Origin of the sequence: Caulobacter sp. Root1472, assembly GCF_001426985.1 — a bacterium.
Taxonomy (GTDB): Bacteria; Pseudomonadota; Alphaproteobacteria; order Caulobacterales; family Caulobacteraceae; genus Caulobacter; species Caulobacter rhizosphaerae.
This window is the reverse complement of sequence record NZ_LMFX01000012.1, coordinates 56,444-286,060: the sequence shown is the minus strand read 5'-3', so window position 1 is coordinate 286,060 and position 229,617 is coordinate 56,444. Positions and strand designations below refer to the sequence as shown.

Genomic DNA, 229,617 nt, shown 5'->3' with positions numbered 1-229,617 from the left:
GGGCGTCCCGCTGACCGACCGGAAGAGAAAATGACCCAGACCTGGCTGATCACCGGCGTCTCCGGCGGGCTCGGGCGCGAGATCGCCCTGGCGGCCATCGCGCGCGGCGACCTCGTGTTCGGCACGGTGCGCAAGGCCGAGGCCGCCGAAGCGTTTGAGCGGCTGGGCGGCCGCGCCCTGGTGCTGGACGTCACCGACGAGGCGGCCGTGCGCGCGGGCGTCGCCCAGGCCGAGGCGGCGGCGGGGCGGATCGACATCCTGGTCAACAACGCCGGCTACGGCCTGGTCGGGGCGGTGGAGGAGGCCTCGCTCGACGAGGTCCGCGCCCAGTTCGAGACCAACGTCATCGGCCCGCTGACCATGCTGAAGGCGGTGCTGCCGGCCATGCGCGCCCGCCGCGCCGGGCGGATCATCAACATCACCTCGGTCTCGGGCCTGGCGGTCTGGGCCGGCACCGGCGTCTACTGCGCCAGCAAATGGGCGCTGGAAGGCCTGACCCAGACCCTGGCCGCCGAGGTCGCCGAGCTGGGGATCAAGGTCACCAATGTCGCGCCCGGCGGCCTGCGCACCGCCTTCGCCGGCGGCTCCAAGGCCGTAGTGGCCGGCAAGATCGCCGACTATGACGGCCTGGCCCGCGACGCCGAGCGGATCATGGCCGACCACGCCGGCCACGAGCCCGGCGACCCGGCCAAGGCGGCCCAGGCTGTCCTCCAGATCGCCGATGCCGAGGCCCCGCCGATGCACCTGCTCCTGGGCCAAGACGCCCTCACCTACGCCGGCTACGCCGCCGCCAGCCTGAAGGCCGACATCGACACATGGAAGGGCCTCACCCTATCCGTCGGCTTCGATTGAGCCGCCAAACCCTCGTCCTTCGACAAGCTCAGGATGAGGGTTTGGACTGAACCGCCTTTTGCATTCGCCCTCATCCTGAGCTTGTCGAAGGACGAGGGCGCTCCACAGACGCCGCCAAGGATTCCCAAATGACCAACACCCTGATCTTCGTCGACCTGGCCTCGGACGACCCCGACGCCGCCGGCCGGTTCTATGCGCAGGTGTTCGGCTGGGAGAACGACGCCCGGCCCAGGGGCGAGTACCACCGCATGGTGCCCGGCGGCTTCTTCAAGAAGAGCGACGGAACCGACAGCGAGATCGGCAACCTGCACCTGGGGATCTTCAAGGCCGCCAACGCCCGCCCCCATCCCGAGCCCGCCGGCGTCGAGCCCCGCAGCCTGTCGACCGACGGTCGCAAGCCGCGCATCTGGGTGCTGATCGGCGACGACGACAGCGCCGACCGGATCCTGGGCGCGGCCGCCAGCCTGGGCGCGGAACTGCTGTGGCGCGACCACTACTGGGCCGAGTTCAACGGCTACAACCACGCCTTCCGCGACCCGTGGGGCAACGAGATCGTGCTGTGGGGCAAGGCCGGCGCCAGCCCGGAGATCCCCGAAAGCTTCACGCGGGAATAGGCCGGCTCACCGGAACTCCAGCACGTCGCCGTCCAGCGGCGTCTGGTCGCGCCTGGCCGACGGCGGGCCGGACGAGACCTTCGTCGTTTGGTCGAGGGCGTCGCTGACGGGCTCGCGGCCCAGATAGTCGAAGCGGTCGATCACGAACGGCAGGCCCTCGGACTCCTCGAAGGTCGGCGCGTCGGTGACCTGAAAATGCAGGTGGGGCGCGTTGGCGGCGCCCGACTGGCCAAGGAGCCCGATCACCGCGCCGCGCTTGACCCGGTCGCCGGCCTTGACCGTCAGGCTGCCGGGTCGGAGGTGGGCGTAGGACACGAAGACCTTGGGCGCGATCTCCAGCACCACGAAATTGCCCATCAGCGAGCGGGCGGTCAGTTCGGCCGGGGAAGGCGGGCTGGTCATCGGCCGGTTGTCGGGCTGGCCGTCGCGGGCGTCGCGCACCACGCCGTCGGCCACGGCCAGCACCGGCGCGCCATAGCCCGCCCAGTCGGCGTTCGTCGACTCGGTCAGCTTGTCGAGCGCGGCGCGCACGGCGTGCCCCGCCCCGTCCAGCCCGAAGAAGTCGATGGCGTAGCGCTGGGGAATGGTCACCCGGCCATTGGCGGCGACCGGGCTTCCCCAATGGTGGGACAGGTGATTGCCCGGGCCCTCATGGGCCAGCCACCGCCCGGTGCCCAACGGCGGGCCGATGACGATCGGCGGTGTCGTGTCGACGGCGGTGAGGACGCCATCGACCTGCTGCTCCGGGCCGGCCGGGGGTCGGAACTCCAGCTGATGGCGCAGCACCTTGGGCGGCCTGGCGCCGGCCGGCAGGTCGAGCCACAGGAACAGCACCACCCGCTCGCCGCCCTCGACTGGAACGCCGTCCCGCGCCACGTCGGCCGGATGGGCCAGCAGGTCGTTGACCTGGGCGTCGATGAAGCTGGTCAGCGGCGCGGCGTCGTCGTCGGCATAGACGCTCACCCGCCGGAGGATCAGCGTGCCGGTGTCCTTGTAGAAGTTAGTGACATGCAGCTCGTAGGCCAGATGGGTCGCTCCGTCGGTGGCGACCGTCGGTCGAGGCGGTTGCGGAACCCTGACCTCGACCGGCGCCTGGGCGAAGGCCGGAATGGGCGGAGCGACCGCGGCCCGGGCTTGGGCTCCAACCAGCAAGGCGACCAGCGCTAGGCCAGGGAGGTATCGACGCAACTTCACCAGGACGGCCTCCCACGCTCCGCCTGTTTGAGAACGCCCTGCCCGTCCCTGTCAAACATCAAGCGTCTGGCCGGGTTTGGACGGGTCGATCTTCAAGGCCGTGCGTGGTGCTCGTCCTTCGACAGGCTCAGGATGAGGCCCCTCTACCGACCCGGCAGTAGAAACCTCATCCTGAGCCTGTCGAAGGACGAGGTTTCGGCCCCAAAGCTATTGTCCTAGAACGGCCGGTCGCCCGCCACCGTCACGCGGTAGCCCGTGCGGGTGTCGGGGAAATAGTCCCAGATCGCCTGGTGCCAGGTGCAGCGGTTGTCCCAGAAGGCCACCGAGTTCTTCTTCCAGCGGAAGCGCACCTGGAAGTCCGGATTGGAGGCGTGCTGGTAGAGATAGCTGAGGATGGCGTTGCTCTCGGCCTTGGATACGCCGGCGACATGGGTCGTGTAGGACGGGTTGACGAACAGGCTCTTCCTGCCGCTGACCGGATGGGTGCGGACGATGGGGTGGGTCGAGCAATTGTACTTGCGGTCCAGGTCCGGGAAGATCGCCTTGTAGACCGGATTGGCGTCGTGCACCGCCGACAGGCCCTCCAGATAGGCCTTCATCCGGTCCGACAGGGTCTCGTAGGCCGCGTACATGCTGGCGAAGCAGGTGTCGCCGCCGTCGTCGGGCAGGACCTTCATGTAGAGGATGCTGCCCAGGGGCGGTTCGGGGTCGCAGGTCAGGTCCGAGTGCCAGTTCTCGCCGGCCACGAACTTGGAGTTGGCGTCGGCGTGGATGGCGACGATCTCCGGGTGCTCGGGCAGGCCCGGGACGCCGGAATGGATCGCCAGGTTCCCGAACTTGCGACCCAGGTCCTTGTGGGCGTCGTGGTCCATCTGCTGGTCGCGGAAAAAGATCACCTGATGTTGGGTCAGGGCCCGGTGGATCTCCTCGAACTGGCGGTTGCTCAGCGGCTTGCCCAGGTCGACGCCGAAGATCTCCGCGCCGATCCGGCGGGTCATCGGCCTCACATCGAGCACGTCATAGGCCATGTGGCGTAACTCCAACTAAATGGTCAGGAAACCGCCGCGCACATAGACGAGCGGGGCCTTGGCTTCGTCGACCACGACGCGCAGGACGCGGCCGACCAGGATCTCGTGATCGCCGCCGTCGTGGGCGGCGTGCAGCTCGCATTCGACGGCCGCGACGGCGCCGGAGAGCAGCGGCGCGCCGCAAACCCCGGCCTTGACGGCCGTCAGGGCGAAGCGGTCGTCCGCCCCGCTTCGGGCAAAGCGATGGGCCAGGTCGCCCTGGTCGCTGGCCAGGATGTTCACGCAGAACGTCCTGGCCTGGCCCAGCGCCGCCAAGGTGCGGCTGTCGCGCTTGAGGCAGACCATGACCAGCGGCGGGTCCATCGACACTGAGCTGAAGGCGCTCACGGTCGTTCCCACCAGCCGGCCGTCATGACAGACGGTGACCACCGTCACCCCCGCCGCGAAGCTGCCCATGGCCTTGCGGAAGTCGTGCGGCTCGGGGGCCATGTCCCTGGCGACGGCGCTCATCCTTCGGTCCCGAACGGGTTGTCGGGATAGACGGCCGAGGCCGGGCGTTTCCCGCTGTCCTCGGGACTGGCCCGGCCACAGACCGCCAGCGCGGTCAGGGCGTAGACCAGGGCGCTGTCGACCAGGTCCTGCGGGGTCGGCCGCCAGCGCTTGAAGCCAGTGGTGATGGCTGGGATGCGGTGCATGTTGAACACGTTGTGGTCGCGCCACATGCTGGAATAGACCGGGTTGGCCAGGGCCACCGGATGGCCCAGGCTCAGCCGGGTGGCGTCGTCGACGGCGGCGACCAGCGGGGCCACCTCGCGGGCGTCGGCCTCGAAGCCGTGGCGCACCACCACCGGCTCGATGTCGATGCGGCCCAGGCCGTTGTCGCGGACCATGGCCTCCAGCGCGTGCTGGACGTCGGCCACCCGCTGCTTTGGCGTCAGGCCCACCTCGAGATAGAGGTTCACCAGCTCGGTGCCTGCCCCGAAGGCGAACGGGATACCGCCGCGGATCGAGGCGATCTGCGACTTGGGCTGGGCCACGCCGCCGGGACTGTCGTAGCGGTTGGCCTTCTCGTACGCCCCGCTCCAGGCGTGGATGGCCTCGGTCAGCTTGCCGATCTTGTAGATCGGGTTGGGGTGCTGGGCCGCCGTCTCCGGATGCTCCAGCAGCGGGGTGAACACCCCCTCCCCCCACACCTGGAAGCGGAACACCGCATAGCCGCAGCCCACCCAGGTCAGGCCGAAGTCGCAGCCTTCGGCGGCGATGGCGTAGTCGGGGGCCACGCCGCCGTGGTGGAACAGGTAGTGGGCGCCGATGTCCTTGCCCATGTAGGCGACGCCGCGGTGCTCTTCGATCGGCTCGGGGCCGATCTCGCCGGGACAGGCGGTCAGGTACATCTTGCCGGCCAGTTCGTAGCCGGCGGTCTTCAGCGCCTTGGCGGCGATCAGGAAGCAGCTCATCGGGCCGCGATCATTGGCGATCGGGTAGCCGTACAGCTTGCCGTCCTCCAGCCAGCACTTTTCCCATTCGGGATTGGCTATCGTCTCGGGCGCGTACTTGTAGGCGTCGAGATCGGGGTTCCAGGTCGGCGCCTCGGTGTCGAGGTGGGCGGTGAACAGCAGGTTCTTGCCCACCCCCTTGCCGCCATGCGTGCCGATGATGTTCGGACGTTCCGGCGTCGCCCCGACCTTGCGCGGCGAGAAGCCCTCGCGCGCCATCCAGTCGTAGACGTAGGTGGCGACCTCCAGCTCCTTGCCCGAGGGCGCGGGGATGTTGCCCAGGGTCAGGGCCAGTTCGACCAGCTCGTCCTGGCTGATCGCCGCGGCGATGGCGGCGCGGTCCTCGTCGGTGACCTGGTGGGGCGCGGCGGCGCCCAGCGGCGGAAATCCGTCGGCCATGCTCAGGCGGCTCCTTTCCAGGCGTCGGCGATCGCGGCCGTGTCGGTCAGGATCGCGCTGTTCAGTTCCATCACCTTCAGCGACGCCTCGTGGAGGTCGACCTCGTAGGCGGCGCAGGCGTCGGCGGCGACGAACACGTGGTAGTCCAGGTCGAAGGCGTCGCGGACGGTGCTGTCGACGCAGCACTCGGTGGTCAGGCCCGCCACCACCAGGGTGTCGACGCCCATGTCCCGCAGGCGCTGGTCGAGGTCGGTGCCGACGAAGGCGCTGTAGCGGGTCTTGCGCACCACCGGTTCGCCCGGCGCCGGCTGGGGCCCATAGAACTCGGATCCGGCCTGGCCGGCCCGGCACAGGGCGGCGTCGACGTCCGGGTTTCCCCCGCGCCGGCGCAGGCGCTCGTTCCAGGCGGCGGAGTCGGTCTCGGGCGTGGTCCACAGGCCGACGAACACCACGGGGGCGCCGGCCGCGCGGGCGTCGGCGACCAGCTTTTCGGCGGCCGCCAGGGCGGGCTTGACCACGCCCATGTCGATGAACGCGCCCAGCACCCCGTCCGGCGAGGCGAAATCGACCTGCATGTCGACCACCAGCACCGCCGTGCGGCCCGGGGCGATCCAGGCGGCCAGGTCGTCAGTCCCGCTCACGAATAGACCGCCCGCAGGCCCGGCAGGATGTCGGCCCCGAACATGGTCAGGCCCTCCACATAGTCCGGGAAGATCAGCATCAGCCCGTCCAGCTCGCAGTAGGTGACGAATTCCTCGATCTGGGCGGCGCAGCTTGGCGGAGAACCCACGACGGTATGGGTCATGAAGGCCCCCTGCTGCCTTGCCACCGTGTCCAGCTTCTCGGCCGGCACGCCCCAGCTGGCCAGCATGGCCAGGATCGCGCCCATGTCGGCGCCGTCCTTGTAGTGCTCGACCATGGCCGCGGCCTTGGCGTCGGTGTCGCCGTGGACGACCGTGCACATGGCGTAGGTCTTGATGGTCTTGCCCATCGCTTCGGCGGTCGTCTTGGCCCGCAGCGAGGCGTCGCGGCGCTCGTCGGGCGTGCGGCCGCCGATGAAGCAGGCGTCGGCCTCGCGCACCGAGAACTGGAAGCCGCGGTCGGACATGCCGGCGCAGACGATCTCGGGACGCGGCTTGGCCAACGGCTTGGGCTTGGACTGGCAGTCCTTCATCGTGAAGAACTTGCCGGCGAAGTCGACGCTGTCCTCGGCCCACAGGCGCTTGACGATGGTCGTCCATTCCTCCGTCAGGGCGTAGCGGTCGTCGTGGGACAGGCTGTCGTCCCACGCCCCCATCTGGTCGAACTCGCCCTTGTAGGCGCCGGCCACGATGTTCAGCCCGGCCCGGCCGCCGCTGATGTGGTCGAGCGTGGCGATCATCTTGGCGGCCACCGCCGGGTTCTGCAGCAGCGGGTGGATGGTGGCCCAGATCCGCACGTTCTTGGTGGCCTCGGCGATGCCGGCCATCATGGTCACCGACTCCAGGGCCGTGCCCCAGTGGTCGGTCTCGCCGCCGAAGCCGCGGAACTTGCCCATCGACATCACGAAGTCCATGCCGACCTGGTCGGCGGTGACCGCCGCGGCCCGGTTCTGCTGGTAGAGGCCGTCGAGGACCGGGGTGGTCTTGGAGATGATCCAGCCGCCGTTGGCGACCGGCAGGAAGACCCCGAAGTCCTTGTGCTTGGATGGACTATGGAACATGGCGGCTCCTCCTTACGCGGCGTCTTGAAGCATATCAGGGACCGGTTCGGCGACCGGCTCTTGTGCGATGGCTTTGCGCGGCGGCCGCATGAAACAGGCCGCCACGAAGATTACGCCGATTATGGCGGCGCACATCTGGAAGGTTGGCGTGAAGCTGCCCAGCCGGTCGCGCATCTCGCCGCCGACCACCGGGCCCAGGGCCGAGACCGCGCCCACCAGGCAGACCAGAGAGAAGATCTCCAGGTTGTTCTTGCGGCCATAGTAGTTGAGCAGAAGGATGCTGACGGCCAGCACGGTCAGGCCGAACCCGATCCCCACGCCCACGGCGAACAGCATCAGCAGCGGCCAGCTGGCGGCGTGGCCCAGCGCCAGCAGGCCGACGGCCATCATCCCCTGGGCGCCGGCCAGCAGCCAGCGCGGGTCGACCCGGTCGCCCAGCAGGCCGCCGCCCATCCGGGCCGCCACCTGCATCAGGGATTCCAGGCTGATGGCCGCGATCGCCACGGCCGAGGTCACGTGAAGTTCGCTCAGGTGAGTGGGGGCCAGGCTGACGGCGGTCACCCCGCCCAGCAGGTGGGCGAAATAGGCGGCCATGATCACCCAGAACTGCGGGGTGGCGACGGCTTCCTTCACCGTCCAGTCGACGGCGGTGCGATAGACCTTGGTATTGGCGGGCGCGGCCTGGATGTCCTCGGCCAAGGCCTTGTCGGTCTGCACGGCGGCGGCTTCCAGCCAGGCGCGGCCGCCGACCAGGGCCGCGCACAGGGCGCCGACCACCACCGAGGCGGCGGCCTGGGCCCACCAGTAGGGCCGCCAGCCGCCATGGGCCGCGGCCATGCCCGTCACCACCATCCATGGACCGGCGACGCCGCCCAGCGAACCGATGGTGAAATAGATCCCGAACGGCAGGGCGCGCTTCTTGAACAGCATCGACAGCACGTGGGTGCCGGGGATCAGGGCCATCATCTGGTAGCCCGCGCCCAGCAACGCCGTGCCCAGCCAGTAGACCAGCAGCCCCGGCGACAGCGCCAGACAGGCGAAGCCCGCGACCATCACCGCCGAACCGGCCAGGATGGCGCCGCGCACCCCGATCTTACGGATCAGGATGGCGGGGAATTTCGACGACGCCCCGCAGAACGCGCCCAGCAGGGTGAACCCGAGAAAGCCGTGGAAGAAGCTCCAGCCGTTCTCCTTGATCATCGCCGGCAGCACCACGCCCAGCGACGAGAAGGTCGAGGCGGTGATCAGGAACAGCAGCAGGCTCAGCGCGCCGAGCAGCAGCCAGGACCTCCACGGGATCGTCGTCGACATGGGCCTTGGGCCTCCGTCCAAGCTGGATCCCGCGCCCCGCCCCATCCCTTGAGACGGGGGCGCGGGATGGGGGAACTAGAACTTGCGCGACAGGGTCACGCGCCACTCGCGGCCCTTGCTGGGCAGCGCGCCGAGGTTGGCGTAACTGTCGGCGTCGGGCGTGAAGTAGAGCTTGTCGAACAGGTTATCGATGTTGGCTGTCACCGTGTACGGCCCGTATTCGTAATAGGCCGAGGCGTTGGCGACCGCGTAGGCCGGATAGGTCACGGCGTTCTGGACCGTGCCCGCGGTCTTGGTCACGTGGGTGACGCCCAGCGCGCCGCCCACCTTGCCCCAGTCGTGGTCGTCGCTGGTGTAGGCGCCGTACAGGCTGACCACCGATTTCGGGATCAGGGTGTAGTCGTAGTCGCCCGCCCGGCCCGGCAGGCCGCTGAACGCCCAGACCACGTAGGTGCCGCCGAACGCCTGCGAGCCCGGGACGCCGGCGGTGTAGGCCGGGATGTACTGGAACGAGTTGTCCGGTCCCTTCACCGTGGTGTGTTGGCTGTTGCCCGAGAAGGTGAAGCTGAAGTTCTCGCTGGCCAGCCAGCGCACCTCCAGCTCCACGCCCTTGGCCCGGGTGCCGGTCGGCGTGCCGGTGATGCCGGTCAGCTGGGTGCGGTTCTGGCGATAGCCGGCCAGCGAGCCGACCAGCGTACCCTTCAGCCATTGGAACTTGACCCCGGCCTCGGCTAGGTCGCTGTTTGACAGCCAGGCGTCGCTGGCGTCGGCGACGAGGCTGGGCGCGACGTCGCCGGCCTGGCTCATCTCCAGCGCCGAGGCCTTGGCGTAGGTGATGTAGGGCATGACCCCGCCCGGCGCCTTGTAGGTGGCGCTGGCGGTGTAGGTGAACTTGTCCTTGCCCGCCTTCTGCTCGCCAGAGACCTGGTAGCTGAGCACGCCGGTGTCGTTCGACGTGACGTCGTAGTCGTCCCAGCGCCCGCCCAGCATCAGGTTCAGCTTCTCGCCGACCGTCACGTCGGTCATGAAGAACAGGCCCTTCTGGCTCCAGTCGGACCTGTTGTCGTTCTCCCACGCCAGGCCCAGCACCCCGGGGCCGGTCTCGGTCGAGAACGGGCTGTCGATGATGTCGGTGGCCGTGGCGCCGAAGCTGATGTCGCGGCGGTCGAGCGCGATCACGCCGCTGTTGTAGCTCTCGCGCCGGCGGCCCGAGAAGTCGCGGTACGAGGCGCCGACGAACGACTTGGCCTTGACCGCGCCGTCCATGAATTCGTTGGCGAAGTCGTAGGTGACGCGGGCTTCCCAGACCGAGCTCTTGAACCAGGCCGGATAGCCGTAGGAGACGAAGCGCTTGTTCTCCTGGTCGTCGTAGAACAGCTGGGCCTTGATCGTGCTGTCGGGCGACAGGGCCTTGGCCAGGTCGAAATAGAGGGTGTTGGTGTTGGTCTTCGAGAAGTCGGCCGGGCTGATATAGACCGTGCGCGGCGACAGCTTCACCGTGCCGACGCCCGTGTCCAGGGTGTGGGCGGCGTCGGTGTTGTAGAAGCCGTAGTACGGGATGTAGAGCGGCTTGAACGCCGGGTCGTAATAGTAGGGATTGGCGCTGTTGCCGCTGATCTCGTTGAGGGTCATTCGGCCGTTGCCGTCGCTGTCGACCAGGCTGGTGTCGCGGCCGGTCGTGTAGGTCCGGTTGTCGATCAGGCTCTGGGTCAGGCGGTTCCAGCCGGGCGTCTGGACGTCGCCGTCCGAGTGGTACTTCATGCCGCCGAACGCCGTGGTCCAGCCATTGCCCAGGTCGAAGTCGGCCGAGACCTCGCCGGTCTGGCGGCGCGGATAGATCCCCTTGTAGAAGCTGTGGCTGTCCTCGACCTCGCCATAGGCATAGACGCCGCCGGTCACCGGCCCCAGGTTCACCGGCAGGCCGATCTGGGCGGTGGCGTTCTTGCGGTTGTACGAGCCGTAGGTGGCGGTGACCTCGCCGGTCGGCTCGCTGAGATAGCCGCCCTCGTTCCGGCCCGACTTTGGGATGAAGTTGAGCATGCCGCCCACCTTGCCCGAGCCGTAGATCGGGGTCGGCGGGCCGCGCACGATCTGGATCTGGTCGGCCGCGCCGATCGGGGTGGAATAGGTGCCGCGGTTCTCGATGCGCTTGAAGCCGCGGAAGTAGTTCTCGGCCAGGGTGCCGCGGATGTTCAGCGCGCCGGGCACGCCGTAGAAGCTGGCGGTGTAGGTGCCCGGCGAGACGGCGGTCAGGCCGTCGATGGTCTCGATGCCGTAGCGCTGCAGAGTGGTGTCGCTGACGAAGCTGGCCGAGCGCGGGGTCTCCAGCAGCGGCTTGTCAAGGCCGAACACGGTGTTGTTGGGCTTGGTCTCCAGCAACCCCGCCTTGTCGCGCGCCTTGACCACGATCTCGTCGACCGCGGTCGGGGCGCCCGGATCCACCGCCGGATCGGCGGCGAAGGCGGGCGACGCGGCGACGGACAGAGCGAGCAGAACAGCGACGGAAGATCCCGCCATCAACAGCCGTTGGTTCGACATGACGTCCTCGTTCGAGGCCGTCGCGCCCATCACCCGCGGTGACTATCCCCAGGACGACGCCTCTTGAGGACCAGCATCACCCAGCCTCCGTCCCGCAACGGGATCGATCTCTGACATTTTGAAGGAAATGTCTCCAGCGCCCGGTTCTTGTTCAGGCGCCGCCCGGTTTCGCACGACGAAGGTCAAGAAACTTGATCCGCCGCGCACAAGGCGCCGTCAAACGCGCCAGGGCGCGACGCTCAGCGCGGGCTGGTGTCGACCCAGACGACGTCGCCCCGATCCCGGTCGTGGACCCAGGGCATGCGCCTGACGCCGTCCCAGGCGGCGGTGACCAGGCCGCAGGTGATGACGGACAGGAAGGCAAGGCTGCGGAACGTGGCGAACGCGGACATTGGAAAGAGATCTCCTCGGCCGCGAGGATGCCGGGTCAGGATTGCCGGTTGGTTGACAGGCCGCGCGACCTGCCCGCACGCGCTCCCGGAGACGCCGGGCGATCATCCGTGGACGGACGCTGTCGCAAATCTGTCGCCAAACTGTGACAAATGACGGCCGCATAGGACGTAGACTTCGTTCACCCCTCCTTCTCGTCCCTCTCGAAAGTAGGAATGTCCCCGATGAAGACCCTGCTCGGAGCCACCGCGGCGCTCGGCCTGCTGGCTGGCGCGTCCAACGCCCACGCCGCCCGCGACTATGTCTGGGCCGCCGGCTCCTCGACCGTGTTCCCCTTCTCCACCCGCACCGCCGAGAACTTCGCCAAGAAGACCGGCAAGAAGTCGCCCAAGATCGAGAGCCTGGGCACCGGCGGCGGCATCAAGATGTTCTGCGGCGGAATGGGCGAGAAGTTCCCCGACATCGCCAACGCCTCGCGTCCGATGAAGAAGTCCGAGTTCGAGGCCTGCAAGGCCAAGGGCGTCAACAACATCGTCGAGCTGAAGATCGGCTTCGACGGCATCGTCGTGGCCATGGACAAGTCCTCGCCCGACTACAGCTTCAAGGTCGAGCACCTGTACCTGGGCCTGGGCCAGACCGTGTTGCGCGGCGGCCAGTTCGTGGCCAACCCGTACAAGACCTGGAAGGACGTCGGCGCCGGCCTGCCGGCCAACCGCATCCTGGTCTACGGCCCGCCGCCCACCTCGGGCACCCGCGACGCCTTCGTCGAGCTAGCCATCGAGGGCGGCGCCAAGAAGTTCCCCACCGCCAAGGCCCTGGCCGAGAAGGACGAGAAGGGCTTCAAGGCCAAGGTCGACCCGCTGCGCACCGACGGCGGCTGGGTCGACGCCGGCGAGAACGACAACGCCATCGTCGGCACCATCGAGAAGACCCCCGGCGCCGTGGGCGTGTTCGGCTACAGCTTCCTCGAGGAAAACGCCAACCGCATCAAGGGCGCGGCCGTCAACGGCGTGAAACCCTCGGCCCAGACGATCGCCAGCGGCCAGTACCCGCTGTCGCGCTCGCTCTACATCTACGTCAAGAAGGACCAGGTCGGCGTGACCCCGGGCCTGAAGGAATTCGTCGCCGAGTTCGTGTCCGACGCCGCCACCGGCCGGGGCGGCTACCTCCAGGGCCGTGGCCTGATCCCCCTGCCCCCGGCCCAGCACGAGGCTATGAAAGCCGCCGCCGGCAAGCTGCCGCCGATGGCCGCGCCGAAAGCGTAGGATTTCACCCGTCCGACGAGAAAGGGCCCCGGAGCGATCCGGGGCCCTTTTGCATTTCAGGTGCAAGCGCACAAAACTTGACCCGACGGGGTCGATGACGCTCGATAGACCCCCAGCCAGCGGAGGACGCCATGAAGGACATGATCGAAGAGCGCCTGCAGGACCTGGAACGCCTGGTCCTCAAACAGGGCGAGCGCATCGAGGCGCTGGAGGAGGCCCTGGCCTCCCTGCGCCGCGTCGCGGGACGGGATCTTCTGGCCAAGGCGAAGGATCCGTCCGAAAGCCAGGCGGCCTAGTTCGACGGGTGTTCCTGCTCGGCCCGGGACGTCATGCCGGCGGCGGCGGCGTCGTCGGCCATCTGGGCGTCGACGGGCGGCGGTTCGACCGCGGCGGCGGGGGCCGGGACGACAGCGACGGGCGGCGGCGCTTCGGGCTTGGGCGCGGCCGCGACGGGGGCGGGCTTGGCCGCGGTGGTCGCGACGGCGTCATCGGCGGCCGTGCGAATCTCGGCCGGCCCCGACCTGTAGCCCGCGCCGGTGTTCATCGAGGACGCCAGCAGCAGCACGCCGGCCGTGGCGATCACCCCGACCAGGGCTCCCAGAAGTATCCATCCGAACGGATTGCTATGACGTTCGGCCTTGGCCATCCGGGCTTCCTCTGGTTCTGCGGCCCCCTTACGAGCCGACCCAACGCCGGACGGGCCCGACGTCGACATGGACGAAATTGCTGACGGGGTAATAACCCACACCGCCGCGTCCGAGATCCAGGGCCGCGGCCCGCACACGATCCAGAGCGACGTCCTCCAGATAGACATCCATCGCCTTGCCGTCCATGTGCAGGCTGCGCTTGGCGACCTGGCCGCTGCGTTCGTGCAACATGGCGTTGGTGCGGGGCGAGCGGTAGCCGGAGATCACCTGGAAGTGCGACTTGGTCTCGGTCTTCTGGGCCAGGGCCGCCAGGATGTCGAACAGCTCCGGATGCATCGAATAGACGTCGCCGGTGCGATAGTCGCGCAGCACCTTGTCCAGGGCCTGGACGGCGTCGGGCACGTACTCGCCCTTCTCGAAATAGACCGCCTCGATCTTTTCCTGGGTGTGGATGTTGTGCAGCTTCAGCCAGCGCGGGGCGTGCGAGGCGGTGGAGGCCCGGACGACGGGCGACGCCGCTGGCGGGGCGGCGACGGCCGGAAGCCCTTCGGCCGGCAGGCCCTCGGCAAGGTCCGACTGGCTCTGGAGCAGGTCGCCGATCGGATCGGCCGCTCCCAGCTTCGATTGGGCGAAGGCCGCCATCGGCCCGACCGCGCTCGCGCCGAGCACGCCGAGGCCAAGCCCCAACAGCTTGCGTCGTTCGATCATGATACGCTTCCCCGGACTGACCCCGCGCGACGCCGGAAGGCCGGGTCGCTCCACTTGGCGACCCTCACGCGAGCACTAAAACGCCAGAGTCTTTACGAAACGGCCAAAGCCTTCCGAACGGAAGACCAGCCGAAACGAAAGGCTGCTGCCCGGGAAGAGGCCTTACGCGGCGCCCTGGGTCAAGCTGGGCCGGGGCCTCCTGCGGCGATACGCAGCACCAGCTCCTTATCCCAGCCATACGGGTCGTCGCGGAAGTTCATCTGCCCGTCCGGGGTCATATAGGCCGTCCAGTAGAGCAGAAATACGGCGATGGGCTGGGCCAGCGGCGCGCGCACCGTCTTGCCCGAGGCCAGGGTGGCGTCGACCACGTCCGGCTGCCAGTCGGGACTGGAGGCCAGGAGTTGCTTGGCCAGGGGGATCGGCTTTTCCAGGCGCACGCAGCCGTGGCTGGCCAGGCGGCTGAAGCTGGCGAACTTCGAGCGGCTGGGCGTGTCGTGCAGATAGACGCCGTACGGATTGTCGAAGTCGAACTTGACCAGGCCCAGGGCGGCCTTCGGTCCGGCCTTCTGCTGCAGCCGCGAAGTCCCCTCGCCGGTCGAGATGATGACGAAGTCGTTGCGCTTCAGATAGCCGGGACTGGCCCGCTCCTTGGGCCACAGCTCCTTGGCGGCGATCGACGAGGGCACGTTCCACGGCGGATTGAGCACGATGGAGCGGATCGTCGACTGCAGCATCGGCGTCTCGTCGCCCGGACGACCGGTCACCGCCCGCATGGTCAGGTTCGGGGCGTCGTCATGGAAGACGCTCATCACCGCGGCGGCGATGTTGACCTGGATGCGGTCGGCCGGCAGCTGCTGGGGCAGCCAGCGCCAGCGCTCCATATTGGCCAGGATCTGGTCTATCCGCCGCTCGACCGGCACGTTCAGCGCCGCCAGGGTCATGGGCCCCAGCCCGCCGTCGGGATTGAGGCCGAAACGCTTCTGGGCCCGCATCAGGGCCTGCTGCAGGGCGGCGTCGAACACCGGCGCGCGGTCGACCGCCACGGTCGTGTCCTCGACCGCCAGCCGGGCTTCCAAGGCGGCGATGCGCGGATCGCCTGTGGCGCCCAGCTTCAGCGGCTCGCCCGACGCCACGGACTTCCAGCCGCCGGCCGCGGCGATGTCACGATAGGTCGCCAGGCCCTTTCGCAAGGTCTGATAGCCGGTATAGGGCGGCGGCAGGCTGTCCAGCCATGGGCCGAGGCGGTCCTGGGCGGCGGCCTGGATGAAGTCGGGCCCGGGATCATAGGGCGCGGGGCGCAGGCCCCACTCGCCGAGGAAGGCGTCCGGCGCCAGGCGGCCCGTGCGCACGGCCTTGGCGTAGCGCAGGGTCAGGCCGATCAGCTGGGCCTGCCCGGCCTGGCGGGCGGCCGCCTCGCGGGCGTTCAGCAGGGGCAGCACGGGCTCGGGCGAGAAGGCGGCCGGCTCGAAGCCGTGGGTGTAGGCCTGGGTCAGGACGCGGAGCAGCAGCTCAATCTGGTCGGAGCGCAGCACCACGCTGGTCGGCGGCGGCGAGGCCAGCTGCTGCGGGGCCCGCACCAGGGGCGGATTCTGGAGCTGGGCGGCCGCCGACGAAAGCGAGAAAAGCGAGACCGCGCCGCCGAGCAGCGCGTCACGTTTGGTCCAGGAGTTGATCACCGTCGAAAGGTCTCGCCGTACGCTTGCGCGCGGCCACTCCGCGCGCCCTCAAATGGCCGCCCCGATCCCGGCTCGTCAACGTGCGTATCCATCGAAGGCCAACGGTTCAGGCAGCTTATGGTTCTTTATTTTCGATGCGGAACCTTACAGCCACACTGGCGGTTTGGTTTGACGTCGGGGCGTGCGGTCGCGCCCTTTCAGCGTCAGGAATTCAGCCATGAGGATCGCCCAGGTTCCGCCCCTGTACGAAGCCGTTCCACCACGTCTCTACGGCGGCACAGAACGCGTCGTCGCACACCTTACGGACGCCCTGGTCGACCTGGGCCATGAGGTCACCCTCTTCGCTTCAGGCGACGCGCGGACCAAGGCGGAACTGGTGGTCGTGCGCGACCAGGCCATCCGCCTGGACCCCGCCCTGCTCAAGTCAGACCTGGCGGCCCACATGGCCATGCTGGCCGAGGTCCGCCGCCAGGCCCGCCGCTTCGACGTCATCCACTTCCATACCGACATGATCCACTTCCCGATGTTCGAGGACATGCCGGAACGGACCCTGACCACCCTGCACGGCCGACTGGACCTGAAGGACCTGCCGGGCGTCTATCGCCGCTGGCCTCAGTTCCCCCTGGTCTCGATCTCGGACGACCAGCGCCGCCCCCTGCCCTTCGCCAACTGGGCCGGTACGGTGCTGCACGGCATGGCCGAGGAGATCTACGATTTTCGTCCGAAATCCGAGGGTTACCTGGCCTTCCTCGGCCGCATCTCGCCCGAGAAGGGCCCTGACCGGGCCATCGCCATCGCCAAGCGCCTGGGCAAGAAACTCAAGATCGCCGCCAAGATCGACGCCGCTGATCGCGCCTATTTCCATGACGAGATCGAGCACCTGCTGGACCACCCGCTGATCGAGTTCATCGGCGAGATCGGCGACCACGAGAAGTCCGCGTTCCTGGGCGGCGCCGACGCCCTGCTGTTCCCGATCGCCTGGCCCGAGCCGTTCGGCCTGGTGATGATCGAGGCCATGGCCTGTGGCACGCCGGTGATCGCCTACGACTGCGGCTCGGTGCCCGAGGTGATCGAGGACGGCCTGACCGGCTTCATCGTCAAGACCGAAGACGAAGCGGTCGCCGCCGCCCAGCGCCTGGGCGACCTGGACCGCCGGAAGATCCGCCGCCGGTTCGAGACTCGGTTCTCGGCGACCGCCATGGCCCGCCGCTACCTGGACCTCTATGATCGACTGGAAGAAGCGTCCGCGCCGCCGCGCCTGACGCTGGCCCAAAGCGCCTGACCCGGCCTTCGCGCGGTCGCCGCGTCGGAGACACGATCAGGTTTTAGGAATCGGGAACCCGCCCGCCGCGCCCGCGCGGCGCGGCGGGTTTTCGAGGGACCTCAGCGCAAGGGGCCGAAGGACATGGACGATCTCACACCAGGCCCGACCCCGAGCGGGGCCGTCGAACAGGGCGAAACGGGCGAGCCGCGCGTCCCCTACCGGCTGTTTGCGCTGAAGGACAAGGACACCTTCCTGGTGGCCGACGCGTTCGGCGACGTGCTGGGCGCGGCCGACGGCCTGTTCCATGACGACACCCGCCTGCTGTCGCGGCTGCGCCTGCTGCTGGGCAACCGCTCGCCGGCCCTGCTGAGCGCGGCGGTGTCGCAGGACAACGTGTTCTTCACCTCGCACGCGACCAACGAGCCCCTGCCCGCCCTGGGCGGCGCCGCGGCGCCGCACGGCGCGATCCATGTCGAGCGCAAGCGGTTCCTCTGGGATCAGCGGCTGTACGAGCGCCTGCGCTTCGTCAACTACAGCCGCGACATGGTCATCCTGCCGGTCAGCCTGGAATTTGACGCCGACTTCCACGACATGTTCGAGGTGCGCGGCTCCAGGCGCCCGGCCCGTGGCCGGGTGGCGCCCGCCCAGACGAACGGCCGGTCGGTGACCTACGCCTATGACGGCCTGGACGGCGTGCGGCGCACCAGCATCATCTCGTTCTCCGAGCCGCCCGGACGCCTGGGTCCGCAGCGCGCCGACTTCATGTTCATGCTGACGCCCGAGACCCATTTCGACCTCTATGTCGAGGTGGGGGTCGACGCCGCCCAGCCGCCGACGCGCGAGCGATGGCGGGCGGCGGCGGCGCGGGCCCGGATCGACATGCGCAATCGCCGGCGGCGCGGGGCGCGGCTGCACAGCTCGGGCCGGCTGTTCAATGACTGGTTGGAGAAGTCGCGGGCCGATCTGGCCCTGCTGACCACCCAGTTCGCCACCGGCCCCTATCCCTATGCCGGAATCCCCTGGTTCTCGACGCCGTTCGGGCGCGACGCGATCATCACAGCCTGGCAGGTGCTGTGGATCGAGCCCGGCTTGGCCAAGGGCGTGCTGGGCTACCTGGCCGAGCACCAGGCGGAAGAGGTCAGCGCCTTCCGCGACAGCGCGCCCGGCAAGATCATGCACGAGACCCGCAAGGGCGAGATGACCGCCCTGGGCGAGCTGCCGTTCGGCCGCTACTACGGCGGGGTCGACACCACGCCGCTGTTCGTGGCCCTGGCCTGCGCCTATGCCGAGCGCACCGGCGACCTGGCCTTCATCGACAGCCTGTGGGAGCCCCTGCTGAACGCCATCGCCTGGATCGAGCACTTCGGCGACAGCGACGGCGACGGCCTGATCGACTACGCCCGCGGCCTGGACTCGGGCCTGTCGAACCAGAACTGGAAGGACAGCGAGGACAGCGTCTTCCACGAGGACGGCAAGTTCCCCGACGGGCCCATCGCCGTCGTCGAGGTCCAGGGCTACGCCTTCGCCGCCTTCCGGGGCATGGCGGACCTGGCCCAGCGGCGCGGCGATCGCGCGAACGCCGACCGCTGGCGGGCCAAGGCCGAGCACCTGCGCCTGGAGGTCGAGACCAAGTTCTGGATGGAGGACAAGGGCTTCTACGCCATGGCCATCGACGGCCATGGCAAGCCTTGCCGGGTGCGCGGCTCCAATCCCGGCCACCTGCTGTTCTGCGGCCTGCCCTCGCCCGAACGCGCCGCCAAGGTGGCCGACGCCCTGCTGTCGGCGGCGTTCCACAACGGTTTTGGGGTGCGGACCCTGGCTCAGGGCGAGCCCCGCTTCAACCCGATGAGCTACCACAACGGTTCGGTCTGGCCGCACGACACGGCGATCTGCGCCATGGGCCTGGCTCGCTACGGCCATCGCGACGGGGTGGTGGAGATGACCTCAGGCCTGTTCGAGACCGCCGCCCACTACGAGATGCGCCTGCCCGAGCTGTTCTGCGGTTTCCCGCGCCAGCCGGGCGAGCCGCCGGTGGCCTATCCGGTGGCCTGCCTGCCCCAGGCCTGGGCGGCCGGATCGGCTTTCATGATGCTGCAGGCGTGCCTGGGGATCACCATCGACGGCTGGCGGGGCGAGGTGCACCTGACCGACCCGCGCCTGCCGATCGGCATCGACCACCTGCAGGTCGACGGCCTGCGGATCGGCGAGGCGTGCGCCGACATCACCTTCGAGCACATCGGCGCCCATGTGGCGGCCCACACCAGCAAGTCGTCGCCGGTGCCGATCCTGATCCGGCGCTGACCGCCTCGCCACGCGAAAACCCGAACCTGAAAGACGAGCTGGACCAAACCATGCCGCAGAACCTCGACCTCTTCCCGATCGGCAACTGCGCCGTCAGCGCCCTGATCGACCGCGGCGGCCGTTTCGTCTGGGCCTGCGCGCCGCGCATCGATTCCGACCCGGTGTTCAGCGCGCTGCTGGGCGGGCTGGAGCCCGGCGATCCGGCCGCCAAGGGCGTCTGGGAGGTCGTGGTCGACGGCGCCACGACGGTGGAGCAGGACTATCTGCGCAACACCCCGATCCTGCGCACGGTGATTACCGACGCCGACGGAGCCAGCATCGAGATCATTGACTTCGCCCCCCGCTACCAGCAGTTCGGCCGCAGCTTCCGGCCGACGGCCTTCATCCGCCTGATCCGGCCGCTCACCAGCGTGGCGCGGATCACCATCCGCCTGCGCCCCACCGCCGACTGGGGCGCGCGGGCGGCCGAGCATACCCACGGCTCCAACCACATCCGCTACCTGTGCTCGGACATGACCCTGCGCCTGTCCACCGACGGGCCGGTGTCGCACGTGCTGGAGGAGCGCACCTTCCGGCTGGAGAAGCCGATCGCCATGTACCTGGGGGCCGACGAGGGCTTCAACGCCGACATCGGCGCCACCTGCAACCGCATGCTGCAGCAGACCCAGGAATACTGGATGGACTGGGTGCGCGGCCTGGCCGTGCCGCTGGACTACCAGACCGCGGTGATCCGCTCGGCCATCACCCTGAAGCTCTGCATGCACGAGGAGACCGGCGCGATCGTGGCGGCCATGACCACCTCGATCCCCGAGCACGCCGACAGCGGCCGCAACTGGGACTATCGCTACTGCTGGCTGCGCGACGCCTATTACGTGGTCCAGGCGCTGAACCGCCTGGGCGCGGTCGACATCCTGGAGAACTATCTGGGCTACCTGCGCAACATCGTCGACCGGGCCGCCGGCGGCCATATCCAGCCGCTGTTCGGGGTGGGGTTCGAGCCGCAACTGACCGAGCGCTTCGCCCCCGACCTGCCCGGCTATCGCGGCATGGGGCCGGTGCGGATCGGCAATCAGGCCTTCGAGCACCAGCAGCACGACGTCTACGGCCAGATCATCCTGTCGACCGTCCAGGCCTTCTTCGACGAGCGGCTGCTGCGGCCGGGCACGGTCGAGGACTTCCAGAACCTGGAGCCGGTGGGCGAGCGCGCCTTCCAGCTGCACGACCAGCCTGACGCCAGCCTGTGGGAGTTCCGCGGCCGGGCCAATGTCCACACCTATTCGGCGGTAATGTGCTGGGCGGCGTGCGACCGGCTGGGCAACGCCGCCGCGCGACTGGGCCTGGCCGACCGGGCCGAGTTCTGGAACGCCCGCGCCGCAAAGGTGCGCGAGACCATCGACAAGCGCGCCTGGAACGAGACCCTGGGCCGCTTCGCCGCCACCTTCGAGGGCGACGAGCTGGACGCCAGCCTGCTGCAGCTGGTCGACCTGCGGTTCATCGAGGCCAGGGACCCGCGCAACGTCGCCACGGTGGCGGCCATCGAAGCCGGCCTGCGCAAGGGCTCCTACCTGCTGCGCTACGCCATCCCCGACGACTTCGGCGCGCCGCAGACGGCGTTCAACATCTGCACCTTCTGGCTGGTGGAGGCCCTCTACCTGGCCGGCCGCATCGACGAGGCGCGCGAACTGTTCGAGGAGATGCTGGCCCGCCGCACCACCGCCGGCCTGCTGTCGGAGGACATCGGCTTCGCGGACGGCGAGCTGTGGGGCAACTATCCCCAGACCTATTCCCTGGTCGGCCTGATCAACTGCGCGGTGCTGCTGAGCCGGCCGTGGATCTCGGTGCGGTGAGGGCCAGATGACGCGGCCTTAACTGACGCGACGCCGGTTCCGGGCTAAACTCCGGCCATGCTCCGCTCCGCCCTCGCCCCCGGCGAGACCATTCCGCGCCACATCCACGACGAGGCCTACGCCGCCGTCGTGCTGGACGGCGGCTACGAGGAGGCCGGCGAGAACGGACGCTGGCGGGTGCAGGCCGGCGACGTGCTGCTGCATGGCCGCTTTTCAGGCCACTGGAACCACCGACCCGGCAAGGCCCTGGTGCTGAACCTGCCGCTGGCCGGCGGTGCGGCCGCCCTGCCGGCCATGGCGCGCGCGGACGATCCCGACCTGTTGGCCCGGCTGGCCGAACGCGACCCGCTCGAGGCCGCCGCCGTACTGCTGGAAACCCTGCGGCCAGGCCCAGCGGGCCTTGCCGACGCGCCCGACTGGCTGGCCCAGGCCCTGTCCGGTGACGCGCCTCCGGCCGTCGAGGCCTGGGCCCGCCAGCAGGGCGTCACCCGCGAGACCGCCTTCCGCTGGTTCCGTGACGCCTATGGCGTGGGTCCCGCCCGCTTCCGCGTGGAGGCCCGGGCGCGCCGTGCCTGGCGATCGATCGTCGACGGCGCCGCGCCCCTGGCCGAAATCGCCGCCGAGGCCGGTTTCGCCGACCAGGCGCACATGAGCCGCGACGTGAAGAGCCTGACCGGCCGCGCGCCCGGCGCGTGGCGGGCGCAGGTCCCGGTGCAACATAGTTTCAAGACCCGGGCGGCCTGAGGCCGGCATCTGGCCGGCATGACCGATCTCGCCCTGCCCCCGTCGCGCCGTCCCTTCCTGCAGGTCGCCGGTTTCCGCTTCCATCCGTGGTCGACCCTGTGGCCGATCGTTCTGGCCGCCGCGCTGATGCAGACCCTGCTGGTTCCTGGCCGGGAGGCGGGCCGCTGGCTGTACAAGCATAATATCGAGCTTTTCCAGCACCAGGTCTGGGTCTTCGTGGCCCTGGCGACTCTGTTCCAGATCCTCACCGGACTGCTCGCCTTGGCCGTGATGCGCCGGGTGCTGCCTCAGGCCGATAACGCCCTGCGCTGGCCGCCGGGCAAGACCTTCGCGGGCCTCGCGGTCGCGATCGGGGTGACCATGGGCCTGGTCATGCTGGTCGCCGACTACTGGCCCCAGCTCCTGGCCGGCGCCGCCCCGGACGGCGGCTACGACATCGGCTCGCCGGGCGCCGTGATCGGCTGGCTGGGGGTGATGCTGGCCGCGGGCCCCAACGAGGAAATCATCTTCCGCGGCCTGCTGGTCGGAATGCTGGCCACGCTGGTCCCCGGCCGCCTGCGGATCGGACCGCTGGACCTGCCGGTCGCGGCCTATGTCGTGGCCCTGCTGTTCGGCCTGGCCCACTATGACAGCTTCCTGCACAACCCGCCGCACCTGGCCATCGCCCAGCAGGTCTACGCCTTCGCCTGGGGCCTGACCTATGTCTGGCTGATGGAACGCTCGCGCAGCCTGCTGGCCCCGATGATCGCCCACGGCCTGAGCGACGCGGTCGAAGTCGGCGCGGTGATGGTGCTGATGGCGGCTTGGGGTTAGGCGGTCTCCCCTTGCGCAACCCGAGGCGATCCTGAAAGAACCGACGGGTGACGGAACACAGGACACGACGCCTCGCCGGCCTGGACGGCCTGCGAGCGGTGGCGGCGCTGGGGGTGCTGCTGTACCACGCGGCCGACTGGTCGGGACGGCCGGGCCGCTTCGCCCACGGCTACCTGGCCGTGGACTTCTTCTTCTGCCTCAGCGGCTTCGTCCTGGCCCACGCCTTCGAGCGGCGCGAGATCGGCTGGCCGACCTATCTGTGGATCCGCGTGGTGCGGATCTGGCCGCTGCTGGTGCTGTCGACCCTGATCGGCGCGGTCCTGACCTCACGCCATAGCCCGCCCTTCTGGCCCAACCTGGCCCGCGGCCTGCTGCTGGTTCCCCGCCTGGGGCATCCGGCCGAATGGACCTTCCCCACCCTGTTCCCGTTCAACCCGCCCGCCTGGTCGCTGTGCCTGGAGGTGATCGTCAGCGCCCTGTGGTTCCCGCTGCGGCGCGCGCCCGACCTGGTGGTCGCCGCGATCGTCTTCTGCTGCGGGGTGGTGATGGCCTGGGCCGCCCTGGGCCTGAACGGGGTGGAGACCGGCTGGGACCAGGCGACGTTCTGGCTGGGCGTGGTGCGCGCCGCCTTCAGCTTCGGCCTGGGCTGGCTGGGCTGGCGCTACCGGGCCCTGGCGCCGCGTCCACGGCTGGGCTTGGCGGCCGTCGTCCTGCTGACCGTGCTGGTCATGCCGCTGGCGCCCGGCCGACCTTGGAACGGGCTCTACGACTTCGCCTGCGTGGCCGTGCTGTTTCCGCTGCTGGTGCTGATCGGCGCCAACAATCCCCAGGGCCCGGCGGGCGCGCTGTGCCGGACGACGGGCGACCTTTCCTACCCGCTCTATGCGACCCACTGGGCGACCTGGGCGGTCATGCTGCGGCTCTATCCCGACGGCTGGAAGCCGCTGTTGCCGGTGTGGTTTCCGGCCCTGGCCGTGGTGCTGGCGCCTATCGTGGCGTGGGTCGCGTTCCGGCTCTACGATGCGCCCGTGCGCCGATGGCTGCGCGCCTGGAACCCCGCGACCAAGGCGATCAGCACCGGCTAGCGCCCATTTCCGGCCCTTGCCCATCCATCCAGTCGACCGCCTCGACCACACGCTCCCGCTGGCCGTCGAGGATGGCGGTATGGCTGGCCTGGACGTCGATCACCACCGCGCGGCAAGCGCGCGCGGCCGGGGCGACCTGGGCGGCGCGCCAGGCGCGGTCCAGAGGCTTGTCCGGGCTGCGGCTGGCGACGACCACGGCCACCGGAATGGCCGGACTCAGCGGCGGCAAGGCATCGACCGCGGCCAGGCCGGGCAGGAAGGCCCGCTCCTCCTGCAGCGCCGCCTTGATGCTGCTGCGTCTCGTCCAGGCCCTGCGCCGACGTGCGGCCGCCTCGGCCGCGGGCGAGATGTCGTCGATCAGCGGGACCAGCCGGGTCAGGCCGACCGCGCGGGCGAACGGGGTGAAGCCGGCCAGCCGCGCCTCGCGCCGCAGGTCGACCATGGCCAGCGGCTGGTCCTTGGCGTCGGTCCCCACCGCGTCAACCAGCACCAGCCCCGCCGTCCGCTCGGGCCACAGACGGGCGAAGGCCTCGACATAGAGCCCGCCGTTCGAATGGCCGGCCAGGATCACCGGCGCGTCGCCCTCCTCCGCCGCCACCAGGGCGCCCAGCCGCCGGGCGATGGCGACGGGAGAGCGGTCCAGGTCGTGCATCGCGGCCAGGCCTATGCCGTCGCGGTCATAGGCGCAGACCTTGCCCTCGGCGGCCAGGTCCTGCGCCACCAGCGACCAGTCGGCCGCCCCGCCGAACGCCCCCGCCTCGAGGATCACGGTGGGACGGGCGGACCTGCGGCCCTGGCATTCCAGCCCGCCGCCGGCCGTCGGGAGCGGGCCCACGGTGACGCAACTGCTGGCCGCCAGGGCGACCAGGACCAGGGCGCACAGCCTGGCGCCGAAGTTCGGGCGGAGTTTCGGAACGCGTCGTCTCACCGGCCGGCAAGAGCGGCCCATCGCGAGGGATGGCAAGCGCGAAGTCGTCGCCGATCCGCCTAGGAGGCCTTTTTGCGGGGCGCAGCGCGCTTCGTGGGCGCTTTTGCCGCGGCCTTCTTCGGCTTGGCCGTGGAGCGGCCCGTGGATGGGGCCGCGCCCGGCTTCTGCCCCAGGCTCTTGCGCAAGGCCTCCATCAGGTCGACGACATTGGTGTTGTCCGGCTCCTCGACCGTCACCTTGGCCTTGCCGCCCTTTTCCTTCTGCTTGATCAGGGCCCGCAGCGCGTCCTCGTAGCGGTCCTTGAACTGGCTGGGATCGAACGGGCCTTCCTGCTGCTCGATGATCTTCTCGGCGATGGCCACCATCTGCGGGTCGGCCTTCCGGTCGGGGATGTCGTCGAACAGCTCGGCGGAGTCGCGCACCTCGTCATGGCTGCGCAGGGTGTAGCAGATCAGGCCGTTATCGCGCGGCTCGATGGCCAGCAGCCGTTCACGGGTGTGCATCACCACCCGGCCCAGGGCGATCTTGCCCGCCCCGGCCATGGCGTCCCGGATCACGGTATAGGCGTCCAGCGCCAGCTTGCCGTCGGGCACCAGGAAATAGGGATTGTCCCAGTAGAGCCGGTCGATGTCGGCGGCGTCGACGAAGCGCTCGATGTCGATGGTGCGGGTGCTTTCCAGCCGCACGCTTTCGATCTCCTCGGGCGTCAGGATCACATAGTGGTCCTTCTCGTACTCGTAGCCCTTGACCAGGTCCGAGCGGTTCACCGGCCCCAGGTCGGGGTCAGTGGCGATCATCTTGATGCGGTTGTGGGTCTTGGGGTGGAGCAGGTTGAACCGCACCTCGCCGCCGGGACTGGTGGCCGTGTACATCGCCACCGGGCAGGTGACGAGCGACAGCCGCAGGTGACCTTGCCAGCTGGGGCGGGCGGCCATGACTCAGGCCCTCCCGCCGGCGCGCAAGGCCAGGGCGGGCGGCGCCGTCAGGGCCAGCTTGGCTCCGCCGGCCTTGGCGTCGTCCTGCCGGGTCAGGGCCGGCGTCGGGGTGGGCTCGCGCAGCTGGGCCACGAAGTCGTCGCGCCAGGCCGTGACATCCTGGCGGGTGACGTTGTCCATCAGGCTCTCGAAACGCCGCCGGCGCTCGTCGATGTCCATGTTCAGAGCCCGGGTCAGGGCGTCGGAGATCTCCTCGGGGCTGTTGGGATTAATGATCAGCGCCTCCTTCATCTGCCGCGCGGCGCCGGCGAAGCGCGACAGGATCAGCACGCCGGGATCATAGGGCGTCTGAGAGGCCACGTACTCCTTGGCCACCAGGTTCATGCCGTCCCGCAGCGGGGTGACCAGGGCGGCCTTGGACGCGCGATAGACGCCCGCCAGCTCGTCGCGGCGGTAGCTGCGATTGAGGTAGCGGATCGGGTTGTAGTCCATGTCGGCATAGGCGCCGTTGATCCGGCCGATCAGGCCGTCCAGCCGCCCGCGCAGGTCCTGGTAGGCCTCGACCTCGTCGCGCGAGATCGGGGCGATCTGCAGCAGCATCACCTCGCGCCGCGCCTGCGGATTGTCGTGCAGGAAACGCTCGAAGCCGATCAGCCGCTCCTCCAGCCCCTTGGAATAGTCCAGGCGGTCGACGCCCACGACCATCTTGCGGAATACGCTGTGGGCCATCAGACGATCATAGACGCGGGTCGCGCGCGGGCTTTCCTTGATGCGGGCGAAGTCCTCGGCGTCGATGCCGATCGGGAACGCCGCGGCCCGGGTGATCTGGCCAAAGGCGGTCAGCCGCCCGTCCTCGGTCCGCTCGCCGCCCACCTCGTTGAACACATAGCCCTCGAAGGCTTGGACGCTCTCCTCGGTCTGGAAGCCGACCAGATCATAGTGGAACAGCGCCTCGACCAGCGGCCGGTGGCGCGGCAGAGTCACCACCAGCTGGTGGGCCGGCCAGGGGATGTGCAGGAAAAAGCCGATGCGGTTGGTCACGCCCAGCCGCCGCAGCTCCCGCGCCATCGGGATCAGGTGGTAGTCGTGCACCCAGATGATGTCGTCCGGCTCGATCAGCGGCAGCAGGGTCTGGGCGAACCGCCTGTTGACCCGGTCATAACCCTCGCCGAACGAGCGGTCGTAGGCGGTCAGGTCGACCCGGTAGTGGAACAGCGGCCACAGGGTCTTGTTGGCGTAGCCGTTGTAGTATTCCTGGTAGTCGCCCTCCTCCAGGTCGACCGTGGCCACGGTGACGCCGTCGGCCTTCTGCATGTTCAGCTGACCGGTGAACTCGGTGGTGGTCTTGCCGCTCCATCCGAACCAGATGCCGGAATATTCCCGCAGGGCCGCGGCCAGGGCCATGGCCAGGCCGCCGACGCTCTCGTCGCCCTTGCCGGTGGGCGGATTGACGCGATTGGAAACGACGATCAGACGGCTCATGCAGCGGCCCTTCCGATTGAAGCGCTCAGCCAGTCGAGCACGGCGTTGAAATCGTTCAGGCGATAGGTCGCCTGGGTGGGGCGATGCGACGGACCGACCAGCACGCCATAGCCGCCCAGTCGGGCGGCGGCGGCGAAGCCGTCCTCGTCGGTCAAGTCGTCGCCGACGAACACCGGGGTCGCGCCGTCGAACGGCGCCTCGCGCAGGAAGGCGGTGACCGCCTTGCCCTTGTCCTGGCCGGGCGTGCGCAGCTCGGCCACCATGTCGCCCAGCTGGAGCACCAGTTCCGAGCCCTGGGCGAGGCGCTCGGCGGCCTCGATCACCGCGTCGGCGGCCGAGGGCACGTTGCGATAGTGCAAGGCGACGCTGAGGTCCTTGTCCTCGAACAGCAGGCCGCGATCCCCGCGCGCCAGATCGCGCAGCACGTCGCGGGCGTGGTGGAGGTCCGGGTGCGGCGGCAGGCGGTCGACGCCGTTCACCCCGCGACGCACCAGCCCGTGGACCGCGGCGACGAACCTCACCCGATTCTCCAGGATACGGTCGACGTCCTCCAGCGCGCGGCCGCTGACGACGGCCAGCCGGCCGTCCAGCGCGCGCGACAGGGCGTCGAGCAGCGCGGCGCGCCGAGCGTCGGGCCCCACCTGCTCGGGGCGGGGCATGATGGGGGCCAGGGTTCCGTCAAGATCGAGAAACAAAGCCGCGCGAGGCGGCAAGGCGAGTGGTGGTGGCGGCAAATCGCTCGGCGCATGCCGAACGACTGACCCGAACGCGGTCATGGCGAGAAGGCCCTCTCCGATGATTACAGGCCGTTGAAACGCGCGTTGGCGGGGTTTCGATCCCCCGAAGTCGACCGGAGCCGGGTCACGATGTGCTCACGCGGATGTGCGCGGCGTCGGCTTGCGCCCGAAATCTCAGAGGGCGGCGGCGTTCAAGACCGCTTTGCCGAGGCCGGCGTAGTCGCCGTCGAAATGGTGGCCGCCGTGCAGCCGGACCTGGCGGATGGTGGCGGCCGGCAGGGTCGGACAGATGTCCAGCCGCTCCTTGTCGCCATAGATGCAGGTCATCGGCAGGCCCTTCAGCGCCTCGACCGCCGGGGCCACGGGATAGGAGTCGGCTGTCGCGCGGTTCAGCCAGCTGGCGGGGTGGAAGGTCAGGTCGCCGTGCGGTCCGGCGCCGATCAGCACCAGTCCCTTGATCTGCCCGCGCAGGTCGGCCGGCAGCAGCGGCACGATGGCCGGCAGGGCGTCGGCGCCGAACGAATAGCCCACCAGTACGATCTTGCGCCGGCCCCATTGCGCCTCGTGCCGGCGCAGCTGGTCGGCCAGGTCGTCGGCCACCGCCTGGGGCGGGCGCCTGCCCAGGAAATAGCGCAGCGAGTTGAAGCCCAACACCGGCACCCCGTCGGCGGCCAGCACCTTGGCCACGCCCTCGTCCAGGCGGCCCCAGCCGCCGTCGCCCGAATAGAGTACGGCCAGGGTGTCGCCCGGCGCCGTGGCCGGCGTCTCGACCAGGCGCGGCGCGACCTTGGCCTCGGCGATCCCGGCGAAGGCCAGGCCGAGGACGGCGGCGAGGGTCAGCAGGCGGGCGCGCGGGCTCATGCTCTTCCCATGCTCCTCAATCTTGACCGTGGCGGGGCGAAGGTGGGGCGACCGGGCGGCTTTCGACGTCCACCGCCCGGGTTACGGCGAATTCATTTCGCCCGCCGCATTGCGGACGTTATTCACTACATATGTAACGCTACAAATGTAACGTCGCCGAACGGCGGCGATTTTCAGGGAGGTCGCCGTGATCGAATCGCTGCCCCGACGCGAACGCGAGGTCTTCGAGACCCTGTGCCGTCTGGAGTCCTGCACCGCCGCCGGCGTCCGCGCGGGCCTGTCCGATCCGCTCAGCGACTCGGCCGTCCGCACCCTGCTCTCGCGGCTGGAAGCCAAGGGCCTGGTCGAGCGGGCGCCTGGCCCCGACGGCTTCCGCTACAGCCCCGTCCAGCGGACCGAGACCGTCGCCGCCGGGGCCCTGCGGCGGATGATCGACACCTTCTTCGCCGGCTCGGCGGCCAGCGCCGCCACCGCCCTGCTGGGCCTGGGCCAGCGGCTGACCCCGGAAGAGGCCGCCGCCCTGGAGCGGATGATCGACCAGGCCGTGGAGCGCAAGCCATGACCTGGACCCTGCTCGTCGCCCTACTGGTCAAGTCCAGCCTGGTGGCCGGCGCCGGCCTGGCCTGCGCGCGGTTCCTGACCCGGCGGCCGGTCGAGCGGGTGGACATCCTGCGCGCCACGGTCTGCCTGCTGCTGGCGCTGCCGGTGATCATGAACCTCCTGCCGGCCCTGGACCTGGCCCTGCTGCCGGCCTCGCCGCCGCCCGCCCCCCTCGCCGCTCCGACCGTCCTGGCGGCCGACACCACCGCCGACATGGCGACGCCGAGCCCCTCGCCCTGGCCCTCGCTCGGCCTGGTTGGCGGCCTGTGGCTGCTGGGTTTCGCCGCCATCGCCGGCCGGCTGCTGCTGGGACTGCGCACCCTGAGCCGCTGGACCCGTCAGGGCCAGCCGGTGACCAGCGGCGACTGGCTGGCTCCGCTTGAAGGCCTGCCCCCCGAGGACCGCCCCGACCTGGTCTGCAGCGACCGCATCGCCAGCCCGCTCAGCTGGGGCGTCGCGCCGGGGTCGATCCTGGTCGACCCCGACAGCCTGGCCCGGTGCGGCGCCGCTTCGGCCATCCTGGCGCACGAGATGGCCCACCTGCGGCGACACGACTGGATCTTCCTGGTCCTGTCGCGGCTGGCCCTGGCGATCTTCTGGTTCAACCCGCTGGTCTGGCGGCTGCACGCCGTCCTCGCCGAACGTTCGGAGGAGGCCGCCGACGCCACCGCTGTCCAGACCGTCGACCGCACCGCCTACGCCAAGGCCCTGATCGGCCTGGCCGCGCATCCCCGCCCCTCCGCCCGCCCCGTCCTGGGCGCCGCGACCGCCATGGCCGCCGACGCCCGGACGCTGAAGACAAGGATCGCCTGCCTCATGACCGACACCTCCGCTCGCCGCCGGCCCCTGACGGTGGTCCTGGCCATCACCGCCCTGGCTGTCGTGGCCACTCCGCTGGCCGCCCTGGCCGTCACCCGCCAGGACTGGGTCGCGCCGCCGCTCCCGCCCCCGCCGCCGCCGATTCCGGCGCTCGCCGTCCCGCCCGCGCCGCCCGCGCCGCCGCCTCCGCCGGTCGAAGCGATCGCCATGGCCGCCCTGGTCCCGCCGCCTCCTCCTCCTCCTCCTCCTCCTCCTCCTCCTCCTCCGCCGCCTCCTCCGCCCCCTCCTCCGCCTGCGCCGCCCGAAGCGCCGCCACCGCCTCCCCCGCCTCCGCCCGAGCCTCCGGCGGGTCCCGGCTACAGCTATTACCGGTCCGCGACGCCCGAGGAGGCCAAGGCCGCGATCGAGGCTCGCGCTCGCGCCGCCGAAGCCCGCGCCCAGGCCGCCGAGGCTCGGCGCCAGGCCCACGAGGCGCGGGACCAGGCCCACCGCGCCGCCGACCAGGCGCGTCTCCAGGCCGATCAAGCCCGGGCCGATGGTGAACAGGCCCGCAGGATCGGCGAGCAGGCCCGCCAGGAGGCCGCGCGCCAGATGGTCAGGGCCCGCGCCCAGATGGCCCAGGGCGCCGTGCAGATGCGCCAGGGCGCCCAGCAGATGCGCGACGAAGCCGCCCGCCTGCGCGACCCCGCCTACCGCGCCCGGCAGATCCAGGACAATCGCGCCCGCGGCAACATCGTCACCGACGCCGAGCTGCGCGCGCTGATCGACAGCTTGCCGAAACAGGCCGACGACCTGGACCGCCAGGCCGACCACCTGGCCCAGGAGGCCCGCACGGCCAGCTAGGGGCCGATCAATATCCAGGACCGTGCGTGGTCCTCGTCCTTCGACAAGCTCAGGATGAGGACCAAGGCATGGGCCGAGCCGTAGAAAACCTCATCCTGAGCTTGTCGAAGGACGAGGTTTTCGGCGCCGAGAGCGGAACGCCCTCACCCCAGCCGCTTGATCGCCGCCTTCAGGGGCTTGGCGGAGTCGAAATAGTCCTCCCACGCCGTGCTCTTGGCGATCAGGGCCGGGACGGTGCGGATCGTGTACCGGGTCGGGTCCAGCCCCGCCTTCACCTGGGTCCAGTTCAGCGGCATCGATACAGTCCCCCCGGGCCTCGCCCGGGCGGATAGAGGCGCGACGGCGGTCGAGGTGCGGTCGTTGCGCAGATAGTCCAGGAAGATCCGCCCCTCCCGCGCCTTCTTGCTCATGGTGATCAGGTACCGGTCGGGGGCGTCGGCGGCCATGCGGGCGCAGACCTCGCGGGCGAAGACCTTGGCGGCGTCCCACGGAACCTTATCGGACAATGGCGTAACCACGTGCAGCCCCTTGCCGCCGGTGGTCTTGCAGAAGCTGGCCAGGCCCAGCTCCTCCAGCCGGTCGCGGATCTCGCGGGCCCCGGCGATCACGTCCTCGAAGGTGACGCCCGGCGCGGGATCCAGGTCGAACACCAGGCGGCCGGCCACCTCGGGGTTGTTCGGCTGGCAGTTCCACGGGTGGATCTCGACGGCGGCGATCTGGGCGGCGGCGATCAGCGCCTCGATCCGGTCGAACTGGATGTAGGGCTGGCGGTCGCCCCTGACCGACACCTGCTCGATCAGCGACGACATCCCGCGCATGGCGTGACGCTGGAAGAAAGTCTCGCCGCCGACCCCGTCCGGCACCCGGATGATCGAAGCCGGCCGGCCCTTGATGTGCGGCAGCATCCATTCGCCCACCGCCGCCATGTAGCGGGCCAGGTCGATCTTGCGGGCCGGCGCGCCGTCGACATCGGGCCATAGCGGCTTGTCGGGCTTGGAGATCGTCACGCCCAGGACGATGCTGTCGGCCTTGGCCGTCGAGACCGTTGACACCTTGCCGTCCGCCTTGGCCGCGGCCTTCGGGGTCGGGGTCGCCAGCTCGGCCGTCTCGGCCTTGGCCGGAACCTCGGCCTCGACCTCGGTGGCCGGGATGTCCTCGCGCAGACCCTTGAACGAGGCCTGGCGGATCGAGCCGTCGCCGGTGAAGCCGGCATATTCGATCTCGGCCACCAACTGCGGCTTGACCCAGTGCATGTTGGCGGCCTTGCGCGGCGCGCCCTTGCCCTCGAACGGCGATGTGTCGGTCTCCAGCGCCTTGAGGCGCGGCAACAGCTTGGCGACCTTGTCGCGGCCAAAGCCGGTGCCGATCCGGCCAACATGCGTCAGCTTGCCGTCGCGCATCACCCCGGCGATCAGCGAACGGAAGGCCGAGCCGGTCGTCGTATAGCCGCCGATCACCACGTCGTGCCCCGCCCGGCACTTGGCCTTGGTCCAGGTCTCGCTGCGGCCCGAGCGGTAGGGCGCGTCCAGCCGCTTGGAGATGATGCCCTCCAGCTCCAGCTTGCAGGCCGACAGCAGCACCGCGTCGCCCGCCGTCTCGAAATGGTCGACGAAGCGCAGCCGCGCCTCGTCCTCGCCCATCACCGCCTTCAGCCGCGCCTTGCGCTCGCGCAGCGGCAGGTCGCGCAGGTCCTCCCCGTCCACGGCCAGCAGGTCGAAGGCGAAGAAGATCAGGTCGCTGCTGTCGCCGTCCGACAAGGCCGCCTGCAGGCCGGCGAAGTCGGGCTGGCCGGCCGCGTCCAGGGCCACCACCTCGCCATCCAGGATGCTGTCGGGCAGGTCGGCGGCCGCCTCGGCGATCGCCGCGAACTTCTCGGTCCAGTCCAGGCCCTTGCGGGTGCGCAGGGTCGCCCGGCCGTCCTCGACGCGCAGTTGCACGCGGTAGCCGTCGAACTTGATCTCGTGCGCCCAGCCGGGGCCGGTGGGCGGTCGGTCCAGGGACTTGCACAGCTGGGGCTCGATGAAGTCGGGCAGGACGGCGGGCTTTCCTTTTTTACTCCGCTCATCCCGGCGAACGCCGGGACCCAAGCTGAGCTTGTTGCTTCGCGCAGCGCCGGAACCGCCACCGCCGCTTGGGTCCCGACTTTCGTCGGGATGAGTGGATTTGAAAGAGCGCGTCTCCAGCGCTTCCTTCTGCGCCGCCTCCCGCTCGGCCTGGGTGCGCGAGGTCCAGACCGCATCGCCCTTGCCCTTGGTCTTCAGGATGAACGGCGACGGCCCCCGGCCCCTGCCGGCGGCGATGTCGGCCATGGTCCGGCCCGAAGCGATCGAGGCGTCCTCCTCCAGGATCGCCGTCCCCTCGCCCGGTCGCGCGGCCTCGTCCTTGTGCTTGATCAGCAGCCAGTTGGAGCGTTTGCCCTTTCCATCCTTGGCGCTGCGGTCCCAGTTCATCCGCACCAGCACCCACGAGCCGTGCAGCCGCTCGCCCTCCAGCACGAACTTCAGCTCGCCCTTCTTCAGGGCCTTGGCCACGTCCTCGAAGCCCGGCTCGGGCGACCAGTAGCCGCGGTCCCACAGCTGCACCGTGCCGCCGCCGTACTGGCCCTTGGGAATCGTGCCCTCGAAGTCGCCATAGTCCAGCGGATGGTCCTCGACCTCGACCGACAGCCGCTTGTCGGCCGGATCCAACGACGGGCCCTTGGTCACCGCCCACGACTTCAGCACCCCGTCGACCTCCAGCCGGAAGTCGTAATGCAGGCGCGTGGCGTCATGCTTCTGGATGACGAACCGGGCCTGCGGCGCCGGCGCGACGGCCGTGTCGCCGCTGGGCTCGGCGGTCTTGTGGAAATCGCGCTTGCGGCGGTATTCGGCGAGTTGTCCCTGGGCCATGGCGAGGTTCCCTGTCTGCTAGGGGAAATCGCCGCCGGGGTTCGTGGTTCCGGATCGCTCGGCGTCGATCCGCTTGACCAGGGCCTTGGGCGCCAGGATTCGCCAGGCCTGGACCAGCAACCCCGCCAGTTCGGCCTCGTCGATCCCGTCCAGCCGCACCAGAACGGCGGGAAAGCCGCGATAGTGGTCGTCGTCGAAGAAGCGCTCGGGCGCGGTCTCCAGCAGCATCTCCTTGGTCTCGCGCCGGCAGCGCACGGCGATCACGCCCTCCACCAGTTCGCGGCGAGCCTTGGGATGGGCGCGGGCGAAATAGGACCAGGCGATTCCCTTGCCGTGCACATCGAACGCCAGCCGCGCCCCATCGGGGCTGGCTTCGACCTCGGGCAGGGCGAGGGCCAGACGGTGAAGAGCGGCGAGATCGACCATGATCGCCCATGAAAGCGCCCATGGCGCGGGCGCGGCAATCCCCTTGCCACCGGTGTCGCGTGGCCGATTGTCAATGACACCGGTTTCCATTATGCACGACCAAAGCCCGTCGAACGGGACTGTAGTGTGTTAGCGCGAGGGAGGATTCGCGGCGTGACCGTTTCCGAGGCCGAGAGCGAGGTGTTCGCACCGGCGTCCATCGCACCCCAGTTCGTCGAAGCACGCCTGAAGGGCGTCGCGGTTCCCGGCTATCCGGGCGGCGTCCTGCCCCAGTCCATGGCCGAAGGCTACGCGGTGCAGGACATCGCCATCGATCTCTGGCCGGACGAGCTGGTGGGCTGGAAGGTCGGCCTGGTGCCGCCGCAGCACCGCGAACGCCTGGGCGCCGAGCGCCTGGCCGGCTGCATCTTCAAGACCAAGGTCTGGGACGCGGGCGAGCAGCCCACGCCCTTCCGGTCGATCGCCGGCGGCTTCACCGCCGTCGAGGCCGAGTTTATCATCCGCCTGGGCAAGGACGCCCCGGCCGACAAGACCGAATGGACCGCGCAGGAAGCCGCCGACTATGTGGGCGAGCTGATCCTGGGCATCGAGATCGCCGGCAGCCCGCTGGCCACCATCAACCAGCTGGGCCCGCCGATCGTCGCCTCCGACTTCGGCAACAACGACGGCCAGATCCTGGGCCCGGTGATCGGGAACTGGCGCGACATCGCCTGGGAAGACATGCCCGCCGAGACCTTCATCAACGGCGTGTCCGTCGGCAAGGGCGGCGCGGCCTCGATCCCGGGCTCGCCCCTGGCGGCCCTGGCGTTCCTGCTGGGCCATGTCGCCTCGCGCGGCCGTCCGCTGAAGAAGGGCATGCTAGTGACCACCGGCGCCAGCACCGGGATTCACGACATTGCCGCCGGCGATACCTCCCGCGTAGACTTCGGCCCGTTCGGAAGCGTCGCCTGCGTCGCCGTTCCGGCCTAGAAGAGATTCGCGAACCGGCGGGGGCGTCGGAATAACTACAAGCCTAAGGGTGAGGATGTGACGTCCATGGACGCTCCAACGATGCCGGCTCCGTCTGCGAAGATCGGGCGGTACAGGTGGGTGATTGTCGGCCTGCTGTTCCTGGCGATGGTGATCAACTATGTCGATCGCCAGACCATCGGCCTGCTGAAGCCTCAATTGTCGAAGGAATTCGGCTGGGACGAGGTCCACTACGCCGACCTGGTGTTCTATTTCCAGCTGGCCTACGCCGTCGCCTACCTGGCCTGGGGCAAGATCATGGACAAGATCGGGGCCCGCTGGGGCTTCGGCATCGCGTTCCTGATCTGGCAGATCGCCCATATCGGCCACGCCCTGGCGCGCGGCTTCGGCGGCTTCGCCATCGCCCGCATGGGCCTGGGCGTTGGTGAGGCCGGCGGCTTCCCGGGCGGCATCAAGGCCGTGGCCGAGTGGTTCCCCAAGAACGAGCGCGCGCTGGCCACCGGCATCTTCAACGCCGGCACCAACATCGGCGCCATCGTCACCCCGCTCGTCGTGCCGGGGATCGTCTTGGCCTTCGGCTGGCAGATGGCCTTCATCGTCACCGGCGTCATCGGCCTGCTGTGGCTGCCGCTGTGGCTGATCGTCTATCGCCGCCCGCGCGAGCAGAAGCGCCTGTCGGCCGCCGAACTGGCCCATATCGAGCAGGACCCGGCCGACCCGGTCGAAAAGATCGGCTGGGTCAAGCTGCTGGGCAAGAAGGAAACCTGGGCCTTCGCCCTGGGCAAGTTCCTGATCGACCCGATCTGGTGGATGTTCCTGTTCTGGCTGCCTGACTTCTTGGGCAAGCGCTACGGCCTGGACCTGAAGTCGTTCGGCCCGCCGCTGATCGCCATCTACCTGCTGTCGGACGTCGGCAGCGTGGGCGGCGGCTGGCTGTCGTCCAACTTCATGAAGATGGGCTGGAGCATCAACAAGGCCCGCAAGACCACCATGCTGATCTGCGCCCTGCTGGCCATGCCGGTGGTCTTCGCGGCCAATGTCGATAACCTGTGGGTCGCCGTCCTGATCATCGGCGTCGCCACCGCGGCCCACCAGGGCTTCTCCGCCAACCTCTACACCCTGCCGTCGGACGTGTTCCCGCGCGGCGCGGTGGGCTCGGTCGTCGGCATCGGCGGCATGCTGGGCGCCTTCGGCGGCATGGTGTTCTCCAAGTACATCGGCCAGGTGCTGGACAAGATCGGCACCTACACCCCGATCTTCATCGTCGCCGGCAGCGCCTATCTGGTGGCCCTGCTGGTGGTCCACCTGCTGACCCCCAAGATGGAGCCCGTGAAGGTCTAGCGGCCGTCAGGCGCGCCTGGAAAACCAGCCCCCGGTCGCGAGATCGGGGGCTTTTCTATGCGCCCTCTCCCGGAGGGGAGAGGGAGGGGCCCGCGCTCGAAGAGCGTGGGAGGGTGAGGGGTGACGCCCTCACCGGTTTCACACGACGCCCTGCCGGCACGCCGTCCAACGGTTTACCCCCTCACCCTCCCATGCTGCGCATGGGCCCCTCCCTCTCCCCATGGGAGAGGGCTATAAGATCCGCATGTCTTCCCCCCTCCCCTTCAAGGTCGCCCTGGTCGGCTACGGCTTCGTCGGCAAGACCTTCCACGCCCCGCTGATCGCCGCCACGCCCGGCCTGCTGCTGCACACGGTGGTGTCCAGCGACCCGGCCAAGGTCCTGGCCGACCACTCGGCGGTGAAGGTCGCGCCCGACCTCGACGCCGCCCTGGCCGACGCCGAGATCGACCTGGTGGTGATCGCGACCCCCGACCCACTGCACGCGCCCCAGGCCCACGCGGCGCTGGACGCCGGCAAGGCCGTGGTCATCGACAAACCGTTCGCCGCCGCCCTGGACGAGGCGCGCGCTCTGGTCGACCACGCCCAGCGGGCCGGCAAGCTGCTGAGCGTGTTCCACAACCGCCGCTGGGACAGCGACTTCCGGACCCTCCGGGCGCTGATCGCCGACGGGGCGCTGGGCGAGGTCGTGCAGTACGAGAGCCATTTCGACCGCTTCCGCCCGGTGGTCCGCGACCGCTGGCGCGAGAAGCCCGGAGCCGGCGCCCTGCTGGACCTGGGCCCGCACCTGATCGACCAGGCCCTCCAGCTGTTCGGCCCGCCCCAGGCGATCCAGGCCGACCTGGCGGTGCAGAAGGACGGCGGCCAGGCCCCGGACTATTTCCACCTGGTGCTGCGCTATCCGCGCCTGCGGGTGCTGCTGCACGCCAGCCAGATGACCATCGACTCGCGCCTGCGGATGGCCGTGCACGGGACGAAGGGCAGCTTCGTCAAGCAGGGCCTGGACCAACAGGAGAACGCCCTGAAGGCCGGCGTCGTCCCTGGGTCGCAGGGCTGGGGCGCCGATCCTCAGCCCGGAACCCTGACTACCCCTGATGGCGACGGGACGGCCAGCCGCGAGGTCGCGGGCGTCCCGGGCGACTACTTGGCCTACTACGCCGCCATCCGCGACGCCCTGTCGGGCCATGGACCCAATCCGGTCCCGCCGGACCAGGCCCTGGCGGTGATGACGCTGATCGACCTGGCCCAGCGCAGCGCCGCCGAAGGCCGGGAGCTGTCGCTGTGACCGACGCCGAGCGGCTGGCCGCCATCGCCGCCCAGGAAAAGGCCCTGGTGTTCCAGCGCTTCACGCTTGAGGACGCCTGGACCCTGGGAACCGCCCTGCGCGACGCCGCCCTGGCCCGCGCCGCGCCCGTGGCCATCGACATCAGCCTGCGCGACCGCCCGCTGTTCCACGCCGCCCTGCCGGGCGCGGGGCCGGACAACGCCGACTGGGTGCGCCGCAAGCGCAACACGGTCCTGACCCTGGCCACCAGCACCCTCGCCGTGGGCCTGAAGCTGAAGGCCTCGGGCGAGACCCTGGAGCAGCGCTACGGCCTCTCGCTCAGGGACCACGCGGCCCACGGCGGCGGCTTTCCGCTGGCCCTGGCGGGCCTGGGCTGCATCGGCGCGATCACCGTCTCGGGCCTGCCGCAGGTGGAGGATCATGCGCTGGTGGTCGAGGTGCTGGAGCGGATGCTCGGGTGACTGGGGACACGCCCTTGCGGCGTGTCCCCGTCCGCATCCACGGCGCCAAGACTGGGGACACGCCGCAAGGGCGTGTCCCCAGCCCGCTCAGCCCTCGCCTTCGATCCCCAGCGCATCCGCGGCGCCGACGTCCCCCTCCCCCTCGTCCGGCGCGTCGGGCAGCGGGGTCGGGCGCTCGATCCGCGCTCGGATCTCCGGGTCCTTCAGTAGGGCCACCCGCATCACCTCGCGGGCCCGCGGCGCGGCGGCGCTGGAGCCGAACTGGCCGCCGTGCTCGATGATCACCGACAGGGCGTAGCGGGGGGCGTCGTAGGGGGCGAAGGCGATGAACAGGTTGTGGTCCTTCAGCCGCCAGGTGATCCCCTGGTTGCTGCGCGAGGCCCCGGCCGCGTACTGGCGCACCTGGGCGGTGCCGGTCTTGCCAGCCATCTTCACGTCGCCCAGGCCCAGCTGGCTCTGCTTGAAGGCCCCGCCCGTCGGATCGTTGGCCACCGCCGCCATGCCGGCCCGCACGATCTCCAGGTGCGCCTGGCTGAACGGCAGGTCGGGCACCGCGTCGCCGTGCGGCTGCTCGACGCCGCCGACCGACTTGACCAGGCGCGGGTTGAGCGCCTTCTTCCCATTGGCCAGCCGCGCGGTCATCACCGCCAGTTGCAGGGCGTTGACGTTGATATAGCCCTGGCCGATGCCGTACGGCACGCTATCGCCCGGATGCCAGACCGGGTCGCGCTTGAAGGCGGTTTTCTTCCAGTCGCGCGAGCCGACCAGGCCCTTCTTCTGGCCCGGTATGCCGATGTCGAAGGTCCCGCCATAGCCGAAGGCCTTGGCCGCGGCGGCGATCGGATCGGGGCCGATGCGCAGGGCCATCTGGTAGAAATAGACGTCGCAGCTGTTCTTGATGGCGGCGTGCATGTCCTGCACCCCGTGGCCGCCCTTCTTGTGGCAGTGCCAGACCCGGCCGCCGAACGCCCAGCCGCCGGTGCACAGCACTCGCTCGGTAGGGTCCACCCCCGCCGTCAGGGCCGCCATGGCCACGGTCGGCTTGAAGGTCGAGCCGGGCGGATAGGTGCCGGTCATCACCTTGTCCAGCAGCGGCTTGCGCTCGTACTCGGCCAGCGCCCGATACTCCGGTCCCGACAGGCCCTTGACGAAGCGGTTGGCGTCGAAGCTGGGGGCCGAGGCCATGGCCAGCAGGTCGCCGTTGCGGCAGTCCATGACCACGATGGCCCCGCTTTCGTCGCCCATCACCTCCAGGGCCCGGTTCTGGATGTCGGCGTCCAGGGTCAGGCGGATGTCGGCGCCGGGCTTGGCCGGGATGTCGCCCTCCGGGTCCAGGCGCACCGTGCGGCCCTGGGCGTCGACCTCGGCCTTGTTGGCGCCCGCATGGCCGCGCAAGGGGCCGTCGAAGGCCTTTTCCACGCCCAGCTTGCCGATCCGGAAGCCCGGATGGTGCAACAGGGCCTGGTCCTGGGTCGGGTCGTCCTTGGCCTTGTCGAGATCGCGGTCGGAGACCTTGGCGACATAGCCGATCACATGGGCGAAGGCCCCGCCGAACGGATAGACCCGCACCTCGCCCATGTCGGCGGTCACCCCCGGCAGCTCCGGGGCGCGGATATTGACCCGGGAGAATTCCTCCCAGGTCATGTCCTCCATCACCGCCACCGGCGCCTTCTTCGGCGCGTGGGCCAGATCCTTGAGCAGCCGCCCGCGGCGGGCCGGATCGATGGGGACCAGCAAGGCCAGCTCGTCCAGGGTCGCGGAGGCGTCGAAGCCCGTGTCCTTGGTCACCAGCAGGCGGAAGTTGGGGCGGTTGGAGGCCAGGACCACGCCGTTGCGGTCGTAGATCGCCCCGCGCGGCGGCGGCGTCAGGCGGTAGTTGAACTGGTTGCCGGCCGAAAGCTTCTGATAGCGCCGGGCCTCGACCAGCTGCAGCTGGGCCAGCCGACCGCCGAGCGCGAGCAGGCCGGTCGCCGCCAGCCCGCCCATCAGGAACGCGCGGCGGTGGAACATGCCCTGCCGTTCGTTGACCTCGGAGAAGAAGATCGCCGGCTCGCTCATCGCGCCGCCACACGGGCGGGCAGGACGACAGGCTCAAGCAGTGTCGCTCGACAACGCGACGAGGTCGCGGCGGCCAGGAGAATCATGGTGGTGGGATGGCCGCAGGCTAGGGTTGATCCACCGCCAGAGTGGACCTGCGAACGTCGCCGTCAATGGCCCGGCCTGGCCACGGCGAACAACATTTGCGTGAACGTCCCGCCGATCTGGAAACACGTCGGGGACAGGCCCATGGGCCTGTCCCCGACGGTTCAGGTTCCGCCGCCGACCTGCAGGCTGATGCCCCAGCCCTTCACCAGGCCGACGATCAGCAGGACGATCATCGCCACCCCGGCCACGGAGACCAGGACCGTGACGAAGGTGATCGGGGAAATCAGGATCCAGGGCAGCACGGCCACGGCCGCCGCGACGAGAAAACCCAGAATGTACAGGAAGATACGCATGAAACGCCCTTTCCTTGTTGCCGGCGAACCCTGACACAGAAGCAGGCGCTTCACAACTTTCATGAGAGCTTTATGCAAACTCTCCAAATCGGACACCTTCACCGACGCCGACGGCGGCGATCTCGGCCGTGATCCCCAAGGCCGTCGAGACCTGCCCGGCGAAGGCGATCGTCGTCAGATCCTCCAGGAACGGCCCGATGAACTGCGCCCCGATCGGCAGGCCGTCCCGCGTGCGGCCGATCGGGGCGGCGGTGGCCGGCAGGTGCGGCATGCCGGCGATCAACGGCCAGGCGGTCTGCGGCCTGAAAGGAACCTCGGCGCCATTGATCCGCAGAGTCCGGTTCGCCCCCGGCCAGGGGTTCGACCCGGGGAACGGCGGAAACGCCGCCGTGGCGTAGCAAGGCGCGATCACCACGTCGAAGGACCGGAAGAAGACGTCCCAGGCGCGCCGCAGCACCTCCTGGGCGACCAGGCAGTCGTGATAGTCCTTGATCGTCGCCCGAGGCTCGGGCGCGTCGGGGCTCATGCCGGTCTTGTAGGTCCAGGCGAATTTCTCGACCAGGGCCTGGGAGTCGGCCAGGGACGGCAGCAACACGCTGTGGCGCGACACCGACGCCCCGGCCGTCTCCAGCACTGTGGCCAGGTCGTCGATGGCGGCGACGATCTCGTCGTCGACCGCCGCGGTCGGGTGTTCGGTCAGGACGAAGACGCGATAGTCCGCGAGCCGGCCGTGGCGAGGAGCAGGCAAGGCCAGGCGGTAGGCCGTGGCGTCGCGTCCTTCCGGCCCCGACAGCACCTTCAGCGCCAGGTCGAGGTCGGCGGCGGTGCGGGCCATCGGCCCGGCGGCGGCCCAGGCCCGCCCCACGATAATCCCGCCCCCCGGCGGTCCGTGGTCCTCCAGGGAGATCAGCGGAAACGACGACAGATGCCCATAGACGCCGCAGAACGCCGCCGGGATGCGGATCGACCCGCCGGCGTCGCCACCCAGCTCCAGGGGCACCATGCCGGCGGCAGGGCCGCGGCCGACCCGCCCGAGGACCCGCCCGGCGATCGCGACAGGTCATGAGGATTGCCGGTGCAACCATAGATCGGATTGTCGACCTGGTAGTCGGCCAGGCCGGCCGCCACGTTGGTCTTGCCCAGGATGACCGCGCCCGCCGCCTTCAGGCGCCGGACCGCGACGGCGTCCTCGGTCGGCCGGTAGTTTCGCGCCGTCTCCAGGCCGAAGGTGGTCGGCAGGCCGGCGATGTTGAAGCACTCCTTCACGGTCATCGGCACGCCGGCCAGCGGCAGGTCGGCGCCATCCGCCAAGGCCTGGTCGACCTGCCGGGCCTGGTCGCGGGCGCGGTCGAAGTCGCGCACGACCACCGCGTTGATCGGTCCGTCCAGCGCCTCGATCCTGGCGATCGCCGCGTCGGCCAGCTCCAGGGCGCTGACGGACATGGCGCGTACGGCGGCGGCGAGCTGCGTCGCGCTCGCCGTGGCGAGCGTGGTGTTCGATTGCGGCATGGCTTGGGGCCCTTTTCGGTTCAAGGGCTCTGAAAGCTACGCATAAAACGGCGTTCGCCAAGACTTGAACTCAAACCATTCGGCCCCAAATCCGAAGTGCGGAAGGATGGCTGACCGCCCGTCCGCCTACGGCAGTGCGGAAGGATGGCTGACCGCCCGTCCGCCTACGGCGCCACCGCCTCGGCCCCGTTCACGGCGAAGCCGTGCTGCTGGAGCGTATAGGTGCAACTGGGGCAGATGGCCCGGTTGGCGACCACGGCCTTGAGCACGGCCCCCTGCCACACGCCGCCGCCCTGGACGGCCGAGGAGAACACCGCCAGCGCCTGCTGCTCGGCGTCGTTCATGTGCCAGGTGCCCTGGCCGGGCGTCGGCGAGGCGCCGCCCAGGACCGGGACGTGGAGCGCGGTCTCCATCTGGCTGAGCAGTGTGCCGGTTATGCCGCTGGCGCTGGCGCCCGCCTCGGTGACCAGCACCGCCCGGTTGCCGTTCTGCAGCTTGATCACGGCCGCGCAGTACGAGGTGTAGCTCAAGGTCCGCGCGGGGAGATAGCCGACGATGAAGTTCATCGCATTGCGCGCCAGGGTGAGAGACTTCACGCTTTCCTCCATGAAAGTCAGACGTTTGGGCAGGGGTGGCCAGCGAGCCGGATAAACATTAAGGCGAACAAAGTTCAGCCGAAAGCCTAGATTGCATCCATGGGGAAACAAGCGCAGGACGCAGCGGCGCTCCAACGCGCCATCAAGAGCGCGTGGAGAAAAATCCTCCCATCGCTCACGGCGTGGTTCCTCAACGAATTCAACGCCCCGAACGCACTTATCCTCCCCCTCTCACGCCGGCGCATAATCACTGCACCACAAGGCGATGGGGAGGGCGCTAAGGCCTGCGACCTTCGCGGCCTTGAGGTGCGGTCGAGCGGGTAGCGCTCGTCGGCGGCGGTTTGCCCCCAAGGCGGACCGCGACCTGCATCCCTCTGGAGCCGGCCGGGCCTGGAACACAAAAACGGCGTGGGGTGCTAGGGCTGGCGAGGGCGAAGGCGGGTGGTGACGCCCGCCGCACGGGACGGGGCTTCGTGGGCCTCGCCCGCCCGCCGGAGGCTTCAATCGGCGAGGCGCCAATAACGCCGCCCGCCGGGCGCTTCCGGATAACGACCGCGCGGAGCGTTGGTCTGAGTCGAAACGGTATTTCTACAAAAGCTTCCGGGCCCAGCCCGGCGCTCCGCAGCCCTCCCCACACCTTCAGCGGCCTTCCGCGTGAGGCGGCCGGCCCGCGCCCCCAAGCCAGTGGAGACCCTGATGCCGAGAAGTCGAACCCGCGCCGCCGCTCGTAAGAACAACCCGGAGCGTCGCCCCCTAGATCCCGAATGGACACCGGTCCGCTTCGCCCAGCTCCGCCGCGCCGTCATGCGGAAGATCGCCAAGTTCAAGACGACGCGGGAATATGCCAGGATGGCGGAGCAAGCCGCGCAGGTGGCCGTCGCCCAGCAAAAAGCCCCCGGCCTTGCGGCCGGGGGCTCTGCTGGTTCCGCCGACGAGGCCGGGGACTAGCGGATGACCCGCGCGCCCTTGCCCTTCATCACGGCCTCGACCTCGGCCTGGCGCACCATCGAGGTGTCGCCGGGGGTGGTCATGGCCAGGGCGCCGTGAGCCGCCCCGTACTCGACGGCGGCCTGGGGACCCTTGCCTTCCATGAAGCCGAAGGCCAGGCCCGAGGCGAAGCCGTCGCCGCCGCCGACGCGGTCGTAGATCTCGAGGTTCTCGCGCATCATCGAGGCGTAGAACTCGCCGCCGGCGTACAGGATCGCCGACCAGTCGTTGACCGAGGCGGTCTTGGCGTTGCGCAGGGTGGTGGCGGCGACCTTGAAGTTCGGGAACTCCTTCACCGCCGTCTGGATCATCTTCTTGAAGTTGGCCGGGTCGATCGAGCTGATGTGCTCGTCCAGGCCCTCGACTTCAAAGCCCAGGCAGGCGGTGAAGTCTTCTTCGTTGCCGATCATCACGTCCACGTACTGGGCGATGTGGCGGTTGACCTTCTGGGCCCCTTCCTTGCCGCCCTGCGACTTCCACAGGCTGGCGCGGTAGTTGAGGTCGTAGGAGATCACCGTGCCGTACTTGCGGGCCACCTCGACGGCCTCGATCACGGCTTCGGCGGTGTTGCTGGCCAGGGCCGCGAAGATGCCGCCGGTGTGGAACCAGCGCACGCCTTCTTCGCCAAACAGCTTTTCCCAGTTCACTTCGCCGGGACGGATCTGCGAGGCGGCCGAGTGACCCCGGTCGCTGCAGCCCAGAGCCGGACGAACGCCGAAGCCCTTTTCGGTGAAGTTCAGGCCGACGCGGGTGTTGCGGCCCAGGCCGTCGAAGTCGCGCCAGATGACGTGGGAGGTGTCGACGCCGCCCTGCATCATCAGATCCTCGACCAGCCAGCCCAGGTCGTTCACCGGCAGGGCGGTGACGGCGGTCGAGCGCTTGCCCCAGCACTTCTTGAAGGCGCGGGCGACGTTGTATTCGCCGCCGCCTTCCCAGACGTTGAACTGGCGAGCATTGCGAACCCGGCCGAAGCCGGGGTCGAAGCGCAGCATCACTTCACCGAAGGACGCGCAATCCCACTTCGTTTCCGAAGCCGGGCGGATGTTGAGGATATTGTCGGTCATTTAGGCCTTCCCACGAACCTTCTTGATCAGATCAACCGTCTCGCGGACCTTCTTGGAGATGCCCGCATAGTCCTTGGCGTCCAGCATCTCAGGCGTGATCAGCTTGGAACCCATGCCGGCGGCGACGATGCCCGCGCCGAACCACTTCTTGACCGAGGCCTCGTCCGGATCGACGCCGCCCGTCGGCATGATGCGGGTCCAGGGCATCGGGCCCAGCACGGCCTTGACGAAATCGGGACCGCCGACCGACGAACCCGGGAACACCTTGACGATCTCGCAGCCCAGTTCCTCGGCGTAGGAGATTTCCGAGGCCGAGCCGCAGCCCGGCGAATACGGGATCTTGCGGCGGTTGCAGACCTTGGCGACGTCGGCGTTGAGGATCGGGCCGACCACGAACTTGGCGCCGTTGGCGATGTAGATGCCGGCGGTCGGGGCGTCGACGATCGAGCCCACGCCCATGATCACGCGCGGATCGGCCTGGTCGAAGTGACGGGTGACTTCGTAGAAGACGTGGCTGGCGAAGTCGCCGCGGTTGGTGAACTCGATGCAGGGGGCGCCGCCGTCGGCGCAGGCCTGGATCACGTTCTTACAGACCTCGACGTCCGGGTGATAGAAAACCGGGATGACGCCCTGGTCCATCAGCGCCGTCAGAACGGCCATGCGGTCTTTCACCATCAGTACTGCTCCTCAAAGGATCGATCTTGCGTGCGGCCCCGCGAGAGGGCCTCGGCGTGGAAGATTTCGCCGCGTCCGGCGCTGGGCGACCGTTTAGACCGCGTTGCGGGCGGACGCCACACCGGAGGGCTCCCCCAACGTCAATTCGTGTCCTGCCTGCTCGCTCGTCTGTCGTCCTTCGTTTCCATCCGCTCGCGCCCGGCGATTTTCCGATCGTCGCAGGCGCGGTCGAGCTCTCAAAATAAAGGGCGCCGGGCCGGAGCCCGACGCCCGAAAGTTTTGCGCAGGAGCGAACTCTGAAAGAGCCGCGGACGCCCAGGCCCGGACAGGCCGGTCCAAAACGTCAGGTGAAACCGGCGGTAGATTGGCCAGGCCACTTTGCCACCGGTGTCATCGAGGAATCTACTCCGAAGCGACGCCTTGTGCAAGCGGCGTCAAAACGTTGTTCTCCATTTTGACGCGGGTAACAAAAATGGGGGCTGGGGACACGCCCTTGCGGCGTGTCCCCATCGAGCGCCGAGGATAGGGGACACGCCGCAAGGGCGTGTCCCCGGCGGCGCCTCACCCCGTGTTGCGCAGTCCCGCCGCGATGCCGGCCACGGTCAGCTGGATGGCCAGGCGCACGTTCTCGTCCTGGTCGCCGGCCCGGCGGCGGGCCAGGAGTTCAAGCTGCAAGTGGTTCAGCGGATCGACCGACAGCCCGGCCAGGGCCACCGACTCCGCCAGCTCCGGCTGGTTGTCCAGCAGGGCCGAGCCGCCGCGGATCGCCAGGGCGATCTGCCGGGCGCTGTCGTGCTCGCGCTGGATCGCGTCGAAGATCCGCTGGGCGTCGGCCTTGTTCGGGGAAAGGTCCTTGTACCGGGCCGCGATGCCCATGTGGCTCTGGGCCAGGGCCAGTTCCATGTTCGACAGCAGGGCCCCGAAGAAGTCGAAGCCGCCGGCCAGGTCCTGCAGCTGTCCGGTCGACAGCCCGGCCCGCTCGACGCCCGAGGCGAAGCCGTACCAGCCGGGCAGCATGAAGCGGGCCTGCGACCAGCTGAACACCCAGGGAATGGCCCGCAGGTCCTCGATCTTGCGGCTGGCGGTGCGGCTGGCCGGCCGGCTGCCGATGTTCAGCCCGACGATCTCGCCGATCGGGGTGGCCGACCAGAAGAAGTCCTCGAAGGCCGGATCGTCGTACACCAGGGCCCGGAAGCCGTGGAACGAGGCCTCGGCCAGGGCGGTCATCGCCGCCTCGACCTTGGGATCGGGACGATGAGCCTCGCGCTCGCTGGCCATCAGCACCGCGGCGGCCAGGCCGTCGAGGTTGCGGCGGGCGGTGGGCTGGTCGCCGAAGCGGCGGGCGATCATCTCGCCCTGCTCGGTCATGCGGATGCGGCCCTGGACGGTGCCGGCTGGTTGGGCCAGCACGGCCTCGGCGGCCGGTCCCCCGCCCCGCCCGACGCTGCCGCCCCGGCCGTGGAACAGTTGAAGCCCGACACCCATTCGCTCAGCCTCGAAGGCCAGGGCCGAGGCGCCGCGCGCCACGCCCCGACGGCTGGCCACGTAGCCGCCGTCCTTGTTGCTGTCGGAATAGCCGAGCATGATCTCCTGCACCGGCCGGTCGCCCAGGATGGTGCGGGAAAGCGGCAGCTCCAGCCACTGGCGCAGCACCCGCGGACCGTTCTCCAGGTCGCCGATGGTCTCGAACAGCGGACTGATCTTGACCGAGGCGCGCGGCGCCGCCCCGCCCCAGACCAGACCCACCTGCTTGAGCAGGACCAGCGGCTCGAGGATGTCCGACAGGGTCGCCGACTTGGAGATCACATAGGCGCCGATGCAGCCGTGGCCGTAGTCGCGGACCATCTGGGCGGCGGCCTCCATGGTGGCCAACTCGCGCGTCGTCTCCTCGCCATAGGCGGTGAACGGCGAGACCAGCGGCCGCTGGTGCGACAGCTCGCTGATCAGCAGCTTGGACCGGGCCTCCTCGTCGAGATCCAGATACTTCACGCCGGTGCCGGCCCGCTGGAACAGCTCGTGCAGCGTCCGCTCGTGGACGTCGGCGTTCTGGCGCAGGTCCAGGCTCATCAGGTGGAAGCCGCAGGCCTGGGCCACCTCGACCAGGGTGCGCAGGGCCGAGCCGACCAGCCGCTCGCCGCCGTTGCGCTCCAGGCTGTCGATGACGATCTTCAGGTCAGCGACGAAGGCGTCCGGATGGCCGTACGGCTCGACGTCGGTGCGGCTGGTGGCGAAGGCCACCCACTGATTGGTCAGCTTCTGGGACACCGCCGACAGACGGTCGAAGATCAGCTCCAACGCCAGGCGATACGGCTCGTCGAGACGGTGAACGGACGGATCCCGGGTCTGCGCGGCCAGGGCGCGCAGTTCCTCAGAGACCGGCGTATAGGCTGTGGAGACCGCCAGGTTGGACCACAGCTTGCGGACCTCGCCCGCGTACCAGTCCAGGATCACCCGGGCCTGCGAGGCCAGGGCCAGCTTCAGGGTGTCCCCGTTGACGCCGGGATGGCCGTCGCGGTCGCCGCCCAGCCACGAGCCCATCTTCAGCAGCGGGGCCATCTGGCCGTGCTGGCCGATCTGCTGGGACCAGTCGGCATAGAGGTCGATGACCGCCGGCAAGATCGAGGTGCGGACGATCGACAGGGCGTTGCGGATCTCGTCCTTCACGGTGATCCGTTCGGGGCGATACAGCCGGGTTCGCCACATCAGGGCGATCTCGCGGAACAGGCGCTCGCGGATGTCGGCGTCCAGGTCCGGCGGCAGGTGGTGGCGGCGCAGGGCCATCAGGCGCGAGATCTCGGTCTCGCGGTCGACCATGCTGCGGCGGCGCACCTCGGTCGGGTGGGCGGTCAGCACCGGGACCACGTTCATGGCCGCGAAGGCCTTGGTCAGCTCGGCCGGCGACTTGCCCTCGGCCACCAGGGCCTTGACGGCGTCGACCAGGGTGCGGGGGCGCTCGTCGCCAGGCTTGGCGTCGCCCTCGGCGTGGCGGCGGCGACCGGCGACGTCCTCGCCGATATTGGCCAGCATCGAGTGGCTGGCCAGCGCCCGGGCCAGGAAGATGGCCTGGTCGCTGGAGAGGTCGGCGAACAGGTGATCCAGGCGCGGGGCCTCGCCGTCCGGCGTCTCCTGCGAGGCGGCGCTGCGGGCCGTGGCCACCAGCTTGGCCGCGTCCTCGCCGTCCAGATAAGCGATGGCCTCGTTCAGCAGGTCGCTGAGCAGGTTGGCGTTCTGTCGCACGTGGCGGCTGGTGGGCCGATCACCAGGCGACGACAGGTCCAGCGACAGGGGCATGCGCGAAACTCCGCGACCGGCGCGAAACCGCGACGGCTCAACAGGGAAAGAACGAACGAACCGCCAGGCGGATGTCGCACCCGCACTGCCGTAGCGGCGCCCTTACCGCGCTTTGCAGATCGCGAAAAGGCGGCCGGCGCAATGGTTCCGGTACCAAATTCGCTTTTGCGCAGATTCCTGCCTCTAGCGGGCCAGCCATCCACCGTCGACGGGCAAGGTAATGCCCTGGACATAGTCCGCGGCTTGGGAAGCCAGGAACACGGCGGCCCCGCCCAGGTCGCCCGGCTGGCCCCAGCGGCCGGCCGGGATGCGGGCCAGGATCGAGGCGTTGCGGTCGGCGTCGTTGCGCAGCGCCTCGGTGTTGTTGGTGTCGAAGTATCCCGGCGCGATGGCGTTGACGTTGATGCCCTTGGACGCCCACTCGTTGGCCAGGATCTTGGTCAGGCCCGCCAGGCCGCTCTTGCTGGCCGTATAAGACGGCACGCGGATGCCGCCCTGGAAGGACAGCAGGCTGGCGATGTTGATGATCTTTCCGATGCTGGCCGTGTCGCCGCCCTGCTTGAGGACCTGCTTGGCGAAGGCCTGGGTCAGGAAGAACACGACCTTCAGGTTGGTGTCCATCACGGCGTCCCAGTCGGCCTCGGAGAAGTCGATGCTGTCGGCGCGGCGGATGATGCCGGCGTTGTTGACCAGGATGTCGACCTTGCCGAAGGCGGCGACGGTCTCGTCGACCACCCGCTGGACCGGCTCGATCGAGCCGAAATCGGCCTTGATCGACAGGAACTTCCGGCCCGTGGCCTCCACGAGGCCTTGCGTCTCGGTCGGGGCGCTGCGGCCGGCGGCGGCGATGTCCGCGCCCGCTTCGGCGAGCGCCACGGCCACGGCCTGGCCGAGACCGGTGTTGGCGCCAGTGACGAGGGCGACCTTGCCTTCGAGGCTGAACGGATTGGCCATGGTGCGTGCTTCCTGATCCTGAATCTTGTCACCCCGGATGGCTTCAAAGGCCGCCCCGGGACCGCCACGAACGCCTGTGGTCGTAGCGGTCCCTGTTCGTTGCTTCGCTATGGCCAGGGTGACAGCCGAAAGGAAGCCGGACGGTCCCCGCCCCTATTTCAGCTGGCAGATGTCCAGCACGTTCATGTCGGTATAGTCGAGGTTCTCCCCGCCCATCGCCCAGATGAAGGTGTAGTTCGAGGTGCCCGAGCCCATGTGGATCGACCACGGCGGGCTCATCACGGCCTCTTCGTTGGCGATCACGATGTGACGCATCTCGTCCGGCTCGCCCATGTAGTGGAAGACCCGATCGTTCTCGCCCAGCCCGAAGTAGAAATAGGCTTCCGAGCGGCGGTCATGCAGGTGGGGCGGCATGGTGTTCCAGACGCTGCCCGGCTTCAGCACGGTCATGCCCAGCAGCAGTTGGGCCGACTTGCAGGTGGTCGGCACGATGTACTGGTAGATGGTGCGCTCGTTGGAGGTCTCCAGCGCGCCCCGCTCCATCGGGATGGCGTTGGCGAATTCGAGCTTCTTGGTCTCGAAGGCGGCGTGGGCCGGCAGGCTGGTGATGTAGAAGCGGGCCGGGTTGGCGGCGTCGAGGCTCTCGAACACCACCTCCTTGGCGCCCATGGTCACATAGATGCCGTCGCGCGGCTCGATGTCGTAGACGACGCCATCGACCGTGACCTTGCCCTTGCCGCCGCCGACATTGATCGCGCCCAGCTCGCGGCGCTCCAGGAACGGATGGCCGGCGGCCGAGGCGGGCTCGGTCTGGTCGGGCAGCTTCACGCCCTTGGACACCGGCGCGGCGCCGCCGATCACGAAGCGTTCAGCGTGGTTGTAGTGCAGCACGATGTCGTCGGCGGCGAACAGGCCGTCCATCAGGTAGCGATCGCGCAGGTCGTCGTTGCTGACCGCGTACATCATGTCCGGGTGGGTGGCGTGGTAGGTTTTGGTGAACATCAGGAGACTCCGGAAAATCTATTCGGCGGCGTGTTTGATCGGCTGGACAGGCCGCGCCCAGCTGGGACGCTGGTCGAGCTTGTAGGCCTTCTTAGGCAGGTTGTACGTCAGGTCGACGATCAGCTCGGCGGCCTCGACCTCGTCCATCCGGTGCTCGGCGACCATGCGGGCCAGGAAGGCGCTGTCGACGCGGCGGGCCACGTCGTGGCGGGCGGGGATCGACAGGAAGGCCCGCGTGTCGTCGTTGAAGCCGACGGTATTGTAGAAGCCGGCGGTCTCCGTGACCTGCTCGCGGAACCGCATCATGCCCTCGGGGCTGTCGTGGAACCACCAGGACGGGCCCAGCTTCAGCACCGGATAGTGGCCGGCCAACGGCGCCAGTTCGCGGCTGTAGACGGTCTCGTCCAGGGTGAACAGGATGATCGACAGGCGCGGATCATTGCCGAACTTGGTCAGCAGCGGCTTGAGCGCCTCGACATATTCGGTGCGCATCGGAATGTCGGCGCCCTTGTCGCGGCCATGCGACGCCAGAAGACCGACATTGTGGTTGCGGTGCGAGCCGGGGTGGATCTGCATGACCAGGCCATCGTCCAGACTCATGCGCGCCATCTCGGTCAGCATCTGGGCGCGGAACAGTTCGGCCTTGGCCGGGGTGACCTCGCCCTTCAGCAGGCTCTGGAACAGGGCTTCGGCGTCGGTTTCGGACAGGTCGGCGGTGGCGGCGGTCGGATGGCCGTGGTCGGACGAGGTGGCGCCGGCCGCGATGAAGGCCTGGCGGCGCACGCGGTGACCTTCCAGATAGCCCTTCCAGGTCGTGACGTCCTGGCCGGAGACCTCGGCGAAGCGCTCGAACGCGCGGCCGAAACGCTCGTCCTCGAAGTCGATCACCGCGTCCGGGCGATAGGCGGTGACCACGTGGCCGCCCCAGCCGCTCTCGCGAATGGCCTTGTGGTGCTCAAGCCTGTCCTGCGGGCCCTCGGTGGTGGCCAGGGTCTCGATGTTGAAGCGGTCGAACAGGGCGCGAGGACGGAAGGCCTCCGTGGCCAGCGCCTCGTTGATGGTGTCGAAGTAGAGGTCCGAGGTCTCGGCGCCCAGGAACACCTTCAGGCCGAACACCTGGCTGAACACGTGGTTGAGCCACAGCCACGATGGCGTGCCGCGGAACAGATGGAAGTTGCTGGCCAGCAGCCGCCAGGCCTCGCGCGGGTCGGTGTCGGGCACGCCGGCCTTGGACCGCACTTTCAGGGCGTCCAGGCTGACGCCCTGGCTGTAGAGCATGCGGAACAGGTAGTGGTCCGGCGCCAGCAGCAGGTCGGTGGCGTCCTCGAACGGGGCGTTGGTCGCGAACCAGGCCGGGTCGGTGTGACCGTGCGGACTGATGATCGGCAGGCCCTTGACCTGGCCGTACAGCGCCCGGGCGATACCGCGCGTGCGTTCGTCGGCCGGAAACAGGCGGTCGTCGGAAAATACCAGGGGCCGGGTCATGGCGCTTCTTACTCCCTACTCCGCCGACGGCTTTGGCAGGCCGTTTTCGACGCGCTTGGTAACCGGTGTCATGGCGCCTGGCAAGCCAAAGCGCCGGCGATCCTAACCCACGGGCGGGGCGCCCGACGACTCCCGGACGACCAGATAGGGGATGGTGTTGTTGGGATCGCGTTTCTCGCGAGCCTCCGCGCCGATCAGCTTCTCGGCGGCGATCCGGCCCACTTCGCGCGTCGGGATGTGGATCGTGGTCAGCGGCGGCCAGACCGCCTGGGCGATCTGGAAGTCGTCGAAGCCGACCACCGTCACGTCGGCGGGCACCTGCAGCCCGGCCCGGCGCGCGGCCTGCAGCACGCCGGCGGCCATTTCGTCGTTGCCGGCGAAGATCGCCGTGGGCCGCGGCGTCTTGGCCAGCAGCTGCTCGCCGCAGGCCAGGCCGGACTCGAAGGTGTAGGCGCCCTGGACCACGTAGTCAGGCTTCAGCTGCAGGCCGGCCTTGTTCAAGGCGTCCTCGAAGCCCCCTCGCCGCTCGTGCGACGACCGGAAACTGGGCAGGCCGCTGATGAAGCCGATCTCGCGATGGCCCAGCTCAACCAGGTAAGCGCCCATCGCCTCGCTGCCCAGGCGGTCGTGGCCGACGATCATGTGCTCGGGCTTGTCCAGCTCGACCGAGGCGATGCGGATATATTCGCAGCCGATCTCGCGCAGCAGCTTGGCGACCCGCTCGTCCTCCGAAACCGAGGGCGGCAGCACCACGCCGAACAGCTTCTGGCGCTCGACGAAGGTGCGGATGTCCTGCAGGAAGGTCGGGCTGGCGCGGTCGCAGGGGTGCACCACCAGCTCGAAGCCCGACCCCCGGATGCCGTCCAGCAAGCCCAGTTGCATGTTCACGACATATTGCGGGTTGGGGTTGTCGTAGATCATGCCGATCAGGAACGAGCGGCGGAAGGCCAGGCCTCGAGCCTGAGGATCGGGGGCGTAGCCCCACTCGGCGATCACCGCCTCGATGCGTTCGCGGGTCTCGTCGCGCACGAAAGGCGACTGGTTGATGACCCGCGAGACGGTCTTCTTCGACACGCCGGCCAGGCGGGCGATGTCGTTGATGGTCGCGCGCTTGCGGCCGCCTTCGAGGCCAGCCTCCAGGCCGGCGTCGATTTCCACGCCATCGGCGTCCGGCGAAGGGGTCTTGGACGAGGTCAAAGCGTTTCCATGCGGCGATCGTTGTCGGGTTTTGTCATACTCTACCGGGATCGGCGTCGCTACAAATGCACCACCGGACGCAATTGCCCTATGGTGACACCGGTTTCCCCGCCTTACAGACGGGGGATGGCAGCACGAAAAGGTTCAATGGCCAAGGCTTTGATAGGCGACACCACCGCCAGTCCCGCCGAATCGATCCACGGCGTCGATCCCCGCGATCACGTGGCGACGGCGTTGCGCGACCTCGTCGCCGGCGAGACGCTGAACCTGCACGGGCAGACGATCGCGGCTCGCGCCGACATCCCCAAGGGCCACAAGATCGCCGTGCGCGCCGTCGGCGAAGGCGAAGACGTGCTCAAATACGGCTGGCCCATCGGTCGCGCCACGGCCGATATCGCGGTCGGCGATCACGTGCACATCCACAACGTCGAAACCCGCCTGTCGGGCGTCGAGGATTTCGCCTACGCCAAAGTCCACCTGGAGCCGCACGCGCCGGCGCCGGCCGGATCCTTCCTGGGCTATCGCCGCAAGAACGGCCGGGTCGGCACGCGCAACGAGATCTGGGTGCTGTGCACCGTCGGCTGCGTGGCCAACACCGCCCGGCGCATCGCCGAGAAGGCCAACGCCCGCTTCGCCGGCCGCGTCGACGGCGTCTTCGCCTTTCCCCACCCCTTCGGCTGCTCGCAGCTGGGCGACGACCTCACCCACACCCGCAAGCTGATCGCGGGCCTGGCCGCCCACCCCAACGCCGGCGGCGTGCTGATCCTGGGCCTGGGCTGCGAGAACAACCAGTTGAAGGCGCTGCTGGACTCGGCCCCGGGCCTGGATCCGGAACGCCTGCGTTCGTTCACGACCCAGATGGTCGAGGACGAACTGGAGGACGGCCTGGACGCCGTGGAAGCCTTGGTCGCCATCGCCGAGCGCGACCGCCGCGAGCCCGCTCCTCTGTCGGACCTGGTGGTGGGCCTGAAATGCGGCGGCTCGGACGGCTTTTCGGGTGTCACCGCCAATCCCCTGGTGGGGCGCATCGCCGACAAGGTCTCCGACGCCGGCGGCACCCCGGTGCTGACCGAGATCCCTGAAGTGTTCGGCGCCGAAGGGGTGCTGCTGGCCCGCGCCGCCTCGCGGGAGGTCTTCGACGAGGCCGTTGAGGTCATTGACGACTTCAAGCGCTACTTCATCGACAACCACCAGCCGATCTATGAGAACCCCTCGCCCGGCAACATCGCCGGCGGCATTACCACGCTCGAGGAAAAGTCGCTGGGCGCGGTGCAGAAGGGCGGTCGCGCGCCGCTGGTCGAGGTGCTGCGCTACGGCGAGCAGGTCGGCCCGCATGGCCTGACCTTGCTGGAGGCGCCGGGCAACGACGCGGTCTCGTCCACCGCCCTGACGGCCGCCGGCGCGACGGTGATCCTGTTCACCACGGGCCGCGGCACCCCGCTTGGCTTCCCCGCCCCCACCCTGAAGATCGCCTCGAACTCGGCTCTCGCCGCCCGCAAGCCGGGCTGGATCGACTTCGACGCCGGAGTGGTGCTGGCCGGCCAGACCATGGACGCGGCGGCCGACTCCCTGATGGATCTGGTGGTGGCCACCGCCTCAGGCCAACCCACCAAGGCCGAACTCAACGGCGAGCGTGAAATCGCCATCTGGAAACAAGGCGTTACCCTTTGACCGACACCCTTTCCCGTCCGCTCCGCCTCAACGCCGTCAGCTATCCGGCCGCCGTCCCCGGCGTCGCCCTGCCCGCCTATGACCGCGACAAAGTCACGGTCGGCGTGGTGCATTTCGGCCCCGGCGCCTTCCACCGCGCCCACCAGGCGTTCTATTTCGACCAACTGCTGGCCCAGGATCCGCGCTGGGGCCTATGCGCCGTGTCGTTGAAGAGCCCGGGCGTCCGTGACGCCCTGCAGCCGCAGGACGGCCTCTACACCTTGGCCCAGTTGGACGCCGAGACCACCTTCCGCGTGGTCGGCTCGATCCTGGAGGTGTTGGTCGCGCCCGAGGATCCGCCGTCGGTCTTCGCCCGCCTGGCTGCTCCGACCACCCGCATGGTCACCCTGACGGTCACCGAGAAGGGCTACTGCCTGACCGGCGACGGCAAGCTGGACCTCGCCCACCCCGACATCGTCCACGACCTGGCCCATCCGCGCGAACCGATCAGCGCGGTCGGCTATATCGTCGAGGGCCTGCGCCGCCGCCACCAGGCCGGCCTGCCGCCCTACGCCGTCGTGGCCTGCGACAACCTCGCCGACAACGGCTGGCGGCTGAAGGCGGCTGTCGTCGCCTTCGCCGAGTCGATCGACCCCGCACTCGCCGCTTGGATCGAGGCCGAAGGCCGCTTCCCCCGCACCATGGTCGACAGCATCACCCCCGCCACCGACGACGCCCTGCGCGCCCGGGTCGAGGCGGCCACGGGCCTGACCGACGCCTGGCCGATCCAGCGCGAGGCCTTCACCCAATGGGTGGTCGAGGACGTGCTGGGACCGGACGCGCCGGACCTGGCCAGCGTCGGCGTCACCCTGACCGACGACGTGCGCGGCTTCGAGCGCGCCAAGCTGCGGCTCCTGAACGGCGTCCACTCGACCATCGCCTATGCCGGCCTGCTGAAAGGCCACGAGACGGTGTTCGAGGCGATCAGCGATCCGGACCTGGCCAAGCTCGCCGAGGACCTGATGGTCCAGGACATCATCCCGACCCTGACCGCGCCGCGCGGCCTGGATCTCCTGGCCTACGCCCAGGCCATCCTCGGCCGGTTCCGCAATCCCGAGATCCGCCACCTGCTGAGCCAGATCGCCTGGGACGGCTCGCAGAAGCTGCCGTTCCGCATCCTCGGCACGGTCGCCGACGCCTTGGAGGCTGGCCGCCCGGTCGATCGCCTGGCCCTGCCCCTGGCCGCCTGGATGCACTTCGTCCGCCGCCGCGCGGCCGAGGGCGTCAAGATCGTCGATCCGCTGGCCGATCGCCTGGTCGAAACCGCCGCCGCCTGCACCGGCGACGCCAGGGCGGACGTCGCCCAGTTCCTGAAGCTGGAGCCGGTGTTCAACCGCGACCTGACCGCCAACGCGACGTTCGTGGCGGCGCTGGAGAAGGCGTACGGCGAGCTGGCCTAGGAGCCCTGACAGGGGCAGGCGCCCGCGCCTGCCCCTGTCAGGGCCTAGCCCTTGTCACCGCGTCACGTCCTTGCCCGTGACCACCGGCAGCACGGTCGCGGCCAGGATCCTGAGGTCGAACCAGAACCCCTGGCGGCGCAGGTATTCGGCGTCCAGCGCCACCTTTTCCGGGATCGACACCTCGTCGCGGCCGTTGATCTGCGCCCAGCCGGTGACGCCGGGCCGCAGCGCCTCGACGCCCGCCGCCGTGCGCAGCGCCACCAAGTCGTCCTGGTTGAACAGCGCCGGCCGGGGCCCGACCAGGCTCATGTCGCCGACCAGGACGCTCCACAGCTGCGGCAGCTCGTCCAGGCTGGTCCGGCGCAGGAAGGCGCCGGGCGGCGTCAGCCAGCGGTCGGGGTTCTCCAGCAGATGGGTGGCGACCTGCGGGGCGTCGATCCGCATGGTGCGGAACTTGGGCATGGCGAACAGCACGTTGTGGCGGCCCACGCGTTGGGACCAGTGCAGGGCCGGTCCCGGCGAAGTCAGGCGCACCACCGCCGCCAGGGTCAGCAGCGGGATCGCCAGCAGCAACAGCGCCGCACCGGACGCCGCCGCATCGAACAGGCGCTTCACGTCAGGCCCATTCTCTTAAGCCAGGTCCCCGAAAGCGGCGTCCAGCAGCAGGTAGGCGCGGCCGGCGTCCGACGACAGCAGGGCCGCCACCAGGAAGCCTTCGCGATCCTGCTCGGAAGCCTCGTCCATCATCCCGGCGTAGCGACGCAGGAAGCGTTCGGCCTCGGCCCGCAGCGGCGCGTCGGAGAACAGGCGACGCACCAGGCGTCGGATCGCGGCCGGGGCCAGTTTCTTGACCACCTCGCGCGCGCCGCTTTCGTCGTGGGTCTGGATCGTGGCGGCGATCTCGTCGATGCGGGCGCGCGGCAGCAGCGCGGTCGGATCGATGCCCATGGCGAGGATCTCGCCGGCCATCTTCTCGCCCAGGGCGGCGTCGCCCGGGGCCGCGCTTTCCAGGCCCGACAGCAGGTTGCGCCACGACAGGCCGCCCCCTTGGGCATGCGGTTCCGGCCTGTCGCCAGGGGGCGGCGCGGGCGCGGCCGTGCGGCCGCCGGCCGCGTCGAACACCGAGCGGAACTCGTCGTCCGTCGCTGTGGGTGTCAGGCGCAGGCGTGGACGCAGACTGGGCTCCTCGGCGCCGGGCTCGTTGGCCGGCTTGGGGGCCAGCGTGGGCGCCGGCGGCGGCACGGGCGGCGGCTGCGGTGGCGCGGCCTGCACTTGGCGGCTCAGCGGCGGCGGCGCGCGGGAGGGCGTCGCGGCGGAGGGGCCGGCGGGCGGGGCGGCGTTCATGCGCACGACCGCCTCGCTGAGCATGTCGTAGTTGCGGCGCACACGCTCCTGGAACGCCTGGTCGATCGCCGCGGTCTCCTCGGCCGTCCGCCGCGCCGCGCTCCGCAGGTCTTCGATGCCCTGCTCGATCTGGGCCCGGGCCTCGTTGGCGCGGGCCAGGGCCTCGGCCGGCAGGTCGGCGGTGCGACGGCCGACATCGGCCAGCATGGCCTCCATCTCGGCGATGGCGCCTCGCGCGGTCTCGACGCTTTCGGACAACTTCTGGGCCGTGCGGGCGCCGGCCTGCTCGACCACCTGGGCCGACTGCTCGATCAAGTCACGAGCCTCGTCCATCCGCGACTCGAACACCGTGTCGGCCTTCTGGCCGGCGGCGAAGGCGATCTCGTTGAGCTGGTCGACGCGGACGCGCGCGGCCTCGACGCGCTGCTCGACGCCTTCATTGGCTCTGCGAGCCGCCTCGGCCATGGCGTTCATGGCCTGGATCAGGGCTCCTTCCAGATCGGCGCGCTGGCCGCCGGCGGCGCTGGCCAAGGCGGCGATGGCGCTGGAGGTCTCGGCCGCCAGGGCCTCGCGTTCGGCGCGGGCCGTCTCGGCGACCTCGCGCAACTGCTGGGCCGCGGCGCCGATCAGGCCGCGCAGCACCTCCGCGCCCATGGCCGCCATGTCGCTCATCTCGGTCGCGCCGGCCCGGGTGTGGCCGATGAACTCGGTCAGTTGGGCGGTGCGGGTCTCGGTCTCGGCGGCGAAGTCCTCCTGGTCGGTGCGCAGCGACTGGCTGGCGGCGACCAGGGCGGCGCGCTGGGCCGCTAGGTTGCGCTCGACCGCGCTCATCTGGTCGCCGACGCCCTGGCCGGCGGTCTCCAGGCGGGCGATCTGGCGCGACAGATCCTCGGCCCCGACCCGCGCGGCGTCGGACGCTTCGGCGGCGGCTGCGGCCAGGTCGGCGGCGCGGGCGGCCAGGGCGGCCTCGGCCTCGCGAAGCTGGGTCTCGGCCAGATCGGACGCCTCGGCGACCATACGCGCCTGGCTGCCGATGGCGTCGACCACGGCCGTGGACTGGGCGTCCAGCGTGGTGGACAGCGCGTGCATGGCCTGGCGCTCGTGACCCAAGCCTTCGGACAGTTGCTGGACCATCCGCGCCGACTCGCTGGTGGTCTGGGCCAGGGCGAGGGTCTCCTCGGCCAGGGCCTCCCGCAGTTCCTGGACCCGTACGCGCGCCGCCTCGGCGGCGACCGTCGCGGCGTCGATCTGTTCCCGGATGCCGCCGACCACGCCCTCGACGCCGGCGGCGGCCAGGGCCGCCGGACTGACCAGGCGGTCGGTCATGATCCGGGTGTGTTTCAGCTCGGCCGAGATCCCCATGGCCTGGCGCAGCATGTAGGCGCCCAGCAGGGTGAAGGCGGCCGGGCCCACAGCCAGGGCGGCGAACACCATCAGAGCGAACTGGTCGACCTTCAGGGCTGGTACGCCGGCGCCATAGCCCAGCGCGAAGGTGATCGGCCCCAGCGTCCAGAGCGCCGCGGCGGCGACCGCCAGGCTCCAGAACAGCGGCGCGGGCATCGGCTTCTTGCCTTCTCGGGCCGTGGACAACGGCGTGACGGGCGGAGGTTCGGGAGGCTTGGAGACCGCCGCCTCGAACCGCCTGGAGGCGGCGGGCGGCTCGGGTTCGACCACCGGGGCCGGTGGCTGAGCCGCCTGGGTCGCCACGGGCGCCGTCAGGAACGAGGGCAGCGGGGCCAGGGGTTCAGCCTCGACAGGCGCGCTGCGTCGACCACGGGCCGGCGCGAAGGGTGCGGGATCCGCCTCGGGCTCGGGCGGCTTGAAATTCGATTTGAGCGGCGACCCCGGCTGGATCACCGCTTCAGGTTCGGGGGTTGCGATATCGGCCTTTGGCGGTTCAACCGGCTCGAACGTCTCGGTGACCGGCTGGGGCGCGGACTTGGAGGCGCCGAAGAAGCCGCGCCTGGCGCTGACGCGAGGGGCTTCGGGAACCGGTTCGGGCAGGGGTTCCGGCGCGGGCTCGGGGCCAAGGTCCAGGGGACCGCGGCCCAGAATCGGCGGGGGCGACGCGTCGGGGACGGCGGCGATATCGAGATCGAGGTCCGGTTCGCTGACCGGCGCATCCGGATCGGGCTGAACTTCCGCCTGCGCCGGACGACCAGCGTCCTCGACCGGCGGCTCCATCGGAATGCCGGTGAAATCAAGCGGTTGGCGCTTCTTAGGCTTCATACGCAGCCATAGTCCCAGGGCGAAACGGCTCGGGGCCGGATGAACATCGCCGCGCGGACGCCCCTCTCGCACGCAACAAATAAACCTAGCGGTGAAAAGCCCGCGCGCATAGCGGCTTCCGCCGGATTTCCCATCCTGGGCAGGGGTTGGCGCGGTGAAAGCCTAGGCGTTGATCTCGGCCGTGCGTAGGCGGGGGCAATGCTCGACGGCCTGGACGGCCTGCTGACGCGGGCTCCGGGCGACGACCCGCTCCGCCTTGGGCGGCGACTTGGCCTGGTGCTCGACGGCCATGCCGAATTGGCAAAGCGCCATCGAGGAAAGCCAGAGCATGATCGCGGCGATGAATTCGGCCAGGGATGACATCGGGAAGCCCATTTTCCGATAGCGGCGTTATGCGCCGCTTCGCCACCCTGCGCGAATGAACTTTTGGTCATGAAACGGCGCCGCTCGCCACGCCAGGCGACACGGGAGGCTCCACCGAAGCTCACAGCGCCTGCAGATTTCCCCGCCTTGCCCGCCGCCTCCGCGAGACCTAGGTCCAGGCTCAGGATCACCGCCCCGTCGACGCGCTTTCGTGCGTCGGCGGAGCTTTCCATTTGCGGATACGCGTTTTGCCCCCTACCCCAGTCGCCTCGCTGTCGCACGACGCCTTTGCGGACCCGTCCATGAACGCTCCCGCCAGCTCCCCCGCCCTGTCGGCTGCGCGTCTGACGCATTTGCAGCGACTGGAGGCGGAGAGCATCCACATTCTTCGGGAGGTGGCGGCCGAGTGCGAGAAGCCGGTGATGCTGTATTCNGCCCTGTCGGCTGCGCGTCTGACGCATTTGCAGCGACTGGAGGCGGAGAGCATCCACATTCTTCGGGAGGTGGCGGCCGAGTGCGAGAAGCCGGTGATGCTGTATTCGATCGGCAAGGACAGCGCGGTGATGCTGCACCTGGCGGCCAAGGCGTTCTATCCGTCCAAGCCGCCGTTCCCGCTGCTGCATGTGGACACCACCTGGAAGTTCCGGGCCATGTACGACCTGCGCGACACCATCGCCGCGCAGCTGGGCTTTGACCTGCTGGTCCACAAGAACCCTGATGCGCAGGCGCGGGGSATCAACCCGTTCGACCACGGCAGCGCCCTGCACACGGATCTGTGGAAGACCGAGGGCCTCAAGCAGGCCCTGGCCAAGYAYGGCTTCGACGCCGCGTTCGGCGGGGCGCGGCGCGACGAGGAGAAGAGCCGGGCCAAGGAGCGGGTGTTCAGCTTCCGCACCGCCGAGCAGCGCTGGGACCCCAAGGACCAGCGRCCCGAGCTGTGGAAGCTGTACAACACCCGCAAGCACCCGGGCGAGAGCCTGCGGGTGTTYCCGATCTCCAACTGGACCGAGCTGGAYGTSTGGCAATACATCCACCTGGAGGCCATCCCGATCGTGCCGCTGTACTTCGCCGCCGAGCGGCCGGTGGTCGAGCGCGACGGSTCGCTGATCATGGTCGACGACGAKCGCTTCCGGCTGCGCCCSGGCGAGGTCCCGCAGATGCGCAGCGTGCGGTTCCGCACCCTGGGCTGCTACCCGCTGACCGGGGCGGTGGAGAGCACCGCGGCCACCCTGCCCGAAGTGATCCAGGAGATGCTGCTGACCACCACCAGCGAGCGCCAGGGCCGGGTCATCGACCATGACCAGTCCGCCTCGATGGAGAAGAAGAAGCAGGAAGGCTATTTCTAGATGACCGCCGCCGCCCCCGTCACGGCCGACAAGGCCACGGTCTACAAGCCCTCCGACCTGATCGCCGACGACATCGACGCCTATCTGGTCGCCCACCAGCACAAGTCGCTGCTGCGCTTCATCACCTGCGGGTCGGTGGACGACGGCAAGTCGACCCTGATCGGCCGGCTGCTCTACGACAGCAAGATGATCTTCGAGGACCAGATGGCCGCCCTCGAAGCCGACAGCCGGCGGGTGGGCACGCAAGGCGGGGCGATCGACTTCGCCCTGCTGGTCGACGGCCTGGCCGCCGAGCGCGAGCAGGGCATCACCATCGACGTGGCCTACCGCTTCTTTTCCACCGACAAGCGCAAGTTCATCGTCGCCGACACCCCCGGCCACGAGCAATATACCCGCAACATGGTCACCGGCGCCTCGACCGCCGACGCCGCGGTGATCCTGATCGACGCGCGCAAGGGCGTGCTGACCCAGACCCGCCGCCACTCCTATCTGGTCAAGCTGCTGGGCATCCGCCACGTGGTGCTGGCGGTCAACAAGATGGACCTGGTCGGCTGGGACCCGGCCCGGTTCGAGGCCATCGTCGCCGACTACCGCGCCTTCGCCGACCAGATCGGCCTGGAGGTGTTCACCCCGATCCCGATCTCGGGCCTGACCGGGGCCAACATGGCCAGCCGCGGCGAGGACTCGCCCTGGTWYSASGGCCCGATCCTGATGGACTGGCTGGAGGGGGTGCAGGTCGAGGACGACCTGCGCAGCCAGTCGTTCCGCATGCCCGTGCAATGGGTCAACCGGCCCAACCTCGACTTCCGCGGCTTTTCCGGCCAGATCGCCGCGGGAACCGTCAAGCCCGGCGACAAGGTCCGGTCCCTGCCGTCCGGCCGCCAGAGCACCGTGGCCCGCATCGTCACCAAGCCCGACGACCTGTCCGAGGCCTATGCCGGCCAGTCGGTGACGATCACCCTGGCCGACGAGATCGACGTCAGCCGCGGCGACATCCTGGTGGCCGCCGACGACCCGGTCGCCGTGTCCGGCCAGTTCGAGGCCACCGTGGTGTGGATGGACGACGAGCCCCTGCCGCCGGGCCGCGCCTACCTGCTGAAGATCGGAACCCGGATGGTCGGAGCCAGCGTCACGGAGATCAAGCACCGGGTGAACGTCAACACCCTGGAGCACCTGGCCGCCAAGAAGCTGGAGCTCAACGAGATCGGCCTGGTCAACCTGTCGCTGGACCAGGCCATCCCGTTCGAGCCCTACGCCCAAAACCGCGACCTGGGCGGGTTCATCCTGATCGACCGGATCAGCAACCGCACCGTCGGGGCGGGGCTGATCAACTTCGCCCTGCGCCGGGCCGACAACATCCACTGGCAGCACACCGACGTGGGCAAGGCCTCGCGGGCGGCCCTGAAGGGCCAGCGCGGCCGGGTGGTRTGGCTGACGGGCCTGTCGGGRGCGGGCAAGTCGACCATCGCCAACCTGGTGGAAAAGCGCCTGCACGCGCTTGGCCGCCACACCTACCTGCTGGACGGCGACAATGTCCGCCACGGCCTCAACCGCAACCTGGGCTTCACCGAGGAGGACCGGGTGGAGAACATCCGCCGGGTCGCCGAGGTCGCCAAGCTGATGGTCGACGCCGGCCTGATCGTSCTGACCGCCTTCATCTCGCCGTTCCGCGCCGAGCGCCGCCTGGCCCGCGAGATCCTCGACGACGGCGAGTTCGTCGAGGTCTTCGTCGACACYCCCCTGGCCATCGCCGAGCAGCGCGACGTCAAGGGCCTCTACAAAAAGGCCCGCGCCGGACAGCTGAAGAACTTCACCGGCATCGACAGCCCCTACGAAGCCCCNCCTGGCCATCGCCGAGCAGCGCGACGTCAAGGGCCTCTACAAAAAGGCCCGCGCCGGACAGCTGAAGAACTTCACCGGCATCGACAGCCCCTACGAAGCCCCAGAGCACCCCGAACTGGTGATCGACACCACCAGGATGGACCCCGTCCAAGCCGCCGAGCGCATCGTCGCCTGGCTCGAAGGCGAGATCGACTACGAAGTCTGAAACGGCCAGGACCGAGGAGATGGACATGCCCGTGCGATCGGTGCTGAACGGACCCGGCCAGTTGGCCATCGAGGCCGACGCCGTGCGGCTGTTTGCGCACCCGGCGGTCCAGGCGGCCGTCGAGGCCAAGCGCGCGGCGTTCGAGGCCCACCCGTTGGCGCAGGCGCCGGCCGGCCGGGCGACCATCCCGCTGAACCTGGAGGAAATGGCCTTCAGCGCGGTGGTGTCGGTGGTGGCCATGGACGTAGGCCGGGCCACGGCGTTCTGGACGCTGAACCTGCCGCACGCGCGCGACGGGACGCGTGTGCCCGGAACTCGGCACGGGGTCGATAATCCCGACAACGTCTACCGGGTCATCGCCGTGGACGATGTCAGCGATTTCCGCATCGACGGCCAGGTCAACGATCGTCCCGGCGCCGATGTCAGCTTCACCCTGTTCGACGCCTATCCGGGGTCTGGTGTCGACAGCCGGTCCCAGGGCGTCCTGATCCTCGACCAACTGGACAGGGACGACGAAGGGCGGTTCAGCTTCACCGTCGGGCCGGACGAGACCGGCGGCCGCGTCAACCACCTGCAGACCCGCCCCGGCGCCGCCCGCCTGATCTTCGTGCGGGACTCGCTGCAGGACTGGGCGGCGGAGACGCCGGTCTCGCTGACGGTCACCCGCACCGCCGGCCCCGGTGCGACGGCGCGCTCCGAGGGCCAACTGGTCGCCGAGGTGGTCGCGGCCATCGACGCGTCCATCGACTACTGGCTTCGCCTGATGCCCCAGTGGTTCGGGACGCCGTTCAACGAGATCGCCAAGGGCCGCGCCAAGAACTTCTCCTACACGCAGCAGGCCACCAGCGAGGCCCGCTTTGAACTGGCTGTCGACGAGGCCTTGGTCGTCACGATCGATCCGTGCGGGGCGCGGTATCTGGGCGTCCAGCTGGCCGATCCCTGGGGCGCCTCGATGGACTATGGCGCCCACACCTCCAGCCTGAACCAACACCAGGCCCACCGCTCGGCCGACGGGACGATCACCTATGTCGTCGCGCTGTCCGATCCCGGGGTCCACAACTGGCTGGATCCCGCCGGGTTGGAGCAGGGGACCATGCTGCATCGCTGGCAGGGGCTGCCGGACGGCGGGTTCGACACCGAGCGCTCGGTGCGCGGGTCGCGCGTCGTGAAGCTGGACGTCCTGGCGAGCGCCCTGCCGACCGACATGCGCTGGGTCACGCCGGCGGAGAGACGGCGACAACTGTCGCAACGGGCCGCCGACCTGGCGCGGCGGCTGGATTGATTCAGGAGGACACCATGGCGTCTGACATCCATTTCGACCCGTTCGAGGAAGACGCGCTGGCCGATCCCGGCGCGGCCTACGGCGCCCTGCGCGCCGCCTGTCCCTTCCACCATCAACCCGCGCAGGCGGGCCGGCCGGACTACTACGTCCTGAGCGACCACGCCGAGATCAAGACCGACATCCTGCAGGGCAATCCGATCTGGTCGTTCCGCTTCGGCAACGCGATGAAGGACTCGATCAGCGACGTCGGCTTCAAGACCGACGGCGACTTCCACGCCGCGTTTCGCATGGTGGTGCAGCGCGGCCTGACGCCGCCGATGGTCAAGGCCTGGCGCCCGAAGATCGAGGCTATCGTCGACGAACTGCTCGACGCGATGCTGGCCATTCCCGACGGCCAGGGCGATTTCTACAGCCTGTTCGCCCTGCCGCTGCCGGCCCGGATGATGTGCCGGATGCTGGGCGCGCCCGAGGCCGACTACCAGAACTACAAGCGCTGGAGCGACACGCTGCAGTTCCTGACCTTCGAGGATCCCGAGCCGGGCTCCTACGAGGTCGTGCTGCGGGAGATCTATCCGCACTTCACCACCCTGATCGAGCAGCGCCAGGCCCTGCTGGCCGCGGCGGGCGTCGACGACCCGGACCTTTCGCACCTGGGCGCGGTGCTGCCGGACGACTTCATGTCGCGCGCCCTGGTCTCGCGGGTCGAGGGACGGCGGCTGACGCACGAGGAAATGCTGAACATCTGCCTGGCCTTCCTGACCGGCGGCCAGGAGACGACGACCAACCTGATCGGCCACCTGCTGCGGCGGCTGCTGGAGGCGCCCGAACGCTGGGAGCAGCTGAAGGCCGACCCGTCGCTCATCGACAACGCCGTGGAAGAGTCGCTGCGCTTCGACCCGCCGGTATTGGCGCATTTCCGCACCAGCCTTTCCGAGACGCAGATGCACGGCCATGACATCCCCGAGCGCGCCAAGCTGATGTTCTCGATCTGCGGCGCCAATCGCGATCCGGCGGTGTTCGAGGCCCCGGACGAGTTCCGCATCGATCGGCCGTTGCCCGAGGCGCGCCAGCACCTGTCGTTCGGCTCGGGCGTCCATCTCTGCCTCGGCGCGCCGGTCGCCCGGCTGGAGGCCCGGATCGCCCTGGAACGCTTGATCGAACGCCTGCCCAACCTGCGCCTGCTGGGCCTGGGCGGCCGGGTGCGGACGTGGATGTACTGGGGCCATACCGGTCTCGACGTGGCCTGGAGCTGATCGGATGCTGAGGTCCATGCCCCTACCGCCGGACGCCGCCCTGACGGGGCGCGCCCGGGCCCTGGCCTATCCTGAGCACACCGCCGCAGGACTGGCCGCGCTGAACGGCGCGATCCCCGCGGCGAGCGCGTTGGCCCTGACGCCCGAGGCCCTCAAGGCCGAGGCGATCCTGCGGGCCGGCGGACCGGTCGATTTCGGTCCGGCGCCGCTGGACGAGCCCCTTTCCGTCCTGTGCCGGTCGCTGAACGAAGAGGTCGAGCTCCACGCCCTGGGTCGGTTGCAGGTGTTCAACCAGCTCGCGGGTCTCTTGACCATGCGGCTGCGGTTCGAGGACCTTTGGCGGCGCCATCCGGAAATCCTGGATCAGCCGGTCGAACGCCCGATCGTCGTCATCGGCCTGCCCCGCAGCGGAACGACCATCCTGCACCGCCTGTTGTCGCGAGACCCGGCCAAGCGCTCCTCGCCGTTCTGGGAGCAGGTCGTCCCGTTGCCGGACGGCGATCCGACGGCGCTGCAGCCCGACCCCGACCCGCGCCTGGTCCGCATGCGTCAGTCCCTGGACATGCTGGACAAGGTCGTGCCCGACCTGAAGCTGATGCACGAGCTGACGGCCGACCAGCCGGACGAGGACATCAGCCTGCTGATCTTCGCCTTCGCCTCGCTGCAGTTCGAGTGGAGCTACCGCGTTCCCAGCTACAGTCGCTGGCACCAGGCCTTCGACCATACCGAAGGCTATCGCTATTTCCGTCGCGTGCTGCAGACCCTGCAGTGGCTGCGCGGCGGGGAGCGCTGGGTGCTGAAGGCGCCGCAGCATCTGGAGCAGCTCAAGCCGTTGCTGAGCGTCTTTCCGGACGCCATCCTGGTGCAGACCCACCGCGATCCCGTGCCGGCGATCATCTCGCTGGCCAGCCTGACGACCTATGGCGGGCGACGCTACTACGACCATCCCAACCCGCACGCGGTGGGGGCGGACATGGCGTCGATCGTCGAGCGGCTGCTCCGCAAGGGCGTGGAGGACAGGCCCGAGGATGAAGGACGCTTCGTCGACATCCAGTTCACCGACCTGATCGCCGATCCGCTGGGCTGCGTGCGACGCATCTATGCGGTCGCTGGCGACGCGCTGAGCCCGGAGGCCGCGTCCGCGATGCAGGCCTGGATCGACGACAATCGCCAGGGCAAGCACGGCGGCCACGAGTACGCCGCCGAGGACTTCGGCCTCGACGCCGGCGACCTGCGCCGCCGTTTGGGGTTCTACCAGGAGCGCTTCTCCATTCCGGTCGACCGCCGGTTCGCGGTCTGAGGGCGCCCGATGACCTCGCCAATCGATCCCGCCCTGTCGTCCGACACGATCACGGCCATCGCCGAGGAGGCCTATGTCTACGCCTTCCCGATGATGATCGCCTACGGCTTCTTCCACCGGCAGACCATGGGCACCGACACGCCGGAGAAGCAGGCGATCGGGCGGTTCACCCACTTCCGGATCCTGGGCAGCCCGACGTTCAACAACGTCATCCCCTGGATCAACACCGACACGCTGTACTCGGCCGCCTGGCTGGATCTGCGGCGCGAGCCCGTGGTGCTGAAGGTCCCGCAGTTCGAGGGCCACCGGTTCCAGAACGTTCAGGCCGCCGACTGGTACACGATGAACTTCTTCACCCGCGGCACGCTGGACGTGGGCAACGCGGCGCGGACCTATCTGCTGGCCGGGCCGGACTGGAGCGGCCCCTCGCCGCCGGGCGTCGACGAGGTGGTGACGGCCGACAGCTGGATCATCAAGCTCTTCACCCGGATCATCGTCGAAGGGCCGGGCGACGAGGCCGCCATCCACGCGCTGCAGGACCGGTACGCCCTGGTCCCGCTCAGCGCGTTCCTGGGCCTGGCCCCGCCGCCAGCGCCGCCGGCGGCCGAGTTTCCGGCCCCGCCCGCGTCCGGCCTGCGAGGACGGGGGTTCTTCGAGCAGCCGTCGCCCGAGTTCATCGGAACCTTCAACCATCTGATGACCCAGGCGGCCGTCCATCCCGACGAGGCGGCGCTGTTCGAGCGTTTCGCCGGCATCGGCGTGGCGCCCGGCGCGGATTTCGACGCCTCGGTGCTGACGCCGCAGCAGGCGGCGGCGATCCAGGCCGGGATCGACGCCGGACGGGCCAGGATTGAGCATCGGCTGGCCAACCTCGACACGCCGGTCAATGGCTGGGTCTATCCCCTGGACCTGCGCGGCGGTCGCGATCGGTTGACCGGCTCTTCCGGCGCCTATCTGGCCCGGGCGGTCGCGGCCCGATACGCCATCTGGGGGCCGGGCGCCGCGGAGGTGGTCTACATGGTCGCCGAGGTCGACGCCGCCGGGGCGGCGCTGGACGGGTCGGCCGCGACCTACGCGATGACCTTCGACGCGGCGCCGCCGGTCGACGGCTTCTGGTCCTATACGGTCTACGACGCGGCCACGCGGCTGCTCGTTCCCCACCCCTCCGGGCGCTATAAGCGCGGCGATCGCGACGCCGACATCCGCCGCAACGCCAACGGCGGCTTCACCCTGCTGCTCCAGAACGCGCCGCCGCCCGCCGATCGCCTGGGCGACTGGCTGCCCGTACCGGCGGGGCCGTTCCAGGTGGTGGGACGGTTGTACGGTCCCCATGCGACGCTGCTGGACAAGACCTATGCCCCGCCGCCGCTGGTGGCTCGACCGCTGGAAACCTAAACCGGATAGGCCGTCGACTCGACCAGGTCGACATGCAGGTCGTAGTCGGCCAGGCGCGCGTGGATCGCGTCGCGGATGTACTTGCGACCGTCGGCGCCCAGCGCCAGGTGGACGGGCGGGTTTTCCATCGCCGCGAGGGCCAGGACGACCGCCGCGCCGCGGGCCGGATCGTTGGGCGCGGGAACGACCGGGCGCTCCATCGAGTCCCGCAGACGGGCCGTCATCGCCGCATAGTCGGGCAGGGGGGCCTGGGCCCAGGCCATGCTGGCGGCGCCGAAATTGGTGCGGAAGCCGCCGGGCTCGACCACGGTCACCCGGATGCCGAACGGCGCGAGTTCCTTGGCCAGGGCCTGGCTGAGTCCGGCCACCGCGAACTTGGAGGCGCAATAGAGCCCCATGCCCGGAAAGCCCCGGGCGCCCGCCACCGACCCGACGTTGATGATGGCGCCGCCGCCACGCGCCTTCAGGTGCGGGATCGCCGCTTTCACGACTCTGAACACCCCGAAGAAGTTGGTGTCCATCTCGCGGGCGGCCTCGGCCTCTGTCAGTTCCTCGACCGCGCCCACCAGCCCGTAGCCAGCGTTATTGACCACCACGTCGAGGCCGCCGGCCAGGCGAACAGCGGCCTCGACGGCAGGGCCGACCGCCGCGGCGTCGTTGACGTCGAGGGCCAGGGCGTGGGCCCGGCCGGGCGCGAGCGCTTCGAACGCGGCGAACTGGTCGGCCTTGCGCAAGGTGCCCACGACGACATGGCCGGCGGACAGCGCCGCCTCGGCGATCGCGCGCCCCAACCCGCTGGATACGCCGGTGATGAACCACACCTTGGGGGAAACCATCGAAGCCTCGCTGAGCACACCGACGCCGCGCCGGGTCCGCTCCAGCCTTTCTCCTCAAGGTAGCCGCGTCCAGCCGCCGCACCCGATGGAAGGGGCATATCGCTGACGCGATGAGGACGGCGTGACGCATAGGCAAGGCCGCCGTTGGGCATAGGGTGTCTCATCGGGAGCCCGCCAGAAGAAGAGCGGACCTCGCGCGGCCAGACGACTGGCGGCTAGGGAATAGAAACGCAGGAAGGGGAGGCTTCATGGGCATTCGAGGAAATTGGCGCGTGTTGGCGTGCGCTACGACCGCCTTGTGCGGCGTGCCGGCCGTCGCGCTCGCGCAGGACGCGCCGGTCCAGGCCCCGCCTGCCGCCGCCTCGGCGCAGACCGTCACCACCGTCGACGACATCATCGTCACCGCCCGGCGGCGGGAGGAGCGCCTGCAGGACGTTCCCCTGGCCGTGACGGCCGTGGCGCCCAAGGCCCTGGAGCGCGCCAACATCACCAACGTGTCGGGCCTTCGCACCCAGGCTCCGGCCCTGATCATCGTCCCGGGCGCCGGCGCCAACAAGAGCACCCCGACCTTCGCGATCCGTGGCCAGAGCCAGCAGGAGCTGACCATCCTGGCCGACCCGTCGGTCTCGCTCTATATCGGCGACATCGTCGCGCCCCGCTCGCAGGGCGCCAATGGCGGCCTGTTCGACCTGGCGTCCGTCCAGGTGCTGAAGGGACCGCAGGGCACCCTGTTCGGTCGCAACTCGACGGGCGGCATCGTCCAACTGATCCCCAATGCGCCGACCCACGAGGCCGGCGGCTCGTTCGGTGTTACCGTTGGCAATTTCGGCACCTTGAACACCGAGGCGGTCGTCAACATGCCGCTGGGCGACAAGCTGGCGGCCCGCCTGGCGGTGGTCAGCAACAAGGACGACGGCTATCTCTACGACGTCCTGCTGGGCCGCAACGTCAACTTCACCGACAACCAGGCGCTGCGGTTCTCCCTGAAGTGGGATCCGAACGACGCCCTGACCAACACCCTGGTGGTCGACGCCTATCACTCCAACGAGGGCGGCGCCGGCTCGTATGTGCGCGCCGTCAATCCCAACGGCGTCTTCAACTCCGCGCCGGCGAGGACGCCGCGCAACTATCCGACCCTGCAGCAGATGCTGGCCGACCAGCAGGCCCGGGGCACGCTGAAGACCGCCAGCGGCACGCCGTCGTTCTCCAAGGTCGAAACCGTGACCGTCGCCAACTCGACGGTCTACGATCTCGGCGACCACATCTCGGTGAAGAACATCTTCGGCTATCGCGACGTGAAATCGCACAGCTACGAAGACACCGACGGCCTGCCGATCCCGCTGCTGGAGATCGAGCGCATCTTCGACCAGCACCAGTTTTCCGACGAACTCCAGATCCTGGGCCAGAGCGGCAACCTGAACTGGATCGCCGGGGCCTACTACTTCCGCGAAAAGGGTTCGGACCAGGGCGCCAGCGTCACCGGCGCGGTCGATTTCGGCGACGTGCAGCCCACCAGCGTCTTCGCCTATCCGGGCTGGGCCAACACCTGGGTCAAGGCCAAGAACACCAGCTACGCGGTCTTCGCCCAGGGCACCTACGCCTTCCCGAGCGTGAAGGGGCTGTCGCTGACCGCCGGCGTGCGGGGCAACTGGGACAAGCGCGAAGCCGACATCCTGAGCCGGACGGCGACGGCCTGCCGCTTCACCATGGACGAGGACCACAATTCGGCCACCGCTGAAACCCGGCCGACCCTGGCCAACTGCGACCTGCCGCTGGCCGTCAAGTACAGCGAGCCGACCTACAATGTCAGCCTCGACTACAAGTTCGGCGACGGCAAGCTGGTCTATGTCGCCCACCGCCACGGCTATCGCACCGGCGGCTTCGGGGCCCGCGCCTCGACCGAGGCCGGCCTGCGCCGGACTTTCGAGCCCGAGATCGTCGACGACGTCGAAGTCGGCGTGAAGGCGGACTGGCGCTTCAACGGCGCCTTCCTGCGCACCAACCTCGCCCTCTACAGCAGCCAGTACAAGGACATCCAGCGGCTGCTGCAGGACAACACCGTGATCCCGATCACGACGGTCACGGCCAACGCCCAGAAGGCCCAGGTCCAGGGCGGGGAATTCGAGTTCCTGTTCCGGCCGGTGCAATCGGTCGAGCTGTCGGGCTTCTGGGCCTATGCGGACGGGAAGTTCAAGCAGTTCATCGACCCGAACGGCGTGGACCTATCGGCCACGGCCTTCTCGCGCACGCCCAAGAACGTCTACAGCCTGTCGGCCCGCTTCATGCCGACCATCCCGGACAAGATCGGCAGTGAGTTGTCGTTCGGCGTCAGCTACTTCCACAGCGACGGCTTCGTCGACAACGACGGCGCCGCCCCGACCCAGATCACCTACGCCTACGAACTGGTGAACCTGAACGCCGAGCTGCGCAATGTGGGCGGGACGAACGCCTCCATCGGTCTCTACGTCAACAACGCCCTGAACGAGAAGTACGACTTCGCCATGCTCGACGTCTTCTCCTCGCTGGGCTTCAGCGCCCGGACCCCGGGCGACCCGCGGACCTACGGCGTGCGGCTGAAGTACGAGTTCTAACGACCTTCGATCAAACTGAAGGGGCGGAGATCCTAGTGATCTCCGCCCCTTTTTTTGTCTGCCGGCGGCCACATCGGAGGGCCGTCAACGGCCTGACCATTCTCATCATCACCAACAACCGTCGGTGAAAAAGGGGAAGCGTGGAGAGTCACAACCCAAGGCCCCTTGGCCTCAGCGCGGCGCCTTGTCGGGCCGATAGTCCTGCGGCAGGCCCAGGATCCGTTCGGCCACGGTGTTCAGCAGCATCTCATCGGTCCCGCCGGCGATGCGCAGGGTGGGCTGGTCCATCCACGACATGGCGAAGTCGGTCTTGGGGCGGGGATGGGCGCCGGCGTCGAACCGCAGCCCGTCCGCGCCCAGCAGGTCCAGCGCGCAGATCGCGACCTCGCGCCGGCCCCGCGCGCCGACCAGCTTGTGGATCGAGCCCTCGGGGCCGGGCTCGCGGCCTGCGGCCAGTTCCAGGACGGACTTCTCGTGGATGGCCGACAGCGCCTGTTGCGTCGCGAAGGCGCGGGCGATGACGCCGCGGACGCGGCCGTCCTGGCTGGCCGGCCGGCCGTCCACCTGGGTTTCCTGGGCCAGGGCGACCAGGGCGTCGAGCGGCGGACCGAAACCGGTCTCGTCGGCGGCGGCCGTATAGCGTTCGATCATCAGGGTCTCGACGGCCAGGCGGAAGCCCGCCCCGACCTCGCCCAGGCGCCAGGCGTCCGGGATGCGGACGTCGTCGAAGAAGACCTCGTTGAACTCCTCAGCGCCGTGCAGCTGCCGGATCGGCCGGACCGTGACGCCCGGCGCCTTCAGGTCCACGAAGAAATAGGTCAGGCCACGATGCTTGGGCGCGTCCGGGTCCGAGCGGGCGACGATGACGCCGTAGTCGGAATACTGGGCGAAGGTGGTCCAGACCTTCTGGCCGGACAGGATCCAGTCGTCGCCGTCGCGGACGGCGCGGGTGCGCACCGCCGCCAGGTCCGAGCCCGTCGAGGGTTCGGAGAACAGCTGCGACCACATTTGTTCGCCGCGCAGGGCTGGCGGCACGAAGCGGGCCTTCTGCTCGGGCGTCGCGTAGCGCAGCATCATCGGGATCGGCATGGACAGGCTGATCACGAAATAGGCCGAGGGAAAGCCGCGCGCGGCTTCCTCCTCGACGAACAGGACCTGCTCGATCTGGCTGAGGCCCGCGCCGCCATACTCGGTGGGGAAGGTCAGGCCCGCGAAGCCCGCCGCCGCCTTGGTCGCCTGCCAGCGACGGGCGAGCGCGACGTCGTCGTCCAGCGAGAGGCCCAGACGCGCGGCCTGGCCGAACTCAGCGACATGCGGCTCCATGAAGGCGACGACGCGGGCGCGAAAGGCCTCCAGTTCGGGGGAAAGGGCGCTCATGCGGTCAGGTCCTTGGCATGACGGGCGACCAAGCGTTCGGCCACGACATCCTCCCAGCGCCCGGCGGCGCCCAGTTCCAGCGCCAGGGCGCGGCTGCGGCGATAGTAGAGGTGCAGGTCGTGCTCCCAGGTGACGCCGATCGCGCCGTGGGTCTGGATCGCCTCGCGCGCGGCCAGTTCGCTGGCCTCGATGGCGCAGAGCCGCGCCGCCCCGGCCCGGATCACCAGGTCGTCGGCATTGTCGCGCAAGGCCAGGACGGCGCGCAGGGCCGCGCCGCGCGCCAGCTCGGTGGCGACATAGATCTCGGCGATGCGGTGCTTGATCGCCTGGAACTTGCCGATCGGCTGGCCGAAGGCCTGGCGCTCGTTGGCGAAGGCGCGGGCCCGCTCCAGGCACGCCTCGGCGACGCCCAACTGTTCGAAGGCGACGACGGCCGCCACGCGGGCCAGCAGGTCCAGCGCGGCCTTCCGGGCGTCCGTCGCGACCAGGATCATGGCCGGGGCCCCCTCGAAGGTCAGGTCGGCATAGCCGCGGCTGTTATCGAAAGTCTGGACCGGGGCCCGACGAGTCCGGGCGTCGAGCTCGACCAGCGCCAGGACGTTGGTCCCGGTCGCCACGTCCTGCGCCAGGGTGACCAGCAAGCCGGCCTGCAGACCGGCCGCGACCGGGCCAAGCGCGCCATGCAGCGCGCCGTTGCGAAGCTCGGGTGGGCGGACGCCGTCGAGCGCGGCGGACAGATCGACCGCGCCGATCGTCTCGCCCCTTCCCAGGCTCGGCAGAAGCCTGGCCCGAAGCTCAGGCGCACCATGCAGGCGCAGGGCCTCGCTGACGCCGAAGCTGGTTGACAGGAAAGGCGCGCCGGCGGCGAAGCGGCCGGCGACCTGGGCGGTCAGGCAGAGTTCGACAGGACCCAGGTCCAGGCCGCCATGCGCCTCGGCGAGGGTGATCGCGGTCCAGCCCATCTCCCGGCACGCGGTCCAGAAGACCTCGTCATGGCTTCCGGTTCGCTCCAGCAGGCCGCGCAGGCGGTCGGGCGAAAAGCTGTCGGCCAAAAGGCGCTCGGCCTCCCGGACGATCTGGCGCTGGTCGTCGTCGAGCAGGAAGGCCATGAGCTGTGATCCTACAGGCCCTGGGCGATCAGGGCCGGGGCGTCCTTCCAGCCCTTGCCCTCGGCGACCAGTCGTTCCAGCAGCTTCGACGGCCCCCAACGGGTCTGGCCGTTCTCGGCGCCGAGCACGCGCGCGGTCTCCAGCACCTTGTCCAGGCCGATCTGCTCGCCCCAGAACATCGGGCCGCCGGTATGGATGGGGAAGCCGTAGCCGTTGACCCAGGCGACATCGATGTCGCTGGCCCGGATCGCTATGCCTTCCTCCAGCTCCTTGGCGCCTTCGTTGACCAGGGGATGGAACAGGCGAGCCAGGATCTCCTCGTCCGTGAAGGTGCGCTGCTCGATGCCTTGGCGCTGGGCCTCGGCGGTGATGATCGCAATGGCCTCGGGATCGGGCAGGCGGTCGCGGCCTTCGTAGCGATAGAAGCCCGAACCCGAGCGCTGGCCGATGCGTCCGGCCTCGACCATGCGCTCGACCAACTCGGGCATGCGTTCGTCGACGGGCAGGGCCTTCTTGCGGACGGCGCGGACGTTGACCGCCTGGGCCATGCCGGCCAGGTCGCGCATGGCCAGCGGCCCCATGGCCATGCCGAACGCCTCGGCCACACGGTCGATCTGCTCCGGCGTCGCGCCGCGCTCCAGCATGTATTCGGCGTTGACCGTGTAGTACTGCAGCATGCGGTTGCCGATGAAGCCGTCGCAGTTGCCGGCCAGCACCGGCGCCTTGCCGATCTGCTTGCCCAGCGCCATCACCGTGGCGATGGTCTCCGCGCTGGTCTGGGAGCCGCGCACGGCCTCCAGCAGCTTCATCACGTTGGCCGGGCTGAAGAAGTGGGCGCCGATCACCTTGTCGGGGCGGCTGGTGGCCGAGGCGATCTGGTCGATGTCCAGCGACGAGGTGTTGGTGCCCAGGATGGCGTGCGGCGGCGTGGCCTTGTCCAGCAGGGCGAAGATCTCCTGCTTCAGGGCCATGTCCTCGAACACCGCCTCGATGGCCATGTCGACGTCGCCCAGGTCATCATAGCCGCCGATGGGCTGGATGCGGCCCAGCCGCTCGTCCATCTGGGCATGGCTGATCGAGCCTCGCGACAGCGAGGTCTCGTAGGTCTTGCGCACCGCCGCCATGCCGCGCTCCAGCGCCTCGGCGTTGACGTCCAGCAGCTTGACCGCGATGCCGGCGTTGGCGAACGACATGGCGATGCCGCCCCCCATCAGGCCCGAGCCGATCACCACGACCTTGCGGACGGGCAGGGGCTTCACCTCGGCCGGCACGTCGGGGATCTTGCGGGCCTCGCGCTCGGCGAAGAAGTAGTGGATCAGAGCCTTGCGCTGGTCGCTGGCCATCAGCTCGGCGAAGGCCTGGTTCTCGAAGGCCTTGGCCTCGTCGAAGCTTCGGTTCGTCGCCGCCTCGATGACGTCGACGATGCGGGCGGGGGCGATCTGGCCGCGCCACTTCTTGCGGTTCTTGGCGCGGAAGTCCTCGAACACCTTGGGATCGACGCCGCCGACCTTGTCGTTGCGGTCGCGCACCGGGGCCGGCGCGCCGTCGGTCGCCAGCTTCAGGGCGTAGGCCACGGAACCACTGCGCAGATCATCGACGATGGCGTCGATCACGCCCAGCCGTTCGGCTTCGACGGCGCCGATGTGACGGCCGGTGGTGACGGCCTCCAGGGCGACCTCGACGCCGGTCAGGCGCGGCAGGCGGATCGTGCCGCCGGCGCCGGGCAGCAGGCCCAGCTTGACCTCCGGCAGGCCGACCTTGGCCGAGGCGACCGCGACACGGGCGTGGGCCGTCAGCGCCAGTTCGAGACCGCCGCCCAGGGCTGTGCCGTGGATGGCCGCGACGATCGGCTTGGCGCTGGCCTCGAATTGGGCCTGCAGGGTCTGCAGCCGGGGTTCGGCGGCGCTGTTAGGGGTGCCGAACTCGCTGATGTCGGCGCCGGCGATGAAGGTCGAGCCGCCGCCGATGACCACGACGGCCTTGACGCCGCTGTCGGCCAGGGCCCGCGCCAGGCCCTCGGCCAGTCCCGTGCGGACCGCCAGGCTCAGGGCGTTGACGGGCGGGTAGGCGACGGTGAGGACCGCGACCTCGTTCTCGACGGCGTATTCGACGGCGGACATGGAAACTCCCGAAGCTGACGTCCTGTCTTACGCGCGGCGGGAAGGCGGCCTCAACCAAACCCGCGCGTTCGGGGTTTCTGATCGCGCTTACGATGGTCCGGGCGATGACCCGGGACCGAGCCGCCGTCGCTAGGCCAGGGACTGGCCGTCGTCGGCGGCGAAGACGCCGCCGGTGATGGCGCTGGAGGCGTCCGAGCTCAGGAAGGTGACCAGCCCGTCCAGGTGGTCCGGGGTCATCACCCGGCGGCGGGGGAAGGTCTTGACCAGCTTCTGCCCGCCTTCGCCGGCCAGCCATTCGGCGTTCAGTTCGGTGACGATCCAGCCGGGACAGATGGTGTTGACGTTGATCCCGTGACGGGCCCATTCCCGGGCCAGGCCCTTGCCCAGCATGGCGACGCCGGCCTTGGACGCCGAATAGGCCGTCAGCCCCGCCAGCGGCCGCAGCGAACCCACCGAGCCCAGCAGGATGACTCGGCCCCGCGACGGATCAGGCGAGGCGATCAGCCGGCGCGCCCCCTCCCGGGCCGTCAGATAGACGCCCTGGACATTGATCCGCAGAAGCTGGCCCAGGTCGTCGGCCGCCAGGTCGGTGGCCGGGCCCTGGGCGTTGACGCCGGCGTTGGCGATGACGATGTCGACCGTGCCGAACGTCGCCTCCGCGTGGTCGTAGGCGGCCTGGATGGAGGCTTCGTCCTCCACGTCCATCTCGACGGGTTCGACCTGTCCGCCCTCCGCCCGGATCGTCTCGGCCAGTGATTTCAGCCGGTCCAGGCGGCGCGCGCCGGCGACGACCTTCACGCCTTGCGCCGCCAGCATCCGCGCGAACCTCGCGCCCAGTCCCGAGGAGGCGCCGGTCACCAAGGCGACGCGGCCGGTCAGGTCGAAGGGCGAGCTCATGGGGATCTCCTGTGTTCGCCAAGGCGATAGCGACCCGTCTACCGCCCGACGAGCGGCGGGTCCAAGGCATCGGATGCGCGATGCCGAAGTGAGGGCCCTCGCCGAGCGCCGGCGGGGACAGAACAATGGCGGCGCACCGAACGGGAGACCAGCATGACGACCCTGGATCTGAAGACCGCGATCAGCCGGGCTGAAGCCCATGCGCTTTCCACCGGCGCCTTGCTGCCGGTGGTCGCCGAGCAACGGGTCGTCGAGGACGCCGGCATGGTCTTCCGGGTCGAATGGCTCTCGAGCCTGGCGATGAAGGACGTGGCGGCCAAGATGCCGCGCGCCGGCGACAAGTCGTCGACCAATCCGTTCCTGCCGTTCGAACAGGACCTGTTCGTCGCGGACCTGTCGGACACCCACGTGGCGATCCTCAACAAGTTCCAGGCGTTCACCGGCCATCTTGTGCTGATCACCCGCCAGTTCGTCGAGCAGGGAGAACCGCTGGAGCGGGCTGACCTGGAGGCCTGCGCCCTGATGCTGGCGCAGAGCCCGGGGCTGATCTTCTTCAACAGCAACGGCCAGGCCGGCGCCAGCCAGCGGCATCGGCACCTGCAGTTCATCCCGGACTACGAGCCGTCGGTGGCGGCGATGATCGGAACCTCGGCCTTGCCTTTCGCCCACCGGCTGCACCGCTTCGAAGCCGGTGCGTTCGACGACCTGCCCGCCGCGACCGACCGGCTGCTGGGGCTGGTCCAGGACGCCTACGGCGCGCTGGAGCCGGGCCAGGCCGGCGAGCTGGCCGCCTACAATCTGCTGATCACCCGCGACTGGCTGATGCTCGTGCCGCGGCGCGTGGAGACGGCCGCGGGCGTATCGTTGTCGGCCCTGGGGTTCGCTGGACTGATCGGATTGCGCTCCCAGGACCAGTTCGACGCCGTGGAGACGTTCGGGCCGATGGCCATGCTGGTGGAAGCCGCCGGACCGGCGTGACGATCAATAGAGGCTGGCCAGCAGTTCCTTCTCGAAGGGGATGCGTTCGTCCAGCCGGCCTTCGCGGACCTTGTCCGTCCAATCGGGATCCGCCAGCAGGGCGCGGCCGACCGCGATCAGGTCGAACTCGCCGGCCGCCATCAGCGCCTCGACCCGCTCGACGCCATCGAGGGCGGCGTCGGCGAAGCTGACCGTCGCGCTGTTGACCTGGCCCGGCGCGGTCTTGGCGGTCGAGGCCACGCCGGCCAGGCCGACGCTGCCGACGGCGATGACGGGTTTGCCCGTGATCTCCCGGGTCCAGCCGGCCAAGGTCTTTTCCGACAGGTCGCGGAAGCCCGCCTCCCAGAAGCGCCGGGTCGAGGCGTGGAAGATCGTCACGCCGGCGTCGGACAGCGGCCCCAGAAGCGTCTCCAGCTCGCGCGGCGTCTGGGCCAGCCGGGCGCGATAGTCCTGCTGCTTGAACTGCGACCAGCGGAACGACAGCGGGAAGTCGGGACCGACCTTGCGCCGGATCGCCTTGACCACCTCAACCCCGAAGCGGGCCCGCGCGGCCAGGGTGGGGCCGCCCCAGGGATCGTTCCGGCGATTGGTCTCGTGCCAGAAGAAGGTGTCGATCAGATAGCCGTGGGCGGCGTGCAGCTCGACCCCGTCGAAGCCCAGGGCCTGGGCGTGGCCCGCCGCGACCGCATAGGCGTCGATGACGTCGGCGATGTCGGTCTCGCTCATCGGCTTGGTCAGGTGGGTGGTGTTCTCGAAGGCGTTGAGGTTCTCCGAGGGGCCAAAGCCCGGAACCTCGCGGTCGGGCGCCATGCCGATCTCGCGGAAGCTGCCGGTGTGCCACAGCTGCGGCATGATCCTGCCGCCCTCGGCATGGACGGCCTCGACCACCCGCTTCCAGCCCGCCAGCGAGGCCTCGCCATAGAACCGCGGCACGTTCTCATAGCTGTGCGCCGAGGGGTGACCGATATAGGTGGCCTCGGTGACGATCAGGCCCACCCCGCCGCGGGCGCGTCGGGCGTAATACCGGACCACGTCGTCGTGCGGGATCTCGTCGGGGCAGAAATACCGCGACATCGGCGCCATCACGACGCGGTTCTTCAGGGTCAGCGGGCCAACGGCGAGCGGTTGGAACAGCGGACTTTGCTCGTCGCCGGAACCGGCCGTCATATCGTCTTCCTCGGGCGCAACCTGGATGCGGATCGTGGCGTCCGCAGCCTGGCGGCGCCACCTTGTTCGGCCGATTATCGCATGCCCGATCAACCGCGCCGCTGGCTTCGATCCGAGGGTTGGGGCCAATATACAACTCTGCGACAACGCCGCGTCAGACGGCGCGCCCGCGGGCCTTAGGGAACACCGAGCATGCTCGACGCCGCCGCCGATCCTTCCGACGCCATGGCGCTCAACCCGTCGGGCAACAGCGTCGCGTACCAGAGGGAGAACGTCGCCAAGTGGAGCGACAAGCCCTTCCTGGACGCGGTGGAAACGGCCTCGCGGGCCGAGATCGAGGTTCTGCAGGAAAACAAGCTCCTGGAGCAGCTGGCCTGGGTGGCGGAGCGATCGGCGATCGTGCGCGAGGTGTGGAGCGCGGCCGGGGTGGACCCGCTGAGCATCACGTCCCTGGACGACTTCAAGGCCCGCGCGCCGTTCATGGACAAGGATACGCTTCGAGACTTCCGCGACCGCCACGACGACCCCTTCGGCGGCGTGCTCTGCGTCGATCGGGCCGAGATCCACAACATCGGGTCCAGTTCGGGCACGACCGGCGATCCCACTCTCTTCGCCGAACGCTGGAACCGGCCCTACGAGGGGCCCTTCACCCCCCGGGAATACTGGCACCTGGGCCTGCGTCCCGGCGACTATGTGCTGGAGCTGAGCACGGTCCTGCGGGGCGTGGCCCATCGCATCACCCGGGCGGCCGGCGCCATTCCGCTGATGCTCAACCACGATCCCAACGAGGTGGAGCAGGCGGTCGAGTGGATCCTGAAGTACCGGCCGACGATCTTCTTCATGCTGTCCTCGCCGGTGATCTACGGCCTGGAGCGGCTGGAGCGGGAGAAGGGGATCGACATGGTCGACCTGTTTTCCAGCTTCAAGGCCTGCATCTACGGCGGCGAGCCGATCGGGCCGCGCATGCAGCGGACGATGGATCGCTGGGGCGTCAAGGTGTTCGAATTTTCCAGCCTGGGCGATTCCGGCACGATCTGGGAGTGCCAGGCCAAGGACGGGTTCCACGCCTGGGAGGACATCGCCATCGTCGAGGTCCTGGAGCCGGGCGGCGATCGCCATGTCGCCGACGGCGAGGGCGGCGAACTGGTGGTGACGGCCATCCACAACAAGACCGACCCGCTGATCCGCTACCGGTCCGGCGACTTCGTCCGCTACACCAAGGCGCCCTGCGCCTGCGGCCGAGAGCACGTGCGGCTGTGGCTGGCCGGCCGACTGGGCGACGAGGTGGTCGTCGACGGCGTTTCGATCCTGCCGCGCGACATCTGGACGGCGGTCGAGGAAGTGCCCGAGACCGCCGCCGCCCTGTTCCAGATCATCCGCCCGCAACGCGAGCTTACCGAGCTGAAGCTCCGCGTCGGCTATGACGGCGAGCCGGACCTGGAGGACGTCGCCCGCCGGGTGGCCGACCAGGTCGAGGCGCGCATCAAGATCCGCCCGCAGGTCGAGCTGATCCCCAACAGCGAACTGATCAAGCTGGGCCCGCCCCACAAGATCCCCCGCGTCGCAAAGGCCTGAGGATGACCACAGCCGTGCTGGATGCTCCGCCCGTGACCTCGGCCGCCCTGACCTTCGACGCGCCGGACGCGATCTGGGGCGTCGGCAGCGCGCCCATGGCCAGCGGCCTGGTCCATTATCCGCTCTCGAACCGGGACGTCCTGGCCGACGTCGACTGGGCCGAGGGGCAACTGCGCGCGCTGGGCGTCGAGGCGGGCTCGTTGATCGACCTGGTGCATAACTACAGCGAGTGCGGCCAGTTCTGGCCCTACTACCTGGCCGCCATGCGGCTGGGCGCGCAGGTGATGAACGGGATGGCCACGCCCTGGGACGCGGGCCGGGTCGAGATGTACGCCCGACGATTTCCGCTGCACGCGGTGCTCGGCGTCACCAAGCAGACCGTCGACGGCCTGGCGATGTTCGGCCTGGACGCCGCCAAGGTGTTCGGCGACCTGCCGGTCGTCGGCGCGCGAGGCCCGGCCGCCGCGGCGTTGGAGGCGCTGGGCCTTCGTCCGCACCGCATGACCCTTCTGGGGCCCCTGATCCTGATCGCCGCGCCCGGCGAGGATGCGGCCTACGATACGGCCGAATGGACGCTGGAGACCGACGGCGAGGGGCGCATTCTCGTGACCTCGGGCCCCGGGCGGGCCGCCCGTTACGAGCGCCTGGACACCGGCTTCCGGGGGCGGGTTGCGGACGGGCGCGTCAGCCTCAAGGACGGGGAATGACCGACGTGGGCGTCCTGGAGCGGCTGGACCGGATCGAGTCCCACCTGGCGATCCAGCAACTGGCCGTCCGCTACGCCATGGCCGTCGACCGGCGCGACATCGACGAATGGCTGGGCATGTTCGTCGAGGACATCGACTGCGGCCGGCGCGGCAAGGGGCGCGAGGCCCTGCGCGGCTTCATCGAGCCGGCCGTGCGCGACTTCTATCGCACCGTCCACACCATCACCGGCCACGCCATCGACCGCATCGACGGCGACGTCGCCGAAGGCCGCGTCTACTGCCGGGCCGAGCATGAGTTCGGCGACCAGTGGATCGTCCAGGCCATCTGCTATTTCGACACCTATGAGCGGCGGGACGGGGTCTGGTACTTCGCCCGGCGGGTCGAGGACTTCTTCTACACCTGCGACGTGCTGGAGAGGCCGCAGGACGCGGATTTCGCGCGCTGGCCCGGTCCGACGCCCAAGCACGCGCCGCCGATGATGCTGCCGCGCTTCCCGACCTGGAAGAGTTTCTGGGGCGATGCGGACGTCTCGGCGATCACCCGCCGGCCGGCGGCGCCTTAGATCTCGACGGCGACAGGAACAATTTGTCTTCCTCATCCTGAGGCGCCCGCGCAGCGGGCCTCGAAGGACGCAGGGCGGCTCAGTCTGTGCGTCCTTCGAGGCTCGCCGCTCGCGACGAGCACCTCAGGATGAGGTGGATTTGAAAACGCCCCAGAGCCGTGGTGGGAGTGGCCCTCACCCCGCCAGGAAGTCGCGCAGGTCGGGCATGTGCGGCGCGTGGGACTGGGCGCCGCCGTCGACGCTGTAGACCTGACCATTGACGAAGGCGGATTCCGCGGACGCCAGGTAGACCGCCATCCAGCCGATGTCCTCCGGCACTCCGCCGCGGGGAACGGTGTTCTGCCGCAGCAGGGCTTTTTCGAGCTTGGCGCGCCGTTTGTCGGTGACCGGTTTGGTCGGGATGTAGCCGGGAGAGATGGCGTTGCAGCGCACGCCGTCGATCCCGTGCTGGGCGGCGACATAGCGGGTCAGGGTCGCGAGGCCGGCCTTCGAGCAGGCATAGGCCGTGTTGCCCAGGTCGCCCAGGAACATCGAGTTCGAGCAGATGTTGATGATCGCGCCGCCGCCCTGGCGGACCATGTGCGGGACGGCTTCCCGGCACATCAGCATCGGGCCGCGCAGGTTGATCGCCATCAGCGTGTCCCACAACTCGACACTCTGTTTCAGCAGCGGGCCGTCCTGGGTGGCCGACAGGAAGGTGGCGGCGGCGTTGTTGACCACGACGTCGATCCTGCCGAAGGCGGCGACCGTGTCGGCGACCACGGCCTTGACCGAGTCCTCCGAGCCGATGTCGCAAGCCATGGCGATCGCTTCGCCGCCGCCGGCGCGCAGTCGCTCGGCCGTGGCTTCCGCCTTGTCCAGCGCGATGTCGGCGATCACGACCGGCGCGCCCTCCGCCGCGAACAGCTCGGCCGTGGCCGCGCCGATGCCCGACGCCGCGCCGGTGATGATGGAAACCAAACCTGCCAGTCGCGTCATGATCTCGATCCTGTTGCGATCCCCCGATCTAGGTAAGGGATGGTCTTCGCGCCGTCGCGTGGCGCGAGGCGCTTGATCGCAACAGCGATAGCCTTTGGCGCGGACTCGCCCCCGCCTCGCGCCCGTGGGATTCAAACGGACAGTCGTCCGCGAGGAGTTCCATGATCGACCGCAAGCATATCGGCGCCACGACGGAAGAGGTCTCGATCGACGTCGAACTCAGTCAACTGCGCCTGTTCTGTCAGGCGATCGGCGAGACCAATCCAGTCTTCCTGGACGCCGAAGCGGCGCGCGCGGCCGGTCACGAGCGGATCCCCACCCCGCCCACCTATCCCCAGACCCTGCTGAACCTCAGCCCGTTCAAGAAGAACCTGGTGCTGGACGTGATCGAGGCCGATCTGGCCCGCATGCTCCACGGCGAGCAGGTGTTCGAGCATCACCATCCGATCCGCGTCGGCGACACCCTTCGCCTGCGCCAGACCGTGGCCGACATCTACGACAAGAAGGACGGGGCCCTGGAGTTCGTCGTGCTCGAAACGCTGGCCCGCAACCAGGACGACGTCGTCTGCGCCACGCTGAAAAGCGTCGCGGTGATCAGGAACTGAGGCCGGCATGAGCACGCATGACCTATCGACCCTGAAAGCTGGCGACCCCTTGCCGACCCTGACGACCGGGCCGATCACGCCCCTGACCCTGGCCCTGTTCGCCGGCGGGTCGGGGGACCACAACCCGATCCACGTGGACAAGGCGTTCGCCGCGTCCGCGGGTTTCCCCGACGTCTTTGCTCACGGCATGCTGTCGATGGCCTATCTGGGCCGGGCCCTGACCGACTGGGCCGGGGCGACGGCCGTCCGCCAGTTCGGCGTCCGGTTCGCCGCAATCACGCCCTTGGGCGCTACGGTCGCCTGTGACGGGATCGTCGAGCAGATCGTCGAACAGAAGGGCGAGCGGCTGGCCAAGCTGACGCTGCGGGCGACGGTCGTCGACGGCCCTGTCACCCTGGTCGGCGACGCCCTGGTGCGGATCGGCTGACCCGTGGACCTGAGCTTTTCCCCAGAGGACATCGCGTTCCGGGACCGGGTCCGGGCCTTCATGGCCCAGAACCTGTCGCCGGACACCCGCCGCAAGGTCGAGCAGGGCCGGGCCCTCGACAAGTCCGACGTGGTCGAGTGGCAAAGGACGCTGAACCGGGTTGGCTGGGCCACGCCCAGCTGGCCGGCGTCGGCGGGCGGTCCGGGATGGAGCGCCGTGCAGCGCTACATCTTCATGGACGAGCTGTACGCGGCCTGCGCGCCCGAGCCGCTGTCGTTCAACGTCTCGATGATCGGACCCGTGCTGATCGCCTATGGCAGCGACGAGCAGAAGGCGCGTTTCCTGGAGGCGACGGCCAACCTGGACATCTGGTGGGCCCAGGGGTTCTCTGAGCCGGGCGCCGGATCCGACCTGGCGGCGCTCAGCGCCACGGCGGTGCGCGACGGCGACCACTATGTCGTCAACGGCCAGAAGCTCTGGCAGGGCATGGCGCACCGGGCCGACTGGATGTTCACCCTGGTGCGCACCGATCCGAAGGCGGCCAAGAAGCAGGGCGGCATTAGCTTCCTGCTGATCGATCTGAAGAGCCCGGGCGTCACCATACGGCCGATCATCACCATCGACGGCCGCCACGAGGTCAATGAGGTGTTCCTGGACGATGTGCGGGTGCCGGTCGGCGACCGGGTGGGCGAAGAGAACCAGGGCTGGACCTACGCCAAGTACCTGCTGTCCAACGAGCGCACCGGCATCGCCCGGATCGGTATGACCCGGCGAATCCTGGCGCGGGTCGCCGACGCCCTGGCCAGCGTCGAAGCGGGCCTGACCGAAGCCGCGCAAGCACGGCACGCCGCCGAGGCGACCGCGATCGAGGCCGAGCTCCGGGCGCTGGAGATCACCCAGCTGCGCGTCCTGGCGGCGCAGCAGGCCGGGCAGGTCGATCCGCGCTCGTCGATCCTGAAGATCAAGGGCGTCGAACTGCGGCAGGCGGCTTCTGAGCTGTTGCTGCGCGTGGTCGGGCCGGCCGGCTACGCCTTCGTCTACGAAGGCCAGGGCGAGGCGCCGTCCGAGGCGGCGTCGAACTATTTCACCCTGCGCGCGGCCTCGATCTACGGCGGCGCCAGCGAAGTGCAGAAGAACATCATCGCATCGAGCGTGCTGGGCTTGTGAGGGCGGGATGAACTTCGAGCTTTCCGAAGACCAGGCGATGCTGAAGGATACGGCCGACCGCCTGTTCGCCCAGGCGGCTGGCGATCCATCCGGCGACCTGTGGGCCAGGATGGCCGAGCTGGGCCTGCTGGCCGCGCCGTTCGCCGAGCAAGACGGCGGGCTTGGCCTGGGGCCGGTCGAGACGATGATCCTGGCCGAGGCGGCCGGGCGAGCCCAGGTCCTGACGCCCTACGCCAGTTCGATCGTCGCGGCCGGGACGGCCTTGCGGCTGGCGCCCGTCCCGCCGTCGGGCTTGATCGCTGGCTTGGCCGCCGGTGAGGTCCAATTCGCCTGGGGGCATGAGGAGCTGGGCATGCCCAGCGGCCAGGCCCGGCGGACGCGGGCGCGATCGTCCGGCGACGGCTGGATCCTGTCGGGCCGCAAGACCAATGTCGTCCACGTCGCCGGCGACGCACGACTGGTGGTCACGGCCACGACCGACGGCGGGCCGATCGTACTCATCGTTCCGCTGGACGCCCAGGGCGTGTCACGCCGCGACCACCAACTGTTCGACGGGACGCCTGCCTCTGAGATCAGCTTCTACGAAGTTGGGGTGGAGGTCGGCGCCGTCCTGGCGCATGGGCCCGACGCCGCGACCTTGACCGAAAGGGCCCGCGAGCATCTGGTCGCCTTCCGCGCCTCGGAGGCCGTCGGCCTGATGCAAGCCCTTCTGGACGCCACGCTGGAGCACCTGAGGACGCGCCGCCAGTTCGGCGAGCCGCTGTCGTCGTTCCAGGCCCTGCGGCACAAGGCGGCCGACATGCTCGTGGCGCTGGAGCAGGCGCGCTCGATGGCCATGCTGGCCGCCCTGTCCGTCGAAGACCCCGAGGCCGAGATGCGGCGCAAGACCATCGCCCAGGTGCGGACGGTGGTCGCAAAGGCCTGCAAGCTGGTCGGCCAGGCCGCCGTGCAGTTGCATGGCGGGATCGGCGTCACCGAAGAGCACCCCGTCGGCCGCGGTTTTCGCCAGCTGACCCTGATCGACCTGGAGATGGAGCGGGGATGACCGCATCGGCCTCAACCCACGGCGCCCTGGACGGGGCGCTGGCCCTGGTCGTCGAGCTGGGGCTGCCGCTGCTGTCCGGCGTCGGCGAGGGGCTGCGGGACGCCGGGGCCGAGGTCGTCACGTCGCGCGATCCGCGTTGGGCGGGGTCGCGCGAGGACGTCGACGCCGCCCTTGCGGCCGCCCTGGGTCCCGACCGCGCGCCGGCCCTGGTCGTGCTGAGCCTGCTCGGCGACGAGACGACGGCGCTTCGCCTGCTGAGCGATCTGGACCTTCAGGCCTGGCGGGCCGGAGCGGCGGATCCGATCCGGATCGCGATGCGGGTGCTGGCGGCGCTCGGGGCGCGGATGAAGCCGGCGGGGCGAGGGACCATCCTGTTCCTGGCGCCGTCCCTGTCGCTGGTCGGCGGCTCGGGCATGGTGGCCTTGAGCACCGCCCTGGAAGGCCAGCGCGGCCTGATGAAATCCATCGCCCGCCAATGGGGCGCGACCGGCGTGACGGTGAACTGGGCGGCGGCCGCGCCGCGCGCCCTGTCGCCTCACTTCGACGCCGCCGACCTAGCGGCCAAGGGCGACGCGGTTCCCATCGCCCTGGGCCGGCGTCCCGACGCCCGCACCGAGATCGCGGCCCTGGCCGCCTGGTTGGCGAGCCCGTCCGGACGTGGCGTGACGGGCGCCACCCTGATGGTCGACGGCGGCGAATGGATGGTGCCATGACGACGCTGGACTGGACCTCGATGGCCGGCCTGCTGGCGGGCCGCGTCGCGATCGTCACCGGCGCCAGCGGCGGAGTCGGCCGGGGCCTGGCTAGAGCTCTGGCGCTGTCCGGCGCGCGCGTCGTCGTGGCGGCGCGCAGCCCCGCCGGCGGCCAGGAGACGGTCGCCGTGATCGAAGCCGAGGGCGGCCGGGCGCTGTTCGTCGCCACCGATGTCTGCGACGCGACGGCGGTGCGGTGCACGGTCGAGGCGACGGTCCAGGCCTTCGGCGGGCTGGACATCGTGGTCCACAACGCCGCCAGCACCTTGGCGAAGCCCACGCCGCTGGAAGACATCGACGACGCCTTGTGGGCCGAGCAGGCCGGTGTCTCGCTCGACGCCCTGCATCACCTAGCGCACGCCGCCCTGCCGCACCTGCGCGATACGGGCCGTGGCCGCTTCCTGGTCCTGTCGTCGGCCCAGGGGCAGCACGGCGGGGCGATGAACCCCGCCTATACCGCCCTGAAGGCGGCGCAGCGCGGGTTCGTCAAGGCTTTGGCCCGCGAGTGGGGCCCGCACGACATCGTCGTCAACGCCCTGGCGCCGGCGGCCCTGACCGACGCGGCCAAGGCCTATCTTGAAGCCGATCCCGAACGCACCCGCGAGGCGATGAAGAGCTTTCCGCTGGGCCGGATGGGCGACATGCGCGACGACATCGGGCCGGCCGCGGTCGCCATGTGCAGCGACCTGTGGCGCTACGTGACCGGCCAGACCGTCAATGTCGACGGCGGGTACTATACGGCCCTGTAGGGCCGTGCGTCCTTCGAGGCCTTGCTGCGCAAGGCGCCTCAGGATGAGGAATTCAATGCAAAGCAGTCCTCATCCTGAGGTGTGAGCCCCGTTAGGGCGAGCCTCGAAGGACGCATGATCGAGAGCCCTAGGCCGAGGCCGTGAACTTGACGTCCAGATAGGCCTGAAGCCCTTCGACGCCGCCCTCCTGGCCGTGGCCGGAATCGCGGACGCCGCCGAACGGGGTCTCGGGATTGGAGACGGCCAGGGTGTTCAGCCCGACCATGCCGGCCTTTAGCGCCGCCCCGATGTCGGCGATCCGGCGGGCCGAGGTCGAGAAGGCGTAGGCGGCCAGGCCATAGGGCAGGCTGTTGGCGCGCCGCACCACCTCATCGAAGTCGGCGAAAGGCACGATCGGCGCGACGGGGCCGAACGGCTCCTCGGTCATGACCAGGGCGTCGTCGCCGATCCCGGTCACCACCGTCGGCGCGTAGAACCAGCCCTCGTTGCCGCGCCGCGCGCCGCCGGTCTCGACCTTGCCGCCGCGGTCGCGGACATCCTGGACGATGGCCTCCATCGCCTGGATCCGGCGGGGATTGGCCAGGGGGCCCATCTGCACGCCGGCCTCCAGGCCGGCGCCAAGCTTCAGGCCCTTGGCGACGTCGGTGAACCTAGCGACGAAGCGGTCATAGGCCGCCTCCTGCACGAAGAAACGGGTCGGCGAGATGCAGACCTGGCCGGCGTTGCGATACTTCGCCGTCGCGGCCAGCTCGGCCGTCGCCTCGACGTCGACGTCATCGAACACCACCACCGGTCCATGGCCGCCCAGTTCCATGGTGGTGCGCTTGAGATCGTGAGCGCACAGCGCCATCAGATGCTTGCCGATGGCGGTCGAGCCGGTGAACGACACCTTGCGGATCGCCGGCGAGGCGATCAGGTGGGCCGAGACCTCGGCCGGCTTGCCAAAGACCAGGTTCAGCACGCCCGCGGGCAGGCCGGCGTCGGCGAAGGCGCGGGCGATCTCGATCGCCGTGCCGGGCACTTCCTCCGCCGCCTTGAGCACCAGGGTGCAGCCTGCGGCCAGCGCGCCGCCGATCTTGCGGCAGGGCGTCAGGGCCGGGAAGTTCCACGGAGTGAAGGCGGCCACGGGACCGACGGGTTCGTGGGTCACGGTCATGGCCACGCCAGGGACGCGGCTGGGAACCACTCGGCCATAGGTGCGGCGGCCTTCCTCGGCGTACCATTCGATGACGTCGGCGGCGTAGGCGATCTCGCCGCGCGACTCCGCGACGGGCTTGCCCTGTTCCAGGGTCATCACCGTGGCGATGGTCTCGATGCGGGCCCGAATGAGGTCCGCCGCCCGGCGCAGGACCTTGGCGCGTTCGCTGGCGGTGGTCGCCGACCAGGCCGGGAAGGCGCGCGCCGCCGCGTCCAGGGCCGCGTCCAGGTCGGCCGCCGAAGCGTGCGGCAGGTCGGCGATCGGCCGGCCGGTGGCGGGATCGAACACCGGCTCGGTCACGCGGCCCTCGCCGGACAGGAACCGGCCGTCGATGAACAGTTCGAGCGCGGTGTAGGTAGTCATGGAAATAGCCTTCGTTCTGGCCGTCGTCAGACGGCGCGCGCGTCTTCCAGGATCATGTCCGCGGCTTTCTCCGCGATCATGACGATGCCGGCGTGGGTGTTGCCCGAGAGGACCGAGGGCATGATCGAGCCGTCCACGACCCGCAGGCCCGCGATCCCGTGCACCTTCAGCCGCTTGTCCACCACTGCGCCGGGATCGCTTCCCATCCGCGCGGTGCAGGTGGGGTGATAGATCGTGCTGCCTCGCTCGCGGCAGTAGGCCAGGAGCTGATCGTCGGACGCGCAGTCCAGGCCGGGCTCGACCTCGCTTTCAGCGAAGGGGAGCATGGCGGGCTGGCGCATGATGTCGCGCAGCACCTTCAGTCCGCCGACGGTGACGCGGCGGTCGGTCTCGGTGGCCAGGTAGTTCGGATCGATGGCGGGCGGCGTGAACGGGTCGGGGCTGACGATCTTCAGCGTGCCCCGGCTCTCGGGCCGCAGCTGGCAGGACGAGGCCGTGAATCCCGAGAAGGCGTGCAGCTTGTCGCCCATCTTGGTGGTCGAGAAGTTGATGAAGTGGATCTGGGTGTCGGGCAGGGCCACGGCCGGATCGGTCTTCAGGAAGGCCCCCGCGTAGCCGGCGCTGACCGTCAGCGGTCCCCGCCGTTGAAGGGCGAACTTCAGGCCCACGCCCGCCATGCGCCACGGGCTGCGCATGTCGTCGTTGAACGTGATGGGCTGGGCGCAGCGCAGCACCATGCGAACCTGCAGGTGGTCCTGCAGGTCGGCGCCCACGCCCGGCAGGTCGTGAATCACGCGCACGCCGTACGCGCTCAGCAGCTCGCCCGGTCCGATGCCCGACAGCTGCAGAAGTTGGGGTGAGCCGATCGCGCCGGCGGCCAGGATGACCTCGCCGCCGGCGGTCGCCCGGGCCAGTTCGCGGTCGCGGCGCCACTCGACTCCCACCGCCCGACGTCCTTCGAGCACCAGCCCGGTGGCGTGGGCGCGGGTCACGACCGTCAGGTTGGACCGCCGCCGGGCCGGCCGCAGATAGGCCACGGCGGAGCTGGCGCGAAGGCCGCGCCGCGAGGTGGTCTGATAGTAGCCGGCGCCCTCCTGGGTCGCGCCGTTGAAGTCGTCGTTGCGGGGGTGGCCCGCCTCCTGCGCCGCGGCGATGAACGCGTCGCACAGCGGGTGGGGCTCGGCCTGGTCCGAGACGGGCAGGGGGCCGCCCTGGCCGTGGAAGGCGTCGGCGCCGCGCGCCTGGTCCTCGGCCTTGCGGAAATAGGGCAGGACGTCGTCATGGGACCAGCCGACATTGCCCAGCCGCCGCCAGGCGTCGAAATCTTCCTTCTGGCCCCGGACATAGACCAGGCCGTTGATCGAGCTGGAGCCCCCCAGCACCTTGCCGCGCGGCTGGCTGATCCTGCGGTCGTTGAGGCCGGGCTGCGGCGTCGTCTGGAACATCCAGTTGACCTTGGGGTCGACGAACAGCTTGCCGTAGCCCAGCGGGATGTGGATCCAGGGATTGCTGTCCTCGCCGCCCGCTTCCAGCAGCAGGACCTTGTACTGGCCTTCGGCGCTCAGCCGGTTGGCCAGGACGCACCCCGCCGAACCCGCGCCGACGATGATGTAGTCGAAAGCGCCGAACTCACGCATGCAGCACCTCGCGGGCCAGTCGGGCGACCTCGTCGGCGATGGCCAGGGAGGCCGTCAGGCCGGGGCTTTCGACGCCGAACAGATTGATCAGGCCCGCGCCCGGGCCGGCGGGGTTGGCCTCGATGCGGAAGTCGGCTGGCGGCTCGCCGGGGCCCGAAATCTTGGGGCGAACGCCGGCATAACCCGGCGTCAGGGCTCCGTCGGGCAGGTCGGGCCAGTAGCGCCGCACCGCGCCGTAGAAGCGCTCCGCGCGGCGGGGATCCACCGCGTAGTCGGGTTCCTCGACCCATTCCACGTCTGGCCCGAACTTGGCCTGGCCGCCCATGTCGAGCGTCAGGTGGACGCCGAGGCCCCCCGGCTCGGGGGTGGGATAGATCAGGCGGCTGAAGGGTGACCGTCCCGACAGGGTGAAATAGCTGCCCTTGGCGTAGAAGGCCGTCGCCTTGGCGGGGGGCGGCAGTCCCTCGGTGGCGTCCGCCAAGCCTGGCGCGCCGAGGCCGGCGCTGTTGACGACCAGTCGCGCCTTCAGGGCCGGCGCGGGGTCTTCGCCGAGGGTCAGGGCGACGCCGTCGGTGTCCAGACGCATAGCCGTCACCGGGGTGTGAAAGGCCGTCATCGCGCCGCGGGCCTCGGCCTCGCCCTGGAGCGACAGCATGTAGGCGTGAGAGTCGATAATGCCGGTCGAGGGCGAATGCAGCGCGGCCACGCAGGCCAGGGCCGGCTCCATTGCCCGGGCGGCGTCGGCGTCGAGCCAGGTCAGGTCGTCGACGCCGTTGGCCCGGGCGGCCGCCAGGATGCGTTCCAGGTCCGAGATCTGGTCGGCATGGCTGGCGACGATCAGCTTGCCGCAGCGCCGGTGCGCGATCCCGCGGCTTTCGCAATGGGCGTAGAGCTGGGCCTTGCCCCGGACGCACAGCCGCGCCTTGAGCGAGTCCCGGGGGTAGTAGATGCCGGCGTGGATGACTTCGCTGTTTCGGGAACTGACGCCCGAGCCGATATGGCCCTCGGCCTCCAGGATCACCACCTCGCGGCCGGCCAGGGTCAGGGCGCGCGCCGCCGCAAGACCGACGACCCCGGCGCCGATCACCACGCATTCGACTGTATCCATGGGCCAGCGTAAACACGGGATCGGCGCGGGTTGAAGTCGCGCCCCGCCAGGATCGCGGACGCGATCAGCCGGCCTGCGCATGGGGTGTTTTTCGGGGCGCGGGTCTCCTAGTCTGGCCTTGGACGGAGATGACATGACCGGCGATTCTGAGATCCTGGAACGCGACAGCGGCGGGCCCCGCGCCATGGGCCGGGTGCTGGCCCTGCTGGAGTTGCTGGCCGGCACGCCGGTGGGCCTGCCGCTCGCCGAGATCTCCGTCGCGCTGGGCGTGCCAAAGAGCACGCTGCTCAACAGTCTTCGTCCCCTGGTCAGCGACGATTTCCTGGTCGTCGAGGGCGCGCTCTATCGGTTGGGGCCGCGCGCCTTCCGCCTTGCGGCCACCATCGGCTCGGCCTACGACCTGCCGCGCCTGGTGCGGGGCTATCTGCGCGCCCTGGCCGACACGACCCAGGAGTCGGTCAATCTGGCCGTGCTCGACCATCAAACCCACCGTTTCGTCTATATCGACGTTCTCGAAAGCCCGCGTCCCGTGCGCTACACGGTGCGCCTGGGCATGAGCGGTCCGCTCTATTCGACGGCGGCGGGGCGGGTGCTGCTGGCCTATCAGTCGACCGACTATCAGAACGACTACATCGCCAAGGCCAAGCTGACGCCGCTGACCGCCCGCACCAACACCGATCGCGAGGTTCTGCGAAGCCAGCTGGAGGAGGTCCGCCGCAAGGGCTTCTGGGTCAGCCTGGGGGAGTCGGTGGAGGATTCGGCCGCTGTGGCCGCGCCCGTGTTCGGACCGGACGGCGCTGTCCTGGCCGCGGTTTCGCTGGGCGCGCCCTCGGACCGGCTTCTGGCCAACCAGGACGCGCTGGTGGCCGCGGTCGTGAAAACGGCCGCGCACGCCTCGGGGGGCGTGGCGGCCGCTTGACGCTCCCTCTTCCGGGGAGCTGTCTCGAAGTGATCGAGCTCCCCGCTAGAGGGGCAGGCCCGCCAGCTTCATGCCGTTTTCGTACATGACCTTGGCCGTATCCGCGTCGCTCAGGTCCTTGCAGGCCTCGTCGGCGAAGATGCGCGGCTCCTCGACGCCCTCGGAGTGCGGGTAGTCCGAACCCATCAGCAGCCAGTCGGCGTCGCCGGTCTGGTCGACGATGGCTTTGATGTTGTCCTCGGGATAGGCCACGATCTTGACGTGGCGCTTGAAGATCTTGCTGGGCCGCTCCTTGAGCTGGCCGGCGGGCCAGTAGCCGTTCTTGGCCATGCCCCGCACCTTGTCCATCTTGACCAGCATCGACGGCACCCATTCCGCGCCGTTCTCGGCCGAGATCAGGGTGATGTTGGGGAAGCGCTCGAAGAAGTTCAGCAGGACGAAGCTGGACAGGGTCTCGATCACCGGCCGTTCGGAATAGCCGTGCATCCACATGAAGGCGGTCTGACGCAGGCGCGACTTCTGCATCGGCTCGCCCCACACGGCCATGTGGTCCTTCAGGTAGATGGCTTCGGAGACGTGGAAGACCACGCCGACGCTAGCCTCGTTGAGGATGGCCCAGAACGGGTCGTGGTCGGGATGGGCCGGGGCCTTGCCGTTGTAGGGGCCCATCGGCATCAGGACGAACTTTGCGCCGTTGGCCACCGCCCACTTGGCCTGCTCGATCGCCTGGGGCAGATCGGCCAGGGTCAGGACCGGGCAGCTGAAGATCTTGTTCTTGTAGTTGAACTTCCACTGGTCGAGCATCCAGCGGTTATAGGCGTTGAGGATCGCGTAGGCGGGATCGGGCTCGTCCAGATAGCTGATCGCGCTGACGAAATTGCCGCAATACAGCATCGAGGAGCGAACGTCCCACTTGTCGAGCACCTTCACGCGCTCGGCCGGGTCGGTCATGGTCGGGGTGATCGGCACCCGCATGTCAACCTCGGCCTTGCCCTCCTTCTGGGCCCGCAGCCACTCGTGCAGCTTGCCGGGCGGCGGGATCTTGAAGTCCTCGGTCATGTAGTCGGCGCTGATCTCGACCTTGCGCTTGCCCACGTGCAGGGCGAACTGGCCGTCGTCGGCGACCTTGTAGTTCAGGCCCCAGTCTTCCTTGTACTTGGCCGGCACATAGACGTCGAAGGCCTCAGGCGTCTCGTAAAGGTGGGTGTCGGCGTCGAAGATCGGACCCTTGTAGCGCCAGCCGGTCGCTTGATCCGGGGCGATGGCGGTGTCGGTCATGAGGGTCTCCTCGCCGGTGTACGGCGCAATTTGCAGAAAACTGAATATCGTTCAATTTTCTGTTCACCTGGGCGAGATGTCAAGGTTCTGGTCGGCCCAGGGGCATCGCGCATGCGATCCGCGCCGGTTCAGCCGAGAACCAGGTCCGCGACCGAGGCCTTCTGCGTCTCGGTCAGCGGCAGGGGCCGCCGGCCGGCGCGGTCGACATAGACGTGAACGAAATAGCCGGCGGCCACCGGCGTCTCGCGGCCCTCGACGAAAAGGCCGATCTCGAACCGGATGCTCTTGTCGCCCAGCTTGCCGATGCGCACGCCCGCCTGGACGGTCTGCGGAAACTCCACCGGGGCGAGGAAGTTGCAGTGGCTCTCGACGCACAGGCCGATCGACGGCGAGTCCGGCAGCCAGATGACGCCGCGTTCGAACAGCATCCGGGTCACGGCGGTGTCGAACCAGCTGTAGTAGATGATGTTGTTGGCGTGGCCGTAGGGGTCGCCGTCGGCCCAGCGCGTCGGGATGTCCACCCACCAACCGTAGTGTTCGCGGCGCTCGTCCTGGGGCTTGCGGGCGTCGGTCATGCGGCGGAACCCTGGCGGACAAGGCGCAGGAATTCGGCGCGGGTCCGCGGGTCGTCGCGGACCACGCCGCGCAGGCTGCTGGTCGTCAGCCGCGAGCCCGGCGTGTTGACGCCGCGCAGGGTCATGCAGCTGTGCTCGGCCTCGATCACCACCCCCACGCCCTGCGGCTGCAGGACGTCCTCGATGGCCTGGGCGATTTCGGCGGTCAGCTTCTCCTGGATCTGCAGGCGCCGCGCGAAGCCGTTGACCACCCGGGCGAGCTTGGAGATGCCGACCACCTTGTTGGTGGGCAGGTAGCCGACATGGGCCACGCCGGTGACCGGCAACATGTGATGCTCGCAGAAGCTGACCACGCGGATGTTGCTGAGAACCACCAGCTGGTCGTAGCCGGCCACTTCCTGAAAGGTCCGCTCCAGGTAGCCGCGCGGATCGGTCTCATAGCCGGAGAACAGCTCGCGATACGACTTGGCCACGCGCTCGGGCGTGTCGAGCAGGCCTTCGCGCGACGGGTCGTCGCCGGCCCACTCCAGCAGTGTCCGGACAGCGGCTTCGGCGTCGGCCTGGCTCGGTTTGCTCATGGTCGGATGCTCACGCCTTCTCGAACAGGTGAACGGCGGACGCGGTTCCTAGACCGACCACGTGGGTCAGGCCGATCCTGGCGCCCTGGACCTGCCGCGCGCCGGCCTCGCCGCGCAGGTGCAGGGCGACCTCGTACATGTTGGCGATGCCTGTGGCGCCCAGGGGATGGCCCTTGGACAGCAGCCCGCCCGAGACATTGACCGGCACGGGGCCGCCCAGCGCGGTGACGCCCTCGTCGATCAGCCGTCCGGCCTCGCCCAGTCCACACAGCTGCAGATTTTCGTAGTGCAGCAGTTCGGCGGTGGCGAAGCAGTCGTGCAGCTCGACCAGGCTGACATCGCGCGGATCGATCCCGGCCTGTTCGTAAGCCGATTTCGCCGCCAGCTGGGTGCAGCCGTTGACGTCGGGCATGATCGGATTGCGCGGGTTCCAGGGATCGGAGGCCAGGGCCGAGGCCAGCACGCGGATCGCGCGCGTCAGGCCCAGCTCCCGGGCCTTCTTCTCGGAAACCACCACGGCGGCGGCCGAGCCGTCGACATTCACCGAGCACATCAGCTTGGTGTTGGGATAGGCGATCATCTCCGAGCCCATCACCTCCTCCAGCGGCGTCTCCTTCTGGTAGACGGCCTTGGGGTTCATGGTCGAATGGTGGTGGTTCTTCACCGATACCTTGGCGAACTGCTCGAAGGTGGTGCCGTACTTTCCCGCGTGTTCCATGCCGGACTCGGCGAAGACGGCGGGCATCGAGGCCGAGCCGAACAGGCCTTCCAGCGAGATGCCGGTCTCGTGGCCCGCGCCCAGCATGCCGCGCGGCATCTTCTCGACGCCGACCGCCAGCACCACGTCGTAGAGGCCCGACTTCACCGCGATCCAGGCCTCGCGAAAGGCCGAGGCGCCGGTGGCGCAGGCGTTGGAGATGTTGGTGACCGGAATGCCGGTCTGGCCGATCTCGCGCATGATCGCCTGGCCGGTCATGTCATAGGCGCCGAACACCGAGCCGCAGTACATGGCCTGGACGTCGTGGACGGAGAGGCCGGCGTCGTCGAGGGCCAGCAGCGCCGCTTCGCCGCCGAGCTGGGCGAAGGTCCTGTCGGGATATTTGCCGAACTTCAGCATGTCGATGCCGAGGATGTAGACGTTCTCGCTCATGGCGGACCTCAGGCCGAAGGTTCGAAGAAGAAGGCGACATAGGACGCGCCGTCCTTGTCGGTGCGGCCCAGGGCCTCGCCGAACACCATCCGGACCGGCATGCCGACCGGCAGGGCCTCGGGCTCGGCCGCGACATTGATCAGGTTGCCCTTCAGCGTCAGGCCGTCGTCGAGATCGACGATGGCCGAGATGAAGGGAACGGGCACGCCGGGATAGGAGCGCCGGACGATCGAATAGGCGTGCAGCTTGCCAGTCGTCGGCGCGCGATAGGTCTCGATCGAGTCGCGGGCGCCGCAGGCCGGACAGGCCAGGTGGGTCGCCGCCGTGCGGGCGCCGCAGGCCCGGCAGAGCCGACCCTCGACGAAGGGCTCGGGTCCGTCCAGGCGGATCCAGGGCAGGGCGGGACGAGGTCCGAGGGTGTCGGTCTGGGTCATGGCTTGGCCTCAGGCGCCCGTGAACACGGGCGGGCGTTTGTCGAGGAAGGCCTCGACGGCCTCCTTGTGGTCGGCGGTCTCGTGGGCCAGGGCCTGGAAGGCGGCCGACAGCTCCAGCACGTCGGTCAGCCGGGAATGCTGGCCCTCGCGCAGCAGGCGCTTGGCCAGCCGGACGGCGCGCGGCGGGTTGGCCGCGACGCGGTCGGCCAGCTTCAGCGCCTCGTCCATCACCTGGTCGGCGGGGACCACCTTGTTGACCAGGCCCATCTCGCGGGCCTCGGCGGCGGTGTAGGTGTCGCCGGTCAGGATCATCTCGGCGGCGCGGGCGTAGCCGATGGTGCGCGGCAGGATCCAGGCGCCGCCGTCGCCGGGCACGATGCCCATCTTGACGAAGCTGGCGGCGAACTTGGCCGCGTCGGAGGCCACGCGCATGTCGCACAGGCAGGCGATGTCGCAACCCAGGCCGATGGCGTGGCCGTTGACCGCGGCGATGCTGGCGATCTCCAGGCCGGCGAAGGCCAGGGCGATCTTCTGCACGCCCTTCTTGTAGTTGTCCCGGGTGTCGGCGGGGGTGGCCAGGGGGCCGATGCCGTCGCGGTCGCGCATGCCCTTCAGGTTGCCGCCGGCCGAGAACGACGCGCCTGACCCGGTCAGGACCAGCACCGAGATCGAGCGGTCCGCATTGGCGCGCTCGACCGCCTCGACCAGCTCGGCGCAGTCGGCGTGTTCACCGATCGCATTGCGCGTATCGGGCCGGTTCAGGGTCAGGATCGCGACCCGGCCACGGGTCTCGTAGAGGACAAAGGGCTCGCGCATGAACTGACGGTTTCCATCTGCGGATTTGAGGCAAACCATTCCCAAACGCAGGCCGGGACAAGCATCATGGCGGCTTTAAGGGTGACATATCACCCACACGATGACCCTGACCGTCACCTTGTCACGCGGTGGCGCATCGCGACGATGACACTCTGAGACGTGCGCCGCCGGCGGCGTGGGGAGGGAGTTGTCCTATGTCGTCCAAGACCCTGGAAGGTGTCAGGATCCTGGATTTGAGCCGCGTGCTGGCCGCGCCCCTGGCCAGCCAGATGCTCGCCGACCTGGGCGCCGACGTGATCAAGGTGGAACGTCCCGGCACGGGTGACGAGTCCCGCGAATACGGGCCGCCCTTCCTGAACGATCGGGACGGCAATCCGACCTCCGACGCCGCCTTCTATCTCAGCTGCAACCGCAACAAGCGGTCGGTGACGGTCGATCTGGCCTCGCCGCGCGGGCAGGAGATCATCCGACGGCTGGCGGCCGACAGCGACGTGGTCCTGGAGAACTTCAAGACCGGCGCGTTGAAGAAGTACGGCCTGGACTACGACAGCCTGAAGGCGGTCAATCCGCGGCTGGTCTATTGCTCGATCACCGGCTTTGGCCAGACCGGTCCTTTGGCTCACAAGCCCGGCTATGACGGCGTCTTCCAGGCCATGGGCGGGATGATGAGCGTGTCGGGACTGCCGGACGACGCCCCGGGGGGCGGTCCGATGAAGGTCGGCATCTCGATCGTCGACATCCTGACCAGCCTCTACGCCTCCAACGCCATCCTCGCCGCCCTGCATCATCGCGACGTGGGCGGTGGAACAGGCCAGCACATCGATCTGTCGCTGCTGGACTGCGGCGTCGCTTCGCTCAGCCACTTCGCCATGAACTATCTGGTGTCGGGCGAGATCCCCGCGCGCCGCGGCAATGGCGGATACGGCGGCGTGCCCTCCCAGACGTTCCGCTGCGCGGATCGCGACCTTTTCCTCACCGCCGGCAACAACGCCCAGTTCGGCCGGCTGTGCCTGGCGCTGGACCGGCCTGACATCGCCAAGGACCCGCGCTTCGACAACACGGCCGGCCGCATCCGCAACCGCGACGCTCTGCTGGCGATGCTGGACGCCATCTTCGCCACCAAGCCGGCAAGCGTGTGGCTGGAGCGTCTCGACCTCGCCGACGTGCCGTCCAGCCCGGTCAACGACATCGCCGACGCCCTGGCCAATCCGCAGGTCGTCCATCGCCAGATGGTTCGAGAAATCGAGCATCCGGTCGCCGGCGTCCTGAAGACGCTGAGAAACCCGATCCGGCTTTCTGAAACCCCGATCAACGACTACGCCCCCCCGCCTTTGGTCGGACAGCACACGGACCAGATCCTGGCCGCCGCGGGCTACGCGCCCGAGGACATCGAGACCTTGCGACAGGCCGGCGTCGTCTGATCACCCAATTCCCGAGGCGCCCGTCGGCGCCGCGACATTTCAAAAGGAAGACCCGTCATGACCGACAAGATTCTCAGCCGCAAGGACGGCGCGATCGGCCACATGATCTTCAACAACCCCGACAAGCTGAACGCCATCTCGTTGGAGATGTGGGAAGGCATGTCGACGATCATGGCCGATTTCGACTCCGATCCGGACATCCGGGTGATCGTCGTTTCGGGCGCGGGCGGGGTGTCGTTCATCGCCGGGGCCGACGTCTCGAAGTACGAGGAAGAGCGCATGGGCGAGAACGCCCAGGAGCACTACGCCCAGACCGGCGAGCGCGGGCTGTCGGCGATCTACAACAGCGAGAAGGTGACGATCGCCGCGATCGACGGCTGGTGCATCGGCGGCGGCATCTCGGTCGCCGTGTCGTGCGACCTGCGCTACTGCTCGTCCAAGTCGAAGTTCGGCCAGCCGGCCATGCGCTACGGCATCGGCTACCGCTACAAGAGCCTGTCGCGGCTGGTCGACATCATCGGCGTTCCGGCGTCGAAGGACATGCTGCTGGGCGGCCTGCAGTTCACCGCCGAGGAGGCCTTCGCCAAGGGGCTGGTGGGCCGGGTGATGGCCGAGGGCGAGGCCTTCGACAGCTTCATCGCCAAGACCGCCGCTCAGATCGCCGGCGGCGCGCCGCTGACGGCCAAGCAGGTCAAGTACACCCTGGCCACGATCCTGAAGGATCCGGCCGATCGCGACCTAGCCAGGTGCGAGGAGATGTTCCAGACCTGCTATGCTTCGACGGACTACAAGGAAGGCATCCGCGCCTTCGCCGAGAAGCGCAAGCCGCAGTTCACCGGCGCCTGATCGGCGAAAGCGCGTGACCGGGAGGTTGGAGCGATGAAGGACAAGGTCGTGGTCGTGACCGGCGCGTTCGGGGCCCTGGGGCGCGTGGTCGCCCTGGGCGCGGCGGCGCGCGGCGCGCGGGTCGTCGCCGTGGACTACGCCGCCACACCGCCGGGCGACCTTGTCTCGGCGCTGGGCGAGGGGGCGCTGTTCAAGGGCGGTGTGGACCTGTCGGACGCCGGCGCGGCGACCGCCGCGATCGACGCGATCGTCGAGGCCGCCGGGCGGATCGACGTGTTGGTCAACATCGCCGGCGGGTTCGCCTGGGAGACGGTAGGGGAGGGCCAAGCCGCCACCTGGGAGCGCCTGCATCGTCTCAACCTGATGACGACCCTGAACGCCTCGAAGGCGGCCCTGCCGCATCTGGTCGCCAGCGGGGCGGGGCGCATCGTCAATGTCGGCGCCAACGCCGCGGTCAAGGCGGCGAGCGGCATGGGAGCCTATGCGGCCTCCAAGGCGGGCGTGCACCGGCTGACCGAAGCCTTGGCGGAAGAGTACAAGGGCCGGGTGACGGTCAACGCGGTCCTGCCCTCGATCATCGACACCCCCGCCAACCGCGCCGACATGCCAGACGCCGACTTCTCGAGCTGGGTGAGCCCCCAGGAACTGGCCGCGGTGATCCTGTTCCTGGCCTCCAGCGAGGCGAGCGCCGTGACCGGAAGCCTGCTGCCCGTCGTCGGCCGCGTATGACAAGGTCGCCAAGACCCTTTGGCCCGGGAGCCGACGCATGACCTACAGCGGCAAGTGGCTGGACCAGCCCGAGGAAATCCTGTTCGAGGTGTCCGAGCGCGTCGCGCGCATCACCCTGAACAAGCCCGACAAGCGCAACGCCCTGTCGCCCCGGACACTGCAGGAACTGCACGACGCCCTGCTGGAGGCGGACGATCGCCTCGACGTCAACGTCGTGATCCTGCAGGGCGCGGGCAAGGACTTCTGCGCCGGCTACGACCTGGGCGGGGTCTATGCCGGGCGCAAGGCCGAAGGCGAAGCCGCGGCGGCCGACGCGCCCCTCTATCGCAGCTCGTCCGGCAGCTATGACGACGACGCCTGGTTCATGGAGCGCCAGCAGGCCCTGACCACGGTGATCTTCGATCTGCACAAGCCGGTCATCGCCCGGGTCCAGGGCAACTGCCTGGCCGGCGGCACCGACCTGGCGCTGATGTGCGACTTCGTCATCTGCTCCGACGAGGCCAAGATCGGCTTTCCGGCGGCCCGCGCCAACGGCTCGCCGCCCAACCACATGTGGATCTATCACTGCGGGCCGCAGTGGGCCAAACGCATCCTGATGACCGGCGACAGCATCCGCGGCCGGGACGCGGTGACGATCGGCCTGGCGCTAGAGTCGGCGCCGGCCGGCCAGTTGGACGCGGTGGTCGACGAACTGGCCCGGCGTCTGTCGTTCGTCGACAACGAACTGCTCTCGGCCCACAAGCGCATCGTCAACCTAGCCCTGGAAGGCATGGGCGCGCGGACCCTCCAGCGGCTGGCGGCGGAGAACGACGCCCGGGCTCACCTGTCCAAGGGCCCCCGCCGCACCCAGTTCAAGGCCGACATGGCCGAGCACGGACTGAAGACGGCGCTGACCAACCGCGACGCGCCGTTCGGCGACGGCGTCATCCGGTTGCGCGAGGACTGACCGCTTATCGACCAGGCGATGATCGCGGTAACGCGCCTTCTTCGTTTGGCCCGGGAACCCGAGCACGGCTAACCTGTTCGATGTCGTCGCGCCCGACGCGAAGCACGGAAACCCTATGCAACTCCAGGCCGGCCCACTTCCGCTCTACCACCAGATGGAACAGGATCTGCGGGCGCGCCTGCATGGCGGCGAATTCGGCCCCGGCGACCCTTTGCCCACCGAAGAGCGTCTGTGCGAGCAGTATGGGGTCAGCCGCATCACCGTGCGACGCGCGCTGGACGCCCTGATCGCTCAGGGCCTGATCGTCAGGCGTCGCGGCGTGGGCTCCTTCGTGGCCGAACGCAAGGTCGGCTCGCGGTCCATTTCCCTCAAAGGGTCGCTGGACGAGTTCCTGGCCGGCGCCGGCGTGATGGAGCCGGACCGGCTGTCGCTCGAACACGAGGTGCGCAACGCCGAGGCGGCGGCGATCCTCAACCTGCCCGACGACGCCGGCATGACGCGCCTGGAACTGATCAGCCGCATCGACGGCGAGCCGGCGGCCTATCTGGAGATCTATTTTCCCCCCGAGGTCGGCAGGGAGCTCGAGCAGCACGACTTCGTGACGGCGGGCGTGCCGATCATTCGCGCCGTGGAGCGGCGCCTGAACGTTCGCGTCGCCCGCGCCCAACAGAGGATCGAATCCGGCGTGGCCGGCAAGGTCGCTGCGGCGCACCTGGGCCTGCGGCCCGCCGATCCCGTTCTGCTGGTCACCCGCGCCTATCACCTGGCCAGCGGCCAGCCGATCGAGGTCGTGTTCGTGCGCTACCACCCCGCCCGCTACAGCTACGTCATCGAATTCAACGCCGACGGCCGCGCCGGTTGAGCGTTCCGCAGCGTGCAACGAGACGTTCATAAAAATTGAACAGCGTTCAAAAAATCGAAAAAGACCGTTGCGACCCTCCAGTTGTTATGACAACATAACGTCATAAGAAACGAAGGGAGGTTGCCGTGGTGAAGTCATTGGATCCGAAGAAGATCAAGTCGGCCCAACGCGCGCTCGAAGTGCTGGAGTTCTTTTCCGACGCTCGGCCGACGGCCACCGTCATGGATATCGCCCGCTCCATGGGCTATCCGCAGTCGAGCACCTCTGAACTGCTCAACTGCCTGGTTTCGCTGGGTTATCTCAATCGGGATCGCGACCAGCGCACCTACAGGCCGACGGCGCGGGTGGCGGTGATCGGTTCATCGGTCCAGCCCGAGCTGTTCCGCAAGGGACGGCTGCTGGCCATTCTCGACCACCTGGCCGAGGAAGCCGGCGTCACCGTCACTCTGGCCCACAAGGTCGGCATGTCGGTCCAGCATATCCACGTGGTGCGCGGCGGCGACGCGCCCGCCGACATCGACGCCAGCGCCGGCTTGGCGGCCTCGTCGGCCGGCAAGGTGCTGTTGGCGACGTTCGACCCGGTTCTGGTGCGCAAGCTGGTCCATCGGATCAACGCCGAGGCGCCGGAGGGAATTGACCGCATCTGCGCCGTCGAGTTCGGGGAGGCGCTGCGTCAGGTCCGGATCCAGGGCTACGCCCAGCATGTCGACGGCGACCAGGCCAGCCTGTCGATGCTGGTCTCGCAACTGCGCGACGCTCACGCCCTCGCGCTCAACATCCACGGGGACAGGGCGTTCTTCGAAGCCAACAAAGATTGGCTGCTGCAGATGGTGCGCGGGGCCATCGCCCGCCTGAACAATCCGGCTCTGGGACGTTCCCTGGAAGCCGAAACCATCCAGCCGGAACGCCGTTCCGCCTGATCTCATCTCTCATGTCGGCGACAGCGGCCGCGCCCTGGGCGCGGCCGCTTTTGCGTATGTCAGGTGGCGGCCGCGCCCAGGATGACCGTCGCCTGGCTGGACAGGACGCCGCCGTTGCCGTGGGCGATGGCGAAGCTTGCGTCCGCGACCTGGCGGTCCCCGGCCTCGCCCCGCAGCTGGCGCACGGCCTCGACGATCGGGAACAAGCCGTACATGCCCGGGTGGCAGCAGGAGAGGCCGCCGCCGTTGGTGTTGACCGGCAGGGCCCCGCCGGGCGCGATGCGCCCGTCCTCCACGAAGCGCGCGCCCTCGCCCTTGGGGCAGAAGCCGAGATCCTCCAGGAACAGGATCGTGTTGATGGTGAAGGCGTCATAGACTTGGACGACGTCGATATCGGCCGGCGTCAGGCCGGCTCGCTGATAGGCCCTTGCCCCCGATCTTGCGGCGGCGGTGACCGTCAGGTCGTCCAGCCAGCCGATCTCGCGGTGATGAGACTCGGCGGCGGCGCCCAGAACCTTGATCGGCGCCCGCTTCAGGTCGCGGGCCCGGTCAGCCCGGGTCATCACCACCGCGGCGGCGCCGTCGGTGACCAGGCAGCAATCGAGCACCGACAACGGGTCCGAGACCATCCGCGAGGCGAGGTAGTCGTCCATCGTCAAGGCGTCGCGCTTGAAGGCCTCCGGATTGAGCATGGCCCATTTGCGCGCCGCCAGCGCCACCGCGCCCAGCTGCTCCCGCGTCGCGCCGTACTGGTGCATGTAGCGGGCCGCGGCCAGGGCGTAGGAACTGACCGGATTGAGCGGCCGGTAGGGCGCCTCGTAGCGCATCGGCTGGACGGTGGAGACCAGCTTGCCGGTCGCCGTCGCCTGGTTCGAACCATAGGCGATCAGGGCGCAGTCGATGGCGCCGGCGTCCAGCAGGTAGGCGGCGTGCTCGACATAGGTCTGGAAGGCCGACCCGCCGGTGCGGTTGTTGTCGGTGACCTTGGGCCGGATCCCCAGGTACTGGGCGAAGGAGAGCCCGCCCATGGTGTCGGTGGGATGGCAGAAGAACAGCCCGTCGACGTCGGCCAGCGAGAGGCCGGCGTCTTCCAGCGCCATGGCGCTGGCGATCGCGGCGAGATCGGAGGCTTCGTAGCCGGGGGCCTTGCCCTGGCCGAAGGTGGCGGCGCCGACGATGGCCGTGCGGCCGCGGGGAAAGTCGCTCATGCCGCCGGCTCCACCGTGTCGAAGACCACGACCGGCTCGCCGTCCTGGTCGACGATGCGGGCCTGGACGGCCATGCCGATGGCCACGGCGGCGGGCTCGACGCCCTCGACCCGGCTCATCATCCGCGGCCCTTCGGCCAGGTCGATCAGGGCGACGTTGTAGCTGGGCTCGGGCGGCTTCTTGCGCACCACGGTGGTCGAATAGACCACGCCGCGCCCCGAAGCCTCGACCCATTCCAGGTCCCGAGCGCCGGTCCCGGGGGCCACGGCGCGCGGGTAGAAGACATGGACCCCGCTGCTCTTCGAGCGCTGGATCATGAACCGGCCCGCCACGAGGAAGGCGCGGAACTCGGCGTCGGGGTGAGTGACGTCCATCGGTCAGTTGCCGACGAACTGGGCTTTGCGCTTTTCCTTGAAGGAGTTGGTCCCCTCGCGGAAGTCCTCGGTCTGCACCATCAGCGGCTGGATGTTGGCTTCGAAGTCCAGGGCCTGGTCGTAGGTCTGGGCCGGGGCGGCGTCGAACTGGCGCTTGGCCATGGCCAGGGCGATCGTCGGGGCGTTGACGAAGCCGGCGGCGACCTCCCGGGCCTTGGCCAGGGCCTCGCCCGGCGGCGTGGCGTGCAGGGCCAGGCCCAGCTGATGGGCCTCGGCGCCGCTGACGAAGCGGCCGGAATACATGATCTCCTTGGCCCGCTGGATCGGCACGTAGCGGGTCAGCAGGAAGGCCGCGCCGCCGTCCGGCGCCAGGCCGATGTGGCGGAAGGCGAACTGGAACCGCGCGTTCTCGGCCGCGACGGTGATGTCGGCCGCCAGGGCCAGGGCCCACGACATGCCGATGCACACGCCCTCGACGGCGGCGATCACCGGCTTGTTGGTGTTGGCCACCGCCCGCGCCATCCGGTGCAGGTGGCGCATGCGATACAGCGAGCCGCTGATCCCCCCGCCGCCCATCTCGCCGACATCGGCCCCGGCGCTGAAGTCCGAGCCCGCGCCGGTCAGGATGATGACGCGCACGGCGTCGTCGTCCTGGCACTTCAGGAACGCGTTCTCGATCTCGGTGCGCATGGCCAGGAGAATGGCGTTCTTGCGCTCGGGACGATTGATGGTCACGGTCGCGACGCCGTTTTCGATGCTCAGATCGATCGCCATGTCGGTTGGTCTCCTGCTCTGGTTCCAAGGCATAGCACCGCGCTGGATGCGGTGACGACCCGCCCAGGCCCCTGGTTCTCCGCCATATCGCGGCTGCGATAGGGACCGGGCCGTCCTTGCGAGGCCCGGCTCGGCGCGCAAATTGGCCCCGTGCAAACCTTCGACGCTCATCCCTTTGACCCGCCAGCCGGCGTTGAGACGCTTCGCCGTGAGGTGCGCGATTTCATCGCTCGTGAAGCGCCGAAATCCGACGCCGCCGGCCGCGCCAACTGCTGGGCCGTCTGCGACGCCGACTTCAGCAAGGCCATGGGCCGGGCCGGCTATGTCGGCATGACCTGGCCGGTCGAATACGGCGGCCACGCCCGTCATCCGTTGCACCGCTACGTGGTGCTGGAGGAACTGCTGGCCGCCGGCGCGCCGGTCGGCATGCACTGGATCGCCGACCGGCAGAGCGGGCCGCTGCTGCTGCGCTACGGGACCGAGGAACAGCGGCGCCTCCACCTGCCGGGCATCGCCGCCGGCGAGACCTATGTCTGCATCGGCATGAGCGAGCCGGGCGCGGGGTCGGACCTGGCGTCGATCCGCACCCAGGGCGTTCGCGACGGCGACGGCTGGCGCATCAGCGGCCAGAAGGTCTGGACCACCAACGCCCACAACGCCCAGCTGATGATCGCCCTGGTCCGCACGGTCGAGGGTTCGCAGCGCAACGAGGGCCTGACCCAGTTCCTGATTCCGCTGGACACGCCCGGCGTAACGGTCCGCCCGATCATCGACCTGGTCGGCGGGCACGACTTCAACGAGGTCTTCCTCGACAATGTCCACGTGCCGGACACCGCCCGGGTCGGCCCCGAGGGAAACGGCTGGAAACAGGTGACGGCCGAGCTGTCGCTGGAGCGGTCGGGCCCTGAACGCTACCTGTCCAGCTACGCCGGCCTGGTCGAGCTGATCCGGTTCGCCGGTCCGGAGCCCGAGCCCGTGCTGGCCGTGCTGATCGGCCGCCTGACCGCCGAGCTGTGGACCCTGCGGCAGATGTCGCAATCCACCGCCGCCAAGCTGGCGGCCGGCGAGGATCCCGCCCTGGAGGCGGCGATCGTCAAGGACCTGGGCAACAGTTTCGAGCAGGAGCTGCCGCGCGCCATCCAGGCCGCGCTGGACGGCGCCGATGACCTGTCGGCGGCCACGGACCTGACGCGGGTCCTGGCCCTGCTGCTGCAGGTCTCGCCGTCGTTTTCGCTACGGGGCGGCACGCGCGAGATCCTGCGCGGCATCATCGCCAGGGGGCTGGGTCTGAGATGAGCGAGTCACGGACCCTGCTGAGCGACACGGCCGATCGCCTGTTCGCCGACGTCGCGGCCAATCCCGACGCCGCCTTCGCCGAGGTCTGGCCCGCGATCGCGGAGGCGGGTTTCGAAAGCCTGCTGCTGAGCGAGGAGCAGGGCGGCTTCGGCGGCGACTGGGGCGATCTGTTCGCCGTCGCCCGCCTGGCCGGATCGCACGCCCTGGCGGCGCCGGTCGGCGAGGCGGCGGTGGCGGCCTGGGCGCTGGCCCAAGCCGGCCTGACGCCGTCCGAAGGCCTGGCCACGATCGCGCCGGTGGTCGACGGGCGTCTCGCGGACGGTCGCTTCACTGGCAGCCTCAGAGGGACGCCCTGGGGCGGCGCGGCCGAGACGGTCGTCGCCACCCATGCCGGGTCGTTGCTGAGGCTGCGGACGGCCGACGCCCATGTCCAGGCCGGCCACAGCCCGGTGGGCGAGCCGCGCGACGGGTTGATCTTCGAGGCCGCGGCGGTCGAGGCCGCGCCTTGCGACATCGACCTCTTCGCCTGCGGCGCCTTCCTGCGGACGGCGCAGATCGCCGGCGCGCTGGACGCGGCGCTGGAAGCCTCGATCGTCTACGCTAACGAGCGGGTGCAGTTCGGCAAGCCGATCAGCAAGTTCCAGACGGTCCAGCAGAGCCTGGCGGTCTTCGCGATCGAGGCGGCGGCGGTGAATTCCGCCGGCCAGGCCGCTGCGCGGGCGGCCGACGCGGGCGACGCCGGTTTCGAGTTCGCGGCGGCCAAGCTGCGCGCCAACACCGCCGCGGGGCAGGGCGCGGCCCTGGCCCACCAGGTGCACGGCGCCATCGGCTTCACTCACGAGTATCCGCTGCACCGCCTGACCCGCCGCCTGGCCGGCTGGCGGTCCGAATTCGGCGGCGACCGGTTCTGGGCGCAGCGCCTGGGCTGTCGCGTGGCGGGCCTGGGGCCTGAAGGCCTGTGGCCCGAACTGGCCCGGCGGTCCGACGCCGCATGACTGGATTTGCAAGGGGAGGGCGCATGCCCGAAGCCGTGATCGTCTCGACCGCCCGAACGCCGATCGGCCGGGCCTTCCGAGGCGCGTTCAACAACACCCATGGCGCGGACCTGGGCGGGCACGTGATCGCCGCCGCGCTGGAACGGGCCGGCGTTGCGCCGGGCGATGTCGAGGACGTCATCCTGGGCTGCGCCACCCCTGAAGGGCCGACCGGCAACAACATCGCCCGGCAGTCGGCGATCCGCGCCGGATGTCCGGTGACCGTGCCTGGCTTCACCCTGGATCGCAAATGCTCGTCCGGCCTGCAGGCGATCGCTCTCGGCGCGCAAAGGATCATGGCCGGCGAGGGCGAAGTCTTCGTCGCGGGCGGGCTCGAGAGCATTTCGCTGACCCACCACCACGTCAATCGCCACCGGAACCGCAGCGATTGGCTGGTCGAGCACAAGTCCGACATCTACCTGCCGATGATCTCGACCGCCGACATCGTTGCCCGCCGTTACGGGATCAGCCGCGAGGCCCAGGACGCCTATGCGCTGGAAAGCCAGCGGCGGACCGCCGCCGCCCAGGCCGCCGGTCGCTTCGACGCCGAGATCGCGCCGCTGAAGAGCCTCAAGCAACTGACCGATAAACAGGGCCAAGCCGTCGGTGAGGAAGAGGTCCTGCTGACCAAGGACGAGGGCAACCGGCCAGAAACGACGCTGGACGGCCTGAGCGCGCTTAAACCGATCAATGGCGAGGACGCCTTCATCACGGCCGGCAACTCGTCCCAGCTGTCGGACGGCGCCAGCGTCTGCGTGGTGATGTCGGCGGACGAGGCGTCGCGCCGGGGCCTGCGGCCCCTAGGCCGATTCAAGGGCTTCGCGGTCGCCGGCTGCGAGCCGGACGAGATGGGCGTCGGCCCCGTCCACGCCGTGCCCAAGCTGCTGGCGCGGCATGGCTTAAGCGTCGGCGACATCGACCTTTGGGAGCTGAACGAAGCCTTCGCCGTGCAGGTCGTCCATTGCCGCGACGTGCTCGGGATCGACCCGGATCGCATCAATGTCGACGGCGGCGCGATCGCCATCGGCCACCCCTATGGCATGAGCGGCTCGCGCCTGACCGGCCATGCCCTAATCGAGGGGAGGCGGCGCGGCGCCAGGCGTGTCATCGTCACGATGTGCATCGGCGGAGGCATGGGCGCCGCTGGTCTGTTCGAGATCGACTGATGACCGACCGTTACGCCGCCTTCGACCGCCTGAAGTTCGACCGGCCCGCGCCGCGCGTGCTGCGCCTGACCCTGAGCAATCCGGGCAAGGCCAATGCGGTGACGCCGACCATGCATCGCCAACTGGAGGAGGTCTGGGCCGCGATCGACGCCGATCCCGAAACCCGGGTGACGATCGTCACGGGCGAGGGGCGCGCGTTCTGCGCCGGCGGCGCATTGGACGACATGCCGGTGGCTGGGGCCCTGGATCCCAACCAGCAGTTCTCGCAGGACTTCAACAACGCCACCCGGCTGGTGCGCAACATCATCGCCTCGCGCAAGCCGATCGTCTCGGCCATCAACGGCGCGGCCGTCGGGGCCGGCCTGGCCCTGGCCCTGCTGGCGGACGTGCCGATCGCGGCCAAGACGGCCAAGCTGCTGGACGGCCATGTCCGCATCGGGGTGGCCGCCGGCGACCACGCCGCGATCGTCTGGCCGCTGCTCTGCGGCATGGCCAAGGCCAAGTACTACCTGCTGACCAACCGCCCGATGACCGGCGAGGAGGCCGAGCGCAACGACCTGGTCGCCCTGGCCGTCGACGCCGAGGCGCTGGAGGCCACCTCGATCGAGGTCGCGCTCGAGCTGGCGGCCGCGGCTCCCACGGCGGTGCGCATGACCAAGTACGTGCTGAACCACTGGCTGCGCCAGAACGAGGCGATCTTCGACCTGTCGGCGGCGTTCGAGATGGTCAACTTCTCCGGCGCCGAAGCCAAGGAGGCGCTGAAGGCCATGGAAGAAAAGCGCCCGCCCGACTTCACCACCGACGTGCTGTTCTGAGAGGCCGCGATGAGCGACGGACATTCTGACGGCATGGACCTGGAAGCGCTGCGTGATGGCGTCCGCGCTGTGCTGACCGAGCAGGCGTCGCACGAGAAGGTGGCGGCCTTCACCAACGCCGAGGGCGTGCGGGACGAGCCGCTGTGGTCGCAGGCGGCCGAGCTGGGCTGGCTGGCGCTCTCCGCCGACGAGGCGCACGGCGGCCTGGGCTTGGGATCGTCCGAGCTGGCCATCGTCTACGAGGAGCTTGGCCGGGCGGTCGCGCCCTTGCCGGTGCTGGGCACGATGCTGGTCGTCGAGGCCCTGGCGCGCGGCGGCGACGCGGCCCAGCAGGCGGCCTGGACGCCGCGGCTGGCGGCGGGCGAGCTGGCCGGCGCGATGTCGATGCTGACGCCCGGCGACCGGACCACGCGCCTGACACTGTCGGCCGGCGCCGACGGCGGCGTGACGCTCGACGGCGTGGCCGCCGATCTGCTGGACGGCGCGGCGGCCGATATCCTGCTGCTGCTGGCCCGCGAGGGCGAAGGCCTCAGCTGGGTGCTGGTCGAGCCCGCCTTGGACGGCGTCGTGGTCGAGAAGGTCGCCACGGTCGATCGCACGCGGCGCCTGGGCGAAGTCCGCTTCGACCGCCTGGCCCTGCCGGCTGGGCGGGTGCTGATGGGCGACGCCGGCCAGATCGCCGACGCCCTGCTGGCCCACGCGGCCCTGGCCTTGGCCAGCGACGCCCGGGGCGGGGCCAACGCCGTGTTCGAGATCACCCTCGACTATCTGAAGACCCGCGAGCAGTTCGGCAAGCCGATCGGCTCGTTCCAGGCCCTCAAGCACCGCTGCGCCGACCACAAGATCGCCCTGGTCGCCTCGGGGGCCCTGGTCGCCGAGGCCGTGGCCAGGATGGCGAGCGGCCATCCGGCGGCGGGGCGCTACGCCCTGGCGGCCAAGGCCCTGGCGACCGAGGTCTACGCCCGCGTGGCCCAGGACGCGGTGCAGCTGCACGGCGGCATCGGCTACACCTGGGAGCATCCCTGCCATCTCTATCTGAAGCGCGCCAAGCTGAACGAGCAGCTGTTCGGCGGGCCGGCGGCCTATCTCGACCGGGTGACCGACCTGCTGCTGGCGGCGGCCTGAGGAAGCATGACCATGTCCGTCCAGACCGCGACCAGCCCGACGACCCGCCGCTTCGATCCCCTGGCCTGCAAGGACGATCTCGACGCCTTCCGCGCCGAGGTGCGGGCGTGGCTGGAGGCGGTGGTGCCGGCCGACTGGCACGCGCGGATGACCGGCGCGAGCGAGGCCGACTATGTCGCCTTCCAGCGCTGGTGGTTCGCCGAGATGGGCAAGGTCGGCCTGGCCACACCGCACTGGCCGCGCGACTGGGGCGGGGCCGACATCGGCATCCGCCACCAGGTCATCATCTTCGAGGAGATCGCCCGGGCCCAGGCGCCCAATCCGGACATGTTCGTCATCTCGCTCTACCACCTGCCGGCCACCCTGTTCGGGAACGGGTCGAAGGCGCAGCGGGATCGCTATCTGACCGGCGTCAAGGAGCGCGGCGAGGTCTGGTGCCAGGGCTTTTCCGAGCCGGGCTCGGGCTCGGACCTGGCGTCGCTGCGCACCCGCGCCGAGCGCAAGGGCGACGTCTATGTGATCAACGGCCAGAAGGTCTGGTCGTCCTACGGCGCCTTCGCCGACTACTGCCTGCTGCTGGCCCGCACGGATCCGACCGCGCCGAAGAAGCAGGCCGGCATCTCGTATTTCATCCTGAACATGAAGGCGCCCGGCGTCACCGTGCGGCCGATCCGCCAGGCCACCGGCCAGGCCGAGTTCTGCGAGATCTTCCTCGACAACGTCGAGATCCCGGTCGCCGACCTGATCGGCGAGGAGAACGCCGGCTGGGCCATCGCCCAGTCCACCCTGTCGGCCGAGCGCGGCCTGATCATCTTCGAGCTGTCCGAGCGGATGGCGCGGACGCTGGACGCCGACCTGGCCGAGGCGAAACGGACGGACGCGGCCTGGCTGAAGGACGACGAAGCGCGCCGCGCCTTCACCCGCGCCTACAACGACATGGTCGCCCTGCGGCTGATGATCCGAGCCTTGATGCAGGAGATCGAGACTGATCCCCACATGGGTTCAACCACCATGCCGACCTACATCAAGGTGCACTTCTCCGAGCTGCTGCGGCGCTACACCGAGTTCCGTCTCAAGCTCGGCGGACTGGCGGGCCAGCTTCGCCAGCCGATCGTGCTGGGCGGCGGGCACCAGACCGGCAATGTCATGCACGACTTCCTGCTCAGCTACGCCTGGACGATCTCGGGCGGGGCCAACGAGATCCTGAAGACCATGATCGCCGAGCGCGCGCTCGGCCTGCCGCGCTGAGGGACCGCCGATGACCGACACCCAAACCCCTGCGGCGGTTCTGGTCGACACGCCCGCCGAGGGCGTCGCCCGCATCACCCTGAACCGGCCCGACTCGCTGAACGCCTTCACCTTCGACATGTACGAGGCGCTGATCGCCGCCTTCGAGGGGCTGCGCGACGATCCCGACGTGCGGGTGATCGTCCTGACCGGGGCGGGACGGGCGTTCTGCGCCGGGCACGACGTGCGGGTCGGCGGCAAGCCGGCCTGGGTCCGGCCGGGCCTGGGGCGCATCCAGGCGGGCAAATACACCATGCGGGTGCTGGGCCAGATCCCGGTGCTGATGCGGGCCATGCCCCAGCCGATCATCTGCGCGGTCAACGGCACGGCGGCGGGCATCGGCTACGCCCTGGCCCTGGCCTCGGACATGACCATCGCCGCCCGGTCGGCCAAGTTCGTCAACGTGATCCACAACGCCGCGACCGGCGCCGAGCTGGGCATGAGCTACCTGCTGCCGCGGGCCATCGGCGCTCAGCGGGCGGCCGAGCTGCTGCTGACCGCCCGGGCCGTGCAATCCGACGAGGCCGAGCGCATCGGCCTGGTGCTGCGCGCCGTCGACGACGCCGCCCTGATGGACGAGGCCCTAGCCCTGGCCGACGCGGTCGCCGTCAACAGCCCGGTTGGCATCTGGCTGACCAAGCAGTCGCTGTGGTTCAACCAGGGCGCGGGCAGTCTGGAGGCGGCGATCGAGCTGGAGAACCGCGCGGTCCTGGCCAGCCAAGCCACCGAGGACGCCGCCGAGAAGCGCGCCTCCGCCGTCGAGAAGCGCCGTCCCAAGTTCAAGCACACCTGACGCGCCGACAACGGCCGCGCCAAGCACCTGATGTGAGCGAGGAAATCCCATGGCAGACACGATCCGCTTCGACGACAAGGTCGTCGTCGTCACGGGCGCGGGCAACGGCCTGGGCCGCACCTATGCGCTGCAGCTAGCCGAACGCGGCGCGAAGGTCGTGGTCAACGACCTGGGCGGCTCGACCGACGGCCGCGGCGACGACCAGTCGGCGGCCTCGCGGGTGGTGGAGGAGATCCGCGCCGCCGGCGGCGAGGCGACGGCCAATTTCGACAGCGTCGCCACCCAGGCCGGCGGCGCCAACATCATCAGGACGGCCCTGGACGCCTATGGCCGGGTCGATGCGGTGATCGCCAACGCCGGCATCCTGCGCGACCGCAGCTTCTCCAAGCTGAGCCAGGAGGAGCTGGACATCATCCTGGACGTCCACCTGCGCGGCACGATGTTCACCGTGCAGCCGGCCTTCAACTGGATGCGCGAGAACGGCGGCGGCAACATCGTCATGACCGCTTCCCCCTCTGGACTGTTCGGCGCTTTCGGCCAGGCCAACTATTGCGCGGCCAAGCTGGGGATCGTCGGCATGATGCGGGTCATGGCCATCGAGGGGGCCAAGGCCGGGATCAAGGTCAACGCCCTGGCCCCCACCGCCGCCACGCGCCTGACCGCCACGGCGGGCATGTCCGGCGAGGCGACCGAGCCGAAGACGCCGGAGGAGGACCCGATGTCGACGGGGCGGGTCTCGCCGCTGGTGCTGGCCCTGGCCCATGCCAGCTGTCCGGCCTCGGGCGAGATCTTCAACGCCGGCTGCGGCTGGATCAGCCGCGCCGTCGTCGCCGTCAACGAAGGCGTGCTGCTGGATGACTTCTCGCCGGAGGGCGTCGCTGCCCAATGGGACACCATCCGCGACCCCTCCCGCCTGACCGTGCCGGTCGACGCCACCGACTACTGGCGCATGATCCAGGCCAAGACCGGCGCGACCGGCTGATGGCCAAGGCCCAGCTGCCCGACCTGACCCTGCACGACCTCCTAGATCTGGAGGACATCGGCTCGGACTATTTCCGTTCGCGGCGGACGGAACCGAACCTCAGCGGGGCGCTCTACGGCGGGCAGGTCCTGGCCCAGGCGCTGCGGTCCAGCCAGCTGACGGTGCAGGGGCGACCGGTGCATTCCCTGCACGGCTATTTCATCCGTCCCGGGGCCGAGGCCGAGCCGGTGGTCTACCAGGTCGAGCGCACGCGCGACGGCCGCAACTTCACGACCCGGCGGGTGATCGCCCGGCAGAAGGGCGTGCCGATTTTCCACATGGAGGCGTCGTTTCACGGCGGCGCCGAGGGCGTCGCCCATGCTCGCCCGGCCCCCGCGGTTCCGGGCCCCGGCGAGGTCTCGGCCGAGGATCCGTTCGAGCGGGCGCTGGCGGCGTCGCGCGCCCCCGATGACCCGCCGCCGCGGACCCTGTTGCCCCTGGTGGAACGGCGCATGGCGCCGGCCGAGCCCGGCGCGCGGGAGGCCGAACGCCAGCTGTGGATGCGCGCGCGGGGCCAAGCCCTGGCCGACGCCGAGTTGCGCGCCTGCGGCCTGGCCTATCTGTCAGACTTCTGGCTCGGCGGCGTCGCCAAGGCCCCGCATCCCGAGGCGGTACGGCAGCGGATCGCCAGCCTCGACCACGCCCTGTGGTTTCACGCGCAGGCCCAGCCGACCGACTGGCTGCTCTACGAGATGTCCAGCGCCTGGGCGGGATCGGCGCGCGGCTTGGCCCAGGGGCGCATCTATGATGAGGCCGGCGGGCTAGTCGCCTCGGTGGCCCAGGAAATCTATCTCTTCCCGGGCGAGATGCACGCCGCGCCGCGCGTCGGCGAGCTTTGAGAGCTGTCCGAAGGTCATCGGATCGCCCATGCGATTGGCGAGGCGGGGACGACTTGCATCGCGCGCGAGTGGGGTAAGGTCGGGTCATGAACTTCGATCTCGATCCGGCCGACGCGGCGTTCCAGGCGGAGATGCGCGCCTTCATCCGCCAGGCGCTGCCGGCGGACATCGCGCGCCGCGGCCGCCAGGGCTTCCACGCGACCCATGACGACGTCCAGGCCTGGATGCGGATCCTGAACGCGCGCGGCCTGGCCGCCGTGCATTGGCCCCGGCAGCATGGCGGCACGGACTGGTCGCCGCTGCGGCGGCACCTGTTCCAGGTCGAGCTGCGGGCGGCCGGCGCCCCGGTGCCGGACCAGGCGGCGCTCGAACTGGTCGGGCCGGTGATCTACACCTTCGGCGACGAGGTCCAGAAGGCCCGCTACCTGCCGGCCATCCTCAACGCCGACACCTTCTGGTGCCAGGGCTTTTCCGAGCCGAATTCGGGCTCGGACCTGGCGTCGCTGAAGACCAGCGCGGTGCGCGACGGCGACCACTATGTCGTCAACGGCCAGAAGACCTGGACGTCCGAGGCGCACAAGGCCGACATGATGTTCGCCCTGGTCCGCACCGACGGCGAGGCCAGGCCGCAGGCGGGGATCTCGTTCCTGCTGATCGACATGAAGAGCCCGGGCGTCTCGGTGCGGCCGATCTACACGATCAACGAAGGCCTGAGCGTCAACGAGGTGTTCCTCGACAATGTCCGGGTCCCGGTCGAGAACCTGGTCGGCGACGAGAACCGCGGCTGGGGCTACGCCAAGTTCCTGCTGACCAACGAGCGCACCATGAGCGCCGAAACCCCGCACACGGCCTTCGACCTGGACCAGGTCAAGCAGATCGCCGCCGTCGAAAGACGAGGCGGGCGGCCGCTGATCGAGGATCCGCTGTTCGCCGTCCGGCTGGCGCGTTTTGAGATCGAGCTTCGAGCCCTCGAAGCGGCCGTCCTGCGCGTGCTGCACATGGGTGAGAACGACCCGGCGCTGAACGCCACCGCCTCGGTGCTGAAGTTGCGCGGCTCAGAACTGCGCCAGAGGATCGCCGACCTGGCCGTCGAGGCCCTGGGCGACCACGGGCTGGCGGTGTTCCCGGACGTGGAGGGGCAGGACAACATGGACGTCCTGGCGCCCGTCCCGCCGGCCCCCGACTACGCCGCCGGCTGGTTGTCGCGCATGATGTTCCGCCGCGCGACCACCATCTATGGCGGCGCCAACGAGATTCAGCGCACCATCATCGCCAAGTCGGTGCTGGGTCTGTGAGGGCATAGGACGATGGATTTCTCCCCGACCCAGGAACAGGCGGCCCTGAAGGAAAGCGCGCGGCGGCTGTGCGAGCGCGACTACGGCTTCGAGCAGCGCCGCCATCGGATGCGCGGCGCCGAGGGTTTCTCGCGCGACCTGTGGAAGACCTTCGCCGACCTCGGCTGGCTGGGGGCGGGCCTGTCGGAGGACGATTTCGGCTATGGCGGCGGGCCGGTCGAAACGGCCCTGCTGCAGGAGGAGTTCGGCCGCGTGCTGCTGGTCGAGCCTTACCTGTCGTGCGCGATCATCGCCGCCCGCGCCGTCGTCGCCCTGGGCGACCCGGCCCAGAAAGAGGCTTTGCTGGCGCCGCTGGTGGCCGGCGAGAAGCTGATCGCCCTGGCCCATAACGAGGCGGCCATGCGCGGCGACGACGCGGCTGTCAGGACCGAGGCCAGGCGGACGGACGACGGCTGGCGGCTGAGCGGCCGCAAGGCCTTCGTGCTGGGCGGTTCCAGCGCCGACATCCTGCTGGTCTCTGCCAGGACCCCCGGCGGCGTCAGCCTGTTCGAGGTCCCGGCCGACGCGGCGGGGCTGGAGGTCGTCGCCTATCACGCGGTCGACGGGCGGCGGGTCGCCGACCTCATGCTGACGGACGTGGCCGTGGACGACGCGGCGCGGATCGGGCCGGAGGGCGGGGCGCTGCCGGGGATCGAGCTGGCCGTCGACCATGGGGTCATCGCCCTGATGGCCGAATGTGTCGGCGCCATGGACGCGGCCCTGTGGCTGACCCGCGACTATCTTTCGACCCGCAAGCAGTTCGGCGTGACCCTGAACACCTTCCAGGCCCTGCAGCACCGGATGGCCGACATGCTGGTCGAGACCGAGCTGGCGCGGTCGATGCTGCTGCGCGGGATCGCGGCCCTGTCGGACCCCGATCCGCGGGCGCGGCGGGCCGGGGTGTCCGCCGCCAAGGTCCAGATCGCCGAGGCGGCCGTCAAGGTCACGGGCGAGGCCATCCAGATGCACGGCGGCATCGGCGTGACGGAGGAATATGTGGTCGGCCACTTCTACAAGCGCGCCGTCCTGGCCCGGGGCCTGTTCGGATCGATCGACCTGCACCTGGAACGCTTCGCCGCCTGGTCGCGAAAGGCGGTCGCATGAGGACCCTGGGCGACCTGATCACCCGCGCGGCGCGCTTCTCGCCCGACGACGTCGCCCTGGTCCAGGGCGACCGGCGCTTCACCCACGCCCAGCACCTGGAACGGGCCCGGCGACTGGCCTCGGCGCTGCATCGCGCCGGCTGCGCGCGCCAGGATCGCGTCGCCGTCCTGGCGATGAACTGCACCGAATATGCCGAGGCCTTCAGCGCGGCCTGGCTGTCGGGCTATATCCTCAGCACTGTCAACTTCCGCCTGGCGCCGCCGGAGATCGCCTGGGTGCTGGGCGACACCGCGCCGCGCGCCCTGATGTTCGAGGCCCAGTACGCCGAGGTGGTCGCGGGCCTGAAGGCCGCCCTGCCGTCGATCGAGATTTTCGTCTGTATCGGCGAGGCGCCCGCCTGGGCCGTCGCCTACGAGGACTTTCTCCAGACGGGGGATCCCGAGGGCGCACCGCTGGAGGCCCGGGCCGACGACATCGCCCATATCATCTACACCTCCGGCACGACGGGCCGGCCCAAAGGCGTGATGCGCTCGCACCGCGCCGAGCTGGCGATGGGCGAATGCGTCTGCCTGGCCATGGACGTGCGTCCGCGCGGCCGGATGCTGGAGGTGATGCCGATGTTCCACGCCGGCGCCCAGTCCAGCATGCTGGCCCAGATGTGGCGGGGCGGCGAGATCCACATTCACCGGGCCTTCGATCCCGAGGCGGTGCTGAAGGCCATCGCGACCGAAAAGATCACCCACCTGCACCTGGTGCCGCTGATGGTGCAAGCGCTGGTCGACCATCCCGGCTTCGAGAGCCATGACGTATCCAGCGTGGAGACCATCCTCTACGCGGCCGCCCCAATGCCGGTGCCGGTGCTGCGGCGGGCGCTGGCCCGTTTTGGCCCGGTGTTCGTCAACGCCTGGGGCCAGACCGAGGGCACGGGCACGGCCTTGCCCAAGCACCTGCACGCCGTCGATGGGCCCATGGTCGAGCTGCTGGGCTCGATCGGCAACGCCTATCCGCTGACCCAGGTGCGGATCGTCGGCGACGACGGTCGCGACTGCGCGGTGGGCGAGGTCGGCGAGCTGTGGATCCGCGGCGAGGCGGTGATGAGCGGCTACTGGAACAATACGACCGCGACGCTGGAAGCCTTCCATGACGATTGGCTGAAGACCGGCGACATGGGCCGATTCGACGCCTGCGAGCGGGTGTTCCTGGTCGATCGCAAGAAGGACATGATCATCTCGGGCGGCGAGAACATCTATTCGCAGGAGGTGGAGCGGGCGATCGCCGAGCATCCGGCCGTGGCCCAGGTGGCGGTGATCGGCGCGCCCGACGAGAAGTGGGGCGAGGCGGTGGTGGCCGCCGTCATCCTGCAGCCCGGCGCCCAAGCCAGCGCCGCCGACTTGATCACCCACACCGCCAGCCTGATCGCCAGCTACAAGAAGCCCAAGCAGGTGCTGTTCCTGGACGCCTTCCCGACCCTGCCCAGCGGCAAGGTCAACAAGGTGGCGCTGCGGGCGATCCACGCCTCATCGCATGCTTGATCCTGTGGGTTCGAGGCGCGGCGGCGCATTGACCCGGGGCGGCGGCGAACGGACAAACCTTATGATGGCGCCCGTCCGGCGCCCGTTCGATCGGGACTGACGATGGCTTTGGCGCGTGATCCGGTGGTGGTGGGAGTCTACCTGACCCAGCAGGCGCGGACCTTGCCTGGCCGGACGTCGCACGAGCTGCTGATCGAAGCGGTCAAGGGAGCGATCGCCGACGCCGGGATCGATCGCCGCGACATCGACGGCGTGGCGCTGGACTGGCCGGGCCCGGGCGGCGCGCCCGGCGATTCCGCCAGCTGGGCGCCCTATTTCGGCGCGCCGCTGAAATGGGTCGACAGCCACTTCATGGACACCACCGGCGTGCGCGGCGTGCTCAAGGCCGGGGCGGCGATCTCGGCGGGCCTGTGCGACACCGTGGTGATCGGCAGCGCCCGGGCGGGCCCGTTTAACACCACCGGCGCGGCCGTCGGCTCGGGCATGGGCCTGGAGTGGATCGACGCCTACGGCGCCTCGACCATGGCCTATTTCGCCCTGGTCGCTCGCCGCCACATGCACCAGTTCGGCACGACGCCCGAGCAGATGGCCCACGTCGCCGCGGTGATCCGCAACCATGGCCGGACCAATCCCGAGGCGGCGCTGTTCGGCGGCGATCCGGTGACGGTCGAGGACATCCTGGCCTCGCCGATGATCGCCGACCCGCTGCACCGGCTGGACTGCTGCCTGATGAACGAGGGCGGCGCGGCCCTGATCATGACCACGGCCGAGCGCGCCCGCGACCTCAACGTCAAGGGCGTGCGGGTGGCCGGCGGGGCCATGGAGTTCGCCCAGGGCAACTACATCAATCCGCCGCTCTATCGCGACGTCCGGACCCTGGGCCAGGCGGCGGTCGCGCGGGCCTTCGGCCAGGCCGGGCTTTCGGTCGCCGACGTCGACGTCTTCTGTATCTACGATCCTTGTTCATTCGAGGTGCTGCGCCAGTTCGAGATGCTGGGCCTGTGCGCCGAAGGGGAGGGCGGCGCCTTCGTCGCCGGGGACCGTCTGACCCTGGCGGGCGACTGCCCGACCAACCTGGACGGCGGCATGCTGGCGGGCAGCTGGACCGGCACCAGCCAACTGACCGGCAAGGTGATCGAAGGCGTGCGCCAGATCCGCGGCGGGCTGGGCGCGCGCCAGGTGGCGGACGCGCAGGTGGCGCTGGTCACCAACGCCGGCTCCGGCGCCCAGCATCTCGAAACCTTGATCCTGACCGGGAGCTGAGCCATGGCCGACGCCGCGTTCGACTTTCCCGTCACCACCCTGTCGAGGCCCTATTGGGAGGCTGCGGCGCAGGGGCGCTTGATCGCGCCACGCTGCAACGCCTGCCAGCGGTTCTTCTTCGCCCCCGAGATCGCCTGCACCCACTGCTTCTCAACCAACTGGAGCTGGGTCGAGACCTCGGGACGGGGCGAGGTCTACAGCTACACGACCGTCCATCGGGCCCCTGTTCCGGGCATGGCCACGCCGTATGTCCTGGCCGCCGTCGAACTGCCGGAAGGCTTCGCCATGTTCGCCCATCTGGTCGACTGCCCGCCCGAAGCCCTGACCTGCGGCCTGCCGGTCGAGGTCGATTTCCGACCGCTTCACGACGGACGGATCGCGCCCGTGTTCAAGCCCCGCCCATCCAGCGTCTGATCCAGAGATCCCCATGTCCGACACGCTGCATACCCTGACCCTGCTGGACGTGCTGCAGGAGCACCGCCGGTCGCACCCCAACCGCACCGCCCTGGTGCAGGAAGGTCGCCGCTACACCTACGCCGACCTGGAAGACCGCGTGAACCGGCTGGCCAACCTGTGGGAGTCGCTGGGCGTCGGGCCGGGCGAGCGCGTGCTGTGGCTGGGCCAGAACTCCCTGGCCGTGCTCGAGGGGATCCTGGCGTGCTCGGTCCTGGGGGCCATGTTCTGCCCGCTCAACTGGCGCCAGTCGCCGGACGAGATCGCCTTCGTGATCGACGACCTCCAGCCGCGCGTGCTGCTGTGGCACGAGGGCGAGATCGGCGAGGCGGTGAAAGCCGCGCGGGCGCTGGCCCAGTGGAAACAGGGGACCTGGATCCACTTCGACGAGGCTGGACCGGACGGCTACGAAGGGCGGCTGCAAGGGGCCGACCCGGCGCGGCGGGAGCGTGCGATCGACGTCCATGCCGGCTGCGTGATCATCTACACCGCCGCCTTCGGGGGACGTCCCAACGGGGCGATCCTCAGCCAGGCCGGGGTGATGGCCCAGAACGTCAACATCATGCTGGTCCAGGCCCTGACCTCGGGGACCATCTTCTTGAACTCCGGGCCGCATTTCCACATCGGCACCCTGATGGTGACGCTGGGCGTGTTCCACGCCGGCGGGGCCAACGTGATGATCCGGCGGACCGAGGTGGCCGTCATCGCCGAGGCCCTGCACGCCGAAAAGTGCAGCCTGGCCTTCCTGGTGCCCAAGACCATCGACGAGTTGCACGCCTTCAACGCCGACGGTCGCTACGACCTGGCCCACTTCCGCTCGGCCGCCCTGCCGACCGAGGACTATTCGATGATGGGCTACGGTCAGACCGAGGTCGGCGGCCTGGTGACCTGGGCCCACTACGACCGCAAGGCCACGAGCATCTTCGGCCGCACCAGCCCGATCGCGGTCGTGCGGGTGTTCGACGAGGACGGCAACGAGGTTCCGGACGGTGAGGTCGGGGAACTGGGGGCCCGCGGTCCCACGGTCGGCCTCGGCTATTGGAACCGACCGGAGATCAACGCCCGCCGCACGCGCTTCGGCTGGTGGCTGACCAACGACCTGGGCCGGCGCGAGCCTGACGGGTCGATCAATTTCGTCGGCCCCAAGGTCCAGATGATCAAGTCCGGGGTGGAGAACATCTATCCGGCCGAGGTCGAGGGCTGCCTGAGGAGCCATCCGGCCGTCGCCGACGCGGCGGTGATCGGCGTGCCCGACCCGCGCTGGATCCAGAGCGTCAAGGCGATCATCGTCCGCAAGCCGGACGCCGAGGTCACCGACGCGGAGCTGATCGAGCACTGCCGCGCCCGGATCGCCTCGTACAAGAAACCGCGCTGGGTGGAGTTCGCAAGCGCCATCCCCCGTACGCCGGCCGGGCCGACCGACTATGCCGCCCTCGACGCGGCCTATGGCGGCGGCGGCTATCCCGGCGGCAAGGACTACAAGTACTGAGGCCATGGCGATGGACCTGCTGCATCTCGGCTTCGCCGTGCGGGACATCGAGACGACCACCAAGGCCTATCGCGATCTGTTCGGCGTCGATTGGGCGCCGATCGCTCGCTACGTCCTGCCCGATCTCGACGGCGGCCCCGACCAAGTCAGCCTCGTCACTCATGGCCAGACCGGCGACGGGGTCGAGATCGAGATGGTCCAGACCGTGTCGGGCCAGACGGTCGACGCCCGCTGGTTCGGCGACCGGGAGGGCCTTTCGCACATCGCCTTCAAGGTCGAGGACCTCGCGGCCGAGCGGGCCCGGCTGGCGGCCCTGGGCGTCGAGATCGTCGGTGAAGGCTCGGCGCCGCGCGCGGACTGGTTCTTCGTCCGCGACGAACGGCTGGGCGGGGCCCTGGTGCAACTGGTCCAACTGCGAGGAAGCTAATCGGCCGCCTTGCCGATCTGGGTCGCCAGCCAGTCCTTGTGGCGCTGGAAGTGGTCGGGGTCGCGTTCGGAGAACACGCCGGTGGCGCGGCCCAGCAGCGCCCCCGTGGCGGCCAGGGTGACCTCGCCGACATTGTGCCAGTGACGGCCGTCGATACGATCGTTCCAGGATCGGCCCAGCAGAGGCTGATCGATCGGCACGGGCCGCAGGAACTCCACGGTCAGGCTCTTGGTCACTGTCAGTCGCTTGTGCAGCAGGGCGACGCTGCCCAGCATCTCGTCCAGCACCGAGGCGGTCCAGCCGCCGTGGGCCACGCCTGGACCGCCTTCGTGCCCGGCGTCGCAGACCAGGCGAAAGCGGGCCACGCCCTCGGCGTCCAGGCCGTCGCCGCTGATGCCCAGCCGGCAGCGGCCGCGCGGGATGCAGCTGGCGCACAGCCTGACGCCGTCGCCGACTGGGGTGCGTTCGACATGTTCCCGCGGGGTGATCATAGGGCTTCGATCGGATCGTCGCCGACGCCGATGGCGGCGGTCAGGCGCTGCTGGGCCTCCAGCATCCGGGTCCACAACGCCTCGGCCTCGGCCACTCGGCCAGCCTCCAGGTGATCGACCACCTCACGCTTGACCTCGACGTGCCGGACCATGCCCGCCCGGGAGCGGGGCGCGTGCTGGACCCAGGCGTCGCCGACCAGCTCGGTCTGGGCCTGGATCAGGTCGCGCAGGGTCAGCAGTTCCAGGGCGATCAGCCGGTTGGGGCAGACCTCCGACAGGGTGGCGTAGAAGTCCTCGTGGGCTCGGCCGAACTCGCGCACGTCGTCGATGGCCTCGCCCTGCCGCTGGACCTCGGCCCGCAGCCGGGCGATCGCATCGGGCGACAGCTTGCCGGCCAGGAAGCCGATCAGTCGCGGCTCCAGCGTGATGCGCGCCTCGTTCAGCTCGGCCTGGGTCGTGCCGTGCGCCTGCAGGTAGACGCCGGTGGCCTCCGAGACCATGCGGGCCTCGGGCAGGGTGAACCGCGCCCCGCCGAAGGCGCCGCGGGCCACCTTGACCAGGTGCTGCGTCTCCAGGATCCGGACGGCCTCGCGGATGGTCGGGCGCGACACGCCGAACCGTTCGCGCAGCTCGGTTTCCGAGGGCAGGGCGTCGCCCGGGCTCGGACGCGTGCGCAACAGCTCCCGCCGCAGCCAGCGGGCGATCAGTTCCGAGGTCTTGGGAACGCGCAGCGCGCTGCCTTCGGCGCGGGCGTCGGGCGACCATCGCTGGGCGGATTTGGGGTCTTGCCGGCTCAATCGCGGGTCCTCGAAGCGTGCGCCAGGGTGGCCCGCGTCGCCGCCCAGGTCAATTATATATATTATTGACCTATTGAGGCCGTGGACGGATACTCGCGGCAGGTAGGAGACGAACAAAATGACCACGGGCACGCCGACCGCAGGCGGAAAAATCTGGGTGAATTCGGGCGACAGCCACGTCTGGGAGCCCAAGGGGCTCTGGACCGAGAACCTGCCGCCGTCGCTGAAGACGCGCGGCCCGCACATGGTCCGCGACGGCAAGCATGACATCTATGTGGTGGACGACGAGAAGGTGTTCTTCGCCGCCGCCTCGATGATCGACGCCATCACGCCGCCGGGGTCCGAGAACCTCGACCTGCGCCTGGCCGACCTGGACGAGCAGGGCATCTGGGCCGAGGTGGTGTTCCCGTCGGTCGGCATCTGGCTGTCGGTGATGAAGGACCGCCAGCTGATGCACGAGTCGGTGAAGGTCTATAACGACTGGGCCCACAGCGACATGATCAAGCGCTCTGAGCGCCTGCTGGCCACGGCGCTGATCTCGGTGCTGAACTTCGACGACGCGGTCGAGGAGACCAAGCGGGTCGCGGCCCTGGGCTTCAAGTCGATCTGCCTGCCGGCGACCCTGCCCGATCACCTCGAATACAACATGCCCGAGTTCGACCGGATCTGGCAGGTCTGCGAGGAAGCCGGGATGGTGGTCTGTTTCCACGTCGGCACCGGCACCTCCAAACTGATCGTCACGCGCGGACCGGGCGGCGCCCTGATCAATTACTGGGAGACCACCGTGCCCGTGCAGCGCTGCGTCGTGCACATGATCTCGGGCGGGGCCCTGGACCGGTTCCCCAAGTTGAAGATCATGACCGCCGAGGCCGGCGTGGCCTGGGTGCCGGCCATGGGCGACCGCCTCGACGAGGCCTATCGCCAGCACAACCAGTACGCCCACCCCAAGCTGTCGCGCCTGCCCAGCGAGATCATCAAGCAGCAGGTCTATTCGTCGTTCCAGCACGACGTGACGGCGCTGCCGGCGGTGATCGCCCACGACTACCGCAACGCGCTGTGGGGCTCGGACTATCCGCACCTGGAGGGCACCTATCCCCACACCCAGGAGGTGCTGCACCAGCTGTTCGACCACGTCTCGCCGGACGTGCGCCGGCGCGTCACCCTGGGGGCGTTCGAAGAGCTGTTCGGCATCGGCATGCCGGTGGCGCTGGCCGCCTGATCCTGGCCGGACGCAGACAAAAGCCGTCAGGATCCAATCCTGGCGGCTTTTTCTCGTCTACCTATTCTTCCTCATCCTGAGGCGCCCGCGCAGCGGGCCTCGAAGGATGCAAGGCGGTGCGGACCGTGCGTCCGTCGAGGCCCGCCGCTACGCGGCGGGCGCCTCAGGATGAGGAGCGCTTGTAGGCGTCCGTCCTGAATAGGCGGCTGGCCGTATCAGACCGTCCGCGCCTCGAACCCCTCCAGATAGGCGGCCAGGGCGGGCGGTACAGGCTTCTTTCCGGGATTGTAGAAGGGCGAGAGCACCATCAGCAGTTTGGGGATCATCAGCCGGGCGTAGGTCTTCTTGAAGTGGGCTTCACGAGCTTTGGAGGCCTCTACCTCTTCCGGTGTCATCGTCGCCCGATCCACCGACAGCAGGTAGTCGGCGGCTCGCCGCGAATAGCCGCCCAGATGCCTGAGGGCGAAAAAGAAGCCGTACAGACGGTAGAAATAGCCGGCCACCGGGTTCTTCCTGGCGAACAGGGTCTGGTAGACGTCGAAGGCGACGCTGCGGTGCTCGAACTCCTCGGCCAAGTGCCAGCGCCACAGCTCCGAACCGGGATTGGGCTCGCTGGCCTCGAATTCCGCCAGCTTGCCGTGGAACACCACCTGGGCCATGCCCGAGCCCAGGGCCTCGAAGCCCTCGGCGTAGGCGCAGTTGAACTTCAAGGACTTGTTGGCCAGGAAGTCCTCGTAGGTCGCCTCCAGCTCGGCCTCGAACGCCTTGATGCCGTCATAGCCGGCGGCGTGCAGCTGCCTGTTGAAGGCGTCGTGCTGCTTGCAGTGCTGGGCCTCCTGCTTGATGAACACCACCAGGTCCCGGTCCAGCGGCGTGTCCTTCTGGTCCAGGGCCTGGCGGGCCTGGAGCATGATCTTGACCAGGAACGGCTCGACATAGGACGGGATGGTCGAGGCGGCGTTCCGCGCCTGGACGTACTCGATGTAGGGCGACCAGTGGGGCGGGGTCTGGGCGTAGTCCCAACGCGGATAGCGAACCTTCATGGCGTGGCTCCTGCCGGTTTCCGGCTCATAGGCTCAGGAAGAATTGTCGAACGTCGTCGGCGAAGGCCGCGGGCTCCTCGAAGGCCGCGAAGTGGCCGCCGGCCGGCATCTGGGTCAGCCGGACCAGGTTCCAGTTGCGGGCCATCGCTCCGCGCGGCGCGGCGGGCAGGAACTCGCCCGGATAGAGGCCGACGCCGGTCGGGACCGTCACCTTCAGGCCGGACAACCGCCCGGCGGCGGCCTCGGCGGCGGTTCCGGCGTACATCCAGATGGAGGACGAGACCGCGTCATTGACCAGATAGGTCATCAGGTTGGTGATCAGCTGTTCCTTGCTGAAGCGGCTCTCGATGTCGCCGCCGGTGTCGGCCCAGCCGTGGAACTTCTCGATCACCCAGGCGGCGAACGCCACCGGGCTGGCCGAGAGGGCCGCGCCGATGGTCTGGGGCTTGGTCATGTGTTCGAACATGTAGGCGGACTCCCGCCGCTGGACCGCCTCATAGGCCGCCCGCCATTCGACCTCGCCCTCGACAGCTTCGCTGGCGGGGACAGGCTGCGGGATGCACAGGTTCAGGTGCAGGCCGGCCACGTGCTTCGGGGCGTCATGGGCAAGCCAGCTGGAAACCGCGCTGCCGAAGTCGCCGCCCTGCAGGAGGAAGCGGTCGTAGCCCAGGTGGTCGACCATCAGGCTGCGCCACATCTCCGACACCCGGCGTGGCCCGATCGGGCTGTTCGGTCGCGAGGAGAAGCCGAAGCCGGGCAGGGAGGGGATGACGAGGTCGAAGCCGTCTTCGGCCCGCCCGCCGAACCGCTCGGGAAAGGCCAGTCGTTCCGCGGCCTGGTCGAATTCCAGAATCGAGCCGGGCCAGCCGTGGGTCATCAGGATCGGGCCGCGTCCGCCCGAGCCCCTGATGTGCTGGAAGCGCACGTCGACGTCGTCGATGCGGACGCTGAACTGCGGAAACCGATTGAGGTGCGTCTCCCAGCGCCGCCAGTCATAGGTGTCGAGCCAGTAGTCGACGAGCTCGCGCAGATAGGCGGCGTCGACGCCGTAGGCCCAGCCCGAGCCCGGCGGCGCATAGGTGATGTCGGCCGCGCGCAGCCCGGCGCGAATGTGCTGCAGGCGGGCCTCGGGCACGGCGATTTCGAAGGGCGTCGGGGCATCCATGGTCGCAGCATGACTCCCGGCGCATCATCCCGGAAACGTTCCGGCGCATCCGGGGCGGGCTTATCGCGGAGACGATGCCTTGGGGCGGTTTGGGTGACGGCGACCTCCGGCCGGGCCTAGGCTGGACGCAAGCCGTGGAACAGACGGCGGACAGAGAGGAACGGCCGATGACGCATCCTTTGGACGCTGAGGATCTGATGCGCGCCGCCGAGGACGCGACGGGCCTGGCCGACTGGGGCGGCGAGCTTTTCCGCGAACCGCTCGAAGTCCTGTCCCACGACCTGATCGTGCATGCCGACCTAAACGCGCGCGGGATCGAGCGGGCGCGGCGGCGGCTGGTCGACAACCTGAAGGGCCGGCTCTGCCTGGCCGAGGACCGCAAGCGGTTCCCGGGCGTCGCCGAGGAAACCGTCGTCAAGCCGATCTTCGTCGCCGGCCTGCCGCGCGCCGGCTCGACCTTTTTCCACAACCTCCTGGCCGCGGACCCGGCCAACCGTTCGCCCCGCCTGTGGGAGATCATGTTTCCCTCGCCGCCGCCGCAGGAGGCGACCTATGGGAGTGACGCCCGCATCGAGGCGTGCCGTGCGGCATTGGATTTCGAGGGGTTCCTGTCGCCGGCCATGCAGGGCATCCATCCCTACGGCGCCGAGCGTCCGGAGGAGTGCAACTTCCTCTGGGAGATGTCGCTGCTGACCGTGAACTACCCGGCCTGGTGGAACGTCCCCAACTACGCCAAGCTGCTGTATTCCATAGACATGAAGCCGGTCTACGAGGAGCAGAAGCGGGCGCTGCAGCACCTTCAGCACCGGTTCAAGCGCGACCGCTGGGTGCTCAAGACCCCGGCCCACGACTGGTGGATGCGCGACCTGGTCGAGGTTTTTCCCGACGCGGGCGTGGTGCTGTGCCACCGCGACCCGGCCAAGGTCCTGGCGTCGCTGTCGAGCAATCTGGCGGTCAATTACAGCCTGTTCTCGGACGCCACGCCCGCCGGCTCGTTCGGTATGCTGGAGCGCCAGTCGCAGTCGATGCGGCGCGCCGCCCAGGTGCGCGACGACCATCCCGACCGGTTCTTCGACGCGCACTATCTGGACGTCCAGGCCGATCCGCTCCGCGAGATGGGGCGCTGCTATGCGCGCTTCGGCGTGGCCTTCACGCCCGAGCGCGCGGCGGCGGTCGCGGCCTGGATGGCCGCCGATCGCGAGGCCCACGCCAAGGGACCGCGCCATTCCTATTCGATGGAGGCGTTCGATCTCGACTACGCCAGCATCGACAGCGTCATGGGCGGCTACATCCGCGACTTCAACGTCAGGCTCGAACGCGCCGCCTGAACCGCCGCGACATGCGGCGCCGGCGGCGGCCATTTTGAATGGAACATTGATGATCGACCAGACAGCCCGAGACGAATGGCGCGCCCACTGGAAGGTGGTGCTCGGCACCTTCATCGCCATGGGCCTGGGCTATGGCGGCTGGTCGTTCACTTCCAGCCAGTTCGTCCAGCCCCTGCAAGCGGCCTTTGGTTGGAGCCGGGGCCAGATCGCCCTGGCCTTCCAGGTCGCGTTGTTCGCCGGCCTGGTCGCGCCGCTGTTCGGCCGGTTGATCGACCGTGTCGGAGTTCGGCCGGTGCTGTGCAGCTGCCTGGTCCTGGTCGGCGCCAGCTATCTGCTGATCGCCCATAGCGGCGGCAACTACGCCCTGTTCGTCGCGGCCTATGCGTTGCTGGTCTTCGCCGGAATGGGCACGACGGGGGTGGCCTTCACCCGCGCCGTGGCCGGCTGGTTCACCACCTCGCGGGGCACGGCGCTGGCGGTGTCGCGGATCGGCTATTCTCTGGCCGGCGCCTTCATGCCGGTGCTGGCCTATCACGTGATCAAGGCCCACGGCTGGCAAGCGGGCTACTACCTGCTGGCGGCCGTCGCCCTGCTGGTGGCCCTGCCGATCAGCTGGCTGCTGGTGCGTGATCGGCGCGAGGCGGTCGAGCTGAACGACAAGGGCAAGCCGATCTCCGTGCTCAATCCGGCCCTGTGGCTGGCCCTGATTTCGGACCGCCGAATCCTGCTGGTCTGCGCCGCTGCGGCGCTGACCTACGGCCCCTGCGTGGGGATCCTCAGCCAGCTGCAGCCCATGCTCACCGACAAGGGCCTGCCGGCCGGCGTCGCGGCCCAGTACAGCGCCCTGCTGGCCATATCCGTGGTCGTGGGCACCCTGACGACGGGCTTGCTGGTGGACCGGATCTGGGCGCCGGCGGTCGGTTGCGCCTTCACCCTGCTGCCCGTAGTCGGCATCGCGCTGCTGCTGCCGGGAACCCCGACGCCGGTCATGGCCGGGATCGGCCTGATCCTGATCGGCCTGGCCCAGGGGGCGGAGATCGATGTGATCGCCTTCATCATCGCCCGCTATTTCGGCATGAAGTCCTTCGCCGCGATCTATGGCCTCAGCACCCTGTTCATCGCCGCCTTCGCCGGCCTGGGCGGCATCGCGTTCGGTTTCGCCTTCGACCACTTCAAGTCCTACAACCAGGCCCTGGTCGGCGCCGCGGTCCTGTTCCTGCTGGCCGCCGCCGCCTACCTGTTCCTCGGGCGGTATCCGGCCGAGCCCGGCGTTAGGACCCGCAAGCCCCTCTAGGCCTGGTCGCCGGCCCGCGTCCGGCGGCGGTATTCGCCCGGCGTCAACCCGGTGTGCTTGCGAAACAGGCTCTTGAAGAACCGCGGATCGGAATAGCCGACCAGATAGCCGACCCGGTCCACCTTGCGGGCGGACCGGGCCAGCATGCGCTTGGCCGCCTCCACCCGCAGTCGCTGCAGGTAGTCGATCGGCGTCATGCCCAGACTGGCCATGAACCGGCGCGAGAGCGTCCGCGGATGGATCGCCATCGCCGCCGACAGGTCCGCGATCTGCGGCTTCTGGGCGAAGCGCAGCTGCAGCCAGTGGGCGGCGCGTTTCACCAGTTCGTCCTCGCGCAGCACGGCGGGTGAGAAGGCCAAGGCCGGATCGGGGCCGTCGGGATAGCGATCCACGCCGGTGATCCGCTCGATCCAGGTCGCCACGTCCGGCGACATGATCGCCTCGATGATCCGCACGGCCAGGGCCGGCTCGCCGACATGGGCGCCGGCCAGGAACAGGCCGTCATGGACCTGGACCTTGCGGTCGACGTCGAAGGTGAGGTGCGGATGGAGGCGGGCCATCGGCCGCTCCAGCCACCAGGGCAAGGGAACGACGACTCCCGTCAGCACCCCCGCGCGGGCCAGCACCGCGACGCCGCTGCCGCTCGCCGCCAAGCGGGCGCCCTCGCCATGCGCGGCAGCCAGCCAGTCCGCAATGGCGTGCAGTGGTTCCAGCCGGACGGCCAGCGCCGCGGGCTTGCCGATCGCGAAGGGCGCGACATAGATCAGGTCGTAGGGACCCGAGTGCAGGCCCTCGTCCACCGGCAGCAGCCGCCCGTTTTCGGCCCGCACCGCCTCGCCGGAGGCCGAGACCAGCCGCACGTCCAGCGTCGGCGGCAGGGCCTCGCGCTCGCCGTACTGCTGCTCGGTGTAGCGGTTGGCCAGGCTCAGGCCGTCGACCAGCTCGAACACCGCATTGGCCAGGACCCCGTCGGTGACGACGATGGCGACGCGCGGCACTGGGCTTCCTCCGGCTTGTCCGTTCCAGCGACACGATTGTCCGGATCGCCCCTCTACCGTCGGCGCTGGGAGGATCATCGTCAAAGAAAAATTGGGAGCCCAGGAACATGTCGGTTCGATCGGAACTGGTGGACGCCGCCGTCCACGAAGACGTCTTCGACAGGTCGTATCCCGACCTCGAGGCGCGACAGCTGGAGGCGGCCCGCGAGCTGTTCGCCGAGCGCCGCGAGCAGATTCCCGTCCTGCGCCGCCGCGCCGCCGAGAGCGGCGTCGACGAGATCCGCAGCCTGGACGACCTCGTGCCGCTGCTGTTCGCCCACACGTCCTACAAGTCCTATCCCGCCAGCTTCGTGGAGCAGGGGCGGTGGGACCGGCTGCTGCAGTGGATGCAGACCCTGTCGACCCAGACGGTGACCGATGTCGACGTCGAGGGCGTCACCGACGTCGACGACTGGATGGACCGCCTGCGCGCGGCCGGCCACATGGTGCTGGCCACCAGCGGCTCCAGCGGCAAGGTCTCATTCCTCAACCACACGCGCGGCGATTCCGCGAACAAGCAGCGCCACTACCGCCGCATGAGCGGCTGGCCCTACGTCAAGGCCGACAACAGCCGGGTGGTGTTCCTGACCAGCCCGTCTAAGGGCCCCAACAGCGCCATCGAGGCGGCGGTGAACTCGGCCGCCGTCTGGGCCAGGCCGGGCGAGGCCCATTTCCTGACCGACGAGCCCCTGCGCCTGGCCGACATCAGCGCCTCGGCCGCCTTGAACAAGCGCATGGCCGAGGGCTTGGCGACCCCCGGCGAGATCGCGGTGGCCAGGGTCCAAGCCCAGGTGCGGGCCGAACGCATGAGCGCGGCGCTGGACGACTTCGTCGAGAAGCTGCTGGCCCACCGCCACGAGCCGATCGTGGTCTCGGCCCTGTGGGCGCAGCACATGGCGATCATCGACCGCGCCAAGGCCCTGGGCGTCGAGGACGGCGGCTTCCACCCCGACAGCCTGGTCAGCGCCGGCGGCGGGCTGAAAGGGGTCTCCCTGCCCGACGACTACAAGGAGCGGGTCGACCGCTTCTACGGCAAGGTCATCCGCAACAACGCCTACGGCATGACCGAGATGGCCCAGACCTGTCCCAAATGCCAGTGCGGCCGCTATCACCGGCCCCCGGGCCTGATCTGGCTGTTGCTGGACCGCGACGGCGAGCGCCTGCTGACCGCCGACGACGGCGAGGACGGCGTCGTCGAGGGGCGGTTCGCCTTCCTGGACCTGCTCTACGAAGGTCGCTGGGGCGGCCTGATCAGCGGCGACAAGGTGACGATTGATTTCAAGGACTGCCCCTGCGGCCGCGCCGGACCGACCATACTGGACACCATCAGCCGCTACGCCCAGGCTGGAGAGAGCGACCACATCGGCTGCGCCGGCACCATCGACGCCTATATCCGCGGAGCCGTGGCGCCATGAACGCGATCCTTCCGCCGCTCGCCGGGCCTGCCCGGGTCCGCCACGTCATCAAGGGACAGGTCATCGAGGGCGACAGCCTGGAGTATGGCCGCGAGCCCAACCGCTTCACCACGCCGGCTCTGGATGTCGGCGCCCTGGTCTGGCCGCGCCCGACCCCCACCCCCGCCGCCGACGTGCCGGTGGACGAGATCATCGACGTGCTGGTCGCCACCGGCGACGTCCTCAAGCGCGACGCCTCCGGGGCCCTGGCCCAGGCGATGGAGCGCAGCGTCGCCGCCGGCTTCTATCCGCGCGACCTGGTCGAGACGTCGTTCGCCCACCTGGGCCACATGTTCAGCCGCACCTCCATGGAGTTCATGATCGCCCAGGAGATCGGCGGCAAGGACCTGCTGGACGGCTGGCGCGAGGTGACGGCGCCGTCCGGGCGATCGGCGCGGGTGCGGGCCTTTCCCTGCCGGCTGCTGCACGTCATCGCCGGCAACTCGCCGGGCGTCGCGGCCAATACCGTGATCCGCGGGGCGCTGACCAAGGGCGCCCATCTGCTGAAACTGCCGTCGAACGAGCTGTTCAGCGCGCCAGCCATCCTGGCGGCTCTGTCCGAGGCGGCCCCCGGCCATCCCGTCGCCCGATCGTTCTCGGCCGCCTACTGGCGCGGTGGCGACGAGGCGGTGGAAGGGCTGCTGTTCCGTCCGCAATATTTCGACAAGATCGTCGCCTGGGGCGGCGAGAGCACCATCAAGGGCGCCCTGAAATATGTCGGGCCTGGCCTGGAGCTGGTGGCCTTCGACCCCAAGACCTCGATCTCGCTGATCGGCCGCGAGGCCTTTGCTTCGGAGGCGGCGCTGGAGGCGGCGGCCGAGGCCGGGGCCCACGACGCCACGATCATGAACCAGGAGGCCTGCACGGCCAGCCGCTTCCAGTTCATCGAAGGGTCGATCGAGCAGATCGACCGCTATTGCGAGCGCCTGCAGGCCAAGCTGGGCCGGGCCCGGCGTTCCGCCTCGGCCGAACCGCGCCCGATCGCGCGGTCCCTGCGCGACGAGATCGACGGCCTGCGCGACCTGGAAGACTACTACCGCGTCTGGGGCGGCTACGAGGGGCGGGGGCTGGTGATCCGTTCCGACGAGGCGGTCGACTTCTATCCCGAGGGCAAGGTCGTCAACGTCGTCGCCGTGGAGCGATTGGAGGACGCGCTGCGCCACGTCAATGTCGCGACCCAGACGGTCGGGGTCTATCCGCCCCAGCGCAAGGCGGCCCTGCGCGACCTGCTGGCCTCGGCCGGCGCCCAGCGCATCGTCTCGCTCGGCGCGGCCACGCCCGAGGTCGGCCTGCCGCACGACGGCTTCTATCCCCTCCACCGGTTCGTCCGGTGGGTCAACGACGAGGGCTGACGCGGTTCCGCACGCGATCTTCCCCGCAAACGCAGGAAACGACCATGAAACTCTCTCCCCATCTCCCGTTCGGCGCCGATGTCTCCGGCGTCGATCTGCGCGATCTCTCCGCGCAGGACGGCAAGGCCCTCGTCGACGCCCTGGCCGAGCACCACGTGCTGCGCGTCCGCGGCCAGGACCTGACCAAGGCGCAATACGACCGCTTCGGCCGCCTGTTCGGCGCGCCGATCGACTTCTTCTTCACCAAGGACCTGGACCCGGACTATCCGGCCCTGATCACCATCTCCAACTCGCCGCAGCACGACATGGGCCGGCGCGACGGCGCCTCGTTCTGGCATACGGACGGCTCGTACGAATACGTGCCCGCCTCCACGACCATGCTCTATGCGATCGAGGCGCCGGACGAGGGCGGGGAAACCCGCTTCACCGACCTGACCGCCGCCTACGAGGCCCTGCCGGACGCGCTGCGCAAGCGGGTCGATGCGCTGGACGCCCTGCACATGCTGGTCGGCGGCAAGCGCGGCCCCGACGAGACGCCGATCAAGCTGGATCCCGACGCGACCGATCGCGACGGCGGGGTGCGGGCCAGGAAACGCGCCGCCGAGCGCCCCCGCCATCCTCTGGTCATCACCCATCCGATCAGCGGAAAGCGCAGCCTCTACGCCGTCGCCGGCACGCCCTACGGCGTGGAGGGACTGGAGCCGGAGGAGGGCGAGGCCCTGCTGGACGCGCTGAAGAGCCACGCGGTGTCGCCGCGCTTCAACATCGCCTTCAAGGCCGAGGTCGGCGACGTGCTGATCTGGGACAATCTGGCGACCCTGCATCGCGCCACGCCGATCGAATATTCCGCGGCCGAGGGCAAGCGCCGTCGCCTGCTGCGGATCAGCACCCAAGGACTGCCGCCGGTCTATGGCCACAAGCCGCCGCTGTTCACCGCGCCGGAAGGGCACGCCTCGATCAAGCTCGCCTGACCGCGAGCGATGGCCTGTGATATCGCCGGGCTGATCGTTTCCGCGCGGCCGTGGTCGTCCGGGGCGGCGGAGGCAGGATGGCGCGTCCCAGCGGAGATCTGACGGTGAGCTTGGTGTTCGACGCCTCGGCGTTCCTGACCCGCGACGGCGCCCCCCGCGAGGGCGCGCCGCTCGGCGCCCTGCTGTCGGCCCAGGCGCGTCTCCAGCCCGACCGGCCCGCCGTGACCCTTGGGGCGGAGACCCTGACCTTCGCCCAGCTCGACGCGGCGGCCAACCGGCGGGCGCGGCGGCTCATCGCCCTGGGGGTCAGGCCCGACGACACGGTGATGATCGCCCTGCCCAACGGCTTGGCCTATTACGAGACGGCGTTCGCGATCTGGAAGGCCGGGGCGTCTCCGGCCCACGTGTCCCACCGGCTGACCGACAGCGAGTTCGCGGCCTTGGTCGAGCTGATGCGACCCCGGCTGGTGATCGGCCGCGGCGAGGACGCGCCTTTCGACGGCTTCGAGGCGCTCGACCCTTCGCCCCTGCCGCCCATGGCCGCGCAGGTGTGGCGGGTGGCGACCAGCGGCGGGTCGACCGGCCGGCCCAAGCTGATCCAGGATCGTCGACCGGCGCGCTGGACCGCCGCCATGGGGCCGATGCGCATGCGGCCGGGCGCGGTGATCCTCAATCCGGCGCCCCTGCATCACAGCGCGCCGTTCGCCCAGATCCTGATGACCATCGCCCAGGGCGGCCACGCCATCGAGATGGGCCGGTTCGACGCCGAGGCCTGGCTGCGTCTGGCCCAGGCCCATGCGGTCACCTACGCCTACCTCGTCCCCACCATGATGCACCGGATCCTGCGCCTGCCCGAAGCGCTGCGGGGGGCGGCCGACCTGAGCGCGCTGGAGACCGTGCTCCACATGGCCGCGCCCTGTCCCGCTTGGCTGAAGCAGGCCTGGATCGACTGGCTGGGGCCGGACGCGATCTGGGAGGTCTATGGCGGCGCCGAGCGGATGGGATCCTGCGTGATCGGCGGCCGTGAGTGGCTCGATCATCCGGGCTCGGTCGGCCGGCCCCGGCCGGACATCGGCATGAGGATCACCGACGACGCGGGCCGTGAGCTTCCCGTCGGCGAGGTCGGCGAGATCTGGTTCCGCACGCCGCCCGAGGAGGGACCGACCTACGCCTATGTCGGGGCGGATCGGCGCGAGCGCGACGGCTGGAACTCGTTCGGCGACCTGGGGCGGGTCGACCAGGACGGCTACCTCTATCTCGCCGATCGGCGGACCGACATGATCCTGTGCGGCGGCGTCAACCTGTACCCCGCCGAGATCGAGGCGGAGATCGAGCGCCATCCGGCCGTGATCTGCGCGGTGGTCGTCGGCCTGCCCGACGAGGACCTGGGGGCTCGGCCCCACGCGATCGTACAGTCGGACTGGCCGTCGGAACCGTTGGCGAGCGAACTGCGCGCGGCCCTCGCCCTGACCCTTTCGACCAACAAGATTCCGCGCGCCTTCGAGATCACCACCGAGCCGCTGCGCGACGCCGCGGGAAAGGTCCGCCGATCGGCCCTGGCCGAGGCGCGACGCTAGCGCCGGCGCCTGCATAGCGGGCGACACATCGCCATCGCGGTGGATGGCGCTGGTGGATTGACACCGCCGTCGTTGCTGATCGCCTTGTGCGCCTGGGGGAGGACCGGCCGGTTCGATGGGGTCTGCGGCCTTGTCGAGCACGGCCGCGAAACGGGTCGAGGAGAAGCTATGTACAAGCGGATTGTCCTGGCGTTCGACAGCACCGTCGAAGGACGGGCGGCGCTCCGGGAAGGTGCGCTGCTGGCCAAGGCGTGCGACGCGGAAGTCTTCCTTCTGTCCGTCCTGGTCGAGTCGTCCAGCGTGCTCGTCGCCGAGGGCGTGCTCGTGGGCGCCGCCGAGACCCACCTGGAAAGCTATCAGGCCGTGCTGGACGAGGGGCTGGTGCGCTTGCGGCGGCTGGGCTTTTCGCCGACCGGCAAGCTGGTCCGCGGCGAGCCCGCCACCGAGATCGGAGCCTTCGCGCGGCAGGTCGGCGCCGATCTCGTGGTGGTCGGTCATCGCAAGCGGAACCTGCTGGAACGCTGGTGGTCGGGCGCGACCGGCGCCTACATCGTCGACAACCTGGACTGCAGCCTGCTCGTCGCGCGCCAGGCCATGAGCGACCAGGACTTCGAGGCGAAGCTGGAAAGCCTGGCGTAGCGGTCGGCGAGCGGGGCCGTTGTTCCTGCTCTAGTCGGCGGGAAGACGCGCAAGATAGGCGATGATCGCGCTGCGCTGGTCGTCGAGGGCCGCCAAGGCCTGGACCAGGCGCTCGCGCAAAGCGGATGGCACGGGCTGGTCCTGGGGCAGGAAGTTGGCGATCTCGGAGATGGTCAGGCCCAACTTCTTGAGCTCGACGATGGCGTCCAGCCTGGCCTTGGCGGTCTCGTCGAGCATCCGCATGTTCTTGATCCCGCGTTGACACGCGATCAGGCCCATTTCCTCATAGAGGCGGATGGCGCGGGGAGACAGGCCCAGATGCTGGCTGACGTCGCCGATGGTCGACATCGTCGAGGGGAGTTGGCGAAGGGACCGGTAGGGATGGGGTCGCGTCGCGCCCGCCGGCGGCGAACGGGTGGCGACTTGGCCGCGACCCTGTTGAAGTTCGCGACGACGATGCCGCTCGATCAGGGCCAGGGCGGCCTTGGTTTGCGGTCCGATGATCGTGGGATGATTGTCCATCAGCCGAACTCCACCAGGATCTCGTCGGCGGCGACGGGGTCGCCGGGCTTGGCGTTGACGGTCTTGACCAGGCCGTCGCGCTCGGCGCGGATGATGTTCTGCATCTTNAGCCGAACTCCACCAGGATCTCGTCGGCGGCGACGGGGTCGCCGGGCTTGGCGTTGACGGTCTTGACCAGGCCGTCGCGCTCGGCGCGGATGATGTTCTGCATCTTCATGGCTTCGAGCACGCAGACGACCTCGCCCTCGCGGACCTGCTGGCCGGGGGCGACGTCCATGCTGACCACCAGGCCGGGCATGGGCGAGAGCACCAGNTCATGGCTTCGAGCACGCAGACGACCTCGCCCTCGCGGACCTGCTGGCCGGGGGCGACGTCCATGCTGACCACCAGGCCGGGCATGGGCGAGAGCACCAGGCGCGAGGTGTCGGCGGCCTGCTTTTCGGGCAGCTTGTCGTGCAGTTCGGCGCTGCGGGGCGTCAGGACCAGCACCCGGGCCCTGGCGGCGCGGTGGCGGATGGTGAAGCCCTCGGCGGCCGGGGCGACCTGGACGGTGAAGGCCTGGCCGTCCAGCTTGCCCCCAAGCACGCCCTTGAACACCGGCTGGCCCGGCCGCCAGTCCACCGTCTCCAGGACCAGGGTCCGGCCTTCGTCGAGCAGCTCGACGCTCAGGCCGGGCGCCTGGTCCGACAGCCGGACCCGGCGCTTGGCGGGTCCGACGGCGACGACCCACTCGTCGCGCACCGGTCCGCTCAGCCCCGCCCGGGTCGAGCGGGCNGCCTGGTCCGACAGCCGGACCCGGCGCTTGGCGGGTCCGACGGCGACGACCCACTCGTCGCGCACCGGTCCGCTCAGCCCCGCCCGGGTCGAGCGGGCCCGGGCGGCGTAGACCCGCTGCATGGCCGCCCCCACCGCGGTCAGGATGTCGACCTGCTCGGGGGTGGGGTCGACGCCTTTGAAGCCGTCAGCGAACGCGTCCTTGATGTAGTTGGTCGAGATCGTCCCCGAGCGGAACCGCTCCTGGTCCATCACCGCGGCCAGGAACGGGATGTTGTGGGCCGGGCCCTCGATGTGGAAGTCCTCCAGCGCCCGGCCCATGGCGTCGATCGCCGCCAGCCGGGAACCGCTCCTGGTCCATCACCGCGGCCAGGAACGGGATGTTGTGGGCCGGGCCCTCGATGTGGAAGTCCTCCAGCGCCCGGCCCATGGCGTCGATCGCCGCCAGCCGGGTCGGAGCCCAGGCGCACAGCTTGGAGATCATCGGGTCGTAGTACATCGAGATCTCGTCGCCCTCGCGCACGCCGGCGTCGTTGCGCACGACGGCGCCGGCCGTCCCGGCCTGCGGCCCTTCGGGCGGCGGGGCGTAGCGCACCAGCCGGCCGATGCTGGGCAGGAACTTGCGATAGGGGTCCTCGGCGTAGATCCGGCTCTCGATCGCCCAGCCGTTGATCTTCAGGTCCGGCTGGGCGAAGGCCAGCGGCTCGCCCCAGGCGCTGCGGATCATCTGCTCGACCAGGTCCAGACCCGTGATCAGCTCGGTGACCGGGTGCTCGACCTGCAGGCGGGTGTTCATCTCCAGGAAGTAGAAGCTCTTGTCCTGGCCGGCCACGAACTCCACCGTGCCGGCGCTGTCATAGNACCGGGTGCTCGACCTGCAGGCGGGTGTTCATCTCCAGGAAGTAGAAGCTCTTGTCCTGGCCGGCCACGAACTCCACCGTGCCGGCGCTGTCATAGTTCACCGCCCTGGCCAGGGCCACGGCCTGGGCCCCCATGGCCGCGCGGGTGGCTTCGTCCAGCAGCGGGCTGGGCGCCTCCTCGATGACCTTCTGGTTGCGGCGCTGGATCGAGCATTCGCGCTCGAACAGGTGGACCACATGGCCGTGCTTGTCGCCCAGCACCTGGATCTCGATGTGGCGCGGGCTTTGGATGAACTTCTCGATGAAGATGCGRTCGTCGCCGAACGCCCCGGCCGCTTCAGCCCGCACGGCCGGAAAGCCCTCCTCGACGTCCTGGCGGCTCCAGGCCACGCGGATGCCCTTGCCGCCGCCGCCNCGCCGAACGCCCCGGCCGCTTCAGCCCGCACGGCCGGAAAGCCCTCCTCGACGTCCTGGCGGCTCCAGGCCACGCGGATGCCCTTGCCGCCGCCGCCGGCCGACGCCTTGATCATCACCGGATAGCCGATCTCCTCGGCGATCTTCACCGCGTGGGCGGCGTCGGCGATCTCGCCGATATGGCCGGGCACGCAACTGACCCCGGCCTTGATCATCACCGGATAGCCGATCTCCTCGGCGATCTTCACCGCGTGGGCGGCGTCGGCGATCTCGCCGATATGGCCGGGCACGCAACTGACCCCGGCGGCCTGGGCGAACTTCTTGCTTTCGATCTTGTCGCCCATGGCCGAGATCGCCCCGGGATTGGGCCCGATGAACACGATCCCCTCGTCGGCGCATCTTTGSGCGAACTCGGCCTTYTCCGACAGGAAGCCGAAGCCCGGRTGCACCGCCTGGGCGCCCGTCGCCTTGCAGGCGGCGATGATCTTGTCGGCGACCAGGTAGCTCTGGCCCGCCGGCGARGGGCCGATATGCACCGCCTCGTCGGCCATCTCCACCGCCAGGCTGTCGGCGTCGGCGTCCGAATAGACCACCACGGTCTTGATCCCCAGCCGCCGGCACGTCTTGATCACCCGCACCGCGATCTCGCCCCGGTTGGCGATCAGGAGTTTGTCGAACATCCAATAGACCACCACGGTCTTGATCCCCAGCCGCCGGCACGTCTTGATCACCCGCACCGCGATCTCGCCCCGGTTGGCGATCAGGAGTTTGTCGAACATCATCTTTATCCCGCTACGCCGGTGATTTCTGGTTCCAACGCGAAACGCCGCGCCGTGGTCTTGGCCGAAGCCATCGGCCGTAGGTCCAGGTCGTGGAACAGCTTGCTGTCCTCGTCCTGGCCGGGCAGGGGGGTGGTCAGCAGCTTGCCGCCGACGAAGATCGAATTGGCGCCGGCCAGGAAGCACAGGGCCTGCAGCTCGCGGCTCATCTCGTCGCGACCGGCCGACAGGCGGACCATCGASCGCGGGCAGACGATGCGGGCCACGGCGATGGTGCGCACGAACTCGATGGCGTCGATGGCCGTGGTCCCGTCGGCCAGCACCTTGTCGCCCAGGGGCGTGCGCGGGCAGACGATGCGGGCCACGGCGATGGTGCGCACGAACTCGATGGCGTCGATGGCCGTGGTCCCGTCGGCCAGCACCTTGTCGCCCAGGGGCGTGCCGCTGACCGGGACCAGGCCGTTGATCGGCAGGCTGTCGGGMTGGCTGGGCAGGGTGGCCAGCTGGTGCAGCAGGCCGGCGCGGTCGCGGCGCGTCTCGCCCATGCCGACGATGCCGCCGCAGCAGGTGCTCATGCCGGCGTCGCGGACATGGGCCAGGGTGTCCAGCCGCTCCTGRTAGGTGCGGGTGGTGACCACCTGGCCATAGTATTCSGGGCCGGTGTCGAGGTTGTGGTTGTAGTAGTCCAGGCCCGCGTCCTTCAGCTGSYKGGCCTGGTCGGGCGTCAGCATGCCCAGGGTGGCGCAGGTCTCCAGGCCCAGGGCCTTCACCCCGCCGATCATCGCCGCCAGTTTGGGCAGGTCGCGGTCCTTCAGCTCGCGCCAGGCCGCCCCCATGCAGAAGCGCTGGGCGCCGCCRTCGCGGGCTTGGCGAGCCTTGGCGATCACCACCTCGGCGTCCATCAGCTTCTCGGCCTTCAGCCCGGTCTTGAAGTGGGCGCTCTGGCTGCAATAGCCGCAGTTCTCCGCGCAGCCSCCGGTCTTGACCGACAGCAGCTGCGACAGCTGCACCTCGGACGGGTCGAACCCGGCGCGGTGCACGCTGGCGGCCTGGAACACCAGCTCCATGAACGGCAGGTCGAACAGGGCCTCGACCTGGTCCAGGGTCCAGTCGTGGCGAGGGGCGGCNCCGGCGCGGTGCACGCTGGCGGCCTGGAACACCAGCTCCATGAACGGCAGGTCGAACAGGGCCTCGACCTGGTCCAGGGTCCAGTCGTGGCGAGGGGCGGCGGCATTGATCTGGCTCATGGCGCGCAGGTTTGGACTCCGCCACATTGATTGGCAAGCACGTCCCGCGTGCGTCCGCGCAAGACAGCCCATGGAGCCAAAACCGGCGCGCCCGGTTATAACCGTCGCATGGATCACGAAATCGAGCTGAAGTTCCTGATCGCCCCGGAGGCTTCGGACGGGGTTCTGGCCCGGCTCGAGGGACGGGAGGCGGTCCGGCAACTCGACGCCACCTATTTCGACACCGTCGATCACGCCCTGCGCAAGGCGGGCTTTGGCCTGCGCATCCGCGACGGCGAGAACGGCCGCAAGCAGACGCTGAAATCGGCCTCGTCCGGCGGCGTCTTCGCCCGCGGCGAATGGGAGAGCGCGGTGGACGGTCCCGAGCCCGACCGCGACCTGCTGGCCCGCACGCCCGCCGCCAGGGTGATCAACGGCGACGCCCTGGCCCCGGTGTTCGTCACCCGAGTCAAGCGCGTCACCCGGTTGGTCGAGCGCGACGGCGCGACCATCGAGGCGGCTTTCGACCAGGGCGAACTGCGGGCGGACGACCGGCGGGCCGAGGTCAGCGAACTGGAGCTGGAGCTGAAGGCCGGCCCGCCGCGCGTGCTGTTCGACCTGGCCCGCGACCTGGCCGCCCACGTCCCGTTGCGGCTGTCCCTGGTCAGCAAGGCCGAGCGCGGCTACGCCCTGGCCCTGGGCGAAGGGGATCGGCCCAGCGCCGAGGCGACCCTGGCCGCCGAGGCGTCCACCGGCGAGGCGCTGCAGGCCTTGGGCCGCGCGGCCCTGGATCGACTGTGCGCGGCCGCCGAGGCCCTGCGGACCCGTCCGGGCCCCGAGCGGGTGCACAAGCTGCGGGTGGCGGCGCGACGCTTCCGGACCCTGCTGTCGACCTTCAAGACCCTGGCCGGCGCGCCCGACGCCCGGCATGTGAAGGTCGAGCTGAAGTGGCTGGCCGGCGCCCTGGGCGCGGCGCGGGACCTGGACGTGTTCATCGCCGACGTCTGGCGGCCGGCCGTCGAAAGCCCGCTGGCGACGGACCAGACCAGGCCGGCGCAGGATCCGCTCGAAGCCGAAGCCCAGGACGAGGCCCGGGCGCTGGCCGCCTTTGGCAAGGCTCTGCTGGCCGCCCAGACGGACGCCTACGCCAAGGCCGGCCAGGCGGTGGACAGCGCCCGCTTCCGCGCCTTGGCCATCGACGCCGCCGCCTGGCTGGAAGCCGGCGCCTGGACCACCGACCGACGCCTGGACAAGCGCCGCGCCAGGCCCGCCGCCGACTTCGCCGCCAACGCGCTGGACAGGGCTCGCCGCCAAATCCGCAAGGACGGCCGCGACCTGGCCGCGCTCAGCCCCGAGGATCGCCACCACCTCCGCATCCGGGGCAAGAAGTTGCGCTACGCCGTCGAGGATCTGGGCGGGCTGTTTCCGGATCATCCCAAGCGCCGGGCGCGCTTCGTGACGGCGACCAAGGCGCTGCAGGACGCCCTGGGCCTGCTCACCGACCAGGCCGGGCGCGAGGTCTTGGCTCGCGAGGTGGCGCTGTCGTGCGACGACCCCGAGGCCGCCTTCGCCGCCGGCCGCCTGACCGCCGGCGGGGCCGAGCAGGAAGCCGCGCTGCTGGCCGAGGCCCAGGGCGCCTATGTCAGCTTCGCGGAAGCCAAGCGGTTCTGGTAACCTCTCCTTTCCGGAGGGGCGCGACATGAAAACCGAAACCTGGATCCTGACGCTGGCGGCCGCCGCCATCCTGACGCCCGGCGTGGCCGCGGCCGACTCCAACAGTTTCAAGGACTGGACGGTGGTCTGCGACAACCTGCGGACCTGCCAGGTCGCCGGCTTTTCGCCCGACGACGGCGGCCTGCCGGCGGTGCTGCGCCTGAGCCGCGGCGGCGCGGCGGGCGCGGCGGCCAAGGTGGAGATCGACCTGATCGACAGCGAGGTCGACGTGGGAGGCAAGGCGCCGACCCTGCTGGTCGACGACCGGGTGGTGATGACCGCCCGCGCCAAGCGCTCGAGCGAGGCCGGCGGCGTCACCGTCGTGCTCGACGACGTCCAGGTCGGGCCACTGCTGGGCGCGGCGCGGAATGGGACGCTGCTGACGATCCGGGCCGGCGAGAAGGATGTGGGCCAGGTGTCCCTGGCCGGCATGGTCGCGGCCCTGCGCTATGCCGACGACCAGCAGAGGCGGGCCGGCACGGTGACGGCCATGGTCGCCAAGGGCTCGGCGCCAGCCGCTCGCGTTCCCGCGCCGCCGGCCGCGCCCGTGCTCCACGCGGCCCCGGCGGTCGCCCAGACCGGGCTGCCGTCCAAGCCGCCGGCGGCGGTCCGGGCCCTGGGCCGCAAGGCGGAATGCGACACCGAACCGGGGTCGCAGGGCGAGCCCCAGGCCTGGCGCCTGTCGGATGACAAGGTGCTGTGGCAGATTCCCTGCGGCGGCGGGGCCTATAATTTCAGCGGGCTGTTCGTGGTGGTCGACAAGGCCGGCCGCGCCGCCCTGGCCTCGCTGGAGGGCGTCGAGGACGGCCTGGCCACCAACGCCGACTATGATCCCAAGACCCGGATCCTGACGGCCTACGGCAAGGGGCGCGGGATCGGCGACTGCGGGGAGTCCAGCGAGTGGGTCTGGACCGGAGACGCCTTCGCCCTGTCCCAGGCCACGGTCATGCCGGTCTGCCGCGGCTACGGCTATGATTGGCCCGTCGTGTTCCGGGCCGAGGTTCGGTAGCTGAGCATATAAAGAAATCCTTATGCCTTAATTGCGAGAAGGGGCTGGGCGCGGTATAGACCGCGCAAGACCATCCCCCCGACCGCAGGAGCCGACCGTGGCCGACTACATCGTCAAGGACATCTCGCTCGCCGAATTCGGCCGCAAGGAAATCGCCATCGCCGAGACCGAAATGCCCGGTCTGATGGCCACCCGCGCCGAATACGGACCGGCCCAGGTCCTGAAGGGCGCCCGCATCGCCGGCAGCCTGCACATGACCATCCAGACCGCCGTGCTGATCGAGACCCTGACGGCGCTGGGCGCCGAGGTCCGCTGGGCCTCGTGCAACATCTTCTCGACCCAGGACCACGCGGCCGCCGCCATCGCCGCCTCGGGCGTGCCGGTGTTCGCCTTCAAGGGCGAAAACCTGGTCGAGTACTGGGAATACGCGCACAAGATCTTCGAATGGGCCGACGGCGGCTATCCGAACCTGATCCTCGACGACGGCGGCGACGCGACCCTGCTCTGCGTGCTGGGCCCGAAGGCCGAAAAGGATCCCTCGATCCTCAACAACCCGACCAACGAGGAAGAAGAAGCGCTTTACACCGTGATGAAGCGCTACCTGGCCGAAAAGCCGGGGTTCTACTCGGCGATCCGCGACGCCATTGGCGGCGTGTCGGAAGAGACCACCACGGGCGTGCACCGCCTTTACCAGATGGCCGCCAAGGGCGAACTGCCGTTCCCGGCCATCAACGTCAATGACAGCGTCACCAAGAGCAAGTTCGACAACCTGTACGGCTGCCGGGAATCGCTGGTCGACGCCATCCGCCGCGGCACCGACGTCATGCTCTCGGGCAAGGTCGCGGTGGTCTGCGGCTACGGCGACGTGGGCAAGGGCTCGGCCGCCTCGCTGCGCCAAGGCGGCGCCCGGGTGATCGTCACCGAGATCGACCCGATCTGCGCCCTGCAGGCGGCGATGGAAGGCTATGAGGTCCAGACCCTGCAGGACGTCGCCGACAAGGCCGACATCTTCGTCACGGCGACGGGCAACAAGGACGTCATCACCGTCGACGACATGCGCCGGATGAAGAACAACGCCATCGTCTGCAACATCGGCCACTTCGATTCCGAGATCCAGATCGCCGGCCTGCGCAACTTCAAGTGGGACGAGATCAAGCCGCAGGTCCACCATGTGGAATTCCCGGACGGCAAGAAGATCATCGTGCTGTCGGAAGGCCGCCTGGTGAACCTGGGCAACGCGACGGGCCACCCTTCGTTCGTGATGTCGGCCAGCTTCACCAACCAGACCCTGGCCCAGATCGAGCTGTGGACCAACAAGACGGCCTACCAGAACCAGGTCTACACCCTGCCCAAGCACCTCGACGAAAAGGTCGCCTTCCTCCACCTGGAGAAGCTGGGGGCCAAGCTGTCGACCCTGCGCAAGGACCAGGCCGACTATATCGGCGTGCCGGAAAAGGGCCCGTTCAAGCCGGACCACTACCGCTACTAGGCTTCGCTTCACGCGGAGCGAAGGGCCCGCCGCGGAGACGCGGCGGGCCTTTTTCGTCAGTGCGCCGGAAGCGGGAGCGAACGATCGAGGATGTGACGCGCTAGGCGTTCGGCTTCCAAGGCCCGGTCTTCCTGCCCTGCCGCGCGGCGCGCCCGCGCGACATATCGAGCGAAATCTGCCCGGTCGACGGGATCTTCGGTCTTGCGCAGCGCGTCGACCAGCAGGGGTTCGCCGGCGACCGGGTCGCCCCGGGCGACGAACAGCGCCCCCAGAGTGGCCTTGACCTCCGGCGCCTCGGGCAGATGCTGCAGGGCGACTTGCAGTTCGCCGTCGACCAGATCCAGGTCGGCGTTCTCGCCGGCCTTCAGGCTCGACCAGGCGACATTGGCGGCGAGCCAGCCGACCGCGCCCTCGTGCCCTTGAAAGAACCGGGGCGGACCGGACGGGGCTTGAGCGACGACGGCGCGATATCGCGCCATGGCCGCGCGGTCGCCTTCGGCCCGGGACGTGTGGTGGATGACCATGCCCAGCAGGCATGGGTCGTTGGGCCAGCGGTCCAATTGCTCGATCGTGAGCGCGGCGGCCTCTCCGAAGCGGCCGGCCAGTTGGAGGCGCTGGGCGGCCATGAGCATGTTCAGCCGGTCGGCGAGGACCGTCGACCGCGACGACCGGAACAGGTTGCGGATCTGCGCCCCGTCCAGCGGCTGGCCGTCGACGCCGACCTGCGGCCACAGGGCGTTGAAGGCCATAAGCAGGTTCGCCACGACCAATGCGGCCAGGATCGACGCCAGCAAGACGGCGGCGGGGGCATCCATGTCCGCGACCAGGGTTCCGAGGGCCGCCGCGGCGGTCGCCGCCACCAGGTTGGCCATGGCGCCGGCGGCGTAGATCACGGCGAGCCGCCAGCGTGGCGCGCCATGCGGAGGCACGAAGAGCGTGAAGCCGCCGAGGAATCCGTAGCGTCGCAACGCCCAGCGCGTCCTGCCGGAACGGCCGGCCGCCAGTTCGGGCCCGCGCCCGACGATCACCTCCAGGACTGGAAAGCCGAGGGCGCGGGCCGCCAGGGCGTGGCCGACCTCATGGGCGAGGACAAGGGGCGGGCGGCAGAGCACCAAGGTCAGCCAGGCCGTCAAGCCGGCCCACGCGCCGTATTCGCGGCCCCAGAGACAGGCGAGGAAGGCCGCTGAGAACAACCCCCTGAACCAGCCGGCCCAATGGGGCCGGTCTTTCGAGCGCGAAACATCGGGGCAGGCGAAACACAGCACCACCGCGCGGCCGAGGAGGCTGCTTCGACCCGAACGAAAGTCCCGGCCGTCGTGGGACCGGAACCCGCACTGATGACAGCGATGCCTCCGCGGACGGATCAGGTCGATGGAGGGCGTGGAAACAAGCATGACCACAGGCTGTCCACGGCTCGGCCTGGCAAGTCAACAATGTCGCCGTTCAGGCGCGCGCACGCCTGTTCAAGCCCGCGAGGCTCGGCTAAGCCGCTGGTCATGCCGATGGCCCTGATCCTCTCCAGCCATGTCGCGGGCAGCCAGGTGGGCGCCTCGGCCCAGGCCGCCGCCCTGGCCCAGTTCGGCGTCGACTCGATGGTGGTGCCGACCGTGCTCTATGGCCGACATCCGGGATGGGGTCCGCCGGGCGGGGCGCCGACCTCCGTCGAGGTGATGGAGGGCATGCTCGAGGGCGTCGGGGCCAACGGCCTGCTGGGCCTGACGGACGTGGTCATCACCGGCTATTTCGCCAGCGCCGCCCAGGTGCTTGTCGCGGCCCGGGCCATCGACGCGGTGCGGGCGGCGCCGCGCGGAAGTCCGCCGTACAGCGCCTTGCCCCGTACGCCGACGGTGATCGTCGACCCGACCATGGGCGACGCCGGCAAGGGGCTGTACGTGCCCGCCGAGGTGGCTGACGTCATCGCTGGCGAGTTGATCCCGCGCGCCGACCTCGTCGCCTGCAACGCCTGGGAGCTTCAACACCTGACCGGCATGGACGCCGGCGACCCGCAGGCGGCGGTGCTGGCCGGCCGTCGGCTGGACAGGCCGACCCTGGTGTCGTCCGTGCAGAGCGGCGGCGAGATCGGCGTGGTCCATATCGACGACCACGAGGCCTGGCTGGCGACCCACGCCAAGGCCGAGCGCGCGCCCAACGGCACGGGCGACCTGCTGACCGCCCTGTTCGCCGCCGCGCTCCTGGAAGGCCAGACCCTGTCGTACGGCCTGGCCCGAGCCGTCGGCGGCGTGGCCGAGACGGTGACCGCCGCCAACCTCTGGAACGCCCCCGAACTGCCGATCGTGGCCATGGGTGCGCGGATCAAGCAGACCTCGCCCAGCGTGCGGATCGAGCGGCTAGCCTAAAGGCGCAGCTGCTCCTCCAAAGGGGAGAGGATCTGCCGTGGCGGATGACAATCGCGCCCGCCCTGGGCTAGACCCTTGCCCATGACCGTCGACATCACCGGCTTCTGCCCCGACCGCTTTTCCGCCGTTCGTGACGCCTTCGCCGCCAATTTCGAGGACGGCGGCGAGCTGGGCGCACGGTTCTCGCTGGCGGTCCATGGCGAGGTGGTGCTCGACCTGATGGGCGGCTTCGCCGACCGCAAGCGCGAGGTCGCGTTCGGGCCCGACACCCTGACGCCGCTGTTCTCGACCACAAAGGCCGTGGCCGCCCTGCTGATCGCCCGGCTGGTGGACCAGGGCAGGCTGACCTACGACCAGACCGCGGCCTCGGTCTGGCCGGAATTCGCGCAGGCCGGCAAGCAGGACGTCACGGTCGGTCAGGTGATGTCGCACCAGGACGGGCTGTCGGGCTTTCCCGACGAAACCGATCCGGCCATCTGGTTCGACTGGGAGGCCACCACCGCCAAGCTGGCGGCCATGGCCCCGCTGTGGCCGGTCGGCTCGGCCAGCGGCTACCATCCGGTGACCTTCGGCTTCACGGCCGGCGAGATCTTCCGCCGGGTCGACGGCCGGACCATGGGCGCGGCGCTGCGCGAGGACCTGGCCGAGCCCCTGGACCTGGACATCTGGATCGGCCTGCCCGACAGCGAGCACGCCCGCTGTGCCGAGCTGATGCGGCCGACCGCCCTGCCCGAGTTCGGAGCGATGAACGAGGCCGTGAAAGCGGCCTTCATGACCAAGTGGGCGGCGCCAGGCGGCCGCGGCACGGCCGACTGGCGCCGGGCCGAGATCCCGTCGGCCAACGGCCACGCCACCGCCCCGGCCCTGGCGCGGCTGATGGGCGCCCTGGCCTCGGGCGGCGAGCTGGACGGCGTCCGAGTGCTGTCGCCCGCGGTGATCGCCCAGGCCAGCGCCGAAAGGATCGTCGGCCAGGACCTGGTCCTGCCCTATGTGATCAGCTGGGGCGCGGGCTTCATGCGCAACACGCCCAACTTCTTCTACGGCCCGGCGGCCGTCGCCTTCGGCCACAGCGGCTGGGGCGGCTCCTGCGCCTTCGCCGACCCGTCGCGCGGCGTGTCGGGAGCCTATGTGATGAACAGGCAGGGGTCCGAGCTGATCGGCGACCCTCGCGCGGTGCGGCTGATCCAGGCGGCGTATAGCGCGCTCTAGCGGGCTTCGGAGGGAACGATGGGCAAGGCCGGGATCACGAACGTCGTCGGCCTGGCCGCCCTGGCCTGGGTCACCGCCGCCCAAGTCGTCCACGCCCAGGACGCCGGGCGCGATTTCTGCGCCGACCGGCCGGGCAAGGGCTCGCCGCCCTGCGTGCTCGACGCCGGACGCTTCCAGGCCGAGCTGGGCGTGGCCGACGGCGCCTGGAGCCGGGGCGGCGGCGTCTCGACCGACGACACCGCCTTCGGGGCGATGGAGCTGCGGCTGGGCCTGACCTCGACGCTCGAGGGCCAGGTCAGCTGGACCGCGCATGAGCGGATCCGTCAGAAGGACCGGACCTCGAACGAGGTTTCCATGATCAACGGGGTCGGCGACCTTGGCTTGGCCCTGCGCTGGTCGCTGAAGAATCCGGCCGGCGACGGCGTCTCGGCAGCCCTGCAGCCCTTCGTCACCGCCCCGACCGGGGCCGAGGGGATCGGCGACGACGCCTGGCAGGGCGGGGTGATCGTCCCGATCTCCCTGCCGCTGAACGCCGCCTGGTCGCTGGCCCTATCGCCGGAGCTGGACGTTCGGGCCGACGCCGACGGTTCGGGCCGCCACGCCGCGTTCGGCGGCGCGGTCGGGGTGGGGCAGTCGTTTGGCCCGGTGGCCCTGGGTGTGGAGCTGTGGGCCGATCGCGACGAGGATCCGTCCGGCCACGTCACCTCGGCCAGCTTCGACCTGACGGCGGGCTGGACCCCGGCCTCGGCCAAGGACCTGCAACTGGACGCGTCGGCCTATGTGGGGCTGAACCGCGACACGCCCGACCTGGAAGTGGCGGTGGGGTTGGCCAAGCGGTTTTAGGCTTTCCGTCCCGGTTTCCCCTCGATCGTCAGCCAACCGACGATCCCCGCCGCCACGGCCGCCCCGGCGCTGATCCCCATCACCCACGGATAGCCCTGGGGGCCGGGCGCGAAATAGATCAGGCCCAGCACCGCCACCGCCAGCAGGCCGGCCACCCGGGCGACGGCGTTGTTGATCCCCGAGGCGACGCCGGCGTGGCTGGCGGCGACCGCGCTCATCACCGTGTTGGTCAGGGGCGCGACGGCGATGGTCATGCCCAACGCGACGACCAGCAGGCCGGGCAGCACGCCGGTCCAGTAGCCGGCGCCTATCCAGGGCGCGCCCAGCAGACCGAAGCCGACGCCCGCCAGGATCGGACCGATGGTCAGCATGGGCCGGGCCCCGAACCGGCCCGCCAGCCGGCCCGCCGTCCCCGACAGCGTCCCCATGATCGCCGAGAACGGCAGTAGGGTCGCCCCGGCTCCGGCGGCCGAATAGCCGTGGCGGGCGATCAGTTCGAACGGCAGGAAGAACAGGGCGCCGGTCAGGCCGAAATAGAGCGCCAGGGTCAGCAGGTTGGCCCCGCTGAACGTCCTGGAGCTGTAGAGGGACAGCGGCATCATCGGGTGTTTCTCGCGGGCCTGGCTGACCACGAAACCCGCCAGCAGGACCGCGCCGGCCGCCAGGGCGGCCCAGACCGCGCCGCTGGTCCAGCCCCGCTGGCCCACCGCCGTCAGGCCCCAGGTCAAGGCGCCCAGGCCGGCGGCGGCCAGGGCCGCGCCCCGCCAGTCCAGCTGCTGGACCTCCGGGTCGCGGCTCTCGCGTACGGCGACCAACGCGAGCCAGACGGTGGCGGCGGCGAGCGGCAGGTTGATCAGGAAGATCGCCCGCCAGGAGACGTGGTCGACCAGCCATCCGCCAAGCACCGGGCCAATCGCCGTGGTCACCGCCCCGAACCCAGCCCAGGCGCCGATCGCCGCCCCACGCTCTTGGTCGTCGAAGGTGGAGCCCAGGATCGCCAGGCTGGCCGGGACCAGCATGGCCGCGGCGATTCCCTGCATCGCGCGGGCGGCGATCAGCCAGCCGGCGTCGGGAGCCAGGGCGCAGCCCAGCGAGGCGGCGGCGAACAGCGCCACCCCGGCTACGAACACCTTGCGCCGCCCATAGCGGTCGCCGGCCGAGCCGCCGATCAGCACCAGCGCCCCCAGCAGCAGCAGGTAGGCGTTGACGATCCACTGGACCTGGGCCGCGTCGGCCTTCAGCGCGGTCCGCATGGCGGGCAGAGCGACATTGACCACCGAGCCGTCGATGAAGGCCATGCTCGAACCCAGCACCGTGGCCGCCAGGGCCAGGCGCTTGCGGGGCGCGGGCGAGTCGGCGGCGGGTCGGGCGCGGATGGCGCCTTCGTCGCACGGGGGATGCACCGGTCCGGTCATGGGGCGGAGGCTACGACGGGTCTCCCCGGCGCGCCACCTGTCCCGAAGGCTAGGCCCTGCCCACCGTCCGGGCCCGCTTCCACGCCCCATAGGCGAACACCGCCACGCCCAGCCAGATGAACAGGAACGACAGGGCCCGCATCGGAGTGAACGCCTCGCCCAGCAGCACGCCGATCAGGAACTGCAGGGTCGGGGCGATGAACTGCAGGAAGCCCATGGCGCTGAGCGGCATGCGGCGGGCCGACCAGGCGAACAGGACCAGGGGCACGACCGTCGCTGGACCCGCCAGCAACAGCAGGGTGGTGACCCCCGCGCCCGTGGCGAAGTGGCCGGCGCCCGTGGCCTGAAGGTGCAGCACATAGAGCAGCCCGGGCACGGCCAGGTAGACGCATTCGATGAACAGGCCGGTCTGGGCGTCGGCCTTCACCTGCTTGCGCAGGATGGCGTAGAGGCAAAAGCTCAGCGCCACGCCCAGCGAAATGATCGGCAGGTGGCCCAGGGCGGCCGTCTGGATCGCCACGCCGATCACCGCCAGACCGATGGCGATCGCGCCCTCGCGGCTGATCCGCTCGCGGAACAGCAGGGCCCCGGCCGCCATGTTCATCAGCGGGTTGATGTAGTAGCCGAGGCTGGCCTCGATCACGTGGTTGGCGGTGACCGCGAACACGTAGATCGACCAGTTGATGAAGATCGCCGCCGTGCTCAGGGCCAGGATCCCCAGGGTGCGCGGTTGGCGCAGCACGGCCGCCACCTGACCGCCCTGACGGGCCATCAGCACAGCGAAGAAGGCCCAGGGGGCGGCCCACAAGGTGCGGTGGGCGACCATCTCCCACGCGCCGACGCCCAGCCCCGACAGCAGGTGGAAATACAGCGGCAGGACGCCCCACAGCAGGTAGCAGCCCACCCCGGCGATCAGCGCTGTCCGGGCTTCGTCCGGGCTCTTGGTCAAGTCCGCCGACATCGCGTCGTTCCTCGAATCGCAAATGAAAAGGGCTCCCGGAACCTTAAGTCCCGGGAGCCCCTGAGATCGTCCACCCGCTTGTTGCGGAGGGCGGCTTAGGCCGGGAGTTTCTGCTTGATGAGACCCTTCTCATGCAGCAGCTGCGCGATCTGCACGGCGTTCAGCGCCGCGCCCTTGCGCAGGTTGTCGGCCACGCACCAGAGGGCGATGCCGTTTTCCACGGTCGGATCGGTGCGGATGCGCGAGACATAGACCGGGAACTCGCCAGCGCTTTCCTTCGGCGTCATGTAGCCGCCGTCCTCGCGCTTATCGACCACCTGCACGCCGTCGGCGTCGCGCAGGATCTCGCGAACGTCGTCCTCGTCCAGCGGGGTCTCGAACTCGATGTTCACGGCCTCGGCGTGGCCGACCATCACCGGCACCCGCACGCAGGTGGCGGTCAGCTTGATCGACGGATCCAGGATCTTCTTGGTCTCCATCATCATCTTCCACTCTTCCTTGGTGAAGCCGTCTTCCATGAAGACGTCGATGTGGGGGATGACGTTGAAGGCGATCTGCTTAGTGAACTTCTTGGGGGCCGGGGCGCCCAGGACGAACACGCCCTTGGTCTGTTCCCACAGCTCGTCCATGCCTTCCTTGCCCGCGCCCGAGACCGACTGGTAGGTCGAGACGACCACCCGCTTGATCTTGGCTTCGGCGTGCAGGGGCGCCAGCACCACCACCAGCTGGGCCGTGGAGCAGTTGGGGTTGGCGATGATGTTCTTGGGCAGCTTGTCGACGGCGTCCGGGTTCACTTCCGGCACCACCAGCGGCACGTCCGGGTCCATCCGGAAGTGGCTGGAATTGTCGATGACGATCGCCCCCGCGGCGCCGATCTTCTCGCCCCAGGCCTTGGAGATGGCGCCGCCGGCGCTCATCAGCACAATGTCGACCTTGGAGAAATCGAACTGCTCCAGGTCCTCGCAGTGCAGGGTCTGGCTGCCGAACGAGACTTCCACGCCGATGGATTTGCGCGAGGCGATGGCATGCATCTTGTCCACGGGGAATTTCACTTCCTCGAGGATATTGAACATCTCACGGCCCACATTGCCCGTGGCGCCGACCACCGCGACCCGGTAACCCATCGCAGCCTCCAATTTGATTGCTTTCCCGCCTGCAGCAGCGGGAGCGGACCCGTTACGCCCCGCAAGCCGCGGAAGCAAGAACAGGCTTTCTAATGCGACGCTTAGCACGAGGCGTCCGGGGCAGTTTTGACCCAGCCTGGACGAAATCTGCCGCGGCCCTGTAGGTCGGCGCCCCTTACGAGCGCCGCCGATAGGTGAAATCGAAGTTCGGCGTCCAGGTGCGGCCCTCGTCTGACGAAGTCTCGCCGAACTGCCGCACCGATCCGTCGGCGGCCGGCGTGTAGGTCATCCGGGTCAGGGTCGAGACGCCCGGCTGGAGGATGCCGGTCCAGCCGCCGGTCAGCACCATCGCCTTGCCGTCCCAGCCGCCCTTGAAGTCGACGCGCTCGCCGCCGCCGCCGACCCACGTCTGGCGCCAGCCGTCCGGCCCGCCGACATACGAGTTGAGGCTGCCGCCGGCCGCGCCCTTCAGCGGCGCCCAGTTTTCGCGGATGGCGCAGCCGCCATAGAGGTTCTCGATCAGACTACGAGCGACCACTTGGCTTTTGCCGGTGGGGCTGACCTCCCAGTCGCCGACCCAGAAATCGAACTGCCGATGTTCCGGCGAGGCGCAGGGCGCCGGCTGGGGGACGGTCTGAGCGTGGGCCGCCAGGGGAGAGAGCGCGAGGATCAGGGCAAAGGGCAGGGCTTGCATGGCGTCGCTCCGAAGCTGGGTCAAGCTTAGCCCTTCCTTCCGCGTTGTCAGCCGGCATCCATCCGCCGCGCCTTCACGAAGTCCACGAACGCCCGTAGCGGCGCGGGCATGTGGCGGCGGCTGGGATAGTAGAGATACGGCCCGCTGAACGGCGGCAGCCAGTCGTCGAGCACGGTCTCCAGCCGGCCCGCCGCGATGCTGTCGGTGCAGAAGGCCTCGAACGTGGCCAGCAGGCCAAGCCCCGCCTCGGCGGCGGCCAACTCCAGCTCGCCGCTGTTGGTGATCAGCGGGCCCTCGGGCTGGACGCGGACGACCTCGCCGTCCTTCTCGAACTCCCAGGCGTAGCTGGACCCGCTGGGGAAGCGATGGCGGATGCAGGGGTGGCCCAGCACCTCGCGCGGATGGGTCGGCCGGCCGTGCTTCTCGAAATAGGCGGGTGAACCGACGACCACGAAGCGCTGCGGCCCGGCCAGGGGCACGGCGATCATGTCCTTCTCCAGCCGCTCGTCATAGCGCGCCCCGGCGTCGAAACCGGCCGCCAGCACGTCGACGAAGGCCTCCTCGACGCTGACCTCGACGCGGATGCCGGGATGGGCGGCCAGGAACCGGGGGATCAGGTCGGGGAGGACGATCCGCGACACCGCCCCCGGCACGTTCAGCTTCAGGACGCCGATCGGACTGTCGCGGAAGGCGTTGACCTCGTCCAGGGCCAGGCTGACGTCGGCGAGGGCCGGGGTCAGGCGGGCCAGCAGCCGCTCGCCGGCCTCGGTCGGCGTGACGCTGCGGGTGGTGCGGTTCAGCAGCCGCACGCCCAGGGCGGCCTCCAGTCGCCGCACGGTCTCGGACAGCGACGAGGCCGAGACTCCGCGCGAGGCCGCCGCGCCCCGGAAGCTCCTGGCGCGGGCCACGGCGGTGAAGGCGTCGAGATCGGCCAGGTCAGGCTGGGCCATTGTGCGACTTTCCGAACGACGGATGCAGCGAAGGGCGGATTTATCGCACGCGAGGCGACACTGCCTAGCACCCAGCTGGGGGTCGCGCGCGACGCCAAGACCCCGGACGGTCCGCCTCAAGGGCGCCGCCAACTGGTTGGCGCGCGTCGTTTTGCAAGGGGAGGCGGACGAAAATTTCCGTCTTTTCTCCGGCGGCGCTCGCGCTAGGGTCGCCGCCATGATCGAAGCGCTGCTGAACAAGATGGTCAAGGTCGGCGACCTAACCGTCCACCTTCCCGACGGCTCGGTGAAGAAGGCCGGCGACGGCTCGGGGCCGCCCGTGACCATGCGAGTCAACGGCCGCGGCCTGCGCCGCCTGGTGGCCAATCCCAGCCTGGGCCTGGGCGAGGCCTATATGGAAGGCGACCTGAAGATCGAGCGGGGCACCCTGTGGGACCTGCTGGAGATCGTCGGCCGCAGCGGCGGCCGCACGCCCAAGCGCGGCACGCCCCTGACCCGGGCCAGGAAGGCCGTCAAGCGCACGGTGCAGTCGGTCAATGACCGTCTCGCCTCGCGCCGCAACGTCGCCCACCACTACGACGTGGGCAACGAACTCTACACGCGCTTCCTCGACGCCGACATGCAGTACAGCTGCGCCTATTTCGCCCGGCCGGACATGACCCTGGAGGAGGCCCAGGCCGCCAAGAAGGCCCATATCGGCGCCAAGCTGAATATCACGCCCGGCATGAAGGTGCTGGACATCGGCTCCGGCTGGGGCGGCATGTCCCTGACCCTGGCGGCCGACCACGGGGCGCGGATGACCGGCGTCACCCTGTCGACCGAGCAGCTGGCCCTGGCGAAGGCGCGCGCCGAGAAGGCCGGCCTGTCCGACCGGGTCGAGTTCCGCCTGACCGACTATCGCGACCTGGACGAGACCTTCGACCGCATCGTCTCGGTCGGCATGCTGGAGCATGTCGGCGCGCCGAACTTCCGGACCTATTTCGAGACGGTCAAGCGCCTGCTGACCGACGACGGCAGCGCGGTGATCCACGCGATCGGCCGCATGAGCGGACCGGGCGCGACCAACGCCTTCACGGCCAAGTACATCTTCCCAGGCGGCTACATCCCGGGCCTGTCGGAGATCGTCAAGGCCGTCGAGGCGGCCGGTCTGTGGATCACCGACATCGAGATCCTGCGCCTGCACTACGCCGAGACCTGCAAGCACTGGCGGATGCGCTTCCTGGCCGATCCCGACATCCCCGTCATGTTCGACGAGCGGTTCCGGCGGATGTGGGAGTTCTATCTGTGCGGGGCCGAGCTGGGCTTCCGCTATGGCGGCCACATGGTCTTCCAGATCCAGGTCGCCAAGAAGGTGGGCGCCCTGCCGATCACCCGGGACTACATGTTCGAGGGCGAGCGGGGCTGAGTCCCCTACGCACGGCCGCCGGTCCCGTGTTAGCAATGCGTCCCTCAAGTTCGGGATCACGTCTTCATGCCGCCTCAGCTTCAGTCGCCCGAGATCCAGGCCTTCGCCAGCGGCCTGCCGCTGACCCTGCTGCACGCGGCCATCACCCTGGTGATGCTGGTCATCGGCACGGCGCTCTACGCCCTGCTGACCCCCCACAGGGAGATCAAGCTGATCCGCGAGGGCAACGCCGCCGCCGCCCTGTCGCTGGGCGGGGTGATGGTCGGCCTGGCCATCCCGCTGGCCACCTCGCTAAAGGCCTCGGTGTCGCCGCTGGAGATCGTGCTGTGGGGCGTCTCGACGATCGCCGTCCAGCTGCTGGTCTTCCGCGTCACGGACATGCTGCTCAAGGGCCTGCCCGAGCGGATCAACGAGGGCGAGGTCGCCGCCGCCGCCCTGCTGGTCGGGGCCAAGCTGGCCACGGCCCTGATCCTGGCCGCCGCGGTCGCCGGCTGACGGCGGGGCGAGCGGGGGCGTACCGTGCATTTCCCGAAACTTCCGGACTGGCTGATCTACGGGGCGGTCGTGGCCGCCCTGGTGGTCGTGGCCGTCGGCCGGCAGGAGCGCTCGGACGCGCCGGCGCCGCCGCCGCCCGTCCCCGGCGGCGAGGGCCTGCCGCTGGGACCCGCCTCGCCGTTCGATCCGTCCGTCGTCGTCCAGGTGCCCGAAAAGGGCCAGCCCGGCAGCGGCACGGCCTTCTCGGTCGACGACGGCGGCTCGTGGCTGACCGCCCGGCACGTGGTCGACGGCTGCCGCGAGGCGGCGATCGTCGTGGCCGACGGCCGGGGCGTGGCGGCCCGCATCACGCTGGACCCCTCCGGCGACGCCGCCATCCTGACCACCGAGGGCGGCGCGCCCGCCGTGCCCCTGCGCGGCCTGGCCGAGCCGCCTCGGCGGGGCGAACGGGCTTATCATCCCGGCTTCCCGCAGGGCCATCCGGGCGAGGTCACCTCGCGCCTGCTGGGCCGCGAGAACCTGGTCATCCGTGGACGCGGCGCCCGGGTCGAGCCGGTGCTGGTCTGGGCCGAGGTCGGCCGCACCGACAATCTGAAAGGCACGCTGTCGGGCCTGTCGGGCGCCCCGGCCCTGGACAGCGCCGGGCGGGTGATCGGGGTGACGGTGGCGGAGTCGCCGCGCCGCGGCAGGATCTACACGACCGCCCAGGAGACGGTGGACGACCTGCTCAAGCAGAGCCGCCGCCGTCCGTCCGGTTTCGCCCTGGGCGAGGCGATCACTACCGAGAACTACGGCCGCGTCGCCGACGGCCTGCGCCGCGACCTGCGCGTGGCCCAGGTGGTGTGCCTGAAGAGCGAGATCTAAGGCTCGACCCCGGCCTTGGCCGCCTTGAGCGCCCTGGCCTGCCGGTTGGCCAGGATCAGGCAGAGCAGGATAGCTGGGATGCCGATCGCCGCCGAGCCGAGATAGAAGGTGGCGTAGGCCTGCAGAAGCGGTCGTCCGCCCGCTTCCAGCCGTTCGACGATGTCGCCGGAGAAGCCTTTGAGGATCTTGCCGGTCCAGGCCATGGCCGAAGTCAGCAGGGCGTACTGGGTGGCTGTGTAGCCCAGGCTCGTCAGGCTGGACATGTAGCCGATCAGAGCCACGCCGGAGATAGCGATCGCGAAGGCGTCGAAGCCCATGATGGTTTCGAAGGCGGTCAGGTGCAGGCCGCCCAGGCTGACCAGCGGATAGTCGCCGCCGTGCAGGCCCAGCAAGGCGAAACCCGCTACGCCGATCGGCTGCAGCACCGCGCCCAGCAACAGGGTGCGGATCACACCGAGCCGCACCGATAGCAGGCCGCCCACGGCGATGCCCGCGATCGTCACCGGCACGCCGATCACCCCGCGCACGACCGCGATGGTCGGTTTATCGATGCCCAGCGCGATGTAGTAGGGGTTGCTCATCGGCCCGCGCATGTAGTCGCACAGGTGGTAGAGCGTGATCATCGCGAGCATCAGGATGGCGGTGGCCACGCCGTGCGCCTTGAAGAAGACGATGAACGGCCCGGCCACGGCGTCATAGATCCCGCGCCAGGAGAACGGCGGCTTCTCCGTCGCCTTGCGGTCCATCACCTGGTCGGCCCGTACCGGCTCCTTGGCCATCAGGGCCGCGCCCAGGCCTACGACCATCAGCAGACCGAAGATCCCGTACGACGGCCCCCAGCCGATGGCGGTGGCCAGCAGGAGGATCAGCGCCTCAGTCGCGAACATGGCGATGCGGAAGCCCAGACTGTAGGCGGCGGTCAGCAGGCCCAACTCGTCGGGATCCTCGGCGATCTCGATCCGCCAGGCGTCGATCACCGTATCCTGCATGGCCGCCATGATGCCGGCCAGGACCGCGAAGGCGCCCAGGGCCGGCAGGTTGTGCGGTCCTGACAGCGCCATGCCGACCAGGCCGACCCCGACGCCAATCTGGGTGATAATCATCCATCCGCGCCGGCGGCCCAGGATGGCGGCCATGAACGGCGCCGGCAGGTGGTCGACGATGGCCCCCCAGATGAACTTCCACAGATAGGCCAATCCAGCCCAGGAGAGGTAGCCGATGGCCTTGAGCTTGATGTCGTTTTCACTGAGCCAGAAGCCCAGGGTGTTGCCGATCATCATGAACGGCAGACCGGACGAGAAGCCCAGGGCCAGCATGACTCCGACGCGCGGCCGGCCCAGGGCCCGCAGCACGTCCATCATGCCACGCTTCTTCTTGGCCTCGCCGCCGATCGCCGCCATGCCGTCTACCTAGAAGACCTAGGCCCCCAATTGCATCAGGAGGCGACCTTGGCGCGCGTCGCCGCTTTCGTCCAGCCGAGGCCGGTCCAGTTGGTCAGCACGCCGCGCAGGGCCGGCGGGGTCAGGGGCTTGGCCAGGAAGTCGTTCATGCCGGCCGCCAGGCAGGCGCGGCGGTCCTCGTCGAAGGCGTCGGCGGTCAGGGCGACGATCGGCGTGGTGACGCCACGCTCGCGCAGGGCCTTGGTGGCCTCGATGCCGTTCAGGCCGGGCATGCGCAGGTCCATCAGGATCAGGTCGTAGAAGCCGCGCGACAGGGCCGAGACCGCCTCGTCGCCGCTGGCGATGCGATCGACCCTGCAGCCCTCGCGCTCCAGCAGGGCGCGGGCCAGCAGGGCGTTGATCGGGTTGTCCTCGGCCAGCAGCACGCGGACGCCGGGGGCGGCGGCGGGGGCGATGCGGTCGTCCTCGTGGGCCGAGGCCGGAACGGCCTCGATCGTCGGGGTCCGGGTTGCGGGACGAGCGGCCAGCACCTGGGCGATCAGCGAGGCGCGGCGCAGCGGCTTGATCAGGTAGCCCAGGCCCGCGGCCTTCAGCTTGGGAATGCGGTCGCGCTGGTCGGGGGTCAGCAGGACCACGCAGGCCCGGCCGGCCGGCGGCTTCAGCGCTCCGCGCGGGGCGGCCCCCTTTGCGGCGGAGAGCGCCGCGTCGAGCAGCAGCACGGCGTCGGCCGGCGCGCCCTTCAGGGCCTCGGCCACGGTCTCGCCGGCCAGGGCCTGGCCGCCGCTGGCCCGGACCTGGCGGAGGGCGGCCTCGCGGATCATGGCGTTGGGCGAGGCGATGGCGACGGCGCGGCCGGCCAGCGGCAGCTCCACGGGCGGCGCGGGGGCGACCTCGAACGGGGCCTCGAACCAGAAGTCGGCGCCCTGGCCAAGTTCGCCGCCGACCCCGGCCTCGCCGTTCATGGCGCCGGCCAGGCGGGCGACGATCGCCAGGCCCAGCCCGGCGCCGCCCAGCTGGGCCTGGTGCGAGGGGTCGGTCTGGACGAAGGCCTCGAAGATGGCGGCCCGGGCTTCCGGGGCGACGCCTGGACCGGTGTCGCGGACGGAGAAGCGGACGCGGCCGTTCGCGGTCGGCTCGGCGCTCAGCAGCACCCCGCCGACCTCGGTGAACTTGATGGCGTTGCCGGCGTAGTTCAGCAGCACCTGCCGCAGCCGGCCCTCGTCGGCCAGGATCGTGGGCAGGCCGGGCGCGGCGGCCCAGGCGATCTCGACAGCCTTTTCGTGGGCGCGGGGGCTGAGCAGTTCGGCCACCTGGCGCAGCAGGTTCTCGACGTCGACCGGGGCGGCGTGCAGCTCGATGGCCGTGGCCCCCAGGCGGGCGAAGTCCAGCACGTCGTTGACCAGCGACAGCAGGTGGTCGCCGCTTTCGCGCAGGGCGCCGACATAGGCCCGCTGCTCGGCGGTCAGCCGCGTGCCCTCCAGCAGCCGCGCCATGCCCAGCACCCCGTTCAGCGGGGTGCGGAACTCGTGGCTGAGCGTCGCCAGCTGTTCGGGAGTGATCCCGGCGGAGGAAGGACGGTTGGTCATGGCCCGGGACTGTAGCGCTCGCGACTTAACGACGGGTGTTCGTGAAGGCGTTTTGGCGACATGTCCGGATTCTGGGTGCGGCGACCGCTTGCCCCCTACGGACCGCTTCGCGGTCGTCTTCCCCCGGAGGGGGAAGAGCGCTCCGCCCCCTCCGGGGCGGACAGACCGCGAGGCGGTCAGGTGGGGCAAGGGTTAGCTTCCGAGAGGCGTCCAGTCTGGTCAGGTAAGTAAGAATTTGTTTCCCATTTGAGATTGAACGCGCCGGGTTGCAATCTTCGCGGCGGGCTTGAGGCATTTCTCCGACGGCCGTCAGTCGTCGTCCGGGCTCACATATCCTGGATATTTAAGCTTCAGCCCATGATGCTAAATCTTGTTCAAGCTAGAAGAACGAAGATCCAAGACAAGCCGCACACTGAGCGGATGAATAATATGGCGGTGAGATAAATATATCTTCCACCGCAGGACTGACTTTTGGAAGCTGAGTCGCACGCTCTCGATTGCGAAGTGCTGAAAACTTCGACATCGTCCTGTCATCGAGCGCCTCTAGGCTGAATCAAGATCGCGACCATGCTGGAAGCGCCTAGAATACTCGGCTCACCCAAGACCCCGCGGCGACCGTCCAGAACAAGACCCCTTCGGAGGAAACCCCATGACCACCCTGACCGTGGGCGATCTCGCCCTGATCGGCTACAGCGCCGACACCGCCGGCAAGTCGTTCTCGTTCGTGCTGCTGACGGCGGTCGAGGCCGGCACGGTCATCAGCTTCACCGACAACGGCTGGCTGGCGGCGGGCGGGTTCCGGGCCGGCGAGGGCGTCTACACCTATACGGCCGGGGCCGGCGGGGCGGCGGCGGGCACGGTGATCACGGTCACGGGCCTGACCGGCTCGCTGAACCCCTCGACCTCGGGCGACCAGATCATCGCCTACCAGGGCTCGGGCCCGTCGGCGACGCCGCTGTTCGCCCTGGACTTCGCCGACGGCAACACGACCTACGCCGGCGACGCGACCAACTCCAACACCTCGGCCATCCCGACCGGCCTGGCGACGGGCAGCACGGCCCTGGCCTTCGGGACCGACAACGGCGCCTATGTCGGCGCGACCACGGGGACCAAGGCCGAGATCCTGTCGGCCGTCGGCAATTCGGCCAACTGGACGCTCGATGACGGCGTGCCGGTTCCCTACAAGACCGGCTTCATGGTCACCGACGGCGGCGTGCCCAGCGCCAACGTCTCGATCAGCGACGTCACCCTGGCCGAGGGCGAACCCGGCGACCAGGTGATGACCTTCACGGTGACCCGCACCAACACCACCGGCGCCTTCACGGTCGACTTCGCCACCCACGACGGTTCGGCCCAGGCCTGGATCGACTACGCCGAGACCCATGGGACCCTAACCTTCGCGGCCGGCGGCCCGGCCAGCCAGACCGTCTCGGTGACGATCCACGGCGACGTGATGGCCGAGCCGAACGAGACCTTCACGGTCAATCTTTCCAACCTGGTGGTGACCAGCGGCGCGGCGGCCCTGGTCGACGCGGTCGGCCAGGCCACCATCGTCAACGACGACTTCGCCCCGGTGTCGATCTACGACATCCAGGGCGCCGGCCACGTCTCGGCCTATGACGGCCAAATGGTCGCGACCCGGGGTATTGTGACGGCCATCGACACCACCGGCTCGCGCGGCTTCTGGATCCAGGACGCCTTCGGCGACGGGAACGACGCCACCTCGGACGCCATCTTCGTGTTCACCAACGTCATCCCCACGGTCCATGTTGGCGACTGGGCGCATGTGACGGGCACGGTCGACGAATATAACGGCGGCGTCGCCACCAACCTGTCGATCACCGAGATCGTCGCCCAGACCGTCGACGTGATCGGGACGGGGACGGTCGCCGCCACCGTGCTGGGCGCGGGCGGCCGCGCCATCCCCAACACGGTGATCGACGACGACCATCTGGGAAGCTTCGATCCGGCCACGGACGGCGTCGACTTCTACGAGTCGATCGAGGGCATGCTGGTCACCATCCACAACACCCAGGCGACCGGCTCGACCTACCAGGGCCAGACCTGGGTCGTGGCCGACAACGGCGCGGACGCCACCGGCATGAACGATCGCGGCGGCGTCACCGTCTCGGACGGCGACAACAATCCCGAGCGGATCCTGGTCTATGCCGACAGCGGCGTGAACCCGGGCTTCTCGGCCGGCTACGTGCTGGGCGACCACCTGGGCGACGTCACCGGCGTGGTCAGCTATTTCGGCGGCGAGTACGAGGTGCTGGCGACCTCGGTTCAGAACACCACGAGCAACGGCCCCGTGCCGCTGGAGACCACCAGCCTGGCCGGCGACGCCAGCCATTTGGCGATCGGCGCCTACAACCTGGAAAACATCTCGCCGCTGGACCCGGACGCCAAGTTCGCCGCCCTGGCCGCCGACATCGCCCATAACCTGGGCGCGCCCGACATCCTCGGCGTCGAGGAGATCCAGGACTCCGACGGGATCGGGACGGGTTCGGATCTCAGCGGGGCGGCGACCCTCAACAAGCTTGTCGCCGCCATCGAGGCGGCCGGCGGCCCGCACTACAGCTGGGTCGAGGTGGCCCCGACCACGCCCAACAGCACCGGCGGTCAGAGCAACGGCAACATCCGCAGCGCCTTCCTCTATCGCGAGGACCGTGTGGACTATGTCGAGGGCTCGGCCCGGCTGATCCAGGACGCCACCGGGACCACCGACGCCTTCCACAACAGCCGCAACCCGCTGGCCGCCGAGTTTGTGTTCCACGGCGAGACGATCACCGCCATCGACGTGCACAACTATTCGCGCGGCGGCAGCGACCCGCTGTTCGGCGCCAACCAGCCGGCCGTCACCAACGGCGACGACCGCCGCGTCGACCAGACCACGGCCGTGCGCGACTATGTCCAGGGCCTGCTGGCCGCCGACCCGGACGCCCACGTCACGGTGATGGGCGACTTCAACGGCTATTATTACGAGCAGACCCTGACCCTGCTGGAGGCCAATGGCGACCTCTACAACCTGGCCCGGACCCTGACTCCCGAGGAGCGCTACTCCTACATCTTCGAGGGCAACGCCCAGCAGATCGACAACCTGCTGGTCTCGCAGAGCCTGAGGGACGGAGCGGTGTTCGACAACGTCCACCTCAACACCGGCCAGGCGGCGATCGACCAGCCCACCGACCACGACGCGATCCTGGCCCTGCTGTCGATCAACACCGCCCCGGTGGCGACGCTGGACGGCGTGTTCACGGTCGATGAGGACACGGTGCTGACCGTCGACGCCGCCCACGGCGTGCTGTCCAACGACAGCGACGCCAACAGCGATGTCCTGACCGCCGTGCTCGGGCAAGGCCCGACCTACGGCACGCTGGTGCTGAACGCCGACGGCTCGTTCGTCTACACCGCCAACGCCGACTTCAACGGTGGCGACAGCTTCACCTACACGGCGCACGACGCGTTCGGCGGCGTCTCCGGCCTGGTGACGGTCCAGCTGGGCGTCGCGGCGGTCAACGACGCCCCGGTCGGCGCGGCCGACACCGCTTCCGTGGCCGAGGACGCCTCGACCCTGGTCGACGTGCTGGCCAACGACCACGACGTCGACCTAGACGGCCTGGCGATCGCGGCCCTGTCGGGCGCCAAGTCGGCCTTGGGCGCCTCGATCAGCCTCGAGAACGGCCAGGTCCGCTACGTGGCCGACGCCGACGTCTTCGACCAGCTGGCCGCCGGCCAGTCGGTGGTCGACAGCTTCACCTACACCGCCTCGGACGGCCACGGCGGCTTCACCGCCCCGATCACCGTCAGCGTCACGGTGGGCGAGGCCGGCGACAACCGCGTCCTGTCGGGCGGGCTGTGGCAGGCCAACAGCTTCACCGACGCGGCTGGCAAGGACACCACCTATACCGGCGGGCTGCTCAAGGACGTGATCGACGGCGGCGACGGCGCCGACACGCTGAGGGGGCTGGCTGGCTATGACACGCTGACCGGCGGGGCCGGGGCCGACTTCCTGGACGGCGGCCTGGACGGCGACTACCAGCGCGGCGGGGCCGGCGCCGACCGGATCGTCTATGACGCGGCCGACTATGTGATCGACGGCGGCGCGGACCGCGACACCCTGATCCTGAACGTCGGCGCCACCGTCAACCTGGCCAACATGTCGACCAGCCAGGTCGCGGCCGGGGCCTATGTGGCGGGCTTCGAGGACGTCGACGCCTCGGGCGCTACGGCCGGCGTGACCCTGACCGGCTCGGCCTACAACAACAGCCTGACCGGCGGGGCGTTCGCGGACGTCCTGGTCGGCGGGGCCGGCTTCGACACCCTGGCCGGCGGGGCGGGGAACGATGTCCTCGACGGTGGCGCGGACGGCGACTACCAGCGCGGCGGCGAAGGCGACGACCGGATCGTCTATGACGCGGCCGACTATGTGATCGACGGCGGCGCGGGCCGCGACACCCTGGTGCTGAAGGTCGGGGCGGTCGTCAACCTGGCCAACCTCTCCAGCAGCCAGATCGCCGGCGCGACCTATGTCTCCAGCTTCGAGAACGTCGACGCCTCGGGCGCGAGCGCGGCCGTGACCCTGACTGGCTCGCAGTTCGCCAACAGCCTGGTCGGCGGGGCGGGCGCCGACGTGATCACCGGCGGCGGCGGCGCGGACCTTCTGACCGGCGGCTTCGGCGCCGACACCTTCGTGTTCGCCGCGAGCTCGGACTCCGCGCCGACCGCCCGGGACGTCATCCTCGACTTCGGGGCTGGCGACCGGATTGACCTGTCGGGGATCGACGCCAACACCGGCCTGGCCGGCGACCAGGGCTTCACCCTGAATAACCAGACCGGCCACGCCGGCGACATGGCGATGTTCTACGACGCCCAGGGCGACCGCACGGTGGTGCTGCTCTATACCGACAACAGCGGCCAGGCCTCGTCGATCTTCGAGCTGGCTGGCCATCACGGCCTGACGACGTCGGACTTCATTCTCTGACCAGGCTCGCACCCTGACCGGAACGGGGCCTCAGTGCACCGTCCCGGTCGGGGCGTTGGCCTCGACGGCGACCGTGGCCAGCACCGCACGGCGCTCGTCCAGCACCTCGACCAGCAAGGTCCCCTCGTGGGCGAACTCGTCGGCGTTGTCGCGCAGCCACTCGCCGGCGATCCGCGCCGCCTCGACCTTGGCCGAGTCGAGGTTATCGAACACCTCGCCCTCGTCGTCGGTCAGGACGTGGCCGTCGCTGAGCTGGAAGAAATAGCGCACCGGCCCCGCCTCACACCTTGTCGCGACGCGACCTCAGGGCCTGCTCGACGGCGTCGGCCGAGACGCCGACTTCGGTCACCGTGTTGCGCAGTTGGTCGGCGGTGACGCCGAACTTGCCGGTCCAGTAGGCCAGTTCGTGCGGTTCGTTGACGTTGATCCGGGCGCGATCCTGGGGGCCGCGGTCCTGCAGATTGTCGGTCATGACATCCTCCTTTGCAGAAGGAATCCGCTTGGCCAGCCGACGTTCCGAGATTCCGTCGGTCTACTTCGCCCCCTCCCGGCGCGCGCCCTCGCGTTCGGCTCGTTCCTTCAGCTCCTCGTCGAGGCTGGCGGTGTCCCACGAGCCGGCGGCGTCGCCGGGGCGCAGGCGCGCCAGGTCGGCGTTGAGCAGCTTGTCCATGGTCCGGGCCGCGTCGCGCGAGGCCAGGATATAGGCCTCCTCCTGGCCCCAGACGGGACGCAGGTCCTCGAACGACTTGCGGTCGTGGCGGCGGAAGATGCCGGCGGCGCGGTGGGCCCGGTGGGCGCGGTAGCCCAGCTTCTGCAGGGCGGTGGTTCCCAGGGCCAGGGCGGCCTCGAAGGTCTCGCGCTCGACCGCGTCGGCGCCGTTGGCCAGCAGGTCGTAGGCATGGCGGCGGTCCCAGGCCCGGGCCAGGATCACCAGGTCGGGGAAGGCCTTGCGGGCGGTCTCGACCAGTTCGACGGTCTTCTCGCGGTCGTCCAGGGCGACGATCAGCATCCGGGCCCGCTCGATGCCGGCGGCCCGCAGCAGGTCCATCCGCGTGGCGTCGCCATAGTGCACCCGGCGGCCGAAGCGGCGCAGCAGGTCGATCTGCTCGATGTCGCTGTCCAGCACCGTCGAGCGGAAGCCGTTGGCGGTCAGCAGGCGGCCGGTGATCTGACCGAAGCGCCCGAAGCCGGCGATGATGATGTCCGGCTCGCCGTCCTCGAAGTCGCCGGTGTCGGGGACCTGCTTTGGGATGGCGGCGTCCATCATCGCGGCGATCCGCTCGTAGAGGATCATCGCCACCGGGGTCAGGGCCATGGAGACGGCGACGGCGGCGGTCAGCAGGGCCGCCAGGGTGGCGCCGATCACGCCGGCCCCGACCGTGAAGCTCAGCAGCACGAAGGCGAACTCCCCGCCCTGGGCCAGGGCGGCGGCCACCGCGGCCGCGCCGCGGGCCGGCGCCCCGAACAGCCGCGCCAGGCCGAACAGCACCAGGAACTTCAGTCCCATCAGCCCCAGCACCAGGCCGACCAGCACCAGGGGCTGGCTGGCCACCAGCTTCAGGTCGATGCCGGCCCCGACCGTGATGAAGAACAGGCCCAGCAGCAGGCCGCGGAACGGCTCGATGTCGGTCTCCAGCTCGCGGCGGAACTCGCTCTCGGCCAGCACCACCCCAGCCAGGAAGGCGCCGAGGGCGGGCGACAGGCCGACGGTCTGCATGATGCTGGCCACGCCCACCACGATCAGCAGGGCCGCGGCGGTGAAGATCTCGCGCAGGCGGGCCTCGGCGATGAAACGGAAGATCGGCCGCACCAGGTAGCGGCCGCCGCCGACCACGGCGCCCACGGCCACGAGCACCGATAGGCCCTGGGCCCAGGGCGGCAGATGGGCGACCAGGCTGGCGCCGCCATGGCCCTCGGCCGCGGCCGCATGGACCGGCGGGGCGATGGTCGCCAGGGTCGGCAGCAGGGCGAACATCGGGATCACCGCCAAGTCCTGCAGCAGCAGGATGCCGAAGGCGGCGCGCCCGACCGGTCCTTGCCTCAGGCCCTTTTCGTCCAGGGTCTGCAGCACGATGGCCGTCGACGACATGGCCAGCACCATCCCCACGGCCAGGGCCGTCTGCCAGGGCAGGCCCAGCACCATCGACACGCCGGCGATGGCCAGCGAGGTGCCGACCACCTGGGCGCCGCCGAAGCCGAAGATCGCCTTGCGCATGTCCCAGAGGGTCGAGGGCTGGACCTCCAGCCCGATCAGGAACAGCAGGATGACCACGCCGAACTCGGCGAACTTCATCACGTCGGTCTGCTGGCCGACCAGCGACAGGGCGAACGGCCCGATGACCACCCCGGCGATCAGGTAGCCCAGCACCGAGCCCAGGCCCAGGCGCTTGGCGATCGGCACGGAGATGACGGCGGCGCCGAGATAGACCAGGGCTTGCAGCAGGAAAGGCATCAGTCGGTCATTCCCTCAATCGGCGCGCCGGTCTTGTCGTTTTGCCCGTTCATCCTCAAGCCCCCAGCTCGGCGTCGGCCGGCGCGGTCAGCAGCGAGCCGATGCGGGCGCGATAGCGTTGGGCCTCGGCCTTCAGCTCCTCGTCATCCTTGGTCGCCGCGCCATGGACCACGAAGGGCGTCTCCCAGACCATGCCGCACAGATAGGCGGTCTGCTCCAGCGGGCGCAGGAATTCGTCCATCGAAAAGCGGTTATAGCCGTGGGCGTGATAGGCCTTGGCCGCCCCGCCGGTGGTGCAGGCGGCGAACAGGCGCTTGCCGGCCAGGGCGTTGCCCTCGATCCCGTAGGCGAAGCCGTGCAGCCAGACCAGGTCGAACCATTCCTTCAGTAGGGCCGGGGTCGAGTACCAGTAGAGCGGGAACTGCACGGCGATCACGTCGTGGGCCAGCAGCTTCTCCTGCTCGGCCTCGATGTCGATCGCGAAGTCCGGATAGGTCTCGTAGAGGTCGTGAAAGGTGACGCCCTCGAGACCCTTGGCCGCCTTGGCCAGGGCGCGGTTGGCGCGCGAGCGTTCAAGCGCCGGATGGGCCAGGGCCAGCAGCACGCCCGAGGTGGCGGGCGTCACGAGGCCGGTGCTAGCTTCCGTTGGGTTAGCTTGATCCGTCACGCCGCTGCTCCAAGCATCGAAATTTTATTCATCAAGGGTTGAATTTCTCCGGCCGGCGGCTCAGAGCAGTCGGCGAACGTCGCTCCGGGAGGAACCATGGTCGACAAGGTCAAGTCCACAGCCGCCGAAGCGCTGGCGGGTCTTTTATTCGATGGCATGACCATCATGGCCGGCGGCTTCGGCCTGTGCGGCATTCCCGAGAACCTGATCGCGGCGATCCGCGAGGCGGGGACGAAGGACCTCACGGTTATCTCCAACAATTGCGGTGTCGACGGCTTCGGCCTGGGGATTCTGCTGGAGAACCGCCAGATCAAGAAGATGGTCTCGTCCTATGTGGGTGAGAACAAGCTGTTCGAACAGCTCTACCTCAGCGGCGAACTGGAGCTGGAGTTCAATCCGCAGGGCACCCTGGCCGAGCGCATCCGGGCCGGCGGGGCGGGCATCCCCGCCTTCTTCACCCGCACCGGCTACGGCACCCTGGTGGCCGAGGGCAAGGAAGTCCGCGAATTCGACGGCGAGATGTACGTGATGGAGCGCGGCCTGACCGCCGACCTGGCCATCGTCAAGGCCTGGAAGGCCGACGCCGAGGGCAACCTCGTCTATCGCAAGACGGCGCGGAACTTCAACCCGATGATGGCCACGGCCGGCAAGGCCACGGTGGTCGAGGTCGAGGAGATCGTGGCGATCGGCGCGCTGGACAAGGACGCCATCCATACGCCCGGCATCTATGTCGACCGGCTGATCAAAGGCGCGACGTTCGAGAAGCGGATCGAGCGCGTCACCACCCGCCCTCGTGAAGAGAAGTCTGGGGAGCAAGCATAATGGCCTGGACGCGTGACCAGATGGCCGAACGGGCGGCCCGGGAGCTGCGGGACGGCTTCTATGTGAACCTCGGCATCGGCATCCCGACCCTGGTGGCCAACTACATCCCCCAGGGCATGAGCGTGACGCTGCAGAGCGAGAACGGCATGCTGGGCATGGGCCCCTTCCCCTACGAGGGCGAGGAGGACGCCGACCTGATCAACGCCGGCAAGCAGACGATCACCGAGTTGGAGTCGAGCTCGTACTTCTCGTCGGCCGACAGCTTCGCGATGATCCGCGGCGGCCACATCGCCCTGTCGATCCTGGGCGGCATGCAGGTGGCCCAGAACGGTGACCTCGCCAACTGGATGGTGCCCGGCAAGATGGTCAAGGGCATGGGCGGGGCCATGGACTTGGTGGCCGGCGTCAGGCGGGTGGTGGTGGTCATGGACCACTGCGAGAAGTCGGGGGCGCCCAAGCTGCTGCACCGCTGCAGCCTGCCCCTGACCGGGGCCGGGGTGGTCGACCTGCTGATCACCGAGCTGGGCGTCTTCGAGATCAACCGCGGCAAGACGCCGGTGAAGCTTATCGAGCTGGCGCCGGGCGTGACGGTGGATGAGGTCAAGGCCAAGACCGAGGCGGCGTTCGAGGTAACTGTCTAAGGCCCGAAATTCCTTCCCTCCCCGCAAGGGGGAGGGAAGCCTTGTCAGGGCGTCGGCTCCGGATCCGGCGGCAGCCCGGTCTTCGGATCCCGCGGCACGGGCTGGAAGCCCTCGGCGATGAACAGGTCGGTCCGCCGCGAGCGCTTCTTGTCTAGCCGCACACGGACGATCTGCAGGTCCGAGGTCTTGGCGAAGTCCTGCCGGATCTTGGCGCGGTAGGTGCCTTCCAGGCTGGCGATCAGGGCGCGGCGGCCCAGGGCGGCGTCCAGCGGGGCCTCGGCCTCGGCCTGGTTGCGGGCGGCGATCTCGTGCACCCACATCCGCAGCGGCGGGGCCGCTGGCGTGCCGAAATAGTCGCGGCCGTAATAGGCGGCTACGTTGTAGAGGAAGCGGTCGTCGACGGCGACGGCGGTCAGGCCGCCGTGCAGGGCCTGCTCCTCGCGCGAGCGCTCGATGATCGCCTGCGCCGTCTGGTCCCAGCCGCGGGCCCGCTTGAAGGCGTTGGCCATGCCCATGGCCTCGGCGGTGCGCGGGGCGATCACCCAGGCCAGGAACACCGCCGCCAGCACGGCCTGAAGGGCCAGGCCGCCGACCAGCCAGCGGCGGGCCTCCCAGCGCAGCAGCCAGGCGGCGACCAGCACCGAGCCGGCGACATAGGCGGCGCCGGCCCAGTTGGCGTTGGCCCGCGACACGAAGGCCTGGGCCGCCACCGTGGCCAGAGGCGGCAGGGCGAAGCACAGCAGCGTGACGTCGGCCGGGGCCAGCCGCTTGCGCACGGCCAGCAGCACGGCGCCGCCGCCCAGCACGCCGAACGGCACGGGACCGAACACCCCGAACTGCGAGCCGACGAACTGGAGCAGCTCGCCTGGATTGAACAGCTTTCCGGCCTTCCAGTTGGCGTTGGCGGCCGTGTGCTCCAGGGTCGAGAAGTGGTGCTGGTAGTTCCAGATCATGTTCGGCGCGAAGACCGCCAGCAGGGTGACGAAGAAGGCGACCGCCATGGCCGGGGTCCAGGCCCGCCGGGCCTCGCGCGACAGGACCAGGTGCGCGCCCAGGCTGGCCAGGGCGTAGATCGCCGCGTACTTGGACAGGAACGCCAGGCCCAGGGCCGCGCCCATGCCGGCCGCCACCCAGATCCGGGCGCGGGGCGAGGCGTCGGGCAGGGCGACGCAGGCCCAGATCATCAAGGCCAGGAAGAACAGCAGCGGGGTGTCGGTGGTGATCAGCACCGACGACAGCTGGATCCCCGGCATCAGGATGAAGACCGCCGCGGCCGCCGCCCCGACCGAGCTTCCGCCCCGCTCGGCGCCGTAGAGCCGCGTGGCGATGCGCGAGACCACCAGGGCCGTGCCGGCGTTGATCAGCGGCGAGCCGATGCGCAGCCAGGCCTCGGCGTCGCCGCCGATCCGCGTGGTCGCCCAGATCAGCCAGGCGATCACCGGCGGCTTGGAGAAATAGCCGAAATCCAGGTGACGCGACCACAGCCAGTACTGGGCTTCGTCCGGGTACAGCTCCAACGGGGTGACGAACAGCGCCACGACCCGCAGAACCGTCAGAACCCCGACCAAGATCAGCGTCAGCCGCCAGATTCGGGCCTGAGCCGCCCGCGCCGTTTCATCAAGGGCCACGCTGTTTTCTCCCGCATAAGTAAGAGGACGCTGACTAAATCTTCCGCAAGCGGGCCCCAGAGGCGGGTTTATCCGCGATCGTGGCCTTTCCGTCACCAAACCTTCTAAATAGGTCGCTAAAGAGCCTCTCAATGATATGGCCCGGCGGGACTCATGCACCTCGTCGCGGTTTGAACGAGGGGACTAGATCAAGATGATGACGAAAAAGCTCGCCTGTCTGGCGTCGACCGCTCTGGTCGGCTGCCTGCTCAGCGCCACCGCCGCCATGGCCCAATCGACCGGTTCGCAAGCCAACGAAGTCGACAGCGTGGTCGTTACCGCCACCGGTCAGCGCGCCGTCGCCGGCCAGATCGTCGAGACGCTGCCGAAGTCGCGCGCCTCGGTCGACGCCGCGTTCCTCGCGACGCAATCCACCGGCCAGAACGTGTTCCAGTCGCTGAACCTGCTGCCGGGCGTGAGCTTCACCAACAACGACCCCTACGGCTCGTCGGGCGGCAACCTGCGCCTGCGCGGCTTCGACGGCGCCCGCGTCTCGGTCACTTTCGACGGCGTGCCGCTGAACGACACCGGCAACTACGCCGTGTATCCGAACCAGCAGCTCGACGCGGAACTGATCGACCGCGCCAGCGTCAACCTCGGCACGACCGACGTCGACAGCCCGACCGCTTCGGCCACCGGCGGCACCATCAACTACATCACCCGCAAGCCCTCGCACGAGTTCGGCGGCATCGCCGACGCCTCGATCGGCGACGACAACTATCGCCGCGGCTTCCTGATGCTGGACACCGGCGACATCGGCCCGCTGGGCACCCGCGCCTTCGTCGCCGGCTCCTGGCAGAAGTACGACAAGTGGAAGGGCCCGGGCTCGCTTGAGAAGAAGCAGGTCAACGCCCGCATCATGCAGGACATCGGCGATCGCGGCGACTTCGTCAGCCTCGCGGTGAACTACAACGAGAACCGCAACAACAACATCCGCCAGCTGTCGCTGGCCGAGTTCAACGCCTTCGGCAAGAACCTCGACTACACCGCCACCTGCACCAACCGCGTGATCAACGCGGGGACCCGCACCATCACCGAGACCGCGCCGGCCGTTCCCGGCAACTGCACGGATTATTACGGCCGCCAGGTCAATCCGTCCAACACCGGCAGCGTCCGCGGCTCGGCCCTGTTCCACCTGACCGACAACGTCCGCCTGACCATCGACCCCTCGTTCCAGTACACCCTGGCCGACGGCGGCTCGCAGCTGGCGACCGTTGCTGAAACCGACGCCCGCGTTCGCGGCACGAACGGCGCCGCTAAGGACCTGAACGGCGACGGCGACACCGCCGACACGGTCGCGTTCTTCGCGCCCAGCGTCACGAACACCCGCCGCTACACCGTCACCAGCTCGCTGATCTGGGACCTGAACGAAGACCACCGCATCCGCGTCGCCTACACCGGCGATTATGGCCGTCACCGCCAGACCGGCGAGTACACGACGCTCGACGCCGACGGCAACCCGACCAACGTGTTCGGCGGCAAGGAAGGCCACGGCGCCAAGGTCCTGACCTCGGACGGCAGCTTCCTGCGCGCTCGCGACCGGTTCTCGATCGCCCAGCTGAACCAGGCCGCCGCCGAATATCGCGGCAAGTTCATGGACAGCCGCCTGACCGTGAACCTCGGCGTGCGCGCGCCCTTCTTCAAGCGCGAGCTGAACAACTACTGCTACACCCAGAACGCCTCGACTCTGACGGGCGTCGTCTCGGGCTTCACCGTGCTCTGCACCACGCAAGTCCCGAACGCCGCCGCGGCGGACGGCAGCGTCACCTTCGGCACCTCGGCGACCAAGTACATCAAGCCGTGGAGCGCCACGGTGAAGTACGACAAGGTCCTGCCGAACGCCGGCGCGACCTACGACCTGGGCGGCGGCAGCACCGTCTATGTCAGCTACGCCGAGGGCTTCTCCTCGCCGCGCACCGACAACCTGTACACCGCCACACTGGTGAACGGCGTCGGCTCCCCGGCCGACACTCGTCCGGAAACGACCAAGACCTACGACCTGGGCTACCGCTTCTCAAGCCCGACGATCATGGCCACCGCCGCGCTGTGGAAGACCGACTACCAGAACCGCATCGTGCAATCCTACGATCCGGACCTGGGCATCAGCATCGACCGCAACGTCGGCGCGGTTAAGGCCTGGGGCTTCGACACCCAGGCCGCCTGGGCCCTGGAAGAGTACCTGACCGTCACCGGTTCGTTCTCGTACAACAACAGCGAAATCCAGGACGATCTGATCAACGGCGCCGCCGCTGGCAACGTCATTCCGCTGTCGGGCAAGCAGATCGTTGAAACCCCGAAGTACACCTTCGGCGGCCGGGTCGACTGGGACGTCACCGACGCCTTCCATGTCGGCGTGCAAGGCAAGTACACCGGCAACCGGTTCTCGACCGACGTGAACGACGAAGTGGCGCCGCACTACACCGTGTGGGACCTGTCGCTGGAGTACGACCTGCCGTTCGCCAAGAAGACCTACGCCCAGCTGAACGTGAACAACCTGTTCAACGAGACCTACTTCGGCTCGATCAGCTCGCGTACCAACGCCCTGCCGATCGCGGGTGTCACCGGCACCGGCGTCCCGACCTACTACATCGGCTCGCCGCGCACGGTTCAGTTCACCCTGCGCACCGAGTTCTAGTCGGCCCGACACGGTCGATCTTTGATCTTGAGAACCAGGGCGGCCCGGAAACGGGCCGCCCTTTTTCTTTTGTCGCACCAGTTTGCTAGAAGGGCGGCTTGACCCCGGGGCCGTCCCGGCCCATTTGCGCCTCCCGTTTCGATCCAGGTTTCCGCCATGACCCCGACCGTCCCCGCCGAATGGGCTCCGCACCGCGCCATGTGGCTGGGTTTCCCCAGCCACGCCGAGCTCTGGCAGGAAGATCTCGACCAGGCCCAGGACGAGGTGGCCGCCCTGGCCCGGGCTCTGGCCGGTCCCGGCGGCGAGCGCGTGCGCCTGATGGTGGTCGGCGACGAGGCCGAGGCCGCCGCCCGCGCCCGCCTGGGCGACACCACGGTCGAGATCGTCCGCGGCCAGTTCGGCGACATCTGGCTGCGCGACACCGGCCCGATCTTCATCGAGACGGCCGGCGGCGCGGTGGCGGCCGGCTTCCGGTTCAACGGCTGGGGCGGCAAGTACCAGCTGGAGGGCGACGACATCGTCGCCGAGCAGATCGCCGCCGCCAGCGGCGCGCCCCTGGCCCGCAACGCCTTCGTCCTGGAGGGCGGGGCGCTGGACCATGACGGGGCCGGCACGATCCTGACCACCCGCCAGTGCCTGCTGAACGAAAACCGCAACGGCGACTGGGACGAGGCCAAGGCGAGCGCCGCCCTGGCCGCCGCTCTCGGGGCCAAGAAGGTGCTGTGGCTGGGCGACGGCCTGCTGAACGACCACACCGACGGGCACGTCGATAACCTGGCCCGCTTCGTCGCGCCGGGCGTGGTGGCCTGCCCGATGGCCTTCGGGACCGACGACCCCAACGCCGAGGTCTATGCCGAGACCGCCCGGACGCTGGCCGCGATGACCGACAGCCGCGGCTCGCCGCTGCAGGTCGTGCGCATCCCCTCGCCGGGCCGCATCGTCGACGAGGACGGCGAGATCATCCCGGCCTCGCACATGAACTTCCTGATCGCCAACGAGGCGGTGATCGTGCCGATCTACGCCGAGGAGTCGGGCGCCTTCGCCGTCGAGGTGATCCGCGGCCTGTTCCCCGAGCGCGAGGTGATCGGCCTGCCCTCCACCGCCATCCTGACCGGCGGCGGCTCGTTCCACTGCATCAGCCAACAGGAGCCCGGCGAATGACCCGCACCCTCAGCGTCGCGGCCATCCAGACTTCCTACGGGATGGACCTGCAGGCCAACATCAAGAAGACCGAGCACTTCATCCGCGAGGCCGTCGCGAAGGGCGCCCAGGTGATCCTGCCGTCCGAACTATTCCAGGGGCCCTATTTCTGCGTGGCTCAGGAGGAGCGGTGGTTCGCCGAGGCCCATCCGTGGCGCGAGCACCCGGTGGTCAAGGCCATCGCCCCCCTGGCCGGCGAGCTGGGCGTGGTGATCCCGATCTCGATCTTCGAGAAGGAAGGCCCGCACTATTTCAACAGCCTGGTGATGGCCGACGCCGATGGCGCGCTGCTGGGCCTCTATCGCAAGAGCCACATCCCCGACGGCCCCGGCTACATGGAGAAGTACTATTTCCGGCCGGGCGACACGGGCTTCAAGGTCTGGGACACCCGTTTCGGACGCCTGGGCGTCGGCATCTGCTGGGACCAGTGGTACCCCGAGGCCGCCCGCGCCATGGCGCTGATGGGCGCCGAGTGCCTGTTCTACCCCACCGCCATCGGCAGCGAGCCGCACGACCCCAGCCTGGACACCGCCCTGCCCTGGCGGCGGGCCATGCAGGGCCACGCGGTCAGCAACGTGATCCCGGTGGTCGGCGCCAACCGCATCGGCTTCGAGCCCTGGGACGGCTATCCGAACGGCGGCCAGACCTTCTACGGCTCGTCCTTCGTCGCCGACCATCGCGGCGACCTGGTCAGCGAGCTGGGCCGGGCCGACGAGGGGATCGTCGAGGCGACCTTCGACCTGGACTTCCTGCAGACCCACCGCGCGGCCTGGGGCTTCTTCCGCGATCGCCGGCCGGAGTTCTACGCCAGCCTGGCCAACGGCCGGCCGGCCTGATCGCCGCGCCGAACCCAGGGCAGAACGACGGGGGACCGCCCTAATGGACCGCGGCGCTCTCGGTTGCCGCGCCCGCCCCGGCGTGAAACATCCGGCCCTTCTCGGTGATCAGCACCGCCAGGAGCCCCGCGACGCCGAAGCCCGCAAAGCCGAGCGTCAGCGGAACGGTGGTGCCGTCGAACAGCTGGCCGATCCAGAAGCCGAACAGCGCGCCGAAGATCGTGGTGATGAACCCCTGCACCGAGGCGGCGGTGCCGGCCAGGTGGCCCAGCGGCTCCATGGCGATCGAGCCGAAGTTCGACATCACCAGGCCAAAGCAGAACATCATCCCCGCCTGCAGCAGCGAGAAGGTCCACAGGGTCTCGTGACCGCTCAGCGCGACCATCGCGTGGACCGCCGCGAAGCCGATATAGCCCAGCAGGGCGACATGCGAGACCAGCCGCATGCCCAGGCGTCCGACGATGCGCGAGTTGAGCAGGGACGAGATCGCGATGCCGCCGGCGATTCCCGCGAAGATCAGGGGGAACGCCTTGCCCGCTCCCAGCACGTCGACGAACACCTGCTGGGCCGAGTTGAGGAAGCCGAACAGCCCGCTCAGCACCAGGGTGGCGGCCAGAGTGTAGCCGACCGCCACCCGGTTGGTCAGGCACTCCTTGAACGCCGCCAGCACCGGCGTGACCTCCAGGGGCACGCGGTCCTCCGGGCGCAGGGTCTCGGGCAGCTTGAGCCACGACCAGGCGATCACCGCCAGGCCGAAGATCGACAGGACGCCGAACACCCAGGGCCAGGGGGCGACCAGCAGGATGGCCTGCCCCACCGACGGGGCGATGATCGGCACCCCCAGGAAGACGATGAACGACAGCGACATCACCCGCGCCATCTGCCGGCCGCTGTAGCAGTCGCGGACGATCGACACCGATAGCACCCGGGTGGCGGCCGCGCCGACCCCGCACAGGGCGCGGGCGACCAGCAGCATCTCGAACGAGGTGGCGAAGGCGCAGGCGGCGGCGAAGACCACATAGAGCGACAGCCCCACCAGCAGCACGGGCTTGCGGCCATAGCGGTCGGCCAGCGGGCCGTAGGCGATCTGGGCAGCGCCGAACCCCAGCAGATAGGCGGTCAGGATCCATTGGCGATCGTTGTCGGCGGTCACGCCCAGGGCGTGGCCGATCTGCGGCATGGCCGGCAGCATCGAGTCGATGGCCAGGGCGTTGGTGGCCATCATCGCCGCGATCAGAGCGACGAACTGGCCAAAGCCCATGCCGGCGTGGGGCGTCGGGGAGGTGGTCATGAATCCCTTGGCGCTGGCGCGACGGTTTCTTGGCGTGATGGAAAGCGCGGTTTGTCGCCCGAGCCCAGGCGCAGACAGCGCCTGGGCTCTCGATAGCAAATTTGCGCGCCGAATGCGTAGCCTGATGATGAGCGCCCGGCGTCAGCGGCGAACCGCACTAGCGCCGGATTTCGTCCCGCTTCACTCTTCGATTTCACTGACCTGGGCCTGGGTTTCGTCCAGCGGCTCGGCTTGCGAGGGCGCAGGCGTGGCGACGACGGGGTCGTGCTCCGGCAGCTGCGGCCAGTCGGCGGTTTCGTCCTGCAGAACTTTGAGACCGAGCAGTTCGATCTGGCCCTGCAGTGTGCTCAATTGCTGCTCCGCGGCGCTGCTCTGGCGGCGGGCGATGGAGATCTGCTCGCGGCTGTAGTTGGCGTCGTTCGCCAGGGCGGCCATGTTCACCCGGGTCTCGATCAGCTCGCGCTCACGGTCGGCCATGCCCTGTTCGGCGGCCATGCGTGCGAACTGTTCCCTGGCCAAGGCCGACCTTAGCATCGCGATCGTCGCTTGGGCCGCCTTGGGCAAACCATCGAGCGGCGAGGTCACGAATTCGGCCGGCCGGCGAAGCAACCAGAGTTTCAGAAGAGCTTCCCGATCAATGACTTCGGAAGCCGTTGGATCGAGACGGGCCCGCACGATGGCTTTGCCGAGCAGGCGATCGGGGTCAAGTTTGAAGCTTGCGGCCAGATCCTCAACCTGCTTCTCCAAGGGCCCCGCAACCGCCTCGGACATTGAACGCACCACTTCGAGATCGCGGAAACCCAACGGAGCCAGCAGGTTCCTGACGTACTCCAGGCTATAATAGGAAAGCTTTCGCCCTCGATTGGCCGGGTCACCGCTCCAGGTCACCTTGATTGGCGCCTCCACGGTCAGGGTTGGGACGCCGAAGACCAGAACGCCGCCCGGCTTGAGAACCAAGGCCGCGTGCAGCAGCTCGACCTCGGCCGCAACGCTAATTTCCAGGGAGTCGCACAGGACGACCGCGTCGTGCGCGGGCTTTTCGCCGCGCAGGAAGTCTTGATACGCAACATATTCGACTTCGGCGGCCAATCGATCGCGCCAGGCCGGCGAAGCCGCGTGTTCATGAGCCTGGACGTATGTGACCGGGCCATGGCCTAGATCCGCCGCCATATAGGCGAAATAGGGATCGTGCTCGCTGACCACCACACTGTCGCCGCCGGGCGGCAGCTCCTCGATCGCCTGGCTGAAGGCCCATTGCGCAGCCTGGTGACGCCCCGTCCCTTTGATTACCTCACCATCGTCGAAATAGTAGTCGAATTCGGGGTTGAGCAAAGCCGCGCCATTAATGTGTCGCAACGTCCCGCCATCAGACTTGCCGCGCAGGATCGACCTGACGGGTTCCGCTTCGCCAACCATAATTTCGGGTATCCCCGAATACTGGAAGCGAACATTGAACTCGTCTTCGCGCTTCATCACCTCGGCCAAAAGTTCGGCTGGCGCCTTGGCCGCCTCGCGGATGCGCGCGATCGAGGTCTCGTTGATCGGCGGGATGGACAAGACCGCCGGATCGAAGGTCTCGCCGGCCAATGCCAGCGCCCGCCCCAGATCGTCGGACAGGGATTCGACCCGGCCGACGAAGCTGCAATGGTCGACATAGGGCGCCATGGCCCGCGAGCATGGCCCCTCGTCGGGCCAGGCCTTCAGCAACTTGGTCAAGAACTCGTCGAACCGGTCCGAGGCGGCCACGCTGGCGGTTTCGGACGGCGACCATCCGAACTCCATCTCGTGCATCCAGTAGGACGCCAGCCACTTCAGGGGGTGGCGCACGAAACAGAACGTAAACGGCTTGTCGCCGAGACGGCCCCCGCTCATCGCCTGGGCCGGAGTAATGTGCAGCGGGGTCAGGCGCCGCTCAACCAGGCCCGACTGCCACAGAACATGCGAGACCCAGTGACCGCCCGTCCGACCGATGTGGTAGAAAATTGAGTTCGGCAGAACAACGGCCATAAGCCCACCTCGAAACCAACTCGCCAGCCCGACGCACCTGCGCTTAACTGTACGGTTGTGCTCCGAAAGGTCTGTGCCAGAGGATGCAACCTAAGATGCGCCGCCCGGAGAACCTTGACTGTTTTTCTTCAGGAAGCCAGACCGAATTCGCGGCCTGGCCATTCAAAATTGCCATCTAGGGCGCCATGACGAACTGCAAGCCAATCAACTGCTTCTCGCCTGAGCCCGCGGCTTCTGCTGACTGCCCCATGCTGGCGATGCGCAACAGAGGCTGAGACCCTGGCGTTTCGGGCGGCGCGCTTCGCAGCGAGGAGAGAACGGGCTGAGCGCTCGTCAAGGCGCGGTGGAACGCCACGGAACGCTCCAGGGCGAGCGCTGCGGCCTTTTGCCCTTCGGGCGTGAAAGCGTCCAGATTGGTCTGAGCCAAGACATTGACCACGGCCAGCTTGGGCCCGGCGTCTCCGCAATTCGCCACAGGCGGTCCGCCGTAGCCGAGGCAAGGCAGCCGTCGCGCCAGGCTCTGGGCGACCTGGCTGGCAATCTTGACGCCCTGCGGCGACAGCTGGCTCGATCCCTGCACGAACAGTTGCTCGGAACGAAATGTCAGGCCGCCGCTCGCCGGATCACCGATCTGCGCCACGCCGGCGTCGCGCAGATCCGCGTCCAGAAAGCCCATAAGGTCCCGCCGGGCTTCATCTGAAGACACCTCGCCGATCGCGGCCTTCGCCGGCGCCGTGAACTGAAAACATCGGCGATCGTCCGATGCGCCGGCGGCGCCATCCTTGCTCAGGACGGATGTCGGGAGGCAGGCGACGCCGGCGATATAGTCGACCTCGATCTCGGCGTCCCGTTTCTCCAGATGGGCGGCGCTCTGCAGGAGGGCCGCGGTCTCGGGATGCTTGGCGGCAACGAGCTTCTGCGTCGTGGCCCGGAACTCCAGCGCGAAATAGCTGAGCATGATGATGAAGATGAAGATCACCCCCACCATCATGTCGGTCATCGAGACATAGTAGCTTTCACCTTCCTCGACATCGGCTGTGCGGCCGCGCTTGCGTTGCATCAGGCCACGTCCACCCGCGCAGCGCCGCCGGCCAGGGCGACTTCGATACGCGTCAGCACCGCCAGCTGCTCCAGCATCACCTTCTCCGGCGGCGCGAAGCGGACGCAGGCGTCAAGCAGGGCGAAGAAATGCGCCTCCAGATGCTCGATGGCCTGCCGGCGGCGGTACGCGACCAGGCGCAGGATGATCGAGGCCAACACGCCGGCGATCGAGGTCCAGAACTTGGTGGCCGCAATGGTGAGCAGGTGGATCAGCGCGCCCTGCATCGCCGCTCCGCCGGTTCCCATCGCCGATGTCGCCTCCGTCAGGGCGGCCACGATGCCCATGAAGGTGATGACCAGACCGATCGCCACCATGAGGTTGGCCCACCATTCGAGCGTGCGCGCGGGGGTGTCGGCATGCTCGAAGATGTCGGTAGCGTGAACTGAGGCCGCCAGTCGGCCGTCCTCGGTGAGCGTGAGTTGGCTACGGTAGTGGGCCCAGCCCAGCTCCAGGGCGGGATGGGCGACCGCGCTCAACCTCTTGTCCAGCGCATTGAAGGCCTCGGCGAAGCTCTTCTGCCGATCCCCTCCCAGTTGTTCCAGCATGTCCGACCTTCGTCGCAGGTCGTCCCGTAGCGGCGAATATTCGAAATGACCCGACTGGAGGATCAATCCAACCGCGAAGACCAGAATCGCGCCCGCCATACCCAAGGCCGCGCCGGGCATGCCGAACACCGCGACCACGAACGACGTTACCGGATCGTGCATCAGAACCTTCGAATCAACTTTGGAGCCACAATACCTCTGCGTGAGGCGTGAATGGGGCGCAGCTTAACCGTTGAAGGCCCGGATTGCGTCGATAATACGCTGCTGATCGGCCTGCGGCAGATAAGGGTGCATCGGCAGGGCCAGCACCGTCTCGGCCTTGGCCTCGGTCACCGGCAAGCCGCCGGCGCCGCGCGGAAAGGCGGCATAGGGGGCCTGCACATGCATCGGGACGGGATAATAGACCGCCGTCGGAATCCCCTGGGTCTTCAGGTGGGCCGCCAGGCCGTCCCGGTTTTCGTGCTCGATCACGTACTGGGCCCAGACGGAGACGCCGCCGTCGATGACCTTGGGCGTGGCGATCACCGCGCCCTTCAGGCCCTCGGCGTAGCGGTCGGCCACGACCTGGCGCAGGTCGATCTCCTCCTGGAAGAGGGCCAGCTTCTCGATCAGGATCGCCGCCTGGATCGTGTCCAGGCGCGAGTTCATGCCGATACGGGTGTTCAGATACTTGGTGTCGTGATCGAAGGTCCGGCGGACCAGGTCGGGGGCCACCGCCTTGCCGTGCACTCGGAAGCTGTCCATCAGGTCCCACAGGTCCTGGTCGTTGGTCAGCACCGCCCCGCCGTCGCCGTAGCAGCCCAGCGGCTTGGCCGGGAAGAAGCTGGTGGTGGCCACGTCGGCCCAGTGCAGCGGATGCTTGCCGTCCAGGGTGCAGCCGAAGCCTTGGGCGCTGTCGGCGATCAGCTTCAGGCCCTCGCGGTCGCAGATGGCCTTGATGGCCGGATAGTCGGCGGGCTGGCCGAACAGGTCGACGGCGATCACCACCCTGGGCGCCAGCCGGCCCTCGGCCTTCACCCCGGCGATCGCGGCCTCCAGCCTGGCGGGGTCGAGGTTGAAGGTGTCGGGCAGCACGTCGACGAACACCGGCGTGGCGCCGACCCACGGCACGACTTCGGGCGTGGCCGCGAAGGTGAAGGACGGGCAGAACACCGCGTCGCCGGGGCCCACGTCCCAGGCCATCAATGGCAGGGCGATGGCGTCGGTGCCGTTGGCGCACGACAGCGCCAGTGCGGCCTGGCCGAACGCCGCCAGCCTGGTCTCGAACTCCCGGACCTGCGGGCCCATGACATAGGCGCCGCTGTCGAGGACGGCGGCGATGGCGGCGTCGATCCTGGCGCGGATCCGGCGCTGCTGCGCGGCGAGGTCGATGAAGGACATGCTCATGGGCGGCGCTCTTAGAGGCGGAACGGCTCGGGTTCGAGCCAATTGATGTAACCGACTGTTTCCCCGGAGCGAAGGGGCGCCTTTGGCGGAACGCGGCGCCCCCCGGTTCGTTGACGGCTCGTCGTTGACGGGTCGGGGCGGGGGCGCCATCGAGAGTTCCATGCAGACCAAGCCCAGCCTGATCCCCGCCGACGCCTCCCTGCCCTCCCTGGCGAACGTCAAGGCCGACGAGACGATGTTCGGCCACTTCCTCGACTGGCTGGGCAGGCTGGCGGTGAACTTGGTGGTCGCCACCCTGATCCTGGTGGTCACCTTCTGGGTGGCCGGCTGGCTGGCCGGCGTGGCGCGGCGCGGCCTGGGCCGCATGCACCGCAAGAACCCGGACCCGACGCTGGAAAGCTTCGTCTCGTCCCTGGTCCGCTACGCCGTCGTCGCCGTCGGCCTGGTGGCGGTCCTGCAGCAGCTGGGCGTCCAGGCCACCTCGATCATCGCCGTGCTGGGCGCGGCGTCCCTGGCCATCGGCCTGGCCCTGCAGGGCGCGCTGTCGAACGTGGCCGCGGGGGTGATGATCCTGCTGTTTCGGCCCTACAAGGTCGGCGACGTGATCGAGACCTCGACCCGCAACGGCACGGTCAAGGCGCTGGACCTGCTGTTCACCGAGATCGCCACGCCCGACAACGTCAAGGTGATGATCCCCAACAGTAAGGTTTTCGGCGACGTCATCCTCAACTATTCCACCCACCGCAGCCGCCGGGCCGACGTGGTGTTCAAGGTGCCGCTGAAGACCGACCTGGTCACGGTGCTGCAGAAGATGCGCGAACGGGCCGAGGGCGACGCCCGGGTGCGCAAGGAGCCGGCCCCGATGATCGAGGTGGTCGACCTCAGCGAAGCCTTCGCCCAGGCGGCCATCCGGGTGTGGACCGCCAAGGAGGACTACGGGCCCGTCAAGACCGACCTGATGCTGGCCGCCCACCTGTGGGCCGAGGACCCGACGCGGGTCCTGCCGCCCCCACGCCCATCGAAGGCGCCGGATCCGTCGCCGGCCATGCCCGGCGACGCCGAGCATCACCTGTTCAGGCTGCCCCACCCACGCCTAGGGCCTCGGAAAGGTCGGCAATCAGGTCCTCGCAGTCCTCAATCCCCACCGAAAGCCGGATGAGGGTGTCGGAAATGCCCAGGGCGGCGCGCTGATCGGCCGGGATCGAGGCGTGGGTCATGATGGCCGGATGCTCGATCAGGCTCTCCACCCCGCCCAGGCTTTCGGCCAGGGTGAACAGGCGCGTGCGCTCCAGCATCCGCCGGGCGGTGTTCACGTCGCCCTTCAGCTCGACCGAGATGATCCCGCCGAACCCGCCCTGCATCTGGCGACGGGCCAGGTCGTGCTGCGGGTGGCTGGGCAGGCCGGGATAGGTCACCCGGGCGACGTCCTTGCGGGTCGACAGCCACCTGGCGATGGCCAGGGCGCTGTCGCAGGCCCGCTGCATGCGCAGGGCCAAGGTCTTGACGCCGCGCAGGGCCAGGAAGCTGTCGAACGGCCCCAGCACCGCGCCGACGGCGTTCTGTAGGAACTTCAGCTTGTCGGCGATCTCGGCGTTGTCGCCGACCACCGCCACCCCCGCCACCACGTCGGAGTGGCCGTTCAGGTACTTGGTGGCCGAGTGCATGACGATGTCGAAGCCCAGCTCCAGGGGCCGCTGGACGAACGGGCTGGCGAAGGTGTTGTCGGCCACGGTGATCAGCCCATGCTTTTTGGCCAGGGCGGCGATGCCGGCCAGGTCGGCCAGGCGCAGCATGGGATTGGTGGGTGTTTCGACCCAGATCATCTTCGTCTGGGGGGTGATCGCCGCCTCGATGGCCGAGAGGTCGTCCATGTCGACGAAGCTGAAGGTCAGGCCGGCCGAGCGCTTGCGCACCTTGTCGAACAGCCGGAACGAGCCGCCATAGAGGTCGTCGCTGGCGATCACGTGGGCGCCGCTGTCGAGAATCTCTAGGATCGTCGAGGCGGCCGCCAGGCCCGAGGCGAAGGCGAAGGCGGCCGTCCCGCTCTCCAGGTCGGCGATGCAGCGCTCGAAGGCGAAGCGCGTGGGGTTGTGGCTGCGGCTGTACTCGAAACCCTTGTGCTCGCCCGGGCTGGACTGGACATAGGTCGAGGTCGCGTAGATCGGCACCATCACCGCCCCGGTGGTCGGGTCGGGGAACTGGCCGCCGTGGATCGTGCGGGTGGCGAAGGCCAGGCGGTTCTTGCCGGGGATGTCGGTCATGCGATGTCCTTGGACCGCCCTCGTCCTTCGACAGGCTCAGGATGAGGGCTATTGCGAGCGACGCATTCAACAACCTCATCCTGAGCTTGTCGAAGGACGAGGTTGCCGTAGCGCGTCCTACGCGCTCAGGCGCAGGTGATTGATCAGGTCGACGCGGGTGATCACCCCCACGAACTCGTCGCCGTCGCAGACCAGGGCCACCTCGTCGCGATCGAAGACTTCCGGCAGGGCGTCGACGCCCTGGGTCGACTGCAGCGTCTTGACCGCCTTGGTCATGGCCTTGCCCACCGGGGTCTTGAACTTGGGGCCACGGTCGTCGTCCGCCCCTTCGACGGCGGCCAGGATGTCGCTTTCGTCGAGGATGCCGACCAGCTTGCCGTGGTCGACCACCGGCAGCTGGCTGATGTCGCTGCTGCGCATGCGGTTGTAGGCGGTCAGCAGGGTGTCGTCCGGCCCGACGGCCACCACCCCGCCGTCGGCGTAGCGCTTGGCGATCAGGTCGCGCAGGTCGCCGTGCAACTCGCGCTGGTCGAAGCCGTGGGCGGCCAGCCACATGTCGTTGAACATCTTGGTCAGGTACTTGGCGCCCGTGTCACAGACCAGGGTCACCACCCGCTTCGGCTCGGTCTGCTCGCGGCACCAGCGCAGCGCCGCCGCCAGCAGGGTGCCCGAGGACGAGCCCGCAAGCACGCCTTCCTTGCGCAGCAGCAGGCGGGCGGTGTCGACGCTCTCGCGGTCGCTGATCGAATAGGCCTTCCGCACGAAGTCCATCTGGGCGTTGGCCGGGATGAAGTCTTCGCCGATGCCCTCGACGATCCACGAGCCGGCCTCGCCATAGGTTCCGGTCGCGACGTAGTCGCAAAGGATCGAGCCCACTGGATCGGCCAGCACCATCTGGGTCTTCGGCGAATGGCGGGCCATGAACCGGCCGATGCCGGTCAGGGTGCCGCCCGAGCCGACGCCGACCACCACCGCGTCGATGTCGCCGTCCATCTGCTCGAAGATCTCGGGGGCGGTCGTGGTCTCGTGGGCCAGCGGATTGGCCGGGTTCTCGAACTGGTTGACATAGATCGCGTCGGGGATCGACTGAGCCAGGGTCTGGGCCATGTCCTGATAGTATTCCGGATGGCCCTTGCCGACGTCGCTGCGGGTCAGGCGGACGTCCACGCCCATGGCCCGCAGGTGCAGGATCTTCTCCCGGGCCATCTTGTCCGGCACCACCAGGGTCAGCTTGTAGCCCTTCAGCGTCGCCACCTGGGCCAGGCCCAGGCCCGTGTTGCCGGCGGTGGCTTCGATGATCGTGCCGCCCGGCTTGAGGCTGCCGTCGGCCTCGGCGGCCTCGATCATCGAGCGGGCCACGCGATCCTTGATCGAGCCGCCCGGGTTCTGGTTCTCCAGCTTCAGGAACAGCCGGCACGGGCCGGTGTCGAGATTGCGGACCTCGATCATCGGCGTGCGGCCGATCAGATCCAGCGCGGAACCGACGACCGGAGGAAGGGTGGATTTGGGGTCGTTCATGGCGCAACTCGGCGACAGAGAGAAATGATCTCCCTATCTATGCCCGTTTCGCGAAAGCGCAAACATCGTTACGCGAGCTTGGCTGCAAGCGCGCGCGCCGCCTCAGGCCCCGCAGGCGGCGAGCCGGTCCATCCGCCATTCTCGGGCGAACTTGCGGCCGACGCCGGCGTCCTCGAACACCACCTTGCGGCGTTCGCCGGAAAGATCCGGAGCATCGTGGATCATCACGAACGGAAAGCCGTTACGGGCCAGAAAGTCCCGGACGAAGCCCGAGAAGCGCAGAGCTTCCTCGGCCGAGGCGATGCAGATCTCGACGGCGATGTCGGCGGCGTTCATGGGCGCGCTCCCGCGTGGTTGACAGGACCCTAACGCATGAACTCGCAAATGCGAACCTAGTTCGCAGCTGCACAATAAAACGCCCCCGGATTAATCCGGGGGCGCGCGATAATCAGGCGAAGACGATCGATCTAGAGGATCGATTGCCCCGTTCCGGCCCAATCCTTCAGGAATTGCTCCAGGCCCTTGTCGGTCAGCGGGTGCTTGAACAGGTCGCCGAACACGGCCGGCGGGATGGTGACCACGTCGGCGCCGACGATGGCCGCGTCCTTGACGTGGGCTACGTTGCGCACCGAGGCGGCCAGGATCTCGGTCTCATAGCCGTAGTTGTCGTAGATCGCGCGGATGTCGCGGATCAGGTCCATGCCGTCGAAGCCGTAGTCGTCCAGGCGACCGATGAACGGCGAGACGTAGGTCGCGCCGGCCTTGGCGGCCAGCAGGGCCTGGGTCGGCGAGAAGCATAGGGTGACGTTGGTCGAGATGCCTTCGCCGGCGAAGGCCGCGCAGGCGATCAGGCCGTCGCGGGTCAGCGGGATCTTGACGACCACGTTCGGGGCGATGGCGGCCAGCTTCTTGCCCTCGGCGACCATCGCCTCGTGGGTGGTGGCGGCGACTTCGGCGCTGATCGGGCCCGGCACCAGGTCGCAGATCTCGGCGATCACCTCCAGCATCGGACGGCCGGCCTTGGCGATCAGGGTCGGGTTGGTGGTCACCCCGTCCACCAGGCCGGTGGAAGCCAGGTCGGCGATGACCTTGGTGTCGGTGCTGTCGAGGAAGATCTGCATGGGCCTGCGCTTTGGTTCCGGAGGTTTGAGTTCGTTTATCGGTCCCGCGCTCCCCCGCCAAGGCCAGTCGCGGGAAAACGCTCGCCCAGGCTTTGGCGCAGGAAGGCCAGCAGGTCGCCGCCGGGGAACCTCAGCCCCTCGACGCCGGCCCGACGAGCGGCCTCGACGTCCGATCCCTTGTCGCCGACCAGCACGGTCTCTTCGGGCGCCAGCGCCCACTCCGACAGGCCGCGCAGGATCATGCCCGGATTGGGCTTGCGATCGGGATGGTCGGGATGACGATAGCGCTCGTCGACGGCGTCCTCGTGGTGGGGCGCGACATAGAAGGCGTCGATCCTTCCGCCGACCTCGGCCAGGCCCGCCTGCAGGGCGGCGTGAAAGAGATCGACCTGGGCCTCGGTGAAATAGCCGCGCGCCACGCCCGACTGGTTGGTGACCACCAGCACCTTGACGCCGGCGGCGTTCAGTCTCGCCACCGCCTCCCGCGCGCCCTCGATCCAGTCCAGCCGCTCAGGCTCGCAGACATAGCCGTGATCGACGTTCAACACCCCGTCGCGATCGAGGAAGACGGCTTTCAGCGGCGCTTTTCCGGACATGCTTCGCCTTACGCCAGGCCTCGCGGCGCGACAAGGCGGCCGGCGGACTTGGCGAACCCTGGCGGGACGGCCTAGAACGGCGAACCTTTCGAAACCGCCCCTTTCCGCCCAAGGACCGCAGATGACCGACGACTTCGCCCGCCTTGTCCGCCTGCGCGACGACCTCAAGGCCTGGGCCCTCGATCACGCCTTCCTCGTCTGGTGGGAAATCGGCGCGGACAAGGTTCAGGGCGGGTTCTTCGAGAAGATCGCCCTGGACGGAACGCCAGTCGAGGCGCCGCGCCGGGCGCGGGTCCAGCCCCGGCAGATCTATTCCTATGCGGTGGCCGGCCTGCTGGGCTGGGACGGCCCTTGGAAGCAGGCTCTGGAACACGGCCTGGACTTCTATCTGAGCAAGTATCGCCGCCCCGACGGCTTCATGCGCACCCTGGTGGCCAGCGACGGCTCGCCCCTGGACGACAAGGTCGACCTCTACGACCAGGCCTTCGGCCTGTTCGGCCTGGCCATGGCCAGCTCGGTCCTGCCCGAGCGCGCCGACCTGCCGGCGCTGGCGACGAGCCTGCGCGACGCGCTCTACGCCACGCTCAAGCACCCCATCGCCGGCTTCGAAGAAAGCGTCCCGCGCACCCTGCCGCTGCTGTCCAACCCGCACATGCACCTGTTCGAGGCCAGCCTGGCCTGGATCGAGGCCGGCGGCGATCCGCAATGGCGGGCGATGGCCGACGAGATCGCCGAACTGGCGCTGAGCCAGTTCATCGACCCGAAGAGCGGCGGGCTGCGCGAATACTATGACGGCGACTGGAATCCCGCGCCCGGCGTCGACGGCCGGATCATCGAGCCGGGCCACCAGTTCGAATGGGCATGGCTGCTTCTGCGCTGGGGCAAGCTGGCCGGTCGCGACGACGCGATCGCCGCCGCCCTGCGCATGATTGCGATCGGCGACGGCCCGGGCGTCGACCCGGCGCGCGGGGTGGCGATCTTCGCCCTGCTGGACGACATGAGCGTGCATGACGATATCGCCCGCCTCTGGGCCCAGACCGAGCAGATCAAGGCTGGGGTGCTGGCGGCCCAGGTGACCGGCGACGCGCGCTGGTGGACCACCGCCGCCAACGGCGCCGAGGCGCTGATCAAGTATTTCGACGTGCCGGTGAAGGGCCTGTGGCGCGACAAGCTTCGGGCCGACGGGACCTTCGTTGATGAAGCCGCCCCCGCCAGCTCGTTTTACCACATCGTCTGCGCGATCCTGGAGCTGGACCGGGCGGTCAGCTCCAGGTCGTGACCAGGACCGACGTGGCGAGGTTCGCCTTGACCAGGGTGGGTGAGCGGAGATCTTCGCGAGCGCCAGTCGGGTAGCGTTCGGACGCCCCAACCAGTTCGCCGTCCAGCACCTGGATGGAGCAGGCCGGCAGGTCGGCGACCGCGCCGGCCTCCATGCGCCAGAGCTGGACCACCGCCTGCGACGTGCTGGTCACCGGCTGGCGCTCTACGCCGCCGCTGAAGGCGATGGCGTGGCGGTGGGCGATGTCGCGACCGCCGGCCTTCAGCACGTCGACCAGGGTCTTGACCGCCTGGGCGTCGTCGCGTCGGCAGACCAGGACCGCGTCAGGCTCGGCGACGATCAGCAGATCCTCCACGCCGATGGCTCCGACGAACGGGCCGGACGAGCGGGCGAGCACGTTCCTGGTCTTGATCAGGTGGACGTCGCCGCTGGCGGCGTTGCCCTCGGCGTCGCGCATCGAAGCTTCCCAGATCGCGTCCCAGGCGCCCAGGTCGGACCAGGTGAAGGCGGCCGGCGCCACGGCGGCGCGGCTGGTGCGCTCCATGACCGCGTAGTCCAGCGACTTCTTGGTGGTCCGACCGAAAGCCTCGCTGTCGAGGTGCAACCGCAGGCCGTCACGCCGTCCGTCGTGAACGGCGCCGATGGCACCGTCGCGGATCGCCGGCTCGAACACCGCCAGTTCGTCCAGCAACGTCCGGGCCATGAAGGCGAAGTTGCCGCTGTTCCAGTAGTAGCCGTCCTCGATATAGGCCTTGGCCGTGGCCAGGTCGGGCTTCTCGACGAAGGCCGCGACCGCCTTGACGCCGCCCGGCAGGGTGCCGCCGGGCTTGATGTAGCCGAAGCCCGTCGCGGGCGAGGTCGGCTGCACGCCGAACGTCACGATCAATCCGGTCCGGGAGGCCTCGATCGCCACCAGCGCCGCCTCGCGGAACATCTCGGGTTCGGCGATGTGGTGGTCGGCGGCCAGCATCAGCATCACCCCGTCAGGCGACACCGACTGCACATAGGCCGCCGCCGCGGCGATGGCCGGCGCGGAGTCGCGCGCCTCCGGCTCTATGATTACGGTCAGCCTGACGCCCAGTTCCAGCGCCTGGCGCTCGACGAACTCGGCCATGGCCTGGCCGGTGACCACCACGATCTCGTCGGCGCCCGGCAGGTCTATGACCCGCAGGATCGTGTCCTGGAAGCTTGAACGATCGCCGATCAGCTTCAGGAATTGCTTGGGACGGTCCGCGCGCGAAGCCGGCCAAAGACGGGTTCCCGACCCTCCGCAAAGGATCACCGGATAGATGGCGGCCAAGACTTCCCCCACGCCAGACGCTTCGATTTCACAACCCGTGAGGTAGCACATCGCCTCCCCTGGACCAGAGGCATATTGAAGATGCTGGCGTTTTTCAGCCTAAGGCCGGGAGCCCGGCGTCGAGCTCGGCCAACCACGCATCCGCCGCGGCGTCCGAGGGCATGCGCCAGTCGCCGCGCGGCGACAGGGCGCCGCCGGATGAGATCTTCGGCCCATTGGGCATGGCCGAGCGCTTGAACTGGTTGGCGAAGAACCGCTTGAGGAACAGCGCCAGCCAGCGCCTGATCTCCGGCAGGTCGTAGGCTCGGCGGGCCGTGTCGGGTATCCCCGCCGGCCACGCGCCGGCGGTCGCGTCGCGCCAGGCGGTCCAGGCCAGGAAGGCGATCTTCGACGGTGCCATGCCATAGCGGGTCAGGTAATAGAGATTGAAGTCCTGCAGGGCGTAGGGACCCACGAAGCTTTCGGTGGCCTGGACCTCTTCGCCCGGCACCAGTTCCGGCGAGATCTCGGTGGCCAGGATGTCCTCCAGCAGGTCGCTGGTCGCCGCGTCCACGTCGCCCGAGGCGGCCACGAAGCGGATCAGGTGCTGGATCAGGGTCTTGGGCACCCCGGAATTGGGGTTGTAGTGGCTCATCTGGTCGCCGACGCCGTAGGTGCACCAGCCCAGGGCCAGTTCGGACAGGTCGCCGGTGCCGACCACCATGCCCTTGTGGTGGTTGGCCAGGCGGAACAGGTAGTCGGTGCGCAGGCCGGCCTGGACGTTCTCGAAGGTCACGTCATAAACCGGCTCGCCCTTGGCGAACGGATGGCCGAGGTCGGCCAGCATCTGCTGGGCGGCCGGCCGGATGTCGAGCTCCTCGGCGGTGACCCCCATGGCCGTCATCAGCTTCCAGGCGTTCGACTTGGTGCCCTCGGAGGTGGCGAAGCCCGGCAGGGTGTAGGCGCGGATGTCCGACCGCGGCCGGCCCAGCTGGTCCATGGCCTTGGCGGCGACGATCAGGGCATGGGTCGAGTCCAGCCCGCCCGAGATCCCGATCACCAGGCTCTTGGAGCCCGTGGCCTCGACCCGGCGCGCCAGGCCCTGGACCTGGATGTTGTAGGCCTCGTAGCAGTTCTCGGCCAGCTTGGCCGGGTCCGACGGGGTGAACGGGAAGCGCTCGATCGGCCGGACCAGGGCCAGGTCGCCGGCCGGCGGCGCGAAGTCCAGCGGCGCGATGCGGAACGGCGCCTCGGGCGGGCTCAGCGTCGTGGAGTCGCCGAAGCTGCCGACCCGCATCCGCTCCTGCCGCAGCCGGGCGACGTCGACGTCGGCCACGGCCATCACCGCCCCGGTCGAGAAGCGCGGGCTCTGGGCCAGCAGGTTTCCCATCTCGTGAATGTCGACATGGCCGTCCCAGGCCAGGTCCGTCGAGCTCTCGCCCGCCCCGGCCGCCGAATAGATATAGGCCGAGATCGTCCGGGCCGACTGGCTGGCGCACAGCAGGCGGCGGGTCTCGGACTTGCCGATGGTGATGTTGCTGGCCGACAGGTTCAGCAGGATCTCGGCCCCGGCCATGGCCTGGGCGGTGCTGGGCGGGGCGGGCGTCCAGACGTCCTCGCAGATCTCGATCCCGACGGTGAAGGCCGTGTCCCCAAGGTTTCGTAGCAGCACGTCAGTCCCGAACGGCACGGCCTGGTCGGCCAGATTCAGGGTGCGTCCGACCACGCCCGCGCCTGGGCTGAACCAGCGGCGCTCGTAGAATTCGCGATAATTGGGCAGGAAGCTCTTGGGGACCACCGCCCGCACCCGGCCGCCCTGGATGGCGACGGCGGTGTTGTAGAGCCGGCCGGCGTCGCGCAGCGGCGCGCCGACCACGAACAGCGGCGACAAGGCCTTGCTCTCCTGGGCCAGGACGGCGATCGCCGCCTCGACCGCGTCGAGCAAGGCGTCCTGCTGCAGCAGGTCGTCGACCGTGTAGCCGGTCAGGCCCAGTTCGGGCAGCACCAGCACCGCGACGCCGGCGTCATGGGCCTGGCGCACCAGGGCGAGCACGCTCTGGGCGTTGGCGGCCGGGTCCGCCAGCTTGACCTTGGGAACCGCTGTGGCGACCCGGACGAAACCATGGCGATAGGGCGAGAAGAACGACGGAGAACTCAAGACACCCGGCCTTTCGAAGTTATGCTAAAAATGAGCATAAGCCTGTCTCCAGCTATAACGCGTGCAGGCGTTGTTGCATAGCGCCCACGCAGGCGCTCCGGCAGAGCTCACGGGCCGGCTCGCGGGTTGACCCCAGGGGGTCATCGTGCGACTCGCGGCCTCGCGCAGCCCCGCCAGACAAGAACAACCCGGAACTCTCATGCCCGTTTCGCCCGTCAAGATGGCCGACGCGATCCGCGTCCTTTCCATGGACGCCGTCCACAAGGCCAAGTCCGGTCACCAGGGCATGCCGATGGGCATGGCCGACGTGGCCACGGTGCTGTGGGGCAAGTTCCTGAAGTTCGACGCCGCCAAGCCCGACTGGGCCGACCGCGACCGTTTCGTGCTGTCGGCCGGCCACGGCTCGATGCTGCTCTATTCCCTGCTGCACCTGACCGGCTTCAAGGCCGTGACCATGCAGGAGATCGAGAACTTCCGTCAGTGGGGCTCTCTGACCCCCGGCCACCCGGAAGTACATCACACCCCGGGCGTGGAGACCACCACCGGCCCGCTGGGCCAGGGCCTGGCCACCGCCGTGGGCATGGCGATGGCGGAAGCGCACCTGGCCGCCCGCTTCGGCAAGGACGTCGTCGATCACCGCACCTGGGTGATCGCCGGCGACGGCTGCCTGATGGAGGGCGTCAGCCACGAGGCGATCAGCCTCGCCGGCCGCCTGAAACTTTCCAAGCTGACCGTGCTGTTCGACGACAACAACACCACCATCGACGGCGAGGCCACGATCGCGGAGACCGGCGACCAGCTGGGCCGCTTCAAGGCCGCCGGCTGGGCGGTCAAGGCCGTCGACGGCCATGACCACGGCAAGGTCGCCGCCGCCCTGCGCTGGGCCACCCGCCAGGACCGCCCGACCCTGATCGCCTGCAAGACCCTGATCTCCAAGGGCGCGGGCCCCAAGGAAGGCGACCCCCACAGCCACGGCTACACCCTGTTCGACGACCAGATCCGCGACGCGCGCCTGGCCATGGGCTGGGACGCCGCGCCGTTCACCGTGCCCGAGGAGATCGCCAAGGCCTGGAAGAGCGTCGGCCGCCGCGGCGCCCGCATCCGCAAGGCCTGGGAAGCGACTGTGCAGGCCTCGCCCTTGGCCGAAGATTTCGCCCGCGCCATGAAGGGCCAGCTGCCGGCCGACGCCTTCAAGGCGCTGGACGCCCACATCGCCGAGGCGGCCAGAACCAAGCCAGGCAACGCCACCCGCGTGCACTCGGGCGCGGCGCTGGACCAGCTGATCCCGACGGTCACGGACATGATCGGCGGCTCGGCCGACCTGACCGGCTCGAACAACACCTTCGTCAAGGGCATGAAGCCGTTCGACGCCCCCGACTACGCCGGCCGGTACGTGCACTATGGCGTGCGCGAGTTCGGCATGGCTGCGGCGATGAACGGCATGGCCCTGCACGGCGGCGTCATCCCCTATTCGGGCACCTTCCTGGCCTTCGCCGACTACAGCAGGCCGGCCATCCGGCTGGGGGCCCTGATGGGCGCCAAGGTCATTCACGTGATGACCCACGACTCCATCGGCCTGGGCGAGGACGGCCCCACCCACCAGCCGGTCGAGCACGTGGCCAGCTTGCGCGCCATTCCCAACCTGCTGGTCTTCCGCCCGGCCGACGCGGTCGAGACCGCCGAGTGCTGGAAGATCGCCCTCGAGCAGGCCGCCACCCCGTCGGTGATGTGCCTGTCGCGCCAGAAGGTTCCGGGCGTTCGCGACACGGCCGCCGAGAACCTGTCGGCCAGGGGCGCCTACGAGCTGCTGGCCGCCGAGGGCGGTGAAGCCGCCGTGACGATCTTCGCCTCGGGCACGGAAGTCTCGGTCGCCGTGGCGGCGCGCGACATCCTGCAGGCGCGGGGCAAGCCGACCCGGGTTGTGTCCACCCCATGCTGGGAACTTTTCGAACAGCAGGACGCCAACTATAAACAAGCTGTAATCGGGACCGCCCCGACCCGGATCGCCGTAGAGGCCGCTGTTCGTCAGGGCTGGGAACGTTTCATCGGCGAGGACGGAAAATTCGTCGGCATGGCGGGTTTTGGAGCCTCCGCGCCATTCGAAACGCTGTATCTCAACTTTGACATCACCCCGCAGCATGTCGCCAACTTAGGTTGACGTCGCTTATGGTCATGTCTAATAACTCTTAAATCTTTGCGCGCCGACTTGGGGGTTACTTGTCTTCTCCGGAAATATCACCGAGCTTGGTGAGTATGGCTCCCAATGGCTCACCTGAAGGCAAGCTTAAAGGTGCTTTTTGGCCCGTAGCCGAAGAGCATGAACTTGAATACTTGAAGCGATTCAAGAAAAAGATTGGCATTATCCGACTTTGGCCCAATCAAGCGGCCGCCGAACACGAAAGCATAGAAAGATTTCGACGCGCCGCTGAAGTACTAGGCATAGAGCTCGTCGAAGTCGATTCTCTTGGGTTTATGCTTTACGGCCCTCGCAGGGTGGTGACCCATGAGGATGTGGATTTTGTAATATCTCTTCATTACGAAACCCCCAAGGCATACGACTGCTTTTCCTGGGGCGCCCTGTGGAATCCGATCGACTTCTACGTCGAATGGGGCGTTTCGCCCTACCTTGACCATCAGTTCTCGCATGACGGCTACTTTCTGTGCGGATCGATGGCGGTCGAGGCCATGGCGCGCACTGAACTGGGCGACCGCTACGAGACGTCGCCGTTCGTGGATGTAAACCACACGCTGGCGGGACCGATCTATCCGCCCCGGCCCAAGACGGATCGGCGAGTGGCGTATTGCGGCATCAATTGGGAGCGGCTGTCCGGCAAGAAGGGGCGTTTCGACGACCTCTTGAAGGCGCTGGACCGTCGGCACGTGCTGGACATCTATGGTCCCGCCAATGTGCGAGGCGTCGCCGTCTGGGAGGGCTTCGACGGCTACAGGAACGCCGTGCCGTTCGACGGCGTGTCCATGATGGGCGAACTGGCGCAGAGCGGCGCCGTGCTGGCCCTGTCGTCTCCCGCCCACATCCGCTCCGGCGTCATGTCCAACCGGCTGTTCGAAGCCGCGGCGGCGGGCGCCTTGGTGTTCTCGGACAACAATCCGTTCATCGAGCGCTTCTTCAAGGACGAGGTCATTCAGCTGGACCTGTCGGGCTCGGCGGAGGACCAGGCGCAGCAGATCGAACTCAAGCTACGCCACTATAACGAACACCCCGAGGAGGCGCTTGAGAAGTGTCAGGCCTTGCAACGCAAGTTCCTGACCCAATACAGCCTTCATCGGCAACTTCTGGACGTGTATCGGCGCTTCGGCCAATGGGAGGACGAGCAGCGCTCACTGGCGGAAATCGATGTCGGGTCGCTAGAATTCGTCATTCTGAATACTGACGAGAAATCCCCCTTCCCCGGGGATCTGATCCGCGATCTGGCGGCGCAAAACTACAAGAACGTCAAGATCACGCTGGTCACCTCTGGCGACAAGCTGGACGAGACGCGGATCCGTCAGAGCCTGCCGGGCGTCGACCTGCGCATTGTCACCTACTGGAAAAAGGGCGCCAGCCGCCGCGACGTGGGCATGGCCGTCTCGACGGTGCTCGCCACGGGAGCGTCGGACTACTACACCTTGCTCCTGGGCCACGAACGGGTCTTCCGGAGCTACGCCCGCGATATGCTGACCGTGGCCGGCGAAGGCCGGGTAGGCGCCGTGTGCGGCATGCTCGTGCGCCACTACGACTCTGCTCAGCGGGAGTTCGAGGGCGTCGAGCACGTCAACTATGTCCGGGCGGAAGCGCAGCGGCCGCAGCCGAACCTGACCCTGGGACATATGATCCTCAATCGCCAGGTGTTGCTGCGCGCGGCCGGAGCGATGCAGTTCATGAACTGGCCAGGCCTGATCAAACTGCTGGAGCGCGCCGGCGCGAACAAGCTGGCGGTGATCGACAAGCCCCTGCTCTCGGGAAATCTGAAGGATTTCGAACGACGCGGCGCGCTGAACGAAGAAATCTACGAGCCTGGCAAGGCCACGGCCGTCACCACGCGCTACCTCATTCACGCCGGCGGGCGTTCGGGCCACGTCGAGGTCTACCGCCAGACCGAAGCCGTGTCGCGTCAGGCGATCCTGGCCCTGTCGGAGGACGAGCGGCGCCTGATCACGATTGATCTTCTGAAGACGCTTCCCGTTCCAACTTGGTTTAAGAACGGAGTGGGTCGAATGATCCGCCTCGTCATGGGCATTCGTCGCCCCCCGCCGCCTCGCCCGAGCGCCTAGACTGACGCGTTCGCCACTTCGCCTGCACTCAAGCTTAACGACCTACTGACACTATGGGGTTCTGATGACCAAGACCGCTCTCGTATCCGGCATCACGGGTCAAGACGGCACCTATCTCGCCGAATTTCTGCTCGACAAAGGCTATACGGTGCATGGCATGCGCCGTCGCACGTCTTGGTACAACGAGTTCCGCATCGAGAAGCTGCGCAATGACCCGCGGTACACCGACCGGTTCATCCTACACTATGGCGACCTGACCGACTTCTCGTCGATTGCTCGCCTCGTGGGCGAGATCAAGCCGGACGAGATCTACAATCTCGCCGCCCAAAGCCACGTCGCGGTCAGCTTCGACACCCCGGAGTACACAGCAAACGCCGACGGCATGGGCACGCTGCGCTTCCTGGAAGCCATTCGTATGCATGGCCTGATCGACAAGACCCGCTTCTACCAGGCCTCGACGTCGGAACTGTATGGTCTCGTCCAACAGGTCCCTCAGTCCGAAGCCACGCCCTTTTATCCGCGCAGCCCCTACGCCGTCGCCAAGCTCTACGCTTATTGGCTGACGGTGAACTATCGCGAAGGCTACGGGATTTTCGGCTCGAACGGCATCCTGTTCAACCATGAGAGCCCCATCCGCGGGGAAACCTTCGTGACGCGCAAGATTTCGCGCGCCATCGCTCTGATCGCCGAAGGCATCGACACCGTCTTGACGCTCGGCAACCTGGACGCTCAGCGCGACTGGGGCCACGCCCGCGACTTCGTCGAAGGCATGTGGATGATCACGAACCACTCCGAGGCCGACGACTTCGTGCTGGCCACAGGCAAAACCCAAACCGTCCGCCACTTCGTCGATCTGGCCTGCAAGTCGGTCGATATCGACGTCGAGTGGAAAGGCGCAGGCGTCGAAGAAAAGGGTTATAACGCGAAGACCGGCGCTTTGATCGTCGAGGTTTCGCCCACCCTGTTCCGCCCGGCCGAGGTGGAGCTGTTGATCGGCGACCCGTCCAAGGCCAAGGCCAAGCTGGGTTGGGAGGCCAAGGTCTCTCTGGAGCAGCTGTGCCAGGAGATGGTTGACACCGACCGCGAGCGTTATCGCGCCGGTGCGCTGCACTGGAACCAGCAAGGCATCCTGAACTAGTCCGGGTTCTGTTCCAAATGACCAGTAGCGCTTCGATCTTCAAAAACGACCGCATCCTCATCACGGGAGCCGGCGGCGTCCTGGGTTCCGCCTTGCGACGACTCACGGCCGAGATGGAGATCGAAGCGCTGCTGGCGCCGACGCGGGCGGATTGCGATCTGATGGACGCCAAATCCGTCACCGCCCTGTTTACGGCCTTCCGCCCAACGATCGTTCTGCATCTGGCCGGCCGGGTCTCCGGCGTCCAGGGCAACATCACCTTCGCTGGCGCCGCGTTCTATGAGAACGCGATGATCAATCTGAACGTCGTCGAGGCGGCGCGCCTAGCCGGATGCCGCAAGGTCGTCGCGGCCGGAACCACGGCGATCTACTCGGACGCCGCGCCCCTTCCGATGAAGGAAAGCGACCTGTGGCTGGGGCCGCCCCACGGCTCTGAGGGGCCCTATGGTCACGCCAAGCGCGCGATGTTCGCCCACCTTGAAGCCTACGCCCAACAGTATGGGTTGGATTTCGGCTATATGATCTGCACCAATCTCTACGGGCCGAACGACCGGTTCGACGAGGTCTACGGTCACGTGGTGCCGTCCCTGATCTCCCGTTTTCACAACGCCGTGCAGACCCAGGCGCCGTCGGTCACGATCTGGGGCGATGGTTCGCCGACGCGGGACTTCCTGTTCGCGGACGACGCCGCCAGCGCGTTCCTGACCGTCGCCGCCAGCGGTTCGGGCGCCTACAACACCGCCACTGGCCGGTCCCTGCCGATCCGCGACCTGGTCGAGGCGGTTCGGACCGCCTCGGGTTTCCAGGGCGAAATTCTGTGGGACACCGACAAGCCGAAGGGTCAGCTGCGCCGGGCTTATGACGTCACGCGGCTGACCGACCTTGGCTGGGCTCCCAAATTCGACCTGAAGGCCGGCGTCAAGGCGACCTACGACTGGTTCGCGCAAAATACCGGGGCGATCCGGCGATAGGGCTATGAGCCAGCGATCCTCTTCGTCGACATGGTCGCTCGGGAGCGTCGCCGCCGCCTGGCGCCGCCTCCCCGTGCCGCCTTCGCTGCGTCGGAATCTGGCGCGACCCATCTATCAGGCGCTGTCGCTTATGGCGCACCTGGCGCGATGGCCTGCGCCGCGACCTGTCGCCAGTCTGACGCCGGGCGACCTGGTCGTCTCGAGCTTCGCCCATGAAGTGATGGGTTTGGGATCAGGCGCGCGCATGACGCTCGCGGGCCTACGCCAAGCGGGCCTGGAGCCGATATCCGAGGACATCGGCTTCCTCCGCACCGAGCCGTTGTACGATCATCGCCCTCTGCCGGGGCGGCCCGCCGGCGGCGTGTGGATAAGCCAGTGCAATCCGCCCGAGATGGATCGGCTGTTCTTCGCCCATCGCGCCGCCAATTTGGCGCAACGCTACCGCATCGGCTATTGGGCCTGGGAGCTCGAAAGGCCGCCTGCGTCCTGGGCGCGGTCCGCTCGGGGTCTGAACGAGATCTGGACGCCTAGCCAGTTCGTGTGCGACGCTGTCCGGAAGATCGTCCCGCCCGACCGGCACGACATGGTCAAGGTAGTGCCTCATCCGTCGCGCGACATGACTGGCGTCCAGCCTGATCGGACTGGGCTGAAACTGCCGCAGAACGCCATGGTCGTGCTGGTCATGGCCGATCTGCGGTCCACCAGCGCGCGGAAAAATCCGAAGGCGGCGATCGACGCCTTCCTGCGCGCCTTCCCCGAACCGACCGACCGCGCCCATCTCGTTTGCAAGCTGGTGGCCCACGAAGCGGCGCCCGAAGAATACGCCAGGCTCGAGTCAGCGCTCGGCAAACGCCCGGACGTCACCTTGATGACGGATCATCTCAGCGATAGCGACGTATGGCGCCTGATGGCCAGCAGCGACGTGCTCTTGTCTTTGCATCGGTCTGAAGGCTATGGACTTGCGCTGGCGGAGGCCATGCAACTTGAACGCTGCGTCGTCGCGACGGGCTGGTCTGGAAACATGGACTTCATGGACAACGACTGCGGAGTGCTCGTGCCCTACCAACTGACGCCGGTCGGTTCTCAGGCGGGGCCCTATTCCACGACCGGCGGCCGCTGGGCCGAGCCCGACGTGGAGTTCGCGGCTCAAGCGCTTCGGAGCCTTCTTGCCGATCCGGCGCGCAGAACCCGACTTGGTCACGAAGCCGCCAAGAGAATCAACGACCATCAGGCTCGTTTCCATCGCGCGGTGGCTGACGCGCCGTGGCGTAGCCTGCTAATCAGAAACTGAAGACCGGCCGCCATTCCTGAAATTCCATCTCGCGAACCGCTGTCGCGTACCTTTGAAATGCCCCATCTAGGCGAGACTTGATGTTGTTTAAACAAACGAGAACCGCGGCGAACGACATCCTGCGCGGCCTGGCTCTATACAAGACCTGGTCTTATCTGGCCTATCAAGACGTCGGCGCACGCTATCGACGCTCCTTGCTGGGTCCGTTCTGGATCGCCGCGGGCACCGTCGCCCAGGCCGCGTCCATGACCATCGTGTACGGCGCCATCATGCATCTGCCGTTGGCGGAAATGCTGCCTTACATCATGGGCGGTCTGGTGGTGTTCAATTTCATGGGCATCCCCTTTACGGACGGCTGCGAGACCTACACCGGCGCCGCCAGCACGATCCGCGCCTACCCGCTTCCTTATTCTTTCCACATCTTCCGGATGGTGCTCCGCGCGCTGGTGGTGATGGCGCACAACCTTGTGGTCTATTTCCTGGTCGTGTTCCTGTGCGAGCGCACGGTGCACGTGACGCCGATGATCATTCCGGCCACCTTGCTCATCACCTTCTTCGTGATCTGCGCCTCGACCATCACGGCGACCATCAGCCTCCGCTTCCGCGACGTGCGCTTCCTGCTGCCCTATCTCTGGCAAATCCTGTTCTTCTCCACCCCGGTGTTCTGGCGTGCCGACAGCTTCGCGATCGGCGACAAGCGCCGGATGATCTTCGAATACAACCCGATCTACTACCTGATGGAAGTGGTTCGTCGGCCGTTGCTGGGTGAACAGATCGCGCCGAACATCTGGCCCGTAGCCATCACGATCGTCGCGATCCTGGCGCCCCTGGCGTTCATCGTGTTCGCGCTCTTTCGCAAACGCATTGCCCTGTGGGTGTAGTCCAAATGCCAGAACCCATCCTCAGCGCTCGCCAACTGCGCCTGATCTACCCCGTCTTCTCTCTCCGGGCGCGCTCGCTGCGTAATGCGGTCATCGCCTCCGCCACCGGCGGCCGGCTGCTTCAGGACGCTCGAAACGTCGTGCACGTCCAGGCCCTGGACGGCGTCAGCTTCGACCTGGAAGAGGGCGACCGCATGGCGATCTACGGTCACAACGGCTCGGGCAAGACCACCCTGCTAAAGGTGCTGGCCGGCATCTACGAGCCGACCAGCGGAGACCTGCGGGTGCGCGGTCGCGTCTCGTCGATGATCGACATTGGCCACGGCATGGACACGGAAGCCACCGGTATTGAAAACATCCGCATCATGTCGCAATTCCGCGGATTCAGCCGCAAGCAGATCGATGAGAAAATTCCGGAGATCGTCGACTTCGCGGAGCTCGGAAACTTTATCCACCTGCCCGTCAAGACCTACTCGACGGGCATGGTGGTTCGTCTGATGTTTGCGGTCAGCACCTGCTTTGAGCCGGAAATCCTGATCCTGGACGAGTGGCTGGGCGCCGGCGACGCCGGCTTCATGAACAAGGCCGCCGCGCGCATGGACCAGTTCGTTTCGCGCTCGCGCCTGGTGGTGGTGGCCACCCACAGCACCGAGCTGATCAAGCGTGTCTGCAACAAGATCTGCGTGCTGGACGGCGGCAAGATCAAATATTTCGGCGAGCCCATTCCCTACCTCAAGACCGTCGGAGCGGCCTAGGCGCCGGCGGTCGGCCGGCGCCGATGAGGTCTGTCCCGTGGTGAGCGGGTCAAGGAAAGAAGGAACGGAGCTATGAAAGCGGTCATTCTTGCGGGCGGCCTAGGATCACGCCTGGGAGAAGAAACTCACCTGCGCCCGAAACCCATGGTTTCGATAGGGGAGCAGCCGATCCTCTGGCACGTCATGAAGATGTACAGCCAGCACGGGATCAACGACTTCGTCATTTGCTTGGGCTACAAAGGCTATGTGATTAAGGAGTTCTTCTCGAACTACTTTCTGCACACGTCGGACGTCACGTTCGATCTGGCCGAAAATTCGATGGAGGTACATCGCAACAGCGCCGAGCCGTGGAAGGTGACACTCGTCGACACCGGCGCGACGACGATGACGGGCGGGCGCGTGCGCCGTGTCGCTCCCTTCGTGAAGGACGAGGAATCCTTCTGCCTTACCTATGGCGACGGCGTTTCCGACATCGACATCAAGGCCAGTCTGGATTTCCACCGCGCCCACGGCAAGCTTTGCACGGTCACCGGCGTGCGGCCGCCCGGGCGCTTCGGCGCCCTGACGCTGCAAGGCGACCAGGTCGAGCGCTTCGAGGAAAAGCCCGTCGGGGACGGCTCCTGGATCAATGGCGGCTTCTTCGTGATGTCGCCCAAGATCATCGACTACATTCCCGAGGATGACGGCTCGGTCTGGGAGCAAAGGCCGATGCGAGACCTGGCGGCAGACGGCCAGCTCCAGGCCTATCTGCATGACGGTTTTTGGCAGTGCATGGACACCGTGCGCGACCGCGCCGTGCTGGAAGAGCTTTGGGCTAGCGGGAAGGCTCCATGGAAAAGTTGGTGAATCCCGGATTCTGGAACGGGCGCCGCGTCTTCCTGACCGGCCACACGGGCTTCAAGGGCGGCTGGCTGGCCGCCACCCTGAAGGGTTGGGGCGCCGAGCTGCATGGCTACGCCCTGGCGCCGGTGGACGGCGGGATCTATCAGCGCGCCGGCGGCGACGAGCTCATGGCCAGCTCCACCATCGCCGACATCCGCGACCTGGAAACCCTGTCTCAAGCGCTGCTGAGCAGCCAAGCCGAAGTCGTCATCCACATGGCGGCCCAGCCCCTGGTCCGCCTGTCCTACGCCACGCCGGTGGAGACCTACGCCGTCAACGTGATGGGCACGGTGAATCTTCTGGAGGCCTCGCGCGCGCTCCAGACCGCGCGGGCGTTGGTCGTTGTGACGAGCGACAAGTGCTATGAAAATCGCGAATGGCCTTGGGGCTATCGCGAGAACGAGGCCATGGGCGGCTATGACCCTTACAGCAACAGCAAGGGTTGCGCCGAACTGGTGACCGCGGCCTATCGCCAGTCGTTCTTCAAGACCTCCGGTCCAGCGGTGGGATCTGGCCGCGCCGGCAACGTGATAGGCGGCGGCGACCTAGCCCTGGACCGGCTCGTACCTGACTTGGTTCGCGCCTTCACGGCCGGTGAAACCACCGCGATCCGCTATCCGAACGCGACCCGCCCCTGGCAGCACGTGCTTGAGCCCTTGTCGGGCTACCTGCAGCTGGCCCAGGCGCTGCACGGCGACGACGGCGCGACCTTCGCCGACGGCTGGAATTTCGGACCGGCCAGTTCCGGCGAACGCACGGTGGGTGAAATCGCCGACGCCGCCGTTCGCGCCTGGGGCCCGGGAGCCGGCTGGGAGCACGTGGGAGGCGAATATCTGCACGAAGCAGGCTATTTGAAACTCGATTCGTCCAAGGCGCGCGCCCAGCTGGGCTGGGCGCCCCGGTGGGATTTCGAGAGGACGATCGCGCAGACCATCGACTGGTACCGCGCCGCCACCGATCCGAAGGCGGACATGGCCGCCTTTACGCGCGCCCAGATCGACTCCTATTTCAATTCGCAATTCCTCGCCTGACAGGCGCAACTCTTCCAAGGATTCAAGGTCTATGGCCGACACGCGCCCGGACGCCGACGCCCTCCGCAAACAAATTCTCGAACTGACCGCCGAATACGCGAAGCTGGCCCATGCGCCGGCGCCCTTCGTGCCCGGCCAGTCGCCCGTGCCGGTGGCCGGCAAGGTCTACGATCACACCGACATGGTCTCGCTCGTCGATTCGTCGCTGGACTTCTGGCTGACCACGGGCCGATTCAACACCGCCTTCGAGGCCAAGCTCGGCAAGTTCCTCGGCATCCGCCGCGGCGTGCAGACCGTGAATTCGGGCTCCTCGGCCAACCTGGTGGCGTTGACGGGCCTGACCTCGCACATGCATGGCGAGCGCGCGCTGAAGCCCGGCGACGAGGTGATCACCTGCGCCACCGGTTTCCCCACGACCGTGAACCCGTCTTTGCAGAACAACCTGGTTCCGGTGTTCCTGGACGTGGATATCCCGACCTACAACATGGATGTCGGCAAGCTCGAGGAAGCGATCTCACCCAAGACCAAGGCGATCATGCTGGCCCACACCTTGGGCAATCCCTTCGACCTCGACGCCATCATGGCCGTGGCCGAAAAGCATAATCTGTGGGTGGTCGAAGACTGCTGCGACGCCTTGGGCGCCACCTATAACGGCAAGCTGGTCGGCACCTATGGCGACGTCGGCACTGTAAGCTTCTATCCGGCTCACCACATCACCATGGGCGAGGGCGGAGCGGTGTTCACATCGGATCCGGCCGTGCGCCGCGCCATGGAATCGGTCCGCGACTGGGGCCGTGACTGCTGGTGCGAACCCGGCATGGACAATACCTGCAAGCGCCGGTTCGACTGGCAACTGGGCGATCTGCCCTATGGCTACGACCACAAGTACACCTACTCGCATCTGGGTTATAACCTCAAGATCACCGACATGCAGGCGGCGGTCGGGCTTGCCCAGATGGACCACCTCGAGCAGTTCATCCAGGCCCGTCGACAAAACTTCAATTACTTGAAGGCGGCCCTGAAGCCGTACGAGGAATTCCTGATCCTCCCCGAGGCGACGGCCAAGAGCGACCCGTCGTGGTTCGGCTTCCTGCTGACGCTGCGGGACGGCGCGCCTTTCACCCGCGACGACCTGGTCAAGCACCTGAACGCCAACAAAGTGGCGACCCGTCTGCTGTTCGGCGGCAACCTGATCCGTCAGCCCTACATGAAGGACCGGCCCTATCGCGTGGTCGGCGACCTTACGAACGCGGACATCATCGTCGATCGCACCTTCTGGGTCGGCGTCTATCCCGGCCTGGGCCAAGATCACCTCGACTACATGGTCGACCAGACCGGCGGCTTCATCCGCGCCAAGACGGGCGTCGCCGGGTGACGAGCGCGGCCGAGCGGCGAGTTCTGATGACCGGCGTGACGGGCTATGTCGGTCGTCACGTCGCCGCCCGCTTCGTCGCCGCCGGATGGACCGTCGACGCCATCGTGCGCTCGGAGTCGGGGGCCACGCCGCCGGGCGTGACGACGCATGTCCATGACGGGGAAATGGCAAGTCTGAAAACGGCCCTCGCGGCCGCCCGGCCCGACGTCGTCATCCACATCGCCTCCGCCGTCGTGATCGAGCATGGGTGCGAAGACGTCGACCGCATTCTGGACGCCAACATCAGGTTTCCGACCCTGCTGCTCGAAGCCATGCGGGAAACCTCTTGTCGTCGGTTTATCGACACGGGCACCTCCTGGCAGCATTTCACCGCCACCGACGTCTATGATCCCGCCAACCTGTACGCCGCCAGCAAGCAGGCGTTCTCCGATCTGGCGCTCTATTACGCGAACGCCCTGGGTTTCTGCATCAGTTCGCTGAAGCTCTTCGACGTCTATGGTCCGCGGGACGGACGCCGCAAGCTGCTTCCCTCGCTGCTGAACCTGCGAAGATCCGCCGGCTCGCTCGACATGTCGCCCGGTGGACAGAGCCTGGATCTGGTGCATATCGCCGACGTGGCGGACGCCTATCTGGCGACCGCCGAAGCCCGCCTGCTCGACGCCCCGTCCGGCCTGGAAGTCTTCACCGTACGCACGGGACGAACCGTCACTTTGCGAGACTTGGTAGGGCAGCTGGAAACCATCGGCGGTCGTCCTTTATCCGTCGTTTTCGGCGGACGCCCCTACCGGAGCCGGGAGGTCATGGCGCCGTGGACGGCCCATCGCCCGCCGCCCGGCTGGACCCCCAAGGTGACTCTCGAAACTGGCCTTGCCGAGGTCATCGCTGAGTTCGATGCTCGAACCATCGCTTAGGATCAAGATGGCAGACGACAAGCGCAAAATCGCGGCCGCGGTCAAAGCCGTTGACGACGCTCTCAAGGGCGCCGGACCGCCCGCGCCGCCGGTCGTCGAAATCGCGGCTCACACGGCGCTGGCCGGCGCATGCGTCGCGGCCCTCGGATACAACAAGCTGCTGGCGCTCAGCGACAAGCAGAACGCCGGCGAACGACCCGATCTGCTCGGCTTGACGATCAACCTGCTGATCCAGGCTGCGCACCAGGCGATCGTCGAAGGCGACCCCGACCTGGCCACAGATCTTCTGATGCGCCTGCGGGTGCATGCGCCGCACGACGTCGGCGTGCGCCTGGATCTCTCGCGGCAGATGGAACGCCTTGACCGCCCCCAGGAGGTGATCGCGCTGCTGGAGCCCATGCTGGCGACATTCGACGCCCTGCCGGCGATCTATCTGGAAAGGCTCGGCGCGCTGGTCAAGGCGGCCGTCACTTGCCGCCGCTTGGATCTGGTGGCGGTCATCGGCAAGGCGGTGGCGGCCCGGCCCGATGGAGGCTTTCTGCCGACCATTTCCCAGGCGTCGTGCGAGCGCATGGCGCTTCTGGAAGACCTCGGCGTCTCACCGGAGGTCCTCGCCCAACGGGCCGAGGCACCGGCCGAGCGCGCCTACCTCCCTGCGATCCTGGCGTACAGCGACCATGCCATGATCGAGGCCTTGGCCCCGGAAAGTCTTGGCGGAATACTGGACGTGGACCTGGCTCTCACGGTCGCCGGGATCGCTAACGCGAGAGGCTGGTCGCGCCCCTACCGCATGGCGCTCGCCGCAGCGACCGACAGCGTCGCTGTCCATGGCGACGTCGCGCGCGCGCGCAGGTCATGGACGCGATCCAAGCTGGCCCCGGAGGGCTTCGAGCCCTTCCTCCTGGGTGTTCGCGCCCGTCAGGAGAGCGCGTTGGCTGGCGCAACCAATCCTGAAGCGCTGCAGGACGTCGCCACGGCCCCAGAGGTTCTAGCCGCCGACGCCGGCGTGGCCGGAACGGTCGAGGCGGTCTATCGGGAATCATTCCACGGCTTCCATGATGGCCCCAGTCTGGCCACGGCGACCGCCGCCTGGCGGTTAGCCTATCGCGCCGGGCGCTTCGCGACCTTGCCACGCATCGCGCCGCTCGATTCCGACAGAGGCGCGCCGGGCCTGACCTCGAAGGCCGCGAGCGTCGTCTCGGCGCGGGTCAGGAACGACCCAGCCTCGCCGCTGTGGTTGATGATGACCTGGCGCGCGGACGCCAACCGGCTTCTGCGGACCCTGACGGCCTATGCCGGCAAGGGGGTGAAGCTCATCGTCTCGATCGGCGGCGACGGTCGTCCCGCCGACCTGTCGCGAGCCAGCGCGCTGCTCCTGGTCGAGGACGCCCAGATCCTGATCCGCCCGACCGTCACCTGGGGCGGGCAGAAGCTGCTCTTCCAGAACGTGCTGGAGGTGATGAAGGCCTTTTCGGAGACCACGACGCCCGACGCCTGGATACAGGTCGTGTGCGATCGTTCCTATCCCGCCGTCAATCTGCGTCAGCTGCGTCAGCATGCGGCGAAAGGTGCTGAAAGCTTCAAGAAATACGCCCACTTTCACGGCCCATGGGCCTGGCGGCGCGAGTGGCCCGACGAAATCGTCGACAACCTGCCCGCGCTCTACAACGAGGCGATGGACGAGGTCATCGAGACAGGGCGCGCGGACAAGTTCCGGGCGCTCACCACGCATCCCATGTTCCCCGCGCCGCCCGAAACCCGCTTCCGCTCGACCACTTTCAGTTTCAACGAGACGCCCGTGTCGATCTCCGGCGACGTACGCGCCTCCGCCCACCGGTATTCGATTTCGTCCTATCAGCAAGACGTCCGCTGGATGTCGTTCTCGCGCCTGCAGGAGTTCGTGGATACCTCGAGCGAGAACGGGGCTTCCTATTCGCGCCGGCTGCACCCCCTGGCGATGTCCTGGGCCCACAAGACGCTTCTCAAGTACGAGATGCGCAATGGGTCGCCCTTCTTTTTCGCCAACCGGAAATACGCGGACTTCATCCATTCGGATGAGCGCATTCCGGAGATGTTCTCGGTGATGAATCTCGGCTTTGGGCCTGAGATGAATTTCTTTGATACCGTGGCGGCTTCGTTCGATCTCAAGGACGACATGATCCACCCGTATGTGCGCTTCCCCACGGAAGACGCGGTGGACTCACTGCTGCCGACGATCTGCGAACAGGCCGACACCGCCGGTCGCCACTTGATCAGGAAGTCCAATCCGACCGAAGGCGGGCAGGTGCTGGAGTTCCTCTCGGATCGGATCTTCGAGGCGGAACCCGCGGGCGATTTCCATTGGGTCGGCACGGTGGACGTCAGCGACGTGGCGCGGACCTTGTTGCCGGTGTTCGACGAAGCGGTGCTCGAGTCCATCCTGGACTCGGCCGTGACGTTGAGGAACCTCAAGGGAGAGACTCCGCAAGCAGCCACCCTGGGTCGCGACGGACATATTCGCGATGAGGATGATGCTTCGATCGCCACGTGGCTGTTCGAACGCAACGGCCTGACAGTGCATTACAATAACCGCCTCTGGGGCGTTAAGCGCTACGAGCGCCTCGTCAGCGACGGCCGGAATCTGACCCTCGCGCCGGCAGAGCTGATCCACGAGCGGAACCACTGGAGCCTGTTCATCGACATCCCGCTGTCCTCCGTTCGACAGGACCCGGCGGTCACGGGTCTCGGCGTCGATCGGACGCGGAAGGTCATCGAGACGCCGCGACCGTGGGTGGGATCGCCCAATCACGAGGCCGCCCTGCTGTGCGCCTTCACGGACAACGAAGATCCGGCGTTCCCGGCGCCGGTCGCGGTCGCCGATGGCGGGGTTTACGAAGTCCGTCAGGTCGATGGCGAGTACGTGATGCTCTGCGCGGTCGGCGGAGACCCCGCCCTCCTGCGCCTGTCGGGCGTCGCCGAGGCGGACGGACGGTTCGCCGTCATCCTGTCGCGCGCGACCCAGGCCCAGGCCGACCAATGGGACGCCTCGCCTCATGCGGCGCCGACGGTGCGCCTGCCCGTCAAACAGATCATCGGCCGCTGGCGTCTCGACCTGCTGGAGGGCTCACGGCACGTCGTCCTGGACGCGGACGGCGGCGTTCTGGATGAGCACGGCGCGGTCGTGGGCAGGTGGGCCTTGCGCCACGACGGCCTGCAGATCCTCGGCCTCAAGGGATTGCGGCACGCCTTGGCCGGCCAGTATCGCTGGCAGGACGGCGTCTGGAGCCTGTCGGGATGGGGCTGGAAAAACCTGAAGGATCTCGCCGCCTTCAGGATGATCCAGGCCGGTGCCTAAGGTCTGTCCTCGCGCCGTTTTTCTGGAAAACGGGATCCGCTGTTCCCAGGAAGCTTCAGGCGCCGGGCAACCCTGCGCACCGGCGCGGCGTTCCTCTTGCGAGGAGAACGCCATGCAGGAAGACGAGCCCATCACCAGTGTCGGGTGGACCACGCGATTCATGCGCTGGGAATTCCTGACGATCGTCCTGGTGATCATCGCCGTGGTCGCGGTTGGGATCGTCACTACGATCCGGCACGGCGAACGCCCGCAGGGCGGCATCAACGTCAACGGCCAGCCGCTGCCGACTCATGCCGATGGCGCGAGCCGCTAGGCCCGCGAGGCCATCACCCGTTCGATCAGCGTCGCCACCTTCTCGGGGTCGATCACGAAGTCGGAGTGACCGGCCGGCAGTCGCCGTTCGACGTCCGAGTCGGCCCGGATGCTTTCGCCGAAAACATAGCCGACATCGAAGTTGCGACCGCTGGCAGCGCTGCTGAGGATCGGCATGATGTAGTCTTCGTCGCCGATCGCCATGAAGACCTGGCCTGGACGGGCATAGACGGCGCTGTAGAGCCCCGCCCCCTCGGCGCCGATCATCATCGCGGCGTCGCGGTAGGCGATGATCTCGTCTTCCAGCGACAGCAATTCGGGCCGCAGGACCTCGAAGTTGTAGCGATCCACCAGCATCTGCCGCACGGCGTCGTAGGTCAGCATGTTGCGCCAGCTGGTGCGCTGCTCACGGCTGATCAGCAGCCGCCGCGACGGCTTGCCTGGATTTGGATCCACCTTGCGAGCCATCTCGTCGTAGATGGACAAGGTGTAGGGCGAGAACACCAGCGGCCAAGGCTGAGGCACGATCATCTCATCGGCCTGGACAATGGCGTCCGGCGGAATGACGACGATGCGCTCATCCGGGATGCCGACCATGTTCAGCATCTGCCGCTGCTTCTTCCTCAGGGTCGGCGGCACCAGGATGGTGGCCTCGATCCCGAGGTCGCGGAGGATGAGCACGCGTGGAAAGCACTGCAGCAGGAAGTGCGAGTGGAAGTGGTGCAGGGTCGGCGTGAAGGTCAGCGGCATGGCCGCACCCTTGACGTGAATGCGGCGGTTGGCCTTCAACAGGCCCCACTTCACGCCTTCGGCGTCGACCGTGCTGGCCCTGACGATCGGCGTGTTGGGCAGGTTGGACGCCTCGCCGACGTCGTCGATCAGGCGACCCTGGCCGTCGAAATGCAGATAGGTGACGTGGAACTGGTCGATCGACGATACGATCGAGCCGTTCTTGAAGCTGTGCGCCAGGTGGGGAAAGATCTGGTCGGCGGAAATGTGGCGCCGCGCCTCTTCGGGCATCGGCGCGGAAGCGACCACGGCGATAGGCGGCCGCAGCTTGACGACCTCATGGGTCGCTCCGTCCGGACCATGCCAGAAACGATGCTCGGCAAAGCCATCCTCTCCACGCTCGGCGCGCGGGCGTCCACCGGATATTTCGCAGACCTGCTCGATACCATTCTCAAGGGTCAGACTGGGCAGGCGCGATAGACCGGACGCGATGACGACGGCTCGGCGCTCGCCGTTCGAAGCGTCATAAACCCGCGAAACGATGCGGGCTTCCGGCTCGGCTCGCTCCAGGTCGGCGACAGCTTTGAGGGCCACCTCGGCGGAAGCCGAGATCACGAAGAAGCTGTCGTCGTGGAAGAGGTGGGACAGGCTGGCGTAACGCTCGGCGGTGTCGATCCGCGCGCCTAGGTTGGCCACGGGGAGGGTCAAGGCCAGGCAGCCGATCCGATTGCGGCCCAGGTCCGCCATCACAGGCCCTACGTCGGCCAGCTCGCGCCAGAGCATGGCGTGGGTCGCCAGTTCGATGTGCGAGCACTCCGCCCATTTCGGCGGATCGCGCGGATTGGGGTTCTCGGGCACGACCTGGAGGCCGATGACGACGTTGCCATTGGCCATGCAGGGCGCGAAGAGCTCGAGCGCGCCGTCGTGCACCAAGGCCTCGGGCAGGCCTCGCGAACCGATGAACCGGGTCTGGAAGTTCATCTGCAGCACGATGCGGTTCAGCACCGCCGCGGTCACGGGATCGAAGCCGGCGCGGTCGCGCGCGGCGACGCTCAGCAACGCCGTGAAATAGAAATCTTCGCCGGAATAGCCGAAGGTCTGGCCCAGGATCGAGGCGGGAACCCCGCGCACGAAGTCCAGGAAGTCCAGTTCGGGTTCGATCTCGCGCAGTTTGTCGTGAGCGAATTTCAGCGCGCCCAGCTTGCGCTGATGGTCTTGCGGACCGACGGGGGCCAGGCCGCAAAGGAGGGTGGACAGGTCCAAGTCGTCTTCCTAATCGTTGGCCAGACGGCGCAGGCCGCGGCGCAGCTTCGCGGCCAGGTTCGCCCAAGGCTCAAGTGGCTGGCTGGACATCGCGGCCACCAGGATACAGGGCGGGGCGATATTGAAATTATCGACGATCAGCCCGGCATCCTCGAGCTCAAGCGCGACGCGATCGCCTCGGCGTTCGGCCACCGTGCACAAAGCCCAGGCTCCGACCGGGTTTTCGGTGCTGAGCAGCAGGCCGTCGAAGGTGTTGGGAAAGCCGCCGGCCAGGGGAGCGAACGCCGTGAGCCGATCCTTGTCCCAGGTGGCGTCGAAGGCGGGCCTGACCCAAAGCGCTTGGCTGTCGGCCATGGCGGCCAGGGGATGATGGGGGGCGCTCAACTTCAGGGCCCGCGCCAGTGTCCGCAACGTACGTTCGGTGGTCGGTGCGTGATTGACCAGTTCGCGGCAGATCAGCGCCAAATCGCGGCGGCGCTCCACCGCGCCGGCTCCAAGCGAGACCGCTTGCTCGGCTTCCCCGCCTTGCAGGTGGGCGATCAGCAGCCGCGCCATGGCGCGGCCATCCTTCACTCCGGCCTCGGACGCCAGGGCCTCCACCTCGATCGGATCGATCACATGTTGCAGAGCGGCGGCGGCGGCCACGAACTTCGCGGCCTCGGTGGAGTGGAGTTCGTCGGTACCCATCGGCACTCTCTAGACGAGGCTCAAAACCGACGCAACAACCTCCTCTCGAGCATTTTCCCGCCTCGAAAAGGCGTCAACCTTGCGGTCCGGAAGGCCTCAGCCTAGGTTCCCCAACCTTCAGAACGACAGGCCCAATGACCCTCGACATCACCACCATCCGCGCCGCCGCGGCCCGCCTCTCCGGTCAGATCGAGCGCACGCCGTGCCGCTACTCCCGGACGCTGTCCAAGATCACCGGCGCCGAGGTGTGGGTGAAGTTCGAGAACCTGCAGTTCACCGCCGCCTACAAGGAGCGCGGCGCGCTGAACAAGCTGATGCTGTTGTCGGACTCCGAGAAGGCCAAGGGCGTCATCGCCGCCAGCGCCGGCAACCACGCCCAGGGCCTGGCCTATCACGGCGCGCGGCTGGGCGTACCGGTGACCATCGTCATGCCCAAGACCACCCCGTTCGTGAAGGTGCAGCACACCCGCGACTTCGGGGCGACGGTGGTCATCGAGGGCGAGACCTATGACGACGCCTCGGCCCACGCCCGCAAGCTGCAGGCCGAGCAGGACCTGACCTTCGTCCACCCGTTCGACGACTACGACATCATGGCCGGCCAGGGCACCATCGCCCTGGAGATGCTGGAGGACGCGCCGGACCTGGAGGTCCTGCCCGTGCCGATCGGCGGAGGCGGACTGATCAGCGGCGTGGCCACCGCGGCCAAGGCGGTCAAGCCCGACATTCACATCATCGGCTGCGAGCCGGCGATGTATCCGTCGTTCACCGCCAAGATGCGCGGCGTGGCCGCCCACTGCGGCGGCCAAACCATCGCCGAGGGCGTGGCGGTCAAGACCGTGGGCGACCTGACCTACGGCGTCGCCCGGCCGCTGATCGACGACGTGCTGCTGCTGGAAGAGCCGCATATCGAGCAGGCCGTGGCCCTGTACTGCAATGTCGAGAAGACCATCGCCGAAGGGGCCGGCGCCGCCTCCCTGGCCGCCCTGCTGGCCTATCCGGAACGGTTCCGCGGCAAGAAATGCGGCTTGATCCTGTGCGGCGGCAATATCGACACCCGCCTGCTGGCCTCGGTCCTGACCCGCGAGCTGGTCCGCGCCCAGCGCCTGGTGTCCCTGCGCATCGTCGGCGACGACCGCCCCGGCCTCTTGTCCACCGTGGCCAGCGTCATCGGGTCGATGGGCGCCAACATCATCGAGGTCAACCACAACCGCCTGGCCCTGGACGTGCCGGCCAAGGGCGCGGAGTTCGACATCACCATCGAGACCCGCGACGCCCAGCACACCCAGGACGTCATGAACGCCCTGCGCGAAAAGGGCTATCCGCCGCGGGCGGTGTGATCGGCTTTCAGGAACGCACCGACGCCTGCCATTAGGCGTCTGGGATCGGACGGGGACAGGCGCATGCGCCTGTCCCCAATCCAGAGATTACAGCAGCCCCTGGATCATCGCCCGGGCCGCGTCGGCCAGGTCGGGGCGCTTGAGCGCCAGGGCGACATTGGCCCGCAGCAGGCCGATCTTGTCGCCGCAGTCATAGGTCTCGCCCTCGTATTCCAGGGCGTGGAAGTCCTGGCTTTCCAGCAGGGTCAGCATCGAGTCGGTCAGCTGGATCTCGCCGCCGGCGCCCTTGCCCTGGTTTTCCAGCAGGTCGAAGATTTCCGGCTGCAGGATGTAGCGGCCCGAGATGAACAGGTTCGAGGGCTCGGTTCCCTTCGGCGGCTTCTCGACCATGCCGGTCATGCGGTTCAGGCGGCCCTCCTGGCCGTCCAGCGCCACGATGCCGTACTGGTGGGCCATGCCCTCCGGCGCCGGCTCGACCACGACGATGTTGCCGCCCTTCTGGTCGTAGGCCTCGATCGCCTGGGCCAGGGCCGGCTTGGACGCCGACATCACCATGTCGGGCAGCATCACCGCGAACGGCTCGTCGCCGACGATGTCGCGGGCGCACCACACCGCGTGGCCCAGCCCCAGCGGGGCCATCTGGCGCACGAAGCTCATCTCGCCCGGCCGGGGCAGCTCGCCCAGCAGCTCCTCAAGCAGGGCGGTCTTGCCCTTGGCGGCCAGGGCCGCCTCCAGCTCGACCTGGTGGTCGAAATAGTCCTCGATCGCGCCCTTGTTGCGCCCCGTCACGAAGACGAAATGCTCGATGCCCGCGGCGCGGCCTTCTTCGACGATGTACGACAGGATCGGCCGATCGACGACGTTCAGCAGCTCCTTCGGGGTCGTCTTCGTGCCGGGCAGGACTCGGGTGCCGAAGCCTGCGACGGGAAGGACGGCTTTGCGGACGGGTTTCATGAAGGCCTCGTGAGCGGTCACTGGTGGGGACGGTTTCTAGGGCGCGCTGCGATCGGGCGCCACCATTGTTCTGTGACTGCGCGTCTCAAACTCCGGCCAAGCTCGGGGCTGCCGAAAATCGGCGCGCGGTCGGGCGCGAATTGGTCTAGCACGGGCGAATGTTTGTCGGAGCCCGTCGTTCCATGGTCCGTCCCCTCGGTTTCGCCCTCGCCCCCAAGCTCCTTCTCGGCGCTGTTCTCGCCGCGGCCCTGGCCCTGTCCGCCTGCGGTCCCAGCAAGAAGCAGCAGGAAAGCCTGGCCGCGGCCCAGGCCTTCCTGGCCCAGAACGCCAAGCAGCCGGGCGTGGTCACCCTGGCCGACGGCCTGCAGTACAAGGTCGTCCGCTCGGGCCCGCCCGGCGGCGCCAAGCCGGCGCCCACAGACGAGGTCAAGGTCAATTACGAGGGCAAGCTGGTCGACGGCACGGTGTTCGACAGCTCCTACGAGCGGGGCGTGCCCGCCTCGTTCCCACTGCAGGGCCTGGTGCCGGCCTGGAAAGAAGCGCTGGTCATGATGCGCCCGGGCGACGAATGGACCCTCTACGTGCCGCCTGAGCTGGGCTATGGCGCCCAGGACAAGGGCCCGATTCCCGGCAACAGCGTGATGATCTTCCGCATCGAACTGATCGACGTCCTGCCCATGAAGATCCAGGCGCCGAAGGAGCGAGCCCCCGCCTAGATCGCACCTCACCTAGGTTGCACTTGCGGCTGACTGCAATATGTTGGCGAACGGTCGAGCTTGAGGTTAGTGCGATATGGCGACGATTACGGGGACGGCGGGCAATGATGTCCTCCTGGGGGGCTCCGAGCCCGATGACATAGATGGACTGGCCGGAGACGACGTCCTTCACGGCCGCGGCAGCGACGACATACTGTACGGCGCCGACGGAAACGACATCCTGTACGGCGAAAGCGGCAACGACAGCTTCTATGGCGAGGCAGGCGACGACATCATCGTGGTCAGCGACACCTTCGACGGCTGGACCTACGAGAACCCGCTCATGGAGGTCTATGACGGTGGGTCCGGACGCGACCTGATCGCGGCCCAGGGCTCGGCCAATCTCTACACGGCCACCCTGACCAGCATCGAAGGCGTGACGTTCAGCAACAACGGCCCCGGGGCCTTCGCCGCGCTGCAGATGTCCTGGTTCACCGCCCAGCAATTGGGCGCCGCGCCCGTGGTGATCGGCGGTGCCAAGTCGGACACCCTCATCATCCAGGCTGTGTCGGGCGACCATGTCGATCTGTCCCACTGGACGTTCCAGTCGTTCTCGCCCGACGGCCAGCCCTATTCGGACGTTCTGTCCATCATCGGCTCGAACGACGCGGACTATATCGTCGGCTCCAGCATTCGGGACGGCATACAGGGCGGGGACGGCGACGACACCCTGATCGGCGGCGACGGCGACGACTGGTTCGACCCCGGCGGCGGCGACGACACGGTCAACGGCGGCGACGGCTTCGACACGCTCATGGTCCAGCCGTTCGGCCCCGGCGTCGCGACGGTGAACCTGACGACCGGCGTCTATTCCCATGCCTTCGGCGGGGTCGATCACCTCAGCTCGATTGAACACGTGTCCCTTTATGCGCAAGGGTCCGTCACCGGCTCGTTCGCCGACGAATGGCTGGAGGTGCTACAGTACAGCGTCGCGTCGGGCGTCAGCAATGTCCTCGACGGAGGGGCGGGCAACGACCTGCTGTCGGGCGGTCTGGGCGACGACACGCTGCTGGGCGGCGGCGGCGACGACAACATCTTCACCGGCGCTGTGATGAGCGCCCAACTGTCCGCCGCGGGCTGGAATTCGGCATACGACCCCCGCGTTGGCGGCGGCGCCGACATCGTGGACGGCGGCGCCGGAAACGACCAGGCCTTCCTGTATTTCGGCGATCGGACCCAGGCCGTTCATGCCGACTTCAGCGGCGGCGGCACGACCACGATCACGGTGGGCGGCGCCTTTGGCGGCTCGGTGGCCAATATCGAGATCATCCACGTCGCCGGCGGCTCGGGCGGCGACGTGCTGGTCGGCGGAAGCGGCTACAACGACCTTGATGGCGGCGACGGCGCCGACACCATCACCGGCGGCTCGGGCGAGAACTTCATCCTCGGCGGCCTGGGCGACGACACCCTGATCGGCGGCGGATCCACCGGCCGGCTGTACGGCGGAGACGGAGCCGACCACCTGATCGGCGGTGCGGGCCGCAGCCAGCTGAGCGGCGGCGCGGGCGACGACCGGATCGAACGCGGAACCGGCGACAACGCCGCGTCCTACATCGACGACATCACCGGCGTGAACGTCAACCTGGCGACCGGCATAGCCTACAGCGCGGTTTCGGGCGTCGACACCCTGGTGGACATTCACCACGTGATCGGGTCCAAGGCCGACGACGTAATGGTGGGCTCGGGCCAGGGCGATCAGCTGCTGGGGCAGGAGGGTGTCGACCTGCTGATCGGCGGCGGCGGCAACGACCTGCTCTGGGGCGGCGACGGAAACGACGCCCTGATCGGCGGCGACGGAAACGACGTGGTCTGGGGCGACGCCGGCGCTGACGTCCTGTTCGGCGAGGCTGGCGCCGACGGCCTGATCGGCGGCGCGGGCGACGACCAGCTCTACGGGCAGGAAGGCGACGACATCCTCTACGGCGAAACCGGCGCAGACACGCTTTATGCCGGCCTGGGCAATGACATGGTCTTCGGCCAAGAGGGCAATGACGTGATCCTGGGCGAGGCGGGATCCGACGGTCTCTACGGCGGGCTGGGCGACGACGTGCTCTATGGCCAGGACGGCGCCGACAACCTGTTCGGCGAGGCCGGCGACGACGTCCTGGTCGGCGGCGACAACAACGACGCCCTCTACGGCCACGACGGCGCCGATCTGCTGCTGGGCGACGCCGGCGACGACGTCCTGGTCGGCGGCGGCGGCGACGATCGCCTCTACGGCCAGGCCGGCGACGACCTGGTGTTCGGCGAAGGGGGCGTCGATCTGATCTACGCCGGCGAGGGCGACGATCGGGTCTATGGCCAGGGCGGCGCCGACCAGCTGTTCGGCGAAACCGGAAACGACAGCCTGTACGGCGACGACGGCGATGACGTCTTGGCGGGCGGCCCCGGTCGCGACCAGCTGTTCGGTGGCGCGGGCGCCGACCGGTTCGTGTTCGCCGGTGCGGGAGACGGCGGCGACTTCATCGCCGACTTCCGCGCTGCGGAAGGCGACAAGGTCGCGCTTCAGGCCTCCGGCTTCGGCCTGACGCCGGGAACCGCGCCCACCTTCCTTTCCGGCCTGAACGCGGCGCCGACCTCGGGCGCGGCCACCTTCTACTTCGACACCGGCTCGCACGAGCTTTGGTTCGACGCCGACGGCGCGGGCGCTGGCGCCGCCCATCTCCTGGCGGCGTTCGAGGCGTCGGTCCTGCTGCAGGCCTCGGACTTCGTTCTGATCTAGTCGCGCCCTCGCCCGGCGGCCAGGCGCCGCCGGACGAGGCGTCGCAGGCTTTCGCGTCTCACCGCTTGTCGCCGATAGGCGGCGGGCGGGAGGCGCGCTAGGGTCGCGTCATGCACGCTTCCTCAGAAACGCTGGCTGCTCGGGCGATCGACATCCTCGCCGCCCTGGTGGCCTTCGACACCACCTCGCGGCTGTCCAACCTGGCCCTGATCGAGTGGGTCGAGGCCTATCTGTCGGACCTCGGCGTCGAGTCGCGGCGTATACCCAGCCACGACGGCGCCAAGAGCAACCTGCTGGCCAGCATCGGTCCGGCGATCCCGGGCGGAATCGTGCTGTCGGGCCACACCGACGTGGTGCCGGTGGACGGTCAGCCGTGGAGCAGCGACCCGTTCGTCCTGACGCCGCGCGACGGCCGGCTGTACGGCCGGGGAACCTGCGACATGAAGGGCTTCCTGGCCCTGGCCCTGGCCGCGGCGCCGGACCTGGTCAAGGCAGGCATCGACCGCCCCGTCCACCTGGCCTTCTCCTATGACGAGGAGGTCGGCTGCCTGGGCGCGCCGGACATGATCGCGGTGATCGCCAACGAACTGCCCCGCCCCGCCCTGGTGGTGGTCGGCGAGCCCACCGACATGGTCGCCGTGCGCGGCCACAAGGGCATCGCCAGCTTCCGCGTCACCGTGACCGGCCGCGAGGCGCATTCCAGCCTGACCCACCTGGGCGTCTCGGCCAACATGGTCGCCATCAAGCTGATGAACCATCTGGTCGAGCTGTCCGAGCGGCTGGAGCGCGAGGCTGATCCCGCCTCGCCATTCACCCCCAAGGGCGCGACCCTGACCGTCGGCCAGGTGAACGGCGGCACGGCGGTCAACATCCTGGCCCGCGAATGCGTGTTCATCTTCGATCTGCGGGTCCCGTCCGGCCTGGAACCCAGGGCGATCCTGGCCGACTTCTTCGCCTTGGCGGAGACGATGGACGCCAAGATCAAGGCCAGGGCTCCGGAAGGCGGCGTGGTGGTCGAGACCCGCTCGATGACCCCCGCCTTCGCCCCCGAGGTGGATGGAGCGGCGGAGATCTTCGCCCGCCGCATCGCCGGCGATAACGGCCCGCCCCGCGTCGTGCCCTACGCCGCCGAGGCTGGCCAGTTCCAGGGCGCGGGCTTCTCGACCGTGATCTGCGGCCCGGGTTCGATCGACCAGGCCCACCAGCCGGACGAATATGTCGAGATCAGCCAGATGGAGCGCGGGGCGGCGTTCATGCGCCGGCTGATCGAGGAGCTTTCGGCTTCCGGATGACGGTCCGCGCCCGTCGTACGTCGTTGAGGTTCCAGGTCATGGCGCTGGCGATGGCCCAAGTGGACGCGGTCCGCGCCTTCTGAACCTTTCGGCGAGAGATCAAGACGGGTCCCAGATTGCTCAGCGCGGCCAGCAGGGCCCTGATCGTGACCCGCGCCTGCAACCGCCCGAACTTACGGGTCATGATGATCGCCACCACCAGGAAATGCAGCGGCAGCACGATCGGCGTCAGCAGTAGCGGCGTATTCTTGATCAGCAGCCAAAGCCGGTTGCGCGTGCCATGGAACACCGCGAATTCCGATCTCGGCCCACCGGACGAAACCGAGCCTTCGTGCAGGACCACCGCGTCGGGAACCACCAGGGTCGCCTCGTTCCGCAATCGAAGCCGGTAGCCCAGGTCGACATCTTCGCAATAGCAGAAGAAGCTTTCGTCAAAGCCGCCCATGGCCAAGAACAGCGACCTGTCGATCAGCATCGCCGCGCCGCACGGCGAGAACACTTCGCCTGTCGGCAGGTCGCCTGGATCGGGCCGGCTGTAGCCTCCCCGATAGGGCACGCCGACGCCGGACATCACATCCCCCAACCCATCCAGCAGGCTAGGGTTCTCGGCCATCAGCTGGCGTGAGGTGAAGCTATGGATGTGCGGATAGCGGTCCGCGGCGGACACCATGTTTTCCAGCCAGTCCGCGCGCGGATAGGCGTCAGGATTGAGCAGGGCCAGCCACCGGCCGCGCGCCTCACGCGCCGCGAGATTGTTGCCGGCTGCGAATCCGAGATTGTCGCCGGGCGAGATCAGCCGGATCGCCGGATTGGCCGCTGCGGCGCGCTGGGGCGCTCCATCGGTCGACGCGTTGTCGACCAGCAGGATCTCGAAGTCGGTGAAGGTTTGAGCGGCCAGGCCGGCCAGGCAGCGATCCAAGGTCGGACCGCTTTGATAGGCGACGATCGCGACGGTGATCGTCGGCTCACTCTTGCCAGTGCCGGTCGGGCAAGTCATTCGCGGCGCACTCACGGTCTAGGATCAACAATAAGAATCGCGCTCCTGGCGATCCCCAGCGTGCTGCTTATCACGCCAGCGCGCCGTGGCGACGAACGGGTTGGTTTTCGGAAACCTTCCGCCAGTCCGACATGGGCCGCCGACGACGATAGGCGCAAGGCTTACGCCGCCATCACGTCCCTATATCTCAGACGCAAGCCGGCCCGCCGCCCATACCGCCGCGTCGCGCACCACGGGCGAGGGGTCGGCCAGCCGCGGCTCGACCGCGGCCATCAGCGCCGGGTCGCCGCTGTTGCCGATCGCGTAGAGCACGTTGCGCACGAAGCGGTCGCGGCCTATGCGCTTGACCGGGCTCTTGGTGAACAGCGCCCGGAACGCCGGGTCGTCCAGTCCGGCCAGGTCCGCTAGCGAGGGTCCCTTCAAGGCCTCGCGGGCGTGGAAGGCCATCTCGCTGGAGAGGCGGGCGAACTTGTTCCACGGGCAGGCGGCCAGGCAGTCGTCGCAGCCATAGATGCGGTTGCCCAGGGCGGGCCGGAACTCGACCGGGATCGGCCCGGCCAGCTCGATCGTCAGGTAGGAGATGCAGCGCCGTGCATCCAGCCGGTTCGGGGCTGGGAAGGCCCCCGTCGGGCAGATGTCGAGGCAAGCGGTGCATGAGCCGCAGTGGTCGCGTTCGGGCGGGTCGGCCGGCAGGTCCAGGGTGGTCAGCACGCTGCCCAGGAACAGCCACGAGCCGAACTGGCGCGAGACCAGGTTGGTGTGCTTGCCCTGCCAGCCCACGCCAGCCCGCTGGGCCAGGGGCTTTTCCATCAGCGGGGCGGTGTCGACGAACACCTTCACCTCGCCGCCGAACCGGCCGTGCATCCAGCGGGCCAGGGCCTTCAGCCGCTTCTTGATCACCTCGTGATAGTCATCGCCCTGGGCGTAGACGCTGATCGCGGCGCGGGTCGGATCCTCCAGCGCCAGCAGCGGGTCGTGCTCGGGGCCGTAGTTGACGCCCAGCACCACCGCCGTCTTCGCGTCGGTCCACATGGCCGTGGGATGGGCGCGGCGGTCCAGCGTCTCCTCCATCCAGCCCATGGCCCCGTGGAAGCCCTCGGCCACGAAGTCACGCAGCCAGCCGCCATTGGGCCAGGCGTCGCTGGCGCTGGCGAAACCGCACGCGTCGAAGCCCAGCCGCAGGGCCTCGGCGCGGATTTCTTCCCGCAAGGCTTCATTGGGGTGGCGGGAATCTGGGAACACTCGGCTGACCGATCTGTGGACCGCCCTCGTCCTTCGACAAGCTCAGGATGAGGGCTACTTTGCGGCGTCGGCGGTCGTATTCCTCATCCTGAGCCTGTCGAAGGACGAGGAATACGCTCCAACCGTCTTACGCGCCGGAACGCCTAGAAGTCGAGATCGTCATAGTGCGCGACCGGCGCCAGGCCCGGCCAGCGATCGGCCAGGATGGGTCGGAAGGCGGGCCTGGACTTCAGCTTCATGTACCAGGTCTTGGTCGCCGGGAAGTCCTTCCACGGCACGTCGCCGAAATAGTCGATCACCGACAGGTGGGCGGCGGCGGCGAAGTCGGCCAGGCTCATGCGGCGGCCGGCCAGCCAGTCGCGGGCGTTCAGCAGGCCTTCGATATATTCGAGATGCTGGCGCAGGGCGTCACGGCCCCGGCGCAGCGACGACAGGTCCGGCGCGCCTAGCCGCAGCAGCCGCTTTTCCATCTTCTCGTGCAGCAGGAAGCCGTTGACCTCGTTGTCGAACTTGCGGTCGAACCATTGCAGCAGGCGGCGCGCCTCGGCCCGCTCGCCCGGCTCGCGGCCCAGCAGGGCCGGCTCGGGCTCCTGTTCCTCGATGTGCTCGAGGATGGCGCGGTTCTCGGCGATCACCGTGGTGCGCTGGTGCTTGGTCTCGACCAGAACCGGCGGCACGCCCGATGGGTTGAGCTTGAGGAACTCGGCCGGCCCTTCCCAATAGCGGACTTGCACCTCGACGAACGGCAAGCGCTTCTCGCCCAGGGCGAGACGCACCTGGCGCGAGGCCGGGTCCAGGGGGAAGTGGTGAAGGGTACGTTCGACGCTCATGCCCACGCGCATTCAGGCTGCATCGTTCGATCGATGCGCCGTTTTGTTTAACAAGAACTTGCTGAACACCGGTCATCGACCGACTTAGCGGCTAAATTGCGGGCATTCTCCTCAAGCTTCACCTTGGCGCGGGGATCTTAACTTCTAGCCGGCGTCGACGACAACGCCGCGTGGGCCAGAAAGCGGCACCGAGGATCGGCTAAGGCTGCGTTGCGGAGCTACTCTTGCCGGCTGAGCGATCGACTAGCGACGTAGTCTGCGTACTCGTCTTGCAAAACACCCTCGTTGACGAGCCTACCGCTGCTGCCGGGCCAACGTTGTTCCATCGCTCCAAGACAATCTTCTAGTTCAATGAACGACATGGCTTCATCGGGCTCATCGAGCTCAAGGTTCGCATCGAAAGGGCCAAATACGTATAAATCCAAGAAAACGATACCTCCAAAATCTCGACTTTCATAAAGATTGAGGATGACCGTTCCATCGACTAAACTTAGAGCGATACGGCGTATTCCGTTTAACCCATCCCGCTGAAATCCGCCCAAGAAGCACTCTACCGTTCTACCACGGCGCAGCGCTCCATCGACTTCATCTCTAATTAGGTAGCGTCTGCTCATACGAATAGCCCAGCTTTCTGGCCGAAGGTCCGCAACGGCTCGCGAACAAACCCTAGCCCTTGGCGTTCATCCGGCCGATCAGGTTGGTCGTGCTCTGGCCGGCCTTCAACTCGGCCAGCACCACCTTGCCGCCATAGCCCAGCACCACGTCGGAGCCGACCACGGTCTCGACCGTATAGTCGGCGCCCTTGACCAGCACGTCGGGGCGGAAGGCCTTGATCAGGGTCAGCGGCGTCGGCTCGTCGAACAGCACCACCAGGTCGACGGCCGACAGCGAGGCCAGAACGGTGGCGCGGCCGCCCTCCTTCTGCACCGGCCGGGTCGGGCCCTTCAGGCGCTGGACCGAGGCGTCGGTGTTCAGGCCGACGATCAGCCGGTCGCAGGCGGCCTTGGCCTGGGCCAGCAGCGACACGTGGCCCGGGTGCAGCAGGTCGAAGCAGCCATTGGTGAAGCCCACCTTCAGGCCGCGGGCCCGCCAGCCGGCGACGATGGCCAGGGCCCCGTCCAGGTCGGCGATCTTGTCGGCGACGGGATCGGCGTGCTCGCCATGGGCCAGACCGACCAGCTCGTCGGCGGTGACCACGTCGGTGCCCAGCTTGGCCACCACCAGGCCGGCGGCCAGGTTGGCAAGCCGCGCCGCGTCCAGCGGACGCGCACCCCTTGCCAGCGCCAGCGCCAAGGTCGCGGCCACGGTGTCGCCGGCCCCCGAGACGTCGAACACCTCCAGGGCCGTCGCCGGCAGATGGACCGGGGCCTCGCCGCGCACCGCCAGGGTCATCCCCGCCCCGCCCCGGGTGATCAGGGTGGCCGACAGGTTGGGCGCGCCGGCCAGGATGGCGTCGGCGGCCTCGGCCGCGGCCTCGTCGCCGGCTCCGGTCACGCCGGTGGCCTCGGCGGCCTCGCGGCGGTTGGGCTTGATCAGCGTCGCACCGTCATAGCGCGAGAAGTCCCGGCTCTTGGGGTCGACGATCACCGGCTTGCCGGCGGCGTTGGCGGCGGCGATGGCGGCCTTCAGCACCACGGGGGTCAGCACGCCCTTGGCGTAGTCGGACAGCACCACCACGTCGACCTCGCGCAGGTGGGCGTGGAACGCCGCCAGCAGGGCTTGGCCGTCGGCCTCGCCGCGGTCCTCGCGGTCGGCGCGCAGCATCTGGTGCGATCCGGAGATGTAGCGGGTCTTCTCGGTGGTGCGGCGGCGGGCGTTGACGATCAGGGCCGAGTCGAGGCTGGGCTCGCGGTCGATCAGGCCGTTCAGCGTCCGGCCGGCGTCGTCGTCGCCGACCACCCCCACCAGCACCGCCCGACCGCCCAGGGCCGCGACGTTGCGAGCCACGTTGCCCGCCCCGCCCAGCATCGCCGTCTCGCGCTCGACGGCGATCACCGGCACCGGCGCCTCGGGCGAGATGCGGTCCACCGCGCCGTAGACGAACCGATCCAGCATCACATCGCCCAGCACCAGCACGGTGGCGCCGGCGAAGGCTCGCGGCAGCTTGGCCAGGGTGTCGTCCATCGGAAGGGTCGCTCGTCGTCTGTGCAGGAAGCGCCATTTGGCCCCGTCGGGCGCGGTCGGCAAGCCCGGCGATGCGCGCTCAGCCCGGCGGCGCCTCGCCGAACGCCCCGCCATGCGGCTCGGCCGCGCCGCGCGGATCGGGGTGAAGCAGGATGTCGGCGGCCGGAAAGACCTCAAGGACGCGGTTCTCGGCCGCCACCATCACCGCATGGGCGACGCTCAGGACCAGGGCCGGATCCAGGTCCATGTGGGCTTGCACATGCATGTAGGGGCCCGAGGCTCGCGTGCGCACCTGGTGGACACCCAGCACCCGGGGGTCGGCGGTCAGCAGGGCGATGATCCGTTCGCGATCCTCCAGCGGCAGCTCGTGGTCCATCAACTGGTAGGCCGCCTCGCGGAACACGCCGATCGCCCCCCACAGCAGCCACAGCGCCACGGCCAGGCCGGCGGCGGCGTCCAGCCAGGCCAGGTGCAGCAGGCTGGCCGCGCCGAGGCCGACCAGCGACACGGCGTTCGACGCGAGGTCGGCGGCGTAGTGGGCGCGGTCGCCCGACACCGCCACCGAGCGCGTCCTCTTGGTCACCTCGGTCTGGGCCCGGATCAGCAGCAGGGTCAGGACGATCGAGGCGGCCATGACGCCGACGCCCAGGGCGCCATGCTCGGGCGGCGCGGCGCGGCCGAACGCGCGGATCGCTTCCTGGCCGATCAGCGCCGCCGAGGCGAACACCAGGCCGCCCTGGGTCAGGCTGGCGAAGGCCTCGGCCTTGCCATGGCCGAAGCGGTGTTCGGCGTCGGGCGGGACGGCGGCGTAGCGCACGGCGTAGAAGGTGATCAGCGAGGCGACCAGGTCCAGGCCGCTGTCGGCCAGCGAGGCCAGCATGGCCACCGAATGCCCCATCAGCCAGGCCACGCCCTTGATCGCGATCAGCACGGCCGCCACGCCCACCGACAGGGTCGTGGCCCGGCGGGTCAGCACCAGGGATTCGGCGGCGGTCAGGACGGGAGCGGACATGACGGCCTTTTAGCAAGGCCGGGCGCACAGCCCCAGCGCGAACGACTCGCGAGGGCGGTGATGCGGACGGGGACAGGCACATGTGCCTGTCCCCAGCTGTTCCCTAAGCCGCCGCCTTGGTCCTCGGCCCCACATAGACCGACTGCGGGCGCACGAGCTTGCCGGTGGCCAGCTGTTCGCGGGCGTGGGCGATCCAGCCGGCGGTGCGGCCCATGGCGAACACGCAGGTGAACGACGCCGGCGGCAGGCCCAGGGCCTCCAGCAGCACGGCCGTATAGAACTCGACATTGGTGTCCAGCGGCCGGTCGGGCTTGTGGTCGCGCAGGATCCGCAGGGCGGCCTGCTCCACCGCCTCGGCAAAGGCCAGGCGGCCGGGGATGGCGTTCGACGTATGGGCCAGCTGGCGGATCGCGGCCTTCAGGGCGTCGGCCCGCGGGTCGCGGACCCGGTAGATGCGGTGGCCAAAGCCCATCAGCCGGTCGCCGCGCGCCAGGGCCGCCAGGAGCCAGGCCTGGGCGTTGTCGGGCGCGCCGATCGCGTCCAGCATCTCGATCACCGGCCCGGGCGCCCCGCCGTGCAGCGGGCCCTTCAACGCCGAGATCCCGGCCAGCACCGCCGAGGTCAGGCCGGCGCGGGTCGAGGCCACCACCCGGGCGGCGAAGGTCGAGGCGTTCAGGCCGTGGTCGCAGACCGTGACCAGATAGGCGTCCAGCGCCCTCGCCTCCCCGTCCGTGGCGGGCGCGCCGCGCGTCATCGCCAGCATGTCGGCGGCGTGCGACAGGGCGGGATCGGGGGCGACCGGCGACTGGCCGGCGGCGACCCGCAGCACGGCGGGGGTGAAGACGGCCGGAGCGGCGATCAGCAGCAGGGCGGTGTCCAGGCCTTCGCCGTCCGGCAGGCGGGCGATCAGGGCGCGGACAGCCTCGACCGGATCGCGTTTGGCCAGGCCCTCGTCGAGCGCGGCGACCTCGGCGAAGGCGCGGACCCGCGCTTGGCCCAAGGCCGGGGCCAGGTCGGACGGCATGGACTCGAAGAAGCCGTCCAGCAGCAGGTGGGCGACGTCCTCGAAACTGGCGCGATGGGCCAGGTCCTCGACGGGGTAGCCGCGGATGGTCAGGCGGCCGGCCTGGCCGTCGACGTCCGACAGCACCGTATGAGCGGCGACGACGCCTTCCAGGCCCTCGGCGACAGGGCTTGCGGCGGGAACGGCGGAAAGACCCTTGGACATCGATGAGGTCTCCTTTCGACCCACAATCCACGCTCCCGAGGCTTGATCGTCAATCTTGATCAATATAATCAATGTAAATGGCCGAATGGATCGACGCGGAACAGGCGATGGCGATGCTGGGGGTGCGGGCCCAGACGCTGTACGCCTATGTCAGCCGGGGGCGGGTGGGCGCCGCCGCCCATCCCGACGATCCGCGCCGCAGCCTCTACCGCGCCTCCGACGTCGCGGCCCTGGCGGCGAAGAAGGCCCGCGGCCGGCG

At 68.8% G+C, this 229,617-nt stretch carries 196 protein-coding genes and 11 pseudogenes (1 of these 207 running past the window's edge); 105 read left to right on the top strand and 102 right to left on the bottom strand.

What is annotated here, in order from left to right; translation table 11 throughout:
* Positions 1-30: 30 nt before the first annotated feature.
* Together ASD47_RS10220 and ASD47_RS10215 are read left to right on the top strand one after the other, a co-directional pair.
* Positions 31-852 carry an oxidoreductase gene (locus ASD47_RS10220; RefSeq protein ID WP_056755345.1) on the top strand — a complete coding sequence of 274 codons (822 nt, stop codon included), beginning with the start codon at positions 31-33 and terminating at the stop codon, positions 850-852.
* Positions 853-980: 128 nt separating this feature from the next.
* Positions 981-1,466, top strand: coding sequence for a VOC family protein (locus tag ASD47_RS10215; RefSeq protein ID WP_056755344.1), 486 nt, complete (start codon positions 981-983; stop codon positions 1,464-1,466).
* 6 nt (positions 1,467-1,472) lie between these two features.
* On the opposite strand, the gene ASD47_RS10210 is transcribed toward ASD47_RS10215, so the two are convergent.
* From ASD47_RS10210 to ASD47_RS26625, 9 genes are all read right to left on the bottom strand, one after another.
* Positions 1,473-2,660, bottom strand: coding sequence for a M23 family metallopeptidase (locus tag ASD47_RS10210; RefSeq protein ID WP_156402195.1), 1,188 nt, complete (start codon positions 2,658-2,660; stop codon positions 1,473-1,475).
* A 215-nt stretch (positions 2,661-2,875) separates the two neighbouring features.
* A complete protein-coding gene (locus ASD47_RS10205; protein ID WP_056755338.1) occupies positions 2,876-3,688 on the bottom strand; it encodes a TauD/TfdA family dioxygenase in 813 nt (270 codons plus the stop codon).
* Positions 3,689-3,703: 15 nt separating this feature from the next.
* Positions 3,704-4,198 carry a flavin reductase family protein gene (locus ASD47_RS10200; protein WP_056755335.1) on the bottom strand — a complete coding sequence of 165 codons (495 nt, stop codon included), beginning with the start codon at positions 4,196-4,198 and terminating at the stop codon, positions 3,704-3,706.
* On the bottom strand, positions 4,195-5,583 hold the full coding sequence (locus tag ASD47_RS10195; protein ID WP_056755333.1) for a hypothetical protein: 1,389 nt from the start codon (positions 5,581-5,583) through the stop codon (positions 4,195-4,197). Before ASD47_RS10195 ends, ASD47_RS10200 begins: the two co-directional genes overlap by 4 nt.
* 2 nt (positions 5,584-5,585) lie before the next feature.
* Positions 5,586-6,224, bottom strand: a complete 639-nt coding sequence (locus tag ASD47_RS10190) for a cysteine hydrolase family protein (protein ID WP_056755330.1) — start codon at positions 6,222-6,224, stop codon at positions 5,586-5,588.
* Entirely contained in the window at positions 6,221-7,285 is a 1,065-nt protein-coding gene (locus tag ASD47_RS10185) for an LLM class flavin-dependent oxidoreductase (protein WP_056755328.1), read from the bottom strand. Before ASD47_RS10185 ends, ASD47_RS10190 begins: the two co-directional genes overlap by 4 nt.
* A 12-nt stretch (positions 7,286-7,297) precedes the next feature.
* Positions 7,298-8,596 carry a CynX/NimT family MFS transporter gene (locus ASD47_RS10180; protein ID WP_056755325.1) on the bottom strand — a complete coding sequence of 433 codons (1,299 nt, stop codon included), beginning with the start codon at positions 8,594-8,596 and terminating at the stop codon, positions 7,298-7,300.
* A gap of 75 nt (positions 8,597-8,671) precedes the next feature.
* Positions 8,672-11,134, bottom strand: a complete 2,463-nt coding sequence (locus ASD47_RS10175) for a TonB-dependent siderophore receptor (protein ID WP_056755698.1) — start codon at positions 11,132-11,134, stop codon at positions 8,672-8,674.
* A gap of 239 nt (positions 11,135-11,373) precedes the next feature.
* The gene (locus ASD47_RS26625) at positions 11,374-11,526 is read right to left on the bottom strand and encodes a hypothetical protein (protein WP_156402194.1); all 153 of its coding nucleotides are present in this window, start codon (positions 11,524-11,526) and stop codon (positions 11,374-11,376) included.
* A gap of 222 nt (positions 11,527-11,748) precedes the next feature.
* On the opposite strand from ASD47_RS26625, the gene ASD47_RS10170 reads away from it, so the two are divergent.
* Both ASD47_RS10170 and ASD47_RS26620 read left to right on the top strand, forming a co-directional pair.
* A complete protein-coding gene (locus ASD47_RS10170; protein WP_056755694.1) occupies positions 11,749-12,789 on the top strand; it encodes a substrate-binding domain-containing protein in 1,041 nt (346 codons plus the stop codon).
* Between the two features lie 131 nt (positions 12,790-12,920).
* Complete coding sequence (locus ASD47_RS26620; RefSeq protein ID WP_156402193.1) at positions 12,921-13,085, top strand: hypothetical protein; 165 nt, start codon at positions 12,921-12,923, stop codon at positions 13,083-13,085.
* Here the strand turns inward: ASD47_RS26620 and ASD47_RS10165 are convergent.
* The 3 genes from ASD47_RS10165 to ASD47_RS10155 form a co-directional block, all read right to left on the bottom strand.
* Positions 13,082-13,435 carry a hypothetical protein gene (locus ASD47_RS10165; RefSeq protein ID WP_056755323.1) on the bottom strand — a complete coding sequence of 118 codons (354 nt, stop codon included), beginning with the start codon at positions 13,433-13,435 and terminating at the stop codon, positions 13,082-13,084. The genes ASD47_RS26620 and ASD47_RS10165 overlap by 4 nt on opposite strands.
* 28 nt (positions 13,436-13,463) lie before the next feature.
* Positions 13,464-14,144: a DUF882 domain-containing protein gene (locus ASD47_RS10160; protein WP_056755319.1), complete on the bottom strand. Its 681-nt coding sequence runs from the start codon at positions 14,142-14,144 to the stop codon at positions 13,464-13,466.
* A 179-nt stretch (positions 14,145-14,323) separates the two neighbouring features.
* Complete coding sequence (locus ASD47_RS10155; RefSeq protein ID WP_056755691.1) at positions 14,324-15,817, bottom strand: murein L,D-transpeptidase; 1,494 nt, start codon at positions 15,815-15,817, stop codon at positions 14,324-14,326.
* A gap of 220 nt (positions 15,818-16,037) precedes the next feature.
* Between ASD47_RS10155 and ASD47_RS10150 the strand changes: the two genes are divergently transcribed.
* The 6 genes from ASD47_RS10150 to ASD47_RS10125 all read left to right on the top strand — a co-directional run bounded on the left by ASD47_RS10150 (position 16,038) and on the right by ASD47_RS10125 (position 23,874).
* Entirely contained in the window at positions 16,038-17,102 is a 1,065-nt protein-coding gene (locus ASD47_RS10150) for a glycosyltransferase family 4 protein (protein WP_056755316.1), read from the top strand.
* A 123-nt stretch (positions 17,103-17,225) separates the two neighbouring features.
* Positions 17,226-19,385, top strand: a complete 2,160-nt coding sequence (locus ASD47_RS10145; protein WP_056755314.1) for an amylo-alpha-1,6-glucosidase — start codon at positions 17,226-17,228, stop codon at positions 19,383-19,385.
* Positions 19,386-19,435: 50 nt separating this feature from the next.
* Positions 19,436-21,232, top strand: coding sequence for a glycoside hydrolase family 15 protein (locus tag ASD47_RS10140; protein ID WP_056755312.1), 1,797 nt, complete (start codon positions 19,436-19,438; stop codon positions 21,230-21,232).
* A 57-nt stretch (positions 21,233-21,289) separates the two neighbouring features.
* A complete protein-coding gene (locus ASD47_RS10135) occupies positions 21,290-21,976 on the top strand; it encodes an AraC family transcriptional regulator (protein ID WP_056755309.1) in 687 nt (228 codons plus the stop codon).
* An 18-nt stretch (positions 21,977-21,994) separates the two neighbouring features.
* Complete coding sequence (locus ASD47_RS10130) at positions 21,995-22,789, top strand: CPBP family intramembrane glutamic endopeptidase (protein ID WP_056755307.1); 795 nt, start codon at positions 21,995-21,997, stop codon at positions 22,787-22,789.
* 47 nt (positions 22,790-22,836) lie between these two features.
* The gene (locus ASD47_RS10125; protein WP_056755304.1) at positions 22,837-23,874 is read left to right on the top strand and encodes an acyltransferase; all 1,038 of its coding nucleotides are present in this window, start codon (positions 22,837-22,839) and stop codon (positions 23,872-23,874) included.
* Here ASD47_RS10125 and ASD47_RS10120 read toward each other — a convergent pair.
* From ASD47_RS10120 to ASD47_RS10100, 5 genes are all read right to left on the bottom strand, one after another.
* Complete coding sequence (locus tag ASD47_RS10120; protein ID WP_056755300.1) at positions 23,861-24,802, bottom strand: alpha/beta fold hydrolase; 942 nt, start codon at positions 24,800-24,802, stop codon at positions 23,861-23,863. The two genes, ASD47_RS10125 and ASD47_RS10120, sit on opposite strands and share 14 nt — an antisense overlap.
* A 59-nt stretch (positions 24,803-24,861) precedes the next feature.
* The gene (locus ASD47_RS10115) at positions 24,862-25,737 is read right to left on the bottom strand and encodes a Ku protein (protein ID WP_056755297.1); all 876 of its coding nucleotides are present in this window, start codon (positions 25,735-25,737) and stop codon (positions 24,862-24,864) included.
* A gap of 3 nt (positions 25,738-25,740) precedes the next feature.
* On the bottom strand, positions 25,741-27,219 hold the full coding sequence (locus ASD47_RS10110; RefSeq protein WP_056755294.1) for a trehalose-6-phosphate synthase: 1,479 nt from the start codon (positions 27,217-27,219) through the stop codon (positions 25,741-25,743).
* On the bottom strand, positions 27,216-27,995 hold the full coding sequence (gene otsB, locus ASD47_RS10105) for a trehalose-phosphatase (protein ID WP_056755291.1): 780 nt from the start codon (positions 27,993-27,995) through the stop codon (positions 27,216-27,218). The genes ASD47_RS10110 and otsB overlap by 4 nt, the downstream gene beginning before the upstream one ends.
* A gap of 135 nt (positions 27,996-28,130) precedes the next feature.
* Positions 28,131-28,817 (bottom strand): AcvB/VirJ family lysyl-phosphatidylglycerol hydrolase, encoded by a 687-nt coding sequence (locus ASD47_RS10100; protein ID WP_056755288.1) that lies wholly within the window; start codon positions 28,815-28,817, stop codon positions 28,131-28,133.
* 187 nt (positions 28,818-29,004) lie between these two features.
* Here ASD47_RS10100 and ASD47_RS10095 point away from each other — a divergent pair, with 187 nt between their 5' ends.
* Together ASD47_RS10095 and ASD47_RS28030 are read left to right on the top strand one after the other, a co-directional pair.
* A complete protein-coding gene (locus ASD47_RS10095) occupies positions 29,005-29,379 on the top strand; it encodes a BlaI/MecI/CopY family transcriptional regulator (RefSeq protein ID WP_056755286.1) in 375 nt (124 codons plus the stop codon).
* The gene (locus tag ASD47_RS28030) at positions 29,376-31,079 is read left to right on the top strand and encodes a M56 family metallopeptidase (RefSeq protein WP_056755283.1); all 1,704 of its coding nucleotides are present in this window, start codon (positions 29,376-29,378) and stop codon (positions 31,077-31,079) included. The genes ASD47_RS10095 and ASD47_RS28030 overlap by 4 nt, the downstream gene beginning before the upstream one ends.
* A 143-nt stretch (positions 31,080-31,222) precedes the next feature.
* Here ASD47_RS28030 and ligD read toward each other — a convergent pair whose 3' ends face one another.
* Together ligD and ASD47_RS10080 are read right to left on the bottom strand one after the other, a co-directional pair.
* Entirely contained in the window at positions 31,223-33,967 is a 2,745-nt protein-coding gene (ligD, locus tag ASD47_RS10085) for a DNA ligase D (protein WP_056755281.1), read from the bottom strand.
* An 18-nt stretch (positions 33,968-33,985) separates the two neighbouring features.
* On the bottom strand, positions 33,986-34,393 hold the full coding sequence (locus tag ASD47_RS10080) for an MmcQ/YjbR family DNA-binding protein (protein ID WP_056755278.1): 408 nt from the start codon (positions 34,391-34,393) through the stop codon (positions 33,986-33,988).
* A gap of 153 nt (positions 34,394-34,546) precedes the next feature.
* On the opposite strand from ASD47_RS10080, the gene ASD47_RS10075 reads away from it, so the two are divergent.
* The 4 genes from ASD47_RS10075 to ASD47_RS10060 all read left to right on the top strand — a co-directional run bounded on the left by ASD47_RS10075 (position 34,547) and on the right by ASD47_RS10060 (position 38,446).
* Positions 34,547-35,362 (top strand): 2-keto-4-pentenoate hydratase, encoded by an 816-nt coding sequence (locus ASD47_RS10075; RefSeq protein ID WP_056755275.1) that lies wholly within the window; start codon positions 34,547-34,549, stop codon positions 35,360-35,362.
* 66 nt (positions 35,363-35,428) lie between these two features.
* The gene (locus ASD47_RS10070; RefSeq protein ID WP_056755273.1) at positions 35,429-36,703 is read left to right on the top strand and encodes an MFS transporter; all 1,275 of its coding nucleotides are present in this window, start codon (positions 35,429-35,431) and stop codon (positions 36,701-36,703) included.
* Between the two features lie 244 nt (positions 36,704-36,947).
* Positions 36,948-37,985 (top strand): oxidoreductase, encoded by a 1,038-nt coding sequence (locus tag ASD47_RS10065; protein WP_056755270.1) that lies wholly within the window; start codon positions 36,948-36,950, stop codon positions 37,983-37,985.
* Positions 37,982-38,446, top strand: coding sequence for a heme-degrading domain-containing protein (locus tag ASD47_RS10060; protein WP_056755266.1), 465 nt, complete (start codon positions 37,982-37,984; stop codon positions 38,444-38,446). Before ASD47_RS10065 ends, ASD47_RS10060 begins: the two co-directional genes overlap by 4 nt.
* An 87-nt stretch (positions 38,447-38,533) precedes the next feature.
* Here ASD47_RS10060 and mrdA read toward each other — a convergent pair whose 3' ends face one another.
* The 4 genes and pseudogenes from mrdA to ASD47_RS10035 form a co-directional block, all read right to left on the bottom strand.
* Entirely contained in the window at positions 38,534-40,504 is a 1,971-nt protein-coding gene (gene mrdA / locus ASD47_RS10055; protein WP_056755263.1) for a penicillin-binding protein 2, read from the bottom strand.
* A gap of 248 nt (positions 40,505-40,752) precedes the next feature.
* The gene (locus ASD47_RS10050; RefSeq protein WP_056755261.1) at positions 40,753-40,944 is read right to left on the bottom strand and encodes a hypothetical protein; all 192 of its coding nucleotides are present in this window, start codon (positions 40,942-40,944) and stop codon (positions 40,753-40,755) included.
* Positions 40,945-41,014: 70 nt separating this feature from the next.
* A pseudogene (locus tag ASD47_RS28200) lies at positions 41,015-42,387 on the bottom strand (amidase family protein).
* 230 nt (positions 42,388-42,617) lie between these two features.
* Positions 42,618-43,049 carry a hypothetical protein gene (locus ASD47_RS10035; RefSeq protein WP_230983791.1) on the bottom strand — a complete coding sequence of 144 codons (432 nt, stop codon included), beginning with the start codon at positions 43,047-43,049 and terminating at the stop codon, positions 42,618-42,620.
* A gap of 696 nt (positions 43,050-43,745) precedes the next feature.
* On the opposite strand from ASD47_RS10035, the gene ASD47_RS26615 reads away from it, so the two are divergent.
* Complete coding sequence (locus tag ASD47_RS26615; RefSeq protein ID WP_156402191.1) at positions 43,746-43,997, top strand: hypothetical protein; 252 nt, start codon at positions 43,746-43,748, stop codon at positions 43,995-43,997.
* Here the strand turns inward: ASD47_RS26615 and ASD47_RS10030 are convergent.
* From ASD47_RS10030 to ASD47_RS10000, 7 genes are all read right to left on the bottom strand, one after another.
* Complete coding sequence (locus ASD47_RS10030; protein WP_028037821.1) at positions 43,994-45,100, bottom strand: sugar kinase; 1,107 nt, start codon at positions 45,098-45,100, stop codon at positions 43,994-43,996. The two genes, ASD47_RS26615 and ASD47_RS10030, sit on opposite strands and share 4 nt — an antisense overlap.
* A complete protein-coding gene (locus ASD47_RS10025; RefSeq protein ID WP_056755249.1) occupies positions 45,101-45,775 on the bottom strand; it encodes a bifunctional 4-hydroxy-2-oxoglutarate aldolase/2-dehydro-3-deoxy-phosphogluconate aldolase in 675 nt (224 codons plus the stop codon).
* Positions 45,776-46,336: 561 nt separating this feature from the next.
* Positions 46,337-49,066, bottom strand: coding sequence for a phosphoenolpyruvate carboxylase (ppc, locus tag ASD47_RS10020; protein WP_056755244.1), 2,730 nt, complete (start codon positions 49,064-49,066; stop codon positions 46,337-46,339).
* A 183-nt stretch (positions 49,067-49,249) separates the two neighbouring features.
* Positions 49,250-50,020: a 2-dehydro-3-deoxy-D-gluconate 5-dehydrogenase KduD gene (gene kduD / locus ASD47_RS10015; RefSeq protein WP_056755241.1), complete on the bottom strand. Its 771-nt coding sequence runs from the start codon at positions 50,018-50,020 to the stop codon at positions 49,250-49,252.
* Positions 50,021-50,173: 153 nt separating this feature from the next.
* Positions 50,174-51,022 (bottom strand): 5-dehydro-4-deoxy-D-glucuronate isomerase, encoded by an 849-nt coding sequence (gene kduI, locus ASD47_RS10010; protein WP_056755238.1) that lies wholly within the window; start codon positions 51,020-51,022, stop codon positions 50,174-50,176.
* A gap of 18 nt (positions 51,023-51,040) precedes the next feature.
* Positions 51,041-52,507, bottom strand: coding sequence for a glucuronate isomerase (gene uxaC / locus ASD47_RS10005; RefSeq protein WP_056755234.1), 1,467 nt, complete (start codon positions 52,505-52,507; stop codon positions 51,041-51,043).
* Positions 52,508-52,609: 102 nt separating this feature from the next.
* Positions 52,610-53,704, bottom strand: coding sequence for a LacI family DNA-binding transcriptional regulator (locus ASD47_RS10000; RefSeq protein ID WP_056755230.1), 1,095 nt, complete (start codon positions 53,702-53,704; stop codon positions 52,610-52,612).
* Between the two features lie 147 nt (positions 53,705-53,851).
* On the opposite strand from ASD47_RS10000, the gene ASD47_RS09995 reads away from it, so the two are divergent.
* Together ASD47_RS09995 and ASD47_RS09990 are read left to right on the top strand one after the other, a co-directional pair.
* A complete protein-coding gene (locus ASD47_RS09995) occupies positions 53,852-55,375 on the top strand; it encodes a UxaA family hydrolase (protein ID WP_056755228.1) in 1,524 nt (507 codons plus the stop codon).
* Positions 55,372-56,814 carry a mannitol dehydrogenase family protein gene (locus ASD47_RS09990; protein ID WP_056755226.1) on the top strand — a complete coding sequence of 481 codons (1,443 nt, stop codon included), beginning with the start codon at positions 55,372-55,374 and terminating at the stop codon, positions 56,812-56,814. The genes ASD47_RS09995 and ASD47_RS09990 overlap by 4 nt, the downstream gene beginning before the upstream one ends.
* 54 nt (positions 56,815-56,868) lie before the next feature.
* On the opposite strand, the gene ASD47_RS09985 is transcribed toward ASD47_RS09990, so the two are convergent.
* The 3 genes from ASD47_RS09985 to ASD47_RS09975 all read right to left on the bottom strand — a co-directional run bounded on the left by ASD47_RS09985 (position 56,869) and on the right by ASD47_RS09975 (position 60,750).
* A complete protein-coding gene (locus ASD47_RS09985) occupies positions 56,869-57,429 on the bottom strand; it encodes a sugar transferase (protein WP_056755223.1) in 561 nt (186 codons plus the stop codon).
* A gap of 15 nt (positions 57,430-57,444) precedes the next feature.
* Positions 57,445-60,387, bottom strand: coding sequence for a hypothetical protein (locus ASD47_RS09980; protein ID WP_056755221.1), 2,943 nt, complete (start codon positions 60,385-60,387; stop codon positions 57,445-57,447).
* A 162-nt stretch (positions 60,388-60,549) separates the two neighbouring features.
* On the bottom strand, positions 60,550-60,750 hold the full coding sequence (locus ASD47_RS09975) for a hypothetical protein (RefSeq protein WP_156402190.1): 201 nt from the start codon (positions 60,748-60,750) through the stop codon (positions 60,550-60,552).
* Between the two features lie 302 nt (positions 60,751-61,052).
* Between ASD47_RS09975 and ASD47_RS28195 the strand changes: the two are divergent.
* The 8 genes and pseudogenes from ASD47_RS28195 to ASD47_RS09945 form a co-directional block, all read left to right on the top strand.
* Positions 61,053-61,183: pseudogene (locus ASD47_RS28195) on the top strand (sulfate adenylyltransferase small subunit); the annotation flags it as partial.
* A 1-nt stretch (position 61,184) separates the two neighbouring features.
* A partial coding sequence (gene cysD / locus ASD47_RS09970; protein ID WP_235525837.1) for a sulfate adenylyltransferase subunit CysD occupies positions 61,185-62,096 on the top strand: 912 nt, incomplete at its 5' end.
* Positions 62,097-63,937 (top strand): annotated as a pseudogene (gene cysN, locus ASD47_RS09965) (sulfate adenylyltransferase subunit CysN); the annotation flags it as partial.
* Between the two features lies 1 nt (position 63,938).
* On the top strand, positions 63,939-64,143 hold a 205-nt coding region (locus tag ASD47_RS27255; RefSeq protein WP_235525836.1), incomplete at its 5' end, for an adenylyl-sulfate kinase.
* Positions 64,144-64,168: 25 nt separating this feature from the next.
* Positions 64,169-65,425 carry a hypothetical protein gene (locus tag ASD47_RS09960; protein WP_056755215.1) on the top strand — a complete coding sequence of 419 codons (1,257 nt, stop codon included), beginning with the start codon at positions 64,169-64,171 and terminating at the stop codon, positions 65,423-65,425.
* A 14-nt stretch (positions 65,426-65,439) separates the two neighbouring features.
* Positions 65,440-66,678: a cytochrome P450 gene (locus ASD47_RS09955; RefSeq protein ID WP_056755212.1), complete on the top strand. Its 1,239-nt coding sequence runs from the start codon at positions 65,440-65,442 to the stop codon at positions 66,676-66,678.
* Between the two features lie 4 nt (positions 66,679-66,682).
* Complete coding sequence (locus ASD47_RS09950; RefSeq protein ID WP_056755209.1) at positions 66,683-67,978, top strand: sulfotransferase; 1,296 nt, start codon at positions 66,683-66,685, stop codon at positions 67,976-67,978.
* 9 nt (positions 67,979-67,987) lie between these two features.
* Positions 67,988-69,373, top strand: coding sequence for a DUF1254 domain-containing protein (locus tag ASD47_RS09945; protein WP_056755207.1), 1,386 nt, complete (start codon positions 67,988-67,990; stop codon positions 69,371-69,373).
* Here the strand turns inward: ASD47_RS09945 and ASD47_RS09940 are convergent.
* Complete coding sequence (locus tag ASD47_RS09940) at positions 69,370-70,209, bottom strand: SDR family NAD(P)-dependent oxidoreductase (RefSeq protein WP_056755682.1); 840 nt, start codon at positions 70,207-70,209, stop codon at positions 69,370-69,372. The genes ASD47_RS09945 and ASD47_RS09940 overlap by 4 nt on opposite strands.
* Positions 70,210-70,481: 272 nt before the next feature.
* Between ASD47_RS09940 and ASD47_RS09935 the strand changes: the two genes are divergently transcribed.
* On the top strand, positions 70,482-72,800 hold the full coding sequence (locus tag ASD47_RS09935) for a TonB-dependent receptor (RefSeq protein WP_200945246.1): 2,319 nt from the start codon (positions 70,482-70,484) through the stop codon (positions 72,798-72,800).
* A gap of 171 nt (positions 72,801-72,971) precedes the next feature.
* On the opposite strand, the gene ASD47_RS09930 is transcribed toward ASD47_RS09935, so the two are convergent.
* The 4 genes from ASD47_RS09930 to ASD47_RS09915 form a co-directional block, all read right to left on the bottom strand.
* Positions 72,972-74,177, bottom strand: coding sequence for an acyl-CoA dehydrogenase family protein (locus ASD47_RS09930; protein WP_056755200.1), 1,206 nt, complete (start codon positions 74,175-74,177; stop codon positions 72,972-72,974).
* Positions 74,174-75,286, bottom strand: a complete 1,113-nt coding sequence (locus ASD47_RS09925; RefSeq protein WP_056755197.1) for an acyl-CoA dehydrogenase family protein — start codon at positions 75,284-75,286, stop codon at positions 74,174-74,176. The genes ASD47_RS09930 and ASD47_RS09925 overlap by 4 nt, the downstream gene beginning before the upstream one ends.
* Positions 75,287-75,297: 11 nt before the next feature.
* The gene (locus ASD47_RS09920; protein ID WP_056755194.1) at positions 75,298-77,406 is read right to left on the bottom strand and encodes a 3-hydroxyacyl-CoA dehydrogenase NAD-binding domain-containing protein; all 2,109 of its coding nucleotides are present in this window, start codon (positions 77,404-77,406) and stop codon (positions 75,298-75,300) included.
* A gap of 129 nt (positions 77,407-77,535) precedes the next feature.
* Positions 77,536-78,303, bottom strand: coding sequence for an SDR family NAD(P)-dependent oxidoreductase (locus tag ASD47_RS09915; protein ID WP_056755191.1), 768 nt, complete (start codon positions 78,301-78,303; stop codon positions 77,536-77,538).
* A gap of 153 nt (positions 78,304-78,456) precedes the next feature.
* On the opposite strand from ASD47_RS09915, the gene ASD47_RS09910 reads away from it, so the two are divergent.
* Complete coding sequence (locus ASD47_RS09910; RefSeq protein ID WP_056755188.1) at positions 78,457-79,281, top strand: hypothetical protein; 825 nt, start codon at positions 78,457-78,459, stop codon at positions 79,279-79,281.
* A gap of 3 nt (positions 79,282-79,284) precedes the next feature.
* On the opposite strand, the gene ASD47_RS09905 is transcribed toward ASD47_RS09910, so the two are convergent.
* Entirely contained in the window at positions 79,285-80,448 is a 1,164-nt protein-coding gene (locus ASD47_RS09905) for an NADH:flavin oxidoreductase (RefSeq protein ID WP_056755184.1), read from the bottom strand.
* Between the two features lie 192 nt (positions 80,449-80,640).
* Here ASD47_RS09905 and ASD47_RS09900 point away from each other — a divergent pair, with 192 nt between their 5' ends.
* Genes ASD47_RS09900 through ASD47_RS09890 form a run of 3 tightly spaced genes read left to right on the top strand, consistent with a single transcriptional unit; the run spans position 80,641 to position 83,293 of the window.
* Positions 80,641-82,023 carry a phenylacetate--CoA ligase family protein gene (locus ASD47_RS09900; RefSeq protein ID WP_056755181.1) on the top strand — a complete coding sequence of 461 codons (1,383 nt, stop codon included), beginning with the start codon at positions 80,641-80,643 and terminating at the stop codon, positions 82,021-82,023.
* A 2-nt stretch (positions 82,024-82,025) separates the two neighbouring features.
* Positions 82,026-82,730: a hypothetical protein gene (locus tag ASD47_RS09895; RefSeq protein ID WP_056755179.1), complete on the top strand. Its 705-nt coding sequence runs from the start codon at positions 82,026-82,028 to the stop codon at positions 82,728-82,730.
* Entirely contained in the window at positions 82,727-83,293 is a 567-nt protein-coding gene (locus ASD47_RS09890; RefSeq protein ID WP_056755176.1) for a nuclear transport factor 2 family protein, read from the top strand. Before ASD47_RS09895 ends, ASD47_RS09890 begins: the two co-directional genes overlap by 4 nt.
* Positions 83,294-83,467: 174 nt before the next feature.
* Here ASD47_RS09890 and ASD47_RS09885 read toward each other — a convergent pair whose 3' ends face one another.
* Positions 83,468-84,271 carry an SDR family NAD(P)-dependent oxidoreductase gene (locus tag ASD47_RS09885; RefSeq protein ID WP_056755173.1) on the bottom strand — a complete coding sequence of 268 codons (804 nt, stop codon included), beginning with the start codon at positions 84,269-84,271 and terminating at the stop codon, positions 83,468-83,470.
* Between the two features lie 161 nt (positions 84,272-84,432).
* Here ASD47_RS09885 and ASD47_RS09880 point away from each other — a divergent pair, with 161 nt between their 5' ends.
* From ASD47_RS09880 to ASD47_RS09855, 6 genes are read left to right on the top strand one after another with little or no spacing between them, the layout of a single operon-like run.
* Positions 84,433-84,876, top strand: coding sequence for a MaoC family dehydratase N-terminal domain-containing protein (locus ASD47_RS09880; RefSeq protein ID WP_056755170.1), 444 nt, complete (start codon positions 84,433-84,435; stop codon positions 84,874-84,876).
* A 7-nt stretch (positions 84,877-84,883) separates the two neighbouring features.
* Positions 84,884-85,303, top strand: coding sequence for a MaoC/PaaZ C-terminal domain-containing protein (locus ASD47_RS09875; RefSeq protein WP_056755167.1), 420 nt, complete (start codon positions 84,884-84,886; stop codon positions 85,301-85,303).
* A gap of 3 nt (positions 85,304-85,306) precedes the next feature.
* Positions 85,307-86,470 carry an acyl-CoA dehydrogenase family protein gene (locus ASD47_RS09870; RefSeq protein WP_056755165.1) on the top strand — a complete coding sequence of 388 codons (1,164 nt, stop codon included), beginning with the start codon at positions 85,307-85,309 and terminating at the stop codon, positions 86,468-86,470.
* 7 nt (positions 86,471-86,477) lie between these two features.
* Positions 86,478-87,515, top strand: coding sequence for an acyl-CoA dehydrogenase family protein (locus ASD47_RS09865; RefSeq protein ID WP_056755162.1), 1,038 nt, complete (start codon positions 86,478-86,480; stop codon positions 87,513-87,515).
* Entirely contained in the window at positions 87,512-88,228 is a 717-nt protein-coding gene (locus ASD47_RS09860) for an SDR family oxidoreductase (protein ID WP_056755158.1), read from the top strand. The genes ASD47_RS09865 and ASD47_RS09860 overlap by 4 nt, the downstream gene beginning before the upstream one ends.
* Complete coding sequence (locus tag ASD47_RS09855; RefSeq protein WP_056755156.1) at positions 88,225-89,016, top strand: SDR family NAD(P)-dependent oxidoreductase; 792 nt, start codon at positions 88,225-88,227, stop codon at positions 89,014-89,016. The genes ASD47_RS09860 and ASD47_RS09855 overlap by 4 nt, the downstream gene beginning before the upstream one ends.
* Positions 89,017-89,143: 127 nt before the next feature.
* Here ASD47_RS09855 and ASD47_RS09850 read toward each other — a convergent pair whose 3' ends face one another.
* From ASD47_RS09850 to ASD47_RS09840, 3 genes are read right to left on the bottom strand one after another with little or no spacing between them, the layout of a single operon-like run.
* Positions 89,144-90,577: an NAD-dependent succinate-semialdehyde dehydrogenase gene (locus tag ASD47_RS09850; protein WP_056755154.1), complete on the bottom strand. Its 1,434-nt coding sequence runs from the start codon at positions 90,575-90,577 to the stop codon at positions 89,144-89,146.
* Positions 90,578-90,603: 26 nt separating this feature from the next.
* Positions 90,604-92,214: a GMC family oxidoreductase gene (locus ASD47_RS09845; protein WP_056755151.1), complete on the bottom strand. Its 1,611-nt coding sequence runs from the start codon at positions 92,212-92,214 to the stop codon at positions 90,604-90,606.
* Complete coding sequence (locus ASD47_RS09840) at positions 92,207-93,322, bottom strand: NAD(P)/FAD-dependent oxidoreductase (RefSeq protein ID WP_056755148.1); 1,116 nt, start codon at positions 93,320-93,322, stop codon at positions 92,207-92,209. The genes ASD47_RS09845 and ASD47_RS09840 overlap by 8 nt, the downstream gene beginning before the upstream one ends.
* Positions 93,323-93,455: 133 nt before the next feature.
* Between ASD47_RS09840 and ASD47_RS09835 the strand changes: the two genes are divergently transcribed.
* A complete protein-coding gene (locus tag ASD47_RS09835; RefSeq protein ID WP_056755146.1) occupies positions 93,456-94,241 on the top strand; it encodes an IclR family transcriptional regulator in 786 nt (261 codons plus the stop codon).
* Between the two features lie 45 nt (positions 94,242-94,286).
* Here ASD47_RS09835 and ASD47_RS09830 read toward each other — a convergent pair whose 3' ends face one another.
* The 6 genes from ASD47_RS09830 to ASD47_RS09805 all read right to left on the bottom strand — a co-directional run bounded on the left by ASD47_RS09830 (position 94,287) and on the right by ASD47_RS09805 (position 99,072).
* Positions 94,287-95,519, bottom strand: coding sequence for an amidohydrolase family protein (locus tag ASD47_RS09830; protein WP_056755143.1), 1,233 nt, complete (start codon positions 95,517-95,519; stop codon positions 94,287-94,289).
* 128 nt (positions 95,520-95,647) lie between these two features.
* Positions 95,648-96,094 (bottom strand): thioesterase family protein, encoded by a 447-nt coding sequence (locus ASD47_RS09825; RefSeq protein WP_056755141.1) that lies wholly within the window; start codon positions 96,092-96,094, stop codon positions 95,648-95,650.
* Positions 96,091-96,672, bottom strand: a complete 582-nt coding sequence (folE, locus tag ASD47_RS09820) for a GTP cyclohydrolase I FolE (RefSeq protein WP_056755138.1) — start codon at positions 96,670-96,672, stop codon at positions 96,091-96,093. Before folE ends, ASD47_RS09825 begins: the two co-directional genes overlap by 4 nt.
* A gap of 10 nt (positions 96,673-96,682) precedes the next feature.
* Entirely contained in the window at positions 96,683-97,822 is a 1,140-nt protein-coding gene (locus tag ASD47_RS09815) for a thiolase family protein (RefSeq protein WP_056755135.1), read from the bottom strand.
* A gap of 8 nt (positions 97,823-97,830) precedes the next feature.
* The gene (locus ASD47_RS09810; protein WP_056755133.1) at positions 97,831-98,256 is read right to left on the bottom strand and encodes a Zn-ribbon domain-containing OB-fold protein; all 426 of its coding nucleotides are present in this window, start codon (positions 98,254-98,256) and stop codon (positions 97,831-97,833) included.
* A 9-nt stretch (positions 98,257-98,265) separates the two neighbouring features.
* On the bottom strand, positions 98,266-99,072 hold the full coding sequence (locus ASD47_RS09805) for a crotonase/enoyl-CoA hydratase family protein (RefSeq protein ID WP_056755129.1): 807 nt from the start codon (positions 99,070-99,072) through the stop codon (positions 98,266-98,268).
* 194 nt (positions 99,073-99,266) lie between these two features.
* Here ASD47_RS09805 and ASD47_RS09800 point away from each other — a divergent pair, with 194 nt between their 5' ends.
* From ASD47_RS09800 to ASD47_RS09775, 6 genes are all read left to right on the top strand, one after another.
* On the top strand, positions 99,267-100,493 hold the full coding sequence (locus ASD47_RS09800; protein ID WP_056755126.1) for a CaiB/BaiF CoA-transferase family protein: 1,227 nt from the start codon (positions 99,267-99,269) through the stop codon (positions 100,491-100,493).
* 57 nt (positions 100,494-100,550) lie between these two features.
* The gene (locus tag ASD47_RS09795; protein ID WP_056755122.1) at positions 100,551-101,339 is read left to right on the top strand and encodes an enoyl-CoA hydratase; all 789 of its coding nucleotides are present in this window, start codon (positions 100,551-100,553) and stop codon (positions 101,337-101,339) included.
* A 33-nt stretch (positions 101,340-101,372) separates the two neighbouring features.
* Positions 101,373-102,068 carry an SDR family NAD(P)-dependent oxidoreductase gene (locus ASD47_RS09790; protein ID WP_056755120.1) on the top strand — a complete coding sequence of 232 codons (696 nt, stop codon included), beginning with the start codon at positions 101,373-101,375 and terminating at the stop codon, positions 102,066-102,068.
* Positions 102,069-102,105: 37 nt separating this feature from the next.
* On the top strand, positions 102,106-103,014 hold the full coding sequence (locus tag ASD47_RS09785) for a crotonase/enoyl-CoA hydratase family protein (RefSeq protein ID WP_056755117.1): 909 nt from the start codon (positions 102,106-102,108) through the stop codon (positions 103,012-103,014).
* 115 nt (positions 103,015-103,129) lie between these two features.
* Positions 103,130-103,876 carry a GntR family transcriptional regulator gene (locus ASD47_RS09780; RefSeq protein WP_056755115.1) on the top strand — a complete coding sequence of 249 codons (747 nt, stop codon included), beginning with the start codon at positions 103,130-103,132 and terminating at the stop codon, positions 103,874-103,876.
* A 125-nt stretch (positions 103,877-104,001) separates the two neighbouring features.
* A complete protein-coding gene (locus ASD47_RS09775; protein WP_082564555.1) occupies positions 104,002-104,796 on the top strand; it encodes an IclR family transcriptional regulator in 795 nt (264 codons plus the stop codon).
* 59 nt (positions 104,797-104,855) lie between these two features.
* Here ASD47_RS09775 and ASD47_RS09770 read toward each other — a convergent pair whose 3' ends face one another.
* From ASD47_RS09770 to ASD47_RS09760, 3 genes are read right to left on the bottom strand one after another with little or no spacing between them, the layout of a single operon-like run.
* A complete protein-coding gene (locus tag ASD47_RS09770) occupies positions 104,856-106,004 on the bottom strand; it encodes a thiolase (protein WP_056755110.1) in 1,149 nt (382 codons plus the stop codon).
* Positions 106,001-106,378, bottom strand: a complete 378-nt coding sequence (locus ASD47_RS09765; RefSeq protein ID WP_056755108.1) for a Zn-ribbon domain-containing OB-fold protein — start codon at positions 106,376-106,378, stop codon at positions 106,001-106,003. Before ASD47_RS09765 ends, ASD47_RS09770 begins: the two co-directional genes overlap by 4 nt.
* A gap of 3 nt (positions 106,379-106,381) precedes the next feature.
* Positions 106,382-107,152: an enoyl-CoA hydratase/isomerase family protein gene (locus ASD47_RS09760; RefSeq protein WP_056755105.1), complete on the bottom strand. Its 771-nt coding sequence runs from the start codon at positions 107,150-107,152 to the stop codon at positions 106,382-106,384.
* 150 nt (positions 107,153-107,302) lie between these two features.
* Here ASD47_RS09760 and ASD47_RS09755 point away from each other — a divergent pair, with 150 nt between their 5' ends.
* From ASD47_RS09755 to ASD47_RS09680, 16 genes are all read left to right on the top strand, one after another.
* Positions 107,303-108,448, top strand: coding sequence for an acyl-CoA dehydrogenase family protein (locus ASD47_RS09755; RefSeq protein ID WP_056755102.1), 1,146 nt, complete (start codon positions 107,303-107,305; stop codon positions 108,446-108,448).
* Positions 108,445-109,443, top strand: coding sequence for an acyl-CoA dehydrogenase family protein (locus ASD47_RS09750; protein WP_056755099.1), 999 nt, complete (start codon positions 108,445-108,447; stop codon positions 109,441-109,443). Before ASD47_RS09755 ends, ASD47_RS09750 begins: the two co-directional genes overlap by 4 nt.
* Before the next feature lie 23 nt (positions 109,444-109,466).
* Positions 109,467-110,648: an acetyl-CoA C-acyltransferase gene (locus tag ASD47_RS09745; protein ID WP_056755096.1), complete on the top strand. Its 1,182-nt coding sequence runs from the start codon at positions 109,467-109,469 to the stop codon at positions 110,646-110,648.
* On the top strand, positions 110,648-111,463 hold the full coding sequence (locus ASD47_RS09740) for an enoyl-CoA hydratase/isomerase family protein (protein ID WP_056755093.1): 816 nt from the start codon (positions 110,648-110,650) through the stop codon (positions 111,461-111,463). The genes ASD47_RS09745 and ASD47_RS09740 overlap by 1 nt, the downstream gene beginning before the upstream one ends.
* 9 nt (positions 111,464-111,472) lie before the next feature.
* Positions 111,473-112,588, top strand: coding sequence for an acyl-CoA dehydrogenase family protein (locus ASD47_RS09735; RefSeq protein WP_056755091.1), 1,116 nt, complete (start codon positions 111,473-111,475; stop codon positions 112,586-112,588).
* 12 nt (positions 112,589-112,600) lie between these two features.
* Positions 112,601-113,836 carry an acyl-CoA dehydrogenase family protein gene (locus tag ASD47_RS09730; protein ID WP_082564571.1) on the top strand — a complete coding sequence of 412 codons (1,236 nt, stop codon included), beginning with the start codon at positions 112,601-112,603 and terminating at the stop codon, positions 113,834-113,836.
* 10 nt (positions 113,837-113,846) lie between these two features.
* The gene (locus ASD47_RS09725; protein ID WP_056755089.1) at positions 113,847-114,668 is read left to right on the top strand and encodes an enoyl-CoA hydratase/isomerase family protein; all 822 of its coding nucleotides are present in this window, start codon (positions 113,847-113,849) and stop codon (positions 114,666-114,668) included.
* Between the two features lie 49 nt (positions 114,669-114,717).
* Positions 114,718-115,650, top strand: coding sequence for an SDR family NAD(P)-dependent oxidoreductase (locus tag ASD47_RS09720; RefSeq protein WP_056755086.1), 933 nt, complete (start codon positions 114,718-114,720; stop codon positions 115,648-115,650).
* Positions 115,650-116,528, top strand: a complete 879-nt coding sequence (locus ASD47_RS09715) for an acyl-CoA thioesterase II (RefSeq protein WP_056755083.1) — start codon at positions 115,650-115,652, stop codon at positions 116,526-116,528. The genes ASD47_RS09720 and ASD47_RS09715 overlap by 1 nt, the downstream gene beginning before the upstream one ends.
* Before the next feature lie 86 nt (positions 116,529-116,614).
* Entirely contained in the window at positions 116,615-117,823 is a 1,209-nt protein-coding gene (locus tag ASD47_RS09710; RefSeq protein WP_056755081.1) for an acyl-CoA dehydrogenase family protein, read from the top strand.
* A 12-nt stretch (positions 117,824-117,835) separates the two neighbouring features.
* On the top strand, positions 117,836-118,966 hold the full coding sequence (locus ASD47_RS09705; protein ID WP_056755077.1) for an acyl-CoA dehydrogenase family protein: 1,131 nt from the start codon (positions 117,836-117,838) through the stop codon (positions 118,964-118,966).
* Positions 118,963-120,498: a class I adenylate-forming enzyme family protein gene (locus tag ASD47_RS09700; protein ID WP_056755074.1), complete on the top strand. Its 1,536-nt coding sequence runs from the start codon at positions 118,963-118,965 to the stop codon at positions 120,496-120,498. The genes ASD47_RS09705 and ASD47_RS09700 overlap by 4 nt, the downstream gene beginning before the upstream one ends.
* A gap of 102 nt (positions 120,499-120,600) precedes the next feature.
* Positions 120,601-121,761 carry a thiolase family protein gene (locus ASD47_RS09695; protein WP_056755071.1) on the top strand — a complete coding sequence of 387 codons (1,161 nt, stop codon included), beginning with the start codon at positions 120,601-120,603 and terminating at the stop codon, positions 121,759-121,761.
* A 3-nt stretch (positions 121,762-121,764) separates the two neighbouring features.
* Complete coding sequence (locus tag ASD47_RS09690) at positions 121,765-122,175, top strand: Zn-ribbon domain-containing OB-fold protein (RefSeq protein WP_056755068.1); 411 nt, start codon at positions 121,765-121,767, stop codon at positions 122,173-122,175.
* Between the two features lie 13 nt (positions 122,176-122,188).
* Positions 122,189-123,703, top strand: coding sequence for an AMP-binding protein (locus tag ASD47_RS09685; RefSeq protein WP_082564553.1), 1,515 nt, complete (start codon positions 122,189-122,191; stop codon positions 123,701-123,703).
* A 10-nt stretch (positions 123,704-123,713) separates the two neighbouring features.
* Positions 123,714-124,130, top strand: coding sequence for a VOC family protein (locus tag ASD47_RS09680; protein ID WP_056755065.1), 417 nt, complete (start codon positions 123,714-123,716; stop codon positions 124,128-124,130).
* Here ASD47_RS09680 and ASD47_RS09675 read toward each other — a convergent pair.
* Positions 124,127-124,621: a PaaI family thioesterase gene (locus ASD47_RS09675; protein WP_082564551.1), complete on the bottom strand. Its 495-nt coding sequence runs from the start codon at positions 124,619-124,621 to the stop codon at positions 124,127-124,129. The two genes, ASD47_RS09680 and ASD47_RS09675, sit on opposite strands and share 4 nt — an antisense overlap.
* Positions 124,618-125,418 carry a FadR/GntR family transcriptional regulator gene (locus ASD47_RS09670; protein ID WP_056755062.1) on the bottom strand — a complete coding sequence of 267 codons (801 nt, stop codon included), beginning with the start codon at positions 125,416-125,418 and terminating at the stop codon, positions 124,618-124,620. The genes ASD47_RS09675 and ASD47_RS09670 overlap by 4 nt, the downstream gene beginning before the upstream one ends.
* A gap of 118 nt (positions 125,419-125,536) precedes the next feature.
* Here ASD47_RS09670 and ASD47_RS09665 point away from each other — a divergent pair, with 118 nt between their 5' ends.
* Positions 125,537-126,637 (top strand): amidohydrolase family protein, encoded by a 1,101-nt coding sequence (locus ASD47_RS09665; RefSeq protein WP_056755060.1) that lies wholly within the window; start codon positions 125,537-125,539, stop codon positions 126,635-126,637.
* Between the two features lie 215 nt (positions 126,638-126,852).
* Here ASD47_RS09665 and ASD47_RS09660 read toward each other — a convergent pair whose 3' ends face one another.
* A complete protein-coding gene (locus tag ASD47_RS09660) occupies positions 126,853-127,680 on the bottom strand; it encodes a metal-dependent hydrolase (RefSeq protein WP_056755057.1) in 828 nt (275 codons plus the stop codon).
* A 25-nt stretch (positions 127,681-127,705) separates the two neighbouring features.
* The gene (locus ASD47_RS09655; protein ID WP_056755054.1) at positions 127,706-128,845 is read right to left on the bottom strand and encodes an epoxide hydrolase family protein; all 1,140 of its coding nucleotides are present in this window, start codon (positions 128,843-128,845) and stop codon (positions 127,706-127,708) included.
* A 167-nt stretch (positions 128,846-129,012) separates the two neighbouring features.
* On the opposite strand from ASD47_RS09655, the gene ASD47_RS09650 reads away from it, so the two are divergent.
* Together ASD47_RS09650 and ASD47_RS09645 are read left to right on the top strand one after the other, a co-directional pair.
* Positions 129,013-130,173 carry a sulfotransferase gene (locus ASD47_RS09650; RefSeq protein ID WP_056755052.1) on the top strand — a complete coding sequence of 387 codons (1,161 nt, stop codon included), beginning with the start codon at positions 129,013-129,015 and terminating at the stop codon, positions 130,171-130,173.
* Positions 130,174-130,222: 49 nt separating this feature from the next.
* The gene (locus tag ASD47_RS09645; RefSeq protein ID WP_056755049.1) at positions 130,223-131,467 is read left to right on the top strand and encodes an MFS transporter; all 1,245 of its coding nucleotides are present in this window, start codon (positions 130,223-130,225) and stop codon (positions 131,465-131,467) included.
* Here ASD47_RS09645 and ASD47_RS09640 read toward each other — a convergent pair.
* On the bottom strand, positions 131,464-132,465 hold the full coding sequence (locus ASD47_RS09640; RefSeq protein ID WP_056755046.1) for a GlxA family transcriptional regulator: 1,002 nt from the start codon (positions 132,463-132,465) through the stop codon (positions 131,464-131,466). The genes ASD47_RS09645 and ASD47_RS09640 overlap by 4 nt on opposite strands.
* Positions 132,466-132,572: 107 nt before the next feature.
* Here ASD47_RS09640 and ASD47_RS09635 point away from each other — a divergent pair, with 107 nt between their 5' ends.
* From ASD47_RS09635 to ASD47_RS09615, 5 genes are all read left to right on the top strand, one after another.
* Positions 132,573-133,919, top strand: a complete 1,347-nt coding sequence (locus ASD47_RS09635; protein WP_056755043.1) for a hypothetical protein — start codon at positions 132,573-132,575, stop codon at positions 133,917-133,919.
* On the top strand, positions 133,916-135,310 hold the full coding sequence (locus tag ASD47_RS09630) for an acyl-CoA reductase (RefSeq protein WP_056755042.1): 1,395 nt from the start codon (positions 133,916-133,918) through the stop codon (positions 135,308-135,310). The genes ASD47_RS09635 and ASD47_RS09630 overlap by 4 nt, the downstream gene beginning before the upstream one ends.
* A 44-nt stretch (positions 135,311-135,354) precedes the next feature.
* Positions 135,355-136,281: a TauD/TfdA family dioxygenase gene (locus ASD47_RS09625; RefSeq protein WP_056755039.1), complete on the top strand. Its 927-nt coding sequence runs from the start codon at positions 135,355-135,357 to the stop codon at positions 136,279-136,281.
* 77 nt (positions 136,282-136,358) lie between these two features.
* Positions 136,359-137,858, top strand: coding sequence for an AMP-binding protein (locus ASD47_RS09620; RefSeq protein ID WP_082564546.1), 1,500 nt, complete (start codon positions 136,359-136,361; stop codon positions 137,856-137,858).
* 168 nt (positions 137,859-138,026) lie between these two features.
* A complete protein-coding gene (locus ASD47_RS09615; protein ID WP_056755037.1) occupies positions 138,027-138,497 on the top strand; it encodes a universal stress protein in 471 nt (156 codons plus the stop codon).
* A 30-nt stretch (positions 138,498-138,527) separates the two neighbouring features.
* Here the strand turns inward: ASD47_RS09615 and ASD47_RS27540 are convergent, their stop codons facing one another.
* From ASD47_RS27540 to bioB, 10 genes and pseudogenes are all read right to left on the bottom strand, one after another.
* Entirely contained in the window at positions 138,528-139,019 is a 492-nt protein-coding gene (locus tag ASD47_RS27540; RefSeq protein ID WP_056755034.1) for a MerR family transcriptional regulator, read from the bottom strand.
* On the bottom strand, positions 139,019-139,123 hold the full coding sequence (locus ASD47_RS28190; RefSeq protein WP_369800283.1) for a biotin/lipoyl-containing protein: 105 nt from the start codon (positions 139,121-139,123) through the stop codon (positions 139,019-139,021). Before ASD47_RS28190 ends, ASD47_RS27540 begins: the two co-directional genes overlap by 1 nt.
* A 4-nt stretch (positions 139,124-139,127) precedes the next feature.
* Positions 139,128-139,332, bottom strand: a pseudogene (locus ASD47_RS27535) (acetyl-CoA carboxylase biotin carboxyl carrier protein subunit); the annotation flags it as partial.
* A gap of 1 nt (position 139,333) precedes the next feature.
* Positions 139,334-139,793 (bottom strand): annotated as a pseudogene (locus ASD47_RS27530) (biotin/lipoyl-containing protein); the annotation flags it as partial.
* Between the two features lies 1 nt (position 139,794).
* Positions 139,795-140,135: pseudogene (locus tag ASD47_RS27930) on the bottom strand (acetyl/propionyl-CoA carboxylase subunit alpha); the annotation flags it as partial.
* 22 nt (positions 140,136-140,157) lie between these two features.
* A pseudogene (locus ASD47_RS27925) lies at positions 140,158-140,592 on the bottom strand (acetyl/propionyl-CoA carboxylase subunit alpha); the annotation flags it as partial.
* Positions 140,593-140,654: 62 nt separating this feature from the next.
* A pseudogene (locus ASD47_RS27520) lies at positions 140,655-141,067 on the bottom strand (acetyl/propionyl-CoA carboxylase subunit alpha); the annotation flags it as partial.
* Between the two features lies 1 nt (position 141,068).
* On the bottom strand, positions 141,069-141,747 hold a 679-nt coding region (locus tag ASD47_RS27515; protein ID WP_304439928.1), incomplete at its 3' end, for a biotin carboxylase N-terminal domain-containing protein.
* A 15-nt stretch (positions 141,748-141,762) separates the two neighbouring features.
* Positions 141,763-141,846, bottom strand: a pseudogene (locus ASD47_RS28185) (biotin carboxylase N-terminal domain-containing protein); the annotation flags it as partial.
* Between the two features lie 5 nt (positions 141,847-141,851).
* Positions 141,852-142,973 (bottom strand): annotated as a pseudogene (gene bioB, locus ASD47_RS09595) (biotin synthase BioB); the annotation flags it as partial.
* 228 nt (positions 142,974-143,201) lie between these two features.
* Between bioB and ASD47_RS09590 the strand changes: the two are divergent.
* From ASD47_RS09590 to ahcY, 3 genes are all read left to right on the top strand, one after another.
* Positions 143,202-144,746, top strand: coding sequence for a CHAD domain-containing protein (locus ASD47_RS09590; RefSeq protein ID WP_056755028.1), 1,545 nt, complete (start codon positions 143,202-143,204; stop codon positions 144,744-144,746).
* 25 nt (positions 144,747-144,771) lie between these two features.
* Complete coding sequence (locus tag ASD47_RS09585) at positions 144,772-145,794, top strand: DUF1176 domain-containing protein (protein ID WP_056755026.1); 1,023 nt, start codon at positions 144,772-144,774, stop codon at positions 145,792-145,794.
* A gap of 97 nt (positions 145,795-145,891) precedes the next feature.
* Entirely contained in the window at positions 145,892-147,283 is a 1,392-nt protein-coding gene (ahcY, locus tag ASD47_RS09580) for an adenosylhomocysteinase (protein WP_056755022.1), read from the top strand.
* A 56-nt stretch (positions 147,284-147,339) separates the two neighbouring features.
* On the opposite strand, the gene ASD47_RS09575 is transcribed toward ahcY, so the two are convergent.
* The gene (locus ASD47_RS09575) at positions 147,340-148,416 is read right to left on the bottom strand and encodes a M50 family metallopeptidase (RefSeq protein ID WP_162251629.1); all 1,077 of its coding nucleotides are present in this window, start codon (positions 148,414-148,416) and stop codon (positions 147,340-147,342) included.
* Between the two features lie 363 nt (positions 148,417-148,779).
* Here ASD47_RS09575 and ASD47_RS09570 point away from each other — a divergent pair, with 363 nt between their 5' ends.
* The 3 genes from ASD47_RS09570 (at position 148,780) to ASD47_RS09560 (ending at position 151,692) form a co-directional block, all read left to right on the top strand.
* Positions 148,780-149,640 carry a bifunctional hydroxymethylpyrimidine kinase/phosphomethylpyrimidine kinase gene (locus tag ASD47_RS09570; RefSeq protein WP_056755017.1) on the top strand — a complete coding sequence of 287 codons (861 nt, stop codon included), beginning with the start codon at positions 148,780-148,782 and terminating at the stop codon, positions 149,638-149,640.
* 81 nt (positions 149,641-149,721) lie between these two features.
* Complete coding sequence (locus ASD47_RS09565; RefSeq protein WP_056755015.1) at positions 149,722-150,849, top strand: serine hydrolase domain-containing protein; 1,128 nt, start codon at positions 149,722-149,724, stop codon at positions 150,847-150,849.
* 18 nt (positions 150,850-150,867) lie between these two features.
* Positions 150,868-151,692 carry a transporter gene (locus ASD47_RS09560; protein WP_056755013.1) on the top strand — a complete coding sequence of 275 codons (825 nt, stop codon included), beginning with the start codon at positions 150,868-150,870 and terminating at the stop codon, positions 151,690-151,692.
* Here the strand turns inward: ASD47_RS09560 and ASD47_RS09555 are convergent.
* From ASD47_RS09555 to ASD47_RS09535, 5 genes are all read right to left on the bottom strand, one after another.
* Positions 151,689-153,107 (bottom strand): MFS transporter, encoded by a 1,419-nt coding sequence (locus tag ASD47_RS09555; protein WP_056755010.1) that lies wholly within the window; start codon positions 153,105-153,107, stop codon positions 151,689-151,691. The two genes, ASD47_RS09560 and ASD47_RS09555, sit on opposite strands and share 4 nt — an antisense overlap.
* A gap of 49 nt (positions 153,108-153,156) precedes the next feature.
* A complete protein-coding gene (rarD, locus tag ASD47_RS09550; RefSeq protein WP_056755006.1) occupies positions 153,157-154,068 on the bottom strand; it encodes an EamA family transporter RarD in 912 nt (303 codons plus the stop codon).
* Between the two features lie 95 nt (positions 154,069-154,163).
* Complete coding sequence (locus ASD47_RS09545; RefSeq protein ID WP_056755004.1) at positions 154,164-155,192, bottom strand: aspartate-semialdehyde dehydrogenase; 1,029 nt, start codon at positions 155,190-155,192, stop codon at positions 154,164-154,166.
* 175 nt (positions 155,193-155,367) lie between these two features.
* Entirely contained in the window at positions 155,368-155,886 is a 519-nt protein-coding gene (locus ASD47_RS09540; protein ID WP_056755000.1) for a hypothetical protein, read from the bottom strand.
* Between the two features lie 47 nt (positions 155,887-155,933).
* Complete coding sequence (locus ASD47_RS09535) at positions 155,934-156,836, bottom strand: LysR family transcriptional regulator (protein ID WP_056754997.1); 903 nt, start codon at positions 156,834-156,836, stop codon at positions 155,934-155,936.
* Positions 156,837-157,053: 217 nt separating this feature from the next.
* Between ASD47_RS09535 and ASD47_RS09530 the strand changes: the two genes are divergently transcribed.
* The 3 genes from ASD47_RS09530 to ASD47_RS09520 all read left to right on the top strand — a co-directional run bounded on the left by ASD47_RS09530 (position 157,054) and on the right by ASD47_RS09520 (position 159,600).
* The gene (locus ASD47_RS09530) at positions 157,054-158,241 is read left to right on the top strand and encodes a cyclopropane-fatty-acyl-phospholipid synthase family protein (RefSeq protein ID WP_056754994.1); all 1,188 of its coding nucleotides are present in this window, start codon (positions 157,054-157,056) and stop codon (positions 158,239-158,241) included.
* 66 nt (positions 158,242-158,307) lie between these two features.
* Positions 158,308-158,736 carry a DUF350 domain-containing protein gene (locus ASD47_RS09525; RefSeq protein WP_056754991.1) on the top strand — a complete coding sequence of 143 codons (429 nt, stop codon included), beginning with the start codon at positions 158,308-158,310 and terminating at the stop codon, positions 158,734-158,736.
* 24 nt (positions 158,737-158,760) lie between these two features.
* A complete protein-coding gene (locus ASD47_RS09520; RefSeq protein WP_056754990.1) occupies positions 158,761-159,600 on the top strand; it encodes a serine protease in 840 nt (279 codons plus the stop codon).
* On the opposite strand, the gene ASD47_RS09515 is transcribed toward ASD47_RS09520, so the two are convergent.
* Positions 159,597-161,000, bottom strand: coding sequence for an MFS transporter (locus ASD47_RS09515; RefSeq protein WP_082564543.1), 1,404 nt, complete (start codon positions 160,998-161,000; stop codon positions 159,597-159,599). The genes ASD47_RS09520 and ASD47_RS09515 overlap by 4 nt on opposite strands.
* A gap of 35 nt (positions 161,001-161,035) precedes the next feature.
* On the bottom strand, positions 161,036-162,586 hold the full coding sequence (locus ASD47_RS09510; protein ID WP_056754987.1) for a response regulator: 1,551 nt from the start codon (positions 162,584-162,586) through the stop codon (positions 161,036-161,038).
* Between the two features lie 649 nt (positions 162,587-163,235).
* Between ASD47_RS09510 and ASD47_RS09505 the strand changes: the two genes are divergently transcribed.
* Positions 163,236-167,570 carry an Ig-like domain-containing protein gene (locus tag ASD47_RS09505; protein ID WP_056754984.1) on the top strand — a complete coding sequence of 1,445 codons (4,335 nt, stop codon included), beginning with the start codon at positions 163,236-163,238 and terminating at the stop codon, positions 167,568-167,570.
* 30 nt (positions 167,571-167,600) lie between these two features.
* Here the strand turns inward: ASD47_RS09505 and ASD47_RS09500 are convergent, their stop codons facing one another.
* The 4 genes from ASD47_RS09500 to ASD47_RS09485 are packed head-to-tail and all read right to left on the bottom strand — an operon-like array spanning position 167,601 to position 170,689.
* Positions 167,601-167,840, bottom strand: a complete 240-nt coding sequence (locus ASD47_RS09500) for a hypothetical protein (RefSeq protein ID WP_056754981.1) — start codon at positions 167,838-167,840, stop codon at positions 167,601-167,603.
* Positions 167,841-167,850: 10 nt separating this feature from the next.
* Entirely contained in the window at positions 167,851-168,042 is a 192-nt protein-coding gene (locus ASD47_RS09495; RefSeq protein WP_056754978.1) for a DUF3606 domain-containing protein, read from the bottom strand.
* 60 nt (positions 168,043-168,102) lie between these two features.
* Positions 168,103-170,022 carry a monovalent cation:proton antiporter-2 (CPA2) family protein gene (locus tag ASD47_RS09490; protein ID WP_056754973.1) on the bottom strand — a complete coding sequence of 640 codons (1,920 nt, stop codon included), beginning with the start codon at positions 170,020-170,022 and terminating at the stop codon, positions 168,103-168,105.
* Positions 170,023-170,077: 55 nt separating this feature from the next.
* Positions 170,078-170,689 carry an NAD(P)H-dependent oxidoreductase gene (locus tag ASD47_RS09485; RefSeq protein ID WP_056754971.1) on the bottom strand — a complete coding sequence of 204 codons (612 nt, stop codon included), beginning with the start codon at positions 170,687-170,689 and terminating at the stop codon, positions 170,078-170,080.
* 96 nt (positions 170,690-170,785) lie between these two features.
* On the opposite strand from ASD47_RS09485, the gene ASD47_RS09480 reads away from it, so the two are divergent.
* Positions 170,786-171,511, top strand: coding sequence for a CoA transferase subunit A (locus ASD47_RS09480; protein WP_056754968.1), 726 nt, complete (start codon positions 170,786-170,788; stop codon positions 171,509-171,511).
* Positions 171,511-172,152 carry a 3-oxoacid CoA-transferase subunit B gene (locus tag ASD47_RS09475; RefSeq protein ID WP_056754965.1) on the top strand — a complete coding sequence of 214 codons (642 nt, stop codon included), beginning with the start codon at positions 171,511-171,513 and terminating at the stop codon, positions 172,150-172,152. The genes ASD47_RS09480 and ASD47_RS09475 overlap by 1 nt, the downstream gene beginning before the upstream one ends.
* Positions 172,153-172,196: 44 nt before the next feature.
* Here the strand turns inward: ASD47_RS09475 and ASD47_RS09470 are convergent, their stop codons facing one another.
* Positions 172,197-173,780, bottom strand: a complete 1,584-nt coding sequence (locus tag ASD47_RS09470) for a glycosyltransferase family 39 protein (protein ID WP_056754962.1) — start codon at positions 173,778-173,780, stop codon at positions 172,197-172,199.
* Between the two features lie 196 nt (positions 173,781-173,976).
* On the opposite strand from ASD47_RS09470, the gene ASD47_RS09465 reads away from it, so the two are divergent.
* From ASD47_RS09465 to aguB, 3 genes are all read left to right on the top strand, one after another.
* On the top strand, positions 173,977-176,454 hold the full coding sequence (locus tag ASD47_RS09465) for a TonB-dependent receptor (protein WP_056755663.1): 2,478 nt from the start codon (positions 173,977-173,979) through the stop codon (positions 176,452-176,454).
* Positions 176,455-176,610: 156 nt separating this feature from the next.
* Positions 176,611-177,615 (top strand): agmatine deiminase family protein, encoded by a 1,005-nt coding sequence (locus tag ASD47_RS09460; protein WP_056754959.1) that lies wholly within the window; start codon positions 176,611-176,613, stop codon positions 177,613-177,615.
* Entirely contained in the window at positions 177,612-178,490 is an 879-nt protein-coding gene (gene aguB / locus ASD47_RS09455) for an N-carbamoylputrescine amidase (protein ID WP_056754957.1), read from the top strand. Before ASD47_RS09460 ends, aguB begins: the two co-directional genes overlap by 4 nt.
* A 40-nt stretch (positions 178,491-178,530) precedes the next feature.
* Here aguB and ASD47_RS09450 read toward each other — a convergent pair whose 3' ends face one another.
* The 5 genes from ASD47_RS09450 to ASD47_RS09430 form a co-directional block, all read right to left on the bottom strand.
* Positions 178,531-179,751: a multidrug effflux MFS transporter gene (locus ASD47_RS09450; RefSeq protein WP_056755661.1), complete on the bottom strand. Its 1,221-nt coding sequence runs from the start codon at positions 179,749-179,751 to the stop codon at positions 178,531-178,533.
* 210 nt (positions 179,752-179,961) lie between these two features.
* Entirely contained in the window at positions 179,962-181,788 is a 1,827-nt protein-coding gene (locus tag ASD47_RS09445) for a sulfotransferase family 2 domain-containing protein (protein ID WP_056754953.1), read from the bottom strand.
* 175 nt (positions 181,789-181,963) lie between these two features.
* On the bottom strand, positions 181,964-182,848 hold the full coding sequence (locus ASD47_RS09440) for a hypothetical protein (protein WP_056754950.1): 885 nt from the start codon (positions 182,846-182,848) through the stop codon (positions 181,964-181,966).
* Positions 182,848-183,597: a hypothetical protein gene (locus tag ASD47_RS09435; RefSeq protein WP_056754948.1), complete on the bottom strand. Its 750-nt coding sequence runs from the start codon at positions 183,595-183,597 to the stop codon at positions 182,848-182,850. Before ASD47_RS09435 ends, ASD47_RS09440 begins: the two co-directional genes overlap by 1 nt.
* Positions 183,598-183,660: 63 nt before the next feature.
* Positions 183,661-184,821 (bottom strand): DegT/DnrJ/EryC1/StrS aminotransferase family protein, encoded by a 1,161-nt coding sequence (locus ASD47_RS09430; protein WP_056754946.1) that lies wholly within the window; start codon positions 184,819-184,821, stop codon positions 183,661-183,663.
* A gap of 160 nt (positions 184,822-184,981) precedes the next feature.
* Here ASD47_RS09430 and ASD47_RS09425 point away from each other — a divergent pair, with 160 nt between their 5' ends.
* Positions 184,982-185,980 (top strand): mechanosensitive ion channel family protein, encoded by a 999-nt coding sequence (locus tag ASD47_RS09425; protein WP_056754943.1) that lies wholly within the window; start codon positions 184,982-184,984, stop codon positions 185,978-185,980.
* On the opposite strand, the gene ASD47_RS09420 is transcribed toward ASD47_RS09425, so the two are convergent.
* The 5 genes from ASD47_RS09420 to ASD47_RS09400 form a co-directional block, all read right to left on the bottom strand.
* Positions 185,895-187,082, bottom strand: coding sequence for a PLP-dependent aspartate aminotransferase family protein (locus ASD47_RS09420; RefSeq protein ID WP_056754940.1), 1,188 nt, complete (start codon positions 187,080-187,082; stop codon positions 185,895-185,897). The genes ASD47_RS09425 and ASD47_RS09420 overlap by 86 nt on opposite strands.
* Positions 187,083-187,199: 117 nt before the next feature.
* The gene (locus ASD47_RS09415; protein WP_056754938.1) at positions 187,200-188,600 is read right to left on the bottom strand and encodes a cystathionine beta-synthase; all 1,401 of its coding nucleotides are present in this window, start codon (positions 188,598-188,600) and stop codon (positions 187,200-187,202) included.
* Between the two features lie 102 nt (positions 188,601-188,702).
* Positions 188,703-188,936: a hypothetical protein gene (locus ASD47_RS09410; RefSeq protein ID WP_056754926.1), complete on the bottom strand. Its 234-nt coding sequence runs from the start codon at positions 188,934-188,936 to the stop codon at positions 188,703-188,705.
* 131 nt (positions 188,937-189,067) lie between these two features.
* Positions 189,068-189,721, bottom strand: a complete 654-nt coding sequence (fsa, locus tag ASD47_RS09405; RefSeq protein ID WP_056754923.1) for a fructose-6-phosphate aldolase — start codon at positions 189,719-189,721, stop codon at positions 189,068-189,070.
* Positions 189,722-189,756: 35 nt separating this feature from the next.
* On the bottom strand, positions 189,757-190,317 hold the full coding sequence (locus tag ASD47_RS09400; RefSeq protein ID WP_056754919.1) for an HAD-IIIA family hydrolase: 561 nt from the start codon (positions 190,315-190,317) through the stop codon (positions 189,757-189,759).
* Between the two features lie 121 nt (positions 190,318-190,438).
* On the opposite strand from ASD47_RS09400, the gene ASD47_RS09395 reads away from it, so the two are divergent.
* A complete protein-coding gene (locus tag ASD47_RS09395; RefSeq protein WP_056754916.1) occupies positions 190,439-191,596 on the top strand; it encodes an AGE family epimerase/isomerase in 1,158 nt (385 codons plus the stop codon).
* Here the strand turns inward: ASD47_RS09395 and ASD47_RS09390 are convergent.
* Both ASD47_RS09390 and ASD47_RS09385 read right to left on the bottom strand, forming a co-directional pair.
* On the bottom strand, positions 191,580-192,896 hold the full coding sequence (locus ASD47_RS09390) for a mannose-1-phosphate guanylyltransferase (protein ID WP_056754914.1): 1,317 nt from the start codon (positions 192,894-192,896) through the stop codon (positions 191,580-191,582). The two genes, ASD47_RS09395 and ASD47_RS09390, sit on opposite strands and share 17 nt — an antisense overlap.
* Positions 192,897-192,990: 94 nt before the next feature.
* Positions 192,991-195,033, bottom strand: coding sequence for an NAD(+) synthase (locus ASD47_RS09385; protein WP_056754911.1), 2,043 nt, complete (start codon positions 195,031-195,033; stop codon positions 192,991-192,993).
* Between the two features lie 199 nt (positions 195,034-195,232).
* Here ASD47_RS09385 and tkt point away from each other — a divergent pair, with 199 nt between their 5' ends.
* From tkt to ASD47_RS09320, 13 genes are all read left to right on the top strand, one after another.
* Positions 195,233-197,191, top strand: a complete 1,959-nt coding sequence (tkt, locus tag ASD47_RS09380) for a transketolase (RefSeq protein ID WP_056754908.1) — start codon at positions 195,233-195,235, stop codon at positions 197,189-197,191.
* Between the two features lie 95 nt (positions 197,192-197,286).
* Complete coding sequence (locus tag ASD47_RS09375; RefSeq protein ID WP_082564542.1) at positions 197,287-199,305, top strand: glycosyltransferase; 2,019 nt, start codon at positions 197,287-197,289, stop codon at positions 199,303-199,305.
* A gap of 64 nt (positions 199,306-199,369) precedes the next feature.
* Positions 199,370-200,443 (top strand): GDP-mannose 4,6-dehydratase, encoded by a 1,074-nt coding sequence (gmd, locus tag ASD47_RS09370; protein ID WP_056754903.1) that lies wholly within the window; start codon positions 199,370-199,372, stop codon positions 200,441-200,443.
* Between the two features lie 17 nt (positions 200,444-200,460).
* The gene (locus ASD47_RS09365) at positions 200,461-201,414 is read left to right on the top strand and encodes a GDP-L-fucose synthase (protein ID WP_056754900.1); all 954 of its coding nucleotides are present in this window, start codon (positions 200,461-200,463) and stop codon (positions 201,412-201,414) included.
* A gap of 4 nt (positions 201,415-201,418) precedes the next feature.
* Positions 201,419-202,705: a glycosyltransferase family 4 protein gene (locus ASD47_RS09360; protein ID WP_082564541.1), complete on the top strand. Its 1,287-nt coding sequence runs from the start codon at positions 201,419-201,421 to the stop codon at positions 202,703-202,705.
* Between the two features lie 80 nt (positions 202,706-202,785).
* Positions 202,786-203,586 carry an ABC transporter permease gene (locus tag ASD47_RS09355; protein WP_056754894.1) on the top strand — a complete coding sequence of 267 codons (801 nt, stop codon included), beginning with the start codon at positions 202,786-202,788 and terminating at the stop codon, positions 203,584-203,586.
* A 5-nt stretch (positions 203,587-203,591) separates the two neighbouring features.
* Positions 203,592-204,341, top strand: a complete 750-nt coding sequence (locus ASD47_RS09350; RefSeq protein ID WP_056754891.1) for an ABC transporter ATP-binding protein — start codon at positions 203,592-203,594, stop codon at positions 204,339-204,341.
* Between the two features lie 72 nt (positions 204,342-204,413).
* Positions 204,414-205,187: a glucose-1-phosphate cytidylyltransferase gene (gene rfbF, locus ASD47_RS09345; protein WP_056754888.1), complete on the top strand. Its 774-nt coding sequence runs from the start codon at positions 204,414-204,416 to the stop codon at positions 205,185-205,187.
* Complete coding sequence (gene rfbG, locus ASD47_RS09340; protein WP_056754885.1) at positions 205,172-206,254, top strand: CDP-glucose 4,6-dehydratase; 1,083 nt, start codon at positions 205,172-205,174, stop codon at positions 206,252-206,254. The genes rfbF and rfbG overlap by 16 nt, the downstream gene beginning before the upstream one ends.
* Before the next feature lie 31 nt (positions 206,255-206,285).
* On the top strand, positions 206,286-207,629 hold the full coding sequence (gene rfbH / locus ASD47_RS09335; protein WP_056754882.1) for a lipopolysaccharide biosynthesis protein RfbH: 1,344 nt from the start codon (positions 206,286-206,288) through the stop codon (positions 207,627-207,629).
* A gap of 26 nt (positions 207,630-207,655) precedes the next feature.
* Positions 207,656-208,540: an NAD(P)-dependent oxidoreductase gene (locus ASD47_RS09330; RefSeq protein ID WP_056754880.1), complete on the top strand. Its 885-nt coding sequence runs from the start codon at positions 207,656-207,658 to the stop codon at positions 208,538-208,540.
* Positions 208,541-208,547: 7 nt separating this feature from the next.
* Positions 208,548-211,874 (top strand): hypothetical protein, encoded by a 3,327-nt coding sequence (locus ASD47_RS09325; RefSeq protein ID WP_056754877.1) that lies wholly within the window; start codon positions 208,548-208,550, stop codon positions 211,872-211,874.
* 112 nt (positions 211,875-211,986) lie between these two features.
* The gene (locus ASD47_RS09320; protein ID WP_056754873.1) at positions 211,987-212,187 is read left to right on the top strand and encodes a hypothetical protein; all 201 of its coding nucleotides are present in this window, start codon (positions 211,987-211,989) and stop codon (positions 212,185-212,187) included.
* On the opposite strand, the gene ASD47_RS09315 is transcribed toward ASD47_RS09320, so the two are convergent.
* Both ASD47_RS09315 and ASD47_RS09310 read right to left on the bottom strand, forming a co-directional pair.
* Positions 212,184-214,178 (bottom strand): DUF563 domain-containing protein, encoded by a 1,995-nt coding sequence (locus tag ASD47_RS09315; protein ID WP_056754870.1) that lies wholly within the window; start codon positions 214,176-214,178, stop codon positions 212,184-212,186. The two genes, ASD47_RS09320 and ASD47_RS09315, sit on opposite strands and share 4 nt — an antisense overlap.
* Before the next feature lie 9 nt (positions 214,179-214,187).
* Positions 214,188-214,823: a hypothetical protein gene (locus tag ASD47_RS09310; protein ID WP_156402187.1), complete on the bottom strand. Its 636-nt coding sequence runs from the start codon at positions 214,821-214,823 to the stop codon at positions 214,188-214,190.
* 176 nt (positions 214,824-214,999) lie between these two features.
* Here ASD47_RS09310 and ASD47_RS09305 point away from each other — a divergent pair, with 176 nt between their 5' ends.
* On the top strand, positions 215,000-216,202 hold the full coding sequence (locus tag ASD47_RS09305; protein ID WP_056754864.1) for a threonine ammonia-lyase: 1,203 nt from the start codon (positions 215,000-215,002) through the stop codon (positions 216,200-216,202).
* A gap of 87 nt (positions 216,203-216,289) precedes the next feature.
* Here the strand turns inward: ASD47_RS09305 and ASD47_RS09300 are convergent, their stop codons facing one another.
* Positions 216,290-217,156, bottom strand: a complete 867-nt coding sequence (locus ASD47_RS09300; protein WP_056754861.1) for a UTP--glucose-1-phosphate uridylyltransferase — start codon at positions 217,154-217,156, stop codon at positions 216,290-216,292.
* A gap of 182 nt (positions 217,157-217,338) precedes the next feature.
* Between ASD47_RS09300 and ASD47_RS09295 the strand changes: the two genes are divergently transcribed.
* From ASD47_RS09295 to argE, 3 genes are all read left to right on the top strand, one after another.
* Positions 217,339-217,872 carry an FKBP-type peptidyl-prolyl cis-trans isomerase gene (locus tag ASD47_RS09295; protein ID WP_056754858.1) on the top strand — a complete coding sequence of 178 codons (534 nt, stop codon included), beginning with the start codon at positions 217,339-217,341 and terminating at the stop codon, positions 217,870-217,872.
* A gap of 76 nt (positions 217,873-217,948) precedes the next feature.
* The gene (locus ASD47_RS09290) at positions 217,949-220,633 is read left to right on the top strand and encodes a calcium-binding protein (RefSeq protein WP_056754854.1); all 2,685 of its coding nucleotides are present in this window, start codon (positions 217,949-217,951) and stop codon (positions 220,631-220,633) included.
* Positions 220,634-220,743: 110 nt separating this feature from the next.
* Entirely contained in the window at positions 220,744-221,925 is a 1,182-nt protein-coding gene (argE, locus tag ASD47_RS09285) for an acetylornithine deacetylase (protein WP_056754851.1), read from the top strand.
* On the opposite strand, the gene ASD47_RS09280 is transcribed toward argE, so the two are convergent.
* Complete coding sequence (locus tag ASD47_RS09280; RefSeq protein WP_056754849.1) at positions 221,885-222,922, bottom strand: glycosyltransferase family 2 protein; 1,038 nt, start codon at positions 222,920-222,922, stop codon at positions 221,885-221,887. The two genes, argE and ASD47_RS09280, sit on opposite strands and share 41 nt — an antisense overlap.
* Positions 222,923-222,952: 30 nt before the next feature.
* Here ASD47_RS09280 and ASD47_RS28180 point away from each other — a divergent pair.
* Positions 222,953-223,050, top strand: a pseudogene (locus ASD47_RS28180) (dTDP-4-dehydrorhamnose 3,5-epimerase); the annotation flags it as partial.
* Between the two features lie 52 nt (positions 223,051-223,102).
* Here ASD47_RS28180 and queG read toward each other — a convergent pair.
* The 6 genes from queG to ASD47_RS09255 all read right to left on the bottom strand — a co-directional run bounded on the left by queG (position 223,103) and on the right by ASD47_RS09255 (position 229,358).
* Positions 223,103-224,164, bottom strand: a complete 1,062-nt coding sequence (queG, locus tag ASD47_RS09275; RefSeq protein ID WP_056754847.1) for a tRNA epoxyqueuosine(34) reductase QueG — start codon at positions 224,162-224,164, stop codon at positions 223,103-223,105.
* A 143-nt stretch (positions 224,165-224,307) separates the two neighbouring features.
* Complete coding sequence (locus ASD47_RS09270; RefSeq protein ID WP_056755658.1) at positions 224,308-224,994, bottom strand: glutathione S-transferase family protein; 687 nt, start codon at positions 224,992-224,994, stop codon at positions 224,308-224,310.
* A gap of 218 nt (positions 224,995-225,212) precedes the next feature.
* Positions 225,213-225,608 carry a hypothetical protein gene (locus tag ASD47_RS26605; protein ID WP_156402186.1) on the bottom strand — a complete coding sequence of 132 codons (396 nt, stop codon included), beginning with the start codon at positions 225,606-225,608 and terminating at the stop codon, positions 225,213-225,215.
* Positions 225,609-225,660: 52 nt separating this feature from the next.
* On the bottom strand, positions 225,661-227,118 hold the full coding sequence (rfaE1, locus tag ASD47_RS09265; protein ID WP_056754845.1) for a D-glycero-beta-D-manno-heptose-7-phosphate kinase: 1,458 nt from the start codon (positions 227,116-227,118) through the stop codon (positions 225,661-225,663).
* A 79-nt stretch (positions 227,119-227,197) separates the two neighbouring features.
* Positions 227,198-228,130, bottom strand: a complete 933-nt coding sequence (locus ASD47_RS09260; protein ID WP_056754843.1) for a cation diffusion facilitator family transporter — start codon at positions 228,128-228,130, stop codon at positions 227,198-227,200.
* A gap of 103 nt (positions 228,131-228,233) precedes the next feature.
* Positions 228,234-229,358, bottom strand: coding sequence for a citrate synthase/methylcitrate synthase (locus tag ASD47_RS09255; RefSeq protein ID WP_056754840.1), 1,125 nt, complete (start codon positions 229,356-229,358; stop codon positions 228,234-228,236).
* A 77-nt stretch (positions 229,359-229,435) separates the two neighbouring features.
* On the opposite strand from ASD47_RS09255, the gene ASD47_RS09250 reads away from it, so the two are divergent.
* Positions 229,436-229,617, top strand: partial view of a citrate synthase family protein gene (locus ASD47_RS09250; RefSeq protein ID WP_056754839.1) — the 5' end (the start) only. The gene runs 973 nt beyond the window's last position; 182 of the gene's 1,155 nt are visible here — the first part of the coding sequence; its start codon is at positions 229,436-229,438; its stop codon lies off the right edge, out of view.

Bases quoted from the DNA above. Each gene is read 5' to 3' on its own strand.
- ASD47_RS10220 (WP_056755345.1), top strand. From the start codon at position 31: ATGACCCAGACCTGGCTGATCACCGGCGTCTCCGGCGGGCTCGGGCGC.
- ASD47_RS10215 (WP_056755344.1), top strand. From the start codon at position 981: ATGACCAACACCCTGATCTTCGTCGACCTGGCCTCGGACGACCCCGAC.
- ASD47_RS10205 (WP_056755338.1), bottom strand. From the start codon at position 3,688: ATGGCCTATGACGTGCTCGATGTGAGGCCGATGACCCGCCGGATCGGC.
- ASD47_RS10200 (WP_056755335.1), bottom strand. From the start codon at position 4,198: ATGAGCGCCGTCGCCAGGGACATGGCCCCCGAGCCGCACGACTTCCGC.
- ASD47_RS10195 (WP_056755333.1), bottom strand. From the start codon at position 5,583: ATGGCCGACGGATTTCCGCCGCTGGGCGCCGCCGCGCCCCACCAGGTC.
- ASD47_RS10185 (WP_056755328.1), bottom strand. From the start codon at position 7,285: ATGTTCCATAGTCCATCCAAGCACAAGGACTTCGGGGTCTTCCTGCCG.
- ASD47_RS10180 (WP_056755325.1), bottom strand. From the start codon at position 8,596: ATGTCGACGACGATCCCGTGGAGGTCCTGGCTGCTGCTCGGCGCGCTG.
- ASD47_RS10175 (WP_056755698.1), bottom strand. From the start codon at position 11,134: ATGTCGAACCAACGGCTGTTGATGGCGGGATCTTCCGTCGCTGTTCTG.
- ASD47_RS26625 (WP_156402194.1), bottom strand. From the start codon at position 11,526: ATGTCCGCGTTCGCCACGTTCCGCAGCCTTGCCTTCCTGTCCGTCATC.
- ASD47_RS10170 (WP_056755694.1), top strand. From the start codon at position 11,749: ATGAAGACCCTGCTCGGAGCCACCGCGGCGCTCGGCCTGCTGGCTGGC.
- ASD47_RS26620 (WP_156402193.1), top strand. From the start codon at position 12,921: ATGAAGGACATGATCGAAGAGCGCCTGCAGGACCTGGAACGCCTGGTC.
- ASD47_RS10165 (WP_056755323.1), bottom strand. From the start codon at position 13,435: ATGGCCAAGGCCGAACGTCATAGCAATCCGTTCGGATGGATACTTCTG.
- ASD47_RS10160 (WP_056755319.1), bottom strand. From the start codon at position 14,144: ATGATCGAACGACGCAAGCTGTTGGGGCTTGGCCTCGGCGTGCTCGGC.
- ASD47_RS10150 (WP_056755316.1), top strand. From the start codon at position 16,038: ATGAGGATCGCCCAGGTTCCGCCCCTGTACGAAGCCGTTCCACCACGT.
- ASD47_RS10145 (WP_056755314.1), top strand. From the start codon at position 17,226: ATGGACGATCTCACACCAGGCCCGACCCCGAGCGGGGCCGTCGAACAG.
- ASD47_RS10140 (WP_056755312.1), top strand. From the start codon at position 19,436: ATGCCGCAGAACCTCGACCTCTTCCCGATCGGCAACTGCGCCGTCAGC.
- ASD47_RS10135 (WP_056755309.1), top strand. From the start codon at position 21,290: ATGCTCCGCTCCGCCCTCGCCCCCGGCGAGACCATTCCGCGCCACATC.
- ASD47_RS10130 (WP_056755307.1), top strand. From the start codon at position 21,995: ATGACCGATCTCGCCCTGCCCCCGTCGCGCCGTCCCTTCCTGCAGGTC.
- ASD47_RS10115 (WP_056755297.1), bottom strand. From the start codon at position 25,737: ATGGCCGCCCGCCCCAGCTGGCAAGGTCACCTGCGGCTGTCGCTCGTC.
- ASD47_RS10110 (WP_056755294.1), bottom strand. From the start codon at position 27,219: ATGAGCCGTCTGATCGTCGTTTCCAATCGCGTCAATCCGCCCACCGGC.
- otsB (WP_056755291.1), bottom strand. From the start codon at position 27,995: ATGACCGCGTTCGGGTCAGTCGTTCGGCATGCGCCGAGCGATTTGCCG.
- ASD47_RS10100 (WP_056755288.1), bottom strand. From the start codon at position 28,817: ATGAGCCCGCGCGCCCGCCTGCTGACCCTCGCCGCCGTCCTCGGCCTG.
- ASD47_RS28030 (WP_056755283.1), top strand. From the start codon at position 29,376: ATGACCTGGACCCTGCTCGTCGCCCTACTGGTCAAGTCCAGCCTGGTG.
- ligD (WP_056755281.1), bottom strand. From the start codon at position 33,967: ATGGCCCAGGGACAACTCGCCGAATACCGCCGCAAGCGCGATTTCCAC.
- ASD47_RS10080 (WP_056755278.1), bottom strand. From the start codon at position 34,393: ATGGTCGATCTCGCCGCTCTTCACCGTCTGGCCCTCGCCCTGCCCGAG.
- ASD47_RS10070 (WP_056755273.1), top strand. From the start codon at position 35,429: ATGGACGCTCCAACGATGCCGGCTCCGTCTGCGAAGATCGGGCGGTAC.
- ASD47_RS10065 (WP_056755270.1), top strand. From the start codon at position 36,948: ATGTCTTCCCCCCTCCCCTTCAAGGTCGCCCTGGTCGGCTACGGCTTC.
- mrdA (WP_056755263.1), bottom strand. From the start codon at position 40,504: ATGAGCGAGCCGGCGATCTTCTTCTCCGAGGTCAACGAACGGCAGGGC.
- ASD47_RS10050 (WP_056755261.1), bottom strand. From the start codon at position 40,944: ATGCGTATCTTCCTGTACATTCTGGGTTTTCTCGTCGCGGCGGCCGTG.
- ASD47_RS26615 (WP_156402191.1), top strand. From the start codon at position 43,746: ATGCCGAGAAGTCGAACCCGCGCCGCCGCTCGTAAGAACAACCCGGAG.
- ASD47_RS10030 (WP_028037821.1), bottom strand. From the start codon at position 45,100: ATGACCGACAATATCCTCAACATCCGCCCGGCTTCGGAAACGAAGTGG.
- ASD47_RS10025 (WP_056755249.1), bottom strand. From the start codon at position 45,775: ATGGTGAAAGACCGCATGGCCGTTCTGACGGCGCTGATGGACCAGGGC.
- ppc (WP_056755244.1), bottom strand. From the start codon at position 49,066: ATGCCCCTGTCGCTGGACCTGTCGTCGCCTGGTGATCGGCCCACCAGC.
- kduD (WP_056755241.1), bottom strand. From the start codon at position 50,020: ATGGCCAATCCGTTCAGCCTCGAAGGCAAGGTCGCCCTCGTCACTGGC.
- kduI (WP_056755238.1), bottom strand. From the start codon at position 51,022: ATGTTCACCAAAACCTACCACGCCACCCACCCGGACATGATGTACGCG.
- uxaC (WP_056755234.1), bottom strand. From the start codon at position 52,507: ATGACCCGGCCCCTGGTATTTTCCGACGACCGCCTGTTTCCGGCCGAC.
- ASD47_RS09995 (WP_056755228.1), top strand. From the start codon at position 53,852: ATGGCCAAGGCTTTGATAGGCGACACCACCGCCAGTCCCGCCGAATCG.
- ASD47_RS09980 (WP_056755221.1), bottom strand. From the start codon at position 60,387: ATGAAGCCTAAGAAGCGCCAACCGCTTGATTTCACCGGCATTCCGATG.
- ASD47_RS09975 (WP_156402190.1), bottom strand. From the start codon at position 60,750: ATGTCATCCCTGGCCGAATTCATCGCCGCGATCATGCTCTGGCTTTCC.
- ASD47_RS09960 (WP_056755215.1), top strand. From the start codon at position 64,169: ATGCCCGTGCGATCGGTGCTGAACGGACCCGGCCAGTTGGCCATCGAG.
- ASD47_RS09955 (WP_056755212.1), top strand. From the start codon at position 65,440: ATGGCGTCTGACATCCATTTCGACCCGTTCGAGGAAGACGCGCTGGCC.
- ASD47_RS09950 (WP_056755209.1), top strand. From the start codon at position 66,683: ATGCTGAGGTCCATGCCCCTACCGCCGGACGCCGCCCTGACGGGGCGC.
- ASD47_RS09945 (WP_056755207.1), top strand. From the start codon at position 67,988: ATGACCTCGCCAATCGATCCCGCCCTGTCGTCCGACACGATCACGGCC.
- ASD47_RS09940 (WP_056755682.1), bottom strand. From the start codon at position 70,209: ATGGTTTCCCCCAAGGTGTGGTTCATCACCGGCGTATCCAGCGGGTTG.
- ASD47_RS09930 (WP_056755200.1), bottom strand. From the start codon at position 74,177: ATGAGCGCCCTTTCCCCCGAACTGGAGGCCTTTCGCGCCCGCGTCGTC.
- ASD47_RS09925 (WP_056755197.1), bottom strand. From the start codon at position 75,286: ATGGCCTTCCTGCTCGACGACGACCAGCGCCAGATCGTCCGGGAGGCC.
- ASD47_RS09920 (WP_056755194.1), bottom strand. From the start codon at position 77,406: ATGTCCGCCGTCGAATACGCCGTCGAGAACGAGGTCGCGGTCCTCACC.
- ASD47_RS09915 (WP_056755191.1), bottom strand. From the start codon at position 78,303: ATGAGCTCGCCCTTCGACCTGACCGGCCGCGTCGCCTTGGTGACCGGC.
- ASD47_RS09910 (WP_056755188.1), top strand. From the start codon at position 78,457: ATGACGACCCTGGATCTGAAGACCGCGATCAGCCGGGCTGAAGCCCAT.
- ASD47_RS09905 (WP_056755184.1), bottom strand. From the start codon at position 80,448: ATGACGGCCGGTTCCGGCGACGAGCAAAGTCCGCTGTTCCAACCGCTC.
- ASD47_RS09900 (WP_056755181.1), top strand. From the start codon at position 80,641: ATGCTCGACGCCGCCGCCGATCCTTCCGACGCCATGGCGCTCAACCCG.
- ASD47_RS09895 (WP_056755179.1), top strand. From the start codon at position 82,026: ATGACCACAGCCGTGCTGGATGCTCCGCCCGTGACCTCGGCCGCCCTG.
- ASD47_RS09890 (WP_056755176.1), top strand. From the start codon at position 82,727: ATGACCGACGTGGGCGTCCTGGAGCGGCTGGACCGGATCGAGTCCCAC.
- ASD47_RS09885 (WP_056755173.1), bottom strand. From the start codon at position 84,271: ATGACGCGACTGGCAGGTTTGGTTTCCATCATCACCGGCGCGGCGTCG.
- ASD47_RS09880 (WP_056755170.1), top strand. From the start codon at position 84,433: ATGATCGACCGCAAGCATATCGGCGCCACGACGGAAGAGGTCTCGATC.
- ASD47_RS09875 (WP_056755167.1), top strand. From the start codon at position 84,884: ATGAGCACGCATGACCTATCGACCCTGAAAGCTGGCGACCCCTTGCCG.
- ASD47_RS09865 (WP_056755162.1), top strand. From the start codon at position 86,478: ATGAACTTCGAGCTTTCCGAAGACCAGGCGATGCTGAAGGATACGGCC.
- ASD47_RS09860 (WP_056755158.1), top strand. From the start codon at position 87,512: ATGACCGCATCGGCCTCAACCCACGGCGCCCTGGACGGGGCGCTGGCC.
- ASD47_RS09855 (WP_056755156.1), top strand. From the start codon at position 88,225: ATGACGACGCTGGACTGGACCTCGATGGCCGGCCTGCTGGCGGGCCGC.
- ASD47_RS09850 (WP_056755154.1), bottom strand. From the start codon at position 90,577: ATGACTACCTACACCGCGCTCGAACTGTTCATCGACGGCCGGTTCCTG.
- ASD47_RS09845 (WP_056755151.1), bottom strand. From the start codon at position 92,214: ATGCGTGAGTTCGGCGCTTTCGACTACATCATCGTCGGCGCGGGTTCG.
- ASD47_RS09840 (WP_056755148.1), bottom strand. From the start codon at position 93,322: ATGGATACAGTCGAATGCGTGGTGATCGGCGCCGGGGTCGTCGGTCTT.
- ASD47_RS09835 (WP_056755146.1), top strand. From the start codon at position 93,456: ATGACCGGCGATTCTGAGATCCTGGAACGCGACAGCGGCGGGCCCCGC.
- ASD47_RS09830 (WP_056755143.1), bottom strand. From the start codon at position 95,519: ATGACCGACACCGCCATCGCCCCGGATCAAGCGACCGGCTGGCGCTAC.
- ASD47_RS09825 (WP_056755141.1), bottom strand. From the start codon at position 96,094: ATGACCGACGCCCGCAAGCCCCAGGACGAGCGCCGCGAACACTACGGT.
- folE (WP_056755138.1), bottom strand. From the start codon at position 96,672: ATGAGCAAACCGAGCCAGGCCGACGCCGAAGCCGCTGTCCGGACACTG.
- ASD47_RS09815 (WP_056755135.1), bottom strand. From the start codon at position 97,822: ATGAGCGAGAACGTCTACATCCTCGGCATCGACATGCTGAAGTTCGGC.
- ASD47_RS09810 (WP_056755133.1), bottom strand. From the start codon at position 98,256: ATGACCCAGACCGACACCCTCGGACCTCGTCCCGCCCTGCCCTGGATC.
- ASD47_RS09805 (WP_056755129.1), bottom strand. From the start codon at position 99,072: ATGCGCGAGCCCTTTGTCCTCTACGAGACCCGTGGCCGGGTCGCGATC.
- ASD47_RS09800 (WP_056755126.1), top strand. From the start codon at position 99,267: ATGTCGTCCAAGACCCTGGAAGGTGTCAGGATCCTGGATTTGAGCCGC.
- ASD47_RS09795 (WP_056755122.1), top strand. From the start codon at position 100,551: ATGACCGACAAGATTCTCAGCCGCAAGGACGGCGCGATCGGCCACATG.
- ASD47_RS09790 (WP_056755120.1), top strand. From the start codon at position 101,373: ATGAAGGACAAGGTCGTGGTCGTGACCGGCGCGTTCGGGGCCCTGGGG.
- ASD47_RS09785 (WP_056755117.1), top strand. From the start codon at position 102,106: ATGACCTACAGCGGCAAGTGGCTGGACCAGCCCGAGGAAATCCTGTTC.
- ASD47_RS09780 (WP_056755115.1), top strand. From the start codon at position 103,130: ATGCAACTCCAGGCCGGCCCACTTCCGCTCTACCACCAGATGGAACAG.
- ASD47_RS09770 (WP_056755110.1), bottom strand. From the start codon at position 106,004: ATGAGCGACTTTCCCCGCGGCCGCACGGCCATCGTCGGCGCCGCCACC.
- ASD47_RS09765 (WP_056755108.1), bottom strand. From the start codon at position 106,378: ATGGACGTCACTCACCCCGACGCCGAGTTCCGCGCCTTCCTCGTGGCG.
- ASD47_RS09760 (WP_056755105.1), bottom strand. From the start codon at position 107,152: ATGGCGATCGATCTGAGCATCGAAAACGGCGTCGCGACCGTGACCATC.
- ASD47_RS09750 (WP_056755099.1), top strand. From the start codon at position 108,445: ATGAGCGAGTCACGGACCCTGCTGAGCGACACGGCCGATCGCCTGTTC.
- ASD47_RS09745 (WP_056755096.1), top strand. From the start codon at position 109,467: ATGCCCGAAGCCGTGATCGTCTCGACCGCCCGAACGCCGATCGGCCGG.
- ASD47_RS09740 (WP_056755093.1), top strand. From the start codon at position 110,648: ATGACCGACCGTTACGCCGCCTTCGACCGCCTGAAGTTCGACCGGCCC.
- ASD47_RS09735 (WP_056755091.1), top strand. From the start codon at position 111,473: ATGAGCGACGGACATTCTGACGGCATGGACCTGGAAGCGCTGCGTGAT.
- ASD47_RS09730 (WP_082564571.1), top strand. From the start codon at position 112,601: ATGTCCGTCCAGACCGCGACCAGCCCGACGACCCGCCGCTTCGATCCC.
- ASD47_RS09725 (WP_056755089.1), top strand. From the start codon at position 113,847: ATGACCGACACCCAAACCCCTGCGGCGGTTCTGGTCGACACGCCCGCC.
- ASD47_RS09720 (WP_056755086.1), top strand. From the start codon at position 114,718: ATGGCAGACACGATCCGCTTCGACGACAAGGTCGTCGTCGTCACGGGC.
- ASD47_RS09715 (WP_056755083.1), top strand. From the start codon at position 115,650: ATGGCCAAGGCCCAGCTGCCCGACCTGACCCTGCACGACCTCCTAGAT.
- ASD47_RS09710 (WP_056755081.1), top strand. From the start codon at position 116,615: ATGAACTTCGATCTCGATCCGGCCGACGCGGCGTTCCAGGCGGAGATG.
- ASD47_RS09705 (WP_056755077.1), top strand. From the start codon at position 117,836: ATGGATTTCTCCCCGACCCAGGAACAGGCGGCCCTGAAGGAAAGCGCG.
- ASD47_RS09700 (WP_056755074.1), top strand. From the start codon at position 118,963: ATGAGGACCCTGGGCGACCTGATCACCCGCGCGGCGCGCTTCTCGCCC.
- ASD47_RS09695 (WP_056755071.1), top strand. From the start codon at position 120,601: ATGGCTTTGGCGCGTGATCCGGTGGTGGTGGGAGTCTACCTGACCCAG.
- ASD47_RS09690 (WP_056755068.1), top strand. From the start codon at position 121,765: ATGGCCGACGCCGCGTTCGACTTTCCCGTCACCACCCTGTCGAGGCCC.
- ASD47_RS09685 (WP_082564553.1), top strand. From the start codon at position 122,189: ATGTCCGACACGCTGCATACCCTGACCCTGCTGGACGTGCTGCAGGAG.
- ASD47_RS09680 (WP_056755065.1), top strand. From the start codon at position 123,714: ATGGACCTGCTGCATCTCGGCTTCGCCGTGCGGGACATCGAGACGACC.
- ASD47_RS09675 (WP_082564551.1), bottom strand. From the start codon at position 124,621: ATGATCACCCCGCGGGAACATGTCGAACGCACCCCAGTCGGCGACGGC.
- ASD47_RS09665 (WP_056755060.1), top strand. From the start codon at position 125,537: ATGACCACGGGCACGCCGACCGCAGGCGGAAAAATCTGGGTGAATTCG.
- ASD47_RS09660 (WP_056755057.1), bottom strand. From the start codon at position 127,680: ATGAAGGTTCGCTATCCGCGTTGGGACTACGCCCAGACCCCGCCCCAC.
- ASD47_RS09655 (WP_056755054.1), bottom strand. From the start codon at position 128,845: ATGGATGCCCCGACGCCCTTCGAAATCGCCGTGCCCGAGGCCCGCCTG.
- ASD47_RS09650 (WP_056755052.1), top strand. From the start codon at position 129,013: ATGACGCATCCTTTGGACGCTGAGGATCTGATGCGCGCCGCCGAGGAC.
- ASD47_RS09645 (WP_056755049.1), top strand. From the start codon at position 130,223: ATGATCGACCAGACAGCCCGAGACGAATGGCGCGCCCACTGGAAGGTG.
- ASD47_RS09635 (WP_056755043.1), top strand. From the start codon at position 132,573: ATGTCGGTTCGATCGGAACTGGTGGACGCCGCCGTCCACGAAGACGTC.
- ASD47_RS09630 (WP_056755042.1), top strand. From the start codon at position 133,916: ATGAACGCGATCCTTCCGCCGCTCGCCGGGCCTGCCCGGGTCCGCCAC.
- ASD47_RS09625 (WP_056755039.1), top strand. From the start codon at position 135,355: ATGAAACTCTCTCCCCATCTCCCGTTCGGCGCCGATGTCTCCGGCGTC.
- ASD47_RS09620 (WP_082564546.1), top strand. From the start codon at position 136,359: ATGGCGCGTCCCAGCGGAGATCTGACGGTGAGCTTGGTGTTCGACGCC.
- ASD47_RS09615 (WP_056755037.1), top strand. From the start codon at position 138,027: ATGTACAAGCGGATTGTCCTGGCGTTCGACAGCACCGTCGAAGGACGG.
- ASD47_RS27540 (WP_056755034.1), bottom strand. From the start codon at position 139,019: ATGGACAATCATCCCACGATCATCGGACCGCAAACCAAGGCCGCCCTG.
- ASD47_RS28190 (WP_369800283.1), bottom strand. From the start codon at position 139,123: ATGCAGAACATCATCCGCGCCGAGCGCGACGGCCTGGTCAAGACCGTC.
- ASD47_RS09590 (WP_056755028.1), top strand. From the start codon at position 143,202: ATGGATCACGAAATCGAGCTGAAGTTCCTGATCGCCCCGGAGGCTTCG.
- ASD47_RS09585 (WP_056755026.1), top strand. From the start codon at position 144,772: ATGAAAACCGAAACCTGGATCCTGACGCTGGCGGCCGCCGCCATCCTG.
- ASD47_RS09570 (WP_056755017.1), top strand. From the start codon at position 148,780: ATGCCGATGGCCCTGATCCTCTCCAGCCATGTCGCGGGCAGCCAGGTG.
- ASD47_RS09565 (WP_056755015.1), top strand. From the start codon at position 149,722: ATGACCGTCGACATCACCGGCTTCTGCCCCGACCGCTTTTCCGCCGTT.
- ASD47_RS09560 (WP_056755013.1), top strand. From the start codon at position 150,868: ATGGGCAAGGCCGGGATCACGAACGTCGTCGGCCTGGCCGCCCTGGCC.
- ASD47_RS09555 (WP_056755010.1), bottom strand. From the start codon at position 153,107: ATGACCGGACCGGTGCATCCCCCGTGCGACGAAGGCGCCATCCGCGCC.
- rarD (WP_056755006.1), bottom strand. From the start codon at position 154,068: ATGTCGGCGGACTTGACCAAGAGCCCGGACGAAGCCCGGACAGCGCTG.
- ASD47_RS09545 (WP_056755004.1), bottom strand. From the start codon at position 155,192: ATGGGTTACCGGGTCGCGGTGGTCGGCGCCACGGGCAATGTGGGCCGT.
- ASD47_RS09540 (WP_056755000.1), bottom strand. From the start codon at position 155,886: ATGCAAGCCCTGCCCTTTGCCCTGATCCTCGCGCTCTCTCCCCTGGCG.
- ASD47_RS09535 (WP_056754997.1), bottom strand. From the start codon at position 156,836: ATGGCCCAGCCTGACCTGGCCGATCTCGACGCCTTCACCGCCGTGGCC.
- ASD47_RS09530 (WP_056754994.1), top strand. From the start codon at position 157,054: ATGATCGAAGCGCTGCTGAACAAGATGGTCAAGGTCGGCGACCTAACC.
- ASD47_RS09525 (WP_056754991.1), top strand. From the start codon at position 158,308: ATGCCGCCTCAGCTTCAGTCGCCCGAGATCCAGGCCTTCGCCAGCGGC.
- ASD47_RS09515 (WP_082564543.1), bottom strand. From the start codon at position 161,000: ATGGCGGCGATCGGCGGCGAGGCCAAGAAGAAGCGTGGCATGATGGAC.
- ASD47_RS09510 (WP_056754987.1), bottom strand. From the start codon at position 162,586: ATGACCAACCGTCCTTCCTCCGCCGGGATCACTCCCGAACAGCTGGCG.
- ASD47_RS09505 (WP_056754984.1), top strand. From the start codon at position 163,236: ATGACCACCCTGACCGTGGGCGATCTCGCCCTGATCGGCTACAGCGCC.
- ASD47_RS09495 (WP_056754978.1), bottom strand. From the start codon at position 168,042: ATGACCGACAATCTGCAGGACCGCGGCCCCCAGGATCGCGCCCGGATC.
- ASD47_RS09490 (WP_056754973.1), bottom strand. From the start codon at position 170,022: ATGCCTTTCCTGCTGCAAGCCCTGGTCTATCTCGGCGCCGCCGTCATC.
- ASD47_RS09480 (WP_056754968.1), top strand. From the start codon at position 170,786: ATGGTCGACAAGGTCAAGTCCACAGCCGCCGAAGCGCTGGCGGGTCTT.
- ASD47_RS09475 (WP_056754965.1), top strand. From the start codon at position 171,511: ATGGCCTGGACGCGTGACCAGATGGCCGAACGGGCGGCCCGGGAGCTG.
- ASD47_RS09465 (WP_056755663.1), top strand. From the start codon at position 173,977: ATGACGAAAAAGCTCGCCTGTCTGGCGTCGACCGCTCTGGTCGGCTGC.
- ASD47_RS09460 (WP_056754959.1), top strand. From the start codon at position 176,611: ATGACCCCGACCGTCCCCGCCGAATGGGCTCCGCACCGCGCCATGTGG.
- aguB (WP_056754957.1), top strand. From the start codon at position 177,612: ATGACCCGCACCCTCAGCGTCGCGGCCATCCAGACTTCCTACGGGATG.
- ASD47_RS09450 (WP_056755661.1), bottom strand. From the start codon at position 179,751: ATGGGCTTTGGCCAGTTCGTCGCTCTGATCGCGGCGATGATGGCCACC.
- ASD47_RS09445 (WP_056754953.1), bottom strand. From the start codon at position 181,788: ATGGCCGTTGTTCTGCCGAACTCAATTTTCTACCACATCGGTCGGACG.
- ASD47_RS09440 (WP_056754950.1), bottom strand. From the start codon at position 182,848: ATGCAACGCAAGCGCGGCCGCACAGCCGATGTCGAGGAAGGTGAAAGC.
- ASD47_RS09435 (WP_056754948.1), bottom strand. From the start codon at position 183,597: ATGCACGATCCGGTAACGTCGTTCGTGGTCGCGGTGTTCGGCATGCCC.
- ASD47_RS09430 (WP_056754946.1), bottom strand. From the start codon at position 184,821: ATGAGCATGTCCTTCATCGACCTCGCCGCGCAGCAGCGCCGGATCCGC.
- ASD47_RS09425 (WP_056754943.1), top strand. From the start codon at position 184,982: ATGCAGACCAAGCCCAGCCTGATCCCCGCCGACGCCTCCCTGCCCTCC.
- ASD47_RS09420 (WP_056754940.1), bottom strand. From the start codon at position 187,082: ATGACCGACATCCCCGGCAAGAACCGCCTGGCCTTCGCCACCCGCACG.
- ASD47_RS09415 (WP_056754938.1), bottom strand. From the start codon at position 188,600: ATGAACGACCCCAAATCCACCCTTCCTCCGGTCGTCGGTTCCGCGCTG.
- ASD47_RS09410 (WP_056754926.1), bottom strand. From the start codon at position 188,936: ATGAACGCCGCCGACATCGCCGTCGAGATCTGCATCGCCTCGGCCGAG.
- fsa (WP_056754923.1), bottom strand. From the start codon at position 189,721: ATGCAGATCTTCCTCGACAGCACCGACACCAAGGTCATCGCCGACCTG.
- ASD47_RS09400 (WP_056754919.1), bottom strand. From the start codon at position 190,317: ATGTCCGGAAAAGCGCCGCTGAAAGCCGTCTTCCTCGATCGCGACGGG.
- ASD47_RS09395 (WP_056754916.1), top strand. From the start codon at position 190,439: ATGACCGACGACTTCGCCCGCCTTGTCCGCCTGCGCGACGACCTCAAG.
- tkt (WP_056754908.1), top strand. From the start codon at position 195,233: ATGCCCGTTTCGCCCGTCAAGATGGCCGACGCGATCCGCGTCCTTTCC.
- ASD47_RS09375 (WP_082564542.1), top strand. From the start codon at position 197,287: ATGGCTCCCAATGGCTCACCTGAAGGCAAGCTTAAAGGTGCTTTTTGG.
- gmd (WP_056754903.1), top strand. From the start codon at position 199,370: ATGACCAAGACCGCTCTCGTATCCGGCATCACGGGTCAAGACGGCACC.
- ASD47_RS09365 (WP_056754900.1), top strand. From the start codon at position 200,461: ATGACCAGTAGCGCTTCGATCTTCAAAAACGACCGCATCCTCATCACG.
- ASD47_RS09360 (WP_082564541.1), top strand. From the start codon at position 201,419: ATGAGCCAGCGATCCTCTTCGTCGACATGGTCGCTCGGGAGCGTCGCC.
- ASD47_RS09355 (WP_056754894.1), top strand. From the start codon at position 202,786: ATGTTGTTTAAACAAACGAGAACCGCGGCGAACGACATCCTGCGCGGC.
- ASD47_RS09350 (WP_056754891.1), top strand. From the start codon at position 203,592: ATGCCAGAACCCATCCTCAGCGCTCGCCAACTGCGCCTGATCTACCCC.
- rfbF (WP_056754888.1), top strand. From the start codon at position 204,414: ATGAAAGCGGTCATTCTTGCGGGCGGCCTAGGATCACGCCTGGGAGAA.
- rfbG (WP_056754885.1), top strand. From the start codon at position 205,172: ATGGAAAAGTTGGTGAATCCCGGATTCTGGAACGGGCGCCGCGTCTTC.
- rfbH (WP_056754882.1), top strand. From the start codon at position 206,286: ATGGCCGACACGCGCCCGGACGCCGACGCCCTCCGCAAACAAATTCTC.
- ASD47_RS09330 (WP_056754880.1), top strand. From the start codon at position 207,656: ATGACCGGCGTGACGGGCTATGTCGGTCGTCACGTCGCCGCCCGCTTC.
- ASD47_RS09325 (WP_056754877.1), top strand. From the start codon at position 208,548: ATGGCAGACGACAAGCGCAAAATCGCGGCCGCGGTCAAAGCCGTTGAC.
- ASD47_RS09320 (WP_056754873.1), top strand. From the start codon at position 211,987: ATGCAGGAAGACGAGCCCATCACCAGTGTCGGGTGGACCACGCGATTC.
- ASD47_RS09305 (WP_056754864.1), top strand. From the start codon at position 215,000: ATGACCCTCGACATCACCACCATCCGCGCCGCCGCGGCCCGCCTCTCC.
- ASD47_RS09300 (WP_056754861.1), bottom strand. From the start codon at position 217,156: ATGAAACCCGTCCGCAAAGCCGTCCTTCCCGTCGCAGGCTTCGGCACC.
- ASD47_RS09295 (WP_056754858.1), top strand. From the start codon at position 217,339: ATGGTCCGTCCCCTCGGTTTCGCCCTCGCCCCCAAGCTCCTTCTCGGC.
- ASD47_RS09290 (WP_056754854.1), top strand. From the start codon at position 217,949: ATGGCGACGATTACGGGGACGGCGGGCAATGATGTCCTCCTGGGGGGC.
- argE (WP_056754851.1), top strand. From the start codon at position 220,744: ATGCACGCTTCCTCAGAAACGCTGGCTGCTCGGGCGATCGACATCCTC.
- ASD47_RS09280 (WP_056754849.1), bottom strand. From the start codon at position 222,922: ATGACTTGCCCGACCGGCACTGGCAAGAGTGAGCCGACGATCACCGTC.
- ASD47_RS09270 (WP_056755658.1), bottom strand. From the start codon at position 224,994: ATGAGCGTCGAACGTACCCTTCACCACTTCCCCCTGGACCCGGCCTCG.
- ASD47_RS26605 (WP_156402186.1), bottom strand. From the start codon at position 225,608: ATGAGCAGACGCTACCTAATTAGAGATGAAGTCGATGGAGCGCTGCGC.
- rfaE1 (WP_056754845.1), bottom strand. From the start codon at position 227,118: ATGGACGACACCCTGGCCAAGCTGCCGCGAGCCTTCGCCGGCGCCACC.
- ASD47_RS09260 (WP_056754843.1), bottom strand. From the start codon at position 228,130: ATGTCCGCTCCCGTCCTGACCGCCGCCGAATCCCTGGTGCTGACCCGC.
- ASD47_RS09255 (WP_056754840.1), bottom strand. From the start codon at position 229,358: ATGTCCAAGGGTCTTTCCGCCGTTCCCGCCGCAAGCCCTGTCGCCGAG.